The organism is Microvirga lupini, assembly GCF_014191055.1.
Lineage (GTDB): Bacteria > Pseudomonadota > Alphaproteobacteria > Rhizobiales > Beijerinckiaceae > Microvirga > Microvirga lupini_A.
The window spans coordinates 56650-284011 of record NZ_JACHWB010000001.1; the positions used below are offsets into that span (position 1 = coordinate 56650).

206 protein-coding genes and 1 tRNA gene (1 of these 207 cut by a window edge) are annotated in these 227362 nt (G+C 64.5%); 109 read left to right on the plus strand and 98 right to left on the minus strand.

Annotated features, from left to right (window positions below; genetic code table 11):
* The 4 genes from FHR70_RS00265 to FHR70_RS00280 form a co-directional block, all read left to right on the plus strand.
* On the plus strand, positions 1-148 hold the final stretch of the coding sequence (locus FHR70_RS00265) for a F0F1 ATP synthase subunit gamma (RefSeq protein ID WP_183445937.1). It extends 725 nt beyond the left edge of the window; the window shows 148 of its 873 coding nt (coding positions 726-873); its start codon lies off the left edge, out of view; its stop codon occupies positions 146-148.
* A 23-nt stretch (positions 149-171) separates the two neighbouring features.
* Entirely contained in the window at positions 172-1626 is a 1455-nt protein-coding gene (gene atpD / locus FHR70_RS00270) for a F0F1 ATP synthase subunit beta (protein WP_183445939.1), read from the plus strand.
* Between the two features lie 106 nt (positions 1627-1732).
* A complete protein-coding gene (locus FHR70_RS00275) occupies positions 1733-2134 on the plus strand; it encodes a F0F1 ATP synthase subunit epsilon (protein WP_183445941.1) in 402 nt (133 codons plus the stop codon).
* A 39-nt stretch (positions 2135-2173) separates the two neighbouring features.
* The gene (locus FHR70_RS00280; RefSeq protein WP_183445943.1) at positions 2174-2683 is read left to right on the plus strand and encodes a 2'-5' RNA ligase family protein; all 510 of its coding nucleotides are present in this window, start codon (positions 2174-2176) and stop codon (positions 2681-2683) included.
* Positions 2684-2820: 137 nt separating this feature from the next.
* On the opposite strand, the gene putA is transcribed toward FHR70_RS00280, so the two are convergent.
* The gene (putA, locus tag FHR70_RS00285; protein ID WP_183445945.1) at positions 2821-5919 is read right to left on the minus strand and encodes a bifunctional proline dehydrogenase/L-glutamate gamma-semialdehyde dehydrogenase PutA; all 3099 of its coding nucleotides are present in this window, start codon (positions 5917-5919) and stop codon (positions 2821-2823) included.
* Positions 5920-6033: 114 nt separating this feature from the next.
* Here putA and FHR70_RS00290 point away from each other — a divergent pair, with 114 nt between their 5' ends.
* On the plus strand, positions 6034-6495 hold the full coding sequence (locus tag FHR70_RS00290) for an Lrp/AsnC ligand binding domain-containing protein (RefSeq protein ID WP_183445948.1): 462 nt from the start codon (positions 6034-6036) through the stop codon (positions 6493-6495).
* 54 nt (positions 6496-6549) lie between these two features.
* Here the strand turns inward: FHR70_RS00290 and FHR70_RS00295 are convergent, their stop codons facing one another.
* Positions 6550-7557 (minus strand): TerC family protein, encoded by a 1008-nt coding sequence (locus FHR70_RS00295; protein ID WP_183445950.1) that lies wholly within the window; start codon positions 7555-7557, stop codon positions 6550-6552.
* Positions 7558-7859: 302 nt separating this feature from the next.
* On the opposite strand from FHR70_RS00295, the gene FHR70_RS00300 reads away from it, so the two are divergent.
* The 3 genes from FHR70_RS00300 to FHR70_RS00310 all read left to right on the plus strand — a co-directional run bounded on the left by FHR70_RS00300 (position 7860) and on the right by FHR70_RS00310 (position 10622).
* Positions 7860-8897: an ABC transporter substrate-binding protein gene (locus FHR70_RS00300; protein WP_246407766.1), complete on the plus strand. Its 1038-nt coding sequence runs from the start codon at positions 7860-7862 to the stop codon at positions 8895-8897.
* 157 nt (positions 8898-9054) lie between these two features.
* On the plus strand, positions 9055-9846 hold the full coding sequence (locus FHR70_RS00305; protein ID WP_210277437.1) for an ABC transporter ATP-binding protein: 792 nt from the start codon (positions 9055-9057) through the stop codon (positions 9844-9846).
* An 8-nt stretch (positions 9847-9854) separates the two neighbouring features.
* Positions 9855-10622, plus strand: coding sequence for an ABC transporter permease (locus FHR70_RS00310; RefSeq protein ID WP_183445952.1), 768 nt, complete (start codon positions 9855-9857; stop codon positions 10620-10622).
* Positions 10623-10779: 157 nt separating this feature from the next.
* Here FHR70_RS00310 and FHR70_RS00315 read toward each other — a convergent pair whose 3' ends face one another.
* Positions 10780-11925: a CobW family GTP-binding protein gene (locus FHR70_RS00315; protein WP_183445954.1), complete on the minus strand. Its 1146-nt coding sequence runs from the start codon at positions 11923-11925 to the stop codon at positions 10780-10782.
* A gap of 5 nt (positions 11926-11930) precedes the next feature.
* Positions 11931-12839, minus strand: a complete 909-nt coding sequence (locus tag FHR70_RS00320; protein WP_183445957.1) for a DMT family transporter — start codon at positions 12837-12839, stop codon at positions 11931-11933.
* A gap of 231 nt (positions 12840-13070) precedes the next feature.
* Here FHR70_RS00320 and FHR70_RS00325 point away from each other — a divergent pair, with 231 nt between their 5' ends.
* Positions 13071-15044: a M10 family metallopeptidase C-terminal domain-containing protein gene (locus FHR70_RS00325; protein ID WP_183445959.1), complete on the plus strand. Its 1974-nt coding sequence runs from the start codon at positions 13071-13073 to the stop codon at positions 15042-15044.
* Positions 15045-15148: 104 nt separating this feature from the next.
* Here FHR70_RS00325 and FHR70_RS00330 read toward each other — a convergent pair whose 3' ends face one another.
* A complete protein-coding gene (locus FHR70_RS00330; RefSeq protein WP_183445961.1) occupies positions 15149-16543 on the minus strand; it encodes a D-alanyl-D-alanine carboxypeptidase family protein in 1395 nt (464 codons plus the stop codon).
* A 189-nt stretch (positions 16544-16732) separates the two neighbouring features.
* Between FHR70_RS00330 and FHR70_RS00335 the strand changes: the two genes are divergently transcribed.
* Positions 16733-17635: a DMT family transporter gene (locus FHR70_RS00335; RefSeq protein WP_183445963.1), complete on the plus strand. Its 903-nt coding sequence runs from the start codon at positions 16733-16735 to the stop codon at positions 17633-17635.
* 70 nt (positions 17636-17705) lie between these two features.
* Positions 17706-18860, plus strand: coding sequence for a 2OG-Fe(II) oxygenase (locus FHR70_RS00340; protein WP_183445965.1), 1155 nt, complete (start codon positions 17706-17708; stop codon positions 18858-18860).
* A 7-nt stretch (positions 18861-18867) separates the two neighbouring features.
* Here the strand turns inward: FHR70_RS00340 and FHR70_RS00345 are convergent, their stop codons facing one another.
* Positions 18868-19446 carry an LOG family protein gene (locus FHR70_RS00345; protein WP_183445967.1) on the minus strand — a complete coding sequence of 193 codons (579 nt, stop codon included), beginning with the start codon at positions 19444-19446 and terminating at the stop codon, positions 18868-18870.
* A gap of 157 nt (positions 19447-19603) precedes the next feature.
* Here FHR70_RS00345 and FHR70_RS00350 point away from each other — a divergent pair, with 157 nt between their 5' ends.
* Entirely contained in the window at positions 19604-20770 is a 1167-nt protein-coding gene (locus FHR70_RS00350) for an acetyl-CoA acetyltransferase (RefSeq protein WP_183445969.1), read from the plus strand.
* A 128-nt stretch (positions 20771-20898) separates the two neighbouring features.
* On the opposite strand, the gene FHR70_RS00355 is transcribed toward FHR70_RS00350, so the two are convergent.
* Positions 20899-21165 (minus strand): BolA family protein, encoded by a 267-nt coding sequence (locus FHR70_RS00355; RefSeq protein WP_183445971.1) that lies wholly within the window; start codon positions 21163-21165, stop codon positions 20899-20901.
* A gap of 90 nt (positions 21166-21255) precedes the next feature.
* Here FHR70_RS00355 and FHR70_RS00360 point away from each other — a divergent pair, with 90 nt between their 5' ends.
* The 9 genes from FHR70_RS00360 to FHR70_RS00400 all read left to right on the plus strand — a co-directional run bounded on the left by FHR70_RS00360 (position 21256) and on the right by FHR70_RS00400 (position 31323).
* The gene (locus FHR70_RS00360) at positions 21256-21885 is read left to right on the plus strand and encodes a J domain-containing protein (protein ID WP_183445973.1); all 630 of its coding nucleotides are present in this window, start codon (positions 21256-21258) and stop codon (positions 21883-21885) included.
* A 116-nt stretch (positions 21886-22001) separates the two neighbouring features.
* Positions 22002-22991 (plus strand): cobaltochelatase subunit CobS, encoded by a 990-nt coding sequence (cobS, locus tag FHR70_RS00365; protein ID WP_183445974.1) that lies wholly within the window; start codon positions 22002-22004, stop codon positions 22989-22991.
* Positions 22992-23138: 147 nt separating this feature from the next.
* Positions 23139-25049, plus strand: a complete 1911-nt coding sequence (cobT, locus tag FHR70_RS00370; RefSeq protein WP_183445976.1) for a cobaltochelatase subunit CobT — start codon at positions 23139-23141, stop codon at positions 25047-25049.
* On the plus strand, positions 25046-26050 hold the full coding sequence (locus FHR70_RS00375) for an esterase-like activity of phytase family protein (RefSeq protein WP_183445978.1): 1005 nt from the start codon (positions 25046-25048) through the stop codon (positions 26048-26050). The genes cobT and FHR70_RS00375 overlap by 4 nt, the downstream gene beginning before the upstream one ends.
* Before the next feature lie 204 nt (positions 26051-26254).
* Positions 26255-27652 carry a circularly permuted type 2 ATP-grasp protein gene (locus tag FHR70_RS00380; RefSeq protein ID WP_183448415.1) on the plus strand — a complete coding sequence of 466 codons (1398 nt, stop codon included), beginning with the start codon at positions 26255-26257 and terminating at the stop codon, positions 27650-27652.
* Positions 27653-27668: 16 nt separating this feature from the next.
* On the plus strand, positions 27669-28613 hold the full coding sequence (locus FHR70_RS00385) for an alpha-E domain-containing protein (protein WP_183445980.1): 945 nt from the start codon (positions 27669-27671) through the stop codon (positions 28611-28613).
* 3 nt (positions 28614-28616) lie between these two features.
* Positions 28617-29435, plus strand: a complete 819-nt coding sequence (locus FHR70_RS00390) for a transglutaminase family protein (RefSeq protein WP_183445982.1) — start codon at positions 28617-28619, stop codon at positions 29433-29435.
* A 53-nt stretch (positions 29436-29488) separates the two neighbouring features.
* Positions 29489-30238, plus strand: coding sequence for a proteasome-type protease (locus FHR70_RS00395; protein ID WP_183445984.1), 750 nt, complete (start codon positions 29489-29491; stop codon positions 30236-30238).
* Between the two features lie 35 nt (positions 30239-30273).
* On the plus strand, positions 30274-31323 hold the full coding sequence (locus tag FHR70_RS00400) for a serine hydrolase (protein ID WP_183445986.1): 1050 nt from the start codon (positions 30274-30276) through the stop codon (positions 31321-31323).
* Here FHR70_RS00400 and FHR70_RS00405 read toward each other — a convergent pair.
* Together FHR70_RS00405 and rpmB are read right to left on the minus strand one after the other, a co-directional pair.
* A complete protein-coding gene (locus FHR70_RS00405; protein ID WP_183445988.1) occupies positions 31272-31895 on the minus strand; it encodes a queuosine precursor transporter in 624 nt (207 codons plus the stop codon). The genes FHR70_RS00400 and FHR70_RS00405 overlap by 52 nt on opposite strands.
* A 196-nt stretch (positions 31896-32091) precedes the next feature.
* A complete protein-coding gene (gene rpmB, locus FHR70_RS00410; protein WP_183445990.1) occupies positions 32092-32382 on the minus strand; it encodes a 50S ribosomal protein L28 in 291 nt (96 codons plus the stop codon).
* A gap of 234 nt (positions 32383-32616) precedes the next feature.
* Between rpmB and FHR70_RS00415 the strand changes: the two genes are divergently transcribed.
* From FHR70_RS00415 to FHR70_RS00440, 6 genes are all read left to right on the plus strand, one after another.
* Positions 32617-33477, plus strand: coding sequence for a DUF3108 domain-containing protein (locus tag FHR70_RS00415; protein WP_183445992.1), 861 nt, complete (start codon positions 32617-32619; stop codon positions 33475-33477).
* A 188-nt stretch (positions 33478-33665) separates the two neighbouring features.
* Entirely contained in the window at positions 33666-36881 is a 3216-nt protein-coding gene (locus FHR70_RS00420) for a helicase-related protein (protein ID WP_183445994.1), read from the plus strand.
* 12 nt (positions 36882-36893) lie between these two features.
* Positions 36894-37196, plus strand: coding sequence for an RNA-binding S4 domain-containing protein (locus FHR70_RS00425; RefSeq protein ID WP_183445996.1), 303 nt, complete (start codon positions 36894-36896; stop codon positions 37194-37196).
* A gap of 47 nt (positions 37197-37243) precedes the next feature.
* On the plus strand, positions 37244-37582 hold the full coding sequence (gene fdxA, locus FHR70_RS00430) for a ferredoxin FdxA (protein ID WP_183445998.1): 339 nt from the start codon (positions 37244-37246) through the stop codon (positions 37580-37582).
* Between the two features lie 469 nt (positions 37583-38051).
* Entirely contained in the window at positions 38052-38636 is a 585-nt protein-coding gene (locus FHR70_RS00435) for a CarD family transcriptional regulator (RefSeq protein ID WP_183446000.1), read from the plus strand.
* Positions 38637-38800: 164 nt separating this feature from the next.
* On the plus strand, positions 38801-39673 hold the full coding sequence (locus FHR70_RS00440; RefSeq protein ID WP_183446003.1) for an RNA polymerase factor sigma-32: 873 nt from the start codon (positions 38801-38803) through the stop codon (positions 39671-39673).
* Between the two features lie 81 nt (positions 39674-39754).
* Here FHR70_RS00440 and FHR70_RS00445 read toward each other — a convergent pair whose 3' ends face one another.
* The 5 genes from FHR70_RS00445 to FHR70_RS00465 form a co-directional block, all read right to left on the minus strand.
* Positions 39755-41176: a M48 family metalloprotease gene (locus FHR70_RS00445; protein WP_183446005.1), complete on the minus strand. Its 1422-nt coding sequence runs from the start codon at positions 41174-41176 to the stop codon at positions 39755-39757.
* Between the two features lie 6 nt (positions 41177-41182).
* Entirely contained in the window at positions 41183-42004 is an 822-nt protein-coding gene (locus FHR70_RS00450; protein WP_183446007.1) for a thermonuclease family protein, read from the minus strand.
* Positions 42005-42057: 53 nt separating this feature from the next.
* On the minus strand, positions 42058-42273 hold the full coding sequence (locus tag FHR70_RS00455) for a hypothetical protein (RefSeq protein WP_183446009.1): 216 nt from the start codon (positions 42271-42273) through the stop codon (positions 42058-42060).
* Positions 42270-42416, minus strand: a complete 147-nt coding sequence (locus tag FHR70_RS00460; protein ID WP_183446011.1) for a hypothetical protein — start codon at positions 42414-42416, stop codon at positions 42270-42272. The genes FHR70_RS00455 and FHR70_RS00460 overlap by 4 nt, the downstream gene beginning before the upstream one ends.
* Positions 42417-42553: 137 nt before the next feature.
* Positions 42554-42850, minus strand: a complete 297-nt coding sequence (locus FHR70_RS00465) for a sugar phosphorylase (RefSeq protein WP_246407767.1) — start codon at positions 42848-42850, stop codon at positions 42554-42556.
* 71 nt (positions 42851-42921) lie between these two features.
* Here FHR70_RS00465 and FHR70_RS00470 point away from each other — a divergent pair.
* The 8 genes from FHR70_RS00470 to FHR70_RS00505 all read left to right on the plus strand — a co-directional run bounded on the left by FHR70_RS00470 (position 42922) and on the right by FHR70_RS00505 (position 56971).
* Positions 42922-42998: transfer RNA gene (locus FHR70_RS00470), tRNA-Arg, on the plus strand.
* 157 nt (positions 42999-43155) lie between these two features.
* A complete protein-coding gene (locus tag FHR70_RS00475) occupies positions 43156-43419 on the plus strand; it encodes a hypothetical protein (RefSeq protein ID WP_183446013.1) in 264 nt (87 codons plus the stop codon).
* 45 nt (positions 43420-43464) lie between these two features.
* Positions 43465-44610 carry a calcium/proton exchanger gene (gene cax, locus FHR70_RS00480; RefSeq protein ID WP_246407768.1) on the plus strand — a complete coding sequence of 382 codons (1146 nt, stop codon included), beginning with the start codon at positions 43465-43467 and terminating at the stop codon, positions 44608-44610.
* A gap of 9 nt (positions 44611-44619) precedes the next feature.
* Positions 44620-45054 (plus strand): potassium channel family protein, encoded by a 435-nt coding sequence (locus FHR70_RS00485; protein WP_183446017.1) that lies wholly within the window; start codon positions 44620-44622, stop codon positions 45052-45054.
* 453 nt (positions 45055-45507) lie between these two features.
* Positions 45508-50583 (plus strand): VCBS domain-containing protein, encoded by a 5076-nt coding sequence (locus FHR70_RS00490; protein ID WP_183446019.1) that lies wholly within the window; start codon positions 45508-45510, stop codon positions 50581-50583.
* 105 nt (positions 50584-50688) lie between these two features.
* Complete coding sequence (locus tag FHR70_RS00495; protein WP_183446021.1) at positions 50689-51456, plus strand: outer membrane protein; 768 nt, start codon at positions 50689-50691, stop codon at positions 51454-51456.
* A gap of 746 nt (positions 51457-52202) precedes the next feature.
* On the plus strand, positions 52203-54611 hold the full coding sequence (locus FHR70_RS00500) for an Ig-like domain-containing protein (protein WP_183446022.1): 2409 nt from the start codon (positions 52203-52205) through the stop codon (positions 54609-54611).
* A gap of 137 nt (positions 54612-54748) precedes the next feature.
* Positions 54749-56971, plus strand: a complete 2223-nt coding sequence (locus FHR70_RS00505) for a CHASE2 domain-containing protein (RefSeq protein ID WP_183446024.1) — start codon at positions 54749-54751, stop codon at positions 56969-56971.
* Between the two features lie 70 nt (positions 56972-57041).
* Here FHR70_RS00505 and FHR70_RS00510 read toward each other — a convergent pair whose 3' ends face one another.
* The 4 genes from FHR70_RS00510 to FHR70_RS00525 form a co-directional block, all read right to left on the minus strand.
* Entirely contained in the window at positions 57042-57884 is an 843-nt protein-coding gene (locus FHR70_RS00510) for a DUF1206 domain-containing protein (RefSeq protein WP_183446026.1), read from the minus strand.
* Positions 57885-57926: 42 nt separating this feature from the next.
* Positions 57927-59033 carry an AI-2E family transporter gene (locus FHR70_RS00515; protein WP_183446028.1) on the minus strand — a complete coding sequence of 369 codons (1107 nt, stop codon included), beginning with the start codon at positions 59031-59033 and terminating at the stop codon, positions 57927-57929.
* Between the two features lie 101 nt (positions 59034-59134).
* A complete protein-coding gene (locus FHR70_RS00520; RefSeq protein ID WP_183446030.1) occupies positions 59135-59926 on the minus strand; it encodes a YoaK family protein in 792 nt (263 codons plus the stop codon).
* Positions 59927-60012: 86 nt separating this feature from the next.
* Positions 60013-62268, minus strand: coding sequence for a glycoside hydrolase family 3 N-terminal domain-containing protein (locus FHR70_RS00525; RefSeq protein ID WP_183446032.1), 2256 nt, complete (start codon positions 62266-62268; stop codon positions 60013-60015).
* A 135-nt stretch (positions 62269-62403) separates the two neighbouring features.
* Between FHR70_RS00525 and FHR70_RS00530 the strand changes: the two genes are divergently transcribed.
* Positions 62404-63918: a response regulator gene (locus FHR70_RS00530; protein WP_183446034.1), complete on the plus strand. Its 1515-nt coding sequence runs from the start codon at positions 62404-62406 to the stop codon at positions 63916-63918.
* A 1-nt stretch (position 63919) separates the two neighbouring features.
* Here FHR70_RS00530 and FHR70_RS00535 read toward each other — a convergent pair whose 3' ends face one another.
* A complete protein-coding gene (locus tag FHR70_RS00535; protein WP_183446036.1) occupies positions 63920-64621 on the minus strand; it encodes a gamma-glutamyl-gamma-aminobutyrate hydrolase family protein in 702 nt (233 codons plus the stop codon).
* On the minus strand, positions 64618-65595 hold the full coding sequence (locus FHR70_RS00540; RefSeq protein WP_183446038.1) for an amidoligase family protein: 978 nt from the start codon (positions 65593-65595) through the stop codon (positions 64618-64620). Before FHR70_RS00540 ends, FHR70_RS00535 begins: the two co-directional genes overlap by 4 nt.
* A gap of 145 nt (positions 65596-65740) precedes the next feature.
* Between FHR70_RS00540 and FHR70_RS00545 the strand changes: the two genes are divergently transcribed.
* Positions 65741-67162, plus strand: coding sequence for an MATE family efflux transporter (locus tag FHR70_RS00545; protein WP_183446041.1), 1422 nt, complete (start codon positions 65741-65743; stop codon positions 67160-67162).
* On the opposite strand, the gene ispH is transcribed toward FHR70_RS00545, so the two are convergent.
* From ispH to crtI, 8 genes are all read right to left on the minus strand, one after another.
* Complete coding sequence (ispH, locus tag FHR70_RS00550) at positions 67141-68109, minus strand: 4-hydroxy-3-methylbut-2-enyl diphosphate reductase (RefSeq protein ID WP_183446042.1); 969 nt, start codon at positions 68107-68109, stop codon at positions 67141-67143. The genes FHR70_RS00545 and ispH overlap by 22 nt on opposite strands.
* Complete coding sequence (locus FHR70_RS00555; protein ID WP_183446044.1) at positions 68106-69392, minus strand: hydroxysqualene dehydroxylase; 1287 nt, start codon at positions 69390-69392, stop codon at positions 68106-68108. Before FHR70_RS00555 ends, ispH begins: the two co-directional genes overlap by 4 nt.
* A complete protein-coding gene (locus tag FHR70_RS00560; RefSeq protein WP_183446046.1) occupies positions 69389-71023 on the minus strand; it encodes a squalene/phytoene synthase family protein in 1635 nt (544 codons plus the stop codon). The genes FHR70_RS00555 and FHR70_RS00560 overlap by 4 nt, the downstream gene beginning before the upstream one ends.
* Complete coding sequence (locus FHR70_RS00565; RefSeq protein WP_183446048.1) at positions 71020-72132, minus strand: glycosyltransferase family 2 protein; 1113 nt, start codon at positions 72130-72132, stop codon at positions 71020-71022. Before FHR70_RS00565 ends, FHR70_RS00560 begins: the two co-directional genes overlap by 4 nt.
* Entirely contained in the window at positions 72129-72869 is a 741-nt protein-coding gene (locus FHR70_RS00570; RefSeq protein WP_183448419.1) for a lysophospholipid acyltransferase family protein, read from the minus strand. The genes FHR70_RS00565 and FHR70_RS00570 overlap by 4 nt, the downstream gene beginning before the upstream one ends.
* Before the next feature lie 95 nt (positions 72870-72964).
* The gene (locus tag FHR70_RS00575) at positions 72965-74500 is read right to left on the minus strand and encodes a phytoene desaturase family protein (RefSeq protein WP_183446050.1); all 1536 of its coding nucleotides are present in this window, start codon (positions 74498-74500) and stop codon (positions 72965-72967) included.
* An 82-nt stretch (positions 74501-74582) separates the two neighbouring features.
* Positions 74583-75680, minus strand: coding sequence for an SAM-dependent methyltransferase (locus tag FHR70_RS00580; RefSeq protein ID WP_183446052.1), 1098 nt, complete (start codon positions 75678-75680; stop codon positions 74583-74585).
* 139 nt (positions 75681-75819) lie between these two features.
* Entirely contained in the window at positions 75820-77370 is a 1551-nt protein-coding gene (gene crtI, locus FHR70_RS00585) for a phytoene desaturase family protein (protein ID WP_183446054.1), read from the minus strand.
* 319 nt (positions 77371-77689) lie between these two features.
* Here crtI and FHR70_RS00590 point away from each other — a divergent pair, with 319 nt between their 5' ends.
* From FHR70_RS00590 to FHR70_RS00620, 7 genes are all read left to right on the plus strand, one after another.
* Entirely contained in the window at positions 77690-78079 is a 390-nt protein-coding gene (locus FHR70_RS00590; protein ID WP_210277439.1) for a septal ring lytic transglycosylase RlpA family protein, read from the plus strand.
* A 58-nt stretch (positions 78080-78137) separates the two neighbouring features.
* A complete protein-coding gene (locus tag FHR70_RS00595; RefSeq protein ID WP_183446058.1) occupies positions 78138-78494 on the plus strand; it encodes a hypothetical protein in 357 nt (118 codons plus the stop codon).
* A 73-nt stretch (positions 78495-78567) separates the two neighbouring features.
* The gene (locus FHR70_RS00600; RefSeq protein WP_183446060.1) at positions 78568-78873 is read left to right on the plus strand and encodes a hypothetical protein; all 306 of its coding nucleotides are present in this window, start codon (positions 78568-78570) and stop codon (positions 78871-78873) included.
* 57 nt (positions 78874-78930) lie between these two features.
* A complete protein-coding gene (locus FHR70_RS00605; protein WP_183446062.1) occupies positions 78931-79242 on the plus strand; it encodes a polyhydroxyalkanoic acid system family protein in 312 nt (103 codons plus the stop codon).
* A gap of 193 nt (positions 79243-79435) precedes the next feature.
* Positions 79436-80653, plus strand: a complete 1218-nt coding sequence (locus FHR70_RS00610; protein ID WP_183446064.1) for a glycosyltransferase — start codon at positions 79436-79438, stop codon at positions 80651-80653.
* Positions 80654-80659: 6 nt separating this feature from the next.
* Positions 80660-81814: a UDP-galactopyranose mutase gene (gene glf / locus FHR70_RS00615; RefSeq protein ID WP_183446066.1), complete on the plus strand. Its 1155-nt coding sequence runs from the start codon at positions 80660-80662 to the stop codon at positions 81812-81814.
* 76 nt (positions 81815-81890) lie between these two features.
* On the plus strand, positions 81891-84176 hold the full coding sequence (locus tag FHR70_RS00620) for a family 1 glycosylhydrolase (protein WP_246407770.1): 2286 nt from the start codon (positions 81891-81893) through the stop codon (positions 84174-84176).
* Positions 84177-84254: 78 nt separating this feature from the next.
* Here FHR70_RS00620 and FHR70_RS00625 read toward each other — a convergent pair whose 3' ends face one another.
* Entirely contained in the window at positions 84255-87005 is a 2751-nt protein-coding gene (locus tag FHR70_RS00625) for a glycoside hydrolase family 2 protein (RefSeq protein ID WP_183446067.1), read from the minus strand.
* Positions 87006-87333: 328 nt separating this feature from the next.
* Between FHR70_RS00625 and FHR70_RS00630 the strand changes: the two genes are divergently transcribed.
* The 6 genes from FHR70_RS00630 to FHR70_RS00655 all read left to right on the plus strand — a co-directional run bounded on the left by FHR70_RS00630 (position 87334) and on the right by FHR70_RS00655 (position 95687).
* A complete protein-coding gene (locus FHR70_RS00630; RefSeq protein ID WP_183446069.1) occupies positions 87334-87624 on the plus strand; it encodes a hypothetical protein in 291 nt (96 codons plus the stop codon).
* A gap of 199 nt (positions 87625-87823) precedes the next feature.
* Positions 87824-90364: a DUF3772 domain-containing protein gene (locus FHR70_RS00635; protein WP_183446071.1), complete on the plus strand. Its 2541-nt coding sequence runs from the start codon at positions 87824-87826 to the stop codon at positions 90362-90364.
* Complete coding sequence (locus tag FHR70_RS00640; protein WP_183446073.1) at positions 90361-90858, plus strand: CAP domain-containing protein; 498 nt, start codon at positions 90361-90363, stop codon at positions 90856-90858. Before FHR70_RS00635 ends, FHR70_RS00640 begins: the two co-directional genes overlap by 4 nt.
* 102 nt (positions 90859-90960) lie before the next feature.
* Positions 90961-92931 carry an ABC transporter ATP-binding protein/permease gene (locus FHR70_RS00645; protein ID WP_183446075.1) on the plus strand — a complete coding sequence of 657 codons (1971 nt, stop codon included), beginning with the start codon at positions 90961-90963 and terminating at the stop codon, positions 92929-92931.
* A 93-nt stretch (positions 92932-93024) separates the two neighbouring features.
* Entirely contained in the window at positions 93025-94821 is a 1797-nt protein-coding gene (locus tag FHR70_RS00650) for a glucan ABC transporter ATP-binding protein/ permease (protein WP_183446077.1), read from the plus strand.
* On the plus strand, positions 94818-95687 hold the full coding sequence (locus tag FHR70_RS00655) for an alpha/beta fold hydrolase (protein ID WP_183446079.1): 870 nt from the start codon (positions 94818-94820) through the stop codon (positions 95685-95687). Before FHR70_RS00650 ends, FHR70_RS00655 begins: the two co-directional genes overlap by 4 nt.
* 3 nt (positions 95688-95690) lie before the next feature.
* On the opposite strand, the gene FHR70_RS00660 is transcribed toward FHR70_RS00655, so the two are convergent.
* The 3 genes from FHR70_RS00660 to FHR70_RS00670 are packed head-to-tail and all read right to left on the minus strand — an operon-like array spanning position 95691 to position 98762.
* Entirely contained in the window at positions 95691-96989 is a 1299-nt protein-coding gene (locus tag FHR70_RS00660) for an HlyC/CorC family transporter (RefSeq protein WP_183446081.1), read from the minus strand.
* Positions 96990-96993: 4 nt separating this feature from the next.
* Entirely contained in the window at positions 96994-98133 is a 1140-nt protein-coding gene (aroB, locus tag FHR70_RS00665) for a 3-dehydroquinate synthase (RefSeq protein ID WP_246407771.1), read from the minus strand.
* Complete coding sequence (locus tag FHR70_RS00670; protein WP_183446083.1) at positions 98130-98762, minus strand: shikimate kinase; 633 nt, start codon at positions 98760-98762, stop codon at positions 98130-98132. The genes aroB and FHR70_RS00670 overlap by 4 nt, the downstream gene beginning before the upstream one ends.
* Before the next feature lie 237 nt (positions 98763-98999).
* Between FHR70_RS00670 and FHR70_RS00675 the strand changes: the two genes are divergently transcribed.
* Both FHR70_RS00675 and xerD read left to right on the plus strand, forming a co-directional pair.
* Positions 99000-99149 carry a histidine kinase gene (locus tag FHR70_RS00675; protein ID WP_183446085.1) on the plus strand — a complete coding sequence of 50 codons (150 nt, stop codon included), beginning with the start codon at positions 99000-99002 and terminating at the stop codon, positions 99147-99149.
* On the plus strand, positions 99146-100081 hold the full coding sequence (gene xerD, locus FHR70_RS00680; protein WP_183446087.1) for a site-specific tyrosine recombinase XerD: 936 nt from the start codon (positions 99146-99148) through the stop codon (positions 100079-100081). The genes FHR70_RS00675 and xerD overlap by 4 nt, the downstream gene beginning before the upstream one ends.
* Positions 100082-100436: 355 nt before the next feature.
* Here xerD and metW read toward each other — a convergent pair whose 3' ends face one another.
* Both metW and metX read right to left on the minus strand, forming a co-directional pair.
* Positions 100437-101081, minus strand: a complete 645-nt coding sequence (gene metW / locus FHR70_RS00685) for a methionine biosynthesis protein MetW (protein WP_183446089.1) — start codon at positions 101079-101081, stop codon at positions 100437-100439.
* The gene (gene metX, locus FHR70_RS00690) at positions 101078-102247 is read right to left on the minus strand and encodes a homoserine O-acetyltransferase MetX (protein ID WP_183446091.1); all 1170 of its coding nucleotides are present in this window, start codon (positions 102245-102247) and stop codon (positions 101078-101080) included. Before metX ends, metW begins: the two co-directional genes overlap by 4 nt.
* 601 nt (positions 102248-102848) lie before the next feature.
* Here metX and FHR70_RS00695 point away from each other — a divergent pair.
* The 3 genes from FHR70_RS00695 to FHR70_RS00705 are packed head-to-tail and all read left to right on the plus strand — an operon-like array spanning position 102849 to position 105786.
* Positions 102849-103688 (plus strand): chorismate mutase, encoded by an 840-nt coding sequence (locus FHR70_RS00695; protein WP_183446093.1) that lies wholly within the window; start codon positions 102849-102851, stop codon positions 103686-103688.
* A 54-nt stretch (positions 103689-103742) separates the two neighbouring features.
* Positions 103743-104843: a histidinol-phosphate transaminase gene (gene hisC / locus FHR70_RS00700; RefSeq protein ID WP_183446095.1), complete on the plus strand. Its 1101-nt coding sequence runs from the start codon at positions 103743-103745 to the stop codon at positions 104841-104843.
* The gene (locus FHR70_RS00705) at positions 104836-105786 is read left to right on the plus strand and encodes a prephenate/arogenate dehydrogenase family protein (protein ID WP_183446097.1); all 951 of its coding nucleotides are present in this window, start codon (positions 104836-104838) and stop codon (positions 105784-105786) included. The genes hisC and FHR70_RS00705 overlap by 8 nt, the downstream gene beginning before the upstream one ends.
* Positions 105787-105984: 198 nt before the next feature.
* On the opposite strand, the gene FHR70_RS00710 is transcribed toward FHR70_RS00705, so the two are convergent.
* Positions 105985-107037 carry a DUF2125 domain-containing protein gene (locus FHR70_RS00710; RefSeq protein ID WP_183446099.1) on the minus strand — a complete coding sequence of 351 codons (1053 nt, stop codon included), beginning with the start codon at positions 107035-107037 and terminating at the stop codon, positions 105985-105987.
* 72 nt (positions 107038-107109) lie between these two features.
* On the opposite strand from FHR70_RS00710, the gene FHR70_RS00715 reads away from it, so the two are divergent.
* Positions 107110-107646, plus strand: coding sequence for a gamma-glutamylcyclotransferase (locus FHR70_RS00715; protein ID WP_246407772.1), 537 nt, complete (start codon positions 107110-107112; stop codon positions 107644-107646).
* Here the strand turns inward: FHR70_RS00715 and FHR70_RS00720 are convergent.
* From FHR70_RS00720 to FHR70_RS00740, 5 genes are all read right to left on the minus strand, one after another.
* A complete protein-coding gene (locus FHR70_RS00720; protein ID WP_246407773.1) occupies positions 107634-108032 on the minus strand; it encodes a hypothetical protein in 399 nt (132 codons plus the stop codon). The genes FHR70_RS00715 and FHR70_RS00720 overlap by 13 nt on opposite strands.
* A 184-nt stretch (positions 108033-108216) precedes the next feature.
* The gene (locus FHR70_RS00725) at positions 108217-108984 is read right to left on the minus strand and encodes a lysophospholipid acyltransferase family protein (protein ID WP_183446105.1); all 768 of its coding nucleotides are present in this window, start codon (positions 108982-108984) and stop codon (positions 108217-108219) included.
* 71 nt (positions 108985-109055) lie between these two features.
* Positions 109056-109760 carry a YdcF family protein gene (locus FHR70_RS00730; RefSeq protein ID WP_246407774.1) on the minus strand — a complete coding sequence of 235 codons (705 nt, stop codon included), beginning with the start codon at positions 109758-109760 and terminating at the stop codon, positions 109056-109058.
* A 135-nt stretch (positions 109761-109895) separates the two neighbouring features.
* The gene (locus FHR70_RS00735) at positions 109896-110885 is read right to left on the minus strand and encodes a cell division protein FtsX (protein ID WP_183446109.1); all 990 of its coding nucleotides are present in this window, start codon (positions 110883-110885) and stop codon (positions 109896-109898) included.
* Positions 110886-110890: 5 nt separating this feature from the next.
* Complete coding sequence (locus tag FHR70_RS00740; RefSeq protein ID WP_425487841.1) at positions 110891-111514, minus strand: cell division ATP-binding protein FtsE; 624 nt, start codon at positions 111512-111514, stop codon at positions 110891-110893.
* A gap of 339 nt (positions 111515-111853) precedes the next feature.
* Between FHR70_RS00740 and hpt the strand changes: the two genes are divergently transcribed.
* The gene (hpt, locus tag FHR70_RS00745) at positions 111854-112426 is read left to right on the plus strand and encodes a hypoxanthine phosphoribosyltransferase (protein WP_183446113.1); all 573 of its coding nucleotides are present in this window, start codon (positions 111854-111856) and stop codon (positions 112424-112426) included.
* Positions 112427-112574: 148 nt separating this feature from the next.
* Here the strand turns inward: hpt and FHR70_RS00750 are convergent, their stop codons facing one another.
* Complete coding sequence (locus FHR70_RS00750; RefSeq protein WP_183446115.1) at positions 112575-113084, minus strand: TspO/MBR family protein; 510 nt, start codon at positions 113082-113084, stop codon at positions 112575-112577.
* Positions 113085-113157: 73 nt separating this feature from the next.
* On the opposite strand from FHR70_RS00750, the gene FHR70_RS00755 reads away from it, so the two are divergent.
* The 4 genes from FHR70_RS00755 to FHR70_RS00770 all read left to right on the plus strand — a co-directional run bounded on the left by FHR70_RS00755 (position 113158) and on the right by FHR70_RS00770 (position 117822).
* The gene (locus FHR70_RS00755) at positions 113158-114309 is read left to right on the plus strand and encodes a trans-sulfuration enzyme family protein (protein WP_183446117.1); all 1152 of its coding nucleotides are present in this window, start codon (positions 113158-113160) and stop codon (positions 114307-114309) included.
* A gap of 215 nt (positions 114310-114524) precedes the next feature.
* Positions 114525-116468, plus strand: a complete 1944-nt coding sequence (locus FHR70_RS00760; RefSeq protein WP_183446119.1) for a bifunctional 2',3'-cyclic-nucleotide 2'-phosphodiesterase/3'-nucleotidase — start codon at positions 114525-114527, stop codon at positions 116466-116468.
* A gap of 300 nt (positions 116469-116768) precedes the next feature.
* Entirely contained in the window at positions 116769-117506 is a 738-nt protein-coding gene (locus tag FHR70_RS00765; RefSeq protein WP_183446120.1) for a hypothetical protein, read from the plus strand.
* Positions 117507-117597: 91 nt separating this feature from the next.
* Complete coding sequence (locus FHR70_RS00770) at positions 117598-117822, plus strand: hypothetical protein (protein WP_183446122.1); 225 nt, start codon at positions 117598-117600, stop codon at positions 117820-117822.
* Positions 117823-118012: 190 nt separating this feature from the next.
* Here FHR70_RS00770 and FHR70_RS00780 read toward each other — a convergent pair whose 3' ends face one another.
* Positions 118013-118903, minus strand: a complete 891-nt coding sequence (locus tag FHR70_RS00780) for a YihY/virulence factor BrkB family protein (RefSeq protein ID WP_183446126.1) — start codon at positions 118901-118903, stop codon at positions 118013-118015.
* Between the two features lie 548 nt (positions 118904-119451).
* Between FHR70_RS00780 and FHR70_RS00785 the strand changes: the two genes are divergently transcribed.
* Both FHR70_RS00785 and FHR70_RS00790 read left to right on the plus strand, forming a co-directional pair.
* A complete protein-coding gene (locus FHR70_RS00785) occupies positions 119452-119709 on the plus strand; it encodes a hypothetical protein (protein WP_246407775.1) in 258 nt (85 codons plus the stop codon).
* A gap of 233 nt (positions 119710-119942) precedes the next feature.
* Positions 119943-120809 (plus strand): DMT family transporter, encoded by an 867-nt coding sequence (locus tag FHR70_RS00790; RefSeq protein ID WP_183446130.1) that lies wholly within the window; start codon positions 119943-119945, stop codon positions 120807-120809.
* A 179-nt stretch (positions 120810-120988) separates the two neighbouring features.
* Here the strand turns inward: FHR70_RS00790 and FHR70_RS00795 are convergent, their stop codons facing one another.
* The 5 genes from FHR70_RS00795 to FHR70_RS00815 form a co-directional block, all read right to left on the minus strand.
* On the minus strand, positions 120989-121153 hold the full coding sequence (locus FHR70_RS00795; protein WP_183446132.1) for a hypothetical protein: 165 nt from the start codon (positions 121151-121153) through the stop codon (positions 120989-120991).
* A 131-nt stretch (positions 121154-121284) separates the two neighbouring features.
* Positions 121285-122376: a TRAP transporter substrate-binding protein gene (locus FHR70_RS00800; RefSeq protein WP_183446134.1), complete on the minus strand. Its 1092-nt coding sequence runs from the start codon at positions 122374-122376 to the stop codon at positions 121285-121287.
* Positions 122377-122603: 227 nt separating this feature from the next.
* Positions 122604-123218: a hypothetical protein gene (locus tag FHR70_RS00805; RefSeq protein ID WP_183446136.1), complete on the minus strand. Its 615-nt coding sequence runs from the start codon at positions 123216-123218 to the stop codon at positions 122604-122606.
* A gap of 151 nt (positions 123219-123369) precedes the next feature.
* The gene (locus FHR70_RS00810; RefSeq protein ID WP_183446138.1) at positions 123370-124092 is read right to left on the minus strand and encodes a DUF4142 domain-containing protein; all 723 of its coding nucleotides are present in this window, start codon (positions 124090-124092) and stop codon (positions 123370-123372) included.
* Positions 124093-124169: 77 nt separating this feature from the next.
* On the minus strand, positions 124170-125444 hold the full coding sequence (locus tag FHR70_RS00815) for a glycoside hydrolase family 1 protein (RefSeq protein WP_183446140.1): 1275 nt from the start codon (positions 125442-125444) through the stop codon (positions 124170-124172).
* A 186-nt stretch (positions 125445-125630) separates the two neighbouring features.
* Here FHR70_RS00815 and FHR70_RS00820 point away from each other — a divergent pair, with 186 nt between their 5' ends.
* Entirely contained in the window at positions 125631-126737 is a 1107-nt protein-coding gene (locus FHR70_RS00820; protein WP_183446142.1) for a S1C family serine protease, read from the plus strand.
* Positions 126738-126838: 101 nt separating this feature from the next.
* Positions 126839-127282: a ribosome hibernation-promoting factor, HPF/YfiA family gene (gene hpf / locus FHR70_RS00825; RefSeq protein ID WP_183446144.1), complete on the plus strand. Its 444-nt coding sequence runs from the start codon at positions 126839-126841 to the stop codon at positions 127280-127282.
* Positions 127283-127455: 173 nt separating this feature from the next.
* Here the strand turns inward: hpf and clpB are convergent, their stop codons facing one another.
* A complete protein-coding gene (gene clpB, locus FHR70_RS00830) occupies positions 127456-130077 on the minus strand; it encodes an ATP-dependent chaperone ClpB (protein ID WP_183446146.1) in 2622 nt (873 codons plus the stop codon).
* 178 nt (positions 130078-130255) lie between these two features.
* On the opposite strand from clpB, the gene FHR70_RS00835 reads away from it, so the two are divergent.
* The gene (locus tag FHR70_RS00835) at positions 130256-130579 is read left to right on the plus strand and encodes a hypothetical protein (RefSeq protein ID WP_183446148.1); all 324 of its coding nucleotides are present in this window, start codon (positions 130256-130258) and stop codon (positions 130577-130579) included.
* A 6-nt stretch (positions 130580-130585) separates the two neighbouring features.
* Entirely contained in the window at positions 130586-130864 is a 279-nt protein-coding gene (locus tag FHR70_RS00840; protein ID WP_183446150.1) for a hypothetical protein, read from the plus strand.
* Between the two features lie 54 nt (positions 130865-130918).
* Here FHR70_RS00840 and FHR70_RS00845 read toward each other — a convergent pair whose 3' ends face one another.
* The gene (locus FHR70_RS00845) at positions 130919-131707 is read right to left on the minus strand and encodes a Crp/Fnr family transcriptional regulator (protein ID WP_183446152.1); all 789 of its coding nucleotides are present in this window, start codon (positions 131705-131707) and stop codon (positions 130919-130921) included.
* 109 nt (positions 131708-131816) lie between these two features.
* Between FHR70_RS00845 and FHR70_RS00850 the strand changes: the two genes are divergently transcribed.
* Complete coding sequence (locus FHR70_RS00850; protein WP_183446154.1) at positions 131817-132665, plus strand: MOSC domain-containing protein; 849 nt, start codon at positions 131817-131819, stop codon at positions 132663-132665.
* 186 nt (positions 132666-132851) lie between these two features.
* On the opposite strand, the gene FHR70_RS00855 is transcribed toward FHR70_RS00850, so the two are convergent.
* The 7 genes from FHR70_RS00855 to FHR70_RS00885 form a co-directional block, all read right to left on the minus strand.
* Positions 132852-136586 (minus strand): calcium-binding protein, encoded by a 3735-nt coding sequence (locus FHR70_RS00855; protein ID WP_183446156.1) that lies wholly within the window; start codon positions 136584-136586, stop codon positions 132852-132854.
* Positions 136587-136731: 145 nt separating this feature from the next.
* The gene (locus tag FHR70_RS00860; protein ID WP_183446158.1) at positions 136732-137772 is read right to left on the minus strand and encodes a DUF4167 domain-containing protein; all 1041 of its coding nucleotides are present in this window, start codon (positions 137770-137772) and stop codon (positions 136732-136734) included.
* A gap of 382 nt (positions 137773-138154) precedes the next feature.
* The gene (gene prmC, locus FHR70_RS00865) at positions 138155-139003 is read right to left on the minus strand and encodes a peptide chain release factor N(5)-glutamine methyltransferase (protein WP_183446160.1); all 849 of its coding nucleotides are present in this window, start codon (positions 139001-139003) and stop codon (positions 138155-138157) included.
* A complete protein-coding gene (fosX, locus tag FHR70_RS00870; RefSeq protein WP_183446162.1) occupies positions 139000-139425 on the minus strand; it encodes a FosX/FosE/FosI family fosfomycin resistance hydrolase in 426 nt (141 codons plus the stop codon). The genes prmC and fosX overlap by 4 nt, the downstream gene beginning before the upstream one ends.
* Positions 139422-140510 carry a peptide chain release factor 1 gene (gene prfA, locus FHR70_RS00875; protein WP_183446164.1) on the minus strand — a complete coding sequence of 363 codons (1089 nt, stop codon included), beginning with the start codon at positions 140508-140510 and terminating at the stop codon, positions 139422-139424. The genes fosX and prfA overlap by 4 nt, the downstream gene beginning before the upstream one ends.
* Entirely contained in the window at positions 140510-142777 is a 2268-nt protein-coding gene (gene ptsP, locus FHR70_RS00880) for a phosphoenolpyruvate--protein phosphotransferase (RefSeq protein ID WP_183446165.1), read from the minus strand. The genes prfA and ptsP overlap by 1 nt, the downstream gene beginning before the upstream one ends.
* Positions 142778-142866: 89 nt before the next feature.
* Positions 142867-144105, minus strand: a complete 1239-nt coding sequence (locus FHR70_RS00885; protein ID WP_183446167.1) for an aspartate kinase — start codon at positions 144103-144105, stop codon at positions 142867-142869.
* Positions 144106-144238: 133 nt separating this feature from the next.
* On the opposite strand from FHR70_RS00885, the gene ubiG reads away from it, so the two are divergent.
* Entirely contained in the window at positions 144239-145009 is a 771-nt protein-coding gene (gene ubiG, locus FHR70_RS00890) for a bifunctional 2-polyprenyl-6-hydroxyphenol methylase/3-demethylubiquinol 3-O-methyltransferase UbiG (protein WP_183446170.1), read from the plus strand.
* Here the strand turns inward: ubiG and nhaA are convergent.
* From nhaA to FHR70_RS00920, 6 genes are all read right to left on the minus strand, one after another.
* The gene (nhaA, locus tag FHR70_RS00895) at positions 144951-146171 is read right to left on the minus strand and encodes a Na+/H+ antiporter NhaA (RefSeq protein WP_183446172.1); all 1221 of its coding nucleotides are present in this window, start codon (positions 146169-146171) and stop codon (positions 144951-144953) included. The genes ubiG and nhaA overlap by 59 nt on opposite strands.
* Positions 146172-146273: 102 nt before the next feature.
* Entirely contained in the window at positions 146274-146795 is a 522-nt protein-coding gene (locus FHR70_RS00900; RefSeq protein WP_183446174.1) for a metallophosphoesterase family protein, read from the minus strand.
* A 53-nt stretch (positions 146796-146848) separates the two neighbouring features.
* Positions 146849-147295 carry a DUF1178 family protein gene (locus FHR70_RS00905; RefSeq protein WP_183446176.1) on the minus strand — a complete coding sequence of 149 codons (447 nt, stop codon included), beginning with the start codon at positions 147293-147295 and terminating at the stop codon, positions 146849-146851.
* A gap of 43 nt (positions 147296-147338) precedes the next feature.
* Entirely contained in the window at positions 147339-148202 is an 864-nt protein-coding gene (locus FHR70_RS00910; protein WP_183446178.1) for a carbon-nitrogen hydrolase family protein, read from the minus strand.
* Between the two features lie 15 nt (positions 148203-148217).
* On the minus strand, positions 148218-148475 hold the full coding sequence (gene grxC, locus FHR70_RS00915; protein WP_183446180.1) for a glutaredoxin 3: 258 nt from the start codon (positions 148473-148475) through the stop codon (positions 148218-148220).
* Between the two features lie 51 nt (positions 148476-148526).
* On the minus strand, positions 148527-149309 hold the full coding sequence (locus tag FHR70_RS00920; protein ID WP_183446182.1) for a ComF family protein: 783 nt from the start codon (positions 149307-149309) through the stop codon (positions 148527-148529).
* Positions 149310-149409: 100 nt separating this feature from the next.
* On the opposite strand from FHR70_RS00920, the gene FHR70_RS00925 reads away from it, so the two are divergent.
* The 4 genes from FHR70_RS00925 (at position 149410) to FHR70_RS00940 (ending at position 152404) form a co-directional block, all read left to right on the plus strand.
* A complete protein-coding gene (locus FHR70_RS00925; RefSeq protein WP_183446184.1) occupies positions 149410-150288 on the plus strand; it encodes a methyltransferase domain-containing protein in 879 nt (292 codons plus the stop codon).
* A gap of 81 nt (positions 150289-150369) precedes the next feature.
* Positions 150370-150735 carry a DUF427 domain-containing protein gene (locus FHR70_RS00930; RefSeq protein WP_183446186.1) on the plus strand — a complete coding sequence of 122 codons (366 nt, stop codon included), beginning with the start codon at positions 150370-150372 and terminating at the stop codon, positions 150733-150735.
* 77 nt (positions 150736-150812) lie between these two features.
* On the plus strand, positions 150813-151961 hold the full coding sequence (locus FHR70_RS00935; RefSeq protein WP_183446188.1) for an iron-containing alcohol dehydrogenase: 1149 nt from the start codon (positions 150813-150815) through the stop codon (positions 151959-151961).
* An 8-nt stretch (positions 151962-151969) separates the two neighbouring features.
* Entirely contained in the window at positions 151970-152404 is a 435-nt protein-coding gene (locus FHR70_RS00940) for an acyl-CoA thioesterase (RefSeq protein ID WP_183446190.1), read from the plus strand.
* Here FHR70_RS00940 and FHR70_RS00945 read toward each other — a convergent pair.
* Both FHR70_RS00945 and mutT read right to left on the minus strand, forming a co-directional pair.
* Positions 152388-153314 carry a DMT family transporter gene (locus FHR70_RS00945; protein WP_183446192.1) on the minus strand — a complete coding sequence of 309 codons (927 nt, stop codon included), beginning with the start codon at positions 153312-153314 and terminating at the stop codon, positions 152388-152390. The genes FHR70_RS00940 and FHR70_RS00945 overlap by 17 nt on opposite strands.
* Before the next feature lie 8 nt (positions 153315-153322).
* Positions 153323-153733 carry an 8-oxo-dGTP diphosphatase MutT gene (gene mutT / locus FHR70_RS00950; protein WP_183446194.1) on the minus strand — a complete coding sequence of 137 codons (411 nt, stop codon included), beginning with the start codon at positions 153731-153733 and terminating at the stop codon, positions 153323-153325.
* A gap of 139 nt (positions 153734-153872) precedes the next feature.
* Here mutT and FHR70_RS00955 point away from each other — a divergent pair, with 139 nt between their 5' ends.
* From FHR70_RS00955 to FHR70_RS00965, 3 genes are read left to right on the plus strand one after another with little or no spacing between them, the layout of a single operon-like run.
* The gene (locus FHR70_RS00955; protein ID WP_183446196.1) at positions 153873-154244 is read left to right on the plus strand and encodes an Ig-like domain-containing protein; all 372 of its coding nucleotides are present in this window, start codon (positions 153873-153875) and stop codon (positions 154242-154244) included.
* A gap of 12 nt (positions 154245-154256) precedes the next feature.
* Positions 154257-154610, plus strand: coding sequence for a hypothetical protein (locus FHR70_RS00960; RefSeq protein WP_183446198.1), 354 nt, complete (start codon positions 154257-154259; stop codon positions 154608-154610).
* On the plus strand, positions 154603-154869 hold the full coding sequence (locus FHR70_RS00965; RefSeq protein WP_183446200.1) for a hypothetical protein: 267 nt from the start codon (positions 154603-154605) through the stop codon (positions 154867-154869). Before FHR70_RS00960 ends, FHR70_RS00965 begins: the two co-directional genes overlap by 8 nt.
* A 6-nt stretch (positions 154870-154875) precedes the next feature.
* Here the strand turns inward: FHR70_RS00965 and FHR70_RS00970 are convergent, their stop codons facing one another.
* Positions 154876-155268 (minus strand): hypothetical protein, encoded by a 393-nt coding sequence (locus tag FHR70_RS00970; RefSeq protein ID WP_183446202.1) that lies wholly within the window; start codon positions 155266-155268, stop codon positions 154876-154878.
* A 356-nt stretch (positions 155269-155624) separates the two neighbouring features.
* On the opposite strand from FHR70_RS00970, the gene FHR70_RS00975 reads away from it, so the two are divergent.
* Positions 155625-156284, plus strand: a complete 660-nt coding sequence (locus FHR70_RS00975) for a hypothetical protein (protein WP_183446204.1) — start codon at positions 155625-155627, stop codon at positions 156282-156284.
* A 73-nt stretch (positions 156285-156357) separates the two neighbouring features.
* On the opposite strand, the gene argJ is transcribed toward FHR70_RS00975, so the two are convergent.
* Positions 156358-157599 (minus strand): bifunctional glutamate N-acetyltransferase/amino-acid acetyltransferase ArgJ, encoded by a 1242-nt coding sequence (argJ, locus tag FHR70_RS00980; RefSeq protein WP_183446205.1) that lies wholly within the window; start codon positions 157597-157599, stop codon positions 156358-156360.
* 165 nt (positions 157600-157764) lie between these two features.
* On the opposite strand from argJ, the gene FHR70_RS00985 reads away from it, so the two are divergent.
* Positions 157765-157977, plus strand: coding sequence for a hypothetical protein (locus FHR70_RS00985; protein ID WP_183446208.1), 213 nt, complete (start codon positions 157765-157767; stop codon positions 157975-157977).
* A gap of 108 nt (positions 157978-158085) precedes the next feature.
* Here the strand turns inward: FHR70_RS00985 and FHR70_RS00990 are convergent, their stop codons facing one another.
* Positions 158086-158988 (minus strand): peptidylprolyl isomerase, encoded by a 903-nt coding sequence (locus tag FHR70_RS00990; protein ID WP_183446209.1) that lies wholly within the window; start codon positions 158986-158988, stop codon positions 158086-158088.
* A 249-nt stretch (positions 158989-159237) separates the two neighbouring features.
* Here FHR70_RS00990 and secA point away from each other — a divergent pair, with 249 nt between their 5' ends.
* Positions 159238-162048, plus strand: a complete 2811-nt coding sequence (secA, locus tag FHR70_RS00995) for a preprotein translocase subunit SecA (protein ID WP_183446211.1) — start codon at positions 159238-159240, stop codon at positions 162046-162048.
* Positions 162049-162157: 109 nt separating this feature from the next.
* On the opposite strand, the gene FHR70_RS01000 is transcribed toward secA, so the two are convergent.
* Together FHR70_RS01000 and FHR70_RS01005 are read right to left on the minus strand one after the other, a co-directional pair.
* Complete coding sequence (locus tag FHR70_RS01000) at positions 162158-163003, minus strand: DUF1194 domain-containing protein (protein WP_183446213.1); 846 nt, start codon at positions 163001-163003, stop codon at positions 162158-162160.
* A 53-nt stretch (positions 163004-163056) separates the two neighbouring features.
* A complete protein-coding gene (locus tag FHR70_RS01005) occupies positions 163057-163497 on the minus strand; it encodes a c-type cytochrome (RefSeq protein WP_183446215.1) in 441 nt (146 codons plus the stop codon).
* 204 nt (positions 163498-163701) lie between these two features.
* Between FHR70_RS01005 and FHR70_RS01010 the strand changes: the two genes are divergently transcribed.
* The 3 genes from FHR70_RS01010 (at position 163702) to FHR70_RS01020 (ending at position 166602) form a co-directional block, all read left to right on the plus strand.
* Positions 163702-165324: an ABC-F family ATP-binding cassette domain-containing protein gene (locus FHR70_RS01010; RefSeq protein ID WP_183446217.1), complete on the plus strand. Its 1623-nt coding sequence runs from the start codon at positions 163702-163704 to the stop codon at positions 165322-165324.
* A gap of 181 nt (positions 165325-165505) precedes the next feature.
* Positions 165506-165889, plus strand: coding sequence for a response regulator (locus tag FHR70_RS01015; protein WP_036358554.1), 384 nt, complete (start codon positions 165506-165508; stop codon positions 165887-165889).
* A 5-nt stretch (positions 165890-165894) separates the two neighbouring features.
* Complete coding sequence (locus FHR70_RS01020; protein WP_183446218.1) at positions 165895-166602, plus strand: protein phosphatase CheZ; 708 nt, start codon at positions 165895-165897, stop codon at positions 166600-166602.
* A gap of 137 nt (positions 166603-166739) precedes the next feature.
* On the opposite strand, the gene FHR70_RS01025 is transcribed toward FHR70_RS01020, so the two are convergent.
* From FHR70_RS01025 to FHR70_RS01040, 4 genes are all read right to left on the minus strand, one after another.
* A complete protein-coding gene (locus tag FHR70_RS01025; protein ID WP_183446220.1) occupies positions 166740-167261 on the minus strand; it encodes a hypothetical protein in 522 nt (173 codons plus the stop codon).
* A gap of 304 nt (positions 167262-167565) precedes the next feature.
* Positions 167566-168840 carry a L,D-transpeptidase family protein gene (locus FHR70_RS01030; protein ID WP_183446222.1) on the minus strand — a complete coding sequence of 425 codons (1275 nt, stop codon included), beginning with the start codon at positions 168838-168840 and terminating at the stop codon, positions 167566-167568.
* Between the two features lie 210 nt (positions 168841-169050).
* Positions 169051-170004 (minus strand): acetyl-CoA carboxylase carboxyltransferase subunit alpha, encoded by a 954-nt coding sequence (locus tag FHR70_RS01035; protein WP_183446224.1) that lies wholly within the window; start codon positions 170002-170004, stop codon positions 169051-169053.
* A gap of 134 nt (positions 170005-170138) precedes the next feature.
* Positions 170139-170873, minus strand: a complete 735-nt coding sequence (locus tag FHR70_RS01040) for a class I SAM-dependent methyltransferase (protein WP_183446226.1) — start codon at positions 170871-170873, stop codon at positions 170139-170141.
* A gap of 117 nt (positions 170874-170990) precedes the next feature.
* Between FHR70_RS01040 and gloB the strand changes: the two genes are divergently transcribed.
* Both gloB and FHR70_RS01050 read left to right on the plus strand, forming a co-directional pair.
* The gene (gene gloB / locus FHR70_RS01045; protein ID WP_183446228.1) at positions 170991-171758 is read left to right on the plus strand and encodes a hydroxyacylglutathione hydrolase; all 768 of its coding nucleotides are present in this window, start codon (positions 170991-170993) and stop codon (positions 171756-171758) included.
* 32 nt (positions 171759-171790) lie between these two features.
* A complete protein-coding gene (locus FHR70_RS01050; protein WP_183446230.1) occupies positions 171791-172555 on the plus strand; it encodes a GNAT family N-acetyltransferase in 765 nt (254 codons plus the stop codon).
* Here FHR70_RS01050 and yddG read toward each other — a convergent pair.
* The 3 genes from yddG to FHR70_RS01065 all read right to left on the minus strand — a co-directional run bounded on the left by yddG (position 172527) and on the right by FHR70_RS01065 (position 175598).
* On the minus strand, positions 172527-173402 hold the full coding sequence (gene yddG, locus FHR70_RS01055; protein WP_183446232.1) for an aromatic amino acid exporter YddG: 876 nt from the start codon (positions 173400-173402) through the stop codon (positions 172527-172529). The two genes, FHR70_RS01050 and yddG, sit on opposite strands and share 29 nt — an antisense overlap.
* A gap of 135 nt (positions 173403-173537) precedes the next feature.
* Entirely contained in the window at positions 173538-174263 is a 726-nt protein-coding gene (gene phbB / locus FHR70_RS01060; RefSeq protein ID WP_183446234.1) for an acetoacetyl-CoA reductase, read from the minus strand.
* Between the two features lie 156 nt (positions 174264-174419).
* The gene (locus tag FHR70_RS01065; protein WP_183446236.1) at positions 174420-175598 is read right to left on the minus strand and encodes an acetyl-CoA C-acetyltransferase; all 1179 of its coding nucleotides are present in this window, start codon (positions 175596-175598) and stop codon (positions 174420-174422) included.
* 222 nt (positions 175599-175820) lie between these two features.
* Here FHR70_RS01065 and phaR point away from each other — a divergent pair, with 222 nt between their 5' ends.
* Positions 175821-176396 carry a polyhydroxyalkanoate synthesis repressor PhaR gene (gene phaR / locus FHR70_RS01070; protein ID WP_183446238.1) on the plus strand — a complete coding sequence of 192 codons (576 nt, stop codon included), beginning with the start codon at positions 175821-175823 and terminating at the stop codon, positions 176394-176396.
* Between the two features lie 9 nt (positions 176397-176405).
* Here the strand turns inward: phaR and FHR70_RS01075 are convergent, their stop codons facing one another.
* The 3 genes from FHR70_RS01075 to mtgA all read right to left on the minus strand — a co-directional run bounded on the left by FHR70_RS01075 (position 176406) and on the right by mtgA (position 179281).
* Positions 176406-178040 (minus strand): EAL domain-containing protein, encoded by a 1635-nt coding sequence (locus FHR70_RS01075; RefSeq protein WP_183446239.1) that lies wholly within the window; start codon positions 178038-178040, stop codon positions 176406-176408.
* Positions 178041-178249: 209 nt separating this feature from the next.
* Positions 178250-178435 carry a 50S ribosomal protein L32 gene (gene rpmF, locus FHR70_RS01080; protein ID WP_036358586.1) on the minus strand — a complete coding sequence of 62 codons (186 nt, stop codon included), beginning with the start codon at positions 178433-178435 and terminating at the stop codon, positions 178250-178252.
* Positions 178436-178594: 159 nt separating this feature from the next.
* Complete coding sequence (gene mtgA / locus FHR70_RS01085) at positions 178595-179281, minus strand: monofunctional biosynthetic peptidoglycan transglycosylase (protein ID WP_183446241.1); 687 nt, start codon at positions 179279-179281, stop codon at positions 178595-178597.
* Positions 179282-179384: 103 nt separating this feature from the next.
* Here mtgA and FHR70_RS01090 point away from each other — a divergent pair, with 103 nt between their 5' ends.
* A complete protein-coding gene (locus FHR70_RS01090; protein ID WP_183446243.1) occupies positions 179385-180311 on the plus strand; it encodes a polyprenyl synthetase family protein in 927 nt (308 codons plus the stop codon).
* A gap of 7 nt (positions 180312-180318) precedes the next feature.
* Here FHR70_RS01090 and FHR70_RS01095 read toward each other — a convergent pair whose 3' ends face one another.
* From FHR70_RS01095 to FHR70_RS01125, 7 genes are all read right to left on the minus strand, one after another.
* Positions 180319-180993: a nitroreductase family protein gene (locus FHR70_RS01095; RefSeq protein WP_210277441.1), complete on the minus strand. Its 675-nt coding sequence runs from the start codon at positions 180991-180993 to the stop codon at positions 180319-180321.
* Between the two features lie 48 nt (positions 180994-181041).
* Entirely contained in the window at positions 181042-181620 is a 579-nt protein-coding gene (locus FHR70_RS01100) for a GNAT family N-acetyltransferase (RefSeq protein ID WP_210277442.1), read from the minus strand.
* Positions 181621-181663: 43 nt separating this feature from the next.
* On the minus strand, positions 181664-183610 hold the full coding sequence (locus tag FHR70_RS01105) for a potassium transporter Kup (RefSeq protein ID WP_183446246.1): 1947 nt from the start codon (positions 183608-183610) through the stop codon (positions 181664-181666).
* Between the two features lie 184 nt (positions 183611-183794).
* Complete coding sequence (ispG, locus tag FHR70_RS01110; protein WP_183446248.1) at positions 183795-185081, minus strand: flavodoxin-dependent (E)-4-hydroxy-3-methylbut-2-enyl-diphosphate synthase; 1287 nt, start codon at positions 185079-185081, stop codon at positions 183795-183797.
* A gap of 164 nt (positions 185082-185245) precedes the next feature.
* Positions 185246-185749: a Fur family transcriptional regulator gene (locus FHR70_RS01115; RefSeq protein ID WP_183446250.1), complete on the minus strand. Its 504-nt coding sequence runs from the start codon at positions 185747-185749 to the stop codon at positions 185246-185248.
* 162 nt (positions 185750-185911) lie between these two features.
* Positions 185912-186562 carry a class I SAM-dependent methyltransferase gene (locus FHR70_RS01120; RefSeq protein ID WP_183446252.1) on the minus strand — a complete coding sequence of 217 codons (651 nt, stop codon included), beginning with the start codon at positions 186560-186562 and terminating at the stop codon, positions 185912-185914.
* The gene (locus FHR70_RS01125; protein ID WP_246407776.1) at positions 186559-187725 is read right to left on the minus strand and encodes a glycosyltransferase family 4 protein; all 1167 of its coding nucleotides are present in this window, start codon (positions 187723-187725) and stop codon (positions 186559-186561) included. The genes FHR70_RS01120 and FHR70_RS01125 overlap by 4 nt, the downstream gene beginning before the upstream one ends.
* Before the next feature lie 110 nt (positions 187726-187835).
* Here FHR70_RS01125 and FHR70_RS01130 point away from each other — a divergent pair, with 110 nt between their 5' ends.
* The 7 genes from FHR70_RS01130 to FHR70_RS01160 all read left to right on the plus strand — a co-directional run bounded on the left by FHR70_RS01130 (position 187836) and on the right by FHR70_RS01160 (position 193501).
* Positions 187836-188153: a SemiSWEET family sugar transporter gene (locus FHR70_RS01130; protein ID WP_183446254.1), complete on the plus strand. Its 318-nt coding sequence runs from the start codon at positions 187836-187838 to the stop codon at positions 188151-188153.
* A gap of 27 nt (positions 188154-188180) precedes the next feature.
* On the plus strand, positions 188181-189353 hold the full coding sequence (locus FHR70_RS01135) for a DNA topoisomerase IB (RefSeq protein ID WP_183446256.1): 1173 nt from the start codon (positions 188181-188183) through the stop codon (positions 189351-189353).
* 135 nt (positions 189354-189488) lie between these two features.
* Positions 189489-189836, plus strand: a complete 348-nt coding sequence (locus tag FHR70_RS01140) for a hypothetical protein (RefSeq protein ID WP_183446258.1) — start codon at positions 189489-189491, stop codon at positions 189834-189836.
* A gap of 75 nt (positions 189837-189911) precedes the next feature.
* Entirely contained in the window at positions 189912-190799 is an 888-nt protein-coding gene (locus FHR70_RS01145; protein WP_183446260.1) for an MBL fold metallo-hydrolase, read from the plus strand.
* Between the two features lie 64 nt (positions 190800-190863).
* Complete coding sequence (locus tag FHR70_RS01150) at positions 190864-192300, plus strand: cytochrome ubiquinol oxidase subunit I (protein ID WP_183446262.1); 1437 nt, start codon at positions 190864-190866, stop codon at positions 192298-192300.
* Positions 192301-192311: 11 nt separating this feature from the next.
* A complete protein-coding gene (cydB, locus tag FHR70_RS01155) occupies positions 192312-193361 on the plus strand; it encodes a cytochrome d ubiquinol oxidase subunit II (RefSeq protein ID WP_183446264.1) in 1050 nt (349 codons plus the stop codon).
* Positions 193361-193501 (plus strand): hypothetical protein, encoded by a 141-nt coding sequence (locus tag FHR70_RS01160; protein WP_183446265.1) that lies wholly within the window; start codon positions 193361-193363, stop codon positions 193499-193501. The genes cydB and FHR70_RS01160 overlap by 1 nt, the downstream gene beginning before the upstream one ends.
* Here FHR70_RS01160 and FHR70_RS01165 read toward each other — a convergent pair.
* Complete coding sequence (locus FHR70_RS01165) at positions 193492-194364, minus strand: hypothetical protein (protein ID WP_183446268.1); 873 nt, start codon at positions 194362-194364, stop codon at positions 193492-193494. The two genes, FHR70_RS01160 and FHR70_RS01165, sit on opposite strands and share 10 nt — an antisense overlap.
* A 405-nt stretch (positions 194365-194769) precedes the next feature.
* Here FHR70_RS01165 and FHR70_RS01170 point away from each other — a divergent pair, with 405 nt between their 5' ends.
* The 8 genes from FHR70_RS01170 to FHR70_RS01205 all read left to right on the plus strand — a co-directional run bounded on the left by FHR70_RS01170 (position 194770) and on the right by FHR70_RS01205 (position 207007).
* Positions 194770-196539: a type I secretion system permease/ATPase gene (locus FHR70_RS01170; RefSeq protein WP_183446270.1), complete on the plus strand. Its 1770-nt coding sequence runs from the start codon at positions 194770-194772 to the stop codon at positions 196537-196539.
* Entirely contained in the window at positions 196540-197865 is a 1326-nt protein-coding gene (locus FHR70_RS01175) for an HlyD family type I secretion periplasmic adaptor subunit (protein ID WP_183446272.1), read from the plus strand.
* Between the two features lie 246 nt (positions 197866-198111).
* Entirely contained in the window at positions 198112-200346 is a 2235-nt protein-coding gene (locus FHR70_RS01180; RefSeq protein ID WP_183446274.1) for an alpha,alpha-trehalose-phosphate synthase (UDP-forming), read from the plus strand.
* A 22-nt stretch (positions 200347-200368) separates the two neighbouring features.
* Complete coding sequence (gene otsB, locus FHR70_RS01185; RefSeq protein WP_183446276.1) at positions 200369-201121, plus strand: trehalose-phosphatase; 753 nt, start codon at positions 200369-200371, stop codon at positions 201119-201121.
* Position 201122: 1 nt separating this feature from the next.
* The gene (locus FHR70_RS01190; RefSeq protein WP_183446278.1) at positions 201123-202931 is read left to right on the plus strand and encodes a glycoside hydrolase family 15 protein; all 1809 of its coding nucleotides are present in this window, start codon (positions 201123-201125) and stop codon (positions 202929-202931) included.
* Positions 202932-203031: 100 nt separating this feature from the next.
* Positions 203032-203970, plus strand: coding sequence for a glucokinase (locus tag FHR70_RS01195; RefSeq protein ID WP_425487842.1), 939 nt, complete (start codon positions 203032-203034; stop codon positions 203968-203970).
* A gap of 65 nt (positions 203971-204035) precedes the next feature.
* Positions 204036-205151, plus strand: coding sequence for a succinylglutamate desuccinylase/aspartoacylase family protein (locus FHR70_RS01200; protein WP_183446282.1), 1116 nt, complete (start codon positions 204036-204038; stop codon positions 205149-205151).
* A gap of 272 nt (positions 205152-205423) precedes the next feature.
* Positions 205424-207007 carry a peptide chain release factor 3 gene (locus FHR70_RS01205; protein ID WP_183446284.1) on the plus strand — a complete coding sequence of 528 codons (1584 nt, stop codon included), beginning with the start codon at positions 205424-205426 and terminating at the stop codon, positions 207005-207007.
* Positions 207008-207025: 18 nt separating this feature from the next.
* Here the strand turns inward: FHR70_RS01205 and FHR70_RS01210 are convergent, their stop codons facing one another.
* From FHR70_RS01210 to FHR70_RS01235, 6 genes are all read right to left on the minus strand, one after another.
* A complete protein-coding gene (locus FHR70_RS01210; protein ID WP_183446286.1) occupies positions 207026-208492 on the minus strand; it encodes a PAS domain-containing protein in 1467 nt (488 codons plus the stop codon).
* A gap of 72 nt (positions 208493-208564) precedes the next feature.
* Complete coding sequence (locus tag FHR70_RS01215) at positions 208565-209515, minus strand: sugar kinase (protein ID WP_246407777.1); 951 nt, start codon at positions 209513-209515, stop codon at positions 208565-208567.
* Positions 209516-209613: 98 nt separating this feature from the next.
* Entirely contained in the window at positions 209614-210522 is a 909-nt protein-coding gene (locus FHR70_RS01220) for an N-acetylglucosamine kinase (RefSeq protein ID WP_183446288.1), read from the minus strand.
* A 44-nt stretch (positions 210523-210566) separates the two neighbouring features.
* A complete protein-coding gene (locus FHR70_RS01225; protein ID WP_183446290.1) occupies positions 210567-211457 on the minus strand; it encodes an N-acetylmuramic acid 6-phosphate etherase in 891 nt (296 codons plus the stop codon).
* A 102-nt stretch (positions 211458-211559) separates the two neighbouring features.
* A complete protein-coding gene (locus FHR70_RS01230) occupies positions 211560-212585 on the minus strand; it encodes a serine hydrolase domain-containing protein (RefSeq protein ID WP_183446292.1) in 1026 nt (341 codons plus the stop codon).
* A gap of 7 nt (positions 212586-212592) precedes the next feature.
* Complete coding sequence (locus tag FHR70_RS01235) at positions 212593-213771, minus strand: anhydro-N-acetylmuramic acid kinase (RefSeq protein ID WP_343058697.1); 1179 nt, start codon at positions 213769-213771, stop codon at positions 212593-212595.
* A 60-nt stretch (positions 213772-213831) separates the two neighbouring features.
* Here FHR70_RS01235 and FHR70_RS01240 point away from each other — a divergent pair, with 60 nt between their 5' ends.
* The 4 genes from FHR70_RS01240 (at position 213832) to FHR70_RS01255 (ending at position 217610) form a co-directional block, all read left to right on the plus strand.
* Positions 213832-215331 (plus strand): ABC transporter substrate-binding protein, encoded by a 1500-nt coding sequence (locus tag FHR70_RS01240; RefSeq protein WP_183446294.1) that lies wholly within the window; start codon positions 213832-213834, stop codon positions 215329-215331.
* Positions 215332-215399: 68 nt separating this feature from the next.
* Positions 215400-216347 (plus strand): ABC transporter permease, encoded by a 948-nt coding sequence (locus tag FHR70_RS01245; RefSeq protein WP_183446296.1) that lies wholly within the window; start codon positions 215400-215402, stop codon positions 216345-216347.
* A 4-nt stretch (positions 216348-216351) separates the two neighbouring features.
* Positions 216352-217176 carry an ABC transporter permease subunit gene (locus FHR70_RS01250; RefSeq protein WP_183446298.1) on the plus strand — a complete coding sequence of 275 codons (825 nt, stop codon included), beginning with the start codon at positions 216352-216354 and terminating at the stop codon, positions 217174-217176.
* On the plus strand, positions 217176-217610 hold the full coding sequence (locus FHR70_RS01255; RefSeq protein ID WP_246407821.1) for a GNAT family N-acetyltransferase: 435 nt from the start codon (positions 217176-217178) through the stop codon (positions 217608-217610). Before FHR70_RS01250 ends, FHR70_RS01255 begins: the two co-directional genes overlap by 1 nt.
* A gap of 165 nt (positions 217611-217775) precedes the next feature.
* Here FHR70_RS01255 and FHR70_RS01260 read toward each other — a convergent pair whose 3' ends face one another.
* From FHR70_RS01260 to FHR70_RS01280, 5 genes are read right to left on the minus strand one after another with little or no spacing between them, the layout of a single operon-like run.
* Positions 217776-218843, minus strand: a complete 1068-nt coding sequence (locus FHR70_RS01260; RefSeq protein WP_183446302.1) for a Gfo/Idh/MocA family protein — start codon at positions 218841-218843, stop codon at positions 217776-217778.
* Between the two features lie 13 nt (positions 218844-218856).
* Positions 218857-219990, minus strand: coding sequence for an N-acetylglucosamine-6-phosphate deacetylase (gene nagA / locus FHR70_RS01265; protein ID WP_183446304.1), 1134 nt, complete (start codon positions 219988-219990; stop codon positions 218857-218859).
* On the minus strand, positions 219990-221048 hold the full coding sequence (locus FHR70_RS01270; RefSeq protein ID WP_183446306.1) for an SIS domain-containing protein: 1059 nt from the start codon (positions 221046-221048) through the stop codon (positions 219990-219992). Before FHR70_RS01270 ends, nagA begins: the two co-directional genes overlap by 1 nt.
* Positions 221035-221820, minus strand: coding sequence for a GntR family transcriptional regulator (locus tag FHR70_RS01275; RefSeq protein ID WP_183446308.1), 786 nt, complete (start codon positions 221818-221820; stop codon positions 221035-221037). Before FHR70_RS01275 ends, FHR70_RS01270 begins: the two co-directional genes overlap by 14 nt.
* Positions 221817-222698 (minus strand): glucosamine kinase nucleotide-binding domain-containing protein, encoded by an 882-nt coding sequence (locus tag FHR70_RS01280; protein WP_183446310.1) that lies wholly within the window; start codon positions 222696-222698, stop codon positions 221817-221819. Before FHR70_RS01280 ends, FHR70_RS01275 begins: the two co-directional genes overlap by 4 nt.
* Positions 222699-223051: 353 nt before the next feature.
* Here FHR70_RS01280 and FHR70_RS01285 point away from each other — a divergent pair, with 353 nt between their 5' ends.
* From FHR70_RS01285 to FHR70_RS01300, 4 genes are all read left to right on the plus strand, one after another.
* Positions 223052-224341 carry an ABC transporter substrate-binding protein gene (locus tag FHR70_RS01285; RefSeq protein WP_183446312.1) on the plus strand — a complete coding sequence of 430 codons (1290 nt, stop codon included), beginning with the start codon at positions 223052-223054 and terminating at the stop codon, positions 224339-224341.
* 69 nt (positions 224342-224410) lie between these two features.
* Positions 224411-225373, plus strand: coding sequence for a carbohydrate ABC transporter permease (locus FHR70_RS01290; protein WP_183446314.1), 963 nt, complete (start codon positions 224411-224413; stop codon positions 225371-225373).
* Between the two features lie 13 nt (positions 225374-225386).
* The gene (locus tag FHR70_RS01295) at positions 225387-226214 is read left to right on the plus strand and encodes a carbohydrate ABC transporter permease (protein WP_183446316.1); all 828 of its coding nucleotides are present in this window, start codon (positions 225387-225389) and stop codon (positions 226212-226214) included.
* 25 nt (positions 226215-226239) lie between these two features.
* Positions 226240-227331 carry an ABC transporter ATP-binding protein gene (locus tag FHR70_RS01300; protein WP_183446322.1) on the plus strand — a complete coding sequence of 364 codons (1092 nt, stop codon included), beginning with the start codon at positions 226240-226242 and terminating at the stop codon, positions 227329-227331.
* Positions 227332-227362 lie beyond the last annotated feature (31 nt).

A 227362-nucleotide genomic window follows, 5' to 3' on the forward strand; every position in this document is an offset into this window, starting at 1 on the left:
ACAGGGCGCCCGGATGAGCGCCATGGACAACGCCACCCGCAATGCGGGCGAGATGATCAAGAAGCAGACGATGACCTACAACCGGTCGCGTCAGGCGATGATCACCAAGGAACTGATCGAAATCATTTCGGGCGCCGAGGCGCTCTGACAAGCATCCGAGAGGAGCCAATCATGGCCAACACCGCTACCACTGCCGGTAAAGCGACCGGTCGCATCACGCAGGTCATCGGCGCCGTCGTCGACGTGCAGTTCGAAGGTCACCTGCCGGAGATCCTCAACGCCCTCGAGACCACGAACGGCGGCAACCGCCTCGTGCTCGAAGTGGCGCAGCAGCTCGGCGAGAGCACCGTGCGCTGCATCGCCATGGACACCTCCGAAGGCCTGGTTCGCGGCCAGCCGGTCACCGACACCGGCGCGCCGATCTCGGTGCCGGTCGGCGCCGCCACCCTCGGCCGCATCATGAACGTCATCGGCGAGCCGGTGGACGAAGCCGGCCCGATCGTCGGTGAAGGCACCCGCGCGATCCACCAGCCGGCCCCGTCCTACGCCGAGCAGTCCACCGAGGGCCAGATTCTTGTGACGGGCATCAAGGTCGTCGACCTGCTCGCTCCCTACGCCAAGGGCGGTAAGATCGGCCTCTTCGGCGGCGCAGGCGTCGGCAAGACCGTGCTCATCATGGAACTGATCAACAACGTCGCGAAGGCGCACGGCGGCTACTCCGTGTTCGCCGGCGTCGGCGAGCGCACCCGCGAAGGCAACGATCTCTATCACGAGATGATCGAGTCGAAGGTGAACGTGGATCCGCGCGAGTCCGGATCGGCTGCCGGCTCCAAGTGCGCCCTCGTGTACGGCCAGATGAACGAGCCCCCGGGCGCCCGCGCCCGCGTCGCGCTCACCGGCCTCACCGTCGCCGAGAACTTCCGCGACCAGGGCCAGGACGTGCTGTTCTTCGTCGACAACATCTTCCGCTTCACCCAGGCGGGCTCCGAGGTGTCGGCGCTTCTCGGCCGTATTCCTTCGGCCGTGGGCTATCAGCCGACGCTCTCCACCGACATGGGCGCCCTGCAGGAACGCATCACCACCACGACCAAGGGCTCGATCACCTCGGTGCAGGCCATCTACGTGCCCGCCGACGACCTGACCGACCCGGCCCCGGCCACCTCCTTCGCCCACCTCGACGCTACGACCGTGCTGTCGCGCTCGATCGCCGAGAAGGGCATCTACCCGGCCGTGGACCCGCTCGACTCGACCTCGCGCATGCTGTCCGCCGCCATCGTCGGCGAGGAGCACTATAACACCGCCCGTCAGGTCCAGCAGGTGCTGCAGCGCTACAAGGCACTCCAGGACATCATCGCGATCCTGGGCATGGACGAGCTCTCCGAAGAGGACAAGCTCACCGTCGCCCGCGCCCGCAAGATCGAGCGCTTCCTGTCGCAGCCGTTCCACGTGGCCGAAGTGTTCACCGGTTCGCCCGGCAAGCTCGTGGCGCTTGAAGACACTATCAAGGGCTTCAAGGGTCTGGTCGACGGCCAGTACGATCATCTTCCCGAGGCGGCCTTCTACATGGTCGGCACCATCGAGGAAGCCGTCGAAAAGGCCCAGCGCCTCGCCGCTGAAGCTGCCTAGTTCAAGCTCACGTCATCCCGGAGCCGTGTTCGTGCGCTCCGGGATGATTTTGTCCTAGCGTATCTCCCAAACGACTCCCGATCATGCGGGCTGACGAGGAGCTCCAATGGCTACCTTCAATTTCGAACTCGTCTCTCCCGAGCGTGTGCTGTTCTCCGGCGACGTGGACGCTGTCGTGCTGCCAGCCACCGAAGGCGACATGACGGTTCTGGCCGGCCACGCGCCAGTGATGACGGCCCTCAAGACCGGGTTTCTCGTCGTCACCAGCACGCCCGGCAATGGACGCCGTGTTCTCATCCGCGGCGGCTTCGCCGATATCAACCAGAACGGCCTCACGGTTCTGGCCGAGCGCGCCCTGCCCGAGGAAGAGCTGACCCAGGACATCCTCGATCAGGAAATCCTGACGGCCGAGATGCACTACGACGCCACCAACGAGCCGGCGGCCAGGCAAGCAGCCGAATCGGCCATCGCGCAGTTGCGCGAAGCCAAAGCGGCGCTGAACTTCTGATCCTGAAACAACCCGGCTCCGAGCCGGGTTTTTCTTTTCATGCACACCGCGCCGCTCATCCTTACGCTCCAGCTCGACGAGCGCTCCTTCGCCTTTTTCGACACGCTGCGACGGCGCTACTTTCCGCCCGAGCGCAACTTCATCCCGGCTCACCTGACCCTGTTCCACGCCCTGCCGGGGGAGCACATCGCAACCCTTGAGCAGGATATCGAGGTCTCTACGTCAGATCTAAAGCCATTCAAGCTGGATGTGACTGGCGTGCGCTCCCTCGGGCGTGGGGTCGCCTACGCGCTTGCATCCCCTGAGCTTGCGGCAATGCGCCGCCATCTCGCGCTGATATGGAACGATTGGCTCAAGCCTCAGGATCGGCAGAACCATAACCCGCATGTGACGGTGCAGAACAAGGTTGATCCAACACAGGCGCGGGCTCTGCTGGAGGATTTGAGAGAAGGATTTCAGCCGTTCGAGGTCACAGGGATGGGGCTGGACCTGTGGTGGTACCGCGGCGGGCCATGGGAGCAGGTGCGCAGCTTCCGGTTCGCGTCATAACTCCCCACGAAGGTCATGGCCGTGCTTGCCATGGCCATCCACGTCTTTTCTAAACCGGTCTGAAGCCGTGGATCCCCGGAACAAGTCCGGGGATGACGAATGAAGAACACGTTGGCGAGCGGTCGGGGCTCGTCGCCCTACTCTCCCATGGCGATCAGGTTGGCATTGCCGCCGGCGGCCGCCGTGTTGATGGTCACCGTCTGCTCGGTGGCGAAGCGCAGGAGGTAGTGCGGTCCGCCGGCCTTCGGGCCGGTGCCGGAGAGGCCGTGGCCGCCGAAGGGCTGCACGCCGACCACGGCGCCGATCATGTTGCGGTTCACATAGACGTTGCCGACCGACAGGGCCTCGACGACACGCTCCACCGTGTCGTCGATGCGCGAGTGCACGCCGAGCGTCAGGCCATAGCCCGTACCCTCGATCGCCTGCAGCACCTCTTCGAGACGACCGGCCTTATAGCGCACCACGTGGAGCACCGGGCCGAACACCTCCTGGGCGAGATCGTGCGGCTTGTTGAGCTCAAAGATGTGCGGGGCCACGTAGGTTCCGTTTGCGGGCGCCTCGCCTGCATAATGCACCCTCGCGTGGCGCTTCATGGCTTCGATATGCGCGTCGAGCTTGTCCTTCGCCTCACGGTCGATCACTGGGCCCACATGGGTCGAAATCTCGCGCGGATCGGCGATCTTCAGCTCCTGCGCATTGCCCGCGATCATCTCGATCATGCGGTCGGCCACATCCTCCTGCACGCAGAGCAGGCGCAGAGCCGAGCAGCGTTGGCCGGCGGAGCGGAAGGCCGAGGTCACCACGTCGTCGGCGACCTGCTCCGGCAAAGCCGTCGCATCGACGATCATGGCATTGATGCCGCCGGTCTCGGCGATCAGCGGCACGATAGCCGCATCCTTGTTCGCCAGCGTGCGGTTGATGATGCGGGCCACCTCCGTCGAGCCGGTGAAGACCACGCCTGCCACATTCGTATGCTCCACGAGACGCGCCCCGACGCGCCCGTCGCCCGGCACGAGATGCAGCGCCGTCTTCGGCACGCCCGCTTTGTGCAGGATGCGCACGGCAAGGTCCGCCACGAGCGGGGTCTGCTCGGCAGGCTTCGCCACAACGGCATTGCCGGCCATGAGGGCGGCGCTCACCTGGCCGAGGAAGATGGCGAGCGGGAAGTTCCAGGGCGAGATCGCCACGAACACGCCGCGCCCGCGCAGGCGCAGCACGTTGCTCTCGCCCGTCGGCCCCGGCATGAGGTCGCCGTTGCCGAAGAGGGTGCGGCCCTGGACGGCGTAGTAGCGCAGAAAGTCGATTGCCTCGCGCACCTCGGAGAGCGCATCGTCGAGGGTCTTGCCGGCTTCCACCTGCAGCAGATGGAGCAGCGCGCCGCGTCGCTCTTCCAGGAGATCGGCGGCGCGATGCAGCGCCTTGGCGCGCGTGTCTGCATCCGTGCGGCTCCAGCTCGCAAAGCCTTTATGAGCCGCCGCCATGGCGCGGTCCGCCACCTCCGGAGAGGCCTCAGTCACCTGGCCCGCGACCGTGCTGCCGTCGATGGGGCTGACGACGGGCCGGGCGGTGCCGGACGCTGCCTTGCCGTCGATCAGCGGCTCGGCCTTGAAGCTCTGCTGCCCGCTCTTCCGGATTTCGGCAAGAAGCGCCTCGAGCGAAGCGCGATGGCCGAACTCGACACCTCTCGAATTGGCGCGCCCGGGTCCATAGAGATCACGCGGCAAAGGCAGTTTCGGATGACGTGCCTTGTCGGCGGAGACGATGATGTCGGCGGGACGTTTCAAGAGCTCCTGCACCGGCACATTCGGGTCGGCGGCCACGGACACGAAGGAGGAGTTGGCGCCGTTCTCCAGCAGACGGCGCACGAGATAGGCGAGCAGATCACGGTGGCCGCCGACCGGCGCATAGGCCCGGCAGGCAAGACCCGGCTTGTCCTCAAGCAGGCGGCCATAGAGCGCTTCGCCCATGCCGTGCAGGCGCTGGAATTCGTAGCCCTCCGTGCCGCCGGCACGCTCGATAATGGACGCAACGGTGAGGGCGTTGTGGGTGGCGAATTGCGGGTAGATGCGCGGCCGAAGCGAGAGCATCTTCTCGGCGCAGGCCATGTAGTGCAGATCCGTCATCGCCTTGCGGGTGAAGACCGGGTAGTCGTCGAGCCCGCGCTCCTGGGCGCGCTTCACCTCCGTGTCCCAATAGGCGCCCTTCACGAGGCGCACCATGAGCTGGCGGTCGTATTTCTCGGCCATGGCCGCAATGGCGTCGATCACCGAGCCGGCGCGCTTCTGGTAGGATTGGATGGCGAGGCCGAAGCCCTTCCAGTCGGCGAGAGACGGATCGGCGAGCACAGCCTCGATTACCTCAAGCGAGAGTTCAAGCCGGTCGGCTTCTTCCGCATCGACGGTGAAGTTGAGATCGTAGGATTTGGCTTGTCGCGCCAGCTCGATCACCAGCGGCACGAGTTCGCGCATGACCCGCTCGCGGCTCGTGGCCTCGTAGCGCGGATGCAGGGCCGAGAGCTTCACCGAAATGCCGGGACGATTCGGCAGGGGCTCGTTGCCGGCGGAGCGGCCGATGGCGTCGATGGCCGACGCATAGGAGTCGAAATACCGGCGGGCATCGTCGGCAGTGCGGGCACCTTCGCCCAGCATGTCGAAGGAATAGCGGTAGACCCGGCCCTTGGACGAGCCGGCACGCTTCAGGGCCTCCTCGATGGTCTGGCCGAGCACGAAATGATTGCCCATCACCCGCATGGCTTGGCGGGTGGCGGTGCGCACCGCCGGAAGGCCGAGGCGCTTGGTGAGCTGGCCCAGAATGCTCTCCGGCGTCTCGCCGGGCTGGATGACGCGCGCGGTGATCCCGAGTGCCCAGGCCGAAGCCGAGACGAGGAAGGCATCGGACTTCGCCTCATGGCTTGCGAAATCGGCCTGCCCCAGCTTGTCCTCGATGAGGCGGTCGGCGGTGGCGGCGTCCGGCACGCGCAGCAGCGCCTCGGCCAGCACCATGAGGGCAAGCCCCTCTTTGGTGGAAAGCGCGTATTCCCGCAACATCTCCTCGACGCCGCCGAGCCCGCCGCCCTTGGCGCGGATCGCCTCGATCAGGCGGGTCGCCTGCTCGTCCACGCGCCTCTCCCGCTCCGGGGACAGGCGGGAACTGGCGAGAAGCCGGGCGGCAAGGGCCTTGTCGTCTTCCGCGAAGGGAGGGTTGAAGGGCAGGGCGGCGCCGGGGGCAGGGCTCATCGGATTGTCCTCTGGATGTTTCCCGGAATATATGAAGCTCCCGGCCGTGTTTCGATGGCAAAATAGCTGAACTTGCCTTAGTAAACACGGAGGAAATGGGGAAGGGCCGTGAAAATGCCGGAGCTGGACCGAACCGACCGCAAGATCCTTAAAGCTCTTCAGGCGGATGGCCGCATCGCCACGGTGGACCTAGCCGAGACGATCGGGCTGTCGCCCACTTCCACCAGCGAGAGGGTCAAGCGCCTCCAGCGGGAGGGCTACATCGCCGGCTATGGCGCGAGGCTCGATCCGCACCGGCTCGGGTTGGGGCTCCTGGTTTTCGTGGAGGTCTCCCTCGACAAGACGACGGCGGACGTCTTCGAAAAATTCGCCGCCGCCGTGAAGCGGGCGCCCGAGGTCCTGGAATGCCACATGGTGGCGGGCGGCTTCGATTATCTCGTGAAAACCCGCGTGGCCGACATGGCCGCCTACCGTCACTTCCTCGGCGAAATTCTGCTCGCCCTGCCGGGCGTGAAGGAAACCCGCACCTATGCGGTGATGGAGGAGGTCAAGAGCGACGGGATGCTGCCGGTGTAGGCATGAAAAAGGCGGCTCGAAGCCGCCTTTTCCTTTTCAGGTTACCTTCGAGCCTCAGCCGGAGATCGCCTTCGGCTCGTCCTTTGTCTTCCACAGGGAGAAGACGACGCCACCCGCGATCAGGGCGAGGGTCACGCCCAGCGAGATGGTGGGATCGAGCTTGCCGACGAGCTGGTTCCAGAAGATCTTGCCGCCGATGAACACGAGCACCAGGGCCAGAGCGTATTTCAGGTAGTGGAACCGGTGCACCATCGCGGCCAGCGCGAAGTAGAGCGCCCTTAAGCCCAGGATCGCCATGATGTTGGCCGTGTAGACCACGAAGGTATCTGTGGTGATGGCGAAGATCGCCGGCACCGAATCCACCGCGAAGATCAGGTCGGCGACGTTGATCACCACGAGAGCCAGGAAGAGCGGCGTCGCCCAGGTGACGATCTTGCCCGTCTTTGGATCGGGCTCGCGCACGAAGAAGTGCTGGTCGTGAAGGCGGTTCGTCACCCGCATGTGCTTGCGCAGGAAACGGACGAGCGGGTTCTTCTCGATGTCGGGATCGCTCTCGGGAACGATCAGCATCTTGATGCCGGTCGCGATGAGGAAAGCGCCGAAGATGTAGAGCATCCAGGAATATTCCTGTACCAGAGCCGCGCCCAGCGCGATCATGATGCCGCGCAGAACGATGACGCCGATGATGCCCCACACGAGGGCACGATACTGGTATTTTCGGGGGATCGCGAAATAGCTGAAGATCAGCGAGATCACGAAGACATTGTCGATGGACAGGGACTTCTCGATGAAGAAGCCCGTGAAGTACGAGATGCCTGCATGGCTTCCGTCTTCCGTCACCAGAAGGCCGGTCTCGAACGACCACCAGATATACGCGCCGAAGGCGGTAGCGATGCCGATGTAGAAGGCAGAGAGGAGAAGACTCTCCTTCACGCCGAGTTCTTTGTCCTTTCTGTTGAGGACGCCGAGATCGAAGGCGAGGAGAAAAACGACAAGGCTCAAGAAAGCCGTCCACATCCAGACGGGCTTTCCCAGCCATTCCATGAGCAGGAATTCTGGCATAACCGGACCTATGATTGCTTCTGTTCAAGCATCGGCTCCGACATCACAGTCGTGTGCTCACGTCCTGCCAGAGGGGCCCGGTCGCCGATGGCACCAAGGTGGGAAGCGCTCTTGGAGCCGTCAAGGGTCCCGGCCTTGAGAATTTCTGCTCAACTTTTTGTCAAATGCCCTCTCCGGAGGCAGGAATGCCACGGCAAGAGACTTGACCCCCGCCGCCGATCTGGTTGCATGGTTACGAACCGGGCAGGTGGCCGAAAAGAGCGCCATAAGGCTCCAAACGATAAAGATCAGAGGTGACGGTGATGTTCGTGGATCGTTCGATGAAGGCGAAGTGGATCAAAGGGATGCTGGCGGGTGCCGCCGTGTTTCTTGGCTCCGCGGCTGCCCAGGCTCAGACCCCGGTACGGTTCTCCCTGGACTGGCGTTGGGAAGGGCCGGCGGCACCCTTCGCGGTCGCCCTCGACAAGGGCTACTTCAAGGCCGAGGGTCTCGACGTCACGATCGATCCGGCGGCAGGATCCCGCGAGCCGATCTCCCGCGTGGCCTCGGGCACCTATGATGTGGGCTTTGGCGACGTGAACTCCCTTGTGCGCTTCCGCGACGAGAATCCGGGCACGGACATCAAGGCCGTGATGGTGATCTATGACCGTCCGCCTTTTGCCCTCATCGGGCGCAAGAGCCGGGGCATCAGCAAGGAGGTATCGAGCCTCCAGGGCAAGAAGTTCGGTGCGCCGGCCGCCGATGGCGCCTTCGCGCAATGGCCGATCTTCAAGGCCGTCAACAAGATCGACGATTCCAGCATGAAGTTCGAGAATGTCGGCTTCCCTGTTCGCGAGCCCATGCTGGCGCAGGGAGAAGTCGATGCGGTCTTCGGCTTCTCCATGTCGTCCTACATCAACCTGAAATCCCGCGGCGTGCCGGCGGACGACATCGTCGTGATGCTCATGAGCGATTACGGCGTCGATCTCTATGGCAACACCATCATCGTCTCGCAGAAGTTCGCTCAGGAGAAGCCGGAGGCCGTGAAGGGGCTCTTACGCGCCATCATGAAGGGCGTGCAGGACACGGTGAAAGACCCGTCGAGCGCCGTCGATGCGGTGATCAAGCGCAACGACGTGGCCAAGAAGGACGTGGAGCTTGAGCGCCTCAAGATGGTGCTGGAGCAGAACATGATCACCCCCTGGGTCAAGGAGAACGGTTTCGGAGGCATCGACAAGGCCCGCTTCGCCAAAGCCCTCGACCAGATCGGCCTGACCTTCACCTACAAGGCCAAGCCCGAAGTGGACGCGGTGTTCACGGAGCAGTTCCTGCCAGCGGCCGACCAGCGCAAGGTGAACTGAGCCTTCTCTCACCCTCCCCTTGAAGGGGAGGGCCGCGAGCATAAGCGAGCGGGGTGGGGGGGAAACGCTACGGTCTGCAAGGTCGCGCTACTCACCCCACCCCGGCCTGACGGCCGACCCTCCCCCTCAAGGGGAGGGTGAGATCACGGAGCGCCCCTTGTCTGCTTTCGTCGATATCCACGACGTGACCCACGTCTATGCGCGGGCCGAGGACGGCCTGCCGGCGGTCCAGAACCTGAACCTCAAGGTACACGAGGGTGAGTTCGCCGCCATCGTCGGTCCCTCGGGCTGCGGCAAGTCCACCCTGATGAAGCTTGCCACCGGCCTGCAGTTTCCGGCTGAGGGGACGGTCGTTGTCGATGGCAGGCAAGTGGGGGCTCCTGTCAAACTGGCCGGCATGGCCTTCCAGAACCCCACGATGCTGCCCTGGCGCACCACCCTCGACAACATCCTGCTGCCCCTCGAGATCGTGGAGCCGCACCGCTCGCGGCTGCGGCGGCACAAGGCGGAGTACGTGGCCAAGGCCGAGGGCCTGCTCGCCCAGGTGGGGCTGAAAGGGCAGGGTCACAAGTTCCCCTGGCAATTGTCCGGCGGCATGCAGCAGCGCGCCTCGCTCTGCCGCGCGCTGATCCACGAGCCCAAGCTCCTCATGCTCGACGAGCCCTTCGGCGCCCTCGACAGCTTCACCCGCGAGGAATTGTGGTGCGTGATGCGCGACCTCCATGCGGCGCAGAAGGTCACCATCATTCTCGTCACCCATGACCTGCGCGAGGCGGCGTTCCTGTCGGACCGAATCTTCTGCATGAGCGCGCGTCCGGGCCGGATCGTCGCCGAGCGGGAGGTGGAGTTCCCGCGGCCACGCGATCTCGAGATCACCTATACGCCTGAATTCTCCGCCCTCGTCCACGAATTGCGCGGCCATATCGCCCAGGCGCGCCAGGCGGCGTGAGGAACGTCATGAAAACCAAGAGCCAGCTCGCCCTCGCGCCGTGGGTCTTCACCGTCGGTTTCTTCGCCCTGTGGGAGATCCTCTGCCACGTCTTGAAGATCTCGAGCTTCATCCTGCCGGCGCCCTCCACGATCCTCTGGGCCGTGTGGGAATACCGGAACCAGCTCGCCTACCACGCCATGCATACCCTCTGGATGACGCTGGCGGGCTTTGGTCTGGCCGTCGGCTTCGGCCTCCTGCTCGGGATGGTGCTCGGCTCCTCGCGGCTCATCAATGCGGGCACCTATCCGCTGCTGGTCGGCTTCAACTCGATCCCGAAAGTGGCCGTGGTGCCAATCCTGGTGTTCTGGTTCGGCGTCGGCTGGGTGCCGCCGGTGATGACCGCCTTCCTGATCTCGTTCTTCCCCATCGTGGTGAACGTCGCCACCGGCATCGCCACTGTGGAGCCTGAGATGGAGGACGTGCTGCGGGCGCTCGGCGCCTCGAAGCGCGACATCGTGTTCAAGGTCGGCGTGCCGCGCGCCATGCCGTACTTCTTCGGCTCGTTGAAGGTCGCGATCACGCTCGCCTATGTGGGATCCGTGATCGGCGAGCAGAATGCGTCGAATGTGGGCATCGGCAACCTGCTCACGCGCGCGTCCGCAGCCTTCGAGGTGCCCCTCGTCTGGGCCGCCCTTGTGGTCCTCGCGGTGCTCGGCGTGATCATGTACGCGATCACGGCCTATGCGGAGCGCTCCATGACCGGCTGGGCGCAGCGCTCGCAGATGGCGGCATGAGGTAGACACCTCACACCCCTCTCCCCTCATCCTGAGGAGCCGCTGAAAGCGGCGTCTCGAAGGAGCTCCAGAATGCATGGGAAGCGCCTTGTCCTTCGAGACGCGAGCAAGCTCGCTCCTCAGGATGAGGCTCTTGTTGGAGATCCGCGAGAGGTGCTCACCGCCTCAGCGACAGCGGATTGTCCGACAGCGCCGCCGCATCGGGCTGATCGACGGCAGGCTTGCCGAGAAAGGCGTTCCAGAGCTTCTCCACCGTGTCGCGCTCGAGATCGTCGACGATGAACACGATGCGGCTGCGCCTGTCTTCGCTGGGCCAGCGCGGCAGCACGGCCGGCACGTGGATCACGTGCTGCACGCCGTGGATCACGACCGGATGCTCCGGGTCTTCGGCCAGCGCCACGAGGCCCTTCACGCGCAGGAGCTTCGCGCCCTGCGACGAGCGCAGGAGGTCGAGGAACATGTCGAGCGTGCCCTGGCGGATCGGCTGATCGCTCGTGAGGCAGAAGGCGCGGATCTTCTCGTCGTGCCGGTTTACATCGTGATGATGGTGATGGTCGTGGCCATGATGGTGGTGATGGTGTCCGTGCTGATGCGCATGGCTCTCACGCTCGGCCTCCTCGACCGCCTCCGTTTTCAGCCACTCGGCCACATCGGCGATCCTGCCTTCGAGATCGAAGAGGCCACCTGCGATGACCGCCTCGGCCGGCGCATCCGCCGCGAGCAGGGTTGCGCCGGGATTGAGCTGATGCAGCCGCTCCCGCAACTCCGAGCGCCTTGATTCATCGGCCACGAGGTCGGTTTTCGAGAGGACGATGCGCTCGGCCACCGCTGCCTGCTTCACGGCCTCGCGATGGGCATCGAGGGTCGTGGCACCGTTGACCGCATCGACCACCGTCACCACGCCCTCCACGGCGTAACGCAGGGACAGATACGGATGATAGAGCACCGCGTGCAGGATCGGCGCCGGATCGGCAAGCCCCGTGGTTTCGATGATCACGCGCTTGAACGGCATGATGCGACCGTTGTCGCGCTTGCGCAGGAGGTCTTCGAGGGTCGCGATGAGGTCGCCGCGCACGGTGCAGCAGAGGCACCCGGCGGAGAGCAGCACCATGCCCTCGTCGACCGTTTCCACCAGCAGGTGGTCCAGGCCGATCTCACCGAACTCGTTGATGATCACCACGCTGTCCTGCAGGGCGGGATCCTTCAGGAGCCGGTTGAGCAGGGTGGTTTTGCCCGAGCCGAGAAAGCCCGTGAGGATGGTGAGCGGCAGGGGGGCGGGAGGGGTCATCGGGCTGTCGGTCATCGTGTTCAATCCGCAATCGGCACCAGGGGCGCACCTTTCGGGCGGCGCTGCTCCAGCACAACGTTGGCCATGATGGCTCCCAGCACAAGGGCGCCGCCTGCCATCTGCAGGGGCGACAGGACCTCGTCGAGGATGAGGGCCGACGCGATGGCAGCCACCACGGGCTCGGTGCAGTAGATGATTCCGGCGGCCACCGCCGTGATGCGCCCGAGCGCCAGGAACTGCAGGACGAAGCCGAAGACATAGCCGCCGATGGTCATGGTGACCGCGAAGGGGGCGGCGGCCAGGGAGGAGGGTGGGGCGAGCTGCCCGGCCGCCAGGCTGATGAGCGCTGCGGTCGGCAGGACAAGCACATGAATCCAGAAGGTCTTGGCCATGACGCCGGTTCGGCGGCAGCGGGCGGCGGCGAAGAACTGAATCGCCGTGGCGATGCTCGCCCCGAAGGCAAGGGCGAGGCCGCGCCAGTCGAGATCACCGAAGGCCGGACCCACCACCAGGGCAACCCCGAGGGTGGCGACGGCCACGACGCCCAGCAGGGACGGCGTGAGCTTCGTGCCCTCCACGAAGGGGCTCGCGAGCACGATCAGGATCGGGAAGGTGTAGAACACCACGGCCGCCACGGTGACCGGGATATAGGCGACCGACGAGAGATAGCAGATGCCCACGAAGGCCGTGGCGACGCCGAGCAGGATCAGCGTGCCGCGCTCCTCCCGGGCCGCCTTCAGCGAACCGCGCATGACGGCCGCCACGATGCCGACCAGAACGAGCATCAGGAACACCCGGTACACCACGATCGCCGAGCCGCTGGCCCCGGCGAAGGAAGCGATGCGGGCATACACGATGTTGAAGCCGTAAAGACTCGCCGAGACGAGAGCGAAGAGCAGGCCTGTGGTGGGGGAGGAGGAATGGGTCATATGGGGCTTCGGCGGTAAGGCGGCACCGTTCGCCTGAACGGGCATGGATTGCAAGGCCCTTCTGCCCCGCCACATGCCTTTCGTTCCGCATTCCTGATGCCGGCCGGAGCGATGTTCCTCCTCTAAGGTCACCCTCCGTCCGGAGAGTAGTCAAGGTCGATCACCTGAGGGAAAGCTTGGCTTGAAGGCAGTCTTAATCACTTGGACTGACCGTTCAAGAAAGGATTTGCCGTGGGCACACCTCTTCCCACAGGGCCGGTTTTCAGGATCAACCCGATTAAATCCTATTCCGTCGGGCAAAGGCTTGCCACCCTCGAGGACGGTACCTTCGCCGTTGTCTGGTCTCAAGAGGTCATCGAGACCGTCAAGGACCCGGAAACAGGAGAGGTCATTTCGGAGACGAGGTACAGCACCGTCCGTGGGCAGGTCTTCTATGCCAATGGCGACAAGCTCGGCGAAGAATTCGTGATCAGCTCCTTGGAAGGCGATCATGCCGCTCTTGCAGTCAGCGATGTGGTCGCATTGAAGGATGGCGGTTTCGCCGTATCCTATGGCCGCTCACCGGACGGAGCGTTTGAGAATACAGATACCCTGATCCGGGTCTACAAAGCGGACCGCAGCGCCGGTGCGGAGATCGTTGCGACGCGGGAGACCGAAGGCTGGCAATCGAATTCCGTCCTCACGGCGCTGGACGATGGCGGCTTCATGCTTTCCTACCAGACCAGCACAGTGTTTGGAGAATTCCCTACACTGATGACTCAACGCTACGACGCGAACGGTGGGCGTTTAGGTGCCAGCAAGCCTATTAATCTCTCGAGTGACGAATTACAGAGTTTCACCACGCTCAAAAACGGCAATGTCGTTCTGGCATACTTTGATGAAGCCGGTGAGTTGCGATCTCACATCTACACGCCGAACGGTTTGGAAGTGACACCGGAAAACGGCATCATCCTGCCGAGCACCCGAGATGACAACCAAGTCCAGCCGTCCATCACAGCCCTTGTGGATGGACGCTTCGTTGCCGTGTGGACCCAATCCGGTGGAACCGGCGAGGATCCATTCGTCAATTCGATTCGGGGGCGAATCTTCACCTCAGACGGCACACCGGTCGGGAACGATTTCCAGATCAATGTCAAAACGCAGGGATCTCAGCGTCTCTCTTCCGTTGCCGCTTTGCCGAATGGTGGATTTGCCGTGGCATTCGAGGATTGGGACTTCGGTGATGGATCGCCCTCGGCCCGCGTCCAATCCATTCGCGTCGTTGCCTTTAAAGCCGATGGCACGCGCGATGGTGACGAAGTATTGGCCGTTACGGGAGGGTTCCAGGATGTCCAAAGTCCTCAACTTTCGGCTCTGGCCGATGGTCGGCTGCTGCTCACATGGACAGAGTTGAACGGGAGCAGAGAGCCCCATGGCGCCGCCCAGGTCCTCGATCCTCGCGTCGAGAGCCTCAACTGGTCGGGCTCCGACAATGAAGACAATTATGTTGGAACGGTTTTCGACGACACGCTGAAGGGAATGGCCGGCAAAGACCGTCTCTACGGCAACAACGGATCCGACACGCTGGACGGTGGGGTCGGGGCCGACAGCCTGGACGGCGGAGCCGGTCTCGACCTCGTGTCCTACGCGGCCGCGACGAGCCGGGTCGATGTGGATCTGGCCAAGAAGGCCGGCGCTGCCGGTGAGGCGACGGGCGATGTGCTGACCGCCATCGAGGGCATCGTCGGCTCGGCTTTCAATGACAAGCTCACCGGCGACGATCTCGCCAATCTGCTCAAGGGCGGGAGCGGCAACGACGATCTTCAGGCAGGCGCGGACCATGACGAGATCTGGGGCGGGGCTGGCAATGACAGCCTGAAGGGCGGCGCGGGCCGGGACGTCTTCGTGTTCGATACCAAAGCGAACACGAAGACCAACAGGGACAAGATCGCCGACTTCAAGACCAAGGACGACTCGATCTGGCTCGACAACAAGGTCTTTGCCAAGCTCGGAAAGAAGGGCACGGAAGACAATCCGGCCCAGCTCGGCAAGGTGTTCTTCACCATCGGCACGAAGGCGAAGGACAAGAACGACTACGTGATCTACGACAAGGCCAAGGGCGTGCTGCTCTACGATGCCGATGGCTCGGGCAAAGGCAAGGCGGTCGAGATTGCTGCTCTCTCGAAGAAGCTCGCCATGACCTACAAGGACTTCTTCGTCATCTGATCGGCAGCTTGGTCACGAAGCAAAATGCCTCCGCTTGTGCAAGCGGAGGCTTTTCTATGTCTCAGGTTAGGAGAAGCTGCGGGTCCGTGCTCCTCGCATGGAGCTCAGTTCGTCTTGGTGGACGGTTTCGCGGCATCGGCCTTCTGAGCCTTCGACTTCGTGTCCGCAGCAGGCTTCGCCGCCGGCTTAGGCCCCGTCACCGGCTTCACGGTCACGCTCACGCGGGGCGGGGTCTTGCCCTTGTCTGCGCTTTTGGCCGTGGCCTTTGCGGGCTCCTTCTCGGCGGTCTGTGCGTCGTCCTGATCAGCGTCGTCGTCCTGCTTGGCAGCCGCCTTGCCCTTCTTGGGAGCCGCCGCCTTCTTGGTCTTGGTCCGGCGAGCCTGCTCGGCCGCAGCTTCGGCTGCCGCCTGGGCGGCGAGCTCGGCCTCGCTCGGCGGATTCAGGCCGACCCAGACCCGCTCCGGCTGCACGGCGGTGCGGGGCCCGAGCACGGTGCGCACCGGCTTGTCGGCGGCCGTGCCGGCAAAGGCCATGACCTCCGAGGAGAACAGGTTCGGGATGTTGCTGTCGGTTTCGGCAACGGCCGGAGTGTCCTCCTCCTGCGGCATCGGTCCGCGGCGGTCGCAGATGACCGGGCGCATGTCCGGCGGCGTGGCATTGGCCGAGGCAGGCAGGGCTGCCAGTTCCGGATTGGTGAAGTTCACCTTGCTGTTGAAGCCGCGGTCGAACAGCTCGGCGGCCTTGATGGTGCGCTCGTTGGCGGAAGGAGCGCCGAGCACGACCGTGATCAGGTGGCGGCCGTCGCGATGGGCGCTGGCCACCACGTTGAAGCCGGACGAGCAGATGAAGCCGGTCTTCATGCCGTCTGCACCGGGATAGCGGCCGATAAGGCCGTTGGTGTTGCGCATGATGCGGCGGCCGAACTGGACGGCGCCGATGTCGAACAGGTCCTTGTGGTCCGGGAACTCCAGCAGCAGCGCGCGGGCGAGAAGCGCCATGTCGCGGGCCGTGGTCTGGTTGCGCTCGTCGGGTAGGCCATGGGGATTGGCGAAGCGGCTGCTCACCATGCCGAGGCGCTGGGCATGGGCGTTCATCAGCTCGGCGAAGCCGTCGATCGAACCTCCGATATTCTCCGCGATGGTGGCGGCGATATCATTCGCCGACTTCACCATCATGATCTTGAGGGCATTGTCGAGCCGGATCTGGGTGCCGGGCTTGAAGCCCATCTTCGACGGGGGCAGGGCGGCGGCGCTATCGGACACGATGAGCAGCGTATCCATGCTCATCTGGCCGGAACGGATCTTGTCGAGGGCCACATAGGCCGTCATCAGCTTGGTGATGGAGGCTGGAAACCAGGGGTCGGTCGCCCGCTCGGCGTGGAGAACGCGGCCGGATTCGACTTCGACGACAAGAGCAGGGCCGCCGGCGGCCAGAGCCGAACCGCCCATCAGGGCGGCAAGGGCAAAGGCTGTCACGCGGAGGGCTCGGCTAACGTTCATGCGGAACGACTCCTTGGCTTCGTTCAACGATAGGAGAGGATCGATCAAGCCCCGCCTGTCAGCTGGGCTATTTCTAGTGCCAAACCTTGGCCTTGGCTAGGTTGGGCCGTTTGTTGATTGCTTAAACTCCCCTTCTTAACGAATTCCATGGCAAGAGAGTGGCAAGAGCCGCGCGGATTGAAGATCGCCATGACTGCATCCCTCCTCTGGATTCCGGTGACCCTGGCGGCTGCGGCTGCCCAGACGGGCCGCAACGCCACGCAGCGTCGCCTCACCGAGACCATCGGGACCGTAGGGGCGACCCAGGTCCGGTTCCTGTACGGTTTTCCCTTCGCGCTCCTGGGCTTGGCCGCGATGAGTATCGCCACCGGGGAAACGCCGCCCAGCCCCAATGCAGCCTTCCTGGCCTATGCGCTCATGGGTGCCCTGACGCAGATCCTCGCCACCGCGCTCATGCTCTCGGCCATGCGGGAGCGCGCCTTCTCGGTGGTCACCGCCTATACGAAAACCGAACCCGTCCAGGTGGCCCTGTTCGGGCTGGTGCTCCTGGGTGATCCGCTCACCCCGGCCATGGCTCTCGCGATCGCGGTCGCCACGGGCGGCGTGCTGCTCATGTCGGTGAAGCCGGGCACGAGCCTGACCTCGGCCGGCCTCAGGCCCGTTCTCTTCGGACTCGCCTCGGGGGCCTTCTTCGCCCTGGCCGCCATCGGCTTTCGCGGCGCGATCCTGTCCCTCGACGAGGGCTCCCCGCTCATCCGCGCATCCACGACGCTGGTCTGGGGACTCGGCCTGCAGACCGCTGTCCTACTCGTCTGGCTCGGGCTCTTCGATCGTAAGGCGCTCGTGGCGAGCTTCGCCGCCTGGCGCCCTTCCCTGGGAGCAGGCTTCCTCGGCGCGCTGGCGTCTCAGTTCTGGTTCATCGGCTTCGCGCTCACCACGGCGGCCAATGTGCGCACCCTCGCCCTGGTGGAGGTGCTGATGGCGCAGGCGGTGTCCCATCATTTCCTGGCACAGGCGACCACCAGGCGCGAGTTGGCCGGGATGTTGTTCATCCTGGGAGGGGTTGCCCTGCTCTTGCTGGCGCAACGTTAGCTTGTCGCTGCGGTAGTCGCGTGATAACGAACAAAGTTGCATAAAAGACGAACATATTCTGGATTGCCTTATGACCGATGTCGCCGCTCCTGAGACCCTGCAGCCTGCTTATCGTGTCCTCCAGGTCGGCGATCCGGTTCCATGGTTCAAACAGAATTCCACCAGCAATCCGAATTTCAGCTTCGACACGGTGGCTGGCCGCTATGTCGTCCTGTGCTTCTACGGCACAGGCTCGGACGAAGCCGGCCAAGCAGCCCTGGCATCGTTCCAGGACCAGCACCGCTCCCTCTTCGACGATGACAAGATCGCTCTGTTCGGCGTGAGCGTCGATCCGTCGGACCAGTCTGAAGATCGTGCCCGGCAGATCATTCCGGGCATCCGCCACTTCTGGGATTTCGACGGCACGGTCGGGCGCCTCTACGGCGCCCTGCCGCGGAATGCCGAGCCTGGGCAGGGCGCTGTTCCGATCCGCCGCTTCTGGATGGTGCTCAATCCGTCCCTGCGCGTGCGCGCCATCTTCCCGTTCGAACAGGATGGCAGCGACCGCGACAAGGTGATGGCCTGCCTGCGGGATCTGCCGCCGGTCAGCCATTATGCCGGCTTCGAGCTTCCGGCCCCCGTCCTCGTCATCCCGGACGTGTTCGAGCCCGAGTTCTGCCGTCACCTGATCGGCCTCTACGAGCAGCATGGCGGCGAGGAATCCGGCTTCATGCGCGAGGTCAACGGCAAGACCGTGGCGGCGCACGATCCAAACCACAAGCGGCGCAAGGATTACACCATCGACGATCCCAATCTGATCCGGCAGGTGCAGCACCGCATCATCCGCCGCATCAATCCCGAGATCGAGAAGGTGCATTTCTTCAAGCCCTCGCGCATGGAGCGCTACATCGTCTCCTGCTATGCGGCTGAGGATGGCGGCCATTTCCGGGCGCATCGCGACAACACCACGAGCGGTACGGCCCATCGCCGCTTCGCGGTTTCGATCAACCTCAACGGCGATTTCGAGGGCGGCGAGGTGAGCTTCCCGGAATACGGGCCGCGCAGCTACAAGGCACCGCCCGGCGGTGCCGTGGTGTTCTCCTGTCCGCTCCTGCACGCGGTGTCCAAGGTCACGAAAGGCCGCCGCTTCGCCTTCCTGCCGTTCCTCTATGACGAAGAGGCCGCGAAGGTGCGCGAGGCGAACAACGCCCATCTCGGCGAGGGCGTGGGCGCGTACAGGGCGTGATCCCGGGTTAGCGTTCGCCGGCCTTGATCCACTTGTCCACCTTCGGCGGTTCGTAAGCACGAATGGCCTGAATTAGGGTCGCAGGCTCGCTCTCGACGATCAGCATGGCGCGGTGGATCGGCTTCACGAAGCCGCGGTCCACCACGTCGTCCAGGAAGTCGGTCAGCTTGTCGTAAAAACCGCCGGCGTTGAGCAGCGCGCAGGGCTTGCGGTGATAGCCGAGCTGCGCCCAGGTCCACACCTCGAACAACTCCTCGAAGGTGCCGAGGCCGCCCGGCAGGGCGACAAAGCCGTCGGCGAGCTCGGCCATGAGAGCCTTGCGCTCGTGCATGGAGCCCACCACCCGCAGATCGCTCAAGCCGCGATGGGCGATCTCCTTGTCCACCAGCGCCTGCGGCATCACGCCGATCACATGGCCGCCCTTGGCCATGGCTGCGTCGGCGACCGCGCCCATGAGGCCGACAGACGCGCCGCCATAGACGAGTTCGATTCCGTTGGCCGCCAGGGTCTCGCCCAGCGCACGCGCGGTGTCGAGATAGACGGGATCCTGCCCGGCATTGGAGCCGCAGAAGACGCACAGACGCATGGGTTCTTCCTTCGCGATTCGCTTCACCCCTCGATGGACGACAGGACAGGGCCGGGCTCAAGCCCCGAAAAGGCCTTCTTCCTCATGATCCGGCTTGCTGAATGGAGCAAACAAGCCCACTTTGTGGTCCAACAGCACAATCCTTGAGGAGACCTCCATGACCGCCTGCATCGTCGGCTGGGCTCATACCCCCTTCGGCAAGCTCGACGCCGAGACCGTCGAGAGCCTGATCGTCCGCGTCACCAACGAGGCACTGGAGCATGCCGGGATCGGGCCCGAGGATGTGGACGAGGTGGTGCTCGGTCATTTCAATGCCGGCTTCTCACCTCAGGACTTCACCGCATCCCTGGTGTTCCAGGCGAGCGACAAATTCCGTTTCAAACCGGCGACCAGGATCGAGAATGCCTGTGCGACCGGCTCGGCGGCCGTGCACCAGGCGATCAAGACCATCGAAGCCAAGCGCGCCAAGACCGTGCTGGTGGTCGGTGTCGAGCAGATGACCCGCACGCCGGGACCTGAGATCGGCAAGAATCTGCTCAAGGCCTCCTACCTTCCCGAGGATGGCGACACGCCGGGCGGCTTTGCCGGTGTGTTCGGCAAGATCGCCGGCGCCTACTTCCAGCGCCACGGCGACCAGTCCGATGCGCTCGCCATGATCGCGGCCAAGAACCACAGGAACGGCGTCGACAACCCTTACGCGCAGATGCGCAAGGATCTGGGCTTCGACTTCTGCCGGGCCGAGAGCGAGAAGAACCCGTTCGTGGCCGGTCCCTTGAAGCGCACCGACTGCTCGCTGGTCTCGGACGGTGCCGCCGCCCTGGTGATCGCCGACACGGAAACGGCGCTTCGCATGAAGCGCGCAGTCGCCTTCCGGGCCACGGCCCACGCGCAGGATTTCCTGCCCATGTCGAAGCGCGACATCGTTCAGTTCGAGGGCTGCACGGAAGCCTGGCGGCGGGCTCTGTCCCAGGCCGGCATCGAGCTCTCCGACCTGTCCTTCGTTGAAACCCACGACTGCTTCACCATCGCCGAGCTCATCGAGTACGAGGCCATGGGCCTGACCCCGCGGGGACAGGGCGCGATCGCCGTCAAGGAAGGCTGGACCAACCGCGACGGCAAGCTGCCGGTGAATCCCTCGGGTGGCCTCAAGGCCAAGGGCCATCCCATCGGTGCCACCGGTGTCTCCATGCACGCGCTCTCCGCCATGCAGCTCTGCGAGGAGGCCGGCGGAATCCAGGTGAAGAACCCGGTGCTCGGCGGCATCTTCAACATGGGCGGCGCCGCCGTGGCGAACTATGTGAGCGTGCTTGAGCGGATTAAGTGACAAAGCCCTAGGGCTTTGTCATCCCCGGCGGTCTGAAGGACCGGGAAGGGGATCCACTTGCACGCTCGGCGCTATGGATTCCCTTCCCCTCCGCTGACGCTCCGGCCGGGAATGACACTGACTGAGTCTCACTCCCCCGGCGCCTTGGCCTGAATGGCCAGGGCGTGCAGACCCCGGTCGAAGGCGCCTTGCAGCGTGCTGTTCACGAGGCGGTGACGCTCGACCCGGCTCTTGCCGGAAAAGGCTTGAGACACGATATAAACGTGGAAGTGAGTTTCACCGCCCTCCCGCCATCCTGCATGGCCGTGATGCTTCTCTGATTCGTCAGTGACGGTCAGTTCGGTCGGCTGCAGGTTCTCCTGCAAAGTCTGTGTGATCCAGTGGGTGAGGGTCATGCTGAAAGATCAATCCTTTTTGAACGGGTCTGCGGCCAAAAGCGCTCAGGCCTTGGCGCAGGGCCTGAAGCCACTCATAATCGCTGAATCATGGATCTCAACTCGCCTCTTTTCGACCGTATCCGCATCAAGTCCTCCTGTGACGAACCGCAGGAGACCAAGGGGCCTGTCTGCGAACATCCCGCCTGCAAGGCTGCGGGCGAATACCGCGCGCCCAAGGGGCGAGACCGGGAGGGCCAGTACTGGCGCTTCTGCCTCCAGCATGTGCGCGAGTACAATGCGTCGTATAATTATTTCGCCGGCATGTCCGATACCGCGGTTGCGGCTTTCCAGAAGGATTCCATTATCGGCCACCGGCCGACCTGGGCCATGGGGGTGAACTCCGCGGCAACCGGCGAGGGGCAGGGTGCCAAGGCCGAGCCCCGCGAGTGGGAATACGTCGATCCGCTTGGGGTTCTCCGGGGAGAAGACTTTACCCACGCCCGCGCCCGCCGAGCCTCGCCCGAGCCGAGGCGCCCCCGCTATACGGGAGCCGTGCGCCGGGCTCTCGACATCCTCGGCCTCGACGAGACCGCCGACGGACCGGCCATCAAGGCTCAGTACAAGTCCCTGGTGAAGCGCTTTCACCCGGATGCCAATGGGGGCGACCGCTCCTTCGAGGAGCGCCTGCGCGACATCATTAAGGCGCATGACACCCTCAAAAGCGCCGGCCTCTGCTGAAGACAATATCCTTTCAGGCAGACCCGATAGGCTTATTAGGAAATTGCACCATTCGGTCATGGGGTTTAAGAAGCCCATGACATCTTCAAGACACTTATTCTGACCGAGAGGCCCCTATGACGGCACAAACCGAGACTGCGACCCTTCTGCCAGACATGAAGGTGTCCGTGCGACAGGTCTTCGGCATCGACTCGGATCTCGAAGTTCCGGCCTTTTCGCAAACCGAGCAGCATGTGCCCGATCTCGATCCCGACTACCTCTTCGACCGGGACACGACGCTCGCCATCCTCGCAGGCTTTGCCCGCAACCGCCGCGTGATGATCACCGGCTATCACGGTACCGGCAAATCGACCCATATCGAGCAGGTGGCTGCCCGCCTCAACTGGCCCTGCGTGCGCGTGAACCTGGACAGCCACGTGTCCCGCATCGATCTCGTGGGCAAGGACGCCATCGTGCTCCAGGACGGCAAGCAGGTCACGGCCTTCCAGGACGGTATCTTGCCCTGGGCGCTGCAGAACAACGTTGCCCTCGTGTTCGACGAATACGATGCTGGCCGTCCCGACGTGATGTTCGTGATCCAGCGCGTGCTGGAGCAGTCGGGCAAGCTCACGCTCCTCGACCAGAAGCGCGTGATCCGGCCTCATCCCGCCTTCCGTCTGTTCGCCACCGCCAACACGGTGGGGCTGGGCGACACCTCGGGCCTCTATCACGGCACGCAGCAGATCAACCAGGGTCAGATGGACCGCTGGTCCATCGTCACCACGCTCAACTACCTGCCGCACGACAAGGAGGTGGACATCGTCCTCTCCAAGGCGAAGCACTATCAGGAGGATCCGGCCGGCCGGGACATCGTCAACAAGATGGTGCGGGTCGCCGATCTCACACGCTCGGCCTTCATGAACGGCGACCTCTCAACCGTCATGAGCCCGCGCACGGTGATCACCTGGGCCGAGAACGCCGAGATCTTCGGCGATACGGGCTTCGCCTTCCGGGTCACCTTCCTCAACAAGTGCGACGAGCTGGAGCGTACGCTCGTGGCCGAGTTCTACCAGCGCTCCTTCGGCAAGGAACTGCCGGAGAGCGCCGTGAACATGGTTCTGAGCTAATCAACGATCAGGCATCCTCATCCTGAGGAGCGTAGCGTCTCGAAGGACGAGGATGCCGGGTCCAGAGTTCTCTGGAAACGCCCTGATCCTTCGAGACGGCTTATGGCCTCCTCAGGATGAGGGCTTATCGGAAGCGACAGGCAAAAAATGTCCATCTCGAACCGCAAGCCAGGTGAGAAGAAGGAAGCGCCGGCGGAGCCGCTGAAGCGCTCCATTGCCGGCACCATGAAGGCAATCGCGCGCAAGCCCGACCTTGAGGTGGCCTTCGCGTCCGACCGTCCGGTGCTCATGGGCCAGGACAAGGCGCGCCTTCCGGAGCCGCCGCGGCGGCTCACATCCCATGACGTGGCGATCCTGCGCGGCAACGCCGATGCGATGGCCCTGCGGCTGGCCTGCCACGACACCAATCTGCATCGGAAGCTCGCCCCCGAGGGTCAGGCGGCGCGGGCCGTGTTCGACGCCGTCGAGCAGGCGCGCGTGGAATCCATCGGCTCCCGGCGCATGGCCGGCATCTCGTCCAACATCTCGGCCATGCTGGAGGACCGCTATCATCGCGGCGGCAAGTACGAGGAGATCACGGATCGGGCCGATGCGCCGCTCGAGGATGCGCTGGCCCTCATGGTGCGCGAGCGCCTGACCGGTGCGAAGCCGCCGGCCTCGGCGGCCAAGATCGTCGATCTCTGGCGCGACTTCATCGAGGACCGCGCCGGGCGGGATCTCGACGGCCTGCTGAAGAACATCGAGAACCAGCGCAGCTTCGCCCGCAACATCCGCGACCTGCTCTCCTCCCTCGACATGGCCGACGAGGCGTCCATGGATGCCGAGGACGAGGAGAACGAGGAGGAGAACGAATCCGAGCAGCAGGAGCAGCAGGGCGAAGGCGAGTCCGAGCAGGAGAGCCAGGGCGATCGCGCCGAGGTGGAGGTCAGCGAGGATTCCAGCGACGAGATGGAGGATGGCGCCACGGAAGAGGCCGACGGTCCTTCCGGCGAGCTGCCCGAGGAATCCGAAGAGGCGGAATCGGAGGATGCCGGCGAATCCTGGCGCCCGCCGTCCCGCTCCAACGAAGCGCGCGGGCCCGACTACAAGGCCTATACGAACAAGTTCGACGAGATCATCCATGCCGAGGATCTCTGCGATGCCGATGAGCTGACGCGCCTTCGCGCCTATCTCGACAAGCAGCTTGCGCATCTCCAGGGCGTGGTCGGACGTCTGGCGAACCGCCTGCAGCGCCGCCTCATGGCGCAGCAGAACCGCTCCTGGGAGTTCGACCTCGAGGAGGGGACGCTGGATCCCGTGCGCCTGCCGCGCATCATCATGGATCCGTACCAGCCGCTCTCCTTCAAGCAGGAGCAGGACACGAATTTTCGCGACACCGTGGTGACGCTTCTCCTCGACAATTCCGGCTCCATGCGCGGGCGTCCGATCACTGTCGCGGCCACCTGCGCGGACATCCTGGCGCGCACGCTCGAGCGCTGCGGCGTGAAGGTCGAGATCCTTGGCTTCACGACCCGCGCCTGGAAGGGCGGGCAGGCGCGCGAGACCTGGCTGCAGGCCGGCAAGCCGGCCAATCCGGGCCGCCTCAATGACCTGCGCCACATCATCTACAAGTCGGCGGACGCACCCTGGCGGCGCGCGCGCAAGAACCTGGGGCTGATGATGCGCGAAGGCCTGCTCAAGGAGAACATCGACGGCGAGGCCCTCGACTGGGCGCATAAGCGCCTGCTCGGCCGGGCGGAGCAGCGGCGCATCCTGATGGTGATCTCGGACGGCGCGCCGGTGGACGACTCGACCCTGTCGGTCAATCCCGGCAACTACCTCGAGCGGCACCTGCGCTTCATCATCGAGGAGATCGAGACCCGCTCCCCCGTGGAACTCATCGCCATCGGCATCGGCCACGACGTGACGCGCTATTACCGCCGCGCCGTCACTATCGTCGATGCCGAGGAGCTCGGCGGGGTCATGACCGAGAAGCTCGCGGAGCTGTTCGAGGAGAATGCCGGGCCGCCGGCGAGGGGCTCTATCAGGGGCGTTCCCCGCCGCAAGGCTGTCGCTTGAGGCTCACCCGGCGCAATATCCTGATCGGCGGCGGGGCCGTCGCCGCGACCCTGGCCTGCACGCGCGTTGCCGTGGCGCAGCGCCCGCCGGCCTTCAAGGCCACGACCGCCATCCGGGTGGAGGCACAGCCGATCAGCCGCCTCTCGACCACCGATCCTGACCGCAGCCGATTCGGCGCCCTCGCATTCCGGTCCGGGGTTGATCTGCGCTCCGATGTGTCGGCCTTCGGGGGCTTTTCCGGCCTGTGGCGCTCTGGAGACGGACAGGACATCATCGCCCTGGCGGACAACGCGCAGATCCTGAAAGCCGGGATCGAGACGTCGGACGGGCGCCTCTCCGGTCTGTCCGGCCCGGTCCTGTCGCCCCTGATCCTCGGCAACGGCGTCCCGATGCGGCGCTCGCGCTACTACGATACGGAAAGCTTCGCGCTCTCGGGCAATGCCGCCTTCATCGGCGCCGAGCGCAACCATGCGGTCATCCGGTTCGAGCGCAATGCTGCGGGCAGCATCATCCGGGGCGTTCCGATCCCGGTTCCGAGGGCCCTGCAGGATCTGCCGAGCAATGGCGGCCTGGAAGCGATTGCCGTCGCGCCGCAGCGCTCGCCTTTGAGCGGCGCTCTCGTGGGCATCGCCGAGGGTGGCAGCGGCTTCATTCTCACAGGATCCAGGCAGGGAGCCTTTGAGGTGGCTCTCTCCGGCGGCTTTGGCGTCACCGATATGGCCTTCCTGCCGGATGGCGACGCCGTCATCTTGGAGCGACGCTTCTCGCTTCTCAGCGGGTTCGTGTGCCGCCTGCGCCGCATCGAGGCGGCGGCGATCCGGGCTAGGGCTCGCGTCGACGGGGAGGTGCTCTACGAGAGCGAGTCCTCCCATCAGGTCGACAACATGGAGGGGCTGGCGGTTCACCGCGAAGGCGGCGAGACAGTCCTCTCCCTGATCTCAGACAACAACTTCAGCTCGCTGCAGAGAACTCTGCTGCTTGAGTTTTCCCTTCTGGGCTGAAGCGCCGGCAGGATTGCTTTCTCGATGAGCATCTGCCCTTTTTCTCATCATTCTTTGCCCGGCTGTATCCTTCGTCCCGCTTGAAGCCCTAGGTTTTAGGCAACTAAGCTTTGTTTTGTGAGCCCGGAGCCGGTTTGCACCGGGTTGTTCGCAGGCAAAGGGATTTGAGGAGATCCGGTGGCGGCACAGGCGATCTTCGACGAGATGAACGGTCATGGCGGCCGGAGCCGGGAGGCCTACCGGGTCCTGCAGGACTGGCTGAAATCGGTCCCGCCGCAATTGCTGGAACACCGCCGCGAGGAGGCGGAGCTCTTCTTCCGCCGGGTCGGCATCACCTTTGCCGTCTATGGCAATGCGGAAGCCGAAGAGCGGCTGATCCCCTTCGACATCATTCCGCGCATCCTCTCCGGCGAGGAATGGGGCCGCCTCGCCCGCGGTCTGGAGCAGCGGGTCAAGGCGCTCAACCTGTTCCTGAAGGATATCTATGGCCAGCGGGACATCCTGCGGGCCGGGATCATCCCGCCGGAGCTGGTCTATCTCAACCCTTATTACCGCCCTCAGATGCAGGGGCTCACTCTCAACAGCGGCATCTACGTCCAGGTGGCCGGCATCGACATCGTCCGGGTCGACGATCAGGACTTCTACGTGCTCGAAGACAACCTGCGCACACCCTCCGGCGTCTCCTACATGCTGGAGAACCGGGAAGTGATGATGCGGCTCTTCCCCGAACTCGTGGGCATGCAGCGCATCCGGCCCATCGAGAACTACGTGGACGAGCTTTTGGGAACGCTCAAATCCGTTGCGCCGACGAGCTCGCCCTGGGATCCCACCGTCGTCCTGCTCACTCCCGGCTCCCTGAATTCCGCCTATTACGAGCACAGCTTCCTGGCCGACCGCATGGGCGTGGAACTGGTCGAAGGACGCGATCTCTTCGTTCGCGACGAGATGGTCTACATGCGCACGACCGAGGGGCCGAAGCGCGTCGACGTGATTTACAGCCGCATCGACGACGACTTTTTGGACCCTCTGGTCTTCCGGCCCGATTCCGCGCTCGGGGTGCCGGGCCTCATCGCCGCCTATCGGGCGGGCAATGTCGCCATCGCCAATGCGCCCGGCACCGGGGTGGCCGATGACAAGGCCATGTATTCTTATGTGCCCGACATCGTGCGCTTCTACATGGGCGAGGAGCCGATCCTGAAGAACGTGCCGACTTGGCGCTGCCGCGAACAGGAATCGCTCTCCTATGTCCTCGACAATCTGCACGAACTCGTCGTGAAGGAGGTCAACGGCTCCGGCGGCTACGGCATGCTCGTGGGGCCGCATGCGACGAAGGAGGCGCGCAAGCATTTCAAGGCGCGGATCCTGGCTAATCCGGACAATTACATCGCCCAGCCGACGCTCGCCCTGTCCACGAGCCCGATCTTCACCGAGACGGGTCTGGCGCCGCGCCATGTGGATCTGCGCCCCTTCGTTCTCACCGGCCGCGACGGCGTGCGGCTCGTGCCCGGCGGGCTCACCCGCGTGGCGCTGAACGAGGGCTCCCTCGTGGTGAATTCGAGCCAGGGCGGCGGAACCAAGGATACCTGGGTGTTGAGCGAATGAGCAGGGAGCGTCTTTCGTGCTGAGTCGTGACGCGGACAGCCTCTACTGGCTCTCCCGCTATGTGGAGCGGGCCGAGAACACCGCGCGCATCCTCGATGTGGCCTATCGCATGGCGTCGATGCCGATCTCCTACAACGATGGCGAGTCCAACGAATGGGAATCCGCCCTGATCACGGCGGGCGGCATCGATCAGTTCCGGGCGGCCTATGATGAGGCGACGCCTGAGAACGTGATCGAGTTCCTGGCCTTCTCGGAGGCCAATCCCTCGAGCATCCAGAACAGTTTCGACACCGCCCGCCAGAATGCCCGCTCGGTCCGTTCCGCTCTGACGTCGGAGATGTGGGAGGCCATCAACTCGGCTTGGCTCGATCTGCGGCGCTACAAGTCCAGGACGATCAAGGTCGAAGATCTGCCGCGCTTCCTGAATCTCGTGAAGGAGGCATCGCTCCGCTACGACGGTTCGGCCATGCGCACCATGCTGCGCAACGATGCCTATTGGTTCTCGCGGCTGGGTCTCTACATCGAGCGGGCCGACAACACCGCGCGGGTGCTCGACGTGAAATACCACGTGCTCCTGCCGCAGGACGCGCCCGTGGGCGGCGGCATCGATTATTATCAATGGGCCGCCATTCTCCGCTCGGTTTCGGCGCTGGTGAGCTACCAGTGGGTCTATCACCAGAACCTGCGGCCCTGGCTCGTGGCGGATCTTCTGATCCTGCGCGAGGAGATGCCCCGGTCGCTCGCCGCCTGCTATGGCGCTCTTTCGCGCCATCTCGACGATCTTTCGCATCGCTACGGCACATCGGGCGCAGCGCAGCGCCAGGCACGGGCGACCCACGCCCAGCTGACGAACCGCAGCATCGAGGATATCTTCCAGCACGGGCTGCATGAATTCCTTCAGGAATTCCTGGCGGACAACAACCGGCTCAGCCTTGCCATCTCGAACCAGTACCTGTGCTGACCCATGCGCATCCGCATCACCCACGAGACGGTCTATCACTACAGCGAGCCCGCCCGGTCGGCGATCCAGCTCCTGCGGCTGACGCCTCGCGGCTGCGACAGCCAGACGGTCCTGTCCTGGAACATCGACATGGATGGCGAGGCGCGACTCATGCGCCGGGAGGACTGGTACGGCAACATCGTCCACAGCCTGTCCGTGTCCGGTCCGGTCAGCCAGATCGTCCTGCGCGTGGCCGGTGAGGTGGAGACCACCGATACGGCCGGTGTCGTCCGGGGCGGAGTCGAGCGCTTTCCGGAGATCTTCTATCTGCGCGAGACTTCCCTGACTCGCCCCGATCCCGCCATTCGCGAATTCGCTGAGATCACGGCAGGCCGCTTCGCCAATCCGCTCGATCAGGCCCATGCGCTCATGAACGTGCTTCCCGAGCGCCTGCGCTTCGACACGCAGGCCACAAGCTCCACGACCCTGGGAGCGGAGGCTTTCGCCGCAGGGCACGGCGTCTGTCAGGACTTCACCCACATTTTCTTGAGTGCGGCGCGCTCCCTGAAGATCCCGGCCCGCTATGTCTCCGGTTATCTTCACAAGGCGGGGGAGGTCGTGCAGGAGGCAGGCCATGCCTGGGCTGAGGCCTATATTCCGGAACTCGGCTGGGTGAGCTTCGACCCGACCAATGCCGTTTCCGCAACGGAGCATTACGTCCGGCTCGCCATCGGGCTCGATTATCTTGATGCAGCCCCGGTTCGAGGCAGCTATTACGGGATCACCCGTGAGGCGCTCGACGTTCGTTTGAGGATCGAGAGCGCCCGTCAAGCACAGGCGTGAGGATGGCCTCGACACCCGAGCAACCCGACCAGAAGGCTCCTGGAGGAACACCCATGACGTATTGTGTCGGCATCCTCGTGCAGGACGGCCTGGTCATGATCGCCGACACGCGCACCAATGCGGGCGTCGACAACATCGCGACCTTCCGCAAGCTCCATCTGTTCGAGAAACCGGGAGAGCGGCTGATTACCCTAGCGACGGCCGGCAATCTCTCGGCGAGCCAGTCCGTCATGTCGCTGCTGTCCGACGGAATCGAAAATCCCGAGACCGGCGAGCTGGAGACGCTCCTGACGGTCCCCAGCATGTTCAAGGCCGCCCAGCTCGTCGGACACGCCATCCGCCAGGTCTATGCGATGGATGGGGTCGAGATGGAAAAGCGCAGCATGACCTTCGACGTCACCATGCTGCTCGGCGGGCAGATCGGCCAAGGCCAGATGCGGCTCTATCAGGTCTACGCGGCCGGCAACGCCATCGAGGCGACCATCGACACACCCTTCCTGCAGATCGGCGAGCCGAAATATGGCAAGCCGATCCTCGACCGGGCGATTGCCCACGATACCAGCCTCGTGGAGGCCCTGAAGCTCGGGCTCATTTCGATGGATTCGACTCTGAAGTCCAATCTGGGCGTCGGACTGCCGATCGACATCGTCGTGGCCAGGCGCGATGCGCTGAAGGCGGGCGTGACCTACCGGATCCAGGAGGACGAGCCTTATTTCCGCGACCTGCGCGAGCGCTGGTCGGCGGCCCTCCGGGCAGCGCATCAGGCCATTCCCCACCCGCCCTATGCGGAAGCGGCTCTCTAGAGTCCAACCCGCCGGCCTGGAGATTTTGGGGTAGCGTGGCCGCCGGTCACTTGCGAAAGGCTGCGGTTTCCGTCAACCATCGCGCCATGAGGGCGCCCTCGATCCTGCTGGCCGCCGGCCTTTTCCTGACGGGCGCCTCCGCCGGCGCCTCGCCCCTGCTGCTGGTCGAGGCATCCTCCGGCAACGTCCTGGCGGCCCAGGAGGCGACGCGGTCCTGGCATCCGGCATCCCTCACCAAGCTGATGACGGCGCATCTCGCCCTCATGGCGGTCCAGTCCGGCAGGCTCTCCATGGATACGTCCGTGCCCCTGAGTGCCTGGGCCGTGTCTCAGGCTCCATCGAAGCTGGGCGTTCCGGAGGGCACGTCTCTCCGGCTGGAGGACGCTCTGCTGGTGATGATGGTCAAAAGCGCGAACGACGTGGCGGTGGCGGTCGCGGAGGCCGTCGGGGGCAGCGAAGCCTCCTTCGTTGCTGCGATGAACGCGGAGGCCGCTCGCCTCGGGATGAGCGGAACGCGCTTCGTCAATGCCAACGGCCTGCACGACGATCGTCAAGTGACCAACGCCAGGGACATGGCCGTCCTCATGCTGGCCGTCCTGAGCCATCACTCAGCCCATACCGACCTGTTCAGGACGCCGTCGGTGACGGTCAATGGCCGGACGCTGAAGAACACCAACAAGCTCATCGAGAACTATGCGGCCCTCGAGGCGACCAAGACGGGATATGTGTGCGCCTCCGGTTTCAACGTGGTCACCTCGGCGGTTCGTGGTGGCAGGCGTGTCATCGCGGTGGTTCTCGGATCGCCCAATGCGGCGATGCGGACACGGACCACGAAGGAGCTGCTCGATGCCGGCCTCTCGCAAGCCACCCCTCCGATCGGCAATCTCAGCCTGCTGAGGGCCAATGTTCCCTCGCCGGGGGCCGCGATCTGCGGCGCGTCAAATGCGGCCGGCAGGGACCTGCAGCGGCAGGAACCGTCGTCGCTGGCGGTGATGCCAAGCGTGCGAGCGTCCCGCAACGCCGCAACTAGCGATCAGGCGACCTGCTGCAGCCGCGGGCGCATGAGAGCGAGGATCGCCCCGTAGGGAGCGATGGAGATTGCGGCGAGCGCCAGCTTCACCCCGTAATCCGCGACGGCGAGGTTAGTCCACGGGAGGGCAATGCACGCGTCGACGATTCCCGCCTGGCCCAGCATCTCGCTGATCGTGAGGCCGAAGCCCGGCACGACGCCGCAATAAAAGGCGAACGAGAAGAAGATGGCCGTGTCGAGCCCTGAGGAAATCACCGAGGAAATGAAGGGCGGCATCCACCAAGCCTTGTCGCGCAGGCGGGCGAAGATGCTGATGTCGAGAAGCTGGGCCGTCAGGAAGGCCGCGCCGGACGCGATGGCGATGCGCGGCGTCGCCAGGATAATCGAGAGCACCACGGCCAGCACGAAGCCGACATAGACCACGCGCCGTGCTCCTTCAGTCCCGAAGCGGCGGTTCGACAGGTCGGTGACCAAGAAGGAGAAAGGATAGCTGAAGGCGCCCCAGGTCAGGTAGTCGCCCATGCCCCAATGGGTGAAGGGATGCTGGACCAGGATGTTCGACGAGAGGACGACCAGGGTCATTGCGGTGAGTGCAATGAGGAAGTCGCGGCGGTCAATCTGGGTCATGGGTCAGCCTCGTCCAGACAAATGCTTAAGCCTTGAGCATCGGACTCAAAAGTGGATCTGCACTTTTGAGATCCGTCCGATGCTGAATCCAATAAGCTGCACATCGTCCGGATCGATCCGGACGATGTGCAGAACAACGCAAAACGGGCGGCACCAGGGCCGCCCGCAAAGCCTGTTCTCCAAAGGCGATTCGAGATCAGCTCGCAGCGGCGAGCTTCTTCTCGAGTTCGCGCTTCACCGCCAGGGCGGTGGTGGAGAGCTCCTCAGCCTTGGCCTTGGCCAGGAAGGCGTCGAGGCCGCCGCGGTGCTCGACCGAGCGGAGCGCATGGGCGGAGACGCGCAGGCGCACGGAGCGCTGCAGGGCGTCAGATTGGAGCGTGACGTTGCAGAGGTTCGGCAGGAACTTCCGCTTCGTCTTGCGGTTCGAGTGGCTCACCAGGTGGCCACTCAGCACGGCCTTGCCGGTCAGTTCGCAACGGCGCGACATGGGTTCAATCCTATTCGTCGTGTGAGGGTCGCGGCCACAAATTCGCGGGTTTGCCTGATCGCAGATCCCACGCGGCCGGACACCAGAAGTCCTTGGAAGGTGCGAGCCTATAAGCCGAAACCGGGGTGTGGGTCAAGAATAGCGCAACGTCGCACCCTCTTTTTTTCGGCATCATGGTCACGATTTATTCCGAATCTCGTGCGATGCAACAGAATAGACTATCGGAACAGCCCTATGCGCCTCATCGCTTCAGCTCTCGTTACCTTGGCCTTTGCAGGAACGGCTTCGCTCGCTCAAGGGCAGACCCTCAAGGTGACCTATGATCTCTCCCTGGCGGGCTTGCCCTTGGGGAAGGCGGACTTGGTCTCGTCCTTCAAGGGAAAAAAGTATGAGATGCAGGGCAATGCGAAGCTGACCGGCTTCGCCATGATCCTGACGGGCGGTAAGGGTGAGGCTTCCGCGTCGGGCACGCTCGCCGGAGCCGGCCCGCGCTCGACGAACTTCGCCGTGGTGTCCAAGACCTCCGACAACCAGCGCAGCGTCCGCATGGGATTGAAGGGCGGCCGGGTGGCCGAAGTCGAGATTGACCCGCCGCTGGAGCCCAAGGAAGACCGGATCCCGGTCAAGCCCGCCGACAAGCGGGGCGTGGTCGATCCCATGAGCGCGCTGCTCATGCCGGCGGTTGCCTCGAAGAGCCTGACCGATCCGGACAATTGCAACCGGACCATTCCCGTTTTCGACGGCGCTTCCCGCATGAACGTGGTTCTCAGCTATGCGGAGACCAAGAATGCCGAGGTCGCGGGCTATTCCGGTCCGGTTCTCGTCTGCAACGCCCGCTATGTGCCGGTCTCCGGCCATCGACCCGAGCGCCCGGCGACCAAGTTCATGCAGGAGAACCGGGACATGTCCGTCTGGCTTGCTCCCGTCGAAGGCCCGCGCCTGCTCTTCCCCCTGAAGGTCTCGGTGCGCACGATGATCGGCATCGGTGAGATGCAGGCTTCGCTCTGGTCGCTGGAACAGGACGGCAAGGCCTCCCAGCCGATGCGCCGGGCCGTGCGGGCGGATGATGCCATCCAGGCCGGCGCTATCCAATAAACCCTGAAAATCCCTAGGGAATGTCCTCGCCGCGGGTAGCGAAAGCGGCGTTCGTGCCCATATAAGGGCTAGCCCGCAGCCGGCCGCGAGGGCCGGGCTGCCTTGAAGAGAAGGCTTTCGGCTCCGGCGCCCGGCCCGTCAAGCCTCTCGTTACTCCGGGACGTTCAAGCATTACCCGACATCCAGGCATGGCCCGTCGTTCCCTTCCCCCGCAGGCGCGCTCGCGCGGCGTCACGGCCGTGCTCGGCCCCACCAATACCGGCAAGACCCATCTGGCGATCGAGCGCATGCTCGGCCATGACAGCGGCATGATCGGCCTGCCCCTGCGCCTGCTCGCCCGCGAGGTCTACAACCGGGTGGTGGAGAAGGCCGGCCATCACAACGTCGCCCTGGTGACCGGCGAGGAGAAGATCAAGCCGGACCGGCCGCGCTACTGGATCTCCACCGTCGAGGCGATGCCCCGGGATCTCGACGTTGCCTTCGTGGCCGTGGACGAGGTCCAGCTCGCCAGCGACCTCGACCGGGGCCATGTTTTCACCGACCGCCTGCTGAACCAGCGCGGGCGCGAGGAGACGCTGCTCATCGGCTCGGCCACCATGCGGCCGCTGATCGAGACATTGATCCCGGGCGTCCACGTGGTCACTCGGCCGCGCCTGTCGCAGCTTTCGTTTGCCGGCGAGAAGAAGGTGTCGCGCCTTCCCCGGCGCTCGGCCATCGTGGCCTTCTCGGCCGAGGAGGTCTATGGCATCGCCGAGCTGATCCGCCGCCAGAGCGGCGGCGCGGCCGTGGTGCTCGGGGCGCTGTCGCCCCGCACCCGCAATGCCCAGGTCGAGCTCTTCCAGAATGGCGACGTGGATTATCTCATCGCCACCGACGCCATCGGCATGGGCCTCAACCTCGACGTGGACCATGTGGCCTTTGCATCCGACAAGAAGTTCGACGGGTTCCAGTTCCGCAAGCTGAACAACCCGGAGCTCGCCCAGATCGCCGGCCGTGCCGGCCGCTACATGCGCGACGGCACCTTCGGCACCTCCGGCCGCTGCCCACCCTTTGACGCGGAGACCGTCGAGGCGCTCGAAAACCACGTCTTCGACCCGGTCCGCATCCTGCAATGGCGCAACCCGGATCTCGATTTCTCCTCGCTCGCCCGCCTGCGCGATTCGCTGGGGGCGCAGCCGCGGGAGCACGGCCTCGTGCGGGCTCCCACGGGCGAGGACGTCACGGCCCTCGAGGTTCTGGCCAGGGAAGACGACATCCAGGCCATGGCCCGCTCGCAATATGCCGTGGAGCGGCTCTGGCAGATCTGCCAGGTCCCGGATTACCGGAAGGTTTCCCCGCAGACCCATGCGGATCTCGTCGGGCAGCTCTACCGTTTTCTCATGAAGGATGGGGCCATCCCGGCCGACTGGTTCGCCCGCCATCTGTCCGCTATGGATCGGACCGATGGGGATATCGACACCCTCTCCAACCGCATCGCCCAGGTCCGGACCTGGTCCTTCGTCGCCAATCGTCCCGACTGGTTGAAGGATCCGGAGCATTGGCAGGATGTTGCGCGTCAGGTAGAGGACAAGCTATCGGATGCGCTCCATGAACGCCTCGCCCAACGGTTCATCGACCGGCGGACGAGCGTTCTCATGCGGCGCTTGAGAGAGAACAAGATGCTCGAAGCGGAAATTACGACCACCGGCGACGTCACCGTCGAGGGTCAGCACATCGGTCACCTGCACGGCTTCCATTTCGTGCCCGATCCCCAGGCCGACACCACGGAGGCCAAGACCCTGCGCAACGCCGCCAGCAAGGCGCTGGCCGGCGAGATCGAGGCGCGGGCGGACCGGTTCGCCGAAACCCCCGACACGATGCTCGTGCTATCCAACGACGGCACGATCCGCTGGATGGGCGACCCGGTAGCCAAGCTGGAGCCCGGCGACAAGCTCTTCGAGCCCCGGGTGAGGATTCTCTCCGACGAACATCTCACGGGCTCCGCCCGCGACAAGGTGGACAACCGCCTGCGCGCCTGGCTGAAGGCCTATGTGGTGCGCCTGCTCGGCCCGCTGCTGCAGATCGAGGACAGCCAGGAGCTCACGGGCTTGGCTCGCGGCATCGGCTTCCAGATCGGCGAGGCGCTCGGCGTGCTCGAGCGCGCCAAGGTCCTCAACGATGTCCGCAGCCTCGACCAGGATGCCCGTGGCGCCCTGCGCAAGGCCGGCGTCCGCTTCGGCGCCTATCACCTCTATCTGCCGGCCCTGCTGAAGCCGGCGCCCCGCGTGCTCGCAACCCAGCTCTGGGCGCTGCAGAACGGCGGCCTCGACCAGAAGGGCATCGACGAGATCGCGCATCTCGCCCAGTCCGGCCGCACCTCGATCCCGGTCGATCCGGAGATCGCCCATGGGCTCTACCGGGCTGCAGGCTTCCGGGTGCTCGGTGGCCGCGCCGTGCGCGTCGACATCCTGGAGCGCCTGGCGGACCTCATCCGTCCGGCCATTTCCTACCGTCCCGGCATCACCCCCGGCGAGCCGCCGGCCGGTGCAGCCGATGGCGAGGGTTTCGTGCCCACGGTCGCGATGACGTCCCTGGTCGGCTGCGCGGGCGAGGATTTCGCCACGATCCTCAAGTCGCTTGGCTATGTGATGGACCGTCGTCCCGGGCCCGCCATCACCGTTCCGCTCATGGAAGCGCCCAGGGCTGTCGAGCCACAAACCGCGCCTCCCGCCGACGAGGCGGGAGCCTCTGAAGGCGAAACGGCCGCTCCAGCTGAGGAAACGCCCTCCGAGGCAGCTCCTGCCGAGACAGCCGAGTCTGCGGTCGGCACCGAGGAGATCGGCGCGGTTGCCGTCGAGGCTCCCGAGGCATCCGTCTCCGAGCAGGAGGTCGAGGTCAGCGCCGCCGAGGCCGTGGCTTCGCCCGAGGGCGAGGCGATGGCTCCCGCAGAGGCGTCAGTCGAGGCAAACTCTGCCGAGACGGCAGAGGCAGCCCCTGCCGAGCCCGAGATGATCGAGGTCTGGCGCCAGGGCCGCCGCCATCACGATGGCGCGCAGGCTCGTCATGGCCGCGATGCCCGTGGCGGACGCCACGAACGAGGCGAGCGCACGGACCAGCGACCCGATCGCGGCGACCGCCGCCCACGTCATGGAGCGAACCAGGGCGATCAGACAGGTGAGCGCCGTCCGCGTCCCGAGCGCCGGGAGGCGCAAGGGGAGGGAGGGCGTCCGCAGAACCGTCCGCCGCGCGGTCCTGGTCATGGAGAGGGACGCCGTGGCGAGGAGCGCCGTGGTCCGCGGCCCGACAAGCGCGCCGACAACCGCCACGACGGTGGTCGCGAGCGGCGCGAGAAGCAGCCTGACCCCAACTCGCCCTTCGCCAAGCTCATGGCTCTCAAGGCCCAGCTCGAGGACAGCAAGAAGTGAGGCTGTGAGGGCATGCGTGAGGACCGGCAGCGGCTCGACAAGTGGCTGTGGTTCGCGCGCTTTGCGAAAACCAGGACGCTGGCCGCCAAGATGGTGACCAGCGGCTATGTCCGCCTCAACGGACAGCGCACCGACAATGCCGCCAAGGCGGTAGCCGTGGGTGACGTGGTGACCGTCGCGCTTCCCCGGTCCACCCTCGTGGTGCGGATCGAGGGTCTCGGCGAGCGCCGGGGCCCTGCAACGGAAGCAAGGCTGCTCTACCTGGATCTCAGCCAGGATAAAGGGGCGCTTGTCAGCGACCCTGACAACGGCTAGAGCGGCATCATACCTCTCTCGCGTGGAACACCTCTGAAGGACCGTGCATGACCTACGTCGTCACTGAAAATTGCATCAAGTGCAAATACATGGACTGCGTGGAGGTATGCCCGGTGGACTGTTTCTACGAGGGCGAGAACATGCTCGTCATCCATCCGGACGAGTGCATCGACTGTGGCGTCTGCGAGCCGGAATGCCCGGCCGAGGCTATCAAGCCCGATGCGGAGCCGGGCCTCGAGCAATGGCTGAAGCTCAATGCCGACATGGCCAAGAGCTGGCCCAATATCACCCTCAAGAAGGATCCGCCCGCCGACGCGAAGGAATTCGATGGTGTGGCGGGCAAGTTCGAGGCGTATTTTTCGGCCAATCCCGGCGAGGGCGATTAGAATCGGACCGAAAGCGGACGGCACTTTCTGGATTCGTCCGTTGCCCTATCGGGGAGAACGTATCGCCTTCAAGCAATGAATCGGGGCCAATTTCCCGGAACGTGCGTTAGCCCGCAAGCGCGGCCACAAACCGGTGCTCTTTACGCTATGTTTTGAAATATTTTTGCTTTTTCGGCCGGACTGTGATAGGGTCCGTGAATGCCGTCGCTTGCGCTCAAGCCGTGCACCGTCTCTGCAGACCGGCGGTTCACATAATGAAGCAAAGATTCGCGTCCTTTGACTTAAGGGAGCGTTGCTGCCTTGGTCAAGGGCATGAGCGTTTGTAGCCGCTGCTTACATCAGGGAGACGAGCGGAATCGTCAAGTTCCGTGACGCTCACATCCTATCCTCGTTCCACCGGGATCCTTCCCGGTGAGACAACAGCTCCCTCGCCGTTCAGACGAGGGCCATGCAAGGAGGCCTCTCTCGCATGACAACCGCCAAGAAGTCCGCCCAGCGCCTTGGGTTCAAGTCCGGTGAAGCGATCGTTTATCCCGCTCACGGTGTCGGCCGCATCACGGCCATCGAAGAGCAGGAAATCGCGGGATTCAAACTGGAGCTGTACGTCGTCTCCTTCGACAAGGACAAGATGGTCCTCCGTGTCCCCACGGGTAAGGCTTCCAGCGTCGGCATGCGCAAGCTTGCCGAACCGGCTCTGGTACAAAAGGCTCTGGACGTTCTGACGGGTCGTGCCCGCGTGAAGCGCACCATGTGGTCGCGCCGCGCCCAGGAATACGAGGCCAAGATCAATTCCGGCGACCTGATCGCCGTCACCGAAGTGGTGCGCGACCTCTACCGCTCCGAGGCCCAGCCCGAGCAGTCCTACAGCGAGCGCCAGCTTTATGAATCCGCCCTCGACCGCGTCGTGCGCGAGATCGCGGCCGTGAACAAGATCACCGATACGGAAGCCCTCAAGCTCATCGAGCAGAGCCTTGCCAAGTCTCCGCGCCGCGCCAAGGGTGCCGATGCGGAAGGCGACGCCGAGGGCGACGATCTGCAGGAAGAAGCCGCCTGATCGGCCGCTTTATCCCGACCTTCAGAAGCCCGGCCTCAGGCCGGGCTTTTTTGTGTCCGAAGCCTTGTTTTTCAAAGGCAGGAATCTATTTCGCAGAACTTGGCTGCTGGAAGTGAACTTTTTGCGGCCTCGCTCGTTGTGTCTCTGCCAAGGGAGAGCACACAATGGGAGAAATCTCAGGGGTTCGCCGCCGGTTCGTCCGCGCCGCCATGAATGCGCCTTTTCTCGAAAGGGAAGAGGAGCACCTTCTTGCCGTGCGCTGGAAAGAGAACCGCGATGAGGCGGCGCTACATCAACTGACTGCTGCCCATATGCGCCTTGTGATAGCGCTGGCAGCCCGTTTTCGTCACTACGGCCTGCCCATGGCCGATCTGGTTCAGGAAGGCCATGTGGGTCTTCTCGAAGCCGCGGCCCGGTTCGAGCCCGAACGGGAAGTCCGCTTCTCGACCTATGCGACCTGGTGGATCCGCGCCTCCGTGCAAGATTACATCCTTCGTAACTGGTCAATCGTCCGTGGCGGAACGAGTTCCGCTCAAAAAGCCCTTTTCTTCAATCTACGCCGCCTGCGGGCCCGTCTGACCCGCGGCGGAGAAGAGCGCATCTCCTCCGACGTCCACGCCAAGATCGCCGAGGCGATCGGTGTGTCGAAGGCCGATGTCGCCCTCATGGATGCCCGCCTGTCGGCGCCGGATACATCGCTCAACGCGCCGGTTCTGGACGCCGACGCATCGAACTCCGCCGAACGGGTCGAGTTTCTCGTCGACAACAGCCCTCTGCCCGACGAGACCGTGACCGACTCGATCGATACCGAGCGCCGCGTGCGCTGGCTGCAGCAGGCGCTGGAAGTTCTCAATGAGCGTGAATTGCGCATCCTGCGCGCCCGCCGTCTCGACGACGAGCAGGTGACCCTGGAGTTCCTGGGCGATCGTCTTGGGATCTCGAAGGAGCGCGTTCGCCAGATCGAGAACCGCGCCCTGGAAAAGCTCAAGCGCGCCCTGGTGGAGCGCTACCCCCAGGCCTCCGGCGCCTTCGTGTAAGGCGTTCAGGTTCTCCTGAAATTCTGATCGGCGAGGCGGGCGACTGCCTCGCCGATCTGCTTTTGGGATTCCTGAGAGGCTCTATTCCACCACGATCTTGTAGCGCTCGCCCGCCTTCAAGGGGGCGTTCCTGTCGAGGCCGTTGAGCAGCAGGAAGCGTTCGAGAGGCCGGTCGATCGGCATGCGGGCGGCAAGGGTCTGTGCGGTGTCGCCGCGCTGGGCAGCCACGATCTGCAGCTTGAGCGGCCTGATCCGCCGTGCCTCCTCGGGCTGCACCTGCCGGACACTGTTCAGGGTTTGCTGGAAGATCGATTCCAGATCGCTCCTGTTGCCGCGGGTTGCCATGATGAGCCGGTAGGTGGTGCTGCCGATCCGGATCGCAGAGAGCCGGAAGGTCCATTCCTTGCCGTTGGACAGCGCCGTCACCAGGGGAAGGCCGTTCACCGTGCCGGTGCTCAGGGTGCCGGCCTCGATGGTGTCGGTCCAGGTGGAGCGCAGCACATCCTCCAGGCTCTGGCCCTCCGGGGTGTCGGCGGCATCGAAGAGCAGGCGACGCTCGCCGTCACTGGAGGAGCCGAGCACGGCCTGGGAGGTGTTCTCCAGGCTGAAGCCCTCTGGCGCCTCGAAGGCAACCCCCAGCCGCGAATGGATGAAGCGGCGGCCCTTCACGACGCCGTCGGCCGGGTCGTCGCCATATGACAGCCCCTCAAGGGTAGTGAGATAGGCCAGCCGCCCGGTCTCGCCGCCACCTGGCAAGTCCGTCCGCCGTGCCGCCTGCAGGGCCCGTGAGACACGGTCATTGGTGTTCGGATGCGAGGCCAGCCGGTCTCCTGTCTGGCCGTCGGAGCTCGTGCCCGAGCGTCCGAGGGATGTCAGGAAGCGTGGGGCGCCAAAGGGGTCAAAGCCGGCGCGGGCCAGAACCCTCACGCCCATCTGGTCCGCTTCGAGCTCCTGTGCCCGCGAGAAGCTGGCCAGGGTCGAGCGGGACTGGTTCTGCGCCGTGGCCGCTTCCTCGGCATCGTTCAGCACGTTCTCGGCCACGCGCTCGATCAGGGCCGAGCGAGCCTGCAGCTCGCTGCGCTGGGAGGCATGCCGCAGGGTCACGTGGGCGATCTCGTGGGACAGGACGGCCGCCACCTCGGAGGTGTCGTTGGCGAGCGCCAGCAGGCCGCGGGTCACGTAAAGGCGACCGTTCGGCAACGCGAAGGCATTGACCGCAGGCGAGTTCAGGATCGTCACCTGGAAGGCCTCGTCCGGCCGGTCGGTGGCCATGACGAGCCGGTTCGTCACGTCGGTCAGGAGCTGCTGGAGCTGCGGTGCACGGCCCTCGCCGCCAAACGCCCTGACGAGGCGCACATGATCCCGGTCGCGATCCGGGCCGATTACCCGTGGGGCGTTCGCCGGCAGCGACACATCGCTGCCAAAGCCGGTGCAGCCCGCGAGCAAGGCTGCGAGCATGAGGCTGCCGAGGATGGAACTACCGGTTCGACGTGTTCTGATCATACTCGTTCATCGTGGCAGATAATCGTCTTCGAGACGTTCGATCATGTTCGGTATGACAATCGAAACGGCGGTGCCTTGCCAAGACTGCAAAATGCCTCGTGCTCTGATCCGACGGCCCTTGAGGGCCTCAAGGCCCAAGCCGCGATCCGACATCTGTTTCCAGGTTGTCTTAGGGATGATGATCGTGAAGTCTTCTGCCCAGAGCCCCCCGAAGTTCAAATAAGTGCGCTGCTTGCGCTCGCCGATGCTCCTGATGCGGCCTTCGACCAGCACGAAGCTGCCGATCCGCTCGCGCAGGCGCTCGGATTGATTTGCATCGAGAGGCTTATAGCGGTCATCCGCCCAAACACCAAGGCGTCGTTCGCGGGCCGTGGCTTCGAGGGCGAGGAGCTCGGGCTGGCAGAAGGCGCCCTCCGTCCCCGCATCGACCACGGCAAGGCCGGCCTCGACCAGACCGCGCGCCCAATCGAGCGCGGAAGCCTCGGGGGTGGATCTGATGCGAACGGAAGCCCGATCCCACCGGTCGCGCCTGTCAGGTCCCTGTATGAGAGCCGACTGGTCGATCCGCGCTCTCAGCCAGGAGACAGCATGCTCGCGATGCGGCGGGGTGTCGGGAAGGCGGATGCCGGACAGGCGGGCCATTTGCCCCGACATCAGGATGAGATCGCCCTCCGGCGTCAGGCCTTGCAGCCGGTCGCCTCGGGCCTCACCGATGCAGTCCGCAGGCCGTTGTATAGGGCGCGTCTGTGCCAGAGCCGTCTGGATGCCGCCATCCAGGGCAGGTCCGAGGCACAGGGCCAGCAGCATGCGCAGAGTCGATCCCGTCATGGAACGGGATCATACCCCTTCAGGCTAAAACGGCTACGCTTGGGTTGCCCGGATCAGTGCTTTTCCTGCGCCGGGCTGTGCTGCTGGGGTTTATGCCCGTCTTGGCCTGAATCGTTGTGCTTGTTGTGGTCGCGGCTCTCCTGATGGGAGGCGCCGCCCTGTTTGCCGATGCCGGGCTTGCCGCCTGTGCCGACATTGGGCCGGTCATGCTCCTGATGCCCGGCGATGCGCGTCTGATTCGGATTGCTGCGGTTGCCGGTGCTGCTCATGATTTCTTCTCCTGCTGCCGCTTCTGGGCGTCGTTGCCGTCCTTGCCCTGCTGGCGTTGGGTGCCGCGCGTGTTCGAGCCGCCATGGCCTTCCTGCGGAATGTCTTCCGGGTTCGTGCGGGAGCCTGGGACGTTCTTCGTCATGGTGAGATCCTGACCGGCTCCTGTTGCGTCCTGGAGCAGCGGGTGGGGGCCGTCGCTCGGACGTCAATTGCAGGGCCGGCAAAATGTTGCGGCCAAGATCGGCGGGTTCTCGCCAGGAAACCCGCTTCATTTCAGGGCTACCAGCGGATCACCACAACCCGCTCCTTGCCGTTCCCAAGCTCCACCGCTTCGATCCCTTCTGCCTTGCGGTTCTGGGGCTTCGCGTCCACGACGATCTCGATCTCCGCCACATGGGCGGCGAAAGCCTCGTCCACCTCGGCGACGCAGAGCAGAGTGTCGGGGGGAAGGTTCTCGACCTGTTTCAGGAAATCGCGAAGCGTCTGCGCCATGATATGCCTCCAGTTGCCTTCACCAACCGGCTTGGCCGTGGGGAGTTCCTTCAGCTTGGCGCCGCAATCGTCCGGGAGAGCCACCCGATTCTGATCTTGCGATTGTAACCCACTGGAATGCCCCTGCCGACCGTGCTAAATCCCCGGATCTCAGCGGTCCCGTAGCTCAGCAGGACAGAGCAGCGGTTTCCTAAACCGAAGGTCGGAAGTTCGAGTCTTCCCGGGATCGCCAGTCTTTCAATCGCTTGGCCTCCTTGGCGCGGCGATGGTCATCCGGGCTGACGCGCTGACGGCCCAAACTGTCAAGAGATTGTCCCTACCGATCAAGCATTGTGTTCCGGGTGCGCTAGGGTATCGCCCAAAGGCAGTGAGGCCATGAAGCACCTTGTGTGTCCGTCGTCATTGCTGGCATCGCCACAGGCGCCATCGCACAGTCAGGCCCCATCATGGCTTTTGGCATGACCTGTGCGCAGGCCAAAGGGATCGTGACTTCGCGTAGCACGGCCATGCTACGCGCCGTACCGGCGACCTGCGACCGCTATGTGCGCGACGGTACCTTCTGCGTCCACCAGGAGACCGCAAGGACGGCCGTTGTCGCGCAACGTTCGGTCGATGGGGTTTGCCGCTCCGTCGAGATCGGCAACGGGCCGTGAGGAGAAGCGGCCATGCCCGCACAGGAAGGGCAAGGGGAAGAGGTCATGACGGACAAACCGTATCCCACCGCACGCCCGGTAAGCGAGGTATCCCTGTTCAGGGCATTCCCATTCAGGCCCTCTCTCCTGTGGCTCCTGGTCCTCGCACCCGTGGCGGCCATTCTTGACCACGCCGGAAGCGTTCCGGCCGGTGTGGTGTTCTTCTGCGCCGCCCTGGCCATCGTGCCGTTCGCCAAGCTCATCGTTCAGGGCACCGAGCAGGTCGCCGCTCATACGGGCGCCACGATTGGAGGCCTCCTCAACGCCACCTTCGGCAACCTTCCGGAACTGATCATCGCCATGGCGGCCCTGCGGGCTGGCCTGCTGGAGATGGTGCGCGCCTCCATCATCGGTGCGCTGCTCGCCAACCTGCTGGTGGCCCTCGGCGTCTCCTTCCTGCTCGGCGGACTGCGCCATCACAGTCAGGAGTACAATCCGAATGCGGTCCGCATCTACTCGTCAACCATGGTGTTGGCCTGGATCAGCCTAGCGCTGCCGAGCGCCTTCCACCGGGCCCTGGAGTCGGAGCCTCACCTTGGCGTGCACGCCAGCCTGGATCTCGTCGTGGCGGTCGTGCTGCTGGGCCTGTACGGGCTCTTCCTGTTATACTCCCTGAGAACCCACCCGGAGACCTTCACTGAGCTGAACGCGCCCTCTTCGGAAGAAAACGGGGAGCCCCCAAGCCTCAGGTGGGGTGTCGCGACCCTGCTGGTGGCTTCTCTCGGCGCAGCCTGGATGAGCGAGATCCTCGTCGGCGCCGCCGAACAGGCTGGGCACGCGCTGGGCATGTCGCAGATGTTCATGGGCGTGATCGTGCTCGCGCTCGTCGGCAGCGCGGCGGAATCCGGCTCGGCTATCGCCATGGCCCGGGCCAACCGTCCCGATCTCAGCATCGGCATCGCTCTGGGAAGCTGCGTGCAGATCGCCCTGTTCGTAGCGCCGGTCCTGGTGCTGGTTGCGCCGGCCATGGGGCAGCCGCAGTTCCGACTGGTGTTCTCGCAGGCCGAGATGTGGATGCTGTTCGGAGCGGTGCTGCTCGGAGCAACCGTGACCACAACAGGCCAGTCAAACTGGTTCAAGGGCGCGCAGCTGCTCGCGCTCTACCTAATCATCGCGGCGATCCTGTACCTGATCCCGGCCGCCGCGCCGTAGGATTGGGACATGTTGCGACAGCTTTTCCTCGGCGGGGTTGTCAGTCTGGGCAACATCGCCATCCATGCGGCTGTGATGGCAGCGGTCGTGAGCACTGCCCGTCGGGCGCTGAAATGGGAACGCCGCTGGCCCCAGGTCTGGCTCGCCGCCATCATGGTTGCAACCGTTGCGATCCTGATGGTTGCGCATGTCGGCGAGGTGGGCGTGTGGGCGCTCGCCTATGCGATGTTGGAAGTGACTCCGGCAGAGGCCGATGTCCTCTACTTCGCGTTCGTCAACTACACCACGCTCGGTTACGGCGATGTCCTGCCGTCCGAGCGCTGGCGCCTGCTCGGGCCGATGGCCGCGATGAACGGCGTGCTGCTGTTCGGCTGGTCGACCGCAGTGATCTTCGAGGTGTTGCGGCAGGCCATGCGCCGCCGCGATCACAAGGGCGAGCCGTGATTGCATAGAAAGTGGCGAGATGTCGTCCAGATCCTCATCAATGCTAGAGCATCGAACGCAAAACTGGCGCCGGCTTTGCGTGAGGAGATGCGTCAACCCAATGCTTTAGAGCAATAACGGGAACTCGGTGGCAGCCTGCGGCCACGGGTATTAGAACAAGTTCGCTGACTAGGCTTTCTGTCATCCTCTTGACCTCCCATGAGGGACGCGGGTGATAAGCCAAGCGTTCGAGCCCAGGTCTGGTGCAAGCGTGTTGCCGTAGGGTAACATAGGTTAATAAAATATAACTCTGAAGTAATTCAGCTCGACATCTAGGGCAATATTCTTAGTACTGCTCGCCTTTAGGTGGCCCGTTTCAAGAAGTGCCACGGTTCTTCACGACAACAATCAGCGGCGCCGCAGGACGGCACGCCCAGTCCAGGCAAAAGCTCTGGGCCGGCGAGGGGGCATGACATGGCAGGCAGTCTCGAAGGAATTCAGGTCAAGATCACGTTCTCCTTGCAGGGATGGTTCGTCTTTGAGGCTCCTTACGAGTTCACATCGGTGGTCGTTGGGGCCGGGGCTGAACTCGTCGTACCCTTATCGGCCAGAATCCTGTCCGACACGGATAACGATGGCGACATGGAGCCGGTGCAGGGCGACAACGGGCTTCTGCGCGGGACGATGACCGTCGACATTTCCGGCAACCAGGTCTTTGCCCAATTCGAGGGAACCGCACAGCCCGCCGGGTTCACCATCAAGATCGAAGGCCTGGCTCCCACGGGCGTCGCGCCTGGTACCATAACCGATCAGGGGTCGATGAACGGGGTCAACGCCGTTTATGCTCCGACTTACAATGTTTCGACGAAGACGCTAACCTACAATTGGTTCTTCATGGGCTTTCAGCCCGGAACGAAGGTCGACCAGACGGTCTTCTACGACAATCTTCTCGAAGATGCTCCAGAGGCGGTCGACGACGCATTCAGCGCCAAGGCTGGCGTTACGTTGGCGGGCAAGAACGTTCTTGCGAACGACAAGGACCTCGACAACTTAGGTTCGCTCGGTATTGTCGATCCCCAGACCATTACCCACGTCAATGGAGAAGCGGCCGGTGTCGGCCGCTGGACCGATCTGTTCGGCGGCGGACGCGTTCTGCTGAATGCGGACGGCACCCTGCAATTCTCCGATGACGGCGATTTCGCCGATCTGGCCGCAGGTCAGATCCGCACCACGTCGTTCCAGTATACGGTGACGGATTCAACGGGGCGCTCCGATACAGCCACAACGACCATCACGGTCGAGGGCGTCAACGATGCGCCAACGGCCTCGAACCTGACGCAGACCATCGCCGCCGTCGAGGATGGCGGAGCGGTCCCGCTCGGCGATATCGTCGTGACGGATGCCGATGTGGGCGATACGGTCACCGCGACGCTGACGCTGAGCCAGCCTCAGGCCGGCGCCCTGTCGGTAATCCCCGTCGGTTCGGCCACGCCGACCTACAACCCCTCGACCGGCGTGTGGATGGTGACCGGATCCGTTGCAGACGTGAATGCGGCCCTGGCCGCGGTCACGTTCACGCCTGCCCCCAACTGGGACAAGCCGGTTTCGATCGCGACGCAGATCCGCGATGTGGCCGGATCAGGACCCGCCAATGGCACCATCACGGTCAACGTGACCCCGGCCAACGACGCACCGCAGCTTGCCGACCGGAATCTGTCCCTGACGGTCGCGGAGGATGCGGGTCCGCCGGCAGCCGGGCAGGCGATGGGGCTTCTGGTCTCCGATCTGGCCGGTGGCATCTCGGACGTGGACACCGCCTCCAGCCGTGGCATCGCCATCGTCGGAGCCGATGCCTCGAACGGCACATGGTGGTTCTCCATCAACGGGGGCGCCTCCTGGTCGGCTCTCGGCACGCCCTCGCAAAACGCCGCAAGGCTCCTTGCCGCCGATGGAGCGACACGGCTCTACTTCGAGCCGAACGCCGACTTCAACGGCACGGTTCCGGTGGGCCTCACCATCCGCGCCTGGGATCAGTCGACCGGCAGCAACGGGGGCACGACCAACATTGGAGCCACCGGTGGTACTTCTCCGTTCAGCACCCAGACAGACACCGTCGCCCTCGACGTCCTGAGCGTCAATGACGCTCCCGTTGCTACCGTACCGGGCCTCATCGCGGTGACTGAAGACGCAGCCACGGCCTTGGCGGGGATCAGCTTCTCGGACAAGGACGCAGACTCGGGCAATGTGACGGTCACCTTCAGCGTGCCGGCAGGAACCCTGAGCGCAGTCAGTGGCGCAGGTGTCGCTGTCGGAGGCACCGCGTCCGCCTTGACCCTGACGGGCACGATCGCCGGTATCAATGCCTTCATCGCCTCTGGCAACATCACCTATAACCCGCTTGCCAACGATACGGCGACAAGGATCCTGTCTGTCTCCATCAACGATAACGGCAACGCGGGCAGCGGCGGCAGCCTGAGCGAAACCAAGGCGGTTCCTCTGACTATTGCGGCCGTCAACGACGCGCCCGTCGTCACCGTGCCGGGCAGCATCGCGGTGACGGAAGACACGGCATCCGCTTTGACAGGCATCAGCTTTTCGGATGTGGATGCCGGCTCGGCCAACGTCACGGTGACCCTCAGCATCGCGGCGGGATCGCTGGCTGCCGTCAGCGGTGCCGGTGTGACGGTCGGCGGCACCGGTTCGGCCCTGACGCTGACGGGCTCCATCACCAGCATCAATGCCTTCATCGCCGCCAGCAACGTCACCTATACGTCCGATGCGAACGGCACGGGGAGCCGCGTGCTGACCGTCTCGATCGACGATGGCGGTAATGCGGGCAGCGGCGGCAGCCTGAGCGACACCAAGACGGTTTCTCTTGCCATTGCGGCCGTCAACGACGCGCCCGTCGTCACCGTGCCGGGCAGCATCGCGGTGACGGAGAATACGCCCGCCGCGCTGACGGGCATCATCGTCTCCGACATCGATGCAGGGGCGGGGAACGTGACGGTGACCCTGGGCATCTCCGGAGGCTCCCTGTCGGCCAGTTCCGGCGCAGGAGTCATGGTCGGTGGAACGGCCTCGTCCCTGATGCTGACCGGGTCCATCGCCGACATCAACGCCTTCATCGCCGCAAGCCGCATCACCTACACGCCATCCCTCAACGACTCGGGCACACGGGTTCTGACGGTTTCGATGAACGATGACGGCAACACGGGTTCGGGCGGGGCGCGCACCCATACGCAGACGGTGGATCTCGAGATCGCCGCCGTGAACGATGCCCCTGTGGCGACCGTGCCGGCCAGCATCTCCGTGACGGAAGATACGCCAGCCGCGCTGACGGGCATCGCCTTCTCCGACATCGATGCAGGATCGGCTCCTGTCACAGTGACCCTGGCTGTGCCGGCGGGCGCCCTGTCGGCCACCACCGGCGCGGGTGTCATGGTCGGCGGAGCGGCATCGTCCCTGATCCTGACCGGCACTCTTGCCGACATCAACGCCTTCATCGCAGCGAGCAACGTCATCTATGCGCCCCCGGCCAATGGCACAGGTACATATGTGCTGACCGTCTCGATCAACGATGGCGGCAACTCCGGCTCGGGTGGGCCACTGAGCCATACGGAAACGGTGAACCTCTATGTCTCTGCCGTGAACGACGCGCCCGCCGCTTCGTCACCGGGCAGCATCGCGGTGATCGAGGATACGGCGACCGCGCTGACCGGGATCAGCTTCGCGGACGTCGATGCCGGATCGGCACCGGTGATCGTGACCCTGAGCGTTCCGGCAGGATCTCTGTCTGCCACCAGTCGGTCGGGCGTCACCATCGGCGGTACGTCGTCCGCCTTGACGCTGACGGGTAGCGTCGCGGACATCAACGCGTTCATCGCAGCGAGCGGCGTGATCTACACCCCTGCCGCGAACGACCATGGAACGCGGGTCCTGATGGTGTCGATCGACGATGTGGGCAATATGGGATCGGGCGGCGCGCTGAGCCACACCCAAACCGTCGATCTCCACGTGTCCGCCGTGAACGACGTTGCGGTCATCGGAGGCACGGATGCCGGATCGGTTGCGGAGAACGGCACGCCGATCGCGACCGGCCTTCTGACGGTTACCGACGAGGACGCGGGCGAGGCCGGCTTCAAGGCTCAGGCCGACGCGCAAGGCACCTACGGCACCTTCTCCTTCGATGCCATTCATGGCAAGTGGACCTATGTGCTCGACAACGAGGCCGAGAAGACCAAGGCCCTGCGCTCCGGCGAGGTCGTCACGGAGACCTTCACGGTCGAGACCCTTGACGGGACCGTGAAGACCGTGAGCGTGAAGGTGAAAGGCGACGGCACGCTCGTGGGTGGCGTGGAGGTGACGACCGAGACGATCGTTTATCCGGACGGCAGCGCGGGCCAGACCCTCACCATCCCCATCATGACGGCGGGAAGCGGCCCGTCCAACATTCCATTGGTGAGCGCGGGTGGGCAACCGGTGCTCCTGGCGCAGATGCCCGTGGGCTTCGGCCTGCAGGCGAGTGGCCCGTCGGCGCCCAAGACCGCCGGCACCTCGCTGGCCGACCTGATCCGGGAAATCAAGGCGCACAGCCTTGCCGGCTCGGCCGATCAGGGCCAACTCACCGGAGGCGGCTCCGGCTTCCTCGGCGGCCTGCCGGCGAACACGCCTCTGCTCGTGCAAACCCTGGTTCCAGTCTTGGCTGCGGGCAGCACGACACCCCCTGGTCAACCCCTGGTGATCAGCGGGAATGCCAATCCCGGCACGCCGGCAACGGCGCTCGTCATCGATGCCGGAGGCCTGCCAACAGGGACGCAGCTGCAGCTGCAGAACGTGGAGTTCGCGGCCATTATCGGCAGCATCAGGGTCACTGGCGGAGCAGGCTCCCAGGTGGTCTTCGGCGACAGCGCCAGCCAGCACATGGTGCTGGGGGCCGACGACGACGAGCTGCATGGCGGCGGAGGGAACGATTATGTCGGCTCGCGTGGCGGTGACGACAGGCTCTATGGCGATGGCGGCAACGACACCGTCTCGGGCGGCATCGGCAACGACCGCCTGTGGGGCGGCACCGGTCAGGACCGGCTGCTCGGCGGCTCGGGCCGTGACCGCCTCGACGGTGGGGCGGGCCATGACACGCTGAAGGGCGATCGTGGCAATGATTGGCTCACCGGCGGCCTCGGCCGTGACAAGCTCTGGGGCGGTTCCGGAAAGGATGTCTTCGACTTCAACTCGGCCAAGGAGAGCAAGGTCGGGTTGCAGCGTGACGTGATCTATGACTTCAAGTCGGGTCAGGACCGGATCGACCTGCGCGGCATTGATGCCAACGAGCGGCTCAAGGGCAATCAGGCCTTCAGCTGGACCGGCACGAAAGTGCCGTTCCTGCACCCGGGCGAAGCGGCCTCCCACTTCATGACGGCTGGCTTCACCGGGCAGGCAGGGGAGCTGCGTTACGACCGAGGCATCCTGATGGGCGACACCGACGGCAACGGCCGGGCCGACTTCGAGATCCGGGTGATCGGCAAGCTCACCTTCGATGACGTGATCCTCTAAAACTCATGGCCGGGCAGGATGCGATCCTGCCCGAGCCTGTTGTCGCGCTGCGACAGAATTTTCATGCATCCTGATTTATGGTCCGACGCTACCTCGGAGATCCTGATGAAGTCCCTCGTCTTGTCCATGTCCGCCCTGATCGCCACCACCGCCGTGACCGCAGCCGCCGACCTGCCGGGCCGGACCGCGCTCCTGCCTCCGGTGCAGGCCGTGCCGGCGGTCAGCTGGAGCGGCTTCTATGCCGGTGTGCACGGGGCCTGGATCAGCGACGGCGGAGAGGCGGAGCGCAGCGGCGTCTCCGGCGTCGCAGCCGATGCGCTGCCTGCCCGTCTTGGCCTGAGTGACTCCGGCCTGGGAGGAGGTGCCCAGATCGGCTACCTGTGGCAGTTCGGCAGCCTCGTGGCGGGTCTAGAGACGGATCTGACCGCCATGGATGTGGGCCGCTCCCGCAGCAGCCTGGGGGCAGACGGTGCTGTCTCCCTGCGCACGGACCTGAGTTCGCAGATGAACTGGTTCGGCACAGTCAAGGGGCGGCTCGGTGTCTCGATGCCCGGCCTGCTGCCGATCGTGCAGCAGTCGCTCTTCTATGTGACGGCCGGTCTGGCCTATGCCCAGGTCGAGCACCAGGGGCAGATCACGGTGGTGCCGGCGGGCATCGGCCCGCAGGCGAGCGGCGACGAGTGGACCATGGGCTTCGTGGTCGGCGGCGGCACGGAGCACATGCTGACACAGAACATCTCCATCAAGACCGAGACGCTCTACTACAATCTGGAGGACGAGAGCCTGACGCTGGCTCGCGCAGGGGAGCAAGCGGTCTATCGCTTCCAGAACGACGGCTGGATCAGCCGCGTGGGCGTCAACGTGCGATTCTGAGTTCCGCGTATTGAGCTCCGAAAAGGGGAGCACACTTTGGTAACCCAACCTGCTCACCTGTCGTAAGCAATCATAGGGCACGGCCGGTATCGTTGTTGTGGGAGGCGCACGCCGCATCGGTGCTGTGACAGCATGAGCGCGCAAGGCGAAGGTATCAAATTGGCTCGGGGTGGAAGAAGTGTTTTGGTCTGCTCATGAGATGGTGAGCGGACCTTCATTTCATTTGCTGTTCGTTACTCTTTGACCCAGTGCAGACAGTCTCTTCACCTGGGTCGCGTACTCGCCTGAATTTGAGCATTGTTCGAAAAGCGGTCCGAACGCTTGCATGGCATTCTCGCGTCACAAGCTGTTGCGGGCTGAGAACGTTCCATTGGTTAGGATTTTCTTCCGGTAGGCTTAGATCATCGAAAAGACTATGATCACAGGAACCCAAGGGGTTTGCTGTGTACCAATCCGGGGACGGCGCCACTGTTTTTGACATCCGCATCGACGCCACGGATGCGGCGAGCCGTGCTGCTGACTCAGATTCCGCAATCTTGTTTCCTGACCGGGATCTTCTTTTCAACGCAGGTTTCAGAAGATCAGGAGCCGATCTCCTGCTCACAGGACCCGAGGCAAGTGCTGTTCTCCTAGGGTTCTTCAAAGACGAACGGCGCCTCAGCATTGTAACGCCGGAGGGGGCAAGCCTTACGGGCGCGACAGTCGAAGTGCTGGCAGGTCCGGATGCGTCAGGTCAGTATGCGCAAATGGGTGCTGCAGCGGCCCTGGAATCGATCGGCCGCGTCGAGAAAGCGTCAGGGTCCGTCACCGTTCTGCGGAACGGCGTCTCGATCGCGCTTCGACTTGGCGATGCCGTTGCGAAGGGCGACGTGTTGCAAACCGGTCCGAGCTCGGCCCTGACGATCAAGTTCAACGACGGCACAGTCTTCACCCTATCCTCCAGCGCCCGCATGGTGCTGAACGACATGGTCTATTCCGCCGATTCCAACGCAAACTCGGCGCTCTTGACGCTGGTTCAGGGCGTGATCGGGTTCGTTGCGGGACGCGTCGCCAAGACCGGCGATCTCAGGATCGATACGCCGGTCGCCACGATGGCCATCAGAGGGACGGCCGTTCAGACGGAGATTGCGGCCGCCAGCGGAACGACGCGATTCTCCCTGCTCACCGAGCCGGACGGAAGCGTCGGTTCGATTATTCTCCTGGACAAGAACAACCCATCCCGCGTGATCGCATCGATGTCGGATGCCCGCGTCGCGACTCTCCTGACGCCGGTGTCCGGTTCCGAACCGCGGGTCACGCAAATCACCAAGACGAACGATGAGATCCGGGGCGAAGGCGATTTCGTGAGGGATCTGTACCGGTTCTTTTCTCCAGAGCCACGGCAGAGGAGGGGCAGCAGCGATCCTGATGATGCTCTCATCGTGCCAGTGAATTTGCCCCAGCCTGTCGATCTGCTCGATCCTTCGAAGTTTTTCGTAGCGCCTCCATCTTTAGAGAGCGCTTCATCGCGCAATGTGATCCCTCCCTCTCCCATCACGACCCCTGCACCGATCCGGGGTGCCGCAGTGGAGGATGGACCGGTTGCGCGGCTTGGCACATTGCCGGCTTCCAACGTATCCGATTCAGGAACGCCCCCGCGCGTGATAGTGCCAAATTCACTGCCTCCCGGCGTGACCTATCTCTCAGGTGCGCGAAGTTTTCGCCTGGACCCAACACATCCGGCTTACCAGCACCTCGGCGTCGGAGAAACACAGTCGGTCACGGTCGATTATGTTCTGGTCTTCAACGGTGATACCGATGTGCCGGTATCGGTGACCTGGGTTGTCGATGGTCGAAACGATGCTCCCCTTGCAAGGGACGATCGCATCGGCGCTGTTGCGGAGGACGGACGCACGGTGGCCGTCGTGCTGGCCAACGATCGCGATATCGATGGCGATGCCCTCCGTCTGGTTCGCTGGACCGCTCCATCCGAAGGATCCGTGAGTCTGGATGCAAAAGGCAACCTCGTTTTTGATCCCGGCAGCCGCTTCAAGGCTCTCAGTGCCGGTGAAACCGCAACGGTGGAGTTTACCTATACGGTGAGCGATGGAAATGGAGGAACCGATACGGCAACCGTGACTCTGCAGGTGCGTGGGGAGGGAACTTTCACGTCTCCCCATCAGATTGTTCTCGACACGGAGATTCTCGAATTCAATCAACAGACCGTCTCTCTCTCCGTCGATGCGCCGACAGCTACAACGGCGGCGACAGCGGATCTGGAGCTGATCATCGGCCTTGGTCCGGTCCTGCAGCCGCAGATGAACATCGTCTATCTGATCGACATCTCAGGCAGCACCTCGGACAGGTTCGAGGGAGCCACGGTCGGTGATCTCAATGGCGATGGCCGTTCAAACACCATTCTCGATGCGGAGATCGCGGGTTTGATCGCGCTGACCGAGCGGGTGAGAGGTCTCGGTTTCTCCTCCTCCGACGTTACGGTAACGATCATTCCCTTCAACGGGAGTGCCGACCCTGCCGATTCCGGGGAGCCTGGTCAGATTGGCGTGAATGCCGCGACATTCAACCTGGGACAGGCCGGAGATGGAGCAATCGCCACCTATCTCAGAGGCCTTGATGCAGACGGCGAGACGAACTTCGCCAACGCTCTACAGGCAGCCAATCACCGCCTGCAGAATCTTGACCAGGGAGGCGAGGCAAACTTCCTGTATTTTCTCTCTGACGGTCGGTGGCAGGGTTCTGTCGATGCCGAGATCGCAACCCTGACCGACCAGTTCGGGGCGACGATCACCGCTCTTGGTGTCGGTGATAACGCCGATCTTTCGCAACTGGATGACATCGACAACACGGGTGGGGCCTCCCTGCTGATATCCCCCGAGCAGATCGATGTCTCCGTTCTAGGATCGCCTCTGCCAAGCGGGACGATCACCGATGTCGACGTATTCGTGAACGGCAGGAACATCGCCGAGATCGGTCGAGAGGATCTCATTCTGACGCCGCAAGGATGGATTTTGAACGCATCCATCGACGGGTTGCGTCGGCTTGCCGGCGATCAGAACGCTGTATCGGCGACGGTCAAGTTCGACAGTGGTGAAGTGCTCGTGGCCGGGCTGACCATTGCAGGAGCTCTGCCCCGTTCGACCGATGGAATCTTGTGAGGGAATATGCCGCGGCCGCACTCTCTCCTGGGGTGGCTTCATGACCGTTTCGTCCCACGGGCCATAAAGGTGAAACCCGACCATTGCCGGCACGGTCCCGCTCAGGCACGAGAGCCAGTTCTCGCGGAATTCCAGTCATGTCGCATCTTTTGAAAGAGAGGTGGCGCTTCGGAACCGGCCGGATTGTCGGTCTTTTGCTCCTCGTGGGCCTGCTGGTGCTCCGGATTCTGGATCCGGGACTCGTTGAGGCTGTTCGCCTGAAGTCGCTCGATATCTATCAGCTGATCTATCCACGCGCCGAGCGTCAGGACCTCGTCGCGATCGTGGATATCGACGAGCAGAGCCTGCGGGCTTTGGGGCAATGGCCATGGCCTCGCACGATCATGGCCGAGATGGTTGCGAGGATCGTCGAAGCCGGTGGAACTGTCATCGGCTTCGATGTGCTTTTTCCGGAACCTGATCGCAGCTCGCCAGAGGTCGCGGCCGAGACCTTTCAAGGGTTGGATGACGACACGCGCGAGAAGCTCCGGCACATGCCCAGCAACGATACAATCTTTGCCGATGCCATTCGAGCCTCCACGGTGGTGCTCGGACGTTCAGGGTATCGTGTTTCAGGGGCAGTACCCACCGCTGAGGCGGGGATCCAGACGGGGGTTGCCACACTCGGGCCTGACCCACGCTCCTACCTCGTCGATTTCCCGCATTTGCTGCGAAATATCCCCGTTCTTGATGAGGCTGCCCGAGGGCATGGCATGTTCTCGGTTGCTCCCGACCGGGATGGCGTCGTTCGCCGCGTGCCGGTCATTGCAGTGGCTGACGGAACCATCGTTCCTTCGCTCTCGCTTGAAATGCTCAGGGTCGCCAGCGGATCGGACGCAGTTCTTGTCAAGACGGATCCGAGTGGTGTCCGGAGCGTCGGAGTAGGCGCGTTCGAGATCCCAACAGATGGAAAGGGAAGGGTCTGGCTTCACTACTCACCTCCCAGCCGGAGCAGATACATCTCTGCCATCGACCTTCTACGCGGCGGAATGCCCACCGATATCCTGGCGGGTAAGATGGTGCTCATCGGGACCTCGGCAGCCGGTCTTTTCGATCTCAAGGTCACCCCAGTTCACCCGGCGCTGCCGGGGGTGGAATTGCATGCCCAGCTTCTGGAGAGTGCGCTCACAGGAGCGACACTGAACCGGCCCAGCTACACAGCTTTCGTTGAACTTTCGCTCACAGCGCTGATGAGTCTGCTGCTGATTATCCAGGCACCGAGGGTGAACGCCGGAACTCTCTTCGCTCTCGGCGGCGCCACTGCCGCGGTCACGATGGGGGTGCTGTGGTATTGCTTCACAGGCCTCGATCTTCTCATCGATTACACCTTCCCCCTGATCTCCAGCTTCCTGGTTTACGCTGTTCTCGTCTGCACCAACTATGTAACCGTTTCCGCGGATCGCTTCCGGATCAGATCTGCCTTCAGCCAGTATCTCTCCCCTGATCTGGTTGAGCAGCTGGCGCAATCGCCGGAGAAGCTGACCCTTGGCGGAGAACAACGTGAGCTGACGGTCCTGTTCTCGGACGTGCGAGGTTTTACGGCCATTTCCGAGCTCTACAAGGATGATCCGCAGGGGCTGACGACGCTCATCAATCGGCTCTTCACCCCACTGACACGGGACATCGTGGACCGCCGTGGCACAATCGACAAATACATGGGCGATGCGATCATGGCTTTCTGGAATGCTCCGCTCGCCGATGCCAATCATGAGCTGAACGCATGCGAGGCGGCCTTTGCGATGCTGGAGAGCCTGAGGGTTCTCAATGAACAGCGCCAGAAAGAATCCAGTGACGATCAGATGGTTCCGCCGCTTCGGATCGGGATCGGCTTGAATACGGGCTTGTGCGTCGTCGGCAACTTCGGATCCGATCTCCATTTCAACTATTCGGTCTTGGGCGACACCGTCAATCTGGCATCCCGTCTTGAGGAGCTCACCAAGCAGTATGGTGTTCCTATCCTCATCGGTGAGAAGATCGCACAGGCTGTCCGTACTCACTTCGCTGTACTCGAAGTCGATTATCTGCAGGTGAGGGGAAAACGCGATCTGGAGCGGATTTTCACGATCCTCGGCCACGCCGATGTGATTGGACAATCTGACTTCGTGGAGCTGGTCGAACGAAATGAAGCCATGCTCGCAGCCTATCGCCGGTGTGACTGGCCGCAGGCGCTCGAGGCAATTCTCATGTGCAGAGAGCTGGGTAAGAAGTTTGGCCTGGATGATTATTACGAACTCTACATTCAGCGCATTCGGCACCGGGCCGATGCTTCAGTGTCGTCGAGCGAAGGGGCTGCGGTTTCGTCATGGTTGCAGAAACTATGATAGGTGAAACTGCACTCATTCAGGGCCTGCGATGATGTCGACCGGCCGCCGGTTTTCCAGCAAAACCGGCTTATCGCCCCACCCGCGCGACGGCGGCCTTTGCATCGTCGAGGTCGGGCGCGTCGATGTGGCGGTACCGGGCCTGGATGAGGCCGAAAAGGCCGAAGGCGAACAGGCCGAGCGCGGTGAGCCCCAGGAGCACCCAGCCATAAGGCTGCCCCTGCAGGGCCTCCAGCGCACCGCCGAGGCCGCGCACCTCCGAGGAGGAGGCGTGGAGGGCGGCAAGACCCAGGAAGCCGCCGATCATCAGGAACACGACGCCGCGGGCGGCAAAGCCCATGCGGCCGACGGTGCAGATCCAGCCCTTCTTGTCGGCCGGCAGGGAGAGGCGCTCCGCCACCCGGCCGCGCCAGGCTTTCGCGATGAAGGCGAGGCCCGTCCCGATAATCGCGAGGCCGACGAGCCCCACCAGCCACTGGCCGAAGGGCTGGCCCATGAGCCAGGCGGTCCAGTCCCGGGCAGCTTGGTCCTCACCGCCCCCTCCCTGGCCGCGCCCCAGGGCGAGGTTGAGGGCGAAGAGGGCCAGACCCGCATAGATGACGCCGCTGATCAGATGCGCGCCCCGGATCGCCCAGCCCTTCAGGTCGGAGCCGCGTTTGTCGGCATCGGTGAGCGCTTCCAGCACGCGCCAGGCGCAGAACCCGAACAGCCCGATCGCGATCAGGACCAGCCAGACCTTGCCGAAGGGCTGGGAGAGGAGCGTCTGCAGGGCGCTGCGGCTGCCGCCGGTCTGGCCACCGGAACCGAAGGCGGCGAGCAAAGCCAGGGCGCCGACGAGGCCATAGACCACGCCTCGCGCGCCATAGCCGAACCGGGCCAGGGTCTCGACGGGGTTACGGCTGAGATTGGGCATGGGCAACAGACTCCGCTCTGTCACGAGTGAACCGCCAAGCCTTCATGGAGGTTCCTTGTTCGTTGCAGCGGCCGGACCGGAGCCGTCCTGCTGGCGCCAGATGGTCAGGAGGGCGGCCATCAGGACAGGGCCGATGAAGAGGCCGATGAGGCCGAATGTCTCCAGGCCGCCGAGAATGCCCAGCAGGGTCCACAGGAAGGGCAGCCGCACCGTTCCACCGATCAGGGCTGGCTGGACGATGTTGTCGCCGACCAGCATGACGACAGCGCCCCAACCGACGACGGCGGCCGCCGCGACGAGGGTGCCGCCCGTGAGGACAAGCACGATGGCGGCGGCGCTGAAGGCGAACCAAGCCCCGAAGGGCAGCATGGCGAAGGCGGTGGTGAGAACTGCGAACAAGGCGGCGTTGGGCACGCCGGCCACCACATAGCCGATGCCAATCAGAATGCCCTCGCCCACGGCGACGAGGATCGTCCCGTTCACCGTTCCTCGCACGGCGCCGGCCATGCTCTCCGCCAGGCGCTCGCCGGGGTCCCCGAACCAGCGGTCGATGGTTGCGAGCACATGCCCGCCGATCCGCTCGCCGCCGCGCAGCAGGATGAAGAGCGTGAGAAAGGTGAGGAAGGCGTGAAAGAGATCGGACAGCAGCGCGCCGCCGAGCGCTCTCGACCATCCGGTCACGGTCTGTCGGTCGACGTCGTTCAGGATCTGCTCTGCGGAGTTCGGCCGGGCCAGATGCGTCTGCCACCAAGTGCCGAGATGCTGGCCGATGAGGGGCAGGCGATGAACCCAGTCCGGCACGGGCAGGCCGTTCTGCTGCAGCTCGGTCAGCCATTGCATCGCGAACTGACCCTCCCGGCCGATTTCGGTGAGCACGAGAGCGATGGGAAAGAGCAGAAGAATGGCGAGGGTTATCGTCACGAGCAGCGGTGCCGCCAAGCGCGATCCGCCGAGACGGGCCTGGATCCGGCGATAGAGCGGCCAGACGCTGATGGCGATGATCGCGGCCCAGCCGAGCGCTATCAGGTAGGATTGGATCATCCAGAGGGCCAGCACCATAAGCAGCACTGCACCGACAAGCCGTGCCGTCCGGCGTGCATCGAGAGCAGAGTCGGGTCGCTGTGAGGAGGCTGGTGCTCGCTCTAGCATATTGGGAATCTAGCGCATCGTGATGAAAAGTGGTCCCGGTTTTCCGCACTTAACGATGCGCTATCCAAGGAAGCAGCCCCGGCCTTCCCGCCAATGGCGGGTCAGCCCTTCGTCATTCGCCGGGTCAGGGCCGAGGCATCCTCGGCCAGGGGAGGCCCGGCGAGCAGGAGCAGCAGGAGCGCGAAGGGCAGCGCGAACAGGAATCCGACCTGGCTGAAGCCGATGGCACCGGTCACGCCGCCGATGAAGAAGGAGGCGAGCAGCAGGACCAGCAGGCGCAGCTTGGCCCGGTCCGCCAGCACCCGGTCCGGATTGTCCGGGTTCCGGTTCCAGTAGACGAGCTTGCCGAGTTCGATCCCGATATCGGTGACGATCCCGGTCACATGGGTGGTGCGCATGCGCGCGCCGGAGATCTTGGTGACGGTTGCGTTCTGCAGTCCCATGATGAAGCACAGGAGAGGCACGGCGAGCATCACGAAGGCCGGCGAGGGATGGGCCAGCCAGCCCAGGAGGCCGAACGTGAGCAGCAGGAAGGCTTCCAGCATGAGCGGCATGGCATAGCGGCTGCCGAGGTGGTGGCGACGCCCCCAGTTGATCAGCATCGCCGAGCAGGCGGCTCCTGTGACGAAGGGCAGGAAGGCCATGAGCCCGAGGCCCACAAACTCGAGGGAGCCGAGAGCCAGATTGTCGGCCATGCCGGACATAATGCCCGACATGTGCGAGGTGTACTGTCCGACCGCCAGGAAGCCGCCGGCGTTGATCGCGCCCGCCACAAAGGTAAGGGCCATGCCGAGCAGGGTGTCCGCCGCGCCGGTCCGTTCATGCGCCGCAATGCCCCTCACCGATCGGATGGAGAAGTCGCGGGGCTCCGGCTTGGTCGACTGAGCGCTCATAGGCGTAAGCCTAGCGCTGATTGCCAAAGAGATCCAATGCGTCGAAAGGCTGCCCGAGCATCAATGCTTGAGCAGCCGATGTTCAATCACTGCGCAACGCTGGTCGAGGCCGAGGCCCGCCGCTCCATGGGCGGAACGCGGAAGGTCTTCATGATCTCGGCCTCACCGATGGGCTCGGCCAGAGAGCTGCCACCGACGAAGACCTGGATGGCACCTGCCTCGACCAGATATGTGCCGTCATCGAGATGGAAGCCGAGCGACTCCACCGGCACCTTCAAGGTCACGCGCTTCGTCTCGCCGGGCTTCAGGGCGATCTTCTCGAAGGCCTTCAGCTCGCGCAGGGGCCGGCTGCGGCTTGCCACCGGGTCGCGGGTATAGAGCTGCACGACCTCCTGGCCGTCCCGCGTGCCCGTGTTCCTCACGCTCACCGCAACTTCGAGCATCTGGCCTTCGTCCAACTGCTTCTGCGTGATCACCGCATCCGCATAGGCGAACTGCGTGTAGCTGAGGCCCCAGCCGAACGGGTAGAGCGGTGCGATGCCCTCGTCGATGTACTGCAGGGTGAAGCGGTTGTTCGGCAGTGTCGGCCGGCCGGTAGGCAAGCGGTTGTAGTAGAGCGGCAGCTGCCCGGTGGCCCGCGGCCAGGTGAGCGGCAGCTTGCCGCTCGGGTTCACGTCGCCGAACAGCACGTCGGCCACGGCAGGCCCCGCCTCCGTGCCCGGATACCAGGCCATCAGGATGGCGGGGATGCGCTCGGCTACGGGGCCGAGCACCTGCGGGCGTCCGCCCAGCAGCACCAGCGCAACCGGCTTGCCGGTCTTGGCGAGCTCTTCCAGCACCTCGATCTGCTTTCCGTTGAGTTCGAGGTGGGCGCGGGAGGCAGCCTCGCCGGACAACTCCTGCGGCTCGCCGAAGACGGCGATCACGAAATCGGATTGTCTGGCAGCATCGAGCGCGGCCGGCAACCCGTCCGTGTTGCGGCAGAAGAGATCGCAGGCCGGGGCATGGCGCACCGTGATGCCGGCACCCTGCGCACGACGACGAATGCCTTCGAGAACGGTGACGCTGTCCTCCTTGTGGCCCCGGGCAGCATGCGGTCCCATCTGATCGTGCGGCGCGTCGGCCAGGGGGCCGATCACCGCGATGGAGCGGGCGCTGGCCGGCACGGGCAGCACGTCGTCGCGGTTCTGCAGCAGCACGAAGGTCTCGCGCGCCACTTCTCGGGCCGCTTGGCGCGATTCCGCGGTCGGGAAGGCGGAATCGGAGCGCGACGGGTCGATGTCCGGCCGGTCGAACAGGCCCATGCGGAACTTGGTGCGCAGCACGCGGCGCACCGACTCGTCGATCACGCTTTCCGGCACCCGGCCGGCGCGCACCTCGTCAGGCAGGTGCTTGATGTAGAGCAGCCCCATCATGTCCATGTCGACGCCGGCGAGGATCGCCTTGCGGGCGGCCTCCGCACCGTCGGCTGCGATGCCGTGGTTGATCAACTCGCCGATGCCGACCCAGTCGGAGGTGACGAAGCCGTCAAAGCCCCATTGCTTGCGCAGCACGTCCGTCAGCAGCCAGGGATTGGCCGTGGAGGGTTCGCCGTTGAGCGCATTGAAGGCCGCCATGAAGCTCGCGGAGCCCGCCTCCACGGCGGCCCGGAAGGGCGGCAGATAGGTGTCGTACATCTCCGCACGTGGGATGTAGGTGGTGTCGTAGTCGCGCCCGCCCTGCGGTGCGCCGTAGCCCGCGAAATGTTTTGTGGCCGCTGCAAGGCCTCCGCTGCGGAAACCCTCCACGCGGGCTGCGGTCAGAACGGAGCCGAGATACGGGTCCTCGCCGAAACCCTCGACGATGCGGCCCCAGCGGCTGTCGCGGGAGAGATCCGCCATGGGCGCGAAGGTCCAGTTCACGCCCACAGAGGCCGCCTCCTTGGCGGCCCACTCGGATGCCATGCGCGAGACGCGCGGGCTGAAGGCCGCGGCTTCGCCCAGCGGAAGCGGGAACTGGGTGCGGAAGCCGTGCAGCACGTCGAGGCCGAAGAGCGGCGGGATCTTGAGGCGGCTCTGGCGTGCCAGGGCCTGGGCGCGGGCCACGTCCGGGGCGCTGTTGAAGTTGAGCAGGGCCCCGGCTTTGCCTTCGGAAATGTCCTCCCAGCGCAGGGGCGGGCCATGCGAGACAAGATTCAGCTGGCCGACTTTCTCCTCCAGGGTCATCTGCCCGAGGAGTTCGTTGACGCGGCGCTCGATGGCTTGGTCGGATATTGGCTGGGCTTTCACCTGCGGGCCAAAAGAGGCCGTCAAAACCGCCGCGAGCGCCAGCCGCGCCCATCCATGGACATCAGAAAGCCGCACAATCATCTCCTTTGTGGGACAGTAACACTTTATCGCGAGGCGACCGCGCTTGTCCTCGGTTCGTGTTACACAAGATAGTCGTTGCAAGTGGCGTCTGAGGGACGCTGGGTCAATTCATATTTTCGGGAAATCCGAGTGCCTTTGCTGCCCGTCCTGTTGAAGCTGTCTCTGCTGGCCCTGTCCTGCGCCCTGATCCTGTCGGGTTTCGCGCTGGCCGGCGCTGCCTTCTTCAGGGATTCCACGCTGATCGCGGCAGCGGCGGGACTTTTCCTGCTGCTGGCCACCGGAGCTCCGCTGCTGATCGGGCGGCAGGTCCGGGAGGCCCTCCAGGACAAAGAGGCCGACGCATCCGACGAATTCTCCGTGTTCGAGGATGTCACGGCCGGTCCCATCGAAGAGCCCGCTGTCCCATTCGCTTTCGTTGAGGATCAGTTTCCTGAAGTGTCTGTAGCCTCAGACGAGGACGAAGCCCTGCGTCGCCTTCAGAAGGCCGAGGCCGTCGACCGGTTGCGCGACGGGATCACCCATGACCTCAACAACCGGCTCATGGTCATCAGCGCCAATATCGACGCTGCGGCCCGTCAGCTGAAGGATCAGCCGATCCTGCAGCGCAAGCTGCTCTCGGCCCTCGTGGCCGCCGATCAGGCCGCCAAGCTCATCGCCCGGTCGACGGCCTTTGCCCGCCAAGGCGAGGCAAAGGTCCAGTATGTGAACATTGCCGAGCAGGTGAGCTCGGTCGCCGACCTGATGAGCCGTTCACTGCTGCGCGACACGGTCGACATGGGGATGTCCCTGGCAGACGATCTCTGGTCCGTGGAGGCCGATCCGGACGACATCCAGACGGCCATCGTGATGCTGAGCGGGCATGTCCGGGATGCCCTGCCTCAGGGTGGTACCATCACGATCGAGGCGCGAAACGTTGCGGTCGAGAAGGGGTCGCTGCCGGACCTGACGCGCGAGGGCGATTTCGTGCAGCTGACGATCCGCAGTTCAGGCCCGGATGATGCGCGCCTCGCGCCGGCGACAGATCCTGAGCAGGCCTTTGTCCTGCGGGATCTCGATCTCTCGTCCTGGCTGTCCCTGCGACAGAGCCTGCATTTCCTGGAAGGCCTCGGCGGCGCCTCGGAGGTGCGCCGGGACGAAAACGGCACCGCAATCATTCTTTATCTCCCGCGAGCCAATGCGGCGACCTTGCTGCCGACAGGTTCACCGAGCGAGGACGAGGCTCCTGAGGAGCCGGTGCCGAACCACACCGAGGTTCTCGTGGTGGACGACGAACTCGAAGTGGCGCTCGCTCTTCAGTCGAGCCTCGAGGAGTTCGGCTATGTGACCAGCATCGCCACCGATGCCGCACAGGCGATGAGGTCCCTGAATACGCGCAGGCCCGCGCTGGTGCTGGCGGATATCGCGATGCCGGGCACGATGAACGGCGTCATGCTGGCGCGCGAGGTCCGCCAGATCGCACCGGCTCTGCCCGTCCTGCTGATCACGGGCAATCCCAGTGCGGCGGGGGAGGAGAGCGAGTTCCCGCTGCTGCAGAAACCCATCGTCAGTCGCGACCTTCACGCGGCGATCCAGCGTCACCTGAATCCGCCGCGCGACAACAAGGTGATCCCACTCTTCCCGCGCACGTCGAGACGAGCCCGCTGATCTAGATCGCAAGCGGTGATGTCGAGAGGGGCAGTGCCGCCTCGCGGGCTGCCTCGGTGAGCGCTGCGAACAGCCGCTGCTGCGGCTTCTTCCACACCAGCAGTTCCGGATGCCATTGCACGCCCAGAAGAAACGGTGCGCTCGGGCTCTCGATGGCCTGCACGATGCCGCTCTCGTCGCGGGCCGCGATGCTGAGACCCTGCCCGAGCCGGTCCACGGATTGGTGGTGCAAGGCATTCACGAGACACGGGTTGCAGCGCAGGATGCCGTTGAGACGGGACAGAGGCTCGACAGAGACCGTCTTGCGCGGCAGGACGGTGCGCATCTTCGGCGCCTGCACATAGACCTCGTAGATGTCCGTGTGCAGCGTGCCGCCAAGCGCCACGTTGATCATCTGCGATCCGCGGCAGATGCCGAGCACCGGCAAGCCGACCGGCAGAGCCGCCTTGAGCAGCCCGAGCTCCAGCTTGTCGCGCTCGGGATCGATGCGCACGTCGGGCAGAACCTTTCCGCCATAGATCTCCGCCCCGATATCGTCGCCGCCGCCGATGACGAGACCGTGGAGCGGCTCCGTCGGCAGAGGATGGCCCGGCACGAGGCGAATGGAGCGCGCGCCCGCGCGATAGAGCGCCAGCCGGTGCATGAGGTAGCTGCGCCATCCGCCGCGGCGAGACGTGGTGACGCCGATGAGAGGTCTGGTCATGAGCGTACGACCTGCTCCACCACGTTGGCCCAGCTTTTGTCCTCCCCCTCGAAGGCGAGATAGGCGGAGCCGACCGCGTCCAGCTTCTCGCGATCGGCGGCCAGGCGTTCCACGCAGACCCAGCGGTTCCAGTCCGGCGCGATGCTCCAGCCGGGATCGCTCACCCGCGCATCGGGCAGCCGGTAATGAAACGTGGGGCGGCCGTTGATCTTCTCGTTCGGCAGCACGGCCCGCACGCGCCCGGCATCGAAGTGATGCAGGAGCGGCAGGAGGTCGAGATCGCGGTTCCGCGTCGGGTTGTGGCTCAGATAGTCATCGATGAAGGTTGCGATATCCGGCTGGTAATCCGGAGAGGCGATTTTGCGTACGTACTCGGCCGGGAAGGGATCCGCGAAGCCGAGGAGGTTGCGGGTCGCGTCCGGGGAGGCCTCGCGCCGGAGCCATGGGTTGAGCAGCGCAAAGCTCTTCATGAAGGCTGTTACGGTGGCCGCGTCCTGGCGCGGAATCTCCGGGTTGAAATGCAGCCCGAAGGCATAGAAGGGCGCATCCTGCGTGCCCTTGGCGCCGAGCGCGCGCAGGATGGCCAGGATGCGGTTGAGTTCCTCCAGCCGATCGATAGGTGTCGGAGCCGTGACGAGTTCGCAAGGGACGAGATAGCTCGCGGCAAAACCAAAGAGGGCCGCGATCTTGGGCAGCACGCCGCGCTGCGTGCCCGCCTGCTTTCCAGGATGCAAAATTCGGCTGTCGAGTTCCACAGTCAGGTCGCCGATAGCCGATTCCTTCAGGACGAACGCATGCGGGTCCTCCTCGATCAGCCGGCCTCCGAGGGCCTCCTGCAGGGCCTGCACGGTCTTCTCGGCGGAGGGGCCGACGAACTCGATCTCGACCCCGACCGTGCGCACCTCGCCCCGCTCGTTGTGCAGGACCGGCGGCAGGGAGAAATCGATAGCTGTGGAGAGCGCCGGCTGCGCCATGAAGAACTCCAGGAAATCAACACGAAAATGTGAGCAGGGAGGGGAACGGACGCCCTTGAGCTCAGGTTCCTTAACTCAGGGTTCCCATGGCTTCAGGGTTCCTGTGGTGGCTTTCCGGCGGCAGGTTGGCTACAAGCCTGGCATCATGATTCATCGCATCTCTCTGACCGAGCGAGCCGCCTGGCTGGCGGAGCTTCGCGCCACTCTGGCTCTCGGCTGGCCTCTCGTTCTCGCTACCCTGGCGCAGAACGCCCTGATGACGTCCGACGTGATCCTGATGGGCTGGATGGGGTCGGAGGCCTTGGCCGCAGGGGCGCTCGGCACCAATCTCTATTTCGCCTTCCTCATCTTCGGCATCGGCCTCGTCAACGCCACCTCGCCGATCATCGCCGAGGAGCTTGGCCGCAAACGCCATTCCGTGCGCGAGGTGCGGCGCACGGTTCGTCAGGGCCTGTGGGCTTGCGTCACGGTTGCGATCCCGATCTGGATCGTCGCCTGGAACGGAGAGGCGATCCTGCTCGCCATCGGCCAGGAGCCGCGGCTTGCCCATAATGCCGGCCAGTACATGCGCGCGCTTCAGTGGAGCCTGCTGCCGTTTCTATTCTTCCTGGTGCTGCGCTCCTTCCTGGCGGCACTGGAGCGTCCGGGCTGGGCATTGTTCATCGGGCTGCTGGCCATCCCGGTGAATTTCGGTGCGGCTTACGTCCTGATGGTCGGCTCCTTCGGTCTGCCCGCCCTGGGGCTGATCGGAGTAGGGCTGGGCACGGTGCTGTCGAGCACGTTCATGTTCCTGGGACTTGCCCTGGTGATCGTTCTCGACCCGAAGCTGAGGCGCTATCACATTTTCGGCCGCTTCTGGCGCTCCGACTGGCCGCGCTACCGCACCCTGTGGCGGATCGGCGTTCCCATCGGCCTGACGCTGATGTTCGAGGTAACGATCTTCAACGCGGCCGCCATGCTCATGGGCCGGCTCGGCGCGAGCGAACTGGCAGCCCACGCGGTGGCGCTGCAGATTGCCTCCTTCTGCTTTTCTGTTCCGCTCGGGATCGGGCAGGCCGTGACGGTGCGCGTGGGCCGTGCCTATGGCGCGCAGGACGCCCCAGGGGTCACCCGCGCCGGCTGGACGTCGTTTGCCCTGGGCACCGGCTTCATGGTGATCACGGCCTCGTTGATGATGTTCGCGCCGCACCTGCTGCTGGGCGCTTTCCTCGACCTGAGCGATCCCAAGAATGCACTCGTGGTCGATCTGGCACGCTCGTTCCTGGTGGTGGCCGCCATCTTCCAGCTGGTGGACGGCGCACAGGCGGTCGGCGCCGGCATGCTGCGCGGCCTCCAGGATACGCGGGTGCCGATGATCTATGCGGCCTTGGGCTATTGGGGCATCGGCCTGCCGCTCGGCATCATCCTGGCCTTCAACACGCCCCTGCGCGGCATCGGCATTTGGATCGGGCTCGCCAGCGGGCTTGCCGTGGTGGCCGGGCTGATGCTCTGGCGCTGGCTGCGCCGCGACCGGCTTGGGCTGGTCACGGCCGTGCCGCAGGACGTTCAGGAAGCGTTTGCGAGCTGATTGACGAGACGCGAGAGATCCACGGGGGCGAACTGCGCATCCTCGCGGGTCACGGTCACTTCCTCCACGGTGAGGCGGCGCCACTGCGCCAGGCGGGCCAGAGCTTCCTGCACCAGGTCCTCGGGCGCGGAGGCTCCGGCGGTCAGTCCGATCACGGCGGCGCCGTCGATGAAGGACAGCGTCAGGTCCTTTGGATCCTGCATGAGCAGCGCTTGGCGGCCCTCGCCCACGGCCACCTCGCACAGACGGTTGGTGTTCGAGGAATTGCGGGCGCCGCACACGATGATCCGCTCCGCCCGGCGGGCGATGACGCGAACCGCCATCTGACGGTTCTGCGTCGCGTAGCAGATCGTCTTGACGTCGGGACCCTGGATGGCCGGAAACCGTGTTTTGAGGGCCGCGATGATCTCGCGCGTGTCGTCGACGGACAGCGTGGTCTGGGTGATGTAGGCGATGCGCTCCGGGTTCAGCACGGGCAGCTTAAGCGCCTCCTCGACGCTCTCGATCACATGCACGGTGCCGTCGATCTGCCCCGTTGTGCCCTCGATTTCCACATGACCCCGGTGGCCGATGACGATGATCTCGCGGCCTGACTTGGCATGGCGCTGTCCTTCGAGATGAACGCGGCGCACGAGCGGACAGGTGGCATCGAGCACGGAGAGCCCGCGGCCAGCTGCCTCGCGCTCCACAGCGCGCGAGACTCCATGGGCGCTGAAGATCGCCACCGCCCCGTCGGGAATCTGGGCGATGTCGTCGACGAAGATCGCGCCCTTGCGCTTGAGATCGTCCACCACGCGGTTGTTGTGAACGATCTCGTGGCGCACATAGACGGGCCTTCCCGTCTGCTCCAGGGCATCTTCGACGGCCTGGATGGCGCGCTCGACACCGGCGCAGAAGCCGCGCGGCGCGGCGAGCAGAACGGTGAGCGGCGGATGGTCCTGAATCATGCCGCGTCCTCCGTCTTCAAGGCTCTGTCTTTGGAGAGAGTGGCCCGGGTGCCGCGGGCATGGTGCAGAATGGAGGCGGCGTGCTCGCCGGCCATCACGGCGCTCTCGATGGTGGCGGGAAGAGACCCGATCCAGTCGCCGGCGAGAGCCAGGTTCGCGAGCGGTCTTAAGGGAGGCTGCGGCAGGGTCTCGGCGGCTTGGCGAATCGTGGCGCGCTTTTCCTTCACGACGCGTGTTTCGGGCTGCCGGTCGGGATGCGCATCGAGGCCGAGGGAGTGCAGCGCCGGCGCGATCTCGCGCCAGATCCGGGCTGCTACATCGGATGCGTTCTGATCGACCACCGTATCGGCGGCCGAGACGGTGACGCTCACATGGCTCTCGCGGATCAGCGCCCATTGGGCAAGCGTGCCGGTGAAGCCGATGAAGCGCGGGCGGTCCAGACCTTTCATGCGGTAATGCACGTTGAGAATTGGCTCGAAGTGGGTCGGAACGGGAAGGGCAGGCAGAAGACGCTCCACCTCGTAGGGTGGGAGCGCCAGGATCACGCGGTCGTCGGGGCCAAGCATGATTGTGCGGTCGCTCAGCGACAGCCCGATGACGCGCCCTCCCACGATGAGGAGGTTGCGCAGCCGCTGCCCGGTGAGAACGGGCACGCCCCTCGCCTGCAGGGTCGCGATGGCAGGCTCGATCAGGTCTTGGCTCAAACCGTTCTTCGCCACCAGGAGACGGCCCGCGCCGGGTCGGATGAGCTGGCGCAGCGCGCAGGCGAGCCGCTGCGCGGAAGCCTGCTCGGGCGGCGTGTTGAGAACCGCTACCGTCAGCGGCTCGATCAGGCTGTCCATGATCGGGCGCTTGCCAATGATGGCAGCGACCGGACAATCCTTCGCGGCGAAGACCAGGCGTAGGATGCGCACAAGATCGGACAGGGTCAGCCCCTGCGGGCGGCGGGACGGCAGCAGCCAGGACCAGGGCGAGAGGCCGACGCGGCGCATCTCGCCCGTGCGGCCGTCATAAAGCGGAAGGCCTTTAGGTTCGGGTTCGCACCAGCGCTCGCGCGCGCCCACAGTCTTCAGGAGATCGAGCGCACGCCCATTGGCCGTGAACAGCACATGGGTGCCGTTGTCATGGTCGAAACCATCGGCGGGGTGCAGCGTGCGGCAGCGCCCGCCCGGATGGGGGGCAGCCTCATAGAGTACGGCCTCGCCGCCATCAACTGTCGCGGCCAGCGCCGCGCTCAGGCCCGCGATCCCCGCTCCGACGATATGGGTGCGCCGTGCTGTCATGCGGGCCTCATGGCGCGGGAGATCAGATGCAGGCGGTCGGCGGTGCTCAGGCGCAGTCGGCCTTGGCGTGTGCCCCAGCCCCGGGCCTGCAGTCGGGCGAGCACGCGGCGGTAATTCTCCATCATCAGGATTGCGGGCTTCAAGGCCGCGCGGTCGAGGCGCGTCAGGGCCGCATCCGCCGCCGTAAAGCCTGCACGCGCCTCCTCGGCCAAGCCGTCGCAGACGCGGGCGAAGCGAGGATCGGCCACGAGGGTGGCGGCCGGTGCATCCTGCAATCCGAGCTGCGCGAGCCGCGAGAGCGGAACATAGACACGCTCGCAGGCGGCATCCTCATCCACGTCGCGGAGAATGTTCACGAGCTGCAGGGTGCGCCCGAGATCGAGCGCAAAATCATGAGCCGACGGCACGCCGAAGATGCGGATTGACAGGGCTCCGACCGAGCCCGCCACGCGGCGTCCGTAGAGATTGAGCTCGTAGTCGCTTGCGATCCGCAACCGTTCCGCGCTGTCCATCTCCATGCCGTCGAGAAGCGCGTGGCATTCCTCCACCGGGAGCTTGAACAGGGTCGAAGCGCGGGCGAGCTCCCGGCCGATGGGCGTTTCCGGGGCGCGGTGCAGCCGGTCGATCTCACGCCGCCACTCGCGCAGGAAAGCACGCTTCTCCGAGGGCGGCGCGGCCCCATCGGCGATATCGTCGACGGCGCGGCAGAAGGCATAGACCGCATGCATGGCGCGCCGGCGGTCGCTGTGCAGGCTCTGCATGCCGAGGCGGAAGGACGATCCGGAGCGCCGCACCATGGCGGCCGTGATGCGATGGTCGCCGTTGACCGGCCGGCGCAGCGTGCCGCTTAAGCCCCGCAGGAATGCCCCGCAGGCATCGGCCTTGCTCACCTGCACCCGCTCCAGAACCGGATCGCCGCGGCGCAGGCGCTCGCTCAAAAGACGGGCAAGCGCGAGCGTGGCGATGCTTTGCGCCCGCAGGCGGCGGTTCTGCAGATGCTCCGGCAGGGATTGCGCCTGATCGATCAGGGCATCGACCCGATCGAGCATGGCATCGACCACGCTGCGGCGCAGAGCACCGTGAGACGGTTCGAAGAAAGCCCTTTCCGAACCTGCCCCCATCATCCAGCGCAACGGGATGTAGATGCGGCCGAGATCCTGGTAGTCCTTGCCGCAATCCTGCAGGTGGTTGAGGATCTGCAGCGCTGTGCACAGGGCATCCGCCGGAGCCTGCGCGGCGCTGCGCTCGTTGTGCAGCGCCAGGAGAAAGCGGCCGACCGGATTGGCCGAGAAGCGGCAATACTCGATCAGCTCCGCCCATTCGTTGTAACGGGCCTTGACCACGTCCTGACGAAAAGCACGCAGGAGATCGCGTGCCTGGACAAGTCCGGCCTTGTGCCGCCTGTCGGCCGCGTGCAGGCGCGCGGCTTCAGGGATTGCAGGATCGCCGGCGACGAGCGCCTGCTCGAGCTCGTCGAGGCGCTGGAGCTTCTCAGCCGATTTCAGTTCTGGCGTATCGGCAATGTCGTCGGCCATCCGGGCAAACGCATAGAAGGCGAGAACCGCATCCCGGTGCTCGGGCGAGAGCACCAGTGAGGCCACCGGAAAGTTTTCGTCCCGCGGCCGCTTCATGGCTTCACCCCCACGGGATAAAGCCTTCCCTTCCACCCGGCGCGGCGGGTGGTGCCGATCCGCAGGAGCACGCTCCACTGGATCGCCAGCCCGATCAACATGGTGAAGGGATGCAGGGGAATTGACCAGGGATTCTCTCGCGTGGCCACCGTCACGAGCGTCCGGGTCACGAGCGACAGGAGCACCGCGGCTATGATCGGAAACGTCGGCACGAAGGGAAGAATGGCAAAGGGCAGCACGTGCCCGCCGAGAAGAAGCATTGTCCAGACCGGTAGGGCGACCGGTGTCGCCATGCCCTCATGGGCATTCTTCGCAAAGCCGTTCCAGGCCTCATCGAAGCGTGTGTACATGCGGCAGGAGGCGAGATGATCTCCCGGCACGAGATCCGTCATAAAGCCCTTGCGGCGGAAGAGCCGCGCGAGCTGAATGCCGTCATGGATGCGCGTGCGAATGGCCGCGTGGCCCCCGCTTGCGCGATAGGCCTCCCGTTCCACAAGCATGAGCTGACCGCAGGCCGCGCCGAGGCCGGGATCGCGTGACAGGCGCATGAAGCCCATGGGCAGATAACCGAGCAGCAGCAGGTTGATCGTCGGCACCGTGAGCAGTTCGCCGAGCGAGCGCATGATCTGGCGCGGCACGGCGCTCACCAGGCCGGCATCGGTTTTCTGTGCATGGCCTACCAGAAGAGCGGCCGCATGCGGCCTCACGCGCACGTCGGCATCCACGAACAGCAAATGCGTGCCCTTGGCTGCTTCCGAGAGATGATGGCAGGCATGGACCTTGCCGGTCCATCCGTCTTCAAGGGGAGGGGCCGTGAGAAGGCGCACACGTTCATCGCGTGCAGCGTAGTGTCTGACGATCTCCGGCGTGGCATCGGTGGAGCCATCGTCCATGACCAGGATTTCGACCGGCACGCCGACGCTGGCTAACGTGGCATCGAGAGCAGGGCCGATGTTCTTCGCCTCGTTGCGCGCGGGGATCAGGATCGAGACGAGGACATCGCCTTGCGGTGCATGGGGCGGTGTCGCACGTAAGATGCCCAGATTCAGGAGAGCCAGCGCGAAGGGGAGTGCCGCAAGGCCAAAGAGGACAAGACCGAGGACCATCATGACGGGCGGCCCTCATGCGACGGATCGAAGCCTCGGCCCCGCAGCGCCGCTGCCATCCGACGCCAGCCGTCATAGAGGCCGCCAACACCGGATCGTCCCTCGAGCAGAGATCGGAAGCGCGCCGGATCGCGGCTCTGCACATCGGCACTCAACCGGTCGAGGGTGGTTGTAAGCTCGATTTCAAGGCGTTCCAGGCGGGCAGGGCGTGCAAGGTTCAGAAGATCCTGGCCGCGCATGGGCTTGCCAAAAGCCAGAAAGGCCTCGGCCCCGCGTTCGAGCCAGAAGCCGTATTCGATCGCGAGCGGGATCACGATGCAGTCGGGTGCGAGTTCGGGAAGGCGCACGATGCCGGACTTGAGCCCGAGCGGACGCTCGCGCACATCACTGAACCGGCCCTGCGCGGTGACCCAGAGCGCACGGTTCGGCGCCGACAGGATCTCGGCGCTGGCTTTCAGGAAATCCGCCGCGCCGCGGGGGCTCTCCAGATCGACCCCAAAGGCTCCGATGCGGCCGAAGACGCCGTATTGCTTGAGCATCGCGGCATCGATGGGCGCGTAGCTTTCATGCGAGGGAAGGAAACGGTCCGCGGCGAGAATGTATACGGCCGCGTCCCACCACGCCGGATGATTGGAATAGACGATGACCGGCCCGGTCGGCGGAATGGCTGGCAGGCCCCACGACGCAATCCGCAGCGCATTCATGTGGCGCGTGAAATAGCGGCGGAACGTGGAGACCATGAAGCGATGGATCAGGGGCGAACGACGCGCCACGGGAGACGATCCCGCCCGGTGGGGCGAGGAGCGTTCTCCATTGGCTTTCGTCACTTCCTGCTTCAAGACACGTTCCGTAAATCTGAAGCCTTGCTGTCCGCATCGAGGGCATCGGCGGCGATCCAGCCCGACATCATGACCATCGGCATGCCGGGGCCCGGATGAGCCGCGCCGCCGGCGAGATAAAGGCCCTGCACCTGCCGGCTGCGGTTGCCGGGCTTGAACGCGCCCATGAACTTGCCGTGGCTGGCGAGCCCATAGATGGCGCCGTTGAGCACCTTGTAGCGATCATGGATGTCCTGCGGCGTGAGATGGCGCTCGACGACGATGCGCTCCTCGATGTCGCTCATGCCGGCCGTGCGTTTCAGCTTGTCGATGATCACCTGGCGATAGGCCGGGAACATCTGCGACCAGTCGTGATGCGGGCGCAGGTACGGCGTGTGCACCAGAACGTAGAGCGCCTCGCCGCCTTCCGGCGCAACGCTCGGGTCCGTGGCTGCGGGCGCTGCGAGATAGCAGGTCGGATCGGGCGCGGGCTCGCCCCGGCGATAGATGTAGTCGAACTCCTCCTCCGGATCGCGCGAGAACACGAAGTCGTGGTGGAGGACGTGATCGTAGCGCTTGTTGAGGCCGAGATAGAGCACCACGCCCGAGCAGGCCGGCTCGAAATCCTTCCTCGCGTAATGCTCGCCCACTTCGCCGCCGACGAGTTCGCGGTAGGTGCGGATCGAATCCATGTTCGAGATCACGCTGTCATAGGCCACGGTTTCACCGCTGGCGAGCACGATGCCCGTGACAGCGCCGTTCTCGACATTGAGAGAGGCCACATCGCTGTCGGTCTTGATGCTGGCGCCGAGTTCGGTCGCGAGCTTCGCCAAGGCTTCGGCCACCGCGCGGGTACCGCCTATGGGATACCACACGCCGTCAGCCGCCTGCATATGGGCGATGGCGCAGAGCACCGCGGGCGAACCATAGGGCGACGAGCCCACATACTGCGTGAAATGGTCGAGCATCTGCGCCAGGCGCTCGTCCTTGACCTTGGACCGGATGGTACCGGCCACCGACGAACCCATGCGCAGGGACAGCACGTCCCGCAGGGTTCCGGGGTTCATGTTGGCCCGGATGTTGATGGTGTCGAACAGATCCTCGACAGGTTTCCAGAAGAAGAACTTGTTCGAGATCTCGTGCAGATGAGCGGAAATCTCCTGGAAGCGCTTATATCCATCACCGGTATTCTTGCCCGGTGCGAAGCGGTCCATCGCCTGGGCCATGGCATCGATGTTCTCCTGCAGGTCGATCTGCGTGCCGTCATCGAAGAAGCAGCGCCATTGCGGATCGAGCCGCACGAGGTCGAGATAGTCGGAGAGGTTGCGCCCGGCCTCTGCGAAGATACGCTCCAGAACCCGCGGCACGGTGAGGATCGTCGGACCCATGTCGAAGCGGAAGCCATCCTCGTGCAGGACCGCGGCCTTGCCGCCGACCCAGGCATTCTTGTCGTAGAGCGTGACCTTATGCCCGCGGGCGGCTGCGACGCAGGCGGCCGCCAATCCGCCCAGTCCTCCGCCGATGACTGCAACCGAACTTCCTTGAGCGCTCACGATGTCCTCCCGCAGGACACGAGCCTATTCGTTCCAAGGCCTGTGTCCAGTTGTGTTGGTTCTAGGAATGGCATGACCCACTTCAAGGCAGATCACGCAGGTTTGGGCGACGGGCGCAGATCATGCGCAGGGATTGCCGGCCCGGGGCCCGGATCACCGGGTCGAAGCCGGCCGATTCCAGGAGCGGCTTGATCCGGGCCACGTCGCGGGTGTTGCCGCCCCACAGCAGGTTCTTCAGCCGGTTGACCGCCGAGGCCGTGCCCGGGGCTTCATGGGAAAGGGCCGCGACCAGGAGCCAGCCGCCCGGCTTCAAGGCACGGAAAATCCGCCGAAGGGCCTCCTCGATGACGGCATCGGGCAGGAACATCTGTGGCAGGAAGGCGAGGTCGAAGGCCCTGTCCTCCTGGATTTCCTCCACTCGCTCGCGGTGGATCGCGATGCGGCTCGCGAGACCTGCCTGCCGCACATGCCTTTCGCCAAGCTCTGCCGGGTGCGGCGCCGGCTCAAGCGCCACGGCGCTCAAGTGAGGGAAGTGCCGGCAGAGCGCGATGGACAGGCCCGCAGCGCCTGCTCCCACGTCGAGAAGAGCCGCTCCAGGGGCCTCGAGCTTTGGAACGAGCCCCGGCAGGAATTTCAGCTTCGGCAGCGCCCGTGTGGTCCAATGCCGGGTCAGGGTGCCCTGCGCCTCGATGATGGCGTCGTCCGTGTGAGACCAACCGTCGAGGCTCAAGTTTCCCGCCTTCAGCCTGTGCCGGAAATCCTCGGTCTGCAGCAGCGGCGCGCGCAAGGCCGCCTTGAAGGTTTCGGCGCCCTCGGACGACGTGAACGGCATCAGCACGGGCGAGGCCTGCACCCGGCCGTCATGCCAAGTGACGAAGCCGAAGGCTGCGAGGGCGTCGAGCAGGGTCTGCACAAGGGCTGGCGCAAGGGACAGCGCCGATGCCAAGTCGCCGACGGTGGCAGGGTGCCTGAGCCGGATGAGAAGCCCGCTCTCGGCGCAGGCCGACAGGGCACTCGCCGACCAGATCGCCGTATCGGCCTCTTCGAGCACCTTCAGGACGTCACTGCTTTTTCGGAAGGTTATTGGAATGGCGGGCATGCGCCAGGAGCCAGGGCCTACGGAGCCGAGGCCGAAGCGATCTCCTCCATGGGACAGAAGGGCATAAGCGCGCCACAGCATGGGAGGCTATTGGATCGAGGGCGCGCCCATCATCGAGGGTTCCTCGATGATGGGCGCGTCTGACGGGATGGTTGGGGCGCGGCTGAGGGAGTGAGAAACAGGCATGCGAGCGATCCGATCCGACTCATGACATGCTCCCTCACAAAGCGGCTTCGCCCACCGGTGATGCGACCGGCTCCGGCCTGTCATTTCCGACCTTGCGGCGCTCCCGATCTTCGAGCAGCAATCGCGTCGTGATCCGTGCGCCTTCGTAGATGACCGGCAGACCGCTGCCAGGATGGGTGCCACCGCCCACCAGATAGACGTTGCGACCAAAGCGGTTATGCGGCCGGAAATAGAGCATCTGCGTGAGATTGTGCGCGAGGTTGAAGGTGGCGCCTTCAAAGACCGCGAAATCGTCCTCCCAGCCGCGCGGCGTCACCACGCGCTCAAAACGGATGCGGCTTTCGATGTCGGTAAGGCCGAGCAGCTTCAGCCGCTCCAGAGCGATCCGGCGATAGCGCGGCGCCTCGCGCGTCCAATCGACATCGCAACGCAGGTTCGGCACCGGCACCAGCACGTAGAGGCTCGCGTGGCCTTTCGGCGCAAGCGACGGATCGGTGACGCCCGCATGATGCACGTAGATCGACGGCTCCTCGGGGAGAATTCCGTTCGTGATCTCGTGAATGTTGCGCTCGTATTCCCTGGACAGCAGAATCGTGTGATGGGCGAGATCGCCGACATCGCCCTCGATGCCGAGATAGAGCATGAATGTCGAGCAGGAGATCTTGGCGCGATCGAGCTTTTTGTTCTTCCAGCGCGGGCGCATTTCTTCCGGCACGAGCCGGCGCATGGCATGGCCGAAATCGCCGTTGACCACAACGGAACCTGCAGCAAACCGCTCTCCGCCTGCTTCAAGTCCGACAGCCTCCCCGTTCTCGTAGAGAATGCGGTCCACCGGCATGTTCAGGCGAATGTCGACGCCCAACTTGCGCGCGACATTGGCCATGGCCTCCGACACCGCGCCGCAGCCGCCCATGGGATGAAACACGCCGTGCTCGTATTCAAGGAACGAGAGAATCGTGAACAGGCTCGGGCACTGGAACGGCGACATGCCGAGATATTTCGTTTGAAACGAGAAGGCGAGGCGCACGCGCGGGTCGGCGAAATAGCGCTTGAGATCGCTGTCGACGCTCGAGAAGGGTCGGAGCTTCGGCAGCGCCGCCAGCATGGCGGGCGAGAAGAGATCGGCCGGGTTCGAAAACGCCTGCTCCAGCACAGGTCGGAAGGCTTCGAGCTTTTCGCGGTTGTCGTCGAGAAAGCGCCGCACGTTGCGGGCATCGTCGGGCGCAAGGCGGGCGATCTCCTGTTCCAGACGGTCGAGATCATAGGTCGCCCGGATGGAGCCGCCGCCTTCGAAGACAAGGTGGTATTGCGGGTCGAGCCGCCGGAGCTCGACATGATCCTCCAGCCGTTCGCCGCAAGCCTCGAAGATGTCCTTCAGAACGCGTGGATACAGGAAGAACGTGGGGCCGATATCGAACTTGTAGCCGCCCGGAGCGTGAATCGTGCGGGTGCGGCCGCCGACGGCCGGCTCGCGTTCGAAGATCGTAACCGGTATCCCCTCCCGGGCCAGCAACATGGCCGACGCCAAGCCGCCCGGGCCGGCCCCGACAACGGCCACATGCGGGGATGGGGAAGATTTCAGCATCGAACAGGCGTCCTCAACTGTCACGTGAACAGTGAAGACTTACCTATAGCGGCTTGGCTATCCGGCCAGAGTCACATTCTGGCGATCACGGAACAGTGAGATATTCCTTAAGGGGAAAGGAAACGTTGTTCCATATATAGAAATCTAGACATAATTTTCTTCAGGCTAGTTTTTGCAATAAATCCATAGCTCTGAAGTATGAAGTGGCACTGAAAAAATTTAGGTGCCTTATTCTTGCCTTTTTAAAGATCAGTTTCACTTTCAATCACAACGGAAGGGGAGACTGTCCTTGAAGAATATCCTCACCCGAGCATCTGCAATGGTGCCACTTCTTTTTGTTGCTGCTTGCAATACAACCGCCTCCAACGACCCTTCAGTCACAGGATCCATCTCGACGGCGAATATCGAGACAGGCAAAGCCTTTCAGCGCGGTACTGCCTCCTGGTACGGACCCGGTTTCCATGGCCGCAAAACCGCCAGCGGCGAACGCTTTAATTCCTACGACATGACGGCGGCACACCGCTCGCTGCCCTTCGGCACCCGCCTCAAGGTCGTGAATGAAAACAACGGCCGTTCCGTGGTCGTGCGGGTGAACGACCGTGGCCCCTTCGCCCACCGGCGCATCATCGATCTCGCCAAAGGCCCCGCACAAGCTCTCGGCCTCACCTCGTCCGGCGTCGGCTACGTCTCCCTTCACCGCCTCGATTAGGCGCTTCTTAATCCCTTGCGGCGATTCTTGGCTCGATTCGGGACCAAGGGTTGCTTACATGGAATCGAGATCGTCTCAGCCGACGAACGTCATACGCTTTCCGGGCGCGCGCTCGTCAGCCAATCCCCGCCACGACCAAAAGAGCCTCATGGATGCGGTGTATTCCGCGGGGTCGCTGACGATCGGGGCCGACGATCGCGCGACCAAGGCCATGGCGACGCGCCTGACCATTTTCGGCTTCGTCGTCATTGATGAAGTCCAAGCCGACGGCATGGGCCGGCGGCTTCGCCCTTCCGAGGCTTTCCATGCCTCCACGGCCTTGCCCTGGCGGGTCTCGAAGCCCTCCGGCCGTTACCGCGTCGATGACGGCATTCCAGAAACGGACAGGGAACTGTTCGCGGCTCTGCAGGCCTAACCATCCTCAGGGCTCGCCTTTCCCGCTCTGTGAGCTATGTCCTCATCCGGCCATGGCATTCCAGGGGAAGGCGATGCACCTGATTCAGATTCTTCTGCCGCTTGCCGACAATGCAGGCCGCCGGTTCGACGGCGCAGCCTATGGGCGTGTGCGCTCGGAGCTGTCCGAACGCTTCGGCGGGATCACGAGTTTCACGCGTGCTCCGGCCGAAGGCGTCTGGAAAGAAGGCGGTCACACGGCTCATGACGACATCGTCGTGTTCGAGGTCATGGCCCGTGAGATCGATCATTCCTGGTGGGAGCGCTACCGCGCCGAACTGGAGCGCCGCTTCGATCAGGAAGCCATCGTGATTCGGGCGATTCGCGTCGAAATGCTTTAATTCAAGGAACCGACCCACCACGGCTTCGCTTGTTCCATCAAAAAGCGGAGCATGCTGATGTCGAAGCCCCTCGTCGTCTCTATTCCCCACAACCTAGGCCAAGCCGAAGCCATGCGACGGCTTCAGGGCGGTATGGCCGGCGTGAAATCGCAATTTGGAGACAAGGTCGCGTCCATTCAGGAAAGCTGGAGCGGAAACCGGATGGATTTTCGCGTCGGCGCCATGGGTCAGAACGTGAGCGGCCATCTTGAAGTCATGCAGGATCAGGTGCGCGTTGAAGTCCAGTTGCCGTGGATACTGGCGATGGTTGCGGAGAAGGCAAAGACCTTTATTCAAAAGCAGGGAACGCTTTTGCTCGAAAAGAAGTGACGTCTACTATTCCCATGAATAGACGTTCACAAAGATGAACGCAGATGGAACCAAACTGTACCATCTGCGTTGTAAAATCGATTGCGACCGCGACCCTTCGACGGTGCGCTTCACTAACGACATCGATTTATTCGCCCCGGACCGGGTTCTTCTGTCCGATCGTGACAACACACCTTTATCTGAGGTTCGCGCTATGCATGAGCGTTTGACGACGCAGTCCTATGCCCTTCGTTCGCCTGTCAAAGCCGGTTCGGAAAAACCTCTCCTCGTCTGTTTCTCGCATCTCCGCTGGGACTTCGTCTGGCAGCGTCCACAGCACCTTCTCAGTCGCGCCGCCAAACATTACGATGTGCTGATCATCGAAGAGCCGATGTTCAAGGCTGGCGTGACGCCGCATATGGACGTGAGCGAGCGCCCACAGGGCGTAACAATTGCCGTTCCCATGCTTCCCGAAGGATTGTCCCATGAGGACATCATCTCCGAGCAGCACGACCTCATCGAGAATCTGATCGGCCGTGAATCGGCAAGCCCACGTGTGTTCTGGTACTACACGCCGATGGCCATGGCCTTCACCAGCGATCTCGAATGCGACTTGTGCGTCTACGACAACATGGATGAGCTCTCGCTCTTCCGCGGCGCATCGCAGGAGCTCCTCGACCTGGAGAACGCGCTTTTCACCCGCTGCGATCTCGTGTTCACCGGCGGCATGAGCCTCTACGAGGCCAAGAAGCATCGCCATCGCAGCGTCCACGGCTTCCCGTCATCGATCGACTTCAATCATTTCTCGCAGGCGCGCTCCATCCACCAGGATCCCGAGGACCAGGCGATGATTCCGCATCTGCGTCTCGGCTTCTTCGGCGTCGTGGACGAGCGCATGGACATCGACCTCCTGGCTGAGGTTGCTGACCTGCGCCCCGACTGGAACTTCGTGATGATCGGCCCGGTGGTAAAGATCGATCCCGCCAGCCTGCCGCAGCGGCCCAACATCCACTGGCTCGGCGGTAAGTCCTACAACGAGCTGCCGCACTACCTGGCCGGCTGGGATGTGGGCTTCATGAACTTCGCCCTCAACGAGGCGACGAAGTTCATCAGCCCCACCAAGACGCCTGAATTCCTGGCCGCCGGCGTTCCCGTCGTCTCGACGGCAATCACCGACGTGATCCGTCCCTATGGCGAAAAAGGTCTCGTCGAGATCGCAAGGAGCGCCAAGGAAGTGGTCGCTAAGGTCGAAACCATCTTGAGCAGGCCGAAGGATCCCTGGCTTGCCAGGGTGGATCGCCACCTCGCCGCCGGTTCCTGGGACAAGACCTGGGGTGCCATGCACAAGCTGATGCTGGACGTCACCGGCGAGGCCGCCACGGATCGTCCTACCTCGTCCCTTCCCGTTTATGCCACCACGCCTGCGGAGTGATCTGGAATGTATGACTGGCTGATTGTCGGCGCCGGCTTTGCGGGCAGCGTTCTGGCTGAACGTCTTGCAAGCGAGCGCAACGAGCGCGTCCTTCTCATCGACCGTCGCCCGCATATCGGCGGCAACGCCTATGACCGGTATGATGACGATGGGTTGCTGATCCACCAGTATGGACCGCATATTTTTCACACCAACTCCAAGCAGATCTTCGACTATCTTTCCCGCTTCACGGAGTGGCGCTTCTATGAGCACCGGGTGCTGGCGGAGGTGGACGGCATGCTCGTGCCGATACCGATCAACCTCGACACGGTCAACAAGCTCTACGGCCTGAATCTCACCTCCGAACAGCTGCAGGATTGGTTCGCGGAGCGCGCCGAAACCATCGGCGAGATCAAGACGTCGGAGGACGTCGTCGTCTCCGTCGTGGGCCGCGAGCTCTACGAAAAGTTCTTCCGGGGCTATACCCGCAAGCAATGGGGCCTCGATCCGTCCGAGCTCGACAAATCCGTGACATCGCGCGTGCCGACCCGCACGAACCGGGACGACCGCTACTTCACGGACGAGTTCCAGTTCATGCCGAAGCATGGCTACACCCGGATGTTCGAGAAGATGGTTGGTCATCCGAACATCGACATCATGACGCAGACCGAGTACGACGACGTCAAGAATGTCATCCCGCATCGCCGCGTGATCTATTGCGGGCCGATTGACGAGTATTTCAATTTCCAGTTCGGCAAGCTGCCCTATCGCTCGCTGCGCTTCGAGCATGTGACGCTCGACAAGGCCTGGCACCAGCCCGTCGGGGTGGTGAACTTCCCGCAGACCAACGATTACACTCGCGTCACGGAATACAAGCACCTGACCGGCCAGGAGCATGCCAAGACGGCGCTGACCTACGAGTACCCGTCGGCCGAAGGCGATCCCTACTATCCGATCCCGAAGGCGGCGAATCAGGAGCTCTTCAAGAAGTACGAGCGCTTGGCTCTGGCCACCCCCGACGTCTGGTTCGTGGGTCGTCTCGCGACCTACCGCTACTACAACATGGACCAGATCGTCGGCCAGGCGCTTGCCACCTTCCGGCGCATCAACGAGTCCCTGCCGGTCGGCGCAGATACATCAGCCGTCAAGGTCATGTCGTTGCACGCAGGGCTGGTTTCATAGTCATCCAAAACAGCATCGAACATTCCGCGCTAAGAATAGTTGTCGAACGCTTGTGAAAATAGCTCGGAGTTGCATGATGAAACGATCAGTAGAGCATCGTGCGGAAAAGTGGGCCGGGTTTTCCACCAAGACGATGCTCTCCTCCAGAGAAGAAGCACCGGATGAAACCCAAAAGTGCAAATCCACTTTTGGGTCCGATGCTTTAGAGCTTTGGGGCGGTCTGGAATGTACCGTCGCAAGAGTAGGCGACGACTACCGCGACCAAAGCCTGGAAACCGGTCATCATGATCGCATCGAGGATCTCGACCGGATTGCCGAACTCGGTATCCGCACGCTCCGTCATCCGGTGCTCTGGGAGACAATCTCTCCCGAGAGCCCGGACCGGACGGACTTCTCCTGGCACGACACGCGTCTGAAGCGCCTTCAGGAGCTGAACATCCGGGCCATCGCGGGTCTGTGCCATCACGGCAGCGGCCCCCGCTATACCCACATGCTCGATCCCGCATGGCCCGAGCTTCTGGCGCGCCATGCGGCCCATGTGGCGGAACGCTATCCCCATCTCGATCTCTACACGCCGGTCAACGAGCCGCTCACCACGGCCCGTTTCTGCGGCCTCTACGGCCACTGGCATCCGCATGGCACCGGTTACGAATCCTTCCTCAAGATTCTCGTGAACGAGTGCAAGGCGACCCTTCTGTCCATGAGGTCCATCCGCAAGGTACGGCCCGATGCGCAACTCGTGCAGACCGACGACATGGGCAAGACCTTTTCCACGCCTACGCTCGCCTATCAGGCCGATCACGAGAACCAACGCCGTTTCCTAAGCTTCGATCTCCTGTGCGGGATGGTGGATCGCAGCCACCCCTGGTGGCAGATCCTGCTCGATCATGGCGTCGCGCAGGCCGATCTCGAACTCCTGCTTGAGGCGGATGCGGCGCCCGACATCATCGGCATCAACCATTACCTCACCAGCGAGCGCTATCTCGACGAACGCAAGAGCCGGTATCCGGAACACCATTGGGGTGGGAACGGTCGGCACGAATACGCCGACGCGGAAGCCGTGCGCATGCCGCTGCCGATCAAGGGTCTTGGCCCGGCGGCGCGTCTGCGCGAAGTTTGGGACCGTTACCGGCGGCCCATCGCCATCACGGAAGCGCACCACGGCAGCACCCGTGACGAGCAGCTGCGCTGGCTCATGCAGGTCTGGAACGACGTCGAGAGCCTTCGCAATGAGGGAGCCGACATCCGGGCCGTGACCGTCTGGTCGCTCTTCGGCACGGTGGATTGGAACAGCCTTCTCACTCGGCGCAACGGCTTCTACGAGCCGGGACCCTTCGACGTGAGGGCGCCCGAGCCACGCAAGACGGTGCTCGCCCATGCCACGGAGGCGCTCGCCAAGACCGGCACGTTCGACCATCCGGTGCTTGACCGCGCCGGATGGTGGCGGCGGGACATCCGCTTCTACAAGCGCCCCTCGAAGGTGTCGCGGGCCTGTTGGCTCGCCGACGAGCCGCGCCAGCTCCTGATCACAGGCGCCACCGGCACGCTCGGTCGAGCCTATTCACGCCTGTGCGATTTCCGCGGCCTCAACCATGTGCTGCTTTCGCGCCAGGATATGGATATCGCGGACCCTAAGAGCGTCGCGGAGGCTCTCGAATGTCACCGCCCCTGGGCGGTGATCAACACCGCCGGCTATGTGCGCGTCGCGGAGGCCGAGAACGACAGGAAAGCCTGCTTCCGCGAAAACGCCAAGGGCGCCGAGATTCTCGCGAAGGCGTGCGCCGACCTCGGGATCCCGCTCGTGACCTTCTCGTCCGATCTCGTCTTCGACGGCACGCTTGAGAGGGTGTATGTGGAGAGCGACTATGTCAATCCCACAACCGTGTACGGCGAGAGCAAAGCCGAGGCGGAACGCAAGGTTCTCGAAGCGCACGACAACGCCTTGGTGCTCCGTACCAGCGCCTTCTTCGGCCCCTGGGATCGCTACAACTTCGTCTGGTCCATCCTCAACACCTTGAGCAAGGGAGAGGGCGTGGAAGCGAGCCTCGATGTGGTGTCGCCCACCTATGTGCCCGATCTCGTGAACACCTCGCTCGATCTTCTCATCGATGGCGGTACGGGCATCTGGCACATGGCCAATACCGGCGAGACGTCCTGGCGGGATCTCGCCGCCATGGCGGCCGAGCGCGCGGGCTTCGATCCCGGCCTCGTCACCGATGCGGGCGATCTGCCCGCACTCAACACGGCACTGTCGACCGAACGCGGGATTCTCATGCCGCATCTTGAGAGCGCCCTCGACCGCTTCTTCATCGACAGCGAGGTCGAGTGGTCGGACGATGCCATGAAGGTGGCGGCCGAGTAACTTCTCTCCTCCGGAAACGCAAAGGGCGGTGCTGAGATCTCAGCACCGCCCTTGTCATTCGCGTGATGATAAAGCGCTTTACGCCGCGGCTTCCGCAGCCCGCACCGCTTCCTCAAGACGGGCCGCCCGCGATTCGACCGCGAGCTCCACCAAGGCATCCGTGAGCATCGTTGCCGTCGGATCGGCGAGAGGCGCATCCCGGAGCAGGCGCAGGGTCGAGGCGACCAGGCGGCCGCGGCCATAGGAACGCTCGACGCCGAGCGCCACCGGCTTGTGGATCCAGCCGACCACGAGGCCGGCGAAGACGCGGGCCTGGAAGTCGAGCAGGTTGCAGCCCGAGATCACGTAGTCCGGCAACACCCGGTCCATGGTCTCATCGAGCAGCGGACCGGACGGGAAGCGGGCGAAATGCCCCGACCGCCGCAGCCAGCCGAAGGACGAGGCCCAGTCGCCCGACCAGAGCGTCCCGTGGCGGGGCTGCACCTTCACCGCCTGCCAATGCGGGAAGAACGGGTAGAGGCTCATGTCGCCTTCGGGCAGCAGCAGGAGCTTGGCGCCGGCGCGCACATGGTCGGCAATCGCCTTGTTGTGCGTGCGGGCGACCACGAGGGTCGATTCCTCGAAGGCACGGGCAAGGGTGTAGCCCAGCGCCCGGAAGTGCTCGCGGATATCCTCGTCCGGCGACCAGACCAGCTCACGCGCATGCGCCGGCCGACCACGCTTGGGATGAATCGCGATGTCATGGTGGTTATGCGCGATCACGCGACCATCGGGAGCGCGCAGATCGAAATTGATCCGCCGCAGCGAAGGCTCGTCCATCTGGGGCAACTGGATCTCGACACGCCCGAGGTCGAGCACGTCCGGCGCCGTAATGCGGGGCAGGGGCAGCGTCTGGGTTTCTCCGCCGATTGAGACCTCTATGGTGCAATCCTCGAGCACCGGCCCGGCGCCGTGGGCGACGGCCAGGCTCAGAGACGCCTTCTCGCCGGACCAGTAGGAAGCGCGCTCCCATTTCGGCACGATCACCGTGTCCGAATTGACGATGGGGAACAGCTCGTGGAACACGCGCGTGTTGCGGCGCATGTCGAGCAGGCCGTTCGATTCCCAATGGCAATCATGCAGCTCGGTGATGACATAGCCCGCGAGGCTGGGCTTGCGCCGCATCGCCTCGATCTCATACTTCAGCGCCCGGAACTGCTGCCATTGCGCGGCAATCACGAAGCGGCGCAGGTCGCCGAAGACGCGGTCGAGGCTCCAGTCCGAGAAACGGTTCTCGACGCCATGGGCGTACATCACGCCCTCGCCCCAGTCATGGCCGGTCTCGAACCACCAGGGCTCCTCGCCCTTTTCGTCGCGCAGGTCCTTCGGATAGGGCAGGCCCCAGTTGCCGAATTCCGAGCACATGAGCGGCTCGCGGCCGGTGATCACCGCATCGCCATGTGGCGAGTAGAGCCACGAGGCGCGGCCCGACAACTCGTCCACGAACTGGTCCCACTGCTCCCGGTGATCGGGATAAGCGGCATAGAAGTGATAATCCGCGATGTCGGATTCCACGTGGAAGCTCGGCGCGAGCGGCGAGTTGTCGACCACGAGGCGCGTGGGGTCGTAGGCCTTGAGCCAAGCGAAGGTGCGCTTGAGCCAGTCGCGGTGGTCCGCGTCGTTGACGAGGTCGACGCCCCAGTTCTCGTTGATGATCGTCCAGATGATGATCGACGGATGGTTGCAGTCGCGATCGACGATGCCCTTCAGGAGTTTTTCCTTGCGACCGCGCGAGCGGTCCGTGGCCATCCCGCCATTGGGCAGCTCCGTCCAGATGAGCAGGCCCATCCGGTCCGCCACCTCGTAGTAGCGCGGATCCGCCGCCTTGATGTGGCAGCGCAGGCAATTGAGGCCCATCTCCTTCGCCTTGCGGAACTGATCCTCCAGGAACTCCACCGACGGCACGGTGCAGATCGTGTCCGGGTAGTAATCCTGGTCGAGGGCGGAGCGGATATAGAGCGGCTCGCCGTTGAGATAGAACTTGCCGTTGCGCGTCTCGATGGAGCGGAATCCAAAATTGTCGCCGATCTCGTCCTTCACCTCGCCGTCGCGCATGAGGTGCAGGGTAACCCGATACAGGTTCGGATGATCGGGCGACCAAGCCCGCACATCGTCGAGGGTGAACTCGAACGGCATGGAGGTGACGCCAACTTGCGTCTCGTGCATCTCGTCGAGCACCACGTCGCCGGACGGGTCGGTCACCTGGATGCGGATCTGCGTCGCGTCAGTGAGCGGCCGCGCGAAGAACACACCAGAGGTGACGCGGCCGGTGGTCAGGTTGGGCACGAGGCGCACGCGGCTCATATGGTCGGGGATGCGGCGCTCGAGATAGACCGACTGCCAGATGCCCGAGAGGGGGCCGTACCAGCTCTGCTTGCCGAACGGGATCTCGGCGAAAGGGGAATCCGGGAACTCGGCCGGGTTGTCCGTCGGACTGTCGACGCGAACCTTGATCTCGTTCGGACCAGGCTTGAGGTACGGGGTCACGTCGAAGGAGAAAGGCAGGAAGCCGCCCTCGTTGTGGCCCACCGCCTCGTCGTTCACGAACACCTTGGTGTTGTGGAAGACGGCACCGAAGCGGATCCAGATGCTGTCATGGAGCCACGCTTCCTCCATGTCGACCGTCCGGCGGTAGATGCCGATGCCGGCCCGCATGCGCAGATCGGAGAATTGAGCCTGCCAAGGACTGGGCACCGTGATCTGGCGAACCTCCGCCGGGCCAGACAGACGGTCGTCGGCCACGTGCAAAAACTCCCAAGTCCCGTCCAGACTGATGCGATTGTCCAGCATGATCTCTCCTTGAATCAGAGATTACCCAAGGGTTTCGAAAGCGGCGAAAACATGGCTGAGAGCAGCCCGGCGCAGGCTGTTGCCTGCCCTGCGACACCTCGTGCATGCATGCTTGCTCGACCCATCGGCCCCTCGTCTCTGATCGTGATTGGCGGCCCGTGTCGGACAACGGAAAAAAGCTTCATTGGATCCAGGGTGCAGAGGCGCATGGAATGCCGAATGGCCAAGATCGGATCCGGCAGGAACCGCCTCATGGGTCTGGCGTTGCCCTGATAACGCCGAGCCTTGCTGCTCGCCCGACAGACAATGCTTTTGAAAGAGGCTGGAAATGGCTCAATTGATCCCCGACGATCGCACCCGGCAGGGAGGCTCAGGCCGCCCGGTGCTGGGCGTTCTGATCGGCTCGCTCCTGCTTCTCGTGGTTGCGGTCGCCGGCTACATGATGTGGGCCGCTTCGACCTCGCCCGATGATCCAGGCACGGATGCCGCCCGCTCACAGACAACGGGCTCCACGACCGGCTCGTCCAATGCCAACCCCACCAACCGGATCGCGCCCGCGAATCCCGCCTATCCGGCGCCCGGTGCACAGCCTTCGGCGAACGAGCCCCCGAAGCAGTAACGCTGCTTCCGTAAAGGCAGCCAGGCGAGGCGCGCAGCCTCCCTGGCTTTTTTGTTGCGCCTGGTCTGCCCTGCGGCGAGTTTTCGCCGTAATGATTCGCGAAGAACCGGCCCGCTCACGCTTCGTGCGAAAACGGAACCGCCAGAACGGGAGCATGGGCCAGACCTATGCTTCTAAGGAATGCGATAGGGTAGACCGAATGACGAGTATTGGCCTCAAGCGGCTCTTCGGAGCTGCCGTGATCATGCTGGCCCTTGCGGCCGGCGGCACGTCCGATGCGCAGCCCGCACAGACCCCTCCCAATCCTCAGACGCAGGCCCCGGCTCAACCGCAGCCTCAGGCGGCTCCTGCACCGGCAGCAGCGGCGCCCGCGCCCGTCTCGCCGGAGACCAGGGCTGCCCGCGCCAAGCTCGACGGCTACAAGGCCGATCTTGAGCAGAAGGAGGCGGCGGTCCAGGGCCGGACCATGTCAGATGCGGATCTGCAGAACATCCGGCAGCAGATCGAGCCCATCATCGCCGAGATCCGGGCCGTCGTCGACGAGCAGACGCCAAGGCTGGAGGCAAGCCGGCAGCGCCTAAGCCAGCTTGGCCCCAAGCCTGAGAAAGGGCAACCCGAGGAGAGCCCTGACGTGGCGCGGGACCGCGCCGAGCGCGAGGCGGCCGTGGCGGAGCTCGACGAGACCCAGCGCCTAGGCCGCGCCCTGCTGGTGCAGGCCGAGCAGCTGAGCACCCAGATCGGCGACCTGCGGCGGGCGGGCTTCACCCGCGCCCTGTTCGAGCAGAGCGATGGCCTGATCAGCCCGAGCCTTTGGATGAACGTGGTGCAGGCGGTTCCGCGGGAGCTGCGAGCGTTCAGGATCATTGCCGAGGATGCCTTGGATCAGCTCCAGCGCAGCACGACACTGGGCGTCCTGCTCCTCCTCGGACTGGCCATCGGCATCGCCGTGGCTCTTTATGCCGGGCGACGCTCCATCGCCCCGCGCCTCGTGCGGCGCGATCGAGCCATCCTCGATCCGTCACGCCGCAGTCGGCTCCTGGCGGCGCTGGGCGTGCTCCTTCTGGGGGCGGCTCCAGCCATTGCCGGAAGCTGGATCGTCTGGGTGGTGTTCGATTCCGTCGATATCGTGCCGAGCCGCCTCGAGCAGGTTGTCAAGGCTCTGCTCGGCGGCCTTGCCTTCATCGCCTTCGTGCGGGCCCTGATCGATGCCATCCTGGCGCCGGAGCATACCTCGTGGCGGCTGATCCCGGTGCGGGACGCCTCCGCCACCCGGATCATGAGCTTCTCCGTCACCCTTGCGACGGTCATGGTCGTCGGCAAGGTGATCGAGGCCTTCAACAAGGCCATCGCGGCGGCGCTGCCGATCACGGTGGTCACCCGGGCGGTCTTCGCGCTGGCGGCGGCTCTCATCTTCGCCGAAATGCTGCGGCGGTTCGCGGCGCGCGAGACCCAGGACGAAGCCTGCCTCGGGCCCTATGTCCCGCAGGAGGTCGATATCGGCGGTCCCCTGCGCAGCCTGGGCTGGTTCGTCGTGGCCCTGATCATCGGCAGCGTGGTGGGCGGCTACATCGCCCTTGCCTCCTTCCTGGTCGATCAGGCAGTGGGGATTTCCATCGTCATCGCCCTGCTGGTGCTGGGCATCGCCTTCGCCGACGAGTTCATCGGCGGCTCCCTGCGCGGCCAGAGCCGGATCGCCACGACGCTCCAGGCGAATACCGGCCTCCGGCGGCGGTCGCTGGAGCAGATCGGCATTCTGGTGAGCGGCGTCGCGCGCCTCGCGCTCATTATCATCGCGGCCCTGCTGGTGCTGTTGCCCTGGGGGATCGAATCGACGGACCTGACGGGCTCGCTGCGGGCGCTCTTCTTCGGCTTCAATGTCGGCGACGTCACCATCTCCCTGTCGTCCATCCTGATCGCGGCCCTGCTCTTTGCGGCGGGCTTCACCATCACCCGCGTTGTCCAGCGCTGGCTCAACAGCACTTTCCTGCCGGCGACCGATCTCGATGCGGGCCTGCGCAATTCGATCAGCACGGCGGCCGGCTATGTGGGCATCATCATCGCGGGTGTCGTGGCCTTCACCTATCTGGGCCTCAGCCTGGAGCGGGTCACCATCGTGGCCGGCGCTCTCTCGGTCGGTATCGGCTTTGGTCTGCAGTCCATCGTCAACAATTTCATTTCGGGGCTCATCCTGCTCTGGGAACGTCCGATCCGCGTGGGCGACCTCGTGGTGGTGGGCGACGGCGAGGGCTATGTGCGCCGGATCAACGTGCGCTCCACCGAGATCCAGGCCTTCGATCGCTCGACAATCATCGTGCCGAACTCGAACCTGATCTCCGGCATCGTCCGCAACCGCGTGCGCAACGATCGCGTGGGGCGCGTTCTCGTCTCGGTTCCGGTTCCCCGCGCGTCCGACCCGGACCAGGTGGCGGAGATCATGCGCAAGGCGGCCCTCGCCCATCGCGAGGTGATGAGCGAGCCCAATCCGCGCGTGCTGTTCAAGAAGGTGACGGAGAACACCATCGATTTCGATCTCGTCTGCTTCGTCGACGACATCGATGCGGCCGGGCGCGTGTCGAGCGATCTCTATTTCGAGATCTTCCGCGGCCTGCGGAAGGCTGGGATCGGTGTGCCGCCCCCCGCGGCGGCTCCTGAGCCCGAGGAGGAACCGAAAGACAAGGCTCCCGGATCCGAGGAGGAGGATGAAACCTTAACCCTTCTCAAGGATAAGACGCCCGCATGAAGCGTCTTATCCTCATCGGCCTGTCCGCCCTCGCCCTGGCCGCCTGCCAGAGCGAGAAGCCCGTCGCGCGGGGCCAGACCCCGAGCTTCTATGTCTCCATGGCCAGAGCGGGTGCCGAGGTGGATGCCGCCATGGCGCGGGACATGATCAGCGCCTACCGCGGCAACAACGGCCTGCGCCCCCTGACTCTCGATCCGGACCTCCAGGCCGCCGCGCAGGCGGAAGCCGACGCCATGGCGCGGGCCGATCGCCCAAGTTCCGCCGAGAGCTTCAAGGCGCGGCTTGCCTCCACGGGCTTCGCCCAACCGGCCGCAAACCTCTCCGCCGGCTATCACACCCTGGCCGAGGCCTTCTCCGGCTGGCGCGAGAGCCCGCCGCACAACCGGGTGCTCCTTGATGCCAGGGCGACCCGGATCGGCATCGCCACGGCCTATGCGCCGAACTCCAAGTACAAGGTCTACTGGGCCCTAGCCGTCGCGGCTGACAAGCGCTGATCGCCTGCGGCCTTTCGGGACGAAGAGTTCCGGAACTTAACCCATGTTGGCGGGCTTAAAGCTTGAGGAACTCTCAAGCTTTACGAGTGCGCGTTTCGTAACATGCCGGACTTCGACCCCAAACTGGGCAGGCAAGTGCCCCCGCCGCCCGCGACTGGACGTGAACAGGAAGTCGGTCCAGGCCAGGATAACACCCTGGCCAAGGAAGCCAAGAAAGCGGCCGCGCACGAGCCCGATCCCCAGCACCCCGATGATGCCATCGCAGAGGCGAAGCCCAGCATCGGCCGGGAGCTCTACGCGCTCTTTCGCGACATGCTCCGGGGCCGCAAGGGCTGGCCCATGCTGCGGCTCGCCTTGGCCATTCTCGTGGTCCTCATCGGCAACATGTTCGGTCAGGTGCGGCTCAACCAGTGGAACGGCGCCTTCTTCGACGCGGTTGAGAAGCGCGATACCTCCACGTTCTTCGAACAGCTCCTCGTTTTCCTCGTCATCGTCGCCGTCCTGCTGGGCCTCGTCGTGGCGCAGACCTGGCTGCAGGAGCGCCTCAAGATCCGCCTCCGGCAGCGCCTCACGCAGGTGCTGCTCGACCTCTGGCTCAAGCCGAACCATGCCTATCAGCTCGGCTTCATGGGCAAGAGCGGTTCACAGCCGGATCAACGCATGCAGGAGGATTGCCGCCTGTTCTCCGAGCTGTCGACGGAGCTCGGGGTCGGCATGCTGCAGGCGCTGCTGCTGCTCATCAGCTTCATCGGCGTCCTCTGGGGCCTGTCGAGCCCGGTCAGCTTTTCCCTCGGCGGCACGAGCATCACCATTCCCGGCTACATGGTGTGGGTGGCGGTGGGTTATGCGGGCATCGGGTCGGGGCTCACCTGGCTTGTCGGTCGGCCGCTGATCCGCCTCAACACCGAGCGTTATGCCCGCGAGGCGGATCTGCGCTTCGCGCTCGTGCGCGTGAACGAGAGCGCCGAGAGCGTTGCCCTCTACAACGGCGAGCCCGACGAGCGCCGGAATCTGGACGCATTCGTGGAGGCCGTTCTTAAGGCCTCGCGGCGCCTGTCCGGCGGTCTCGCCCGGCTGACATGGATCACCTCCGGCTATGGCTGGCTTGCCATCGTGGTGCCGATCCTGGCGGCGGCACCGGATTACTTCGCCGGACGCCTCTCCTTCGGCGAGATGATGATGGTGGTGGGCGCCTTCAATCAGGTGCAGGCGGCCCTGCGCTACTTTGTCGACAACTTCCCGAAGATCGCCGATTGGCGCTCGGCGGTGCTGCGCGTGGCCACTTTCCGGCAGGCCGCCCTCGACCTCGATGAGGTCGCGGCCGAGAACCGCCGCATCGATATCGCCCCGCATCCTCAAGGCTGGCTCAGCTTCGAGAGCGTGTCGATTGCGCTCAGTGACGGCAGCATCCTGATCGAGGACGCGACGGCCGAGATCAAGCCCGGCGAGCGCGTGCTGATCATGGGGGAATCCGGCGCCGGCAAGAGCACGCTCTTCCGGGCCATCTCCGGCCTCTGGCCCTGGGGCTCCGGCAAGGTCCGCGTGCCGAAGCCCGAACAGATGATGTTCCTGCCGCAGCGACCCTATCTGCCTTTGGGAACTCTGCGGGCCGCCATCAGCTACCCGGCATCCCCCGACACCTTTGACGATGCGGATGTCCGTGCGGCGCTGGAGCGCTGCGGCCTCGGCGAATTCCTGGACATGCTCGACCGGCACGAGCGCTGGGACCGCTCCCTGTCCCTCGGCCAGCAGCAGCGGGTGGCCTTCGCCCGCGTGATCCTGCACAAGCCGCAATGGGTCTTCATGGACGAGGCGACCTCCGCCCTCGACGAGGAGAACCAAGCCTCCATGCTGGCGCTGTTCGAGAACGAGCTGAAGGGCGCAAGCGTCCTCTCCATCGGTCACCGGCCGGGCCTGGAGGAGTTCCACACCCGCACCCTGCACATCCGCAAGACCAGCGAGGGCGCCGTTCTCCTGGCCCGTCCGGCGCGTCCCGCGAAACCAAAGTCGGGGCCACGGTGGATCGGTCGCTTCAGGCGGAGGCTGCGTCCATCCCAGGTTCAGGAGGGATGACACGATGCGGGCGGCAGGCTCCAGCAATGCGCAACTCTCTATCGGGCGCGGAGTTTTCATCCTAAGCTTCATTGTCTTGGCAGAGTCATCCGCATGCGGCTGATCAGGCTCTATATCCGTGTTCTCGGTCAGCTCGGGTCCGATCTCCGGATCGGCGCGGTGCTTGCGCTCGCCAATGTGGCGCTGGCGATCTCCGCTTTCGCGGAGCCGATCTTGTTCGGCCGCATCATCGACGTGCTCACCCGCGGCCAGCTGCCGAACTCGCCACCCGTGACCTTCGGCGTCCTGACGCCGCTCATCCTGGCCTGGGTGGCCTTCGGCTTGTTCTCCATCGGGGCCGGCGCCCTCGTGGCGCTGCACGCGGACCGGCTCGCCCATCGCCGGCGCCTGGCCGTGGTGGCCAATTACTTCGAGCACGTGCTCGAATTGCCGCTCGCCTTCCACACCTCGACCCATTCCGGCCGCGTGCTAAAGGTGATGCTGGACGGTTCGGGCGCCATGTCCTGGCTGTGGCTCGGGTTCTTCCGCGAGCATTTCTCCGCGCTCATCGCCCTCGTCATCTTGCTGCCGCTCACCGTGTTCCTGAACTGGCGCCTCGGGCTTCTGCTCGTTGCGCTCGTCGCCGTGTTCGCGGTGCTGACCGCCATCGTGCTGCGCAAGACCGAGACCCTGCAGGGCTCCGTCGAGCGCTACCATTCGAGCCTCGCGGAACATGCCTCCGACGCGCTCGGCAACGTGCCGGTGATCCAATCCTTCACCCGGGTCGAGGCCGAGTCGCGGTCGCTCCGCACCATCATCCAGCAGTTGCTCCAGGCACAGAATCCGGTTCTGTCCTGGTGGGCGCTGGCCTCCGTCGCGTCGCGGGCGTCCGCCACCATCACGGTCACGGCGATCTTCCTGCTCGGCACGTGGCTGCACCTGAGCGGGCTCGCCACCATCGGCGAGATCGTCATGTTCATGAGCATGGCCACCATGCTGATCGGGCGGCTCGAACAGGCCGTGAGCTTCATCAACCAGCTTTTCATGCAGGCGCCCAAGCTTCAGGAATTTTTCGAGATCCTGGACACGGCGCCCGTCGTTCACGACCGGCCCAATGCCCAGGACGTGGCGCGCTACCGGGGTGACGTGGTCTTCGATAATGTGAGCTTCTCCTATGACGGCAAGCGCTCCGCCGTGCAGGATGTGTCCTTCACGGTCCATGAGGGGGAGAACGTCGCGCTCGTGGGCGCCACCGGGTCCGGCAAGTCGACGACGCTGGGTCTCCTGCACCGCGCCTTCGATCCGCAATCGGGCTGCATCCGGGTTGACGGGCTCGATATCCGCGACGTGACCCTGTCGTCGCTTCGCCGCAACATCGGCGTGGTGTTTCAGGAGCCCATGCTCTTTGCCCGCACCATCCGCGAGAACCTGCAGGTCGGCCGGCCCGATGCGACGGATGCGGAGATGATCGAGGCCCTGGAGCGGGCCCAGGCCATCGAGTTCATCAGCCGACAGGCGGAAGGCCTCGACACGGTGATCGGCGAGCGCGGGCGCTCCCTGTCGGGCGGCGAGCGCCAGCGCCTGTCGATCGCCCGCGCGCTGTTGAAGAACCCGCCGATCCTCATTCTCGACGAGGCCACGAGCGCCTTGGACGCCGCCACCGAGCGCAAGCTGCAGATGGCCCTCGACGAGGTCATGAAGGGGCGCACCACCTTCGTGATCGCCCACCGCCTTGCCACGATCCGCAATGCCAACCGCATCCTCGTGTTCGATCAGGGGCGCGTGATCGAGACCGGCACCTTCGACGAACTCGTGGCGACAGGCGGACGTTTCGCGGAACTCGCCAGGGCGCAGTTCATGGCCGCCGAGGAGCCGCCGCCGAAGCGCGTGAAGGTGTCGGCGCACGCATGAGCCAAGCCTTCGATCCTGCAAGAGCTGGCACCCGCATCCGCACCAACGGCGTCACGCTTCATGCCGTCACGGCGGGACCCGAGGACGGGCCGCTCGTCATCCTCCTCCACGGTTTCCCGGAATTCTGGTGGGGCTGGCGCTATCAGATCGGGCCTCTGGCCGACGCGGGCTTTCGCATGCTCGTACCGGATCAGCGCGGCTACAATCTCAGCGACAAGCCGGAAGGCCGGCGGGCCTACGATCTCGATAGTCTGGCAAAGGACGTGGTCGGACTCGCCGATGCCCTCGGCCGGAAGACGTTTTCACTCGTTGGCCATGACTGGGGTGGGCTGGTCGCGTGGTGGACAGCCTCACGCTACCCGGACCGCGTGGAAAAGCTCGTCATCCTCAATGCGCCCCATCCGAACGTCGCCGGTTCTTACATGCGCTCGCATCCGAGCCAGATGGTGCGAAGTATGTATGTGGGCTTCTTCCAGATCCCGTTTCTGCCCGAGACGATGCTCTCTGCCAACGACTACCGCAGCCTCAAGGATGCGCTCCGGCGCACGAGTCGTCCGGGCACGTTCTCGGATGAGGATATCGCGGCTTACGAGCAGGCATGGTCGCAGCCCGGCGCTCTCACGACGATGCTGAACTGGTACCGCGCCCTGCCGTTCAAGCCCGACATGAAGGATGCAACCGTGCGCGCGCCCACGCTGGTGATCTGGGGAGCCAAGGACCGGTTTCTGGAGAAGGGGCTGGCGGAGGCGAGCCTTGCCTTGTGCGAGAAAGGCAGCATCCGCTGGATCGAAAGCGCCACCCACTGGGTTCAGCACGAGGAGCCGGAGGCGGTCAACGCGGCGCTGGTGGAATTTCTGAAAGCCTGACGATCACTCTGCCCTTGTGCGCACCAGCGACAGCGGCGTGATTCTCACGGCCATGATCCGGTTGCGGGACTTGCGCAGCACCTGGAAGCGGAAGCCGTGGAAGGTGAAGATCTGGCCCGTGTCGGGAATGGCCTGTGCCTCGTGGATCACAAGGCCCGCGATGGTGGTGGCCTCCTCGTCCGGCAGGTTCCAGTCCATGGCCCGGTTGAGATCGCGGATCGGCACGGAGCCGTCCACATTCACCGAGCCGTTCGGCTGAGGCCGCACGCCCTGCACGGAGAGATCGTGCTCGTCCTTGATGTCGCCGACGATCTCCTCGAGGATGTCCTCAAGGGTCACCAGGCCCATCACCTCGCCGTATTCGTCGACCACGAGGGCGAAGTGCGTCTTCTTGGCGAGAAAGGCCTTGAGCTGATCGCGCAGGGAGGTCGTGTCGGGCACGAACCACGTCTCGAGCGCGATCACCTCGACCTTCAGTTTGCTCGCATCGCCGCCCACCGCATCGAGCGCCCGCAGCAGGTCCTTGGCATGGAGCACGCCGACGATGTTCTCCTGGCTTTCGCGCCACAGCGGCATGCGCGTATAGGGCGAGGACAGCACCTCGCGCACGATCTCCTCCGACGAGAGATCGGCGTTGATGCTGCGCATCTTGGTGCGGTGGACCATCACCTCAGAGACGGTCAGGTCGATGAGGTCGAGCAACCCGCCCAGCATGTCGCGGTCGGCCTTGGCGACGCCGCCTTCCTTGTGCAGCAGGGCCACCTGTCCGCGGATCTCCTCGGACGCCGAGAGAATCGGCGTGTTCTCGCCGATCCTGATGCCGAAGGGCCGGAGCATGAGGCGCACGACCCGTTCGATCGCTATCGCCAGCGGCCCCAGAAAGGCCACGGCCCAGGACATGGGCCTGGACAGGAAGAGCGAGACGGTCTCGGGCGACGAGATCGCGACGGTCTTCGGCAGCACCTCGGCGAACACGATCACCAGGATCGACATGATCACCGTGGCATAGATCGCGCCGCCGTCGCCGAAGATCGCCACCAGCACGCTGGTGGCGAAGGCCGACACGCCGATATTGACGATGTTGTTGCCGATCAGCACCGTACCGATGAAGCGCTCGCGGATCTCAAGCAGGCGGTTCACCAGCCGGGCGCGGCGGTCGCCGCCCTTTTCCAGCACCAGCATGCGCGAGCGGGAGGCGCCCGTGAACGCCGTCTCGCCGGCCGAGAAGAAAGCCGAGAGCAGCAGGCAGAAAACAACAACCGCTGCTGCAAACCAGAGACTGCCGGAGGATTCTTCGACCATGGTTTTATGCGCTGATTTCGCCAGTCAGGAACGTGCGGACTTGATCGGCCTCGATGCCCGGCGCGATGAAGCTCCGGCCGATGCCGCGGGCCAGGATGAAGGTCAGGGCGCCGCCCTTCACCTTCTTGTCCTGCGCCATGGCGTCGAGCAACGCGTCGACCGTGCCGCAGCCGCCCGGAACCTGGGAGAGGCGCGTGGGAAGTCCGACAGCATTCAGATGAACCTCGACGCGTTCCGCATCCGCCGGCGGGCACAGGCCGAGGAACGCGGAGAAGCGGAAGGCTTGGCTCAGGCCGATGGCGACGCCCTCGCCATGAACGAGGCGCCTGGAATCGTAGGCCGTGAGCTTTTCGAGCGCATGGCCGAAGGTGTGGCCGAGGTTGAGCAGTGCCCGGTCGCCGGTCTCGTGCTCGTCGCGCACCACGACAGCGGCCTTGGCGCGGCAGCTCTGTGCCACGGCCTCGTCGCGTTCCGGGCCACCCGCGAACACGCCCTGCCAGTTGGCCTCGCACCAGGCGAAGAAGCGTTCATCGTCGATGAGGCCGTACTTCACCACCTCGGCATAGCCGGCGCGCCTTTCGCGGATCGGCAGCGTATCGAGCAGCGCCGTGTCGGCGATGACGAGGCTCGGCTGGTGGAAGGCGCCGACGAGATTCTTGCCGTAACGCGAATTGATGCCGGTCTTGCCGCCCACCGACGAATCGACCTGGGACAGCAGGGTGGTGGGCACCTGGACGAAGCGCACGCCCCGGCGCACAACCGCTGCGGCAAAGCCTGCGAGATCGCCGATCACGCCGCCGCCGAGCGCCACCACGAGGTCGCCGCGCTCGATCCTGGCTGCCAGCACCGCATCGCAGACCCGCTCCAGGCTGGCATAGGATTTCGTGGCCTCGCCGGGCGGCAGGGTGATCATGGAGACACGCAGGCCCTGCGCTTCGAGCGAAGCCGTGAGCGCCGCGGCATAAAGCGGTCCCACATGCTCATCGGTTACGATGGCGGCGGCGCGGGCGCCCAGAGCCGCAATGCGCGCGCCGGCAGTGTCGATCAGGCCGCGCCCGACCAGGATGTCATAGGCCCGTTCGCCGAGCGGAACCGGCACCGTGATCAGGGACGGGTTGTCCATCCGGGCAGATGCGGGTGTCATGTCCGGGCGGTCTCCTGTTTCTCGTGTTCGAACCAGTCACGCAGGGCCTTGATGAGTTCGGTCACCACCTTGTCGTGCGGGGCCTCGTGGGAATCGATCGTGATATCGGCCGTGGCATAGACCGGGTAGCGCAGATCCATGAGGCGGCGCATGGTGCCCTCGGGATCCGGATTCTGCAGCAGGGGACGGGTCGAGCGCTTGCGGACCCGGCGCATGAGAACGTCGAGATCGGCCTTGAGCCAGATCGAGATGCCCTGTTCGGCGATACGCCCGCGGGTTTCCTCGTTCATGAAGGCGCCGCCGCCCGTGGCCAGCACGATGGGGCCCTCCTGCAGGAGGCGGGCGATCACGCGCCGCTCGCCGTCGCGGAAATGGTCCTCGCCGTGGATGGCGAAGATTTCGGGGATCGTCATGCCGGCCGCGGCTTCGATCTCGTGATCGGCGTCACGAAAGGGCAGCTTGAGCGACTGCGCGAGCCTGCGGCCCACGGTGCTCTTTCCGGCGCCCATGAGGCCGACGAGCACAAGCGATCGCGTGCCGAGCAGGCGGCTGATGGGATGGCCGCGCTGGCTTGCCTGGTCTTGCCCGCCTGCTTCATCGAGCGAATTGAAGCGGCTGATTTTGTTCATGGAACAAGTCGTAGAGCATTGGACCCAAAAGTGGAATGCACTTTTGGGATCTATCCGATGCTCCCTTTCTTCAGAGGCGCATTGCCTGCCCGCCGGGTCCGGGCGATGCGCCAGCACGGGCGCGGCGGCCTGTCACAAGGGTGTTACCATCCCGCCCTCCGAAACTTAACTGATGTGAGAGACTTGCCTTCCAGGCTCCGGCATGGTTCTAGCGGGGTAACACTTCAAGAGGCTCAGGTGCCCACGCTCTTTCGGTTTCTCCTCGTTGTCGCCATTCTCGCAGGCCTTGGCTTTGCCGCCATGTTTGCCCTGGCGACCCTTGTCGATCCCGACCCGCGCGAAATCAGCGTTCCGGTCCAGACCGGTCGGCCGCCTTCCTCTTCATGAGTGGCACCCGCCACGCCAGTCTCTTCCTCGACATGCTCGCCGCCGAGCGCGGCGCCTCCAAGAACACGCTCGATGCCTATCGGCGCGACCTTGACGATTACCTGAGCTTTCTGACCGAGGCCGGAGCCCAGCCCGACAGCGCCACCTCGGCCACCATCCGGGGCTTCATGGCGAGCCTGGAGGAGCGGGGCCTCAAGGCGTCCTCCGCTGCCCGCCGGCTCTCGGCCGTGCGCCAGTTCCACAAGTTCCTCTACGTGGAAGGCTATGCCCCGGCCGACCCGACGGCCGCCGTCTCGGCGCCCAAGCGGGGCAGGGTGCTGCCCAAGGTACTCTCGGTGACCGAGGTCGACCGGCTGCTGCAGGTGGCGGCCGAGGGGATCGCGCACCCGCAGGCCACGCCACCTGAGCGCCTGCGGGCGGCCCGCATGACCTGCCTGCTGGAACTTCTCTACGCCACGGGCCTGCGCGTCTCCGAGCTGATCGCCCTGCCCAAAAGCGCTGCCAGGACCCGCGACCGCTTCCTCGTGGTGCGCGGCAAAGGCGCCAAGGAGCGGCTGGTGCCGCTGACAGACGCGGCGAAACAGTCAGCCAACACCTATCTCGCCCTGCTGGAAGAGCAGAAGAAGGCCGCCGGCCCCTGGCTGTTCCCGGCCGACAGCGAGAGCGGCCATCTGACCCGCCAGGCCTTCGCCCGCGATCTCAAGGCGGTGGCCGGCGCTGCGGGGCTTCGCGCCGACAAGGTCAGCCCCCACGTGCTCCGCCACGCCTTTGCCAGCCACCTGCTCCAGAATGGGGCGGATTTGCGCGTGGTGCAGGAGCTTCTCGGGCATTCCGACATCTCGACCACGCAGATCTACACCCACGTGCTCGACGAGCGGCTGAAGAGCATGGTGCGGGATCTGCATCCGCTGGCGGAGGGCGGGGAGGGGTAACACATCTCCCCGTCATCCCCGGACTTGTTCCGGGGATCCACGTTTTTCCTTTCCACCTCTCTAGCCTTATCCTGAGGAGCAGTCGTGAGGCTGCGTCTCGAAGGAGGGTCCAGAGAGCACTGGAGGCGCCTCGTCCGTCGAGACGGACCTGCGGTCCTCCTCAGGATGAGGGCGGAAGAATACGTGAGGGATTGAAGACGTGGATGGCCGGGACAATCCCGGCCATGACGAAGAGTGTGTCATCCCCGGCGAGCCGCAGGCGAGGGAAGGGGAACCACGATCACCCTCAGCGCTATGGATTCCCTTCCCCTGCGATGGCTATCGCCATCTCCGGCCGGGAATGACAACGGGTGAGCTACCGCCGCTTCAGCAGAAACACCGCCTGATCGCCGAGCAGGTTCCACACCCACCAGGGCAGGGTGACGCGCATGGGCTGGCCGCCGGCATTGAGCGCCACGGCTTTCTCCATCTGGGCGCCGACATCGCGGCACAACTCCACGAAGTCGCGGATGGTGCAGAAATGGATGTTGGGTGTGTCGTACCAGGAATAAGGCAGGTTCTCGGTCATGGGCATGCGGCCCCGGAAGCCGAGGTCGAAGCGCACGCGCCAATGGCCGAAATTGGGGAAGGACACGATGGCCCGGCGGCCGATGCGCAGAAGATGCTCCAGCACCACCCTGGGCTGGCGCGTCGCCTGAATCGTCTGCGAGAGGATCACGTAATCGAAGGCATCGTCCGGGTAGTCGGCGAGGTCCGTGTCCGCGTCGCCCTGGATCACCGGCAGGCCCTTGGCGAGGCACGCGTTCACGCCCTCGCGGGAGATTTCGATGCCGCGTCCGTCAACGCCCTTGCGGTCGCGCAGCAGCGACAGAAGCGCCCCGTCGCCGCAGCCGACGTCGAGCACGCGGGAGCCGGGCTCCACCATCTCGGCGACCAGCAGAAAATCGAGGCGATGGCCGCTCTCCGTATCGGTCAGGGGCAGGGTGGCGGGCAGGTTCATGCGATCCCCCGGACGCGTGCCGCCGCATCGATGAAGCCGCGCGCGGCCGCGAACATCTCGGGCTCCTCGAGCAGGAAGGCGTCGTGCCCCTTGTCGCTCTCTACCTCGACGAAGGCGACAGAAGCCGCCGCGGCGTTGAGCGCATGCACGATGGCCCGCGAGTCGGAGGTGGGAAACAGCCAGTCGGAGGTGAACGAGATCACGCAGAAGCGCGTGGGCGTGCCCTTGAAGGCCTTGGCGAGCGAACCGCCATGCTCGGCCGCGATGTCGAAATAATCCATCGCCCGGGTGACATAGAGATAGGAATTGGCGTCGAACCGCTCGACGAAGGAGATGCCCTGGTAGCGCAGGTAGCTCTCGATCTGGAAATCCGCGTCGAAGGAAAAGGTCGGGGCAGCCCGGTCCTGGAAGTTGCGCCCGAACTTCCGGTGCAGGGCGACCTCGGACAGATAGGTGATGTGCGCGCCCATGCGGGCGACGGCCAGCCCCTTGGAGGGGCGCGTGCCCTCGATCAGGTAGCGCCCGCCGCGCCATTCCGGATCGGCCATCACGGCCTGGCGGCCGACCTCATGGAAGGCAATGTTCTGGGCCGAGTGGCGGGCCGCGGTGGCGATGGGCAGGGCCGAGAACACCCGGTCCGGGTAGCTCGCGGCCCATTGCAGCACCTGCATGCCGCCCATGGAGCCGCCGACGACGCAGAACAGCTTCTCGATGCCGAGCCGGTCGATCAATGCCGCCTGCGCCCGCACCATGTCGCGGATGGTCACGACCGGGAAATCCAGCGCATAGGGCTGGCCCGTGGCCGGATTGATCGAGGCTGGGCCCGTGGTGCCCATGCAGCCGCCGATCACGTTGGCGCAGATCACGAAGAACCGGTTCGTGTCCACCGGCCGGCCGGGTCCCACCATGGTCAGCCACCAGCCGGGCTTGCCCGTCACCGGGTTGTCGTTCGCCACGTGCTGGTCGCCGGTAAGCGCGTGGCAGATCAGCACCGCATTGGACTTGTCCGCATTGAGGGTGCCGTAGGTCTGGTAGGCGATCTGCCAGGGCGCGAGCGCGACCCCCGCATCCATCATCAGGGGCTCATCCTGGCCAAAGCGCATGACCAGGCTCGACGGGTCGTCGACCTGGTTTCGCGGTTCGGAGACAAGGGGGGCAAAGGACATATTTTCAGCGGAAACGTTCGTTCTTCCGAACAACCGGTACTGCGGGGAGGCGGTTGCGTCAACGAACATAACGCCTCGTGAGGGGCAGGGTGTCATCCCCGGCGAACCGCAGGCGAGGGAAGGCGATCCACTCACACGCTCGGTGCTGTAGATTCCCTTCCCCTCCGCTGACGCTCCGGCCGGGAATGACACCGGAGGGCAGCAGCAGTCGTGTTCTCATTTTGTTCTTGACTTTTGTCCTAACCTTGGCTATATCTGTGGTCATCCTCGTCCACAGAGGGGCGCGCTCGCGAGGCGTCGCAGATGCGGGATGAGGCGCGGTCCCGCCGCAGGTCTCGCAACCCTGTGATCGCGGGTGGCCGATCCTGGCGCAGATCCAGGTCCGCTGAAACAAACCGCGCGTGACGAGCAGGTCCGGCTCTTCACTTCTCACCACACAATCGAGCCGGGCTGCCCAGCACGCCTCCCTCGACTGACCTGACGGCTCGCAGCCCACCCGCTGCGGGCCCGAAGGTGCTGGCTCTCAGCCCGTCGCGCAATCGGAGATGACAAGCCCGGCCAAAACCGTCAAAGAAATGGCATCAAGCCTGAGGATCCATCCATGTCCGCCGAGAAGCCCGCCCCCTCCCTGGCCGAACTCCGCCAGGAGATCGACCGCATTGACGAGGCGATGCACCGGCTGCTCATGGAGCGCGGCACCATCATCGACCGGCTGATCGCGTCCAAGAAGGCCTCGAAGACAGGCATCGCGTCCGCCTTCCGCCCCGGCCGCGAGGCGTCGATGATGAAGGCGCTCGCCGAGCGTCACGAGGGCCTGCTGCCGCTCGATACGGTGGAGAGCATCTGGCGGGTGATCATCGGCACCTTCACCTATGTGCAATCCAATTATTCAGTTCACGCCGACATCTCCGGGGGCGATGCGCCCATGCGCGACTCGGCCCGGTTCCATTTCGGCTTCACGGTGCCGTACGTCACCCATCCGAGCGCCGCGGCGGTGATCGAGGCGGTGGCCGCCTCCGGCGGCGATCTCGGCATCTTCCGCCTCGACCAGGGGGCGACGAGCGGCGCCTGGTGGCGGACGCTCGCCGACCAGGACCGCCCGAAGGTCATCGCGCGCCTGCCCTTCATCGAGCGGCCCGACCATCCCGCCGGCACCCCGGTCTTCGTCATCTCGAAGCCCCTGGTGGATGCGGCGGTGCGCGACGTGGTGCTCTATGCCGCCCAGTTCGAGCGCTGGCACCGGGGCGCCAACGAGGCCCTGGTCCGCCTCGGCGGCGAGGTGGTGGCGAGCGCCGCCGACGCCCATGGCCTGTCGGAGCTCATCGCGGTGCCCGGCACCGTCGAGCCGTTGTTGCTGCACGAGACCCTGACGAAGGCAGGCGCCAGCCTCGCCCAGCTCGCCGAGGTCGGCAGCCATGCCGAACGTTTCCACGTGAAATGAGATCCAGCCTGCGCTAGAGCGTCTGCCAACAATCGATTGTATTAGGAAGTACAGATGTCCGTTCGTCCCCAGCCCCGTCCCGGCGTGATGCAGATCGACGCCTATGTGCCCGGCAAGAGCAAGGCCGCAGGGGGTGCCAAGATCCATAAGCTTTCCTCGAACGAGACGCCGCTCGGCCCCTCGCCGAAAGCCATGGAGGCGATCCGGACCTTCGACCATCTCGAGCTCTATCCCGACGGCGCGGCCACGCGCTTACGCGAGGCGATTGCGGCCCGCTACGGGCTTGACCCGAACCGCATCATCTGCGGCGCGGGCTCGGACGAGCTCCTGGCGCTGATCACCCATGCCTATGTGGGGCCGGGTGACGAGGGCCTCTTCACCGAGCACGGCTTCCTGGTCTACCGCATTGCGATCCTGGCCGCCGGCGGCACGCCTGTCGTTGCGCCGGAGAAGGATCTGCGGACCGATGTGGATGCGATCCTCGCCAAGGTAACGGACAGGACGAAGATCGTCTTCCTGGCCAATCCCAACAACCCGACCGGTACCTACATCCCGTTCGATGAGGTCAAGCGCCTGCACGCCAACCTTCTGCCGCATGTGGTGCTGGTGCTCGATGCGGCTTACGCCGAATATGTGCGCCGCAACGATTACGAGGCGGGCCTCGAGCTTGTCGCCACGTCCGAGAACGTAGTGATGACCCGCACCTTCTCGAAGATCTACGGGCTCGCGAATCTTCGCCTCGGCTGGATGGTGGCGCCCGCTCACATCACTGACGCGGTCAATCGCATCCGCGGCCCGTTCAACGTGAGCGGCCCGGCCATGGCGGCCGGCATCGCGGCGATCCAGGACGAGGCGCATATCGCAAGGGCCATCGAGCACAACGAGCGTTGGCTCGCCTGGCTCGCCAAAGAGATCGAGGCGCTCGGCTTGAAGGTCACGCCAAGCGTCGGCAACTTCCTGCTCGTCCACTTCCCGCAAGAGGCCGGCCGGACCGCGAAGGAGGCCGATGCGTTCCTGTCATCGCGCGGGCTCATCCTGCGTCAGGTCGAGGCCTATGGCCTGCCCGATGCCTTGCGCCTGACCGTGGGCGACGAGGAGGCGAACGGCCTCGTGGTCGCGGCATTGCGCGATTTTCTCGGTGGCAAACATGCCTGAGCGTCTCGGCCCCCCGCGCGACACGCCGCTTGTCGAGCGCGTCGCACTCGTCGGCCTCGGGCTGATCGGCTCGTCGATTGCCCGCGCCGCGCGCCATCTCAATCTCGCGCGCACCATCGTGGCGGTCGATGCGAGCGACGCGGTTGTGGCGCGGGTGCGGGAGCTTGGGCTTGCCGACGAGGCGACCACCGACGTGGCGTCCGGTGTGCGTGACGCGGATCTCGTGATCCTCTGCGTGCCGGTCGGCGTCTGCGGCAAGGTCGCGGAGGCCATGCGGTCGGGTCTCAAGCCCGGCAGCATCGTGTCGGATGTGGGCTCGGTGAAGGCGTCCGTCATCGCGCAGGTGCAGCCGCATCTGCCGGACGGCGTGCATTTCGTCCCGGCTCATCCGGTGGCGGGCACGGAGCATTCGGGGCCTGACGCGGGTTTCTCGACGCTCTTTCATAACCGCTGGTGCATTCTCACGCCGCCGGAGGGCGCGGATGAGACAGCCATCGAGCGCGTGCGCGCCTTCTGGGAGGCCATGGGCTCCAACGTGGAGGTCATGACCGCGCAGCACCACGATCTCGTGCTCGCCATCACCAGCCACGTGCCCCATCTGATCGCCTACAACATCGTCGGGACGGCGGCGGATCTGGAGACGGTCACTCAAGGCGAGGTGATCAAGTTCTCCGCCGGCGGTTTTCGCGATTTCACCCGCATCGCAGCCTCCGACCCGACCATGTGGCGCGACGTCTTCCTGCACAACCGCGAGGCCGTGCTGGAGATGCTCGGCCGTCTCAACGAGGACATCGCGCTTTTGGCGCGCGCCATCCGCTGGGGCGAGGGCGACAAGCTCTTCGACCTCTTCACCCGCACCCGCGCCATCCGCCGCGGCATCATCTCGTCGGGCCAGGAAACCCCGGAACCGGATTTCGGCCGCAGGCGCGAGGACAAGGTTTAGCGAGCATCGTGCATCCAATGTTCAGCCCTCATCCTGAGGAGGCGCGTCAGCGCCATCTCGAAGGAGGATCCAGAGGGCACTGGATCCTCCTTCGAGACGCAGACTGCGTCTGCTCCTCAGGATGAGGTTTGTGTTTCTCGAAAACGCAGATGGCCGGAACAAGCCCGGCCATTTCATGCACAGACTATTTGATCGCCCTCAATACAACGGCTGCAGCTTCACGTTCGGGATCACGAACGGTCCCATGGCGAGAAAACCGTTCTCGAGCCGCAGCGGCGGCAGGGAGGCGAGCTGCGGCTTGGCGTTCGGCTGAGCCGCATTGGCGCGCGGGCCTTGTCCCAGCAGCATGCCCAAAAGATTGCCGCCAAGGCGTCCGCCGGTGAGGTTGCCGAGGAGCCCGTCGAGGCCGGCCGCCGCCACGTTGAGCTGGCCCGCCGGCCGGTGCTGCTCGTCGAGGCGTAGCTCGCCCTTGGTCTCGATCTGGCGCGTGCCCTTGGCGGCGGACAGCATCAGGATGTCGAGCCTGCCGCCGGCTTGGCGCCACAGCTCAAGCTCCTCGGCGATGGTGCCGCCCTTGAAGCCGTCGGCCTGGGTGACGGTGACATCCGCGTTCAGGTTCGTCGGCTCGGCGCCGCCGATGAGCGCATCGAGCAGGGGAATGCTCGCCTCCGTCACCGAGGCCGCCACGTCGCCGGCAAGCTCGGCGCGCCTGGAGGGGTTGGGCCGCACATGGAGCTCCAGACGCTTGCCCGATCCGGTCAACTCGCCGGCAGGAAGGCCTGTCACGGTCACCTTGGGTGCAGTGGCGGTCAGGGACAGGCGCTGCAATCCCGATGGCGAGGCATTGATGCTGGCCTGCAGCAGATCCCAGCTGCCCTGCACCGTCACGGTCCCGTCCGTCACCTTCAAGGGGCCGGCCGCCTCGGTGATGATGCGGCGGGGCTGATAGACCTGCGCCACGGCCTCGGTGCGCCCGAAGGAGGCGGTGACGGCTCCGCGTTTCAGGTCGAGGGCATTGCAGATCACCTCGATGCGGAACGGGTAGCCGGCGATGGTTCGATCCGCGCAGGTCCAGTCCCGCCCGGCGCGCGCCTCCGCGGCCATCCAGCCGTCGAGCGCCTCCGCGGTGCGGTTGCGGATCACGAACCAGGCGACGCTCCAGGCAATCGCCAGGAGAAGCAGCAGAACGAAGGGGGTGTAGAGCCAGAAGCGACTGCGGCGAAGGTTCCCCGTCGGGACGGCCTGATCCATGCGCGATCTCCTGTTGTGCGGATGCTTCGTTACTGGTAGCGCCGGATGCAGGCAAGGTTCGGGCGGCGTGACATGAAGGACCTCACGGAGGATTTATGGGTGTTCGGCTACGGCTCGCTCATGTGGCGGCCGGGCTTTCCCTATCTCGAGCGCGTGCATGCCCATCTCTATGGCTATCACCGCTCGCTCTGCGTCTTCTCCCATGTCCACCGTGGAACTCCTGACCATCCAGGGCTCGTGCTCGGCCTCGATCGCGGCGGGCGCTGCCACGGCGTGGCGTTTCGGGTCGCGCCGGAGGAAGTGGAGGCCACGGTCCAGTACCTGCGCGAGCGCGAGCAGGTCACGGCCGTCTATCTGGAGCGCCACCTGCCGGTGCGGCTGGCTGATGGCCGCCGGCTTCGCGCGCTCGCTTACGTGGTTGACCGCTATCACGGGCAATACGCGGGACGGCTGTCCTTCGACGATGTGTTGAAGCATGTGCGGCAGGGCCAGGGCGTGTCCGGGCGCAACCCGGATTACGTGCGCAACACCTACGAGCATCTCATCGGCATGAGCGTGGTCGACCCATTGCTGCACAAGATCCTGGATGCGCTGGATCAGGAGGCCTGAGTCTCGTCCTCGCGCAGATCCTCGAAGATCGCGCGGCGGTCCTCGTCGGTTGCGGCCAATCGATGGATGTGCAGTTCGGTGGCGCCCAATTCCTGGACCTTGGCAAGCCAGCGCATCCGGGTGTGTTCGGCCGGCTCGGACGCCGCCATGGCGGCGTCGATCACCGTGCCGGTCCCGTTGCGGTCCCGCCTGACGGCGAGGATCACGGCATCGATGACGTCGAGCAGCTCGGTCTCGTTCAGCGGATGCACGCCGACGATGTAGCGGCGGCCCGAACGGCCGCGCCAGGAACTCAAGGTGGAAGAGGAGCGAAGCCCCGCGGTCGCCCGTAGCCTTTCCTCGCGCACACCAGCCCTCCGCATTCGGTCGTTGCGGAGGTCCCGCATGGCCGCGTTCCAGGATATGGTTCGTTTGTTCGCCATATGTTCTTATATGTAAGAACGGCCGAGTGAGTCGTCAAGGTTGCTGAAAGCTTGGCAGTGCTTGGGTTTTTCGGATTTTTCTAAGAACGCATCGTACTCATGGCGTCCGCGTCATCTTCGGAACAAGTCCAGCCATGGCGGCGTGCTATCAGGCCTTCGACAGCGAGGCCTCGGAAGCCGTCGCAGGGCCGAGGCCGAGTTCCTGCCGGCCCTCCTCGTAGAGCCGGTTCGAGGCCGTCTCGATCTCAGCCTGCACGCGCTGGAAGAACTCCTCGCGCGGCAGTCCCGGCGGGATGGGGTCGAGCACCTCGATCCGCACCGTACCGGGGCGGCGGATGAACTGGCGGCGCGGCCAGTACAGGCCGGCATTGAGGGCAATCGGAATGCAGGGAAAGCCGAGATTCTGGTAGAGATGCGCCACGCCGTACTTGTAGGCCGGTGGCGCGCCCGGTGGGCGGCGGGTTCCCTCGGGGAAGATGATGATCTGGCGCCCGTGCTCGGCCTCCTCCTTGGCCCGCTGGGTCATCTGCACCAGGGCGAGCGAGCCGGCCTTGCGGTTCACCGGCACGCACTGGGCCTTGGCCAGATGCCATCCGAAGATGGGGATCCACATCAGCTCGCGCTTCAGGATGTAGGTTGGATCGTCGAGAATCGTCACGATGGCGAAGGTCTCGAGGAACGACTGGTGCTTGGCCGCCACCAGCGCCCCGCCCGGAGGGATCTTTTCCTGGCCGGTGATCTCGACCTTGATGCCGGCGATGACCCGCAGAAGCCAGATCGACGTGCGGCCCCAGAGCTTGACCATTTCCATAAAGGTCCGGCGTGGCACCAGCAGGCCCGGGATCAGCAGGAACAGCCACAGGATCAGGTTGGCGTAGAAAGCAACGTTGAACAGCAGGGAGCGGAGGATCAGCATGGCGTCTTGAAACGAAAAAAGCGGAGCAGGAGGCTCCGGGGCGCCCACCATAGTGGGTTTTCGCCTCGGGTCTAGCGCCAGAGAGGCTCGGCGACGAGTTGTGCCTTGACCGGCGATCCGCCACTGATGAGGTGGGCCACCGAGGAGCGCTCGGGATCGTCTTCGAGATGGGTGCGCACCCAGACGGCCAGGAATTTCAGGTATTCGGTGAAGATCACCCGGGCCACCGCCGGGTTGTGCCACCAATCGTGCGGGTCGATGGTCGCGGCCACCGGATACGGGATCTTCTGCAGGTTCGGCAGGGCGTGGTCGAGTTCCACCAGGGTGCGTGGCATGTGGTAGTTCGACGTGACCACAATGATGGTGTCGAAGCTGTTCTTCTCGGCCCAGCGCCGGGTCTCAATGGCGTTGCCGATGGTGTTGCGGGCCCGGTAGTCGAGATCCACGCAGCAATCGAACAGGCGACGCTGGCCGGGATTGAGCCGGGCGATCTGGTCGCGGCTGGTGTTCTCGTTGACGCCCGAGATCAGGAGCCTCTTGGCATAACCCTTGTCGAGGAGATCGATGGCGTCGCCGATGCGCTGGGCGCCGCCGGTGAGCGCGACGATGCCGTCCGCCCGGGTTTCCGGCCGCTGCTCGGAGCGGTCGAGGCTGTAGACGAAGGCGAGAAAACCCAGGAAACCGGCAATGGCAACGCAGGTGGCGGCCCAGAAGCTTAAAGCCAGGATGCGTCTCGTCCACGACCGCCGGGCGGGAGCCTTAGGCGATTCCTTCATCGTCCAGCCCCAGCCGACCGTTTCCGTGGTGTCCGGCGCACCCCAACTCTGCGTTTGCGAGGTCATCCGGGACGAAGATAATGGAGATTGCGGCAATGGAGAGGCAGCCTGCTCTTTCCTTGTTAATCCTCACCATCAACCATTTTCGTTAAGAAAGCGTCTCACGGTCAGCCGCGACACGATGCCCGTGATGACCGCCACGAAGAGCGCGATCAGCACCACGACGGCATAGCCCCGCCATCCGATGGTGAAGGCGCCGAACAGGGCCTCGATCTGGTCGCCCGTGGGGCTCGCCCGCCAGGAGCGGGTCACGAGACCCAGGGCGAGGGTCAGGATCATGGCGGCACCGGCCCCGATGGCAGCACCGCGCAGACCCAGCCGGAAGAAGCGGCGCTGGAATTCCTTGGCAATGAAGTCGTCGTTCGCGCCCACGAAATGGAGCACGTCCACCACCTCCCGATTGCTCGCCATGGCGCCCCGGGTGGCGAAGATGACGGCAAGCCCTGCTGCGACCAGCACCAGGCTGACCAGGAACACGCCCACGCCGATGATGGTGTTGGCCATGGTGGAGAGGCGCGAGACCCACAGGGCATGGTCGTCAAGCGTCGCCCCGGGCACGTCCCGCTGCAGGGATTGCCTCAAGGCGCTGAAATCCGGCTTCACGCCTTCCCGGATCTTGATCACGATCAGGCGTGGCACGGGAAGGTCGTTGAAGTCGAGGCCGGTGCCGAGCCAGGGCTCGAGCAGGCGCTCGGATTCCTCCTTGGAAAAGGCCTGCGCCTCCTCCACGCCGGGCGCTTGCCGGGCCAGCGTAACCGCCCGCTCCACGTCTTGGTCGATGGAGCGCTGGGCATTGGGCCGAATCTGAATCGTGACCTCGCGGGCGATCTCGGAGCGCCACTGGGCGGAGCTCGCCGCCACGAGTTCTGCGCCGCCGGCGCAGAGGGCCGCCAGGAACGTCAGAATCGCGATCACGGCCGCGAGCGCCTGGCCACCGGCCGAGTCCACCGGCACGAGGGGGGCGTTCCGGCTCAAGGATGCCGGCAGGGACCGTTTCTGCCCGTCCGAGGCCGTGGCGGCCTTTTTCAGGCGCGGTTGCGGGCGAAGCTGCGGAGAACCGTTCATCCGGCTCACTCGTCGATATGCAGCCGGCCGTCGCCAAGCACGAGGCGGCGCACGTCGAGCTGATCCATGAGGCTGAAATCGTGGGTGGCGATGACCACCGAGGTTCCGAGCCGGTTGAGTTCGATGAAGAGGCGCAGGAGGCGGCGGGCGAGCGACGGGTCCACGTTGCCGGTAGGCTCGTCGGCGAGCAGCAGGTCGGGGCGCACGATCAGCGCGCGGGCGATCGCCGCGCGCTGCTTCTCGCCGCCGGAGAGCACCGGCGGCAGCATATGCATGCGGTCGCCGAGGCCCACCCAGCGCAGAAGCTCGACCACCTCGGCCCGGTAGCTCGCCTCCTCCTTGCCCTGCACCCGTAAGGGAAGGGCCACGTTCTCATACGTCGTCAGGTGATCGAGCAGGCGGAAATCCTGGAACACCACGCCCATGCGGCGGCGCAAGGAGGTCAGCTCGTCCTTCGAGATCCGGGAGACGTCCTCGCCGAACATGGAGATCAGGCCGCGGGTCGGCTTCACCGAGAGCAGGATGAGGCGCAGCAGCGTCGTCTTGCCGGCGCCCGACGGGCCGGTGAGGAATTGAAAGGAATTGGGCTCGATGGAGAAGGTCAGGTCGCGCAGGACCTCGGGCCCCATGCCGTAGCGCACGCCCACATTCTCGAAATGCACGACCGGGGCCGCGCCTTCATCGTAGTGATAATCGTCGTGATCGAACGCTTTCAAACGGAGTCGAGCCATCCTTGAGGTGAAGAAATTCGGCGATTCGCTTCCTTATCGCCCCGTTATGGTTAGCAAGCCATAAACTTGCGGCCCCGGGACGGGAAGCGAACCTCTCGCGGGACATTGCCGCAGGAGGGCATGACGCCGAGGAGCATCCATCAGTCCGAACTGCCGTCGACTCCGTTTGACATCCTTGCGTAAGCATGGTCGTGAAGAGGCGGCTTCGAGAGCCTTTTCTTTCTTTTCTGGACGATCATGATGAGCACTGCCCACCGCATCCGGGTTCTTTTCGACGAAGACACCATCGCCAAGCGCAACGAGGCGCTGGCCCAGGAGATCGCGGCTGCCAAGCCCGAAAACCTGCTCGTCGTGGCGATCCTCAAGGGCAGCTTCATGTTCGCCGCCGACCTGATCCGCGCCCTGCACCGGGCCGGGCTCTCCCCCCAGGTCGAGTTCGTTCACCTGTCGAGCTACCTGGACGGCACGGTCTCCACCGGCAATGTCACGATCCTGCGCGACATCGAGAGCGACGTGCGCGGACGCGACGTGCTGCTCGTGGACGATATCCTCGAGTCGGGCCGCACTGTCACCTTCGCCAAGGACCTGCTGATGGCGCGCGGCGCGAAGAGCGTGAAGACCGCCGTTCTGCTGGAAAAGCCCGGCAAGCGCGCCGTGCAGATCCACCCGGATTATGTGGGCTTCACCTGCCCGGACGTGTTCGTCATCGGCTACGGCATGGACGTGGCCCATTCCTACCGGCAGCTGCCTTACGTCGGCGTGCTCGACCACCACGACAAGGACCCGGACCTGTTCGACAAGCCGGAATAAGGCCGCTTCCAAACAAACAGCCCTCATCCTGAGGAGGTCGTGCAGCGACCGTCTCGAAGGAGGATCCAGTGCTCTCTGGAGACGCCTCGCCCTTCGAGACGCGAGCAAGCTCGCTCCTCAGGGTGAGGCTATTTTGGGAGATGCCCGGCTAGCCGTTGAGCCGCCATATCGTGCCGTTGAGCAGGGTGGCATAGCTGACCCAGGCCAAGTACGGCACGAGCAGCAGGGCGGCGGTGCGGTCGAGGCGCCAAAAGGTGCGGATTGTGGCGAGGATCGCCACGATCAGGGCCACGATGACCACGAGGCCCGCCATCGGGCTCTGGGCCCCGAAGAACGCGAAGGACCATGCTCCGTTCAGGGTCAGCTGCAAGAAGAACGCCACGATGGCCGCTGACCGTCCGGGCCGGCTCTCGGGCAGGGATAGAATGCGCCAGAGGGCATAGGCCATCAGGGCGTAGAGGATCGTCCAGGCGACCGGGAAGGCCCAGTTCGGCGGCGTGAATCCGGGCTTCTGCAGGCCCGCGTACCAGGCGGGAATGTTCGGCTGCGTGATGAGGCTCGCCGACACCGCCACCGCGACCACGGGCAGAACCGCCACGAGAAAACGTGGCAGCGGCGGCATGGCATGGCTGCCCGGCGCAGTTTGCTCTGTATGCATCCCTGAAATCCCTTTAAGGACGTTGCGTCATTTCTCTCGTGACGCAACTGTCACGCTCTCCGGAGGTTCCCCCATGTCGTCATCGCGTTCCCCGTGGTCGAAGCGCAGCCTGACCGCTCAGGCCATGGGCCATGTGGATCCAATCACCAAGGGGGTCGTGCCGCCGATCCATGTGGCGACCACCTATATCCGCGATGAGGACAATGCCTATTCCTCAGGCTTCGTCTACGGCCGGCCGGACAATGCCACGATCCGCGAGGCGGAAGAAGTGCTGGCGATGCTGGAGGAAGCCGAGGCCGGCGCGCTGCTGTTCTCGTCCGGTATGGCGGCCGCCACCGCCGTGTTCCAGGCGCTCGATCCGGGCGATCACATCGTAGCGTCCAAGGTCATGTACTGGGCCCTGCGCAACTGGCTGATGACCGAAGCCGTGCGCTGGGGTCTCAAAGTCGATTTCGTCGAGACCGACAACCTCGATGCCTTACGCGAAGCGGTCAAGCCCGGCGAGACCAAGCTGGTCTGGATTGAGACGCCCTCCAACCCGCTCTGGACCATCACGGACATCGCCGGAGCCGCCGAGATTGCGCATGCGGCAGGCGCCAGGCTTGCGGTCGATTCCACCACGGCCTCGCCTATCCACACCCGCCCGCTCAACCTCGGTGCGGACATCGTCATGCATGCGGCCACCAAGGTGCTGAACGGCCATTCCGACGTGGTGGCGGGCGCGCTTGCCGGTGCCAAGGCGGACGCGTTCTGGGCGCGCGTGGCCAATATCCGCAAGATGCAGGGCGCGATCCTCGGGCCGTTCGAGGCCTATCTCCTGATGCGCGGCATGCGCACGCTCCATGTACGGACAGCCGCGCAAGCGAAAAGCGCGCTCGATCTCGCGCAGCGCTTCTCCAATCATCCGAAGGTGGCCCGCGTGCTCTATCCCGGCCTGCCGCAACATCCCGGCCACGACATCGCCACCCGGCAGATGGAGAACGGCTTCGGCTATATGCTGTCGATCCAGGTCTCGGACGGCGAGGCGGCGGCGATCCGCGCCGCCGCGCGGGTCGGCCTGTGGAAGCGGGCGACGTCGCTCGGCGGCGTCGAGAGCCTGATCGAGCACCGCGCCTCCATCGAGGGGCCCGGCACCCCATGCCCGCCGGATCTCCTGCGTCTGTCCACCGGCATCGAGGATGTGGAAGACCTCTACCGCGACCTCGACGCGGCGTTGCGGGGCTGACACCCTCCTCGTCATGGCCGGGCTTGTCCCGGCCATCCTCGCTTTAGAAGGCTAAAGATGTGGATCCCCGGAACAAGTCCGGGGATGGCGGCTGGGTCGTGCCAAGGGAATTCCGGCCCTCCTTCGCCGGCTATATTGATTCCGTCACAAAACCTGTGCTTCTGTCGTGTAGAGGCGAATTGTGTTTCGCCACACAACAAAACCAAGGGAAGACCATGACCCAATCCATCACCCGCCGCCGCGTCCTGCAGACCGGCGTGGCCGCCGCAGCAATCGCCGGCCTGCCGCAGACCAGCTGGGCCGCCGGCCCGGTCGTGAAGCTCCGCATCCTGGAGACCACCGACCTTCACGTGAACGTCTTCCCTTACGACTATTACCGCGACGCGGCCGACGACACCGTGGGACTCGCCCGCACCGCCACCCTGGTGAAGGGTGCCCGGGCCGAGGCCAAGAACACCATGCTGTTCGACAACGGCGACCTGATCCAGGGCTCCCCGCTGGGCGACTTCATCGCCTATCGCCGCGGCATGAAGAAGGGCGACGTGCATCCCATGGTCGCCGCCATGAACGAGCTGAACTACGATTGCGGCACCCTCGGCAACCACGAGTTCAACTACGGCCTCGAGTTCCTGCAGAACGCCATGGGCGCGGCCAAATTCCCGCTGGTCTGCGCCAACGTGCTGAAAGTCAACGGCGAGACGCTGCAGAAGCCCTGGATCGTGCTCGACCGCGAATTCACCGATGAGGCCGGCGCCAAGCAGAAGATCAAGATCGGCGTGATCGGCTTCGTGCCGCCGCAGATCGTCCAGTGGGACAAGTCGCACCTCGACGGCAAGGCCACCACCATCGACATCGTGGACGCCGCCAACAAGCATGTGCCTGATCTCAAGAAGGCCGGCGCCGACATCGTCGTGGCGCTCTGCCATTCCGGCATCGCCGGCGGCGAACGCAAGGGCGGCGAGGAGAACGCGGCCTTGCACCTCGCCAAGGTCGATGGCATCGACGTGATCCTCACCGGCCACCAGCACTTCACGTTCCCCGGCGGCAAGGAATTCAACAACATTCCCGGCGTCGACGTGCAGAAGGGCACCCTGCACGGCAAGCCCGCCGTCATGGCCGGTTTCTGGGGCAGCCATCTGGGTCTCATCGATCTGGAACTGACCAAGGAAGGTAATGCCTGGAAGGTCGCCAACTTCCGTACTGAAGCGCGCCCGATCTACGACCGCGTCGACCGCAAGGTGGTGGCGAAGGTGGAATCCGACGCAGCCGTGATGGCGGCCGCCAAGGAAGGCCATGAGGCGACGCTGAAATACGTGCGCGAGCCCGTCGGCACCACGGCGGTGCCGATCCACTCCTACTTCTCGCTTGTGTCGGACGACGCCTCCGTGAAGCTCGTGACCGAGGCGCAGGCCTGGTACGTGGCCGACCAGTTGAAAGCGTCCGCCTTCAAGGACCTGCCGATCCTCTCCGCAGGCGCTCCCTTCAAGGCTGGCGGCCGCGGCGGCCCGAACTACTTCACCGAGATCAAGCCGGGTCCGCTCGCCATCAAGGACATGGCGGATATCTACATCTATCCGAACACGATCCGCGTGGTGAAGATCACCGGCGCCCAGGTACGCGAGTGGCTCGAGCGCTCGGCCGGCATCTACAACCAGATCGACGTGGCAAAGGGCGGCGAGCAGGAGCTCATCAATCCGAAGTTCCCGGCCTACAACTTCGACGTGATCGCTGGCGTGCAGTATAAGATCGACCCCACGCAGGCCTCGCGCTACGACGACAACGGCAAAGTCGTGAACGCCGATGCCCACCGCATCAAGGACCTGACCTATAACGGCAAGCCCGTGACGGACGACCAGCAGTTCCTCGTGGTGACGAACAATTATCGCGCGGGCGGTGGCGGCAACTTCCCCGGGGCGGATGGCACCACCATGGTGTTCGAGGCGCCGGACCTGACCCGCGACGCCATTATGCGCTTCATCATCGAGAAGAAGGAAGTGGCCCCGAAGGCCGACGGCTCCTGGTCGCTCGCGGTTCCAGCCGGCGTTACCATGACCTTCACCACCGGCCCGAACGCCGCCAACTACCAGCCGGCCGGCATCAAGGTTGAGAAGATGGGCGACGCGCCGGAAGGCTTCGTGAAGTACAAGATCGTGGGCTGATCTTTCCCCCAGCGGAATGCGACGCGGCCGGGCTCACGCCCGGCCGTTTTCATTGGCACACGGCGCAGGAACAACCTCATTCGCGCGGTGCGTCATTTTGGCTATCGGTGAGAAAATCGTCAGCCATTCAAGGCGCGCCTTTGATTTTCCGACGGAAATTCCTTGGTCTGATCGGTACGGTTCTGGCTAATAAATCAGCATCATCGAAGATTGAAGAACGATTAACCAGGGATTAACCACCCACTATTGGAATGAAAACGAAACTGCCCTTTCTATTGAGATTTTATTCTGATTATTTCAATGCTTTTGCTTCTTCGCCGATCCGGGTGTCTGCTGCTGCCTCTCGTGCTGGGCTCCACCGTGTCATGGGCCGAAGAGGTCGCCCAAGAGGCTGAGATCTGGAGTGCCGATCTCACGCCCGAGTGGCTCGATGAGCATGTTGCTGTGTTACGGCGCAGCAAGCATCCGCGCCCGTCCTACAATTTGAAGCGCACACAGGTCTGGACGAACGGTCTTGCCAGGAGCCCTACCCAGAGCTTCCAGCGGAATGCCTCCGACCATGCCGTTGGAGCCAAACTGCAGCCCCTGCACGATTATAATTTCCTCGTCGGAACCGAGCTGATCCGCGGCGGCGGGCATTATGGGTCGTTGCAGTCGAAAGCCACCTGGGAGGCCTTCGTGACCCGCGACTGGGAGAGCCTGGGCGGCGTCACCTTCGGGCTCTCGACGGCGGGTCTCATGGACATGACGGGCTACGGCTATGCCCAGTCCGTCAGCGGCACCATGGGGATTTCGCTCGACCTTCCGCTCCAGGCCTGGAGCACGCAGCTGCGTTTTGCGCCGAGCGTCAACGTCGATGCCGCGAACGGCGATTTCAGCGCCGGCCTGCTGTCGGAGGTGACGGGCCGGACGCTGCTCAGCGCACCTGCGGATCGATACAGATCCGTGCTCAACCTGACGCTCGGCTATGGCCTTGCACCGCGTACGCAGCCCGTGGCTTCGGCAAGGCTCGAATTGAGGATCACGCCCAACCTGTAACGGGAGCATTCGCCGTCTCACGACAGCGAGAGCCCATGAACCTGTCAGGCTTTCAGCCGTTGGGAGATTATCCTCATGAGCGGAGAGCCCCGTGGGACAGATCACATTCGATGGCCTGGGTCCTTACGACCTGCCCGATGCCACCCATGCCGATGCCAAGAAGGACGGCGACGGGTTCATGCTGTCGTTCCGCATGTGGAAGTCGGAGCAGGAATGGACCCTGGTTCGCATTCATGTCAACGCCGAGGAAGCCAAGAAGCTCGTACGCCAGATCGGAGACGAGCGGGTGCGAACGGACGGCTCGACGATCATCTAGCGTCACACGCCTGAAACATTCCGGATCTATGCGGCTCCCATCATGAGCCGATACAACACAGACAAAGTCGATCATCCGCTCGATGCGGAAGACCTCTCCTGTCACTGCCCGCGCTGGCTTCTCCTCATCCTGACAGGCCTGGGAGCGCTCGGCTTGATCGGACATCAGCTGTCGGGCTGAAGGCCACGCCCTACGGCAATGCGATCAGATCGTTCAGGTGCTCCGGCTTCGGCTCCTTGCCCAGGCGGCGGCGCTTGGCCAGGATGATCGTGCCGTTGAGCTCCCCGCCGAACAGGAAGATGGCGGAGAGCGTATAGAGGAAGATCAGCGCCACCATGGCGGTGGCGAGACCTCCGTATGTGGACGCGTAGGCGCCCGGATAGAACTCCAGATACCAGCTGAAGGCGAAGCCGCCGAGAAGCCAGAGGGCGAGCGTCACGCCGACCCCCGGCAGCACCGTGCGGAAGCTGCGCCGTCCCGACGGAACGAGCTTGTAGGCGAGCAGCAGACCGGCCACGATGACCACGGTTGCCACGCCGATCCGCAGGAAGGCGATCAGCCCGTCGAACGGCTGCAGCGCCGGCACCCAGGAGAGCACGATGCGCCACAGAAGGGGGCCGAGCACCACGAGCAGGGCGAGCGCCAGCAGCATGAGGGCGCCGGCGATCACGAAGGCAATGGATTCGAGCCGCGTCAGCCACCAGGCGCGGGTCTCGCGCACTCCATAGGCGCGGTTGAGCCCGACCCGCAGACTCTCCACGCCGCTCGACGCGAAATAGAGCGCGAGCACGAGACCGAGCGTCACCACGTCGCTGCGCCGGACCGAGAGAATATTGTGCACCTCGCCCGCGATAGGCCCGGCGATTTCCCGCGGCCAGGCTTCCAGGATGATGTCGGCCACCTCGTCCGCCAGGGTCCCGGTACCGAACAGGCTCGCCAGCGCCGTGACGAGGATGAGGAACGGGAACATCGAGGTCAGCACCGAGAGGGCGATATGACTCGCGATCGCCCAGGCATCGTGCAGCACGAAGCGTGTTGAGGCGATGGCGACGAGTTCGAGCCAGAGGCGAAGGCGGTTCAACGGTGGGTCTCCAGGAGGCTGGAGATGGTGCGGCAGAGGTTAAGGGCAAGGAAATGAAGCCAACAGCCCAGCACAGTCTTTTCCCATTTCCCTGGGGCCACCGCAGCCGTCATGGAGGAGGGGAGGTCCACAACTCCGACAGCAAACGACCGGCCCTCCGCACAGGATGCCCTTCGAGACGATGGCAGGTTCGTGGATATCCTATGTTAATTTTTTGGAGCCTCCCGGGCCAGGGAGTGGTAGAGTGAGCGCCAGGGGTCGTCGCCTCGGTGAAGAGGCGACAGAGCCCCAGAGATGCGGGACAGCCGTATAAAAGGTCTTATAGGCCTCGGGTAGGTAGCGCGTTCCAAAGCCTGACCTTAGGGCATCGTGCGGAAACGTGGACCCGGCTTTCCGCGCCAAACGATGCGCTGCTTGAGGGATTGAGCATCGGATCAATCCCAAAAGTGGGCCCACTTTTGGGTCCGATGCTCTACCCAGGAGGTGAACCAATGCCTCGCGTTGTTCCCAAGTCCCCGGATGACCCCTTCGATGGCCTGCTTCTGCCCATGAACGCCTGGAAGGTTATCGACGAAGCGCGCATCACCAGCCTCGAACAACTCAAGGCTTTGGCTCCTGTCATCAATGATTTCCCGGGCATCGATCCTGAGATTGCCAAGGTGATCCATGACAGGCTTGAGCGCCTGGCGGCCAAGAGAACGATCCGGGTCAGACTGGTTTTTCCCAAGCGGCCTCATCGCAAGCCAGGACGCGTCAAGCCACAGGGCAAAAGTCGCTCGCCCACGCAGACCAGCGGCCAGTTGTGACATAGTCGCCCATGGAGACTGGGACGGCGGGTACCATGGGCGGACACAGGATCCGCCGTCTGGGTTCTCACGGGTTGTCTGTGCGAGCTGCACGCCGTGAGATCGCGGGGATCTATACCCTCTCTCCGACCAATATGGACGTTTGGATGAAGGCTTCGTCAATCGACATAGCCCCGGCAACGGGCCTACAAGGCCGGTAACCCGCCTCCATGCCTCCTGCTTGCTCCCGTGCCATGAACCCCACTGTCTTTGCCCGCCTCGCGCCGCCCCTTTTCGTGCTCATCTGGGCGACCGGCTTTGTCGTCGCGCGCCTCGTGGCGCCCTATGCCGAGCCGCTGACGTTTCTGTTCGTGCGCTATGTGCTTGCCACGCTCGTGCTGGCCGGCATCGTGGTGGTGGCGCGGGTCTCGTGGCCGCGCCGGTGGAGCGATTGGCGCAACAGCATGATCGCCGGGGTTCTCCTGCACGGGCTCTATCTCGGCGGGGTGTTCTGGTCGGTCAAGCACGGGCTGCCGGCCGGGATCTCGGCCCTGGTGGCGGGGCTTCAGCCGCTGGCTACAGGCCTCCTTGCCGGGCCCCTCCTGGGCGAGCGGGTGTCACTGCGTCGCTGGGCGGGCATCTGCATCGGCTTCATGGGCGCGGCTCTCGTGGTGGCCCCGAAGCTCGGCGACGGCGGCGTGCCGCCGCTGGCGCTCCTCGTCTGCGTGCTCGGCATGCTTTCCATCACCTTCGGGACGATCTGGCAGAAGCGCACCGGCAGCACTCTCGACCTGCGAGTCAATGCAACCATCCAGTACATCGGCGCCGCTATCGTCACCCTGCCGCTGATGCTGTTGCTGGAGGAGGGGCACATGGAGCTGACCGTGCCGCTCCTCGGCGCACTCGCCTGGGCGGTGCTCGGCCTCTCCATCGGAGCCATCGGGCTGCTGCTGTTCCTGATCCGGCAGGGCGCCGTGGTGGGCGTGGCGACGCTGCTCTATCTCGTGCCGCCGGTCGCAGCCCTCATGGCCTTCGCGATCTTCGGCGAGACCTTAAGCCCGATCCAGCTTGCCGGCATGGCGCTCGCGGCCCTGGGCGTCGCGGTTGCGAGCAGAAACTGACACGAACGAAAGCACCGAGACTCACACCCTGACTTATGCCCTCAACCTCATCCTGAGGAGGTCGCGGAGCGACCGTCTCGAAGGAGCGTCCAGAGAGCACTGGATCTTCCTTCGAGACCCAGACTACGTCTGCTCCTCAGGATGAGATGAGAGGTTTAGAATCAGCGTCTGAAATCGAATTACTTCGTGATCTTCACGGATACCGGATCGCTGGCGGGAAAGGTCTCTTCCACGCCTTCGTCAAGCAGATCCTCCTGATGCTTCTTGTTGTTCTCAGACTGCTTGTCGTCCTTGCGCTCGGTCTTGTCCTGCCCAGCGTCGGGGTTGCGGTTCTTGTCCGTCATCGTGTCTCTCCGTTGTCGGATCACTTGTCCCTGTCCGTGAGATAACGCATGAGGCCAAGCTCTGATCCTTAACATGCACCCGCAAACGAAAACGGCGCCTTGCGGCGCCGTTTCTGAGCAGTTGATGACGGTTAGCGCGGTTGGCCCTGCTGCTGGTTGACGAAGTAGTCGAAGGGCAGCTCGGCGATGCGGAACCAGGTGAGCTCCTTCTCGCGGAAGGCGTTCCAGGAATCGAACACCTTCTTGAACTTGGCGTTGGAGGCGGCAATCTCGCCGTAGAGCTTGTAGGCTTCCTTGTAGCTCTGCTCCATCACGTCACGCGGGAAGGGCCGCAGCTGCACGCCCTGGCCCACGAGGCGGCGGATCGCATCGGCGTTCTGCGCGTCGTATTTCGCCACGCACATGGCATTGGCTTCGGCGCAGGCTGCCTCGAGGATCGCCTTGTAGTTCGCGGGCAGCTCGTTCCACTTGTCCATGTTCACGTAGAGCGAGGGCTGCGCGCCGCCTTCCCAGAAGCCCGGGTAGTAATAGTACTGGGCCACCTTCACGAAGCCGAGCTTCTCGTCGTCGTGCGGGCCGGAGAACTCCACCGCGTCGAGGGTGCCGCGCTCCAGCGCCGGATAGATATCGCCGGCTGCGAGCACCTGCGGGACCACGCCGAGCTTCTGCATGATCTGGCCGCCCATGCCGGCGATGCGCATCTTCAAACCCTTCAGGTCCTCGATGGACTTGATCTCCTTGCGAAACCAGCCACCCATCTGCGCGCCGGTCTGGCCGGCCGGAATCGGGAACACGTTGTAGTCCTTCATGAACTCGCGCACGAGCTCGAGACCCCCGCCGAAATGCATCCAGGCATTGTGCTGGCGCACGTTCATGCCCCACGGCACCGAGGTCTCGAACATGAAGGTCGGGTCCTTGCCGATGAAGAAGCTCGACAGGGTGTAGGAGCACTCGACCGTGCCGTTCTGCGTCGCGTCGAGGGTCTGGAGCGCGCCGACGATCTCGCCGGCTGCGAAAGGCTGAATCTGGAACTTGTTGTCGGTGGCGGCAGCCACACGCTTGGAGATCATCTCGCCCGCGCCGAAGAGGGTGTCGAGGCTCTTGGGATAGGCGGACGCCATGCGCCAGCGGACCTCAGGCTGCGACTGCGCGATGGCCGGGGACGCGACCGCCCCTGCTGCTGCTGCCAGGCCTGCGCCTTTGAGAACTTTTCTTCTGTCCATGAGCGTTTCCTCAACCGTTTTATGTCGTCACTGCCGGTGCGGCTGAACAATCCATAAAGCGGGAGGAGGAGTGCTGTCACTCCATCTTCCGTAGAGACAGCTATGCAGTGGCGTCATTCTTGTCATCCCCGGCGCGCGGAGCGAGGGAAGGGGATCCATAGTGCCGAGCGGCTAAGTGGATTCCCTTCCCCTTCGCTGCGCTCCGGCCGGGAATGACAAGGCGAGGGTTACCGCTCCTCGCTGCCGCCCTTGGAGAGCGGACGGTCCACCTGGCCCTCGGCGGCCCGGCCGGAGCGCTTCGGCGGCTTCTCGTCGCCCGTGGACGATGTCGACTTGCCGCCGGACTGGCTGGCCGTCGGATGGCCGCGGACCAGGGTGCCCTTGGGAACGTCCACCGCGTTGCCGGGCGCCGGCACCCGGGCGCGGGAGGAGGCGCCGCCGCTCATGCCCGTGGGACCCGTGGTGCCTTCGGTCTGCGCGCCGCGCGGAGCCGGGCTCTTGGTGGCCGTCGTGTTGACGCCCTCGGCGATCTCCTCGTTGGACATCTGGAAGCCGGCATCGTCGTCTTCCTCCTCCGGCACCTCCTTGAAGGAATGGAGGCCGGCCTTGGAGCCGCTCTTCACGCGGTTGTCGTCCACGTGGTCGATGTCGAGATCGGGGTCGAGCTTCTTCGAAGCGCCCATTACGCCGCTGGCCTTGGCGGCTGCGCGCTTGGTGTTGCCGACATCGTTGCGCTGAGTCGGTCCCGCGACGAAATCGTCGCCAGTCTCTTCCTGCGCGACCTCGTTCAGCACTTCATCGACCGGCGGCTCGGGAGGGCGGCCTCGTTTGTCCTGCGCCATGGGCTATTCCTCTTCTTGGGTTTGAGCAGGCTGGTGACTGATCAGTCCACCAAAGCCAACGTCCCGTTCAGGACGGGTGTTCCGGCCCTACGACAGTGAAAGGGCAGGGCCGGACGATCCTTGTGACGTATCTACTTCGCAGGACGATGCTCTATCGCCCAAGCTCCTTCTGGATGTCCTGCAGCATGGCCAGATGCTCCTGAATCTGATTGCGCGCGAGCTTGGCCACGTTCGTGGTCTCGCGGTTGCCGGAGCCCTGCTTGAGATAATCCTCCTGCAGCTTCAGCAAGTCCTGATGCCCCTGGATCTGCAGGGCGACGTAATCTTTGTCGAAAGCTGCTCCTCCTTGCGCTTTCGACAGGCGCTCCATGGCTTGCGCGTCTTTCGCCGGCAGCTCGGGTGCGGTCGAGGCCGCAGCCTGGGCGCCGCGGGTGGTGGACGCGGTGGCGTTCGGATCGGCAAAGGAATGCATGATCTCGGTGAGCAGGTTCTGCTCGCCGACCTCGAACTCCGCGAACTGTTTCACGCGCGGATTCTGTGCCTTGGTGAGCGCGAAGTTCGATTGCTGCAGCGACACGGTGCTCAGCGCCAGCGCCTGCTGGATATATTGCCGATCGGCCTGCGACTGTGCCTCACCCATGGCAGCCGGCGCGCTCGCCTGACCCTGGCGGGCCTGGGTCTGCGTATCCTGCGGGGCGCCGCCCTGTTGCGTGCGCTGCTGGCGCTGCTGCGCATTCTGCCCGAGAGCCGGGTTGACTTGGGTCTCTGCGGGTTGAGGCGTCGTCGATTGAGGAATGGCCTGGTTCTGCTGCTGGGCGAAAGCGGGAATTGCGACGGCGGCCATGAGGCCGGCGATCACGAGACGGCGTGACATCAGGATTCTCCTGCAAGCGGATCGTGAGAGCGAACGTTTGCAGGTGAGTTTGGTTCAGGGTCGAAGCGCGGAGGCGATCAACACCAATCCTTGTCGGACGTCATCTGCATCTCGTCGGCGGCCTGCTTGATGTCGACGAGATCCACCGGATCGCTGAACGGATCCTCGTCGAGCTCCGTCACCCGGTTGAGGCGCTTCTGCCAGCGCCGCAGCTCGTCGATATAGGGTTGGTAAGGCACGCGCTTCAGGCGTCCGTTCTCCTCCACCAGATCGCACAGGCCGTTGTGCAGCCAGTTACCCTTGTCCCAGTCCGGCATGTCGACGGCAGGAAACAGGCACACCCCGTGCAGGTCGATGCCCTTGCGCACGGCGGCGAGCGATTCCTCGACGATGTCGCACAGCCAATCCGGACGGCCCTCGCGCAACCCGCTGGTCTCACCTACGATCATCGGGCGACGATAGCGCTCCCAGGCGAAGGTGAGCAGGTCGCCCAACGGCCGGATGCGCTCGTCATGCGGCTCCAGGGAGGCATGTGGGCCGTTCTCGCGATATTCCATCTGGCCGAACGAATAGCAGTTGACGCCCACGATATCGAGCACCTCCGGCGAACCGCCAAGCTCCGGATGGCGCCGTCCGGCGATCACATCCCAGGCATAGAACGTGTCCGTATAGGTCTCGTGCTCCGCCTCGTCCTTCAGGTCGGGGCGGTCGCGCGGCGCGACCACGAGGATGAGCGGGTCGATATGCACCATGCGGGCTTCAGGATCGACCTCACGGATCGCCTTGACCGCCGCGATATCGGCCCGGCATAGGGCAAGGCGCAGGCGCTGCCGCTGCTCCTCGGTCTTGCCGAACGGCGCGGTCCAGCCCCATTCGCCACCCATGAAGGCGAAGAAGGTGATCTCGTTGATCGGGGTGAAGAAATGCGGGCCGCGGATCCGCGGGATCACGTATTCCGCCGCGGCCTTCGCATAAGCGGCGAAACGCTCCGTGAAATTCTCGGCGAAAGGATCGACGTCATCGGGATAGCCGTAATGGCACAGGTCCCAGATCGGCAGGATCTGGTGTCGGTTCATGGCCGCGATGAACCGATCGAGGCCTGAGAAATCGTAAGCGCCGCCCTTGTCCACGAAGGGCCAGGGAATGCCCTGGCGCGCCACCGCGATACCGAGCGACCGGAGGAAGGCGTAATCCTCGTCCACATGCTCGCGGTGCTGGGTCTCGGCCACGAGGTCCCGGCGGCCCTGATCCTTCCAGACGAAGGTGGAGCATTCAAACCCCGACAGGAAGAAGGTAGGGAATATGCCCGCATGAGCAACCGGACGGCTTCCTGACGGTGACGGATCGTGCAAGGCGGCATCCTCCTGGGCCAAGCGGACAGGTGAGGGCTTGCCTTTCGCCGAACAAGCTCAACCATCCACCTGCAGGGACAAGCGGATGAGTGTCGCGGGGTTCCTCCGACGGGTCGCGCCGGTGTGAGGTGAACTTCGCCCAAGCGTGTCCGTTGTGACAGAGGTTGATCGGGAGCAGGAGACACGATGCAGGACCGGACGACGCGAATCATCATGCTGGTCGTGGCGGTGCTGCTCGCGATCCTGGTGCTGCAGCCTTACGTGAACTCCTACCTCTATTCGGCCCGGGAGCCCCGGCCCGTCGCGGCGCGTGGCGATCTGGCGGAGTTCGAGCGCACGACGATCGAGGTGTTCGAGACTGTGGCGCCGTCCGTGGTGCAGGTGGTGAGCCTGTCGGGGCGCGGGCGCACGACCGAAGCCGAGCCGTCCGGCTCGGGAACCGGCTTCGTGTGGGATGCAGCCGGTCATATCGTGACGAACGATCACGTGGTGGAGAGCGGCACGTCCTTCGCCGTGCGTCTGGCCTCGGGAGAGGTGCGGCCGGCCGAGGTGGTCGGGCGCGCGCCGAATTACGACCTCGCGGTCCTGCGACTCCAGCGGCAGGGCAGCCTGGCGGCGCCCGTGAACGTGGGACGCTCGACCGATCTCAAGGTAGGGCAGGCCGCTTACGCCATCGGCAATCCGTTCGGTCTCGACCAGTCGCTGACCTCCGGCATCATCAGCGCGCTCAAGCGCCGCCTGCCCACCAGCGGCGGGCGCGAGATCGCCGACGTGATCCAGACCGACGCGGCGATCAACCCGGGCAATTCCGGCGGCCCGCTGCTCGATTCTGCCGGGCGGCTCATCGGCGTCAACACGGCGATCTATTCGCCCTCCGGCACCAGCGCGGGCATCGGCTTTGCCATCCCGGTCGACGTGGTGAACCGGGTCGTGCCGGAACTCATCCGCACCGGCCGCGTGCCGACGCCAGGCATCGGCATCCTTGCCGGTGACGAGACGCTGACAGCGCAGCTCGGCGTCACCGGCGTGGTCGTGGCTGATGTCGTGCCGGGCTCGCCGGCCGATCGGGCGGGGCTTCGCGGCGTGGACCCGCGGGCCGGCATCATCGGCGACGTCATCGTGGGTATCGAGGATGAGCCTGTGCGGCGCCTGTCGGATTTGACCGACACCCTAGAGCGGGTCGGTGTCGGAAATACGGTCAAACTCACCGTCGTGCGGAACAACCGCTCCGAGACTGTCGAGGTCGCCATCATAGATGTGGGGCAGCAGGGTTCGCGGTCGCGCAGACCGTAAACAGCGTATAACCTTGACGGGTCGATTTTTGTTTCAGCCGGGCACGCAACCATCTTGCAGCCCCGCCGTTAGCCATCGAACCTTCACCAACGGAGGAGCGAATGAGTCTCGAAGGCGCCGATAACAACATCCTGGTGCAAAGCTCAACAGTCGATTTAGGGGAAAACTTTCCCGAATATGCCAAAACCAACATCCGTCAGGTCGCCGGAAAATATTTCGGGCGGTTGAGCACGGCCTCGGTCCATGTCACCCGAGAGGGCATCACCTATCGCTGCACAGTCAACATGCAGATGGGCGCGCTCAAGATGATGAGCGGCGAGGCCAAGGACAAGGATCTCTACACCGCCTTCAGGGCCGCCCTGCAGAAGACGGCCAAGCAGCTTCGCCGCATGAAGCGCGAGCTGCGCGAGGACAAGGGCGAGCGCACTGACAAGGACAGGCTCCTGCGCGAGGGCAATACGGCGCCACGCCGCGAGCCGCGTCAGAACCAAGGCAGCGCTGAGGCCGCCAACGACGAGGGCGAGTACCGCGCGGCCGCGGAGTAAGCAGCACCCAACCTCTGTCGTCATGGCCGGACTTGTTCCGGCCATTCACGTCTTTGGAGACACGGCGGCTTAACGACGTGGATCCCCGGGACAAACCCGGGGATGACGACAGAGGTATGAACGAAAAGGCCGGACGTTCGCCCGGCCTTCATCATGTTTTATGACGCTACGGCTTAATTCAGCCGCACGCCCTGCGGCGGGCGCTCGGTGCCGCTCATGGTGACGTCGCCGATCATCAGGCCCATGGGGCCCGCATGGACCGGCACCGTCTCGCCGTCCTTGATCTCGCCGGAGAGAATCAGCTCCGCCAGCGGATCCTGCACGTGCTTCTGGATCACGCGCTTCAACGGGCGTGCGCCATAGGCCGGATCGTAGCCCTTGTCGGCGAGCCAGGCCCGCGCCTCCTCGTCGAGATCGAGGGTGATCTTGCGATCAGCCAAGAGCTTCTGCAGGCGGCCGAGCTGGATGTCCACGATGGCGCCCATCTCCGAGCGTTTCAGCCGGTGGAACAGGATGATCTCGTCCACGCGGTTGAGGAACTCCGGCCGGAAGTGCGAGCGCACCACGCCCATGACCTCGTCGCGCACCTCGTCGGTGTCATGGCCTTCGCCCTGGTTCACCAGATATTCGGCGCCCAGGTTCGAGGTCATGATGATGAGCGTGTTGCGGAAGTCCACGGTGCGCCCTTGCCCGTCCGTGAGGCGTCCGTCGTCGAGCACCTGCAGCAGCACGTTGAACACGTCCGGATGTGCCTTCTCGATCTCGTCGAACAGCACCACCTGATAGGGCCGGCGGCGGACGGCTTCGGTCAGCGCGCCGCCCTCCTCGTAGCCCACATAGCCGGGAGGCGCGCCGATGAGGCGGGCGACGGAGTGCTTCTCCATGTATTCCGACATGTCGATGCGCACGAGGGCGGTCTCGTCGTCGAACAGGAAGCTCGCCAGCGCCTTGGTGAGCTCGGTCTTGCCGACGCCCGTCGGGCCGAGGAACATGAACGAGCCGATGGGCCGGTTCGGGTCCTGCAGGCCTGCGCGCGCACGGCGCACGGCGGTGGACACGGCCGTGACGGCTTCAGCCTGGCCGACGACGCGCTTGGCGATGTCCTGCTCCATGTGCAGCAGCTTCTCGCGCTCGCCCTCCAGCATCTTGTCGACGGGCACGCCTGTCCAGCGGGAGACGACGCCGGCCACATGGTCGGGCGTCACGGCCTCTTCCATCAGCCCGCCGCCATCGGCCTTGGCTTCCACATCGGCCAACTGCTTCTCCAGCCCCGGAATGACCCCGTAGGAGAGTTCTCCGGCTTTCGCCCAGTCGCCCGCACGCTGCGCGGAAGCGAGCTGGTTGCGGGCCTCTTCGAGCTTCTTCTTGAGGTCGGCCGCGGTGCCAAGCTTGTCCTTCTCGGCCTTCCAGCGCGCCGTGATCGAAGCCGATTGCTCCTCGAGATCCGCCAGCTCCTTCGTGAGGCGCTCGAGGCGGTCTCGCGAAGCGGCATCCGTCTCCTTCTTCAGCGCCTCCTGCTCGATCTTCAGGCGCACGATCTCGCGGTCGATGTTGTCGAGCTCTTCCGGCTTCGAATCGACCTGCATGCGCAGGCGGGACGAGGCTTCGTCCACGAGGTCGATAGCCTTGTCCGGCAGGAACCGGTCGGTGATGTAGCGGTTCGACAGCGTCGCGGCTGCGACAAGCGCCGAGTCGGTGATGCGCACGCCGTGATGCTGCTCGTACTTTTCTTTGAGGCCGCGCAGGATCGACACGGTGTCTTCCACCGTGGGCTCACTCACGAAGACGGGCTGGAAGCGACGGGCCAGAGCCGCGTCCTTCTCCACATGCTTGCGGTACTCGTCGAGCGTGGTGGCGCCGACGCAGTGCAGTTCACCGCGGGCGAGCGCGGGCTTCAACAGGTTCGACGCATCCATGGCGCCATCGGCCTTGCCGGCGCCGACGAGCGTATGCATCTCGTCGATGAACAGGATGATGCCGCCTTCAGCCGACGTGACTTCGCTGAGCACCGCCTTCAGGCGCTCCTCGAACTCGCCGCGATATTTGGCACCTGCGATCAGCGCGCCCATGTCGAGGGCGAGCAGCTGCTTGTCCTTCAAGCTTTCCGGCACGTCGCCATTGACGATGCGCAGCGCGAGGCCTTCGACGATGGCGGTCTTGCCGACGCCGGGCTCGCCGATCAGCACGGGATTGTTCTTGGTGCGGCGCGACAGCACCTGGATCGTGCGGCGGATCTCCTCGTCGCGGCCGATCACCGGATCGAGCTTGCCGTCGCGGGCCGCCTCGGTGAGGTCGCGGGCATATTTCTTGAGCGCATCATAGGCGTTCTCCGCCGTCGCGTTGTCGGCGGTGCGGCCCTTGCGCAGCGTGTTAATGGCGGTGTTGAGCCCTTGGGCGGTCACGCCGGCCTGGGCTAAGATCTTGCCGGCTTCCGTGTCCTTCTCGACGGCGAGCGCCAGCAGCATCCGCTCGACGGTGACATAGGAGTCGCCCGCCTTCTCGGCGGCCTTCTCGGCGGTGTCGAAGAATCGCATTAGGTCGCGGGTGGCCTGCGGCTGCGCGGCGGAGCCGGAGACCTTGGGCTGCTTGGCGAGCCACTGCTCGACCGCCGCATGGGCGTCGCGGGAGCGGCCGCCGGCGCGGTCGATGAGGCCGGCGCAGAGGCCTTCCGGATCGTCCAGCAGAACTTTCAGCACATGGCCCGGCGAGAGCTGCGGATGCCCTTCGCGCATGGCGAGGTTCTGGGCCGCCTGAACGAAGCCCCGGGCACGCTCGGTGTATTTTTCGAAATTCATCTTGTCATCCCTCCTCAGGTCAGCCCGCCCTCCTGGAGGCACAGGCCGACCCTGCGATGTCGGACCCCCGTATGGAGCATCCGCTCCCGCTTAATTGGTGTGTCCCATTCGCCACAACAAGAGGGGGAACCCGCTCGCCGCGCTGGCATTGACCCAGCAACGATTCAAGGAGGTTCCCATGACACGCGACCCGCGGTCGGAAGCCGAGAAAGCCCGTGCCGACCTCGCCCGCAATGCCGAGCTGGGCTTGGCCGTGCCGGAAAGCCCGGTCGAGCAGCAGCCCTCGGTGACGCCGCAGACCTTCGGCGACACCACCGAGAACGGCCGGATCATCCGGGACGATGAAGGTCCCATGGCCAACGAGGCGGACCGGGACATCGGCGATTCCACCGGCACCATCGCGAGCTCCCGCGACATTCCCGTCTCGCGTCAGAACGTCAAAGCCCCGCCAACCCACCGCAGCGACGAGGAGGACGGCGTCCTCTCCCGCGCCAAGGAGTAGAACAACATGGCTCTTTCCGATCTCTTTGCCCGCTTCAGCCCGTCCAAGCGCAAGGCCGAGCAAGCTGAAAAGGCCCGCCAGGAACTCGTGGCCAATGCCGAGAAGGCTCTGCGCATGAAGCAGGAGGCCGGTCCCCAGGCCAACATCCCCGAGCACCAGACCTCCCATGAGGGCATGCACCAGGATCCTCATCAGGTGGAGATCGACGCCTCCCGCGGCCGGGAAGCCGGGTTCACGCCTCAGTTGAAGCGCTCCAAGGTCGCCCGCTCGGGGGATGCTTCGTAAGCAAAGTTTCGAATGCTCGAAAACAACAAAGCCCCGCCGAACGGCGGGGCTTTTTCATGAGCATTGTCGTCGAAGGATCTCAGAGTGTCCTCCCGCAGCAGGCAGCACCGTTCGATCCCGCCCATAGGTGTTCGGCAGAAGCTGCTCGAACTTCTGTCGGATGACCTGGTAGCACTCGCAGGAGGCGGCCTCGAGACCCTGGCGATCCGTGACCGTGATCATGCCTCTGCCCTGGCGGATCAGCCCCTTGTCCTGAAGGACCCGGGCCACATCGCTGACCGTCGAGCGCTGGACCCCGAGCATTTCCGCCAGGAATTCCTGGGTGAGGGGCAGTTCGGGCTGGCCTGCCCGGTCCTGGCTCATGAGGATCCAGCGGCAGCAGCGGGCCTCCACGCTGTGAACGGCATTGCAGGCCACAGTCTGGAGCGTTTCCGCCATCAGCGCCTCGGTAAAGCGCATGACGAGGTGCTGGATGGCCGGGCGAGCCGCCATGGCCTCGTGCATCAGGTTGAGTTCGGCCCGGGAGGCCGTGCCGCTCAGTTGGACGACATAGCGGCCGAACGATTGGCGGGTCACGAAGGCGCTCACCAGGCCGAATAATCCCTCACGGCCGAACGTCGCCATCTCGACGGACTTGCCGTCATGCATGAGGGTGACGAGGGATACCATCGCATCGTGAGGAAAGTAGGTGTGCACGATGGTCTCGCCCATCTCGTAGAGCGTCTGACCGCGCTGCAGGTCGACGATGGAGAGATGCGGCTCCAAAAAGGCGAAATCCTCTGGCCCCAGGGCGGCTAAAATCCGGTTGTCCTGGTGCTGCGGAGTTTTCCGAACCTGTGCCATGGCAAAGGCCCCGATTCAGCCGGAACATGCCCCTGCAGATCAACGCACCGAACAGGTGATCCGGTCCACGGAGCGGTGAATTCTCCGGGCATCGGCCCGGACACCGGGCATGGCGTGCGCCTCCACCTTGCCCGTCATCGGCCAAGCCCGTATCCATGGCCGCATGAGCATCCAGATCGCCTCCCTCCAGCGCTACCCGGTCAAGGGCCTCTCGCCCGAACCGCTCTCCTCCGCGACTCTCACGAAGGGCGACTACTTTCCCGGCGACCGGCTGTTCGCCATCGAGAACGGTCCGGCCGGGTTCGAGCCGGACAACCCGCAGCATCAGCCCAAGATCAAGTTCCTGATGCTGATGCGCAACGAAAGCCTGGCGCGGCTGAAGACCCGTTACCTCGATTCGATCACGACCCTCTTCATCGAGCAGGGCGGCCGCGAGGTGGCGCGCGGCGATCTCTCGACGCCGGGAGGGCGGCTCGCCATCGAGGCGTATTTCCGCCGCTTCATGCCGAAGGAACTGCGCGGCCCGCCGAAGGTGCTCGCAGCGCCCGACGGCTTCCGCTTCACGGATTCCCGGCGAGGCTTCGTCTCGCTCATCAATCTCGCGAGCGTGCGCGAGCTGGAGAACGTGGTCGGCGCGCCGGTCGATCCGCTCCGGTTTCGCGGCAACATCCACATCGAAGGGCTGGCGCCTTGGGCCGAGTTCGATCTCGTCGGACAGGTGCTGACAGCACCGTCGGGTTTGCGGCTCAAGGTGACCAAACGCATCGAGCGCTGCGCCGCCACCAATGTGGATCCGGACACAGGCGTCCGCGACCTGGAGATCCCGAAAAGCCTCATGAAGGCCTATGGTCATTTCGATTGCGGCATCTATGCCGAGGTGCTCGACGGTGGAGTGATCGAGACCGGCGACAGCCTTGAGCGGGAGCAGGACGCCCAGGCGCAGTTCGCCTTCGTCTAAAGCATCGAACGCAAAAGTGGGCATCGGTTTTGCGTGAGAAGATGCATCGAGCCAAAACTTAAGGCATCGAACGTGAGTTCGAATTCACTTTCGATGCTTTAGGTGGTTCTCGGACGAAGACCCACCGGAACTCCCTTCCTCGCGCTTCCGTTTCTGGAACGCCGAAGTTACGGCGGAGCGATATCCTTAAAAGAGGATATACTGATAAATATTCGAGATGGTGGTCGGCGTGTCCTGCAGGAAAATCTTGCCGTTGCTACCACTGCCACCGCTGCCGTAGGTCCCGATCCGATAGATAAAGACACTCGGGTTGTCAGGATCCCTCTCGGTTCCCACGTCGAAACTTGAAATCAGCCCGGCCTGTCTCAAAGGCCTTAGGTCGATCCGGTCGCCTTCGGTCGGCACGAAGCCGCGGATCTTTTCCACGCTCACCCGATCGCTGTATTCGAAAATCGTTGCGCCCTGCGAGCCGAACAGAATGTCGTCACCTGCACCGCCGTTCAGGGTGTCGTTGCCAAAGACACCGTCAAGGACGTTGTTCCCACCGTTGCCCCGAATGTAATTGTCGCTGATATTGCCGATCCCGACGACAACTTCGGTGCCTCCGATCAGTGTCAGATTCTCCAGGTCGTCCTGGAGCAGGAGCGTTCGGGTGAGGATTCTGTCCTGACTGAACGTGCCGAAGTTGAAACCTGCGCGCAGGGTATCGGTGCCAAAGGTTTCGATGACGACCTCGGTCGCGCTCTCGACGGTGTAGACATCGTTGCCGTCCCCGCCGATCAGGGTATCCGTTCCGCCGAGGCCGTTCAGGATGTTGTGCCCGCTGTTGCCGACAATGAGGTTATTCGCGGCATTGCCCGTGCCGTCGATATGCCCAATGCCGGTGAGTTCGAGATTCTCGAAGTTATCGCGCAGGGTATAGGTGAAATTCGCCCGAACCGTATCCGTGCCTTCATCCAGGTTCTCGGTCAGCACGTCTCCGGTGTCGATGATGTAGAGATCGTCCCCGAGGCCGCCGCGCAGCCCGTCGGCGCCGCCGCCGCCGTCGAGGGTGTCGTTTCCGCCTCCTCCCTCCAGGATGTTGCCGGCTATATTGCCGATGAGCCAATTGTCGAGAGCATTGCCATAGCCGTTAGCGCCAAACGTACCGACTATGGTGAGGTTCTCGACATGATTTGAGAGAGTGTAGTTCGCGGCAGCCGACAGGACGAGGTCTGTCCCTTCGTCGACGAGTTCCACCACCACATCGGTGTCCAGATCGACAACATAGGTGTCGTCGCCGGCGCCGCCGATCAGACTGTCCTGGCCCGAATTTCCGTTAACGATGCCGCCTTCCAAGCGATCGTTTCCGTCTCCGCCGAACAGGGTGTCGTTCCACTGGCCTCCGGTCAGCACATTGTCGAGACCGTTCCCTGTGCCACGAAGACCCATGAGGGTTGGCGGTTGGAGGACGAGGCGCTCCACGAAATCGGGAAGAACGAAATCGATGCCGGTGAAGATGCTGTCGAAACCTGCGTTCTCTGTCTCGACCACGACGTCCCCGGCATCGCCGACGAAATAGCTGTCATTCCCAAGGCCGCCACGCAGGGTGTCGTTTCCACCTCGTCCATCGAGATAATCGTCGTTGCTGCCGGTGGTAATATCGTTGGCGAGGCTGTTGCCAGTGGCGACGTTGAAGCGCGTGTTGTTAAGGATCACGAGGTTTTCGAGGCGAGCGCCGAGTGTGTAATCCGCGAGCGTCGTTCGAACCGAGTCGATATCGGTATCCCCGCCCTGCTCGTCGATGATGTCGCCATCCTCCGCATCGATCACATAGACGTCGTTGCCGGAGCCGCCGATGAGCGAATCCTGGCCGGTGCTGCCGATGAGGGTGTCGTTGCCGTTGCCGCCGTCCAGCGTATCGTCGCCATCGGCCCCCGAGAGGATGTTGTCGAGGTCGTTGCCGGTGATGAGGTTGTTCTGAGAGTTGCCGGTGCCGCTCACGGCGCTCCCGACAAGGATGAGATGCTCGACGTTCAGGCCGAGCACGTAGTCGGCGCTGGCGCGAGCCGTGTCGTATCCCGCCCCATCGCCTTCCTGCTCGACGATGGTGTCGGCCGCATCGACATCATAGACATCGTTCCCGGTCCCCCCTTCGAGCGTGTCGGCCCCAACTCCGCCATCGAGCGTATCGTTGCCTTCGCCCCCCACGAGGCTGTTGTTCAGAGCGTTCCCGGTCAGCGTGTTGTCGAGGGCGTTGCCCGTGCCGGTCAAGGCGGCCCCGATAAGCGTCAGGCGCTCCACATTGTTGCCGATCACGTAGTCAGTCGAGGCCTGGACGCTGTCATAGCCGTCCCCTGCAGCCTCCACGATTGCGTCGCCTGAATCGTCCACGATGTAGACGTCGTTGCCGGCGCCGCCATCGAGCGTATCGACCCCTGCGCCGCCATTGAGGGTGTCGTTCCCATCGGCGCCCGCAAGGCTGTTGTCTTGGCCGTTGCCGGTGATGGCATTGTCGAGACCGTTGCCGGTGCCCGAATGCGCAATGCCGATCAGCACAAGGTGCTCGAGGTGTTCGCCGAGCGTATAGTCGAACGCGGCCCGCACCGTGTCCGTGCCGCCGCCCTCGGCTTCGACGACCACGTCGCCCGCCTCGTTCACGACGTACGTATCGTTGCCCTTGCCCCCATCGAGGGTGTCGGCACCGCCTCTGCCGTCCAGGAGGTTGTCGCCCACCGTGCCGGTGATGGTGTTGGCCAGGGCATTGCCGGTTCCGACAACGGCACGGCCCGTGAGTACGAGGTGCTCTACATGGTCCGCCAGCGTGACGCCGGTCGAGGACCAGACCGTATCGATGCCGCCATTCTCGGCCTCCACCACCATATCGAAGACATCGTCGATGATATACGTGTCGTCTCCCGCGCCGCCCGTCATCATGTCGGCTCCGGCCCCACCGTCGAGGGTGTTGCTGCCTGCATTGCCCGTGAGGGCGTTGGCCCCTGCGTTCCCGGTGCCCCGCAGGGCTGTGCCGAGCAGCACCAGGTTCTCGACCTCCCCGCTGAGTGTGTAGTCGACCGTCGCCCGCACCGTATCCGTCCCGCCACCGGTCCCTTCGACCACTAGGTCGCCCGCATCGTCGACCTCGTAGATGTCATCGCCCTGGCCACCGGCCAGGAGGTCCGCTCCGGTCCCGCCCAGGAGGGTATCGTTGCCTGCGCCGCCGTCGAGGGTGTCGCTGCCGGCCGCGCCGTCGAGCCGGTTGGAAAGCGCATTGCCGCTGATTCGGTTGGCGAGATCGTTGCCGGTGCCGAACAGGGCGCTGCCGGTGAGAAGCAGATTCTCCACATGTGCGCCCAACGTGTAGTTCACGGCGGCCTGAATGGTGTCGATGCCCTGGTTCGCCTTCTCGGTGACCCGGTCCCGAGCATTGTCGACGATATAGGTGTCGTTGCCCTTGCCCCCCGCGAGCCTGTCGGCGCCGGCCTTGCCGTCGAGGATGTTGGCGCCGGTATTGCCCGTGATGGTGTTGGCGAGGCTGTTGCCGGTGCCCTTCAGGGCGGAGCGGCCGGTGAGGGTCAGGTTCTCGACCTGCGCGCCCAGAGTCCAATGGACGGACGCTTTGACCAGATCGGTGCCGCCACGGGCGCGCTCGATCACCTGGTCGCGGGCATTGTCGACGATGTAGGTGTCGTTGCCCTGGCCGCCCGTCATGCGGTCGCGCCCCTTGCGGCCGTCGAGCAGATCGTTGCCGCCGAGCCCCGAGAGCACGTCGCTGGCCGAGGTGCCGATCAGCCGGTCGGCGCGGGGTGTGCCGGACAGGCTCTTGCTCAAAGGAGACGCGGGGGCGCTCTCCTGCTCCCGGGCGTTCAGGGCCTCGACCGGATCCGACTTACGGGTCCTCAGTGTGGGCAGGAAGGAGAAGCGGGAGTTGAGCGAGGCCATGGCTGATCCCCTGACGCAGGAAGCTTGGCCGCTAACCTATGTTGAACATTATAAAGTGGCAACAACTCCCAAGATCCAGAGCAGAGGCGGAAACGAAAAAGGGAGAGCCAAGCTCTCCCTTCTCGAATTGCTTCGCCGACCGGTCTTACTCGGCGGCCGGGGTCTCGGCCGGATCCGGGAGGAAACCCGGGTTCTCGGCGTTGGCCGCGTCGATCATTTCCTGGCGGGTGCGGCGGCGGCGACGCGGACGGGGAGCCTCCTCGTCGTTGGCCGGTTCCTGCATGACCGGCGCGGGGGCCGGGGCCTCCGTCTCGGCCGCCACGGGAGCGGGCGTGCGGACTGGGTTGGTCAGGAAGGCCGGCAGGGTGCCCTGCTCGGGCGCCTCGGCCTCGTCCCGGCGGCGGTCGCGCTGGAAGCGCTCGCGGCGCTCCGGCCGGTCGCCACGCTCGAAGCGGTCATTGCGCTCGTTCCGATCGCCGCGCTCGGGACGGTCTCCCCGTTCGGGACGATCACCGCGGTCCTGGCGGTCGAAGCGAGGTTGACGCTCGGTGCGCTCGCCGTTCTCCTGGCGGGTCTCGAAGGGCTGCTCGTCGCGGGGCTGGTAGTCCTGGCGCGGGCCGCGCTCGCGCAGGAAGCGCTCGCGACGGTCACCGCGATCGGGACGATCGCCACGATCCTGACGATCGTTCCGGTCCTGGCGCTCGCCGCGATCCTGGCGGTCACCCCGGTCCTGACGATCGCCGCGGTCGAAGCGCGCAGGACGCTGGTCATTGCGCTCGGCCCGGTTTTCGTAGGGCTGCGGCTGAGAGCCGAAATCGGCTTCGTCGCCATTGCCGAAGTCCTGGGCGCCGGCGCGCTCGAAGCTCGGGCGCTCGCCTTGGGTGAAGCCTTCGTCCTCATTGCCGTCCTCATCGAAGGACCGCTGCTGCTGGTAGCCGTACTGCTCGCGCAGCTGCTCCTGGGCGGCCGCGATGATGCGGAAATAATGCTCGGCGTGCTGGAAGTAGTTCTCGGCCGCCACCGGGTCGCCGCTGGACTGCGCATCGCGGGCGAGCTGGCTGTATTTCTCGGCGATATGCTGAGCCGTGCCGCGGATCTTTACGTCCGGGCCGTTCGACTCGTAGCTCTTCGTCAGGGGATTGGGCCCCTTGTTGTTACTGCGGTTGTTGTTGTTACGACCGCGCATACGCCTGTTTTGTCCTGGTCTCATTTTCGCTCTACGAGCCTCGCTGGTTCTTAAAAGCCCACGCGATATGCAAGCCAATGGTCTACGAACGGGCTCGACGCCCACCGTTCGCGTGGCAAACCGTCTGTCGTTCAGCCATAGCCTTCAAGAGGCTTGGCCATCCTTCAGTGTCGGGTTCAGGTGATCGCGCCAGGCCGTTCCGTTCAAAAGCCCCTGCCTGCGCGATGGATATCGTTTGGTCTTCCGGCATGCCCTCAAGGACTGCCGATTTGTTTAGACCGAGGACGATCTCTACGCTTGAATCTAGCGGGTTCCACCCGGTCCAACAAGGGCTAATTCCGACTTTATCCCGCCCTGAGACACAAAAGCCTCATCCTGTTCATCACGATCGCTTCATGGCGATGCAGCGGGGGTTACCTGATAGATCGGAGGCGATCTTCAGGATTTCAAGGCCATGGAGTGCAGCCAAGCTTGATAAAGCCTCGGCCTGATCGTAGCCGATCTCCACCACCAGCAGCCCCCCGGCCGCCAGCAGCCGCTCCGCTTCGCCCAGGAGGATCCGGTAGGGCTCCAGCCCGTCGGGGCCGCCATCGAGGGCAAGCCTCGGGTCGTGCTCCCGCACCTCCTCGTCCAGGGTCGGGATCACGCCGGAAGCGATGTAGGGCGGATTCGAGACGATCAGGTCGAACGGGCCGGATACCGCATCGGCCCAGCGGGAGAGGGCGAAATGGCAGCGGTTGCCGACCCGGTTGCCAACCGCATTGGCACGAGCTGTCACAACAGCACCGAAGGACAGGTCAACTCCCAGGCCGATGGCGTTCGGCAGCTCATGCAGCAGGGCGACCAGGATGCAGCCTGAGCCGGTGCCGAAATCCACGATCCTCAACGGCGCCTGCCGATCGGGGAGAAGGGCGAGCGCAGTCTCGATAAGGGTTTCGGTATCCGGTCGGGGAACCAAGGTCTCCGGGGAGAGGCGGAAAGGCAGCCCCCAGAACTCCCGCTCCCCGACGATCCGGGCCACCGGCTCGTGGGCGAGGCGCCTGTTCGTGAAGGCGGCGAGGGTGTCGGACTGTTCTGCGGTGAGAGGTGTGTCAGGCGAAGTGATAAGATCTGTCGCCGAGATGCCAAGGGCTTCCAGGAGGAGCAGGCGGGCGTCCAGGGCTGCGGTCTCGAACCCGGCCTCGGTGAGGGTCCGGCGCAGCTCCCTCAGGGCCTCAGCGCGGGTTTTCAAGGATTTTGGCCCTGCCGATAGCGTTCCAGCCGCTCGTCCAGGGTGCCGGTGTGCAGCTCGAACAGGTGGTTGTCGTCATCGTAGAAATAGAGCGAGTGACCTTCGCCCTCGACCCGCGGCCGGGATTCGCGGATCTCCAGTCCCAGCGCCTCGATCCGCTTGCGGTAATCGTCAATCGCGGAGGCCGGGATCTTGAAGGCGATGTGGTTGTAGGTGCGGGTGGGAAGGCTCTCGCCCTCCATGACGGCGATCCAGAGGCCGCCCACATCGAAGAACTTTTCCCGCGAGAGGGAGAAGGTGTCGTTGCCTGACGCATAGATTTCCCGGCCACCGAGCGCCCGCTCAATGATGGCGCTCATGCGGTCGAGGTCACGGGTGATCAGGGTGATGTGACTCAGGCCCTCGATCCTACCCTCGCTCATGCGGCCTGGTCCTGGGCGGCAAGCTGGGCCGCCTGATGCTCGGTCACGAGGGCGTCGATCAACTCGTCGAGGGCGTTGCCGGCCATCACCTCCTCGAGCTTGTAAAGGGTCAGGTTGATCCGGTGGTCGGTGACGCGGCCTTGCGGGAAGTTGTAGGTGCGGATGCGCTCCGACCGGTCGCCGGAACCCACCTGCGCCTTGCGGTCAGCCGCGCGGGCGGCGTCCTTGGCGGTTCGCTCGGCATCGTAGAGGCGGGCGCGCAGGAGCGCCATGGCGCGGGCGCGGTTCTTGTGCTGGGAGCGCTCGTCCTGGACGAACACGACCATGCCGGTGGGGATGTGGGTGATGCGGATCGCCGATTCGGTCTTGTTCACGTGCTGGCCGCCGGCTCCTTGAGCCCGCATGGTGTCGATCTTCAGGTCGGCATCGTTGAGGACGATGTCCACATCCTCGGCCTCCGGCAGCACTGCGACGGTCGCGGCTGAGGTGTGGATGCGCCCTTGCGTCTCCGTATCCGGCACGCGCTGGACGCGGTGGACGCCGCTCTCGAACTTGAGCCGGGCGAACACGCTCCGGCCCTTGATCTCGGCCACCACTTCCTTGTAACCGCCGGCCGTTCCCTCGCTCTCGGAGACGATCTCGACCTTCCAGCCTTTCAGGTCCGCATAGCGGGTGTACATGCGCAGCAGATCGCCGGCGAAGAGGGCGGCCTCGTCCCCGCCGGTGCCGGCGCGGATTTCGAGAATCGCGCTCTTCTCGTCCGCCTCATCCTTGGGCAGCAGCATCAGACGCAGGTCCTGGGCAGCCTTGTCCAAGTCCTCTCGCGCCTGAGGCAGTTCCTCCTCGGCGAGCGAGCGCATCTCGGAATCCATCGACGGATCATCGAGCATGGCCTGAAGGCCCTGCAGGTTATCCTCCATGGCCCGGTAGGCGCGGATGGCTTCCACCACTCCATCGAGCTCGGCGAGCTCGCGGGAAAGGGCGACGAAGGTCTCCGGGTCGGGCCCGGCATTGAGCGTCGCCGTGATGATGTCATGGCGGGCGAGAATAGCGTTCAGGCGATCAGAAGGAGGGGCAATCGACATCAGACCGGAATACCATGGGTTTCCGCAAAATGGGCAAGCTTTGGGCGCAGCGTCTGGCCGCCCCCGGCGTTCTTCAGTTCCTCGCGGATAAGGGCACTGACCTCCGCGACATTCATCTCCAGCAGCATGGCCTTCACCGGGCCGATGGCCGCCGGGGACATGGACAGCGACCGAAAGCCGAGCCCGATCAGGGCCATGGCCTCAAGGGGGCGTCCGCCGACCTCGCCGCAGACCGTCGCCAGGCAGCCGGCGGCGGCGGCATGCTCCGCCACCATGTTCAGAGCCCGCAGCATGGGAGCGCTCAGGGGATCGAAGCGGTCGGCCACGCGCCGGTTCTCGCGGTCGCTGGCAAAGAGGAACTGCATCAGATCGTTGGTGCCGAGCGAAATGAAATCGGCGCTTTCGCAGATTTCCTCGAGCTGGAACAGGAGGGAGGGCACCTCCAGCATCACGCCGAGCTTCAGGTCCGACGGCAGGGGGTGGCCGTGGTTGGCGAGATGGGCCTTTTCCCGTTCCACGAGCGTCTTGGCGCGCTCGAATTCGTCGCAGGTCGCCACCATCGGAAACATGATCTTCAGGGGACGGCCGGCGGCCGCCTTGAGTAGGGCACGGATCTGGGCGCGCAGCAGACCCGGTCGGTCGAGGCCGATGCGGATGGCGCGCCAGCCCAAGGCCGGGTTCTCCTCCTCGACGGATTGCATGTAGGGCAGGATCTTGTCGCCGCCGATATCGAGGGTCCGGAACGTGACGGGCCGGTCGCCCGCCTCCGCAAACACGGTGCTGTAGAGCGCCTGCTGCTCGGAGGCCGAGGGCATTCGCTCGGCGATCATGAACTGCAATTCGGTGCGGAACAGGCCGACCCCCGCAGCGCCCGTCTCGGCGAGATGCGGCAGGTCGACCACGAGGCCAGCATTGATCTGCAGGGTGACCTCGACGCCGTCTCTGGTGACGGAGGGCACGTCCCGCAGCTTGAGATACTGCTCCTGCCGGCGCGCGCGCAGCCGCGCCTTCTCGGCATAGGCCGCTTCGACGTCCGGATTGGGCCGGATCTGCACCTCGCCCGCGGCGCCATCCACAATGATGGCATCGCCTGGTTCGGTCAGGGAGGTGGCGTTCGGCACCTCACCGACGGCCGGGATGCCGAGCGCCCGGGCCACGATGGCGATGTGGCTCGTCGGTCCGCCTTCTTCGAGCACGAGACCGCGCAGGCGCGAGCGGTCGTAATCGAGCAGAGCGGCCGGTCCCATGGAGCGGGCCACGATAATGGCGTTCTCGGGAAGGCTCTCGCGCTCCATGACGAAGTCCCGACCCACCAGCCGATGCAGCAGGCGATTGGCGAGATCGTCGAGGTCGTGCAGGCGCTCGCGCAGATAGGGATCCGTCTGGCGCAGCATGCGGGCGCGGTTGTCGGACTGCACCCGTTCCACGGCCGCTTCGGCCGTCAGGCCCGAGGTCACCGCCTCGCGCATGCGCCTCAGCCAGCCCTGATCGTGGGCGAACATGCGGAAGGTCTCCAGCACCTCCCGATGCTCGCCGTGATGGGCGACATCGCCACGCTCGATGAGCTCGTCAATGGACAGGCGCACCTCGCCGATAGAGGCATCGAGCCGCTTCAGCTCCGCCTCGATGTTCTCGGCGATGAGGTTCTTGACCACCACCCTCGGCTCATGAAGCACCACGTGGCCGAGGCCCACGCCATCGGCCAGCGCCACGCCCTTCTGGTAGACGGGCCGGCGAAGGGCAATGCCGGTCTCGACCGGCGCCAGGGCCTGCAGCTCGCCCGTGGCAAGCATCTCGGCCACCACCATGGCGGTGGTCTGAAGGGCCTCGACCTCTTCCTCGGTGTAGACCCGGTAAGTGCGGTTCTGGACGACGAGAACGCCGAGCGTATTGCCGGCGCGCAGCAGGGGCACGCCCAGGAAGGCGTGATAGATCTCTTCGCCCGTCTCCGGCTTGTAGGAGAAGGCCGGGTGGCTTTGGGCGTCGGACAGGGCCAGGGGTTCTGCCGTCGAGGCAATGAGACCGACGAGGCCCTCGCCCGAGCGCATGACAGTGAGGTGGACGGCCTCCCGGTTCAGGCCTTCGGTGGCGAAGAGCTCGAGCACGCCGTCGCCGCGCATGACATAGACGGAGCACACCTCCGCCACCATGTTGGCGGCGATCTGGGTGACGATCTTGTCGAGACGGTCCTGCGCCCCGACCGGCTCCGCCATGATCTCGCGGAGGCGGCGCAGCAGGAGGCGCGGACCGCCGGGAGCGCTTGGCATGAGCTTCTCTGTTCCCGTCCTATCAGGGCCGGCAGGGCGGACCGGCGGCCGGCAGGTTCACTGTCGCAGCCCGACCAATCCCTCGTCAATCAGGCTTGATCAAGGCCGTATAGCGAGTGGAGCGTGCGAACCGCAAGCTCCGTATAGGCCGATTCGATCAGGACCGAGAATTTAATCTCGGACGTGGTGATCGCCCGGATGTTGATGCCCTTGTCGGCCAAGGCTTTGAAAGCCCGGGCGGCCACGCCCGCATGGCTGCGCATGCCGACGCCGATGGCTGAGACCTTCACCACGTCGGTCGCGCCCTGGAGCTCCTTGAAGGCGATCTCGGCCCTGTGCTCATTCAGGATCGCGCAGGCCCGCTCGTAATCGGCGGTTGGCACCGTGAAGGTCAGGTCCGTGGTGGCTGCGTTGTCCGACACCACCTGGATGATCATGTCCACGTTGATGTTGGCCTCGGCCAGGGGCACGAAGATCGAGGCCGCGATGCCCGGCTTGTCGGCAATGTCCCGCAGCGTAATCTGGGCTTCGTCGCGCGAATAGGCGATGCCCGTGACAATCTGCTGTTCCATGATGTCTTCCTCGTCGCAGATGAGGGTGCCGAGCTTGGGATCGGCAGGGTCGTCGAAGCTGGAGCGCACATAGGTCGGAACGCGGTGCATCATGGCGAGCTCCACCGAGCGCACTTGAAGCACCTTGGCCCCCAGCGAGGCCATTTCCAGCATTTCCTCGTAAGACACCTTATCCAGGCGTCGGGCCTTGGGCACGATGCGCGGATCGGTGGTGTAGACGCCGTCGACGTCCGTATAGATGTCGCAGCGCTCGGCCTGAATGGCAGCGGCCAGCGCTACAGCGCTGGTGTCGGAGCCGCCGCGGCCGAGCGTCGTGATGCGGCCTGTGGGCTGATGCATGCCCTGGAAGCCGGACACGACGGCGACCTCCCTGGAATCGGTGAAGCCCTTGACGATCCCGGTGCCGTCGATGGCGGCGATGCGGGCCGAGCCATGGGCGTCCGAGGTCATGATCGGGATCTGCCAGCCCTGCCAGGAGCGGGCCTTGAGCCCCATCTCCTGCAAGGCGAGCGAAAGGAGACCCGAGGTCACCTGCTCGCCGGAGGCGACGACCACGTCGTATTCTCGTGAATCGTAGAGGGCGGAGGCCTCCTTGACCCAGCCGACGAGCTCATTGGTCTTGCCCGCCATGGCGGATACCACCACGGCCACGTCATAGCCGGCCTCGACCTCGCGTTTCACATGCCGGGCCACGTTGCGGATGCGCTCTACGGTGGCGACGGATGTTCCGCCGAACTTCATGACGAGACGGGGCATGGGGGAAGAAGGCCGTTAAGGGTTCAGGGAAAATTTTGCCCTTCGCGGCGCGAAAGGCGCGTATACATGACGGTAGGGCCGCGCCCTGTCAACGCGCGGGAATCATTTCTTCGTCCTAAGGAATCAGGCTCCGATGACCCACGGCGCATCCACCACCATCGACCCCGCCGAGGTCGCCCGTTTCGACAAGATCGCCGAGACCTGGTGGGATCCGAAGGGCCCCATGAAGGTCCTGCACAAGTTCAATCCGGTGCGTCTGGCCTATATCCGCGACGAAGCCTGCCGTCGCTTCGGGCGCGACCCGCGCTCGGCGCGCTCCCTGGAGGGGATCTCCATCCTCGACGTGGGCTGCGGCGGAGGCGTGCTCTCCGAGCCGCTCGCGCGCCTGGGAGCAACGGTGACGGGGCTTGATCCGGCGCCCACGAACATCTCCGTCGCCCGGCTCCATGCGGAGCGTGCAGGGGTGGCCGTCGATTACCGCAACGAGACGGTGGAGGCGGTGGTCGCCCGGGGTGAGACCTTCGACATGGTGCTCGCCATGGAGGTGGTCGAGCATGTGGCTGACAGGCAGGCCTTCGTGAATGCCTGCGTCCAGGCCGTGAAGCCGGGCGGGGCTCTCGCCATGGCGACGATCAACCGGACCCTGCGCTCCTTCGCGTCCGCCATCGTGGGGGCCGAGTACATCCTGGGTTGGCTGCCCAAGGGCACTCATGAGTGGGACAAGTTCGTCACGCCCGAGGAGCTGACCGATGCAATCCGAACGGCGGGCTTCGCCGTCCATGATCTCGCAGGCGTTGCCTACAACCCCTTAAGGGACAGCTGGTCCCTGTCCCGCGACACGGCCGTCAATTATATGCTGCTGGCCGCGAGGGCTGGAGCGGCTGCTCCCGTGGAGCAACGCTGAGCACCAGATAGCCCACCAGCGCCGAGAGAGCCGAGCCCATCAGCACGCCGATCTTGGTGGCATCGCCCAGCTCCGGCTGGCCCGGGAAGGCGAGCGCACCGATGAACAGGCTCATGGTGAAGCCGATGCCGCAGAGCAGGGCAACGCCGTAGCATTGGACGCGCGTGGCTCCTGCCGGCACATCGGCGAGGCCGAAGTGGATCGCCGCATGGCTGAAGGCATAGACACCCACCTGCTTGCCAAGGAAGAGGCCCATGGCGATACCCAGCGGCAGGGGACTCAAGAGGGCATCCAGCGAGAGGCCAGAGAGCGACACGCCGGCATTGGCGAGGCCAAAGATCGGAATGATCGCGTAGGCAACAGGACCGTGTAGCGCATGCTCCAGCCTGTGGAGCGGCGAATCCTCCGTCCGCGTCTTCTTTGGATTGGCATGGAGCGGGATGGTGAGCGCGAGCGCGACACCCGCGAGCGTGGCGTGGATGCCTGATTTGAGGACGAAGAACCACAGCACCGCACCGACGGCGAGATAAGGCAGGAGCGACACAACTCCGAAACGGTTGAAGGCGACGAGCACGACGAGGCAGAGGGCGGCTGCGCCCAGCATCATCAGCGACAGGTCGCTGGTGTAGAACAACGCGATGATGATGATCGCGCCGAGGTCATCGAGGATCGCCAGCGCCGTCAGGAAGATCTTGAGGGAGGTCGGCACCCTGGAGCCGAGGATCGCCAGGACACCGAGGGCAAAGGCGATGTCGGTGGCGGCCGGGATCGCCCAGCCGTGGCGCAGATGCGGCTCGTTCCAGGTGATGGCGAGATAGACCAGTGCCGGCACGACCATGCCGCCGAAAGCCGCGATGCCGGGCAAAATGCGACGCGGCCAGGTGGAGAGCTGCCCGTCCAGCATCTCGCGCTTGATCTCAAGCCCCACCAGCAGGAAGAACACGGCCATGAGGGCGTCGTTGATCCAATGCAGGATGCTCAGGCCCAGAACATAGGTCTTGAGCAGGCCGAAATAGGCGCCGGCTAAGGGAGAGTTGGCGATCACGAGGGCGATCACCGTCACGCCCATGAGGATCATGCCGCCGGAGGCCTCGCTGTCGAAGAACCGGCGCATCAGCGAGATGCGTCGCGCAGGCTTCAGGTCGCTCTTCGGCAGATCCATCCGTGTCTCCTTCCAACCCCAACAGGCCCTCGGGCGAATGGTTCGGATAAAGTCTCGCAAATACGTCGGTCCAGTCACAAAACCAGGAGCAACTCTGCTGGATCAGGCCGTCTTGGCAGCCGCGCGCCTGCGCCTCGTGCTGAGGATCGTCTCGAGAGTGATGGGCCGGTAGTTCCAGGCATCCACGCCCACATCGTACTGCCGGGTCTGGGGCTTGAGCTTGCCATGGGAGTGGCCGTGCAGGTCGATCCAGCCGCGGCCCATGTTCTTCCAGGTGCGGAAGGCGTAATGGCACATCACGAGAGCATGGCCGTCGAGCATCAGTTCGGCATAAGTCTGGACGCTCTCCCAACCCTTGGCGGCGAGGGTCGCCGCGCCGTCATTGTTGCCGGTGATCAGATGCTTGCGGCCGTTGAGAAGTCCGAGCAGTTCGTCGATCCGCTCCGGCCGCACATGCAGGGCGAAGTCGCCCAGGTGCCAGGCCTCGTCGTCGGGTGAGACGACCTCGTTCCAATTGGCTATGAGCGCTTCGTCATGCTCGGGGATCGTCTTGAACGGACGCTTGTCGATGCGCAGCACCCTGGGATCGCCGAAATGGGTGTCGCTGGTGAAGAAAACCGCCAAGGAACGCCTCGTGTCGATTTGAACCGATGAGGCGTAATCCTGAAGCGTGACGGCTAGTTCCGGTCGTCGGGCACGACGGGCAGGGGAAGCACGTCAATGCCCTCCTCCAGGAGCGCCCTGGCCTCGGCGAGATCCGCCTCGCCATAGATCGAACGCTCCTCCGTCTCGCCGAAATGCATCTTGCGCGCTTCTTCGACGAAATCCTTGCCCACGTTCTCGGCGTTCTTCATCACGTGCTCGCGAAGCGCCCTCAGGGCGGCTCGCAATTCGCGTTCCCGATCGGAGAGAACCGCGACGGCCTGCGGCTCAGGAGCCGGTGCATCCGGCGTTTTGTCCGTGCGCGCGACGGACGGCGCCATGATCTGCTTCTCGACCTTGGCGGAGTTGCAGAACGGGCAGGTCACGAACCCACGCTTGCGCTGCGTCTCGAACGCGTCGCTTGAGGGAAACCAGCTCTCGAACTCGTGGGCCTGCTCGCAGGCCAGGGCGTACTTGATCATGTCCTTGAAGACGTAAGGATTCAGGCTCGGAAAGGGAAGGGGATCAGGCGATGGCTGCCCGATCCGTCTCGATGGCGGGCACGACCTCGACCTTGAAGGGGCGGGCGTTCTTGAGGGTCGGGATGCGCCCGCGCACCTCCGCCACCAGGGCGGTGTCGATCTCGGCCAGGAACGCGCCAGGCTCCGTGCCGCCTTCCGCCAGAATGCGACCCCAGGGATCGACGATCAACGAATGGCCGTAGGTCTCGCGCCCGTCCTCATGCAGTCCGCCCTGCGCGGCGGAGATCATGAAGGAGCCTGTCTCGATGGCCCTGGCTCGGTGCAGCACGTGCCAGTGCGCCTCGCCCGTCTGCTTGGTGAAGGCAGCCGGCGCCGACAGGAAGGAAGCGCCATTCTCGGCCAGCGCCTTGTAGAGGGCGGCAAAGCGCACGTCGTAGCAGATGGTCATGCCGAGATAGCCCCATGGCGTTTCGACCGCCAGCGCTGAGGCGCCGCCCGTATAGGTGGCCGATTCGCGCCAGCTCTCGCCGTTCGGCAGGTCCACGTCGTAGAGGTGGATCTTGTCGTAGGAGGCAACCACTTCGCCGCTCGCGTCGATCAGGAAGGCCCGATTGGCGACCTTGTCGCCTTCCTTGACCGCGATGGAGCCGATGTGCACGACGATGCCCCGCTCCCGCGCCACGTCGCGCAAGGCGGCCAGCACCGGATCTTGCGCCTCCGGCCCGACCTTGGAGAATAGTTCGTCACGGTCGCGGCAGACGAGCGACGTCATCTCCGGCGTCTGAGCAAAATGCGCACCCTGATCCGCCGCCTGGCGCACGAGGGCCACAGCAGCGTCACGGTTCTTGAGAATGTCGCGCCCGGAGCGCATCTGGATGCAGGCGGCGGTGAAGCGGGTCGGGTTCATGAATCTCGGTCTCCGTCAGGCCTGCAATAGCGGCTCAAGCTGGCCCCTGTCATCAAGATCATACAGGTCATCGCAGCCGCCGACATGCCTTTCGCCGATGAAGATCTGCGGCACCGTAGAGCGGCCCTTGGCCTTCTGGATCATCTCGGCCCTGGCTTCGGGCTTCTTCTCGATGTCGATCTCGGTGAACGCGGCGCCTTTCTCATTGAGAAGCTTCTTGGCGGCCGAGCAATAGGGGCACCAGCCCTTGGTGTAGATCGTGATGGAAGGCATGGTCGGACAATCTCCTGTGGTCGGGAAGATATAGGAAGCTTTGCGCCTTCGTCACAACTCCTTCACCACACGGGCGAAGGCCAGAATGTCCACGGAGGCCGCCCCGCCGCGCAGGAGCGCCCGGGAGGCGGCATTGGCCGTGGAGCCGGTGGTCAGCACATCGTCGACGAGGAGCACCCGCTTGCCCCGCAGCCGCGCCTTGGCCTCTGCCGGCACCCGGAAAGCGCCCTGCAGGTTCTCCTGCCGCTGCACCTTGGTGAGCCCCACCTGCCGGCGGGTGCGCTTGATGCGACCGAGCAGGAACGGATCGCAGGGCACGCCGCTCTCATCCGAGACAGCCTTCCCCAGCGCCATCGCCTGGTTGAAGCGTCGCCACCAGAGCCGCCAGCGGTGCAGCGGCACGGGCACGATCACGTCCGCGTCCGCCAGCAGCTCCGCCCCGGCCCGCGTCATCATCCTGCCCAGCGCCCGGGCGAGCTCAAGCCGGTCGTTGTACTTCAGGCGATGAACGAGAAGGCTCGCGGTGCCGTCATATTCGGAAACGGCCCGGGCCCGCTGAAACACCGGCGGATCGGCGATGGCCGCCGGTGAGAGCAGCGGCTGGCCGAGATCGACGGAAAACGGCGTTCCGAGCCGCTCGCAATAGGGGCGTTCGATGAAGCGCACGCTCGACCAGCATGTGGCGCAGAGCGAGTGGGGCTCCCCCGTGGCGGCCTGGCAGACGATGCAGGTTGGCGGGTAGAGAAGGCCGAGCGCCGAGCGCCAGGCCTCCCGCGCTCCCTGGCGGAAGCTGGCGCGGGGTTGGATCGGCTCGGCGTCGAGAGGCTCACTCATGCGCGAAGCTTAGCCGATGAGCTATGTCCTGCCACCTCCCTGTCGGATGGGCCAAAAAGTTCTTGGTTCCTGAGCCGGCGCACGCCATATCCAGCGCCTCATGAGCACGCCCCTCGTCTTCGACCGCCCCCTCGTCCGCCGCCGCCTGTCGCGCGCGCTGCACCAGGGCTATGCCGATTTCCTGCTGGTCCGCGCCGTCGAGGACCTGGAGGAGCGGCTCTCGGCCGTGCTGCGGGAGTTCCCGCTTGCCCTCGACATAGGCACCCCCACGCCAGCCGCGGCGGAGATCTTGCGCCGGAGCGGGCGCGTCGGGACGGTGATCCGGCTGTCGCCTGTGCCGGAGCCGGGGAGCATCCTGGGCGACGAGGAGCGGCTGCCATTTTCCGGCGAGCGCTTCGATCTCGCCGTGTCCCTTATGGCCCTGCATTCCGTCAACGATTTGCCGGGCTCGCTCATCCAGATCCGCCGCGCCCTCAAGCCGGACGGTCTCTTTATTGGAGCGCTGCTCGGCGGGAGCACGCTCGCCGAATTGCGACAGTCGCTGACGCAGGCCGAATCGGAGATGGAGGGCGGCGTGAGCCCCCGCGTCGCGCCCTTCGCGGATCTGCGCGACATTGGTGGCCTGCTTCAGCGTGCGGGCTTTGCCCTGCCGGTGACGGATTCCGATATCGTCCGGGTTCGCTATGCCAATGCCTTCGCGCTCATGCGCGACCTGCGCCAGATGGGGTTGGCCAATGCGCTGAACGACCGTCGCCGGACCCCGCTGCGGCGGGCCACCCTGATGCGGACGGCAGAGATCTATGCGGAGCGCTTCGGCGAGCCCGACGGGCGCATTCCGGCGACCTTCGAGATCGTGTGGCTCTCGGGCTGGACGCCGCACGAAAGCCAGCAGAAGCCCCTGCGCCCCGGCTCCGCCAAGGTGCGGCTGGCCGATGCACTGGGCGTAAAAGAAGGCTCGTCCAAACCTGAGAAGGAGTAGCCGGCCCGCTTGCGACTTGGGGCGCAACCAGGTTGCCCTATCTTCATTCTCCAGAGGACCTGACTTGGAGAAGGAAGCGCCATGAAGGAGCCCGGCCCGGATCATCCGATTACCATCACGCAGAACCCGCACCGCATCCGGGTCATGCTCGGCGGCTTCATCGTTGCGGAAACCACACAGGCACTCACCCTGCAGGAGGCGACCCTGCCGCCCGTGCAGTACATCCCCCGTGAGGATGTACGGATGGACCTGCTGGACTCCACCGAGCACCGCACCCACTGCCCCTACAAGGGCAACGCCTCCTATTTCACCGTCAATGGAGGCGGGCTCGTGCGGGAGAATGCAGCCTGGAGCTATGAGGAGCCGTTCCCCTCGGTCGTCGCGATCAAGGAGCATCTTGCCTTCTATCCCGAGAAGGTGGACGCTATCGAAGAATTCATGGACTAGAATTTCCCAATGGCCTCGCGGATCCGGGTTGCTGGTGGCTTACGCCCGAGGCAATGTTTGGCGGCAGAGGAAAGCCCATGTCGCCGTTCACCTTCAACACCGCCCCATCCCTCGTCTTCGGTTCCGGCAGCATCGCGCGCCTTGGAGAAATCGTCGCCCGGCAACTCGGCCCCAGAGTGGCTCTGGTCACCGATGCCGGGCTCGTGAAGGTCGGACTCATCGAACCGGCTCTTCACGCCCTCGAGGAGGCCGGCATTGCCGTCGACGTGTTCGATGCGGTCGTGGCCGATCCGCCGGAAGACGTGGTGCTGGCTGCCGTAGCGAAAGCCAAGGCTTTTGACGCCAGGGCCGTGATCGGCTTCGGCGGCGGCTCCTCCATCGACGTGGCGAAACTCGTGGCGCTGCTGGCCGCCAGCGGCGAGGCCCTGTCCGACATCTACGGCGTGGGAGTCGCAAAAGGACCGCGTCTGCCGCTGCTCGCCATCCCCACCACGGCAGGCACCGGATCGGAGGTAACGCCGATCTCCATCGTGACCACCGGTGCGCACGAGAAGAAGGGCGTGGTGTCGCCGCTCATCATCCCCGACATCGCGTTGCTCGATCCGGATCTCACCCTCAACCTGCCGCCCCATGTGACGGCGGCCACTGGCATCGACGCGATGGTGCATGCCATCGAGGCCTTCACCTCGACGAGCGCCAACAACAATCCGGTCTCGCAGGCGCTCGCCAAGGAGGCGCTTCGCCTGCTCGGGCGCAATATCGAGCGCGCGGTGCATCAGGGGCAAGATGTCGAAGCGCGCTCGGCCATGCTGCTGGGCTCCATGCTGGCGGGTCAGGCCTTCGCCAATTCTCCGGTCGCCGCCGTCCATGCGCTGGCCTATCCCATTGGCGGGCATTTCGGCATCCCCCACGGGCTCTCCAACGCTCTCGTGCTGCCGCATGTGCTGCGCTTCAACGCGAGCGCCTGCGAGCGTTCCTATGCCGAGCTCGCCCCTTATACCTTCCCCGACCTCGAAGGCCATGCGACGGGATCGGCCTTCGTCGAGGCGCTGGCCTCTCTCTGCACGAAGGTCGGGCTTCAGCCGCGCCTACGCGATGTGGGCATTCCGCAGGAAGCCGTGCCGATGATGGCCGAAGATGCCATGAAGCAGACGCGGCTTCTCGTGAACAACCCGCGTCCGCTCACGCTGGACGATGCGCGCGCGATCTACGAAGCGGCGTGGTGAAGAGCACGATGTCAGACCGCCCCTCGCGCCCCAGCCGCTCGGAATTCAAGCTGTTTCGCCCCATCGCCACCCGCTGGATGGACAACGATGCCTATGGGCACGTGAACAACGTGCATTACTACTCGTATTTCGACTCGGCGGTGAACGGCTGGCTCGTCGAGAAGGGGCTGCTCTCCATTGCCGAGAGTTCCGTCATCGGCCTCGTGGTCGAGTCGGGCTGCACCTATTTCGAGAGCGTCGCCTTTCCGGAGGCGCTGGAGGCCGGGATTGCTGTGGCGCATCTTGGGCGATCATCCGTGCGCTATCGGATCGGGATCTTCAAGCATGCCGCTCAAGCGGCGGCCGCGCAGGGGCACTTCGTTCATGTCTATGTGGATCGTGAAACCCAGCGCCCGGTGGAAATCCCGCCCGAGACGCGTGCCATGCTCAGCGAATTGATCTGATCCGTCCGCTCAACGACACAAGCGCGACGCCGGAGAGCACCACGGCGCCGCCGATCATCTCACGCAGACCGATGCTCTCGTTGAGGAAGAGGACGGCAAGGGTCGCCGTCCAGACCGGCTGGAGATATCCGACCATCGAGGCCCGTGTCGGGCCGGCGCGGCGGATGAGCCGCATGAAGAGTAGGATCGGCAGGGCGGTCGAGACGATGCCGAGCGCCAGGAGCGAAGCCGCGCTGTTCGGAACGGCAGCGAAGGCGGACGGGCCTGCAACGACGAGCGCCAGTGCAGTCGCCGGAAGGGCGGAACAGATCTGCTGACCGAGAGCGAGGCGGGCCGGGTCCGCATGCTTGATTGAGCGGACGTATATGTTCGCGGAGGCATAGCTGAGAGCGGTCGCCACCATGATCAGCACGCCCCAGGGGCTGATGCCGCTGTCCGGCAGGGCGGCGGGTCCGATGAGAATGCCCATACCGGCAAGGCCGACGACAACGCCCATGAAGCGCCGCGGGGTCAGCCGCTCGTCCGCGTAAAGCAGGTGCGAGAGAACCGCGACGATGAGCGGCCCTGAGGCCTGAATCATGGCCGCCGGAGCAGTCCCGATCTGGGTCAGCGCATGGGCCGTCAGGACGTTCGGGATCCAGCCGTTGAGTGCGCCGAGGATCACCCAATGGTGCCATTGGCCATGGTCGGGGCGGAAGCTCTTGGCCTGCACGGCGAACCACAAGGCCAGGGCGGACGCCCCGATGAGGCCGCGGATGGAGGCCAGCACGAAGGGGTTTATGCTTCCGCTCAGCTTGATGAACAGGAAGGATGTGGACCACAGCATCGAGCAGACGAGAAGGTTCGTCGCCATGAAAACCGGGGTCGGGGCTGTGGGAAGCGCGGCGGCTTCCCCCTGTGCGGCGGACATGCGCGACCTCAGACCAGGAGATCGACGAGGAAGGGAATCAGCGGCTCGTCGGCCGGCGGCATCGGATAGGAGCGCAACTCCTGCGGCCTGACCCATTTCAGTGCCTGCCCTTCGAGCGGCTGCACGAAGCCGTCCCAGCGGCGGCAGATGTAGAGCGGCATGAGCAGGTGGAAGGTCTCGTATGGGTAGCTCGCGAAGGTCAGCGGCGCGAGGCAGGGTTCCTTCACGGTGATCCCGAGTTCCTCGCGCAATTCCCGGATCAGGGTCTCCTCCGGCCTTTCGCCCGGTTCCACCTTGCCGCCGGGAAACTCCCAAAGACCAGCGAGCTGCTTTCCTTCCGGCCGCTGCGCGAGAAGGATGCGGTTGTCCGTGTCGATCAGGGCGACGGCGACGACGAGGGTGAGCTTGAGAGGGGGCACGGGGCTTCCGGTAACGTTAAGGAAGAAATAGGCTGAACAAGTGCTTTGACGGTCTGGCGAGAAAGTTTCCCTTAGGTAACAAGCCACTGCCAGGAATTTATCCAGGCAGAGTATAATCATAAAACCTTAAGGGGCTTCTATGCGTCATGTATCTCTAACGGCTGTCGGTCTGCTCGTTCTCCTGACGGCGAGCGCTCACGCGCAGACGAAGGATTGCGAAGTTCCTCGCTTCCAGACTGCCGATAACCAGATTGCTGAAGGCAGGATGATGGTCAGAGCAGGCAAGCAATGCACTGTTCGGATGGGGGTTTCAACCGGCGGCTTCACGGATGCGAAGATCCTGAAGCAGCCCAAGCGCGGCGCGGTTGTGATCAACGGCTATAACGTCGTCTACAGCCCGAAGAAAGGCTACACCGGTGCCGACGAGTTCACCTACAGCCGCGACAGCATGGACCGCTATGGCAACAAGGCCGTCCGGACGGTCAACATCAAGGTCGAAGTCCTGCCCTGATCCGATCATCGAGTGAAAGTGGGCGTCGGCCTCACCCGGCATACCTCTACCGGCATCTTTGCCGCTGGTTCTCTTCAAGCGGATGCAGGGGGCTCTGGGCCGGATTTTGCGCTTGGTCAGACCACTTCACATGCGCCGAGGCACAGGCGATGCACGCTGCTCGGCAGATCTTCCTCGTCGGATTTGATTCCTCAAACCGATAAATTATGCGATATAATTTTATTTCATAAACTGAAGGAAGAATCCGATGAAGAGATTGATCTGTACGCTAGCAATATCTGCGCTCGGCGGCTTGGCTTCGGCATCCGCCGCGCATGCCCAGAACTGCTCAGCGCCACCCGTCTATTTTACTGGAGAGATGGCTGAGATCGAAGGGCCGATGACGGTCAAAGCCGGATCAGGCTGCCTTTTCGGCATCGACGGCATTCCAGGTGCGCTCACTGAGACTGTGATCACGCAGAAGCCTAAATTCGGCAGGGCAGGAGTCGAAAACTTCAAGCCCTATTACCTCGCTAAGCCTGGTTACCAGGGAACGGACGAATTTGCCTATACTTTCATCGGGCAGGGACGATACGGCGGCCCTATGCGGTTGACCGTGAAGCGAAAGATCACAGTCGTTCCATAACGGACCTTAAGGCAGCGTCACCGATCCGCCCGTTCCAGTGCCACCCGTAGCCGACCCTCCGGCGGATTGAGCGGACGACGTGCCTTGCACGTTCACCTTCGTGCGGGTGCCGTGGGCTCCGATGCCCAGCGCAATGCCTGCGCCAGCCTGATCGACAAAGGCCGTTACGGGAGCCTGCGCGAAGCCCGCTGCAACCGGCTCATAGCGGCCGGGGCGGCTCTCGAACAAGACGACATTGGTCGGCGGGGTCACGCCGTCGCCGGGATTGGACACCATCGCGACGCGCTGGTTGGTGGACAGAACGCTCTCGCGAACGGTCATCGTATTGCAGGCGACAGCCAGAAGGCTCAGTGCGCAGACAAGCGCAATGCGGGATTTCGGAAGGGCTTCTGCCGGCATCGCAAGGCTCCCGGACACGGTCGCGCTTGAATCTAGCCGGGGCTTGGCAGGGCAGCCAGAAACTAAGGCGGATAGCCTCTCACCCTTCGTTGTTACCCATTCCGATCCGAGCGACCTCTTGAAAATGCCTGCTTGAAACCAGCGCAGCTGCGGAATTACTTACCTTGGCAATAATAATTATTAATTTTTGGTTGTTAATTTGGAGGGTATGACATAGTTTTTGCGGCTGACGGAAAGTAATCGCCGTCTAATACTTCCCTAAAGTGCGGGAAATGTTCAAAAACAGGGGTAATATTCACATCCGAAAGCTACAGGCCGTCGGAATTCCTACGGTCTTTGCCTGAAGGAGAGAAGCTATGAACTTTCCGAAGCTCGCACGATATGTGTTGATTACCGCTTTCCTCGCCGGCACATCGACCGCCGCCTTGGCACAGGCGGGCGGCTCCGCCAGAGGCGGTGACGCCACCAGCGGCAATGCCACGGGCGGCAGCGCCGCGGTCGGTGGCGCAGGTGGAACGGCAACTGGCGGAAGCGGGACCAGTGGCGATGCCACGGGCGGCACCGCATCCACAGGAGGCTCGGGCGGCTCCGCGACCGGTGGGAATGCGACCAGCGGCAGCGCCACGGGCGGCAATGCCTCCGTCGGAGGAGGGGGAGGAACGGGCGGCGGCTCGGCCACGGGTGGAAACGCGACCAGCGGCAATGCCACGGGCGGTTCCGGCACGGTCGGCGGCACCGGGGGCGGTACTGCGACGGGGGGCGCTGCCACGAGCGGCAACGCCACGGGCGGCACCGCTTCCGTAGGTGGCACCGCTGGCGGTGAGGCCATTGGCGGATCTGCTCTGAGTGGAGGCGCCTTCGGCGGCAATGCCGATGTGACCGGCAGTGCCGGCGGTACCGCTACAGGCGGCCCCGGCCTCAGCGGGGCTGCGCTGGGCGGCGGCGCTACGGTCGGCGGTGGCACGACGAGCGGCACGGAGGCCCCGATCATCAGCACGGATCGCAATTCCGACTGATCCGCAAGATAAGGCGGCCCGGTTGGCCTCTATGCTTCCACCCGGGCCGCCTTCATCCCGTTCTCGCTTTCCGTCAGCTCCGGTAGTCGCCGTTGATCTCCACATAGGCTTTGGTGAGATCGCAGGTCCAAGCAGTGGCTTCGCCGCGGCCGAGGCCGAGATCCACGCGGATCGTGATCTCGTCCCCCTTCATGTAGGCAGAGGTCTTTGCCTCGTCGTATTCCGGATCGCGGGCGCCCTTCACGGCGACGCGGATATCGCCGAACCAGATCGCGAGCTTGTCCCGCTCGGCCGGTTCGCCGGCTTTGCCCACCGCCATGACCACGCGGCCCCAATTGGCGTCCTCGCCGGCCACCGCGGTCTTCACCAGGGGCGAATTGGCAATCGCCATGGCGATGCGTTTGGCCGAGGTGGCGCCCGTGGCGCCGGTTACCTTCACGGTGACGAACTTGCGCGCGCCCTCGCCGTCGCGGGCGACCTGCTGGGCGAGGTCGCACAGAAGGCTTTCCAGCGCGGCACGGAACTCCTTGAGGCGCCGGTCGCTCGGCAGCGAGATCGCCGGCGCTCCCTTGGCGGCGGCCGTGCCCGTGGCGAAGAAGAGCAGCGTGTCGGACGTAGAGGTGTCGCTGTCCACGGTCACGCAGTTGAAGCTCTTGTCGGCGCCCTTCTTCAGCAAGGCCTGGAGCGTGGGAGCAGCGATGGGCGCGTCGGTGAACACGAAGGACAGCATAGTGGCCATGTCGGGGGCGATCATGCCGGCACCCTTGGCGATGCCGTTGATGGTCACCTCGACGCCACCGATTTTCGCCGTGCGGGTCGCCACCTTCGGGAAGGTGTCGGTGGTCATGATGGCCTTGGCCGCATCGGTCCATCCGGTGGGCTTGGCCTTCTTCTCGCAGGCGCTAAGCACCCCCTGAAACTTGCTGGCATCGAGCGGCTCGCCGATGACGCCGGTCGAGGCGATGAAGACCTGCGACGCCCGGCAGCCTGCCGCCTCGGCGGCGATGTCGGCGGTGAGCTTCACCGCCTCGGCACCCTTCTTGCCCGTGAAGGCATTGGCGTTCCCTGAGTTCACCACCAGGGCCCGCGCCGTACCCTTGGCCAAATTCTTGCGGCACCAATCGACCGGGGCCGAGGGGCACTTGGACCGGGTGAAGACACCTGCCACGGCCGTATCCTTCGGCAGCGTCACGTAGAGCACGTCCGTCCGGTTCTTGTATCGGATGCCGGCCTCTGCCGTCGCGATCCTGACGCCTTCGAGGGCGGGAAGCGTCGGGAACGACGTGGGCGCGAGCGGAGACACGGTTTTGGACATGGACGAACTCGACAGGAGGCGTTGGGATACGACGTTGCGAGCCGCGACCTGTGGTTTTTTAAGGCTTTTTGTCAAGTCAAAGCTGCATCGAACGTCACTGTCACAAGGCGGAACGACGCCTCGCCCCTGCCGTTGACCCGGTCTTGAGAACGATGGAGGCCTCCTGTGACAGGCAAGCACCCCAAGACCCAACCCCAGGACCGTCCCCGCAGCGACCTTGCGGTCGATCCGGGCATCGGCCGCTCGAAAGGCTCCACCATGGCCGGCGAGGACCCGCGCGATCTCGACGGCGGCTCCACTTTCCAGGGCGATGTCGAGAACCAGACCAACCGCGAGGGTGGCGTCGATCCGAACCGGATGGGCCGGACGAACAAGTGACGACAATTCCCTCCCTTCAAGGGGAGGGAAGACGCGATCGGGAATAACACCCCAAAGCAAAAAGGGCGGCCCCAAGGGCCGCCCTGAACCTTTCCGAAGCTGAGAACCTTACGGCTGCTTCTGCTCGACGAGGTTGCCCTTGTCGTCCAGGCGCTCGACCTTGGCGTTCTTGCGCAGGCCGAGGATCAGGTCCTGCTGGGCCTTGCGGGCGAGATAGGCTTCCACCTGGTCCTTGGTCTCCTCGAAGGTCGGAGCTGGCTTGTTGCGCTTCTCCTCGACTTTGATCACGTGCCAGCCGAACTGGCTCTTCACGGGATCGGAGATCTGGCCGGCCTCCATCTTGAAGGCAGCCTCGGCGAATGGCTCGACCATGCGGTCCTTGGTGAAGAAGCCGAGGTCGCCGCCATCGGTCTTGGAGCCCGGGTCCTTCGAGACCTCGCCGGCCACCTTGGCGAAGTCCTCGCCGCCCTTCACACGGGTGGCGATCTTCTTGGCCTCGTCCTCATTCTCCACCAGGATATGACGGGCGCGGACCTCCTGCTCGGCCGGCACGTTCTTGACGGTCTCGTCATAAAGCTTGCGGGCGGCCTCGGGGGTCACGGCCTTCTTGGCTTCCTGATCCAGGTACTCGTCGAGAAGCGTCTTGTCCCGATTATAGGCGAGCTTGCGGGCAAATTCGGCGCCGCTGCCGACCTTGGCGGCCTCGGCCGCCTTGGCCCCGAGCTTCAGGTCGATCATGTAGCCGGTGAGAAGCTCGCGCTTCTGCTCATCGGGCACGTTGGGCATCTGGAGAGCCGAGTCCTCGGCCGCGATGGCGAGGTCGCCTTCTGTGATCTCGACGCCGTTGACGCGGGCCACCACCTTGGCGGGATCGACGGCCGGAACGGTCGCCGGGGACGTAGCAGGGGCCGCAGGGGTGGGCGGGGTCTGGGCGAAGGCAGCGCCGGCCAGGAGCGGCAGGGCGGCGCCGAGGGTCAGAAGGCTCTTCCGGACGTTGAGTGAGCGATTCATTCGTGTTTCCTCTGGTGAGCGTGATCGCCCACGGACAGCGACGATCAGATGGCCGAATGTGTTTACGTTTGCAAGTGATGGCATATTTATGTCACAGCATCGCCGCTCGCGGGGTCTTGAACGCCTCTCCGGGCACCCCTTGAGGCTGCGCCATTCAGGCACGGCCTTTAAGATGCAATCTGGCATGATTAGGTCTATAAGGCGGCCCAAACGCCCCTTATCCCTTTACGGAATTTTCGAAGGCTCCCGATGTTCGGTTCTCTCGCGAAGAAAATCTTTGGCTCGGTCAATGATCGCCGGCTGAAGTCCTACCGGCCCAAGATTGCGGCCATCAACGCGATGGAGGCCGAGCTGGAGGCCCTGTCCGACGAGCAGCTGCGCGCCCGCACGGAGGACTTTAAGGCCCAGCTCGCGGCCGGCCAAACCCTGGACGATATCCTGGTGCCAGCCTTCGCCACGGTCCGCGAGGCGGCCAAGCGGACGCTGGGCCAGCGCCACTTCGACGTCCAGCTTATCGGCGGCATGGTGCTCCATGAAGGGTCGATTGCCGAAATGCGCACCGGCGAGGGCAAGACCCTGGTGGCGACGCTCCCGGTTTACCTGAATGCGCTCGCTGGCAAGGGCGTCCACGTGGTGACGGTGAACGACTACCTCGCCCGCCGCGACTCGGAGTGGATGGGCCAGATCTACCGCTTCCTGGGTCTGTCCGTCGGCGTGATCGTCCATGGGCTCGACGATGCGGAGCGCGCCCAGGCCTATGCGGCCGACATCACCTACGGCACCAACAACGAATACGGCTTCGACTATCTGCGCGACAACATGAAGTACGAGATGGCGCAGATGGTCCAAAGGGGCCACAACTTCGCCATCGTGGACGAGGTGGACTCGATCCTCGTCGACGAGGCCCGCACGCCGCTCATCATCTCCGGCCCGCTCGATGACCGCTCCGACCTCTACAACGCCATCGACGTGGTGATCCCGCGTCTCGACAAGAGCGATTACGAACTCGACGAGAAGCAGCGCTCCGTGGCGCTCACCGAGGCAGGCACCGAGAAGATCGAGGAGCTGCTGCGGGAGATAGGCCTCCTCAAGGAGGGCGACCTCTACGACGCCCAGAACGCCACCCTGGTCCACCACATGAACCAGGCGCTGCGCGCCCATACCCTGTTCCAGCGCGACAAGGATTACATCGTTCGCAACGGCGAGGTCGTCATCATCGACGAGTTCACCGGCCGCATGATGCAGGGCCGGCGCTACTCGGAAGGCCTGCACCAGGCGCTTGAGGCCAAGGAAAAGGTCCAGGTCCAGCCCGAGAACCAGACGCTCGCCTCCATCACGTTCCAGAACTATTTCCGCCTCTACGACAAGCTCGGCGGCATGACCGGTACGGCCGCCACCGAAGCCGACGAGTTCCTGGAGATCTACAACCTCGAAGTGGTCGAGATCCCGACCAACCGTCCCGTCGCCCGTATCGACGACGACGACGAGGTCTACCGGACGTTCGAGGAGCGCTACAAGGCCGTGATCCGCGACATCGAGGCCGCATCCGCCAAGGGGCAGCCGATCCTGGTGGGCACGACCTCCATCGAAAAGTCCGAGCATCTGGCCGAGATGCTCATCAAGGAGGGCTATAAGCTCATCAACTTCGAGGATCCGCAGGCGCTCGAGCCCCTCTATCGGGACGCCCGGGCCGGACGCGGCACCAAGCATTTCGCCGTGCTGAACGCCCGCTTCCACGAGCAGGAGGCCTTCATCGTCGCCCAGGCCGGCGTGCCGGGTGCGATCACGATTGCCACGAATATGGCCGGTCGCGGTACTGACATTCAGCTCGGTGGTAACGCCAAGATGCGCATCGAGCGCGAGCTCGCCGGCGTTGAGGGCGAGGAGCGCACCCGCCGCGAGAAGGAAATCCTCGACGAGGTGGCGTCCTTCAAGGAGAAGGCGCTCGCCGCAGGCGGTCTCTACGTGCTCGGCACAGAGCGTCATGAGTCGCGGCGCATCGACAATCAGCTGCGCGGCCGCTCCGGCCGCCAGGGCGATCCGGGCCGCTCCAAGTTCTACCTGTCGCTCCAGGACGACCTGATGCGCATCTTCGGCTCCGACCGCATGGACGGCATGCTGCAGAAGCTGGGCCTGAAGGAAGGCGAGGCCATCATCCATCCGTGGATCAACAAGGCCATCGAGCGGGCGCAGGCGAAGGTCGAGGCGCGCAACTTCGACATCCGCAAGAACATCCTGAAATACGACAACGTCATGAACGACCAGCGCAAGGTCGTGTTCGAGCAGCGCAAGGAGTTCATGGCACAGGAGAGCGTGCGCGAGACCATCGACGACATGCGCCACGGCGTGATCGAGGACATCGTCGCCCGCGCCATCCCCGAGAACGCCTATGCGGAGCAGTGGGATGTGGAAGGCCTGAAGGCAAACGTCCTCAACTTCCTCAATCTCGACCTGCCGGTCGATGAGTGGGCCAAGGAAGAGGGCATCGCGGACGACGAGATCCGCGAGCGCATCACCAAGGCGGCCGACGAGGCTTACGCCCAGCGCATCGAGGCGAACTCGTCCGAGGTCATGAACTACGTGGAGAAGCAGGTTCTGCTTCAGAGCCTCGACCATCTCTGGCGCGAGCATCTCGTGACCCTCGACCACCTGCGCCAGGTCATCGGCTGGCGCGGGCTCGCCCAGCGCGATCCGCTCAACGAGTACAAATCCGAGGCCTTCGAGCTGTTCAACGGCTTGATCGGCCACCTGCGCGAGCAGGTTACGGGCCAGCTCATGCGCATCCAAGTGGTGTTCCAACAGCCTGAGCCGCAGCAGCTGCCGCCCATGTTCGCCCAGCACCTCGATCCGGCGACCGGTGAGAACGAGTTCGACCTGGCCCAGGGTGGTGCCCTCGGGGCCGGTCCGGCGCTTGGCTTCGCGGCCGCTGCAGCCACCGAGCCGACCCCGTCGCGCGATCCGAACGACCCCTCCACCTGGGGCCGTGTCAGCCGCAACGAGCCTTGCCCCTGCGGTTCAGGCAAGAAGTTCAAGCACTGCCACGGACAATTCGTGGCTTAAACGCAAGAATTGACGTTCTGGACAGGAAAAGCCCGGCCGCTGTGCCGGGCTTTTTGCTGAGACGGTGATCTACAGCATCGAACGTGAGTTCGAATTCACGTCTGATGCTTTAAAGGTCTTTCCCGACCTCGTGCCTCGGAAAGGCATGAGGCTCCAGTCCCGGATCGTCCCACAGGCTCTCGCTGGTGTCGCAATCCGTGAGAGGCACGGTTCGCGCGGTCTGCACCGGCCAGCCGGGCTCCGGACCACCTGCGATTTCCCGAGCGATCTTGGCTCGGGTTTCCGTCAGGAATTGGCTGCGCTCCCTGACGGGGATCATGAACGCGTTGGCGCCTCCGATCACGCAATCGCGGTAATACGCGTCCAGGGTGGCATTCTCCCGTCGCTCCGGGTCTCGAAGCATGATGGGGAGGCCGTTGATGGTCACGCCGTGGGCGATTGCCTTGTCGCGCATCTCCGTGATCAGGGGTCCCTGGTTGTTTGAGCCGTCTCCCGAAATATCAATCACGCGCCGCGCGGCCAGGACATGGCTGGACCCCATGAGAGCAAGGCTGAAGTCGATAGCTTCCGAAATCGAAGTGCCGGCCACCCGGTAAATGGGCGCGCGGGCCAGCTGGTCAGCGAACGAGAGACTGTCCTCGGGACTTTCCAGGATGGTCCAGGACACGACGACATTCTGGAAGCGCGGATGGGCCCCGGCCCATTCCACATATGCGACGGCAATGCGCCCGACCAAGCCGCCATGGATTGCCTGGTGAATCATCGGCGAGCGGAACGCCTCCACGTAGCCCTGCCTTTGCAGATGCTGCTCACCCGGATCCATGGAGGTGGAGACATCGACGGCAAGGACCAGAGCCAGGTCAACTTCGACCGGAGCACGGTGCCAGGCAGACACACAGGTGAGAAGCCCCATCGCCGCGATGGGGACGAGCCATGGAGCCTTGGGATATCGCATCGCGATCTCCCCCTGATGAAGGGTCTGTTCTCCTCAGACCCCCAAATGCTTCATCACGTGTCTTTCCGGCGATAGGTTTCATGGCATCCGCCGCAGTTCTGCCCGACCCGCTGAATGGCGGCCTGCAGGCTGGTCTGGTCGGTCACCGCGCTCTGAGCCGCCCTCGCATCCTGCTGGAGCTTGGCCGCATGGGCGTCGAAATCGGCCTTGCGCTCCCAGATCGTGGGGAGAGCGGCCGTCTTGCCCTGGGTGGAACCAGCCGGGAACAGCGGAGGAATCTGGCTGGCATTCTGCTCGAGCCGCTGGAAAGCCGCCTGGGCCGTTGCAGCATTGAACGGGGCTTGTCCCCGGGCCATGCCGGTCAAGGCCCGCATCTGCTCCTGATTGTTCTTCATCAGGTTCTGGCGCTGGGTGATCGGATCGCTTGACTGGGCGAGGACCGCAAGACCGCTGGCGATCAGCACGCCGAGTGCGGCAATAACCGTTCTTTGCATGATAACCCTCCCTGCCCCAGTGCCAGAATGTCGGCTTCGCGGTGAAAGAACTATTGAGAATGAGAGGTAACGCCGGCTATTCCGCCGAAGTGCCGGCTCCGCGCCATCGGCTGCCCTGACATTTTGCCCGAGCCGAAACGCTCGTCTCGACGGTGAACCCGTGCCATAAGGCCGCCGCAACTCCTCCTCCAATCCCCAAAGATCATGATTCGAATCGAGAACGTCAGCAAGCAGAGCAGCCACCGGATCCTCTTCATCGAGGCATCTGGCACCCTTCAAAAGGGCGAGAAGATCGGCCTCGTCGGCCCCAACGGTGCGGGAAAGACGACGCTCTTTCGCATGGTCACCAAGGAGGAGCAGCCGGACGAGGGCCAGATCTCCGTCGATCGCGGCATCACCATCGGATACTTCAGCCAGGACGTGGGCGAGATGGCGGGCCGCAGCGCCGTGGCCGAAGTGATGGAGGGTGCCGGCCCCGTGAGTGCTGTGGCGGCGGAACTGCGCGACCTCGAGGCCGCCATGGTGGATCCAGACAGGGCGGACGAGCTCGACAAGATCATCGAGCGCTATGGCGAGGTGCAGGCGCGCTACGAGGAGCTCGACGGCTATTCGCTCGAGGGCCGGGCGCGCGAGGTTCTGGCGGGGTTAGGTTTTTCCCAGGAGATGATGGACGGCGACGTCGGAGGATTGTCCGGCGGCTGGAAGATGCGCGTGGCCCTGGGGCGCATTCTTCTGATGCGCCCCGACGTGATGCTCCTCGACGAGCCGAGCAACCATCTCGATCTCGAGAGCCTGATCTGGCTGGAGGAGTTCCTGAAGGGTTATGACGGCGCGCTGCTCATGACCTCACACGACCGCGCCTTCATGAACCGCATCGTCAACAAGATCATGGAGATCGACGGCGGCTCCCTCACCACCTATTCGGGCAATTACGAGTTCTACGAGCAGCAGCGTGCGTTGAACGAGCAGCAGCAGCAGGCGCAGTTCGAGCGCCAGCAGGCGATGCTCGCGAAGGAAATCAAGTTCATCGAGCGCTTCAAGGCGCGTGCCTCCCATGCCGCGCAGGTGCAGAGCCGGGTCAAGAAGCTGGAGAAGATCGACCGGGTGGAGCCGCCCAAGCGCCGGCAATCGGTGGCGTTCGACTTCCTGCCCGCGCCGCGTTCGGGCGACGACGTGGTCAGCCTCAAGAACGTGCACAAGCGCTATGGCAGCCGCAGCATCTATGAGGGCTTCGACTTCGGGGTGCGCCGGAAGGAGCGCTGGTGCGTCATGGGCGTCAATGGCGCCGGCAAGTCGACGCTTCTGAAGCTGGTAGCGGGTGCCACAGCTCCCGACGAGGGATCGGTAACGGTCGGCGCGAGCGTCAAGATGGGCTACTTCGCCCAGCACGCCATGGAGGTGCTGGAGGGCGATCGCACGGTGTTCGAGTTTCTGGAGGATTCCTTCCCGCAAGCCGGGCAGGGGTCTCTGCGCACGCTTGCCGGCTGCTTCGGCTTCTCAGGGGACGATGCGGAAAAGAAGTGTCGCGTGCTCTCGGGCGGCGAGAAGGCGCGTCTCGTGATGGCCAAGATGCTCTACGATCCGCCGAACTTCCTGGTTCTCGATGAGCCCACGAACCATCTGGACATCGCCACCAAGGAAATGCTGATCGACGCGCTGTCGAAATACGAGGGCACCATGCTCTTCGTCTCGCACGACCGCCACTTCCTGGCCGCCCTGTCCAACCGCCTCCTGGAAATCACCCCGGAGGGCGTTCATCAATATGGCGGCGGCTACACCGAATATGTGGAGCGCACCGGCCAGGAGGCGCCGGGTCTGCGGCACTGAAGGCCAAACGTCATCCGATCGAACTCCGAAGCCCGGCCCCTCAGCCGGGCTTTTTTGCTGCGTGACGCCAGCTTGAGGCAAGCAACGTGGGCAATAAGGCAGGGACCGAACAACCTTTTTGAAAAGCGTCCGTCACAGGTCCTTCTCACATTTCCTTTCTCACTTTGCAGGCCGAACCATCATGGCATTGAACACGTCTCTTCCGGTGCTCATCGTTGACGACTACCAGACGATGCTGCGCATTATCCGCAACCTTCTGAAGCAGATCGGCTTCAACGACGTCGACGAGGCGAAGGACGGCTCGGAGGCTCTGGGCAAGCTCAAGGAGAAGAAGTACGGGCTGGTGATCTCCGACTGGAATATGGCGCCCATGACCGGCTTCGAGCTTCTGCAGCAGGTGCGGGCTGACGCGGAGCTGGGCAGCCTGCCGTTCATCATGATCACCGCCGAGGCCAAGACCGAGAACGTGGTGGCGGCCAAGCAGGCCGGCGTCAACAACTACATCGTCAAGCCCTTCAACGCCGATACCCTGCGCTCGAAGATCGCCGCCGTGCTGGGTGAGTAGTCGCCATGCGCCTTCCACCGCCTGTTTCCTTTGACCCTTTGAGCCTGGATCTCCTGGCCCAGTCCCGCGAGAGCATCGCGGCCCGTCGGCATGCCGAGATCATGCGCGGCATGGCGGCCATCCACGCGGCTCTTGAGCCGAGCAGCGGGGCCTCCAAGGCCCTTCTGGACCAGATCCGGACCGACCTGCGCGAGGCGCTTAACCTCAAGGAGGAGCTCGACGCCATCACGGAGTCGATCCAGCGCACCAAGCGTGAGATCGCGACCCTTCACTCCCACAGCCCGGGCGGGCAGGTGACCAGCGTCACCGACGAGCTCGGCGCCGTGGTGTCCGGCACGGAGGCTGCCACCAACAGCATCCTGGCGGCCGCCGAGGAGATCGACGAGATCACCGGCGCACTGGCCTCCCGCCTGTCCGGCCCCGATGCCGAGATGGCGCGGCAGATCTCTGACCGGGTCATCACGATCTTCGAGGCCTGCAACTTCCAGGACATTACCGGCCAGCGCATCAGCAAGGTCGTCGGCTCCATGAAGTTCATCGAGGAGCGCGTGACCCAGATGGCGCAGATCTGGGGCGGCCTGGAAAGCTTCAACGACGTGGAAGCCTTCCAAATGCCGGAGCGGGAGGGGGACGAGGCTCTCCTGAACGGGCCGGCCCTGGACGGCGACCCGAACCGCACCTCCCAGGATGCCATCGATGCCCTTTTCGGGTGATGGGACCTGAATCGGCGACAGAGGAAAAGCCCGGCCGCCGTTGCCGGGCTTTTTGTTGTCCGCTGCTCATCCTCTAAGCTGGCGCATCGTGCAAACCCGGAGGGCTACGTCAGTGAAAACCGGGTCCGCACGATGCGCTAGCTCCGAAGCAGCGTCAGATCCGTCGTCGCCCGGACAGGGCCATTCACACCGATGCGATCTGTGACGACGATTCGAAAGCGGTTCGGGTCGAGGCTTGCAACGCGCATCTGGGCCGTCCTGTCACCGTAAAGGGGCCTTGGCCACTCGATCGCAAGATCGAAATCCGCCCCCACCTGCCGGCCTCTGAGTTGGGCCGTCCCAACCCGAGACCCCGTGTAGGTGCCGGTGACCTGGCCCGACCCGGAATCCCAGGACAGGTGGGCACTGACTGATCTCGCGATGATCAGATAGGCCCAGCACGTGCCTTCAAGTGACAGGCTGGTTTCCCCTTGTTGCAGGATCGTGAAGCGGCAGCGGACCTGATGGGAGTTTGCCTCCGGACCTTCCACGATGGTTCCAGTGCCGGAGAAGGAGCCCGCGTAGCGATCAAAGCTCTCTGGAACGGCGCTCACTGGGCCGGTTGCGGTGCAGACCAAGACAAGAACACCACAGAACAACCGGCGCGAAAGGCAATGCATGGATGCCTCCCTCTGGAACGGACAGATCGGATCTTGGCCTTGCCGCAAATGAGGATCGAGGTGTTGGGCCTGCGACCGTGCTCAGCTCGGTCTCATTAGGCCGATCGCAGGCATTCTGCCATGGTCGAGGCGCGACAATGCTGCCGAATTGCTGACCCTAAGTCCGAATCGCCATCCTGCCAGCATTAAAATCGACGGGACGGGCTGGTTGGAAGAGTCTCCGTGCCAAGCCGTTGAGCCTGGCGCTGCACACGAAAAAGCCCGCCGGGGAGGCGGGCTTTTGAGAGCGTGTTGCGAGTGCCGCTCAATTTGCAGCGGCCACGTTGACCTTGGTCGGAGCCTGGGCCCGTTTCTGCGGCATGGGCTTTACGGTGGGAGACGTCTTGGCCGCTGGTCCGACGGGGGCCACCTGAACCGTCTCAGCCACAGGCCGCGACGAGGTGCTGAACAGGTCGGCCACGCCGCCGAACATCTTCTTGTAGAACGGGGTCTCCTCGGTGGCGGGAGCTGCTGCGGCAGCCGCCACTGGAGCCGTCTGCTGGGTCACGGCCATCCGGGTTTCCGCCTGCGGGACGGGAACTTCCCGCATGGACGCGAAGGCCAGCGCGGTCGGCGGCGCTTCCGGGGCTTCCTTGCCGGCATCGTTGAGAGCGACCACCCGCGGGCCGGAGGAGATGCCCTCGGTGCGGCTCACGTAGCCGAGCTTGGTGTCGGACACGCCCGTGGCATTGGCCAGCGCCGTGCGGAAGGATTCGTGCGTGTCGCCATCGTGGTAGACGAGCTTGATCGGCTTCTCGCCCTTGGCGACCAGTTCGGCCACTTCCTGCTCATCCTGGACACGCCTCTGCGCAACGGCGGCGGCGGCGTTGGGATCGAGATTGAACTCATAGCGACCGCGGCCGACGGCGACCCGGACCTCGTCCTTCGTGACCTCGAAGGCATCGGCGCCTTCCTTCAGGTTCTTCCAGAAGGCGATGTTCGGGTCGAGGCGGTGCTTGGCCAGGTTCTCGGCCGTCATCCGGAACGGATAGGACTGGAACTGGAAGCCCCGCTGGCCTGCGCCCAGCGCCTCGCGGGCGATGGCGTAGATCTCGGCTACGTTCTGGTCGGTCATGGCGAAGCAGCCGCGCGACGAGCACGAGCCATGGACCATGATGTCGCCGCCGTTGCGGCCGAGCGACCGGTCGAACGCGTTCGGATAGCCGGTGTCGAACGAGAGGTAGAAATTCGAGTTGGGGTTCATCTGCGCCGGGGTGACCGTGTAGAAGCCTTCCGGCACCTGGCGGTCGCCCTCGCGGTTCTTGGGGCCGAGCTGGCCCGACCAGCGGCAGACCGGATAGGTCTTGAGGAGCGCGTACTTCCCGTTAGAGCCGCGCTTCCAGATCTCCAGCTCCGATTCCTTCTTGTAGGCCCGGATCAGGATCGGGTCTTCCTTGGACATGCCCTTGGTCGACATCAACGCCATGGTGGCGGACGGAATCGGCACAAGGTGGCGCGTGGAGCCACGGGAGAGATTATCGTCCTGGCAGGCAGCAAGCGCGAGCACCAGGCTCGCGGCCAATGCGATACGCTTCATCATGGGGACCCCGCAATTGTTGATCTGCCCGGCGTCTGTGCCGGTCAGTTCCCCTTTACCCCTAGATCGTTAGCCTTAACCGGCCCTTACTGCAAGCGGAGCCGTGATGGAGTCGTGGTAAACGGAAGGTAAAAAGTTCGCCTTTGACGGCTTTGGGACCGGCCTCTTTGGGGAGCAGCGCTCTCTTTGGAGGTAGGGGTCGGTCCTGCCGGATCAGAGCTTGCGGCCGATGGCGAGGAACTTGTCGGCCCTGTGGTCGCGGATTTCGGCCGGTCCCATGTTGCCCAGATCGTGCAGGGCTTCCTCGATGGCGTTGCCGGCGGCCTCGATGGTGGCCTGAGGGTCGCGGTGGGCGCCGCCCACCGGCTCCGTCACGATGCCGTCGATGATGCCGAGCCGCAGGAGGTCCTGGGCCGTGATCTTCATGTTGGTGGCCGCGTCCTGCGCCCGGGCCGCGTCGCGCCACAGGATCGAGGCCGCGCCTTCCGGCGAGATCACGCTGTAGATGGCGTGCTCCAGCATCAGCACCTTGTTGGCGGTGGCGATCGCGATCGCGCCGCCCGAGCCGCCCTCGCCGATCACCAAGGAGACATTAGGAACGCCGAGCGAAAGCTGCATCTCCGTCGAGCGGGCGATGGCCTCGGCCTGCCCACGCTCCTCGGCCTCGATGCCCGGATAGGCACCGGCGGTGTCGACGAAGGAGATCACCGGCAGGCCGAAGCGGTCCGCCATCTCCATCAGGCGCACGGCCTTGCGGTAGCCCTCAGGGCGGGCCATGCCGAAATTGTGCCGGATGCGGGTCTCGGTGTTGTGGCCCTTCTCCTGGCCCATCACGCAGACCGGCTGGCCGCGGAAACGCCCGAAACCGCCCACGATCGCCTCGTCCTCGGCGAACTTGCGATCGCCGGCGAGCGGAGTGAACTCGGTGATGAGCCCGGCGCAGTAATCGACAAAATGCGGCCGCTGAGGATGGCGCGCCACAAGGGTCTTCTGCCAAGGCGTGAGCCGGCCGTACAGATCCTTCAGGGCATCGGCCGCCTTGACCTCGAGGCGGGAGATGTCGTCGGCAATGGAGACGGCGTCCCGGTTCTCACCGAGCGCCCGAAGCTCCTCGACCTTGGCTTCCAGCTCGGCGACGGGCTTTTCGAAATCGAGATAACTGCGCATCAGACTCTATGGGAAAAGAAGACCGGCGTGGCCCGATAGCCCTGCCGAAGCGGGGCGGACACTGGCGTTTCAGGCAGCCCAAGTCAAGTTGAGCCCCGTCTTAGTCCCGTAAAACGCGGCGGAATCAAGGACAATCAGCCTAGATGCGAGGCGGGAGCCGGAACAAAGACGGGGGAGAAGCGGCGTGAGCGCTGCACAGCCCGCACGGCGCCCGGCCGGTAGAGCTGCTTCGTGGCCTCGACGATATGGAGGCCGGCAAAGGGCAGGGAGAAGCCGGCGCCGACCTGTTCCCAGGCCTGGGCTGTCTGGAGCAGGAAGCGGTTGCGCAGGGGAGGCACATAGAGGGTCTCGGCCCAGCCTTCCGGCGAGAACCAGGTTTGGCGCATGAGGCTTTTGAGCTGCGAGCGGCTGTAGGGCTGGCCATAGCCAAACGGCGTGGTGTCCATCCGGGCCCAGAGGCCGCGCCGGTTGGGCGCTACGAGGATGATCCGCCCGCCCGGAGTGAGGATGCGCCAGATCTCGTGCAGGAGCTCGCTCGGGCTCTCCACCGTTTCCAGGGCATGGACCACGAGAACCCGGTCGATGGAAGAATCGGGCAGAGGCATCATCAGCGGATCGACGAGGGCCGATGCGGAGGCTCCAGTGCTCGGCCAGTTCACCACGCCCTGGTTTGCCGGCATGAAGGCGAGCGTGCGCTCGCTCTCGCCCTTCACGGCCGAGAGGTAAGGCGGCGCATAGCCAAGGCCGAGCACGCGCAGCCCCGTCAGCGGGCCCCAGAACCGGGTGATGGCCCGGCCCACGAAGCGGCGCGTTACGGCCCCGAGGGGGCTGGCGTAGAAGCCGCGCAGATCGGTGATGTCGATGCTCATGACCTCAACAGGCTGCCCTTCGGGCTTGTCCGACACTGGCAATCGAGAGTTCAGGGTCTGGTTTCACGGGCCGACTGTCCCATGATAGCTCAGAGCACATCAAGACAAGGTTCCTCGATGTCAGCCCAGATCCACGCCTTTCTCTGCCTGCAGGACAATATCGGTGTTCTGATTCACGATCCCAACACGGGTGCCTGCGCGGCTATCGACGCGCCTGACGAGGGTCCAATCCTGGCCGCCTTGGCCGAGAAAGGCTGGCAGCTCACCGACATCCTCGTCACGCACCGCCATGGGGATCATGTGCAGGGGGTCGACGGCCTGAAGCGCCGCACCGGCTGCCGGGTGGTTGCGCCCGTGAAGGCCCGCGAGGCGGTGCCTCATGCCGATGCCTATGTGCGCGAGGGCGACACGGTGCATGTGGGCGGCCTGCAGGCGCATGTGTGGGAGACGCCGGGCCATTGCGCCGATCACGTGTCCTACTGGTTCGCGGCGGATCGCGCATTGTTTGCGGGTGATACCCTGTTCACCCTCGGATGCGGGCGGATGTTCGAGGGCACCTATGCCGGTTTCTGGCACTCGCTGCAGCGCTTGGCCGCCCTGCCGGATGAGGCGCGGGTCTATTGCGGGCACGACTATACGCTCTCGAATGCCCGTTTCGCGTTGGCGGCTGATCCGGATAATGCGGCACTGAAGGCGCGGGCCAAGGAGGCAGAGGACGCCAAGGCGGAAGGACGCTTCCTGGTGCCGTCGACGATCGGTCAGGAGAAGGCGACCAATCCTTTCCTGCGTGCCGGGGAGCCGGAGCTCGCGAAATCCGTTGATAAGCAGGGAGCCGGTCCGGTGGAGGTGTTCCAAGCCTTGCGCGAATGGAAGAACCGGTTCTGATGCGGGGCAGCCCTGCAGGAGCGGACAATCTCATGAACGACCACAGCCTCATCATCGGACTTGAGAGCCGCCTCCTGAACGCCTGGCCTTCGTTCGATTACCAGACCTATGACGGCTGGATCCTGCGGCTTGCCGACGGCTATTCGAAGCGCGCCAATTCCGCGACGCCGTTCGTGCCCGGTGCAACCCTCGACGACGAGCTCATCGACTACATGGTCGCCCGCTTCGTCGAGGCCAATGTGCGTCCGACCTTCCGCCTCAACGGTGTGGAGGCCCCTGATGTCGACGAGCGGCTGAAGCTGCGCGGCTTCAAGGACATCGAGGCGACCCATGTTCTCACCGCGTCTATCAGCGGCGAGGATTGCGAGCGCGATCCCGAGGTTGTTCTCGAGCCGCAGGTCTCCAAACGCTGGGTGCGCGAGGCCGCGGGATCCTATGGTGGCGACAAGGCCGACGACGAGACCCTGATGAAAATCGTCTCGCGCATCCGCCAGAAGGCAGCCTTCGCCACGCTCAGCCTCGACGACAGGCCTGTGGCCTGGGGTCTCGGCGTGGTGGAGCGGGGTTATGTCGGTCTCTACGACATCGTGGTGGCACCGGACCTGCGCGGCATCGGTTTAGGCCGTCGCGTGGTGTCGAGCCTCATGGCCTGGGGCTGCGGGGAGGGGGCACACACGGCCTATCTCCAGGTGCGCGAGGAGAACGAGATCGCCCGTTCACTCTACGAGGCGCTCGGGTTCGGAACTGCCTATCGCTACACCCACCGGGTCATGCCGGGGCGCTCTTCTTCGGCGTGAGCGTTGCGACCAGGGCGCCGGCCACGATGAGGCCGCAGGCCAGGGTGAGCGAGAGGGTCAGCGCCGCATAACCGGCCACCACCAGCAGCAGGGTCGAGAGCACCGGCGTCGCATAGGATGCGACGCCGAGAAAGCGGATGTCGCCCTGCTTCATGCCGATGTCCCAGACATAGAAGGCTGCACCCACCGGACCGAGGCCGAGCGCCAGAACGGCGAGCCATTGCGTTGTCGTCGCAGGCCACACGGTGGTCTCGAAGATCAGGTGGCAGACGAGGCTGAGCAGCGAGGTCGCGAGGCAGAAGCCCGCCACCGCGTCCGTCGGCACCTGGCCGAAGCGGCGGGAGAGCACCGAATAGCCGGCCCACACGAAGGCGGCCACGAAGGCGCAGAGGTAGCCGGGCATGTACTCCGCCCGCGCGTCAAAAGCGCCGCGGCCGGCGATCAGCACGATCACGCCGGCAAAGCCCAGCAGCGCTCCGACGAGATGCGCCCGCCGCAGATGCTCACCGGGAAGGAATGAGGAGAAGAGTACGATCAGGAGCGGCCACAAATAATTGATCAGCCCCGACTCGGCCGGGGGTGCCCAGCGGAGTGCTGCGAAGTAGAGGGCGTGATAGCCGAACAGGCCGCCAATCCCTAAGGCCCAGACGATCGGCTTCTGGCGGAGCGCCTTAAGCCCCTGGGGTCGTGCGATCCAGCTCGCTACGCCTACCAGCCCACCGACCAGAAACGTCATGGCATTGAGCTGGAATGGTGGAATGGTGCCCGTTGCCGCCGTGAACAGGGCGAGCATGGACCAGAGCAGGATAGCCGTGAGGCCGATGGTGGTGGCGGTGCGAGTCGTCATGATGACCGCCACCTAGCATGTCATCCCGGTCGAAGCGAAGCGAAGAACCGGGATCGGCTGACGAGAAAAGCCCCCCTTTTCTGTGTGCGATCCCGGATCGCGGCTCGAAGCCGCGTCCGGGATGACGCTTCCCGATCAGGCCATGTACTGGCCGCCGTTCACCGACAGGGTCGAGCCTGTGATGAAACCGGCATCGTCTCCGGCCAGGAAGAGCACGGTGCGGGCGATCTCCTCCGCCTCGCCGAGACGGCCCACCGGAATCAGCGGCAGGATCTTCGATTTCAGAACCTCTTCGGGCACGGCCTTGACCATCTCAGTCGCGATGTAGCCTGGTGCGATCACGTTGACGGTAACGCCCTTGTTGGCGTTCTCCTGCGCCAGCGCCTTGGCGAAGCCGATCACGCCGGCCTTGGCGGCCGAATAGTTCGCCTGCCCCATCTGGCCCTTCTGGCCGTTGATGGACGAGATGATGATGATGCGGCCGAAATTGCGCGAACGCATGCCGTCGATGACGGGCCGCGTGCAGGTGAACATGGAATCGAGATTGGTGCGGATGACGGCCGACCACTGATCGAAGGTCATCTTGTGGAACATGCCGTCGCGGGTGATGCCCGCATTGTTCACGAGAATATCGATCGGTCCGAGTTCCGCTTCGACCGCCTTGATCCCGGCCTCACAGGCCGCTGCATCCGACACGTCGAACTTGAAGACCGGAATGCCGGTCTCGCCCTTGAACTGGTTGGCGGCTTCATCGTTGCCGCCGTAATTCGCAGCAACTTTGTAGCCTGCCTGCTTGAGAGCTGTTGAGATCGCGGCACCGATGCCGCGAGTGCCACCGGTGACCAATGCAACGCGCGTCATGCTGTTTCCTTCCCAGGACCGTTCTGCGGATCTCTCAAGGATCCATTCATTGTGGGCGGCCCGATTCAGGCCGCCTCACAACATAGCTTACGATATGTGGCAGAACGTGGAAGGGAGAAGCTCCATAATTTCCTCTACCGAGCTTCGACGAGACACTTACCGCTCAAGGCACATGGCGACGCCCATGCCGCCGCCGATGCACAGGGTGGCGAGGCCCTTCTTGGCGTTGCGACGACCCATCTCGTGCAGCAGGGTCACGAGCACGCGGGCGCCCGATGCACCGATGGGATGCCCGATGGCGATCGCGCCACCATTCACGTTCACGATCGACGGATCCCAGCCCATGTCCTTGTTGACCGCGAGCGCCTGCGCGGCGAAGGCCTCGTTGGCCTCGACGAGTTCGAGATCCTGCACCTTCCAGCCTGCCTTCTCCAGCGCCTTGCGGGAGGAGGGGATCGGGCCCGTGCCCATGATGGCCGGGTCGACGCCGGCGGTCGCCCAGGAGGCGATGCGGGCAAGCGGGGTGAGGCCGCGCTTCTGGGCCTCGGCTTCCGTCATCAGCACGAGAGCGGCGGCGCCGTCATTGATGCCCGAGGCGTTGCCGGCCGTAACCGTGCCGTCCTTCGAGAAGGCGGGCCGCAGCTTGCCGAGCGCATCGACCGTGGTGCCGGCGCGGATGTACTCGTCCTGATCCACCACGATGTCGCCCTTGCGCGACGCGATGGTGACGGGAGCGATCTCGTCCTTGAAGCGGCCTTCCTTCTGGGCGGCTTCGGCCTTGTTCTGGGAACTGGTGGCGAACTGGTCCTGCTCCTCGCGGGTGAGCTGCCAGCGCTGAGCCACGTTCTCGGCGGTGTTGCCCATGTGGTAGCCGTTGAAGGCATCCATCAGGCCGTCTTTGAGCATCGTGTCTACGAGCTTGAAGTCGCCCATCTTGGTGCCGGAGCGCATATGGGCCGCGTGGGGAGCCAGCGACATGGATTCCTGGCCGCCCGCCACGATGATGCTGGCATCGCCATTGGCGATCTGCTGCATGCCGATGGCCACCGTGCGCAGGCCCGAGCCGCAGAGCTGGTTGAGGCCCCAGGCGGTCTTCTCCTGCGGTACGCCAGCGGCCATGGCGGCCTGACGGGCCGGGTTCTGGCCCTGGCCGGCGCTCAGGATCTGGCCGAGGATCACCTCGTCCACTTCCGCGCCATCGACCTTGGCGCGCTCGAGAGCCGCCTTGATGGCGATGGCGCCGAGATCATGGGCCGGGGTGTTGGCGAAGGCTCCGTTGAACGAGCCGACGGGGGTGCGCGCCGCTCCGACGATGACGATGCTGTCTCGGGCCATGCCTCTCTCCTATGCTGATCCGTGTGGCTGGAATCTATGTAGTGCCTGCTCGATGAAAGCCCCAGAGGGTGGGATGTCAAGGATAGGATCATCCAACCCGGTCTCAAGAAGCCTTAGACTTTTGGCGCTTTGCACCTCTGTTATAAGGCCTATAATCAATGAAGGCTCACATCCTGAGGGGTGCCGGGCCCGGTGGATATCCCAGGAGCGTATCGGGACAACATGGCGACGGACAAACAACCGACGGTCATCAAGAAATATGCCAACCGCCGCCTCTATCACACAGGCACCTCGACCTACGTGACGCTGGAAGATCTGGCCGGCATGGTGCGCAAGGGCGAGGACTTCGTGGTCTACGATGCGAAATCCGGCGAGGAGATCACCCGCTCGGTGCTGGCCCAGATCATCTTCGAGCAGGAGAACAAGGAGGGGCCGAACCTCCTTCCCGTCACGGTGCTGCGCCAGCTGATCCGCTTCTACGGCGACAGCATGCAGGCCCTGGTGCCGAGCTACCTCGAATTCTCCATGAACAACCTCTCCCAGGAGCAGCAGAAGCTCCGCGAGCAGATGGCGCAGGCCTTCGGCCCCTCGGCCTTCCAGGCCATGGAGGAGCAGGTGCGCAAGAACATGGGCTTCTTCAGCGAGGCCATGCGCATGTTCTCGCCCTTCCCGCAGGCAAACGGGGGTGCGCCCGAGTCCAAGTCCGCTCCCAAGGGGGAAGGGCCCGATGAGCTCAACTCCTTGAAGCAGCAGATGGCCGACATGCAGGCCAAGCTCGACAAGCTGGCGAGCAAGTGACCTGACGGCTCAGCCCCGCGCCTTCTTCAGCATCTGCTGCAGCGGGGATCGCTGCACGACCGCCTCAGGCTCCCCGAACAAGCCGCCCTGCAGGTAATCCACGCCCCAGGCGGCGAGCAGCCGGGCGGTGGCCTCGTCGTCGACCCATTCGGCCGCGGTGGCGATACCCATGTGCTGGGCCCGGTCGATGAGGGTACGCACATGGAGCCGGTCGTCCGTGGAGCGCTTGAGCGGCTGGATGAACACGCCGTCGATCTTGAGCAGATCGATCGGCAGCACCCGCAACTGGGCCGGCGGCACATAGCCTGCTCCATAGCCCGTAAGCGCGATCCCGACGCCGAGGGCCTTCATCGCATGGAGCCGGCCGAGATTGCGCCGGCACTCCACGAGGGCGATCTCGGGAATTTCGAGAACAAGCCGCCCCTCGATGCCGGGGCGGGCGCCCAGATGCGCCGCCAGCATCGGCAGCCATTCTGTATCCTGAAGGGTCTTTGACGAGACCGGCAGCGACAGGCGCTGATCCGGATTCCGGACCAGGTGATCGGCGGCCAGTTCCAGCACGCGTCCGTCGACGAGCAGGGGAAGATTCGCCTCCTGCAGTCCGGGCACCGGGCCAAGGGGAGTGATGCGCCCATTGGCTCCGGCCATGGAGGCGCAGACGTGGGTCAGCATCGGGGTACGGGTCTGAGCATCCACCATGGGTCGGCAGGCCAGGACTAGGTTGCGATCGTTGAGCGCGGCGACCCAGTCGAACGGCGCACGTTCGGCAATGGGCGACGTCTTGGCGGAGCGATGCTTGTAGAGAGCCGAGACCTCATTCCGGTCCATGGCAGCCGTCAGAGCCTGCTCGGCAAAGCGCAGCAGCTTGGTGGCCTTGAAGGTGTGGTCCGGCGCGCAGGCGGCCCCCAGGCGTAGCGACGATCCGGCCGGATGATCCTGAAGGAACCCGGACAGGCGCTTCATGGCGCCCGCAGCGTCCGCCGCCGGGCAGCAAGTGAGAGCGAGCGCGAAACGGTTCGGGCCAAGGGCCGCGAAGAGGTCATGGCGGCGCATCATCGGGCGGATCCGGCGGGCGATCTCCGCCATCTCGTCAGCTTCGTCCCGGTCGAACGCACCGACGATGAGGGTGCAGGTCTGGGACACGCGGACAGCCTCGTTGATGACATCCTGAATGCCGCAGAGAAGCGCCGAGCGCTCCCTCAGCAGCGCCGGCAGGAGATCCCGAGACCCGGCGGCGGGATCGACGCGGATCTGACCTCGGGTGAAAGCGGGGCGCCCGTGGAGATCCGGCAGCCAGCGGCCGGCATCCTCCACCATCACGACCCGGTCGGGCTCGAGCCGGAGGGCGTAGCGGGTCTCATAGGCGTGGTTGGAGGCCTCTGAGGCCACGATGGCATCCTGGCGGGCGAGGCCGCAGCCCGGCTCGACCATCTGCGCAAAGGCCTGGCCGGTCTTCGGCAGGTCCCTCGGCGAAAGCCCAAGGATTTCGGCGGCGCCGGGTCCCCAGGTCAGGGTGTCCGTCATCATGTCCCAGGCATAGAGAACGCTGGTGACGGACGAGCGGGAGGCCGCAGCCTGGCTCTTGCGCGGCGACCGGGAGGCTCCCCTGAACAATCCCATCGGGCCTTGCCGCTTCGTCGCCATCACTCTCACCCTTAGGAATACGCAACAGATCCAGGATGGCGACGCATGGGTCGCAGGTCGGGCCAGTCCTGGAGAACAAGGGTGCAGGATCGGCCCTCAGGCTTAATGAAGGGTAAAAAGCGCTGAGAAATCAGCAGGCTGGGGATAGCGGGCATAAAAAAACCGGCGCTCGAGGCGCCGGTTTTCGATACTCGCATGTCGCGCAGGAATTACGCGTCTGCCTTCACCTTCAGGACCTGACGGCCACGGTACATGCCGGTCTTCAGGTCAACGTGGTGAGGACGGCGCAGCTCGCCGGAATCCTTGTCCTCGATGTAGGTCGGGGCCTTCAAGGCATCGGCGGAGCGACGCATGCCACGCCGCGAGGGCGACGTTTTTCTCTTTGGAACGGCCATTTCTCGTCTCCGGTAAAAAAGCGGAGCGCCCGCTCAACCGGGGAACGCTCACATCTCAAACTTGATGAGGTTGCGCCTCATACAAGGTCTCGGGGCAAATATCTAGTCCCCTGAAGCATTCGGGGCGTTTTTCATTGCCGCAGGGGGCTTCAGGAGGCCTCAGCCCTTCAGGCAATCGGTGAAGGGGGCCGCCCTTACCATGCGGGCCTGCAGCTGCCCCGCCAGGGCCTGATGCCCCGGCTTTGGGCGGGCCGGGTTGCGGGCCAGGGGATTGGGCAGGGCCCGGGCCAGGAGGGCCGCTTCACGGGCGTTCAGGTTTTTGGCCGGCTTGCGGAAGTATTTTTGCGCGGCCGCTTCCGCCCCGAACACTCCGTCGCCCCATTCGGCGATGTTGAGGTAGACCTCCATCATCCGGCGCTTGGACCAGATCAGGTCGAGGTAGAGCGCGACCGGAATTTCCAGCCCCTTGCGGATGTAGGAGCGGCTCGGCCACAGAAAGAGGTTCTTGGCCACCTGCATGGGGATGGTCGAAGCGCCGCGAGCCGGACCGTCCCCGTCGGCCGCCTCCACCACGTCCTGGATGGCGTCCCAGTCCACACCGCTGTGCTCGCAGAAGCGGCTGTCCTCGGCGGTTACGATCGCCAGCGGGAGACTGGGCGAGATCTCGTCGAGGCTGACGAAGGTCCGCTCCACCGGTTGCAGGGTGAGCCAGCGGCCGAGCATCAGGGTCGAGACCGGCGGCATGGCCCAATATAATAGGCCTAGCCAAAAGACCGCGCCGACCCATAAGAGAACAAGACCAAGGCCGATCGAGACGAAGCGGCGGAGAAGGCGGGCAGCCGTCATCGGTTTCCCGGGCCGTCCCGACCGCAGACTCCATTTCGGCTTTGATCGTTCACCCACGTTCCCCTCGGGCGGAGCGGCGGCCCCACCCGAATCCAGGCTCATCATGATGCCATCTACCCCTGCTTTCACGACGCGGCTCTCCGAGGCCGCACGAACCGTCGAAGCCAGTCTCGAAGCCTTGCTATCAGACAAAGCCGCTCCCGGCGAGATTGCCCGGCCGGCCCGGCTGATGGCTGCCATGCGTCACGCTGCCCTGGGCGGCGGCAAGCGCCTGCGCCCCTTCCTGACCATCGAGGCGGCCCGCCTCCTGGGAGCGGAAGGGCAGGGCCCCCTGCGCGCGGGCTGTGCGGTCGAGCTTCTTCACTGCTATTCGCTGGTGCATGACGATCTACCCTCCATGGACGATGACGATCTGCGTCGGGGCCGTCCCACCGTCCACAAGGCCTATGACGAGGCCACCGCCATTCTCGTGGGCGATGCCCTCCAGACCCTTGCCTTCGAGGTGCTGGCCGATCCGGCAACGGACACGGACCCGGCGATCCGCTCCGATCTCGTGCTCGGCCTCGCCCGCGCCTCGGGTCTCGGCGGCATGGTGGGCGGCCAGCTCCTCGACCTCTCGGCCGAAGGTCGCTACGGGCCGGCGGAGATGGGAGAGGCGGACGTGCGCCTGCTCCAGATGATGAAGACCGGCGCCATCCTCACCTTCTCGGTGGAGGCGGGAGCGATCCTCGGCAGGGCCGATTCGGCGGCGCGCCAGAGTCTGGTTGAATACGGACGGGCTTTGGGCGCCGCCTTCCAGGTAGCGGACGACATCCTCGACCGGGAGGCCTCGGCGGAAGCGCTCGGCAAGCGCACCGGCAAGGATCAGGAGAAGGGCAAGGCCACCCTCGTCGACCTGCTCGGCATGGAGGGCGCCCGCCGCGAGTGCCGCCAGCTCGTGGAGAAGGCGCACGCCTCCCTCGAGAGGTTCGGCGTCGGGGCGGACACGTTACGGGAGGCGGTGCGGTTCGTGGTCGAGCGGCAGGTCTAGCAGCCCGTCATAGCCAGGACGCGATTGTCTCCAATGGCTTCTTGACTCCACCGTAAACCGGAACCCGGCAATCCTCCGCCGGGTAGCCCACCACCAGGAGAATGTAGGGCTTTTCCGTTTCGGGCCTGCCGCAGATCTCGTTGAGAAAGCCCATCGGGCTCGGCGTGTGCGTCAGCGTGACGAGGCCCGCCTCGTGCAGGGCTGCAATTAAAAAGCCTGTTGCGATGCCGACCGATTCCGGCACGTAGTAGTTCTTGATCCAGCGCCCATCCGGTCCTTCGCTCGAACGCTGCCCGAAGATGGTGATCAGCACGGGAGCGGTCTCAAGGAACAGCTTGTGCTCGTCCGTCCCGAGGGGAGCAAGGGCATCGAGCCATTCCTGCGGTGCGCGGCCGTTGTAGAAGTCGCGCTCCTCGATCTCCGCCTCTTCCCGGATGCGCCGCTTCATGTCCGGGCTGGTGATCACGGTGAAGTGCCAGGGCTGAAGATTGGCGCCTGACGGCGCCGTGCCGGCGGCCAGGAGCGCATACTCGATCACCTCCCGCGGCACGGGCTTGTCGGAGAAATCGCGCACGGAGCGACGCCGACGAATGGACTCGTAAAAAGTGCGGGCGCGACTGGCCATCTCCTCGGGCGGATAGGAACGGTAGGTGCTCAGAGGTTCGAGAACCAGCTTCGTCATGCGATGCTCCGATGAATTCGCAGGATTGTGTTAGATCACCGGCAGACCTCACCCTGCAAGGGAGGCGGTCGCATCAACACCCGCATCCGTCGGCACCCAGAACTGGAGCTTCACGTGCCCGGGCCGGGCATTGTGCGGGACCGTGCCGGCGGGCACGCCGCCATTGGCGAGGATCACCTTGCGCGATGCCTCGTTGTCGTCGTCGCAGGTGATCAAAACCCGCGAAAAACCTTCCTCACGGCAGACAGGCAGGATCATGCGCAGCGCCTGGGTGGCATAGCCGCGCCGCTGCTTCCACGGCACGATGGTGTAGCCAATATGCCCATAGGCTGTGGGCGGCAGCTCTTCCGTGCCGCGCTGGAAGCGAAAGCCGATCCGGCCGCAGAACTCGCCGTCGTTGATCCAGAAGTCGTGCGCGGGCAGGCGCGCAACCTCCTGCCCGTCGGCCAGGCGGATCATCGGGCTGTTGTAGAGGTCGTGCAGGAAGCGCTCCGGGTTGCGCCGCAGCTGCCGAAGCTGCTCGCGGCTCACGTCCTGATCGGTGTTGGGCGACCAGCCACGGGCAAGCGCGTCTTCGTAAGCGGGCAACCAGGCGAGGCTCGGACGGAGGAAGGTGATGTCAGTCATGGAAGACTGAGACTGACATCGAGATGGGTGAAGGACAACAGGATTAGACTGTCACCTGCGTGCCGACCTCGACCACGCGTCCGGTGGGAATCTGGAAGAAGTCCGTCGCATCGCTGGCCGATTTCGCCAGGCTGATGAACAGCTTGTCCTGCCAGAGCGGCATGCCCGACTGGCTTGCCGGGCGGATCGAGCGCCGCGACAGGAAGAACGACGTCGCCATGATGTCGAACTTGAAGCCCTGCTTGCGCAGGATCGCCAGGCCGCGCGGGATGTTGGGCGTCTCCATGTAACCGTAGCTCAGGCGGATCCGCCAGAACGAATCGCCCACATGCTCGATGGACACGCGGTCCTCGTCCTCGACGCGGGGAATGTCCGCGCTGTTGACCGTGAGGATCACGTTCTTCTCGTGCAGCACCTTGTTGTGCTTCAGGTTGTGCAGGAGGGCGGCGGGGGCGGTGTCTGGATCGCTCGTCAGGAACACGGCGGTGCCCTTCACCCGGTGCGGCGGGCTCTTCTCCAGCATTTGCACTAGCTCGACGAAAGGCACGTCGACCTTGCGGGTCTTCTCGAACAGGATCCGGGTTCCCTTCACCCATGTGAACATGACCACGAAGAACGTGCCGGCGATCAGCAGCGGCACGTAGCCGCCGTCGAGGAGCTTCACGAGGTTCGAGGACAGGAAGGTGAGGTCGATGAGCAGCAGGGGGATCATCACCAGTCCGGTCTTCACCGGGCCCCAGCCCCAGCTCCGGCTCATCACCACGCATGCGAGCAGGGTGGTCACCACCATGGTGCCGAACACGGCGATGCCGTAGGCGCTGGCGAGGTTGCTCGACGACCCGAACAGGACCACGAGGGTCACGACGGCGGCAAGCAACAGCCAGTTCACGCGCGGCAGATAGATCTGTCCCTGATGGGTTTCCGACGTGAAGCGGACCTCCAAGCGCGGCAGGAGGCCGAGCTGAACCGCCTGCCGGGTCAGGGAGAAGGCACCGGTGATCACCGCCTGGCTCGCCACGATGGTGGCCAGGGTCGCGAGAATCACGAGCGGCAGGAGCAGCCAGGGCGGGGCCAGCAGGAAGAATGGGTTGGCGATGGTCTCGGGGTTCGACAGGACGAGGGCCCCCTGACCGAGATAGTTCAGGGCGAGGGCCGGAAAGACCACCGTCCCCCAGGCCATGCGAATCGGCTTTCGGCCGAAATGGCCCAGATCCGCATAAAGTGCCTCCGCTCCGGTCACCGCAAGACACACGCTGCCGAGAATGGCAAAGGCGGTTCCCGGATGTGTGACCAGGAAGGACACGCCGTAATAGGGATTGAAGGCGAGAAATACCTCCCAATCATCGGCGATGTGCAGGAGGCCTAGACCCGCCATGGTGATGAACCACAGGAGCGTGAGCGGCCCGAAGAAGGTCGCGACCTTTCCTGTGCCGCGGCTCTGGACGGCGAAAAGGCCGATGAGGATCGCCAGAGCGCCCGGCAGGACATAACTCTCGAAGGAGGGAGCAACGAGCTTCAGGCCTTCCAGGGCGGACAGCACGGAGATCGCCGGGGTGATCGCGGCATCGCCGTAGAACAGGGCCGCTCCGGCCATGCCCATCATGAGCACGGGCAGGCTCCGACGTCCAAGCGCCAGCTGCGTCAGGGCGACGAGCGTGAGGGAGCCGCCCTCACCCTTGTTGTCGGCCCGCAGCAGAAGAACGACATATTTGACCGATACCGTCAGGATCAGCGCCCAGAGCAGCAGCGACAGGATGCTGATCACCAGCTCTCGGGTCAGATCAACCGGAACGCCATGGTGACCTTCGGTTGCGGCCATCACGGTTTCGCGCATGGCATAGAGCGGGCTCGTGCCGATGTCGCCGTAGACGACGCCGATGGCGCCGAGCGTCAGGGTCCAGAAGCTCGCCTTGTGGTGGCCTTCCGGGAGAGTAGCCTCAGGAACCGCGGAATCCGCATGTCCCGGGGCAACGGCGTGCTGTTCTGCCATGTGTGCTTTTCTTTGCGGATCTGCCCGCGGACGGCCTTTGTTGAAGTAACCCTGCAAACGACGAAGGGCGGCCCCTTCTTAAAGAACGCAGCGGCCGTCATTGCCGGCGCGGCGGCTCTCTAGCACATCGCGCTTTAGCTTAAAACGGAATTTCGCCTGGGGTTCCATGGCTACGGTTGCCGCTTCATTCGGCGGCATCGCGACCGGGCTGTCCGTAATTCCTGTCGATGTAGTCGAGCACGATCTTCTGGAAGTCCTGGGCAAGGGTCGGGCCGCGCAGGGTCATGGCCTTCTTCCCGTCGATGAAGACGGGGGCCGCCGGCTGTTCGCCGGTGCCGGGGAGCGAGATGCCGATATTGGCGTGCTTCGACTCGCCGGGCCCGTTCACGATGCATCCCATCACGGCCACATTCAGGTTCTCGACGCCCGGATGGGTGCGACGCCATTCCGGCATGGAGGTGGAAATCCAGGTCTGGATGTCCCGGGCCAGCTCCTGGAAAACGGACGAAGTGGTGCGTCCGCATCCCGGGCAGGCGGCGACCAGGGGCACGAAGGTGCGGAACCCCATGGTTTGGAGCAGTTCCTGGGCGGTCTTCACCTCCAGGGTCCGGTCCCCGCCGGGCTCGGGCGTCAGGGAGAAGCGGATCGTGTCGCCGATGCCCTGCTGGAGCAGGATGCCGATGGCGGCCGACGAGGCCACGATGCCCTTCGAGCCCATGCCGGCCTCGGTCAGGCCGAGATGGATGGCATAGTCGGAGCGGCGGGCAAGGTCCTGATAGACTGCGATCAGGTCCTGCACGGCCGAAACCTTGGCCGAGAGGATGATCCGATCTTTCCCAAGGCCGATCTCCTCCGCGCGGGCGGCGGAGAGCAGGGCCGACTGGATCATCGCCTCGCGGGTGACCCAGCGCATGTCGCGCGGGTTGGCCGAAGCTGCGTTCTCGTTCATGAGGTGCGTGAGCAGCTCCTGATCGAGGGAACCCCAATTGGCGCCGATGCGCACGGCCTTGCCGTGCCGGATCGCCTGCTCGACGATGGCCCCGAACTGCCGGTCCTTCTTCTCCTTGAAGCCCACATTGCCGGGATTGATGCGGTACTTGGCCAAAGCCTCGGCACAGGCCGGATGGTCGGCGAGCAGCTGGTGGCCGATATAGTGGAAGTCGCCCACGAGGGGCACGTCCACGCCGAGCCGGTCGAGCCGCTCGCGGATCTTCGGCACGGCGGTAGCCGCCTCGTCGCGATCCACCGTGATGCGCACGATCTCCGAGCCCGCCCGGGCGAGCGCCGCCACCTGGGCCACAGTGGCGTCCACATCCGCCGTGTCCGTGTTGGTCATCGATTGGACCACGATCGGAGCGCCGCCGCCGACCATCACGGAGCCCACGCGCACGCCCACCGTGCGGTGACGCAGGGCAGGCCCCGCCAGGCTCTCGGAGGCGGTATCGGTCTTAGGAGACGAGATGAAGGACATGTGCAACCCACGACGGCAGCTCCGGGCTGCCGTCGTTTAGCTGATGCCAAAAGCCCCCTTCGTCAAGCGCGGCTTAGAGCATCGGGCTCAAAACCGGACTTGCACTTCTGAGGCTGCGCCGGTGCTCCTTGCAGGAATGCGCCAGTGGAGCGAAGACTCACGGATTAGTGAACATCCTGGCAATGCGGGCACCGCCCGGTGATCTCCAGAGCCCGGGACAAGGGTTGATAGCCCTGGTTCGCCAGCACCTTGTGGACAGTCTCCGCCACGTCGGGGCAGGTGATCTCGGTTGCCTCGCCGCAGGCCTCGCAGATCAGGAAGGCCGGAGTTCCGCGGCTGCCCGTGCTGGCGATATAGGCGTTCCGGCTCGCCAAGCGATGGGCCAGCCCCTGCTCGATGAGGAAGTCGAGGGCGCGGTAGACCGTGATGGGAGCCATCCGCCGTCCCTGCGATGCAAGGACATCGGCAAGATCGTAGGCACCGAGCGGCTTGGCAGCGCCAAGAAGCACCTCGAGCACGCGCCGGCGGATCGGCGTCAGCCGTACGCCCCTGGTGCGACACAGGGTTTCCGTCTCCGCCAGAGTGTTTCTGGTGCCGGAATCCAAAGAAGCCTGGATGCGAGCATTGTCGCTGGGAAGCTGGTGCTGCAGAGATGGAGCGTGGACCATCGGGATCCCTCTTCGAGACGGCTGAAGGTTGAAAGCGATGCGGCGCCACACCTGCAAATCAGGCGTATCCACCTCGTTCATATAGGTTATAACACTACCTGTTTCGAGAGGTAAACAATAAAATTACACCTTCACGACGAAAGGCTTGCTGCGCTCGTCGGTTCACACCCGCCGGAAGCGCCAGACGCTCGACTTCTTGATATCGGAATCCTCAAGCATGCGGGTGACCGGCACCTCGTAGACGGCCAGGTTCTCGAGCTGGTCCTTCGGCAGATAGCTGCGCCCCGGGTCACCGATCAGAACCGTGGCTCCCCGATTGCTCAAGGCAAACAGCCACTCGGTCACGCGGGCGGCGAGATCCTGCTCGTAGCAGATGTCGCCGGCGAGAACCGTGTCCCAGCCCTCATCCTGCCCGACGATATCGGCCGCCAGAGGGGTGACGGCAACGCCATTGGCCTTCGCATTCACACCAATGGCAGCGATGGCGAAGGGGTCGATGTCGCAGGCGGTCACCTCGGCGGCCCCTGCCTTCATGGCCGCGATGGCCACAAGCCCTGACCCGGAGGCGAAATCCAGCACGCGCTGGCCACGCACCGTCTCGGGATGGTCCAGGATGTAGCGCGCCAGCGCCTGCCCGCCGGCCCAGGCGAAGGCCCAGAACGGGGGAGGGAGGCCGATTTCTCCGAGCTCCTCCTCGGTCTTCTGCCACAGCTCCGTGGCCTCGTCCGCCACGTGCAGCCTGATTTCCGGCGCATGGGGCACCGGGCGGAACCGGGTCTCGGCGAGGATGAAGGCGGTTGCGTCGGTGATCATGAGGCCAGCAGCGAGCGATAAAGCTCTTTGACGCTGTTCATCACGTCCCGTTCCGTGAAGCCGTCGAGAACGCGGGTGCGGGCGGCCTCACCCATGCGGGCGACGCGATCCGGCTGGCCGGAGAGGGTCAGGAGGGCCTCGGACAAGGCCGCGGGGTCGCCGGGCGGCACGAGCAGCCCTTCGACACCGTCCCGCACAAGGGTTCGGCAGCCGGGCACATCCGTGGTGACGATGGCGCGGCCGCACGCCGCCGCTTCCAGCAGTGTGCGCGGCAGCCCCTCGCCGCCGCGGGAGGGCAGGCAGGCGACGTGACGGTCCCGCCAGACGCCCGCGATATCCCGCGTCGCCCCATGCCAGGTGATGCCGGGCTCCGCGCTCCAGGCCTTCAAGGCCTCCTCAGGAATCGCCTTCGGGTTCGACGGATCGGGAGCGCCGTAGAGGGAGAGCTCGATGGGCGAACCCTTCGCCCGCGCCATCCGGACTGCCTCCACGGCCACGTCGATGCCCTTGGACCAGAGCATGCGGGCGACGACCGCAACCCTGAGCGGGGGCTGAAATGGCAAAGGCTCGGGCTTCAGGATGTCAGGATCGACCCCGGCGCCGCCGAGAATGGTCACACGGGGGTCCATTGGATCGAGGCCGAGGAGCTTTGGATCGTCCGTGTTCTCGAAAACGTAATGGGTCCGGCTTGTCTGGAGGCTGCGCATCAGCAGGCGGATCGCCCGCTGCGACAGGCGCCCGACCGTGTCGGACCGGGCGCCGAGAAAGCCCAGGCCCGTGAGGGCATAGACCCGTCGCCCGACACCGGCCAGGGTGGCGGCGAAGCCGCCGAGCAGGATGCCCTTGAGCGCGATGCAGTGGACGAGATCCGCCTTCTCGGCCTTGAGAATGGCCGCCAGCTGGCCGGAGGCATCGCCCATGGTGATGGGGTTGAGGCTGCCGCGCTCGATGTCGAGGGGCACGACCTTCGCGCCTAAAGCTTCGATCACCTCCCGGTGCGCCCGCACCCGCGTGACCACCGTCACCGCGAGGCCCAGCTCGCGGGCGGCCTTGACCATGGGCAGGAAGTGGGAGGCGAAGAACCAGTCCTCGGTGACGACGAAGACGAGCTTGCGACCGAGGGTCTTGGAATCTTGGGTTTCTGGAGAGGGATTTGAGAGCAAAGGACGATCCGGGTGAGGCAAGGCGCCCTTGTAACCTCTCCACGCGGAGAAAGGGAACTCCCCTTGGGCGATGGCCGTTGCCGGTGTCTTGATGGATGGGAGCGTCACAAATGGAGGGCTGGCTGCCAACGATCCTGGCAACCATTGCAGGAATCCTTTCAACCTCCAGCTTCGTGCCTCAGGTGCTGAAAGCGTGGCGGGAGCGCGATACGAGGGCAATCTCGAAGCACATGTACATGGTCACCGTCACGGCCTTCGTCCTGTGGACGATCTATGGGTTCATGATCGGCAGTTGGCCCATCATGATCTTCAACCTCCTCAGTCTTGGACTAAGCGCCACCATTCTCATCCTGAAGATCCGCAACGACCGAAGCGGGACCCGCGCGTCAGGAGCACGCAGGGAACCCGAGGCAGCGCGGGCCGGTTGACGTTCTGCTCTTTAGACAAGGCGCCCCATGCTGCTGGAACCCAACGCCACCACCGAGAACATCGTCGATCCGCGGGATGCCGCTGAAACGGCAGGCCTCCTTTACGTCTCGGACGAGGAGCCGGGCATCCGGCGGAAGAAATCCGGCAAGGGTTTCACTTATCTCAAGCCCGACGGCGCGAAGGTCGCCGACAAGGCTACGCTGGAGCGCATCAAATCGCTGGCCATTCCGCCCGCCTACACGGATGTGTGGATCTGCGCCAAGGCCAACGGCCATATCCAGGCGACCGGCCGCGACGCCAAGGGACGCAAGCAGTACCGCTACCACACGGCGTTCCGCGAGGTCCGCGAGAGCACGAAATACGAGCACATGCTCGAATTCGCCCAAGGCCTTCCAGCGATCCGCAAGACCATCGACGAGCATATGAGCCTGCGCGGGCTTCCGCGCGAGAAGGTGCTGGCCACCGTGGTGCATCTGCTTGAAAACACCCTCATCCGTGTCGGCAATGCCGATTACGTGAAGCAGAACAAGAGCTATGGCCTCACGACGCTGCGCGACCCGCATGTAAAGGTAGAAGGAACGGAACTGCGCTTCCAGTTCAAGGGAAAGAGCGGCAAGACCTGGAAGCTGCAGGTGAAGGACCGGCGCATCGCCAGGATCGTGAAGGCCTGCCAGGATCTTCCCGGACAGGACCTGTTCCAGTATATCGACGAGAACGGCGAGCAGCAATCGGTCACCTCGGCCGACGTGAACGCCTATCTCAAGGAGATCACCGGCCGCGACATCACCGCCAAGGACTTCCGCACCTGGGCCGGCACCGTGCTGGCGGCGCTCGCGCTGGCGGAGTTCGAGGAATTCGACAGCGAGGCCAAGGCGAAGAAGAACATCCGGGCGGCCATCGAGAAGGTTTCCGGGCGGCTCGGCAACACGCCCAGCATCTGCCGCAAGTGCTACGTGCACCCTGAAGTGTTCTCTTCCTACATGGATGGCGAGCTTCTGCTTGAGATCAAGCAGGAGATCGAAACGGAGTTGCGCGAGGATCTGCCATCCCTCAAGCCCGAAGAAGCCGCCGTTCTCACCCTGCTGCAGGAGCGTCTGTCCCGCGAGGTGAAGAAGCAGGAAGAGAAAGAGCCTGTGAAGCAGCGCCGCTCTTCGCCGCGTAAGACGCAGAGCAAAGTCCAAGCCGAGATGCGGGCCTGAGATCTCACTGTCATCCCGGATCGGCTTCGCTCGTCCGGGATGACCGCTGACTTGCAGGCTCATGTCACTCAAGGCGGCTTGACCCACTGCGCCTCCCATGGTCCATCGCGCCCACACCAATCGGAATGGGGTGAGATGAGACGCTTGCTGAAATCGACAGCCGCCCTTGCGGCATTGCCGGCCATCACCATTGCCGGCATTTCACACCCTGCTGCTCAGAATACCCCGGCAAAATCCTGGCCCGAGGTGAAGTGCGAGCGCTATGGAAAAGCCTGGGCGGACGCGCTCGCGCGACGGGGCAGGCAGGGCCTGAGCCCGGAATTCATCGAACGCCACGAGGCTTTCCTCGCGTCCGGCTGCACGGCACGGGCCGATGTCTGCCCCCGGTCCTCCGAGGAACTCGACATAGCCAACATCATGGTGGTCGCAGCCATGAATGCCGGCACGGCCAGCACCTTCCCGCCCTTCGCCTGCCGCAAGTGAGCGACACGAAGCGTCTCGAACATTTCCCTCAGCACCCGCGTTAGGCTTTCGCTCCATCCGTTCAGCGAGGCTCCCATGCGCATCCATCACCTCAATTGCGGCTGCATGTGTCCGGTAGGGGGACGAATCTGGGATGGGGTGAGCCGCGGGCTGACAGGCCATCTGGTCTGCCATTGCCAGCTGATCGAGACCGATCGCGACGGGCTCGTGCTGGTCGATACGGGCATCGGCGCCCGCGATGTGGATGATCCCTACGAGCGCCTGAGCCCGCTCTTCGTGCATGTGAACAGGATCCAGCTGGAGCACCGCTATACGGCCCTCGAACAGGTGAAGAGCCTCGGCTTCTCCCCGCGCGACGTGCGCCACATCGTGCTGACGCATCTCGACTTCGATCATGCGGGAGGATTGGAAGACTTCCCGGACGCGACGGTTCACATCCTGCGCGCCGAACTGGAAGAGGCCGAGGTGCGTCAGGGCTTCATTCATCGCCGCCGCTACCGTCCCGAGCAGTGGGATGGCGTTCGGGACTGGCGCTTCTACGATCCGACCGGCGAACGATGGTTCGGCTTCGGCTCCGTGCGCGACCTCGACGGCCTGCCCCCGGAGATCCTGATGATCCCCCTGCCGGGTCATACGATGGGGCACGCGGGCATCGCCATCGACACGCCGGAGGGCTGGCTGCTCAATGCGGGCGACGCATATTTCCACCGTCATGAGATGGATGAGGATCCGTCCTGCACGCCGGGGCTTCTCGCCTATCAGAAGCTGATGGAGGAGAATCGGCCGCTGCGCCTCCACAACCAGGAGCGCCTGCGGGAGCTGGCAAACGACTCCCGCAGCCATGTCAGGATCTTCTGCAGTCATGACCCGGTCGAACTGGAGGCCCTGCAGCGTCTGAGCACCGGATGGCGTCCGCTTCACTCTGAGCCCATGTCAGGAATGCAGGCCTACTCGCCCGCCTAACCCCTGGTCGCCGCCTGTCGCCGCCCTAAAAGCAGGCAGGTACGTCGACAAGGGGAAAGCGGATATGGAATTCGATGCCCTGCTGCTCTCGCGCATCCAGTTCGCGTTCACAATTGCCTTCCATATCATCTTTCCGGCCTTCACCATCGGTCTTGCCAGCTGGCTTGCGGCGCTGGAATTCAACTGGCTGCGCACGGGAAATCCGCTCTACCGCACTCTCTTCCGTTTCTGGGTAAAGGTTTTCGCCGTTTCCTTCGGTCTCGGCGTCGTGTCCGGCATCGTCATGAGCTACCAGTTCGGCACGAACTGGTCGCGGTTCTCCGAGTTCACCGGCAACGTGCTCGGGCCCGTGATCGCCTACGAGGTCATCACGGCGTTCTTTCTGGAGGCGGCCTTTCTCGGCATCATGCTTTTCGGCTGGGAGCGCGTCGGCGACCGCCTGCACTTCTTCGCCACCTGCATGGTGGCCTTAGGCACGCTCATTTCCGCTTTCTGGATTCTCTCCGCCAATTCCTGGATGCAGACGCCCGACGGCTTTGCCATCGAGAACGGCAAGGCGGTTCCGGTCGACTGGTTCAAGGTCGTCTTCAATCCGTCCTTCCCCCTGCGCTATGCGCATATGGTCCTGGGTTGCTACCTGACGACCGCCTTCGCGGTCGCCGGCATGTCGGCCTGGATGCTGCTGCGCCATCCACACGATGCGCCGGAGGCGAAGCTCGCCGGCTCACGGCGATCAATGTCCATGGCGCTATGGTTCGCCACCATCTTCGTGCCGGTCCAGATCCTTATCGGCGATCTTCATGGTCTCGGCGTGTTGAAATATCAGCCGACGAAGCTTGCGGCCATCGAGGGCAACTGGGATCGCATGTCCAACATGCCGCTGCGTCTCTTCGCAATTCCGGACGAAGTGGCGGAGACGAACCATTACGAGATCGGCATTCCGAAGATCGGCAGCTGGGTTCTCACTCACGCCTTCGACGGCGAAGTGCCGGGTCTCAAGGAAGTGCCGCCCGAGGATCGCCCGCCGGTCTGGCCCGTCTTCTTCTCGTTCCGCATCATGGTGGCCATCGGCTTCGCGATGCTGGGGATAGGTCTCTGGAGCCTTTACCTGCGCTGGAAGGGCACCCTGTTCACCAACAGAACCTTTCTCACCGCAGCCATGATCATGACGCCCTCGGGCTTCGGCGCGGTGCTCTTCGGCTGGTTCACCGCCGAGATCGGCCGGCAGCCCTGGGTGGTTTACGGACACCTGCGCACGGCGGACGCGGTCTCGCCCGTTTCGGCAGGCGCCGTCACCGCATCGCTTCTCACCTTCGTCGTCGTCTATGCCTTCGTGTTCGGCTTCGGCTCCTATTATCTCGCCAAGCTCCTGCGGCGCGGCCCCGATCCGATCGAGGACATTCGTGGCGATGATCTCGGCAAGAAGCCGAAGCGCCCGTTCTCCGTGCCGGACGAAGGCCTCGAAGGACGACCCGGCCACAAAGCCTTGCCCGTGCGATAGGAGACGGCACCATGTTCGGCTTCGGAACGGAATATGAAGGACTGGCCTTCTGGCTGCCGCTGATCTGGTCGGGCCTCATCGCCGTTGCGGTGGCCATGTACGTGATCGTCGACGGCTTCGATCTCGGCGTCGGCATCCTGTTCAAGGCCGCGCACAACGAGAACTGGCGCGACCGCATGATGTTTTCGGTCGCGCCCATCTGGGACGGCAACGAGACCTGGCTCATCCTCGGCGGCGGCGGGCTCTTCGCCGTGTTCCACGTGGCCTATGCGGTTCTCATGCCGGCGCTCTACGTGCCGATCATTCTCATGCTCATCGCGCTGATCTTCCGCGGGGTGGCGTTCGAGTTCCGCTTCAAGGCGGAGCGTTCGAAATTCCTGTGGGACAACGCCTTCTTCTTCGGCTCCCTGCTCGCGACCTTCTTCCAGGGCATGGTGCTCGGCGCCTTCGTGCAGGGCTTTGCCAATGATGGCCGTCAGTTCACCGGCGGCACCTTCGACTTCCTCACACCCTTCAGCGTGCTCACCGGCATCAGCCTGATCGTCGGCTATGCCCTGCTGGGCGCGACTTGGTGCGTGATGAAGACCACGGGTGAGCTGGAGATCTGGGCGCGGCGCATGGCGGTGCGCTTCCTTTTGCTCACCATCGTGGCCATGGCGGCGGTGTCGGTGTGGGTGCCGTTCCTCGGCCGCGCAATCGAGACGCGCTGGTTCACCTGGCCCAACATCGCCTTCCTGGCGCCGATCCCGCTGGTCACGGCCTATGTGGCCTACAGGCTCTTCCGCGACCTGGAGGAGGGGCGCCATTACCGCCCGTTTTTCCTAGCGATCGGCCTGTTCCTGCTCGGCTATCTGGGGTTGGGCGTCAGCCTCTTTCCCTACAACGTGCCGCCGAACCTCACGATCTGGGATACGTCCAACACGGTCAGCTCGCAGCTCTTCGCCCTGGTGGGCTTTGCCATCGTGCTGCCGATCACCTTCGCCTACACGGCCTATGCCTATTGGGTCTTCCGCGGCAAGGTGGCGGAGGAGATCTCGGGCGGCGGTTACGGGTATCACTGATGCGGAGCGATCCGCATCGGGCTGAAGAGCGGCGCGGGAAGCGCCTGCTCTGGTTCGTCCTTCTCTACGTGGCGAGCCTCGCGATCTTCGCGGGGCTCGTCTACGGCCTGCGGGGCGTGGTGGCTGAGGTTTACCGATAGGTGCCGATGAAGCCCTTGTCGGTCAGCACGACCCAGCGCGTGCCGCGGCGCTCGATCGCCTCGACCTTGCCGACGCCGGGAAGGATGCCGCCCGGCATGACCTCGTACAGGCGGCGGTTGCGGCTCTCGACGAGAGCCGCGCCATTGTAGACCTCGCGCAGCACCCAGCCGTCCACCGGCTCGCTCTTCGCCGGCTTCGGCGCGGGCGCGTCCTCGCGGGCTGCAGCCTCGGTGACCGGCGCAGCCGCAGGAGTTGCCGCCGCGGCAGCGGCAGCGGGAGCCGGAGCGGCTGGCTTCGTGTTCAGGGCCGCCAGAGTCGTCATGATCTGGCTTTCCATCTTGTCCAGCCGTCCCTCAAGCGAGGAGAGTTTCTTGGCAGGCTCCTGAAGGCTGATCGTCAGCCGGTCGACCTTGTCGGTGAGCGTCGCCTGTTCCGACTTCGCGGCCGTGGACGCGGTGTGCTCGATCTCCCTGAAGGCCATGGCCGTGTTCCTGAGAGTTTCGAGGTCGCTGCTCAGGCGGGCCAGGATCTCCTGGCTGCGGGCAGTCTCTGCTTCCAGCTTCTCGATGGCCTCGCGGTTGGCGAGCGTGCCCATGTAGGAGGCGGACCAGCCGGCGCCGACCAGCAGAAGGGCGATGGCTGCCTGTGCGGCGAACCGGGAGGGCGCGGACCAGCGGCTGACGCCATCGGCCGCCTTCGCCTCGGAGGCCGGAAGCGCAGGCTTGGCGCTCTCACGGGCACTCCTGACGGCTTCGGCCAGGGCAGCGCTTGCCACGGAATCGATCTGAACGGCGCCATTGGACGACAGGCCGGTCTCTGCCTTGGCTTGGCTGCGATCCTGAAGACGTCTTTTGCTGTCCATAATGCGACCTCATTTGCAGGTCACAGACGATTAACCATGAATGTTTACCAAAGCGTTATGGTTGAGGTTATTGGCTGCATCGCAACCCTCTCCGAATAAAGAGGGGAGGTAACTTTGCGCACATTGATGAAGATCTATTAAGAACTTTTTATTGACATAGTTACATATAATAGGGTTACAACAGGTGGCGTAACGGAAAGCGACACCTTAGGGGCACTTCAATACCCATAAGAGTACTGCCAACATGGGCCCTCAGGCCTAACTATGAAGAGATACTCTTGTGGGGCCAAAACCCCGATATGGCAGCCATCGCCAAATGGCCACAGCTATGCTAGGTAATAACCTTGCGTAGCAGCACTGCAATCAAGCTGGCGCCGGGAACACCTGCGCTGATGGAAAGACAACATGAAGCAGGCATCGAGAAATCGGGAAGAGAGCACAGAGGTCCAGGACGCTCTGAAGTCCTGCCTTCCCTCATTCACGGGAGTTGCCGTCTTTTCGGCGGTGGTCAACCTTCTGGCTCTGACGGGCTCCATCTACATGCTCCAGGTCTATGACCGGGTGCTGTCGAGCCGAAGCATTCCCACTCTGATCGGTCTTTCGCTGATCACCCTTGCCGCTTATGCCCTGTCGGGCAGTCTCGACATGATCCGCGGCCGGATGCTGGCGCGCATCGGTGCCCGCTTCGACGAGCTGCTGTCGCACCGTGTCTTCGATCTCGTGGCCACGATGCCGCTCAAGGGCGCCAAGCAGGCCGAGAGCATGCAGCCGATCCGCGACCTCGACACGATCCGCGGCTTCCTCTCGAGCCTGGGTCCCACGGCCCTGTTCGACATGCCCTTCATGCCGATCTTCCTCATCGGCTGCTTCATGATCCACCCGGGCATCGGCGTCATGTCGGTGGTCGGCGGCGTGGTCATCATCATCCTGACCCTCTACACGGACGCCAAGAGCAAGGGCCCGTCCTATGAGGTGACCAAGAGCGGCGCCGAGCGTCACGCCATCGCGGAGACCAGCCGCCGCAACGCCGAGGCCATCCGCGCCAACGGCATGCTGGGCTTCCTGGCCAAGCGCTATGACGAGGTCCATGTCCGCCACGTCAACGACGGCCTGATGGCCAGCGAATCGTCTGCCGGCATCAGCGCCTTCGCCAAGGTGTTCCGCATGGTCCTGCAATCGGCCATTCTGGGTCTGGGCGCCTATTACGTGATCCAGGGGCAGATGTCGGGCGGTCTCATGATCGCAGGCTCGATCCTGATGTCCCGCGCTCTGGCCCCCATCGAAATCGCCGTGGCGCACTGGAAGGGCTTCACCGCCTCCCGCCAAGCCTATCGCCGCCTCCAGCACATCATGTCGATCGTCCCGGCCCAGGGCCAGCGCATGCCGCTGCCGGCCCCCAAGTCGAACCTCACGGTCGAGGAGGTCTATATCGGCGCTCCGGGAGCTTCGCTGCCGATTGTCCAGGCTGCCTCTCTCCAGCTTCAGGCCGGTCAGGGCCTCGGCCTCATCGGTCCCAGCGCGTCGGGCAAGTCGACGCTCGCCCGTGCCCTCGTGGGCGTGTGGCCGACCATGCGTGGCGAGATCCGCCTCGACGGCGCGGCCCTTGACCAGTGGGAGCCGGATCCGCTCGGCCGCAACATCGGCTACCTGCCGCAGGATGTGGAGCTGTTCGAAGGCACCATTGCCGAGAACATCGCCCGCTTCCAGCCGGACGCGAAGCCGGACGACGTCATCGCCGCGGCCCAGACGGCGGGTGCGCACGAGCTCGTCCTCAACCTGCCCGACGGCTACGACACCCGCATCGGCGAAGGCGGAGCCTCCCTTTCGGGCGGTCAGCGCCAGCGCGTGGCGCTCGCCCGCGCCCTCTACGGCAACCCGTTCCTGGTCGTGCTCGATGAGCCGAATGCCAGCCTCGACGGCGCCGGCGACGAGGCCCTGAACCAAGCCATTCTGGCGGTGCGCAAGCGCGGCGGCATCGTGGTCGTCATCACGCACCGCCCGGCCGCCCTCGGACAGGTCGATCAGGTCGCCATCATGGAAGAGGGCCGGATCAAGGCCGTGGGTCCGCGGGACGAGGTCCTGCAATCCGTCATGAAACGCAATGCGGCGCCGGCTCCGGTGCGCCCGCAGCAGGCGCCGGCCGCCCAGGCTGCTAACCTGCGAGAGGTTGGTTAAATGTTGGTCATTCAAGCTCCTCAGAAGAAGCCGTCCACGCATCAGCGGATTCTGCGCCAGTCCACCATCGGCGGCATGGCCCTGATCGCCCTGTTCGGCGGCACGATCGGCCTGTGGGCGGCCACCTCGACTCTGTCCGGCGCGGTCGTCGCCGGCGGTCAGTTCGTGGTCGATACCAGCGTCAAGAAGATCCAGCATTCGACCGGCGGCATCGTCGGTGAGCTGAAGGTCAAGGAGGGCGACCGGGTCGCCGCGGGTGATCTCCTGGTCCGCCTCGACGAAACTGTGACCCGCGCCAATATGCAGGTCGTGTCGAAGCAGCTCGATGAGTATCTCGGCCGTCAGGCCCGCCTGGAGGCGGAGCGCGATGGTTCTGCCGAGATCCAGATGCCGGTCGAGTTCGCGAGCCGCCTCAACGACCCGGCCGTTCGGAAGATCATGTCGTCCGAGCAGACCCTGTTCACGGCGCGCCGCGCCTCGCGGGAGGCGCAGAAGGATCAGCTCAGGAAGCGTATCACCCAATCCCGGGACGAGATTGTGGGATTGAAGGCCCAGCAGCAGGCCAAGACCCGCGAGGCCGAGCTGATCGTGGACGAGTTGAAGGGCGTCCGTGACCTCTACCAGCGGAACTTGGTTCCGATCACGCGCCTCAATGCTCTCGAGCGCGATGCCGCGAGTATCGAGGGCCAGCGCGGCCAGCTCATCGCTGCCGTCGCCCAGGCTGAGAGCCGGATTGCCGAAACCGAGTTCCAGATCATCCAGATCGACGAGCAGATGCTCGCCGAGGCTGTTCAGGAACTACGCGAGATCCAGGGCAAGGTTGCGGAATATACGGAGCGTCGCGTGGCCGCCGAGGACCAGCTCAAGCGCATCGACATCCGGGCGCCCCAGGACGGCTATGTCCACCAGCTCAACGTCCACACCATCGGCGGCGTGATCTCGCCTGCCGAGCCGGTGATGAACATCGTTCCGGTGAACGACAAGCTCGAGCTCGAAGCCAAGGTTCTCCCCCACGAGATCGATCAGGTGAAGCTCGGCCAGAAGGCGACCGTGAAGGTCCATGCCGCCAACGCGCGCATGATTCCGGATCTGCACGGCTCGGTCAGCCGCATTTCGGCGGACGTGTCGCGGGATCAGCAGACCGGCACGACCTTCTACACCATCCGGGTCGAGCTTCCGCAGAACGAACTCAAGAAGCTCGAAAACCTGCACCTCATCGCCGGCATGCAGGCGGAGGTCTTCGTCGAGGTGAACCAGCGCACCCCGTTCGAATACTTCTTCAAGCCCATGCAGGAGCAGATCGCCCGCGCCTTCCGCGAGCACTGATCGTCCTGCTGTTACATCATGAGCCGCGGCCGGACCTGATGGGTCCGGCCGCGGTTTTTTGTTGGAAGTTCAGGCTGAAACCGCCCCAAGCTCGGCCCAAGTCTGGAAAGTTCCGCCCAAGAACCCATAACAGGGGCGAAAGCCGCATCCCCGTGGCTCTCCGTCGGAGGCCGATTTCGAAGGCTCCCCCCAAAGCCGGGCCTCCCCTTCGATGATGGTGCTGGTTTTCTTGAGGAACTGAGTGTTTTGAGGATCATCTTCCGCTTTGGCGGCATCGCATTGCTGGTGGCGGCCATCGTCATCCTGGCGGTGCTGCCCTTTGCGACATCCTTCGTGGAACAATGGTCGCGCCGCGATGTCGAGCTGCGGTCCCGTCTGGTGTTCAACTCCGTGCGTGATCAGGTCACGGGCCTTCTTGCCCGCAACGATACCCAGCAGGTGGCAGGCCTCTTCGAGCGGATCGCCTCCGACGAGCGTGTGCTCGCCATCGGCTATTGCGACGGACAGGAGCTGCGCTTCCCGACGGCCAATATGCCCAAATCCTTCTCCTGCGCGGAGGCGGCCCGCTCCGACTCGGAGAGCTTCTCCACCGTCAGGAACCAGGATCACAACATCCTGGTCAGCTCGTTTCCCCTGAATGCCGGCGGACGGGTAGGGCACCTCGTGGTCCTGCACGATCTGAGCTATGCCGAGCAACGGGGCGGGGAGGCGAGAAACTACCTTTTCCTGGCCTTGGCCGGCGTGGCCTTCGGGGCGGCGGCCCTTGCCGCCATGATCGCCGCCCTCATCATGCGGCGATGGCTTGCCTCCATCCGGCAGGCGCTGGAGAGCGCCCGCGCGGGCAATGCCCAGTCGACCGTGGAGGAGAACATCATCCCGCTGGGCAAGGAAATCCGCGACGTTCTTCAGGAGCTGGAGGCTTCCCGAAGGACCATCGATGCCGCCCATACCGATTGGAGCCCGGATACGTTGCGGGCGGCGCTCGCCAACGAGCTGTCCGGCTCCGAGGTCATCGTGGTGTCGAACCGCGAGCCCTACATCCACAATCGCACCGAGGCCGGGGAGATCTCCCTGCAGATTCCCGCAAGCGGCCTCGTCTCGGCCCTGGAGCCGGTGGTGCGTGCCTGCGGCGGCACCTGGGTGGCCCATGGCAGCGGCACGGCGGACCGGGACACGGTCGACGCCAACGACCGGGTGCCCGTGCCGCCAAATCACCCGTCCTACACCCTGCGTCGGGTCTGGCTGTCGGACGAGGAGCAGGACGGCTATTATTACGGCGCCGCCAATGAGGGTCTCTGGCCGCTCTGCCACATCGCCTTCGTCCGGCCGATCTTCCGGGAGTCCGACTGGCAGCTCTACCGCTCGGTCAACGAGAAGTTCGCCGAGGCGATCGTGGCCGAGGCCAAGCGCGAGGATCCGATCATCCTAGTGCAGGATTACCATTTCGCCCTGTTGCCGCGCATGATCCGGGACCGGCTGCCCAATGCCACCATCGTGACCTTCTGGCATATCCCCTGGCCCAATGCCGAGACCTTCGGAATCTGTCCGTGGCGCGAGGAAATCATCGATGGGCTGCTCGGCTCGTCGATCCTCGGCTTCCACACCCAGGCACACTGCAACAACTTCCTGGACTCGGTAGATTCCTTCGTGGAAAGCCGCATCGACCGAGAGAGAGATTCGGTGTTCTTCGGCGGCGAAGAAACCCTGATCCGCCCCTATCCAATTTCCATCGAATGGCCGCCGACCGCCATGGAAGGCCAGAAGCCGGTCGAGGAATGCCGCCGCATCGTGCGCGAGCGCTTAAGCGTGTCGCCGGATATGCGGATCGGCGTGGGCATCGAGCGGTTCGATTACACCAAGGGCATCATCGACCGCATGCAGGCCATCGACACGCTGTTGACCGAGCATCCTGAATGGCATGGGAACTTCTCCTTCATCCAGGTTGCTGCGCCGACCCGCAGCAAGCTGGCGAATTACCGGCTGCTGCAGGAAGAGGCGGAGGCGCTCGCCCGCGACATCAACGAGCGCCATGGCGGCAATGGATATGAGCCGATCAAGCTCCTCATCCGCCACCATGAGCCCGACGAGGTGTTCGAGCTGTTCCGCGCGGCGGATCTCTGCATCGTGTCGAGCCTGCACGACGGCATGAATCTGGTGGCCAAGGAGTTCGTGGCCGCCCGCGACGACGAGCAGGGCGTGCTCATTCTCTCGGCCTTCGCCGGCGCCTCCCGCGAATTGTCGGAGGCGCTGATCGTCAATCCCTACAATGCCCATGCCATGGGGCAGGCCATCAACCGCGCCTTGACCATGCCCGAGCCCGAGCAGCGCGAGCGCATGCGGTTGATGCGCGATCAGGTCAAGGAACGCAACGTCTATCGCTGGGCCGGGCAGATGCTGCTCTCGGCCTCCCGACTGCGCAAACAGCAGCGGATCCGGCAGCTGATCGCCCGGGGCCGCAGGCGGGCGGCGGCCAATGCGTGACGTTTCTGCAGGACACAAGACCATGGTTAAGACTGACGAGGATTATGCCCTCTTTCTCGATTTCGACGGCACACTCGTCGACATCGTCGAGCGTCCCGATGCGGTTGCGGTGGATCCGGCTCTGCCGGAGGTCCTCACCAGGCTGCAGGAGCGGCTCGGCGGCGCACTCGCCATCATCAGCGGGCGCCCCGTCGCGTTTCTCGATGCTCACTTCGTGCCCCATCAATTCGACATGGCGGGACTCCACGGGCTGGAGCATCGCATCGCCGGGCGGCTCTCCATGTGCGATCCGGACGAACATCCGGCCTTGCGCGAGATGATTGCGCGTCTGAAAGTGATCGTCGCGGATAAGGAGGGTGTCCTGATCGAGGACAAGGGCTGCTCGGTTGCGATCCATTGGCGGCAGGCTCCGCACGAGAAGGACTTCGCGCTGGCGACCGCGCATGCGGCCATCGAGGCCCTGGGCAACGATTACCGTGTTCAGCACGGCAAAGCTGTGGCAGAAATCCTTCCCTCGGCGGCAGGGAAGGGCAAGGTGATCGAGCGGTTTCTTCACGAAGCTCCCTACAAGGGGCGGCGCCCGATCTTCATCGGCGACGACCTGACCGACGAGAACGGCTTCAAGACCGTGAATGCCCATGGCGGCCTGTCCGTGCGCATCGGCGCGGGCGAGACCATCGCCAAGGTGCGCCTCGGGACACCCGCGGACCTGCGCCATCGCCTGTCCACATGGGCATCTGAGGGTTCTCTTCCTTTCGATGAGGATGATTGTTGATATGAGTTCGCTGGATCTTGCCGTCATCGGCAATTGCATGATCTCGGCCCTGGTCGATCGCCGCGCGCAGATCGTCTGGAGCTGCTTTCCGCGCTTCGATGGCGACCCGGTATTTTCGGCCCTGCTCGATTGTCCTGAAGGGCAGAGCGACGCGGACCAGAAGGGCGTCTTCGCCATCGACATGGCTGGCCTGGTGAGTTGCGAGCAGAGCTATCTCCAGAACACGGCTGTTCTCGTGTCCCGCATGACGGATTCGTCCGGAAACGTCGTCGAGGTCACGGATTTCGCGCCGCGCTTCAAGCATTTCGACCGCACCTTTCGGCCGCCCATGCTGATCCGTCGCGTCACGCCCGTCAAAGGCCGCCCGCGCATCCGCGTCCGGCTGCGGCCGCATTTCGAATGGGGCGAGCATTCGCCCGGTCGGACGCGCGGCAGCAATCACCTGCGCTTCGTCAGCCCCGACACGTCCCTTCGCCTGACCACCGATGCGCCGATCTCCTATGTCCAGGACGAGCGCTTCTTCGTGGTGGACCGGCCCATGTCGTTCTTCTTCGGCGAGGACGAGCCGCTGCGCTCGGAGGCCGACACCACCGCCCGCGCCTTCCTCGACAGCACGGTCGATTTCTGGCGCGATTGGGTGCGTTCGCTCTCCATCCCCTTCGACTGGCAGGAAGCGGTGATCCGCGCCGCCATCACGCTCAAGCTGTGCAACTTCGAGGAGACGGGTGCCATCGTGGCGGCGCTCACCACCTCGGTACCGGAGGCGCCCCATACGCAGCGCAATTGGGATTACCGCTATTGCTGGCTGCGTGACGCCTATTTCGTCATCCAGGCCCTCAACCGACTCGGCACCACGAAGACGATGGAGGAATACCTAACCTACATCACCAATATCGTCGACGACATGGATGCCATCCCCAACCAGAAGGACATGCCGCCGCTCTTCAGCATCACCCGCTCGCCCGATCTCGAGGAGCGGGAGGCGACGGCGCTGGCGGGCTATCGCGGCATGGGACCGGTGCGCGTCGGCAACGCGGCCTATACCCAGATCCAGAACGACGCCTACGGCAGCGTCGTGCTCGCCTCCGTCCACGCCTTCCTGGACAAGCGCCTGATCCGCACCGGCAACCGGGCGTTGTTCGCGCATCTGGAAAAGCTCGGGCACAGGGCGATCGAGGTGTTCGACAAGCCCGATGCCGGCCCCTGGGAGCTGCGCACCAAGGCGGCCGTGCATACCTTTCCGAGCGTGATGTGCTGGGCGGCCTGCGACCGGCTCGTTAAGATCGCCGAGGCCATGGGGCGCGAGGATCGGGCGGCCTTCTGGCGCGAGAATGCCGAACACATGCACCGGGTCATCGATGAGCGCGCCTACAACGCCGACAAGGGCACGTTCGTGTCCTCCTTCGACGGCGAGGACCTCGATGCCACGCTGCTGCTCCTGGCAGAGCTTGATTTCGTGAAGCCGGAGGATCCGCGCTTCATCGCCACCGTGGAGGCCGTCGGGTCGAAGCTGCGGCGCGGCGACCTGCTTCTGCGTTATGATGTGGAAGACGACTTTGGCCTCATGCACACGGCTTTCATGATCTGCGGCTTCTGGTACGTGGATGCCCTGAACGCCATCGGGCGCAAGGAGGAGGCGAAGGAATTGTTCGAGCACATCCTGAGCCTGCGTAATTCCTTCGGCCTCTTCTCCGAGGATGCGGACTTCACCACCGGAGAGCTGTGGGGCAATTTCCCCCAGACCTATTCGATGGTCGGTCTCATCAACTCGGCGGTGCGCCTGAGCCGGAGCTGGGAAGAGGCGTTCTGATCCTCGAGGATCGGACGCGAAAGAAGGACGATAGGCTTCGATGTTCGCATTTCCCGTTCTGCTCGGTGATATCGGCGGCACCAATGCCCGCTTCGCGGTTCTGCCTGCGCCCGGAGAGCCCGTTCAACTCCTGCCGCGCGCTCTGACGGCGCAGACGCCGGATCCGGTCGGCGCCATCAGGATTGCGCTCGAAGCCTATAAGGGGCCGGCTCCCCGCTCGGCCATCATTGCGGTGGCCACCCGGGTCGATGCCCCGGCCATACGGCTTACCAATGCCAATTGGGTGATCGACGCCGAAGCGATTGGAACGGCGCTCGGGCTCGACCGCGTGACCCTTGTCAATGACTACACGCCGGTGGCTGCCTCCGTCACGGTGCTCGACGAGGCCAAGGGCGATCTCGCCCCCATCGGCACCTTCCCGCCGGCCAAGTCCGGGGCTCGGGTCGTCCTGGGGCCCGGCACAGGTCTCGGGGCAGGCGCTCTGGTGCCGGTGGAGGATCGCTTCGCCATTCTGGCCACCGAGGCGGGCCACATGGAGTTCGGCCCGACCACGGATGAGGAAACCGCCCTCTGGCCGCATCTGGAGCGGGTTGGCGGGCGCATCTCCGGAGAGGTCGTGCTGTCCGGGCCGGGGCTCTTCCGCATCGCCAGGGCGCTTGCCGCCCATCGTTGCGTGGACTGCTCCTTCACGATGCCCAACGACGTTCTGGCGGCAGCGCGCGAGGGCGACAGCCTGGCCAAGGATGCGCTGGACCTGTTCGCCCGCTTCCTCGGGCGCTTCGCCGGCGATCTGGCGCTCACCTTCGAATCCTCCGGCGGCGTCTTCATTGCCGGCGGTATCGCGCCCCGGATGATCGACATCCTCCAGGCCGGCGGCTTCCGCGAGGCCTTCGACCGCAAGGCGCCCCATGACGCCTGGGCCAGGAAGGTCCCGGTCTACGCGATCGTCAATCCGGAGCCCGCCCTGCAGGGCTTGGCCGCCATCGTGACGAATCCCGAGCGCTTCGTCTTCCCATCGCAGGGGTGGCAGGCTACCTGAGGGGCCTGCCGCAAACGCGCCGGGCCGCATCGTAGGCTGCCGGCGCTCCAACCTGCTGATTGGTGATGAAAACAGAACAGATCGCCCTTGCTCCGCTGGCTCCCGGAGCCGACCTCTCCCTGACCGTCCAGCGCTTCGGACCGGAAGGCGCCCGTCCGTGCATCTATGTCCAAGCCTCGCTGCATGCGGACGAGATCCCCGGCATGATCGCCGCCCACCACCTGCGCGAGCGCCTCATCGCCCTGGAGAACGAGGGCCGGATCAAGGGCGAGATCGTGCTCGTGCCCTCGGCCAATCCCATCGGCCTGGCGCAAAGGGTGTTAGGCGATCATATCGGCCGCTTCAATCTGAGCGACGGCATCAATTTCAACCGCGGCTATCCCGACTTCGTGCCCAAGGCGGCCGAGCGCATCGAGGGCAAGCTGACGGATGATGCGGAAGCGAATGTGCGCCTGATCCGCGAGGCCCTGCGGGCGGAGTGTGAGGCCTGGAAGCCGGCCAATCCGGCCGAGGCCATGAAGAAAGCCCTGCTGGGCCTCGCCCAAGAGGCCGACATCGTCCTCGACATGCACTGCGACGCCGAGGCCGTGGTGCATCTCTACACGCACACCCGCTCGGAGGAGGAATTCGCGCCGCTCTCCGCCCTGATCGGCGCCCACGCCTACCTGCTCGCGGACGTGTCCGGCGACGAGCCCTTCGACGAGGCCTGCAGCCGTCCCTGGGCGGAACTCGCCGACCGCTTCCCGGATCGCCCGATCCCCTTCGGCTGCCATTCGACGACCCTGGAGTTCCGGGGCGAGCGGGACGTGAGCCATGAGACCGGGCAAGCCGATGCAGCCGCAATCGTCGATTATCTGACCCTGCGCGGCGCCATCGCCGGTGAGGCTCCGCAGGTGCCTGACGGTCTCTGCAAAGCCACGCCGCTGGCAGCCTCCGAGCCGGTCCAGGCGCCGGCCTACGGCATCCTGGTCTTCAAGGCCGAGATCGGGGCTCGGGTGAAGGCCGGCGACGTGATCGCCGATGTGGTCGATCCGCTGACGGGTATCACCGTCGAGGCCAAGGCGCCCTGCGGCGGCGTGATGTTCGCCCGGATCTCCCAGCGCTTCGTCACGCAAGGCATGCGGCTGGCCAAGGTGGCCGGCACCACGGCCAAGCGCACCGGCAAGCTGCTCAGCGCCTGAAACAAGAAAGGCCGCCCCGAAGGGCGGCCTTTCCATTGTCGGTTCCACGGCCCGTTAGAGCCGGCCATTTTGTGCGTTACGCACCAATCTCGGCAGAGGCCAAGATCCAGGTCACGGCAACCGGGGACCGTAGGGTATGACAATGAGACACTGGATCACCTCCTTTCGTTGTTGACGGGAAAGCCCCATATGGGGTGAGAAGAGCCCAGCGAAAGGGCGGGGCGCTGCGGCGTTCTGTCCCCTGCACCGATTTTAGAGAATTTTCAAAAGCCATGACCGATCTTCCGGCCCCGGTGGGCCGCCGCCGAACTTTTGCGATCATCTCCCACCCGGACGCGGGCAAGACCACGCTCACCGAGAAGCTGCTGCTGTTCGGGGGCGCGATCCAGCTCGCCGGTGAGGTGAAGGCCAAGAAGAACCGCGTCTCGACCCGGTCCGACTGGATGGGGATCGAGAAGGAGCGCGGCATCTCTGTGGTGACTTCGGTCATGACCTTCGAGTATGGCGACTGCGTCTTCAACCTGCTCGACACACCGGGCCACGAGGACTTCTCGGAGGACACCTACCGCACACTGACGGCGGTCGACTCCGCCATCATGGTGATCGACGCGGCCAAGGGCATCGAGGCGCGCACCCGCAAGCTCTTCGAAGTCTGCCGCATGCGCGACATCCCGATCGTCACCTTCATCAACAAGATGGACCGCGAGGCGCGCAGCCCCTTCGACCTCCTTGACGAGATCGAGAAGACGCTGGCGCTGGACACGGCGCCCGTCACCTGGCCGATCAGCCAGGGCCGGAGCTTCGCCGGCACCTTCGACCTGCGCCGCAACGTCGTTCGCCGCATCGATACGGACGAGGAGCCGACGCCCGTCTCCGGCCCGGACGATCCGAAACTGATGAGCCTGCTGCCGCCTGAAGAGGCGGATGCGTGGCAGGAGGAGGTGATGCTCGCGCAAGAAGCCTGTAAGCCGTTCGACCTGCAGGCCTTCCGTGAGGGACATCTCACGCCGGTGTTCTTCGGTAGCGCCTTACGCAATTTCGGCGTGCGTGATCTCATCGATGCACTGGCTGCCTATGCGCCGCCGCCGCGCGGTCAGGAGGCCGACAAACGTCTTGTCGAGGCGAGCGAGCCCAAGATGTCGGGCTTCGTGTTCAAGATCCAGGCCAACATGGATCCGAACCACCGCGACCGCATCGCGTTCATGCGCATCTGCTCGGGCAAGCTCCAGCGCGGCATGAAGGCGAAGCTCGTGCGCACGGGCAAGCCCATGAGCCTGAACTCGCCGCAATTCTTCTTCGCGCAGGATCGCGCCATCGCGGACGAGGCCTGGGCCGGCGATGTGGTGGGCATCCCCAACCATGGTACCTTGCGCATCGGCGACACGCTCACGGAGGGCGAGGACATCGTTTTCCGCGGCGTGCCGAGTTTCGCGCCGGAAATCCTGCGCCGCATCAAGCTGCAGGACGCCATGAAGGCGAAGAAGCTGCGCGAGGCGCTGCAGCAGATGGCGGAAGAAGGCGTCGTTCAGCTCTTCGTGCCGCAGGACGGCTCCGGCGCCATCGTGGGCGTGGTCGGCGCGCTGCAGCTCGACGTGCTCAAGGAGCGCTTGGCTGCCGAGTATGGCTTGCCGATCGACTACGAGCCGACGCGCTTCTCCATCTGCCGCTGGATCACGGCGGACGATCCGCGGGAACTCGACAAGTTCATCGAGAGCCACCTGTCGGCCATGGCGCGCGATCTCGACGATGCGCCCGTGTTCATGGCGCCGAACCAGTTCAACCTTCAATATGAGGTGGACCGCTACAAGGCGATCCAGTTCTCGGACGTGAAGGATTACCAAAAGAAGGCGGCTTAACAGCCGCCTTCTTTTTCCTCAAGCATCGAGCTGGTTCAGCGGCAGGTCGATGCGCACGCGCAGGCCCTCGGGGCGCCAGTCATAGGCGATGGCACCGCCGAGCTGGTCCTTCACGCTGCGGCGCGCGAGCTTCGAGCCGAAGCCTTCGGTGCTCGGCACGCCCTGGATGGCCGGTCCGTCTTCCTCCTGCCATGTGAGCGTGAGCATCACGCCGCGCACCCAGCTGATCCTCAGCCGGCCTTCGGAAACCGACAAGGCGCCGTATTTCGACGCGTTGGTGGCCAGCTCGTGCAGAACCAGCGTCAGGATCGTTGCGGCCTTCGGACCGATCCGCACCGGTGGCCCATCGAGCGTCATCGGGGAGGGCGCATCCTGGTTGATGTGCGGCGCCAGGATGGCCTGCACGATCTCGTCGACCGAGGTTTCCCCGTCCGTTGGCTCACTGCCCGTGATGGCGGGGCGGATCAGCTCATGCGCGCGCGCCAGGGCTTCGATGCGCCCGCGCAGGGCGGCCGCCATCTGCTTCGGCGTCTCCGCCATCCGGGCCGTGAGTGCAATCATGCCGCTCGTCATGGCAAAGAGGTTTTTGACCCGGTGGTTGAGCTCCTGCACCAGAAGCTGCCGAACCTCTTCGTTCCTGCGACGCTCCGTGACGTCGATGATCGTTCCGAGAATGCGTGCAGGCTTCAGTTCACCGTTGACGACCTCGTAGAGCATGCGCCCGCGGCTCAAGATCCAGCGGACCTCGCCGTCAGGGCGGACGATTCTGTGCTCGATCTGGATCTGTCCCCCGGAGCGGGGATCGTTCAAGGACCCGATGCTGTTCGCCACATGCTCGCGATCCTCCGGGTGAATGGCCGAGAGCCAGAACTCATAGGTCGCGGGCTCGTTCCGCGGCAGGCCGAAGATGTCCTTCTGCCGGTCCGACCAGAAGGTCTCGCCGGTCTGGGCGTTCCATTCCCACAGGCCCATCTCCGTCGCCTCGACGGCCAGCGCCAGACGCTCGTTGTGGAGCGCAACCTCGCGGGCCTTGATCTCGGCCTCGCCGCGGGCCCTGACCCGCTCGGTCACATGGGCGGCCAGCGCCAGGATGCCGCTGATCTGATCGCCCCCGTCGCGAACGGGCAGAAGCTTGATGTCCCAATAGGTGGTCGTGCCAGGGGTAAGGACGAGGGGGTGGTCCTTCAGCTCCTGCGGCTCGCCGGTCTGGAACACATTTTCGCGTAAGGCCCAAAGCTCCGGGGTGTATCGTTCCCCCATGACCTCGGACACGCTCCGGCCGACAATATCCTCGTCTGCGACCGACAGGGCGGACCGGAACAGGCGGTTCGCGAAGGCGAATTGCTGGTCCGGCCCAAGGGTCACGGCAATGGCCAGGGGCACATTCTCGAGAAGCTCGGACAGAGCCTCCCGGCTGAACCCTTCCGCTCCCCCCTGGAGGCGAATCTCATCGAGTCCATAGGCCCAGGGTTGAGAGGGACTCACACAGACATCCTTTACGAAGGCACACGGGCGGGAGGCGCCAATGCCATGATGGCATTGCTTTGTGATTTTGTTCTAGGCTGTCAGCTTGCTTTGTCCAGCCATATCCGGGGCATCCAGAAGGGCTCTGGACGGCACCTTCTCCGGAAAGAGCGTCTGCACCTGCGCGATGTCGGCGAGCGTCGGCAGGCTTGCCTCGTTGCCGAGATACTGGATCGCATGGGATGAGGCCCCACGGGCGAAGATGAAGTGCTCGCGCCAGGGTAGCTCCGGCCGGGCCATGGCGGAATAGACATAGGCGCCGTGAAAGATGTCGCCGGCGCCGTTCGTGTCCACCACCTTGTCGGCCGGGACGTCGAGGGCGGGCAGGACGCCTTCCTGGCCGGTCTCGTCGTACCACACGAGGCCACGCTCACCCAAGGTCACGCCACCGATCTTGCAGCCGCGGCTCTTGAGATAGCCCAGCATCCCGGCCGGAGTCAGGTCCATCTGCTCGCACAGGCGCTCGGCCACGATGGCCACATCGATGAATTCGAGGAGCTCATGGGTGTTGGAGCGCAGGCCGCCGCCATCCAGGGAGGTGAGAATGCCAGCCTCGCGGCAGGCCTTGGCGTAGTGCATGGCCGCATCGGCCTGGTGGCCGTCGAGGTGGAGGGCTTTGCAGCCCTGCAGGTTCAGCGGCGGCACCGGATGCAGATAATGGTCGTCACGGCAGCGCACGATGGCGCGCTTGCCGCCGCGGGGCATGATGAAGGACAGGGAGGATTCGTGGACTTTCCGATGATGAACCGAGATGCCGTATTTCGCCGCCATGTCGATGAACATGCGGCCGAGCCAGTCATCGGCAATCGAAGTCAGGAGATCTGGCGGAATCCCGAGCTTGGCGCAGGCGAAGGCCGCCGTGACCGCATTGCCGCCGAACGAGATCGCATAATCCCGGGCCACGGTCTTCTCGTCCCCGGTCGGCAACTCGTCCGCCAGGAAGGTCACGTCGATATAGGTCTGTCCGACAAAGAGAGCATGCATTGCTAGGACATCATCTCGTTGAGTTCGCTGTCCGAGTCTTGGACGAGAGGGGAGGATTAGGCAAGCCATCGGGCTTCGCCTTTGAGCTTGGCGGCCTCTCAAGCTCTGTTGAGCGTCGCGGCCAGGCGGGCGGCCGTCAGGGCCGCGTCCAGATCGGTTGCGATGAACTCGACGGGAGCGACAAGCTTCTTGCGGAAGGCGCTGGAGATGACCGGGTGGAGGCGCGCACTGCCGCCCACCAGGGCCACCGGCCGGGCGCCGAGGCGCTTGATCAGGGCATTGGCCAGACGGGCCAGTTCCTCTCCGGCCTCCCTCAGGATCCGAAGGGCTGTGCCGTCATCGGCAGAGGCCGCCTCGCCCACGGCGCGGGCCAGCGACCCGATCTTGCCCCGGTCGCCGCCATAGACGAAGGAGCGGACCACATTCCAGTCGGTGCCGCCGAGCGCCCGGGCCAGGCAGGTGCCCAGAATTGATGTCCAGCCTTCACCGGGGCTTTCCTCCTCAGCCCGCAGGACGGCCTTCAACGCTTCCCGGGCGATCCAGAAGCCCGAGCCGCCGTCATCGATGAGGTTGCCGCGCCCGCCGACCCGGATCACCTGCTTGTCCTCGGACAGATAATAGCCGATCGAGCCGGTGCCGCTATAGACCAGGATGCCTTCACCCAGGGCGAAATAGGCCAGGTAGGCGATCCACATGTCTTCCGCGACGAAGACCCTGTCGGGCGACAACTCGAAGGTTTCCGCGAACATGGCCCGCATGGTGGCCTCGGCCGGAGTCTCGCGGGTGAGGCCGGTGATTCCTGCGACGATGCCCAGGGGCCTTCCCGTCTCGAGCACGGCCTGCGCCATGTCGAGGACGATCTGCCGGGCGCGCTCTTCCGCAGCGGCCGAGAAGAGGTGGCCGGTGAGAGGCGCAACGGAGCCTTGGGCCACGCATTGGCCGGTCGCGTCCGCCAGCCGCCAGCGCGTGGCGGTCCCGCCCGCATCGATGCCCAGCCCCAGCCCCATGCGCCCGCTGCCTTCTTGTCAGTGCCAGTTCTCAAGCGGTTTTGTTAGGACGTCTTGGGAAGATCCGCCAGAGCCTTGCGCAGATTGCTGTCGTGTCGCTCAAGCGCGCTTTGCGCTTCTGCGGGGCTGGCGCCCATGGCGATGAGCACGGCCGTCTTCAGGTCGCCGCCGGCCTCTAAGATGGCATCCGTTGCCGTGGCCTCGTCGCAATCGGTGATCTGCATGACCATGATCTCGCTGCGGCGGCGCAGCTTGGCGTTCGTCGCGCGCATGTTGACCATGAGACCGCGATAGACCCGGTCCATCCTGACCATGATCAGGGTCGAGAGCAGGTTGAGGATCACCTTCTGGGCCGTGCCGGCTTTCATGCGCGTCGAGCCGGCAATCACCTCCTCGCCCGTGTCGGCCAGGATCGGATGGGAGCAGACCTTGAGCAGGCGTGTGTCGGGATTGTTGGAGATGCCGATGGTCTGAGCCCCTCGTGCAGCTGCCTCCTTGAGGGCCGCGATGGTAAACGGCGTCCCGCCGCTGGCCGCCACGCCGATCACCACATCGTCGGGGCCGATATTGTTCTCGCGGATGCCCGCGATGCCGTCTTCGACCGAATCCTCGGCGTTTTCCACCGCCTGCATGATGGCGCCTTCACCGCCGGCGATCAGGTAGACCACCCGGTCGTCGGGCCAGTTGAAGGTCGGCGGCAGTTCCGTTCCATCCTGAACGCCGATGCGGCCCGAGGTTCCGGCGCCCGCGTAGACCAGACGTCCGCCGCGGCGCAGACGGGGCACCGCCTCTTCCGCAGCGGCGGCGATGGCCGGCAGGGAGGGCCTGACCGCGGCAACGGCGGAGAGCTGCCCCTCATAGAACGCCGAGAGGACATCAAGGCTCGGCCACGTGTCGAGGTCCTGGTAGCGGGTACTGAAATGTTCTGTCGCCATTATGCCAACCTTCTTCCAGACCAATATAGGACCAGTTGAGGTCCGCAACAATCGCCTGCGGATGTCAGAATGGCGCTGGTCACCACGTTTCTGTTGGCATCCTTAAAGGCGCGACTGCCGGTCGAACAACGCGGTCACCTGCTCGCCTGTTGCACGGCGCAAGGCGAGGATCCCGCTATCCTTGTGCCGGCTCGGATGAACCCGGTTGGTGAGGAGCGACCAGGCGAGCCCACGCTCGAAGTCGATCCACAGGCCGGTGCCGGTAAAACCCGTATGGCCGATAGTGTTCGGCGAGCAGGAATCGCCGCCGTGCCAGCCGGGGTAGAAGCCTTCCCAGCCCACGGTCCGCTTCTCCGATTCCAGCGTACGGATGGCTTTGATGGATTCCGGCGACAGCCCCGTGCCGGCAAGAAGCGAATGGGCGAAGTCGAGCACGCCGTCGATGGTGCCGAACAGACCGGCATGGCCCGAGGCGCCACCGAGCGCGAAGGCGTTTTCGTCATGCACCTCACCACGGATCACGCGTCCGCGCCAGGTGTCCTTCTCGGTTGCGGCGCAAAGCTTTGGATCAGGCCGGAACGAGAGGCGTTCAGGAAGCGGCTGATCGATCAGCGCCTGTCCCGTGATGCGCTCGATGGCGATGCCGAGCAGCATGTAATTGATGTCGGAATAGACCGGTGGCCCCGGCTGCCAGACCCGCTGCAGGATGAAGGCGCGCAGGGTGTTCGGGTCCTGCCCATAGGTGTAAAGCGGTTCCACGGCCGGCAGATGCGTCTGATGTGCGAGGCACTGGCGGAAGGTGAGCCGCCGCTCGGCTGCATTCATGTCGTACTGGCGCAGATCCGGAATGACCTTCACCAACGGATCATCAAGGGCAATCCGGCCTTCCTCGACCAGTTGCAGGATGCGCGTGGTGGTGAAGATCACCTTCGTGAGCGAGGCGAGGTCGAACCATGTTTCACGGGAAACATTTTCGCGAACCGGCTCTATCTGCGCGTACCCGGCCCATTGCACGGCACGCTCGCCATCCGCTGTGACCAATCCCAGGACCGCGCCGGGAATGTTGCCGTTCTGGATCGAAGCGGCAGCGGGCGTGAAGGCCTCGTCGATCAGATCCGTCAATGTCATGGCTGTATCACGCGGCGCGATGGAGTTCGCCGCCGGGCATGGGATGCGGCACTCCGGTCGTGGTTGGCAGGCTCAGGGGCAGGCCGAGAGTCGACCGTACGGCGAGATAGCCGAAGGCCTGCGCTTCAAGAAAATCGCCGTCCCAACCCACTGATTCCACCGGATCAACTGCAACGCCCAACTCCTCACGCAGGCGCTTCATGAAATGCGCGTTGCGCCGTCCGCCGCCGGTCACCAGCCAGCGCTGCGGCGCGCGTGGCACATGGCGCAGGGCCGCAACGACGGACTGTACCGTGAATTCCGCCAGCGTTGCCGCGCCGTCCTCATCGGAGAGCGCTTCGACGCCTTTGGCACGGGCATGAAAATCCTGACGGTCGAGGGATTTCGGCGCGGGCCGATCGAAGAACGGGTTCTGCATGAACACGGAGACGAGCTTTTGATCGATCCTGCCGGAGGCCGCCAATTGTCCATTTTCGTCATAGCTCATGCCGCGGCGACGCAGCACGAAATCGTCGAGCAGTGCGCTTGCCGGACCAGTGTCGAAAGCGATCACCACATCCCCATCGATATACGTGACGTTCCCGACGCCGCCGAGATTGAGGATCATGATCGGCTGCTGGAGGTTGCTGGCCAGCGCGCGATGATAGAGCGGAACGAACGGCGCGCCTTCCCCGCCCGATGCCACATCAGCGTGGCGGAAGCGATAGACGGTATCGATGCCGAGAGCCTCGGCGACCTTGTCGCCCAGCCCGAGCTGGCGCGTGAAGCGGATCTCCGGTCGGTGATAGACCGTCTGGCCGTGGAAACCGATGAGCTTCACCTCCGCTGCGCCGATTCCGGTCTCCTCCATGAAACGCCGGATGGCGGCGATATGCGCCTCCGTCACGTCTCGCTCCAGATCTTCCAGCGGCTCGCTTTGCGCCTGTGCCGGCTCGGCAATCAGCGCCTGGAGGGTTCTTCTCAAATTATCCGGATAGGAGAAAGTGCGGCCCAGTCCCGGCTTCACTAATGTATCGCCGTCCGTGTCAACGATGGAGACGTCGATACCGTCCATCGACGTGCCGCTGATCACCCCGATGGCTTTGACAGTGGAACGGTCCGACATCTGCATCTCCGGCTTGGTCTGGTTGGTCTTGACCATAGCACAGCCGAGGGGGTGGTCCAGAGTGGTATGATATTGGACCATGACAGGTTCGCAGGGATGTCCTATAAATCACCCCGCGGCTTCCAAGGGAGGAATAGACGTATGGTCAGCTCAGCTCTGCGCGGCGCAATCGGCGCAGGTTTCATGGTGGCGGCGATGGCTTCCGCCTCGGCTCAGGTTCTGGAAATCGGCGCGGACAACGGCCCTACTGGCTTGGATCCGCATCTCATCACCGCATTCCCGAGCTTCATGGTGGTGAACGGCAACATCTATGAAGGCCTCACGGCCATCGACAAGGATCTGAAGACCGTTCCTGGCCTCGCCGAATCCTGGAGCGCCGCGCCGGACGGCAAGACCTATACCTTCAAGCTGCGCTCGGGCGTGAAATTCCACGACGGCTCCGACATGAATGCCGAGGACGTGGTGGCCTCCATCAAACGCGTGCAGAGCAAGGACATCGCCTCGCCGCTCGCAAGCCGCCTCGCGGCGGTGGAGAGCGCCAATGCGGTCGATGCCCAGACCGTGGAGCTGAAGCTCAAGGAGCCGTCCGCTGCTCTCCTCAGTTCGCTGGCCACCATCGCCATCGTGCCGAGTGCCATGGAAGCGAACAAGGACGCCCTGCAGAAGGCGCCGGTTGGCACAGGCCCGTTCAAGTTCCAGGAATGGCAGCCGAACGGCTTCATCCTTCTGACCAAGAACGAGGCCTATTGGGAGAAGGGGCTGCCGAAGCTCGCCGGGCTCAAGTTCAACATCGTGCCCGAATCGGCCACCCGTCAGGTGGGCCTGAGCAACGGGCAATATGCGCTCCTGCCGAACATCGATGCGGCGACCGCCCTGCAGCTCAAGGGCAAGCCGAACGTGAAGCTCGCCGAGACGATGGATCTCGCCTACACGCTCATCGGCATGAACGTGTCGAAGCCGCCCTTCGACAATGCGAAGGTGCGTGAGGCGGTGAACTACGCCATCAACCGCCAGGAGATCGTGGATGCGGCGCTTTTCGGTGCCGGCGTGCCGGGCGGTCCGCTCTCGCCGGCCTTGAAATCCTGGGCGCTCGATGTGAACCAGTTCGCCTGCTACAAGCCCGACCCGGCGAAGGCCCAGGCTCTGCTGAAGGAGGCGGGCGTCGCAACGCCGGTGGCCGTCACCCTGAAGGTCCTGCCACGCCAGGATGTGAAGGACATCGCCCAGGTGGTGCAGGAGCAGCTGAACAAGGCTGGTTTCAAGGTTGAACTCGTCAACCAGGAGCAGGGCCAGTTCATTCAGGATTGGCGCAACAGCAACTTCGACATGTTCGCCTCGATCAATGCCGGCCAGCCGGATCCGGACGAGTATTTCTATCGAACCTTCCGCACCGGTGGCTCGACCAACGTGTTCAAGTATTCGGACGCGGAGATCGACAGCCTGCTCGATCAGGCCCGCAGCCAGCAGGATCAAGCGGCCCGCAAGACGGCCTACGACAAGGTGCAGCAGAAGCTCGCCTGCTCCGGCCCTGTGGCGCACCTGACCTACGGCACGTTGTTCTCGGCCATGAACAGCAAGCTGCAGGGCTACGACGTGATGCCGAACCGCTCGCTGATGCTGCTGCGCAACGCATCCTACTGAACATCCTTTATTGCCCGGCGCCGCGCGAATGCGGCGCCGGGATTGTCTTGATCAAAGAGCTCGCCCGAATGAATCGCGTTCTGCTCGCCCGCCTCATCGATCTCGTCATCGTCCTGTTCGGCGTGTCGATCATCGTTTTTCTGATGATCCGCCTGATCCCGGGCGATGCGGTGGCGATCATGCTGGGGGCGAACACGGAGATCACCCCTGAGCGCATGGCGGAGCTCAATCGCCGCGTCGGCCTCGACCGTCCCATCGTCGAGCAGTATCTGCTCTGGGCCGGCGCCGCGTTGCGCGGCGATTTCGGCACCTCGCTCTGGACGGGCCGGCCTGTGGCCGGCGAGATTCTCCTGCATCTGTGGCCGACGCTCGAGCTCACGTTCCTCGCGCTTCTCATCGGCGCGGTGCTGGCGGTGCCGGTCGGCTGCCTGATGGCGCAGACCCGCGGCGGTACCGCTGACGTCGTGATGCGCGTGACGGCCATCGCCGGCCTGACGATCCCCTCCTTCTGGCTCGGCATCGTGCTGATCCTGCTTCTTGCCAGCTGGGCGCCGGGCTTTGCGTCGCTTGGCTATGTGCCGTTCTCGGAAGATCCTCTCGGCAACCTGCAGCGCATGACGCTGCCGGCCATCGCCCTGGCGCTGCCGATCCTCGCCAATCTCTCTCGCCTCGTCCGCTCGGCCATGCTCGACGCGCTGGGTCAGGACTATGTCCGCACGGCACGCGCCAAAGGCTTGGCCGAGCGCAAGGTCGTTTACAAGCATGCTCTGCGCAACGCGCTGATCCCGTTCCTCACCAGCGTCGGCATCATGACCGGCTATCTGCTCGGCGGCGCCATCGTGGTCGAGCAGGTCTTTGCCATCCCGGGTCTCGGTCGCCTGATCCTTGGGGCCATCGCCGAGCGCAACTATCCGCTGATCCAGGCTACCATCCTGGTGGTCACGGCGGGCTTCGTTCTCGTGAACTTCCTCGTCGACCTGCTCTACATCGTCGTCGATCCCCGCGTGAGGGCCTAGAGCCGTGCAGCGTCTGGCCAAGAACAAGCTACTGACATTCGCGGTCGCCCTGGTGGCGATCCAGATCATTCTCGCTCTCGGGGCGCCGTTGTTCGCTCCCTACGATCCCATGGCGCAGAGCGTGGCGCGTCGCCTGCGGGCACCGACAGAACTGAACTGGTTCGGCACCGATCAGCTGGGCCGCGATGTGCTCACCCGCATCCTCTATGGCTACCGCACCTCCCTCATCGCGTGCCTGCTGGCTGTAGGCGTCGCTCTCTTCGCTGGAGGCGCCCTTGGGCTCGTGGCAGCCTACTACCGCGGCTGGCTCGATCGCATCATCATGCGCATCATGGATGTGCTCTTTGCCTTTCCGGTGATGCTGCTCGCCATCGGCATCATTGCAGTGCTGGGACCGCACATCTACAGCGCCGCCGCTGCCATCGCGGTGGTCTACACGCCGATCTTCGCACGGCTCCTGCGCGGTCCCGCCCTGGTGCTGTGCGAGAGCGAATATGTGGCCGGCGCCCGCGCCATCGGCGCATCGGATGCGCGAATCATCTTCCTGCACATCCTGCCGAACCTTGCGTCCGTGATCCTAGTCCAGACAAGCCTGCTGCTCTCCGCCGCCATCCTGGTCGAGGCTTCGCTCTCCTTCCTCGGCCTCGGCACCCAGCCGCCGACTCCGTCCCTCGGCTTGATGCTGTCGGAGGGGCGCAACTTCCTCATGCTGTCTCCCTGGAGCGCAATCTTCGCGGGCTTCGCCATCCTGTTCCTGTCCTTCGGCTTCAATCTGTTGGGTGATGCCCTGCGCGACACCCTCGATCCACGCCTGAGAGGCCAGCCGTGATGGTACGAACCGCCGGAGCGGATGACGTTCCGGCCCTGGCGGCCATCGCTGAACGGTCCTATCGGGCTGCCTTCGCGGGCATTCTGGAACAGGATGTGCTCCAAGCCCGGGATAGAATGTTCTTTGCTGAGCGGTTTGCTTCGTCCTGGCAGCGCATGCTGGTGGCCATCTCAGAAGCTAAGCCCGCTGGCTTCCTGCTCATGTCCGATAGCCATATCGATATGCTGTTCATGGATCCTGATGTCCGCAGCAGAGGCGGCGGTGCGCTTCTTCTCCAGGAGGCTGAACGGCGAGGCGCGAAGAGTCTCGAATGTTTCCGCGACAATCATGCGGCTCGCCGTTTCTATGAGCGTCACGGCTGGCAGGTTGAACGGGCATACGACCGGGAGTTCGCCGGCAAGGGCCGCAGCTTCGTTCTTTATGTAAAGGGCTGATCGTTTGGATTCGGCCAAATCGTGGCCGGTATACTCACAACCTCATCCTGAGGAGTAGCCGTAGGCTGCGTCTCGAAGGATCGTCCAGCGCCCTCTGGAGTCACCTTCGAGACGGTCGCCCTGCGACCTCCTCAGGATGAGGGCTGAGGATGTGTTGATTGCCTTCTAAAGCGAAACCACACGGCCCGTCCGCACGGCCTCGTCAGCCGCGAGCACGATGCGCAGGGATCGGACGGCGTCGTTCATGTGATCCGTCAGGTCGAGGTCCTCCCGGATTGCGCGCAGCAGGTAACGCTGCTCGCGCTCGCACAGGGCATCGTGGTCGGGCTCGTCCGTGGTGCTGATCCGCTCATCGGCCTTGGCGAAGGAGCCATCGTCTTTCAGCGCGGCATGGTGGAGCAGGATCTGGTTGGTCTTCGTATGCGCATTGATGTCGTCAGAGCGGATCTCGCCGACCGTCTCGGCCATGACGATGCTGACGCTGCCTTTCGGGCCGATCACGTCCTTCACGAAATAGGCGGTCTCGCTCATCATCGGTCCCCAGCCGGCCTCGTACCAGCCGACCGAGCCGTCATCGAAGGTCACGTGAAGATGGCCGTAATTGTACATGCCGGCCGGCATGTCCTCCGTCAGGCGCGTACCGACGCCGTGAACCTGCACGGGTTTAGCCTTCGTGATCTGGCACATGACGTCCACATAGTGCACGCCGCAATCGACGATGGGCGAGAGGGATTGCAGCAGGCGCTTATGCGCCTCCCAGGCCTGGCCGCTCGATTGCTGATTGAGGTTCATGCGGAAGACGTGCGGCGTACCGAGCGTCCTGGCGATCTCGATGAACTTGATCCAGGACGGGTGGTGGCGAAGGATATAGCCGATGACGAGCTTGCGCCCGGTGCGGATTGCCGTGTCAACAACCCGCTGCGCATCCTCGACCGTATCGGCGAGGGGTTTCTCCACGAACACATGGGCGCCTGCTTCCATGGCCCGGATCGCATAGGGTGCATGGGTATCCGACCAGGTGTTGATGGACACCACGTCCGGCTTGGTCGCTATGAGCGCTTCCTCGTAATCGCTGAACCGCGGAGCGCTCTGCAAAGCGGGCGGAAGCTCCATGGCCTCGACGTTGCGTGTGCAGAGCCCGGCGATCTCGTAGCCTTCGATCCGCATATAGGCGAGGGCATGGGACAGGCCCATATTGCCAAGGCCGACAACCAGAACCCTCTGCGTGCTCATCAGCGCTTTCCCCTTATTCGCTTTGCCCAGCAATCCAAGTCTGTCGCACCTGCAGGCTCTCGTCGAGAAGGACGAGGTCGGCGCGGTAGCCCGGCGCGATGCGGCCGAGTTCATGATCGAGGCGCAGGAAGCTCGCCGGCACGAGGGACGCCATCCGCAGCACCTCCGGCAGGGCAAGCCCTAGGCGCTCGACGCTGTTGCGCACGGCGCTTGCCATGTCGAGGTCGGAGCCGGCAAGGGTTCCGTCCTCGGTGGTGAGCCTGCCGTCCTGACGGTAGATCGTGCGGCCGTGAAGCTCGAAGCTCGTCAGGTCCGTGCCGGTCACCGACATGGCATCGGTCACCAGCATCATCCGCTCCGTGCCCTTGGCGGCAATCGCCGCGCGCAAGGCGGCGTCGCTCACATGGTGCCCATCGACGATGAGCCCGCACCAGGTATCCCGGCTGTCGAGGGCCGCGCCCACGGGGCCGGGATCGCGGCCTGCCAGCGGTGGCATGGCGTTGAAAAGATGCGTGAAGCCGCGCAGGCCGTGGCGGGCTGCCTCCATGACGGTGTCGTAGTCGCTCGCCGTATGCCCGGCGCAGATCAGAACGCCGGCCGAGGCGAGGCGTGCGATGGCTTCCATGCTGTTGCGCTCGGGCGCCAGGGTCACCAGGGTGCGGCCGTCCTTCAGGGAGGTCAGGATGGCGATGTCCTCCTCCTCCATCGGGCGCATGAAAGCTGGATTGTGCACGCCCTTGCGTTCTGGGCTGATGAAGGGGCCTTCGACATGGATTCCGAGAACGCCGGGGATGCTGGCCGCCAGCGCCTCACGCATAGCCTCAACCGCTGCCGCCATTTTCTCACGAGTATCCGTGATGAAGGTGGGAAGAAGGCCGGTGGTGCCGTAGGCCCGGTGCGCCTTCGCAATGGTGCTGATGCCCTCGACAGAGCGCACATCGTTGTAGAGGACACCGCCGCCGCCATTGACCTGAACGTCGATGAAGCCGGGAGCCAACAGGCCGCTCACCGCATGGCGTTCGATTCCGGTGCCGAGATCCCGTTCATGCGGCACGCCGGCGATGCGGCCGTTCTCGATGACGACAGCGCGGCCGTCGAGCATGTGCGACCCGTCGAAGATGCGGGCGCCAGTCATAGCAACAGTCATCAGACGGTCTCCGTTACCTTGCGCAGCCGCGGCGGGCTGTCGGGATTGCGTCCGCGCGCCAGCGCAACGGCATTCACGAGAGGATAAAAGCTCTGAATGAGGGCAATCGGCGCGAGATAGGGATGCACATCCTCGACCGCCGGCAGCATGACCGAGGCAGGGCCTTCCGCTGCGCCCGCGACCACGACGGGAACGCCGTGTTCGTTCAGCTTCGTCACAAGATCGTTGACGCCGCTCAGGGTCTCGTCCTGCTGGCTGAGAACCAGGATGGGGAAGTGGTCGCCGGCCAGTGTCCAGGGACCGTGCATCAGCTCGGCGGCGCTCATGGCCTCCGCATGAACGCCCGATGTTTCCTTGAGCTTGAGGGCCGCTTCCTGCGCCACCGCAAAGCCGACGCCGCGTCCGACAACGAAGAGGTTGTCGGCATCCGACAGAAGCGGCAGCGCAGATGACCAGTCAACGGCGGAGGCTTTGGCGAGAACCTCCGGCAGGGTGTCGAGTGCGTTCAGCAGGTCCTGATCCTGCGACCAATGGGCGACGAGCTGCAGGCCTGCTGCTAGGGCTGCGATGAAGGATTTCGTGGCGGCCACGCTCTTCTCAGGGCCCGCGTGGAGCGGCAGCACGACCTCGCATGTGGAGGCGAGCGGCGAGGAGGTGTCATTCACCAGCGCGACCGTCAGCGCACCGTCATCGCGCCCGGCCTGGGCGAGATTGAGAATGTCGGGGCTGCGGCCCGATTGCGACACGGCGAGGAACAAAGCATCACGCATGCGCGGACGCGCCTCGTAGACCGACGTCACCGATGGGCCGACCGAGGCGGTCACCAGACCGGAATGGATCTCGAGCAGATATTTGACGAAGGTCGCCGCATTGTCAGAGCTGCCCCGCGCGCAAGTGACCGCGAAAGGCGGAGGAGAGGCGCGCAGGCGCTCGCCCAGGTCACGGCAGAGAGGCGTATTGCTGTCGAGCAGGGATGCGACCACCTGGGGGGCTTCCTGCGCTTCGCGCAGCATGGCCGTGATGGTGGAAACAGCGCTGTTCGGTTCAGGTGTCATCATGGTGCATCCGTTCCGGCTGGCTGATGGTCAGCTCGGCCACGAAATCATAGGCATCGCCCCGGTAATAGGACGAGGTGAACTCGACCACTTCACCGGCAGCCGTGAAGGAGCGGCGCTCGATATAGAGTGCGGGACTCTGAGGCGGAACGCCGAGGAGCGAGGCCTGTTCCTCGGTCAGGAGAACCGCGTGCAGCCGCTGCAGGGCTCTTGTGGGCATGAAGCCCTTCTCGTGCAGCACGGCATACAGGGATTGCTGCACCAGGGACGGGTCCGGCAGAACGCGCGACGGAATCACAGCGTTCTCGATCGCCATGGGAATGCCGTTCGCCATGCGCAGGCGATTGACGCGGCTGACCCGTTCGCCCGGTGAGAGACCGAGCGCCATCAGCTCGTCCGTCGAGGCCTGCCCGGTCGATTGGCTCAGCATCACGGCCGAGGATTTCAGGCCGCGGGCCGACATGTCGTCCGTGAAGCTCGACAGGCGGGACAGGGGCTGCTCCAGCCGCATCTGCTGCGCGATGAAGGTGCCCGAGCCCCAGCGCTGGACGAGCACTCCCTTCTGCACGAGGCCCGTGATGGCCTTGCGCACGGTCACGCGCGAAATGCCGAGCTGCTTGGCGAGATCACGCTCGCCGGGCAGCGCGGCATCGGCCTTCAGGTCGCCCTTGCGTACCGCCTCCTCGATGGATTGCTGAAGCTGCAGGTAAAGGGGTGTGGGATTGGCCTCATTCAGGGGAAGAAGCGACAGGGCCTCGCCGGCTTGATCGCTCATGAGAGCCTCCCTGTCACAGCCGTGCGCGCGAGCAGGATGGCGCCGTCGACGGCATCGGCCATGGGAGCCGCAATGGTGCGCTGGACAGGGGGCGGGAGCCACGGGCGCATGGGCTCGGCAAAGCCGCCGAAGAGGCAGATGGCCGGAGCGCCGAGGTCGAGGAGGCGCGTGGCGATCTGGCCCAGCCCGGCCGCAGCGTTGGCCATGAGGTCGATGGCGAGCGGGTCTCGTCGATCTGCATAGTCGAGGACAAGCGGCGCATAGCGGCCATAATCGCTCGGCCGGGCCTTGCCGACCCAGTCGACCAGAATCTCGAGATCGTTCTTGAACCCGGCCAGCACCGCATTGGAGAGCGGGGTCGATGGTGTGCGGCCGTCATGGGCCCAGATGCAGCGGCGCAGGAGTTCCCGCCCGATGGCGGCCCCGCTGCCCTCGTCGGACACCTCGTAGCCCCAGCCCCCGACATAATGGCATTGGCCGCTCACGCCCCCATAGCCGCAGGAGCCGGTGCCGACGATGAGAATCGCCCCGTCTCCTCCGTTGAAGGCGCCGAGCCAGGCGGTGTGGGCATCCGTTTCGATCTCGAAGGATGCAAAGGGATGGGAGCGCGCCAGCAGGCGCTCGACCGCGCTGGTCTGCCCCGCACCTGCAGCCCCCATGCCGGCATGAATCCGGCCGAGATCGCTTTCCTGAAGCCCTGCCTGGGACAGCGCCTCGCGGCAGGCCGTGAGAAGAGAATTCCAGACCAGATCGGGATCGAGACGGATATTGGATGGGCCGCCCGTTCCTTCCCCCAGCAGATCGCCTTGCGCATTGCGCAGACGCGCCCGGCACTTTGTGCCGCCGCCATCAATGCCAAGAAACAGGAGGTCGGTCATGGGAGGACAAATCTCGAATGCGGACAATGGACGGCACAATGCCACTTAATGTCCAGTTCGGGAAGAGGTGGCGGCCTTATTGCCCAGGCCCATGTACGCCTCGTCTGTGCCTCATGATTCCTAAGAGCGCGAACTGAGGCTGGCAATTTCCAGAGGATCGAGCCGAAGGGGAGTTGTCTTTGAATTTTGTCGATACCAATATGAGGTCACTTGTCCAACGCATCGACCAGTGAAACAGTCATGGCTGCCCGCTGGAAGGCATAAGAATGCACATAATGGGCACGGGGCAACAAAAGGGAACATGCTCGGAGGCGTGCCTTGGAGCCGCCTCTGGGGTACGGAGGACGAAAACGATGAAGACGCTCCATTCGAAGGCTTTCCGGCGCCGGGCGGGACAGCTGCTGGCGACAGCCTCTGTCGTCGCGGCCGCTCTGGCCTTCGCCAATGTCGCTTCGGCCCAGACTCTCACCATCGAGAGCTGGCGCAACGACGATGCGGATGTGTGGAACACCAAGATCATTCCAGCCTTCAACAAGACGCATCCGAACATCAAGGTGCAGTTCAAGGCCGATCCGCCGACCGAATACAACGCCGCGCTCAACGCCCGCCTCGCCGGCGGAACCGCAGGCGATCTCATCACCTGCCGGCCTTTCGACGCGTCCCTCGACCTGTTCAAGAAGGGCAATCTCATTGCCGTCAACGACGTGAAGGGCCTTGAGAATTTCTCCGATGTGGCGAAGAGCGCCTGGTCCACGGACGACGGTAGGACCACCTTCTGCATGCCGATGGCCTCGGTGATCCACGGTTTCGTCTACAACAAGGAAATCTTCGACGAGCTGAAGCTCACGCCGCCCAAGACCGTGGCCGAGTTCCACGCGGTGCTCGACAAGATCAAGGCCGACGGCAAGTACACGCCCATCGCCATGGGCACGGCCGATCAGTGGGAAGCCGCCACCATGGGCTTCCAGAACATCGGCGTGAACTACTGGAAGGGCGAGGAGGGTCGCAAGGCGCTCATCGAGGGCAAGCAGAAGTTCACCGACAAGCCTTATGTGGATGCGTTCAAGGAGCTGGCGAGCTGGGCACCCTATATGGGCGACGGCTACAAGGCGCAGAAGTATCCGGATACGCAGAACCTGTTCACCCTGGGCCGCGCGGCCATCTATCCGGCCGGCTCCTGGGACGTGCCGATCTTCCGCAAGCAGGCCGATTTCGAGTTCGACGCCTTCGCGCCGCCCGTGGTGAATGCCGGCGACAAGTGCTACATCAGCGATCACACGGACATCGCCATCGGCATCAATGCCAAGTCGCAGAACATGGAGGCCGCCAAGACCTTCCTGTCCTGGGTGGCATCGCCTGAATTCGCCGAGATCTACGCCAACGAGCTGCCGGGCTTCTTCCCTCTCTCCAAGGCGAAGGTGGACGTGAAGGATCCGGTGGCGGCCAAGTTCGTCGGCTGGCGCGGGACCTGCGAAAGCTCGATCCGTAACTCCTACCAGATCCTGTCGCGCGGCACGCCGAACCTCGAGAACGAGCTCTGGAACGTGAGCGCCCAGGTGATGAACGGCACCATGAAGCCCGAGGAAGCGGCCAAGAAGGCCGAGGATGGGCTTGCCAGCTGGTACGAGCCGCACAAGAAGTAAGTGAAGCACTGAAGCGGGCCGCCCATCAAAGCGGCCCGCTCTTACTCTCCTCGGTCTATCCAGGGCAGCATGACGGATCTCACGGCCCCCAGCGTACAGTCGACGGACGTGGTTCCCGCCCGCTCGCGCTTTCCGCTCCATATCGCGGTGTTTCTTGCCCCCGCGCTCGCGATCTACACGCTATTCTCGATCTATCCTCTGATCGACACCATTCGCCTGAGCCTCTATGCCGGCGATGAAACAGGCGCGCGCAGCTTCGTCGGGCTGCAGAATTTCCAGACACTTCTGAGCGATCCGAACTGGTCCGGTCAGTTCTGGAACGCGTTGCGCAACAACCTGGTCTTCTTCGCCATCCACATGGTGGTGCAGAACGGCATCGGCTTAGGGCTGGCCATGCTTCTCAGCCTGCCGCGGCTCACCGGCGGCAGCGTCTACCGCACGCTCATCTTCCTGCCGACCATGCTGTCCGTGGTCATCATAGGCTTCATCTGGCAGCTGATCCTCAATCCGCTCTGGGGCATCGCACCGAGCCTTCTGAAGGCGGTGGGCCTCGGCAGCTTCTTCGGCCCCTGGCTGGGGCAGGAATCGACCGCCCTGCTGACGGTCTCGCTCATCTCGGTCTGGCAGTTCGTCGGCATTCCGATGATGCTGATCTATGCCGCCCTCCTGAACATTCCCGACGATCTCCTCGATGCGGCGACCGTCGACGGGGCGGGGCCGTTCAGCGTCTTCTGGTTCGTGCGCCTGCCCCTGATCCTGCCGACGCTGGGCGTGGTGTCGATCCTCACTTTCGTGGCCAACTTCAACGCGTTCGACCTGATCTATGCGGTCAAGGGCGCGCTCGCCGGCCCGAACTTCTCGACGGATATCCTGGGCACGTTCTTCTATCGCACCTTCTTCGGCTTCCAGCTTCAGGTCGGGAGCCCGACCATGGGAGCCGCGGTGGCGACCGCCATGCTGGTCATCATCCTGATCGGCGTTCTGATCTATCTGTTCGGCGTGCAGCGGCGGCTGCAGCGGCATACCTTCTAAGGGAGACCGGGACATGACCTTCAGGCCCGGCCGGATTGCCGTTCACATCGCCCTGATCCTCTACACGATCCTGGCGCTCGGCCCGATCCTGCTCATCCTGATCAATGCCTTTAAGACGCGCCGGGCCATCTTCGCCGATCCACTTGGGCTTCCCAATGGCCAGACCTGGACGACCATCGGATTCGACCGGGTCTTTGCCAATTCCGATTTCGGCCTCTACTTCTTCAACAGCCTCACGGTGACCCTGGTGTCCCTGGTGCTGATCGTGCTGATCGGCGCCATGGCAGCCTGGGCGCTGACCGAGTACAAGTTCACCGGCAACACGCTGCTCAGCCTCTATCTCGCCATCGGCATCATGGTGCCGATCCGCCTCGGGAGCGTCAGCATCCTGCGCATGATGGTGGAGCTGAACCTCGTCAACACTCTGACGGCGCTCATCCTCGTCTATGTGGCGCAGGGGCTGCCGCTCGCGATTCTGATCCTCGGCGAGTTCATCCAGCAGATCCCCAAGGACCTGCGCGATGCGGCCCGCTGCGACGGGGTGAGCGAATACCGGATCTTCTTCAGCATCATCCTGCCGCTGATCAGCCCGGCCATCGCAACGGTGGCGGTATTCACCATGGTACCGGTCTGGAATGATCTTTGGTTTCCGTTGATCCTGGCCCCCGGTGACGGCAAGCAGACCATCACGCTCGGCGTGCAACAGTTCATCGGCCAGTATGTGACCGACTGGAACGCGGTGCTCGCCTCCCTGACGCTGGCGATCGCGCCCGTGCTCGTCCTCTACCTTCTCTTCTCCCGCTATCTCGTGCGCGGCCTCACGGCCGGCGCCGTGAAGTGACAGCTGCTTCCAGGAATTGACCGCAATGGCTGATGTTTCCCTCCACGGCGTTGCCAAGTCCTTCGGGGCCACCGAGATCCTGCGCGACATCAACCTGTCCGTAGACGATGGCGAGTTCGTCGTCTTCGTCGGTCCGTCAGGCTGCGGCAAGTCGACGTTGCTGCGCATCATTGCGGGCCTTGAGACCGTCAGCGGCGGCGAGATCAGGATCGACAAGAGGCGGGTGAACGAGCTGCCGCCGGCAGACCGCAAGATCGCCATGGTGTTCCAATCCTATGCGCTCTACCCGCATATGAACGTCTACAAGAACATGGCGTTCGGCCTGAAATTCGCGAAGACGAACAAGGCGGAGGCGGATCGCCGGGTGCGGCAGGCTGCCGAGATCCTGAAACTGACGCCGCTTCTCGACCGTAAGCCTCGGGAATTGTCGGGCGGCCAGCGCCAGCGCGTCGCCATCGGCCGCGCCATCGTGCGCAACCCGAGCGTCTTTCTCTTCGACGAGCCGCTGTCGAACCTTGATGCTGCGCTTCGCGTCAACACGCGCCTGGAGATCGCCAAGCTCCACCGTGATCTCGGCGCCACCATGATCTACGTCACCCACGATCAGGTCGAGGCCATGACGCTGGCTTCCAAGATCGTGGTGATGAACCACGGCCGGATCGAGCAGGTCGGGGCACCGCTGGAGCTTTATCGTTCGCCCCGCAACCTCTTCGTCGCCGGCTTCATCGGCTCGCCGCGCATGAACTTCATCAAGGGCCAAGTTCTGCGCATCGATGGTGCCAGCGCCACCATCGGCTTTGCCGGCACGGAAGTGGCCATGGATGTGCAGCCAGAGAGTCTGGCGGCAGGAGACCACGTGACTATCGGCATCAGGCCCGAGCACATGGAGGAGGGCGGAGCGGATGCAGCCTCCCTGCGTGGCACCATCGATGCCGTCGAGCAGTTGGGCGAGTCGAGCTACGTCTACATGAAGCTCGCCAGCGGCGACGATGTAATTGTCCGCGCCCCTGGAGAGACCGATGCGGCGGCGGGCGGATCCTACACCGCCCACGTGCCGCGTCGCGCCCTGCATGTGTTCGATGGGGCAGGAGTGTCGGTACTGGCTGGGCGGGGTTGAACCACTGTCATCCCCGGCGGTCCGCAGGACC

Excerpts from the sequence above, each read along its gene's own strand:
- atpD (WP_183445939.1), top strand. The coding sequence starts at position 172 with ATGGCCAACACCGCTACCACTGCCGGTAAAGCGACCGGTCGCATCACG.
- FHR70_RS00275 (WP_183445941.1), top strand. The coding sequence starts at position 1,733 with ATGGCTACCTTCAATTTCGAACTCGTCTCTCCCGAGCGTGTGCTGTTC.
- FHR70_RS00280 (WP_183445943.1), top strand. The coding sequence starts at position 2,174 with ATGCACACCGCGCCGCTCATCCTTACGCTCCAGCTCGACGAGCGCTCC.
- putA (WP_183445945.1), bottom strand. The coding sequence starts at position 5,919 with ATGAGCCCTGCCCCCGGCGCCGCCCTGCCCTTCAACCCTCCCTTCGCG.
- FHR70_RS00290 (WP_183445948.1), top strand. The coding sequence starts at position 6,034 with ATGCCGGAGCTGGACCGAACCGACCGCAAGATCCTTAAAGCTCTTCAG.
- FHR70_RS00295 (WP_183445950.1), bottom strand. The coding sequence starts at position 7,557 with ATGCCAGAATTCCTGCTCATGGAATGGCTGGGAAAGCCCGTCTGGATG.
- FHR70_RS00300 (WP_246407766.1), top strand. The coding sequence starts at position 7,860 with ATGTTCGTGGATCGTTCGATGAAGGCGAAGTGGATCAAAGGGATGCTG.
- FHR70_RS00310 (WP_183445952.1), top strand. The coding sequence starts at position 9,855 with ATGAAAACCAAGAGCCAGCTCGCCCTCGCGCCGTGGGTCTTCACCGTC.
- FHR70_RS00315 (WP_183445954.1), bottom strand. The coding sequence starts at position 11,925 with ATGACCGACAGCCCGATGACCCCTCCCGCCCCCCTGCCGCTCACCATC.
- FHR70_RS00320 (WP_183445957.1), bottom strand. The coding sequence starts at position 12,839 with ATGACCCATTCCTCCTCCCCCACCACAGGCCTGCTCTTCGCTCTCGTC.
- FHR70_RS00330 (WP_183445961.1), bottom strand. The coding sequence starts at position 16,543 with ATGAACGTTAGCCGAGCCCTCCGCGTGACAGCCTTTGCCCTTGCCGCC.
- FHR70_RS00335 (WP_183445963.1), top strand. The coding sequence starts at position 16,733 with ATGACTGCATCCCTCCTCTGGATTCCGGTGACCCTGGCGGCTGCGGCT.
- FHR70_RS00340 (WP_183445965.1), top strand. The coding sequence starts at position 17,706 with ATGACCGATGTCGCCGCTCCTGAGACCCTGCAGCCTGCTTATCGTGTC.
- FHR70_RS00345 (WP_183445967.1), bottom strand. The coding sequence starts at position 19,446 with ATGCGTCTGTGCGTCTTCTGCGGCTCCAATGCCGGGCAGGATCCCGTC.
- FHR70_RS00350 (WP_183445969.1), top strand. The coding sequence starts at position 19,604 with ATGACCGCCTGCATCGTCGGCTGGGCTCATACCCCCTTCGGCAAGCTC.
- FHR70_RS00355 (WP_183445971.1), bottom strand. The coding sequence starts at position 21,165 with ATGACCCTCACCCACTGGATCACACAGACTTTGCAGGAGAACCTGCAG.
- FHR70_RS00360 (WP_183445973.1), top strand. The coding sequence starts at position 21,256 with ATGGATCTCAACTCGCCTCTTTTCGACCGTATCCGCATCAAGTCCTCC.
- cobS (WP_183445974.1), top strand. The coding sequence starts at position 22,002 with ATGACGGCACAAACCGAGACTGCGACCCTTCTGCCAGACATGAAGGTG.
- cobT (WP_183445976.1), top strand. The coding sequence starts at position 23,139 with ATGTCCATCTCGAACCGCAAGCCAGGTGAGAAGAAGGAAGCGCCGGCG.
- FHR70_RS00380 (WP_183448415.1), top strand. The coding sequence starts at position 26,255 with ATGAACGGTCATGGCGGCCGGAGCCGGGAGGCCTACCGGGTCCTGCAG.
- FHR70_RS00390 (WP_183445982.1), top strand. The coding sequence starts at position 28,617 with ATGCGCATCCGCATCACCCACGAGACGGTCTATCACTACAGCGAGCCC.
- FHR70_RS00395 (WP_183445984.1), top strand. The coding sequence starts at position 29,489 with ATGACGTATTGTGTCGGCATCCTCGTGCAGGACGGCCTGGTCATGATC.
- FHR70_RS00405 (WP_183445988.1), bottom strand. The coding sequence starts at position 31,895 with ATGACCCAGATTGACCGCCGCGACTTCCTCATTGCACTCACCGCAATG.
- rpmB (WP_183445990.1), bottom strand. The coding sequence starts at position 32,382 with ATGTCGCGCCGTTGCGAACTGACCGGCAAGGCCGTGCTGAGTGGCCAC.
- FHR70_RS00415 (WP_183445992.1), top strand. The coding sequence starts at position 32,617 with ATGCGCCTCATCGCTTCAGCTCTCGTTACCTTGGCCTTTGCAGGAACG.
- FHR70_RS00420 (WP_183445994.1), top strand. The coding sequence starts at position 33,666 with ATGGCCCGTCGTTCCCTTCCCCCGCAGGCGCGCTCGCGCGGCGTCACG.
- FHR70_RS00425 (WP_183445996.1), top strand. The coding sequence starts at position 36,894 with ATGCGTGAGGACCGGCAGCGGCTCGACAAGTGGCTGTGGTTCGCGCGC.
- fdxA (WP_183445998.1), top strand. The coding sequence starts at position 37,244 with ATGACCTACGTCGTCACTGAAAATTGCATCAAGTGCAAATACATGGAC.
- FHR70_RS00435 (WP_183446000.1), top strand. The coding sequence starts at position 38,052 with ATGACAACCGCCAAGAAGTCCGCCCAGCGCCTTGGGTTCAAGTCCGGT.
- FHR70_RS00440 (WP_183446003.1), top strand. The coding sequence starts at position 38,801 with ATGGGAGAAATCTCAGGGGTTCGCCGCCGGTTCGTCCGCGCCGCCATG.
- FHR70_RS00445 (WP_183446005.1), bottom strand. The coding sequence starts at position 41,176 with ATGATCAGAACACGTCGAACCGGTAGTTCCATCCTCGGCAGCCTCATG.
- FHR70_RS00450 (WP_183446007.1), bottom strand. The coding sequence starts at position 42,004 with ATGACGGGATCGACTCTGCGCATGCTGCTGGCCCTGTGCCTCGGACCT.
- FHR70_RS00455 (WP_183446009.1), bottom strand. The coding sequence starts at position 42,273 with ATGAGCAGCACCGGCAACCGCAGCAATCCGAATCAGACGCGCATCGCC.
- FHR70_RS00460 (WP_183446011.1), bottom strand. The coding sequence starts at position 42,416 with ATGACGAAGAACGTCCCAGGCTCCCGCACGAACCCGGAAGACATTCCG.
- cax (WP_246407768.1), top strand. The coding sequence starts at position 43,465 with ATGACGGACAAACCGTATCCCACCGCACGCCCGGTAAGCGAGGTATCC.
- FHR70_RS00485 (WP_183446017.1), top strand. The coding sequence starts at position 44,620 with ATGTTGCGACAGCTTTTCCTCGGCGGGGTTGTCAGTCTGGGCAACATC.
- FHR70_RS00490 (WP_183446019.1), top strand. The coding sequence starts at position 45,508 with ATGGCAGGCAGTCTCGAAGGAATTCAGGTCAAGATCACGTTCTCCTTG.
- FHR70_RS00495 (WP_183446021.1), top strand. The coding sequence starts at position 50,689 with ATGAAGTCCCTCGTCTTGTCCATGTCCGCCCTGATCGCCACCACCGCC.
- FHR70_RS00500 (WP_183446022.1), top strand. The coding sequence starts at position 52,203 with ATGGGTGCTGCAGCGGCCCTGGAATCGATCGGCCGCGTCGAGAAAGCG.
- FHR70_RS00505 (WP_183446024.1), top strand. The coding sequence starts at position 54,749 with ATGTCGCATCTTTTGAAAGAGAGGTGGCGCTTCGGAACCGGCCGGATT.
- FHR70_RS00510 (WP_183446026.1), bottom strand. The coding sequence starts at position 57,884 with ATGCCCAATCTCAGCCGTAACCCCGTCGAGACCCTGGCCCGGTTCGGC.
- FHR70_RS00515 (WP_183446028.1), bottom strand. The coding sequence starts at position 59,033 with ATGCTAGAGCGAGCACCAGCCTCCTCACAGCGACCCGACTCTGCTCTC.
- FHR70_RS00520 (WP_183446030.1), bottom strand. The coding sequence starts at position 59,926 with ATGAGCGCTCAGTCGACCAAGCCGGAGCCCCGCGACTTCTCCATCCGA.
- FHR70_RS00535 (WP_183446036.1), bottom strand. The coding sequence starts at position 64,621 with ATGACCAGACCTCTCATCGGCGTCACCACGTCTCGCCGCGGCGGATGG.
- FHR70_RS00540 (WP_183446038.1), bottom strand. The coding sequence starts at position 65,595 with ATGGCGCAGCCGGCGCTCTCCACAGCTATCGATTTCTCCCTGCCGCCG.
- FHR70_RS00545 (WP_183446041.1), top strand. The coding sequence starts at position 65,741 with ATGATTCATCGCATCTCTCTGACCGAGCGAGCCGCCTGGCTGGCGGAG.
- ispH (WP_183446042.1), bottom strand. The coding sequence starts at position 68,109 with ATGATTCAGGACCATCCGCCGCTCACCGTTCTGCTCGCCGCGCCGCGC.
- FHR70_RS00555 (WP_183446044.1), bottom strand. The coding sequence starts at position 69,392 with ATGACAGCACGGCGCACCCATATCGTCGGAGCGGGGATCGCGGGCCTG.
- FHR70_RS00560 (WP_183446046.1), bottom strand. The coding sequence starts at position 71,023 with ATGAAGCGGCCGCGGGACGAAAACTTTCCGGTGGCCTCACTGGTGCTC.
- FHR70_RS00565 (WP_183446048.1), bottom strand. The coding sequence starts at position 72,132 with ATGATGGTCCTCGGTCTTGTCCTCTTTGGCCTTGCGGCACTCCCCTTC.
- FHR70_RS00570 (WP_183448419.1), bottom strand. The coding sequence starts at position 72,869 with ATGGTCTCCACGTTCCGCCGCTATTTCACGCGCCACATGAATGCGCTG.
- FHR70_RS00580 (WP_183446052.1), bottom strand. The coding sequence starts at position 75,680 with ATGCTGTGGCGCGCTTATGCCCTTCTGTCCCATGGAGGAGATCGCTTC.
- crtI (WP_183446054.1), bottom strand. The coding sequence starts at position 77,370 with ATGCTGAAATCTTCCCCATCCCCGCATGTGGCCGTTGTCGGGGCCGGC.
- FHR70_RS00590 (WP_210277439.1), top strand. The coding sequence starts at position 77,690 with ATGGTGCCACTTCTTTTTGTTGCTGCTTGCAATACAACCGCCTCCAAC.
- FHR70_RS00595 (WP_183446058.1), top strand. The coding sequence starts at position 78,138 with ATGGAATCGAGATCGTCTCAGCCGACGAACGTCATACGCTTTCCGGGC.
- FHR70_RS00600 (WP_183446060.1), top strand. The coding sequence starts at position 78,568 with ATGCACCTGATTCAGATTCTTCTGCCGCTTGCCGACAATGCAGGCCGC.
- FHR70_RS00605 (WP_183446062.1), top strand. The coding sequence starts at position 78,931 with ATGTCGAAGCCCCTCGTCGTCTCTATTCCCCACAACCTAGGCCAAGCC.
- FHR70_RS00610 (WP_183446064.1), top strand. The coding sequence starts at position 79,436 with ATGCATGAGCGTTTGACGACGCAGTCCTATGCCCTTCGTTCGCCTGTC.
- glf (WP_183446066.1), top strand. The coding sequence starts at position 80,660 with ATGTATGACTGGCTGATTGTCGGCGCCGGCTTTGCGGGCAGCGTTCTG.
- FHR70_RS00620 (WP_246407770.1), top strand. The coding sequence starts at position 81,891 with ATGAAACGATCAGTAGAGCATCGTGCGGAAAAGTGGGCCGGGTTTTCC.
- FHR70_RS00625 (WP_183446067.1), bottom strand. The coding sequence starts at position 87,005 with ATGCTGGACAATCGCATCAGTCTGGACGGGACTTGGGAGTTTTTGCAC.
- FHR70_RS00630 (WP_183446069.1), top strand. The coding sequence starts at position 87,334 with ATGGCTCAATTGATCCCCGACGATCGCACCCGGCAGGGAGGCTCAGGC.
- FHR70_RS00635 (WP_183446071.1), top strand. The coding sequence starts at position 87,824 with ATGACGAGTATTGGCCTCAAGCGGCTCTTCGGAGCTGCCGTGATCATG.
- FHR70_RS00640 (WP_183446073.1), top strand. The coding sequence starts at position 90,361 with ATGAAGCGTCTTATCCTCATCGGCCTGTCCGCCCTCGCCCTGGCCGCC.
- FHR70_RS00645 (WP_183446075.1), top strand. The coding sequence starts at position 90,961 with ATGCCGGACTTCGACCCCAAACTGGGCAGGCAAGTGCCCCCGCCGCCC.
- FHR70_RS00650 (WP_183446077.1), top strand. The coding sequence starts at position 93,025 with ATGCGGCTGATCAGGCTCTATATCCGTGTTCTCGGTCAGCTCGGGTCC.
- FHR70_RS00655 (WP_183446079.1), top strand. The coding sequence starts at position 94,818 with ATGAGCCAAGCCTTCGATCCTGCAAGAGCTGGCACCCGCATCCGCACC.
- FHR70_RS00660 (WP_183446081.1), bottom strand. The coding sequence starts at position 96,989 with ATGGTCGAAGAATCCTCCGGCAGTCTCTGGTTTGCAGCAGCGGTTGTT.
- aroB (WP_246407771.1), bottom strand. The coding sequence starts at position 98,133 with ATGACACCCGCATCTGCCCGGATGGACAACCCGTCCCTGATCACGGTG.
- FHR70_RS00670 (WP_183446083.1), bottom strand. The coding sequence starts at position 98,762 with ATGAACAAAATCAGCCGCTTCAATTCGCTCGATGAAGCAGGCGGGCAA.
- xerD (WP_183446087.1), top strand. The coding sequence starts at position 99,146 with ATGAGTGGCACCCGCCACGCCAGTCTCTTCCTCGACATGCTCGCCGCC.
- metW (WP_183446089.1), bottom strand. The coding sequence starts at position 101,081 with ATGAACCTGCCCGCCACCCTGCCCCTGACCGATACGGAGAGCGGCCAT.
- metX (WP_183446091.1), bottom strand. The coding sequence starts at position 102,247 with ATGTCCTTTGCCCCCCTTGTCTCCGAACCGCGAAACCAGGTCGACGAC.
- FHR70_RS00695 (WP_183446093.1), top strand. The coding sequence starts at position 102,849 with ATGTCCGCCGAGAAGCCCGCCCCCTCCCTGGCCGAACTCCGCCAGGAG.
- hisC (WP_183446095.1), top strand. The coding sequence starts at position 103,743 with ATGTCCGTTCGTCCCCAGCCCCGTCCCGGCGTGATGCAGATCGACGCC.
- FHR70_RS00705 (WP_183446097.1), top strand. The coding sequence starts at position 104,836 with ATGCCTGAGCGTCTCGGCCCCCCGCGCGACACGCCGCTTGTCGAGCGC.
- FHR70_RS00710 (WP_183446099.1), bottom strand. The coding sequence starts at position 107,037 with ATGGATCAGGCCGTCCCGACGGGGAACCTTCGCCGCAGTCGCTTCTGG.
- FHR70_RS00715 (WP_246407772.1), top strand. The coding sequence starts at position 107,110 with ATGAAGGACCTCACGGAGGATTTATGGGTGTTCGGCTACGGCTCGCTC.
- FHR70_RS00720 (WP_246407773.1), bottom strand. The coding sequence starts at position 108,032 with ATGCGGGACCTCCGCAACGACCGAATGCGGAGGGCTGGTGTGCGCGAG.
- FHR70_RS00725 (WP_183446105.1), bottom strand. The coding sequence starts at position 108,984 with ATGCTGATCCTCCGCTCCCTGCTGTTCAACGTTGCTTTCTACGCCAAC.
- FHR70_RS00730 (WP_246407774.1), bottom strand. The coding sequence starts at position 109,760 with ATGAAGGAATCGCCTAAGGCTCCCGCCCGGCGGTCGTGGACGAGACGC.
- FHR70_RS00735 (WP_183446109.1), bottom strand. The coding sequence starts at position 110,885 with ATGAACGGTTCTCCGCAGCTTCGCCCGCAACCGCGCCTGAAAAAGGCC.
- FHR70_RS00740 (WP_425487841.1), bottom strand. The coding sequence starts at position 111,514 with ATGGGGCCCGAGGTCCTGCGCGACCTGACCTTCTCCATCGAGCCCAAT.
- hpt (WP_183446113.1), top strand. The coding sequence starts at position 111,854 with ATGATGAGCACTGCCCACCGCATCCGGGTTCTTTTCGACGAAGACACC.
- FHR70_RS00750 (WP_183446115.1), bottom strand. The coding sequence starts at position 113,084 with ATGCATACAGAGCAAACTGCGCCGGGCAGCCATGCCATGCCGCCGCTG.
- FHR70_RS00755 (WP_183446117.1), top strand. The coding sequence starts at position 113,158 with ATGTCGTCATCGCGTTCCCCGTGGTCGAAGCGCAGCCTGACCGCTCAG.
- FHR70_RS00760 (WP_183446119.1), top strand. The coding sequence starts at position 114,525 with ATGACCCAATCCATCACCCGCCGCCGCGTCCTGCAGACCGGCGTGGCC.
- FHR70_RS00765 (WP_183446120.1), top strand. The coding sequence starts at position 116,769 with ATGCTTTTGCTTCTTCGCCGATCCGGGTGTCTGCTGCTGCCTCTCGTG.
- FHR70_RS00785 (WP_246407775.1), top strand. The coding sequence starts at position 119,452 with ATGAACGCCTGGAAGGTTATCGACGAAGCGCGCATCACCAGCCTCGAA.
- FHR70_RS00790 (WP_183446130.1), top strand. The coding sequence starts at position 119,943 with ATGAACCCCACTGTCTTTGCCCGCCTCGCGCCGCCCCTTTTCGTGCTC.
- FHR70_RS00795 (WP_183446132.1), bottom strand. The coding sequence starts at position 121,153 with ATGACGGACAAGAACCGCAACCCCGACGCTGGGCAGGACAAGACCGAG.
- FHR70_RS00800 (WP_183446134.1), bottom strand. The coding sequence starts at position 122,376 with ATGGACAGAAGAAAAGTTCTCAAAGGCGCAGGCCTGGCAGCAGCAGCA.
- FHR70_RS00805 (WP_183446136.1), bottom strand. The coding sequence starts at position 123,218 with ATGGCGCAGGACAAACGAGGCCGCCCTCCCGAGCCGCCGGTCGATGAA.
- FHR70_RS00810 (WP_183446138.1), bottom strand. The coding sequence starts at position 124,092 with ATGTCACGCCGTCTCGTGATCGCCGGCCTCATGGCCGCCGTCGCAATT.
- FHR70_RS00820 (WP_183446142.1), top strand. The coding sequence starts at position 125,631 with ATGCAGGACCGGACGACGCGAATCATCATGCTGGTCGTGGCGGTGCTG.
- hpf (WP_183446144.1), top strand. The coding sequence starts at position 126,839 with ATGAGTCTCGAAGGCGCCGATAACAACATCCTGGTGCAAAGCTCAACA.
- clpB (WP_183446146.1), bottom strand. The coding sequence starts at position 130,077 with ATGAATTTCGAAAAATACACCGAGCGTGCCCGGGGCTTCGTTCAGGCG.
- FHR70_RS00835 (WP_183446148.1), top strand. The coding sequence starts at position 130,256 with ATGACACGCGACCCGCGGTCGGAAGCCGAGAAAGCCCGTGCCGACCTC.
- FHR70_RS00840 (WP_183446150.1), top strand. The coding sequence starts at position 130,586 with ATGGCTCTTTCCGATCTCTTTGCCCGCTTCAGCCCGTCCAAGCGCAAG.
- FHR70_RS00845 (WP_183446152.1), bottom strand. The coding sequence starts at position 131,707 with ATGGCACAGGTTCGGAAAACTCCGCAGCACCAGGACAACCGGATTTTA.
- FHR70_RS00850 (WP_183446154.1), top strand. The coding sequence starts at position 131,817 with ATGGCGTGCGCCTCCACCTTGCCCGTCATCGGCCAAGCCCGTATCCAT.
- FHR70_RS00855 (WP_183446156.1), bottom strand. The coding sequence starts at position 136,586 with ATGGCCTCGCTCAACTCCCGCTTCTCCTTCCTGCCCACACTGAGGACC.
- FHR70_RS00860 (WP_183446158.1), bottom strand. The coding sequence starts at position 137,772 with ATGCGCGGTCGTAACAACAACAACCGCAGTAACAACAAGGGGCCCAAT.
- fosX (WP_183446162.1), bottom strand. The coding sequence starts at position 139,425 with ATGAGCGAGGGTAGGATCGAGGGCCTGAGTCACATCACCCTGATCACC.
- prfA (WP_183446164.1), bottom strand. The coding sequence starts at position 140,510 with ATGTCGATTGCCCCTCCTTCTGATCGCCTGAACGCTATTCTCGCCCGC.
- ptsP (WP_183446165.1), bottom strand. The coding sequence starts at position 142,777 with ATGCCAAGCGCTCCCGGCGGTCCGCGCCTCCTGCTGCGCCGCCTCCGC.
- FHR70_RS00885 (WP_183446167.1), bottom strand. The coding sequence starts at position 144,105 with ATGCCCCGTCTCGTCATGAAGTTCGGCGGAACATCCGTCGCCACCGTA.
- ubiG (WP_183446170.1), top strand. The coding sequence starts at position 144,239 with ATGACCCACGGCGCATCCACCACCATCGACCCCGCCGAGGTCGCCCGT.
- nhaA (WP_183446172.1), bottom strand. The coding sequence starts at position 146,171 with ATGGATCTGCCGAAGAGCGACCTGAAGCCTGCGCGACGCATCTCGCTG.
- FHR70_RS00905 (WP_183446176.1), bottom strand. The coding sequence starts at position 147,295 with ATGATCAAGTACGCCCTGGCCTGCGAGCAGGCCCACGAGTTCGAGAGC.
- FHR70_RS00910 (WP_183446178.1), bottom strand. The coding sequence starts at position 148,202 with ATGAACCCGACCCGCTTCACCGCCGCCTGCATCCAGATGCGCTCCGGG.
- grxC (WP_183446180.1), bottom strand. The coding sequence starts at position 148,475 with ATGCCTTCCATCACGATCTACACCAAGGGCTGGTGCCCCTATTGCTCG.
- FHR70_RS00920 (WP_183446182.1), bottom strand. The coding sequence starts at position 149,309 with ATGAGTGAGCCTCTCGACGCCGAGCCGATCCAACCCCGCGCCAGCTTC.
- FHR70_RS00925 (WP_183446184.1), top strand. The coding sequence starts at position 149,410 with ATGAGCACGCCCCTCGTCTTCGACCGCCCCCTCGTCCGCCGCCGCCTG.
- FHR70_RS00930 (WP_183446186.1), top strand. The coding sequence starts at position 150,370 with ATGAAGGAGCCCGGCCCGGATCATCCGATTACCATCACGCAGAACCCG.
- FHR70_RS00935 (WP_183446188.1), top strand. The coding sequence starts at position 150,813 with ATGTCGCCGTTCACCTTCAACACCGCCCCATCCCTCGTCTTCGGTTCC.
- FHR70_RS00940 (WP_183446190.1), top strand. The coding sequence starts at position 151,970 with ATGTCAGACCGCCCCTCGCGCCCCAGCCGCTCGGAATTCAAGCTGTTT.
- FHR70_RS00945 (WP_183446192.1), bottom strand. The coding sequence starts at position 153,314 with ATGTCCGCCGCACAGGGGGAAGCCGCCGCGCTTCCCACAGCCCCGACC.
- FHR70_RS00955 (WP_183446196.1), top strand. The coding sequence starts at position 153,873 with ATGCGTCATGTATCTCTAACGGCTGTCGGTCTGCTCGTTCTCCTGACG.
- FHR70_RS00965 (WP_183446200.1), top strand. The coding sequence starts at position 154,603 with ATGGCTGAGATCGAAGGGCCGATGACGGTCAAAGCCGGATCAGGCTGC.
- FHR70_RS00970 (WP_183446202.1), bottom strand. The coding sequence starts at position 155,268 with ATGCCGGCAGAAGCCCTTCCGAAATCCCGCATTGCGCTTGTCTGCGCA.
- FHR70_RS00975 (WP_183446204.1), top strand. The coding sequence starts at position 155,625 with ATGAACTTTCCGAAGCTCGCACGATATGTGTTGATTACCGCTTTCCTC.
- argJ (WP_183446205.1), bottom strand. The coding sequence starts at position 157,599 with ATGTCCAAAACCGTGTCTCCGCTCGCGCCCACGTCGTTCCCGACGCTT.
- FHR70_RS00990 (WP_183446209.1), bottom strand. The coding sequence starts at position 158,988 with ATGAATCGCTCACTCAACGTCCGGAAGAGCCTTCTGACCCTCGGCGCC.
- secA (WP_183446211.1), top strand. The coding sequence starts at position 159,238 with ATGTTCGGTTCTCTCGCGAAGAAAATCTTTGGCTCGGTCAATGATCGC.
- FHR70_RS01000 (WP_183446213.1), bottom strand. The coding sequence starts at position 163,003 with ATGCGATATCCCAAGGCTCCATGGCTCGTCCCCATCGCGGCGATGGGG.
- FHR70_RS01005 (WP_183446215.1), bottom strand. The coding sequence starts at position 163,497 with ATGCAAAGAACGGTTATTGCCGCACTCGGCGTGCTGATCGCCAGCGGT.
- FHR70_RS01010 (WP_183446217.1), top strand. The coding sequence starts at position 163,702 with ATGATTCGAATCGAGAACGTCAGCAAGCAGAGCAGCCACCGGATCCTC.
- FHR70_RS01015 (WP_036358554.1), top strand. The coding sequence starts at position 165,506 with ATGGCATTGAACACGTCTCTTCCGGTGCTCATCGTTGACGACTACCAG.
- FHR70_RS01020 (WP_183446218.1), top strand. The coding sequence starts at position 165,895 with ATGCGCCTTCCACCGCCTGTTTCCTTTGACCCTTTGAGCCTGGATCTC.
- FHR70_RS01025 (WP_183446220.1), bottom strand. The coding sequence starts at position 167,261 with ATGCATTGCCTTTCGCGCCGGTTGTTCTGTGGTGTTCTTGTCTTGGTC.
- FHR70_RS01030 (WP_183446222.1), bottom strand. The coding sequence starts at position 168,840 with ATGATGAAGCGTATCGCATTGGCCGCGAGCCTGGTGCTCGCGCTTGCT.
- FHR70_RS01035 (WP_183446224.1), bottom strand. The coding sequence starts at position 170,004 with ATGCGCAGTTATCTCGATTTCGAAAAGCCCGTCGCCGAGCTGGAAGCC.
- FHR70_RS01040 (WP_183446226.1), bottom strand. The coding sequence starts at position 170,873 with ATGAGCATCGACATCACCGATCTGCGCGGCTTCTACGCCAGCCCCCTC.
- gloB (WP_183446228.1), top strand. The coding sequence starts at position 170,991 with ATGTCAGCCCAGATCCACGCCTTTCTCTGCCTGCAGGACAATATCGGT.
- FHR70_RS01050 (WP_183446230.1), top strand. The coding sequence starts at position 171,791 with ATGAACGACCACAGCCTCATCATCGGACTTGAGAGCCGCCTCCTGAAC.
- yddG (WP_183446232.1), bottom strand. The coding sequence starts at position 173,402 with ATGACGACTCGCACCGCCACCACCATCGGCCTCACGGCTATCCTGCTC.
- phbB (WP_183446234.1), bottom strand. The coding sequence starts at position 174,263 with ATGACGCGCGTTGCATTGGTCACCGGTGGCACTCGCGGCATCGGTGCC.
- FHR70_RS01065 (WP_183446236.1), bottom strand. The coding sequence starts at position 175,598 with ATGGCCCGAGACAGCATCGTCATCGTCGGAGCGGCGCGCACCCCCGTC.
- phaR (WP_183446238.1), top strand. The coding sequence starts at position 175,821 with ATGGCGACGGACAAACAACCGACGGTCATCAAGAAATATGCCAACCGC.
- FHR70_RS01075 (WP_183446239.1), bottom strand. The coding sequence starts at position 178,040 with ATGGCGACGAAGCGGCAAGGCCCGATGGGATTGTTCAGGGGAGCCTCC.
- rpmF (WP_036358586.1), bottom strand. The coding sequence starts at position 178,435 with ATGGCCGTTCCAAAGAGAAAAACGTCGCCCTCGCGGCGTGGCATGCGT.
- mtgA (WP_183446241.1), bottom strand. The coding sequence starts at position 179,281 with ATGACGGCTGCCCGCCTTCTCCGCCGCTTCGTCTCGATCGGCCTTGGT.
- FHR70_RS01090 (WP_183446243.1), top strand. The coding sequence starts at position 179,385 with ATGATGCCATCTACCCCTGCTTTCACGACGCGGCTCTCCGAGGCCGCA.
- FHR70_RS01095 (WP_210277441.1), bottom strand. The coding sequence starts at position 180,993 with ATGACGAAGCTGGTTCTCGAACCTCTGAGCACCTACCGTTCCTATCCG.
- FHR70_RS01100 (WP_210277442.1), bottom strand. The coding sequence starts at position 181,620 with ATGACTGACATCACCTTCCTCCGTCCGAGCCTCGCCTGGTTGCCCGCT.
- FHR70_RS01105 (WP_183446246.1), bottom strand. The coding sequence starts at position 183,610 with ATGGCAGAACAGCACGCCGTTGCCCCGGGACATGCGGATTCCGCGGTT.
- ispG (WP_183446248.1), bottom strand. The coding sequence starts at position 185,081 with ATGTCCTTCATCTCGTCTCCTAAGACCGATACCGCCTCCGAGAGCCTG.
- FHR70_RS01115 (WP_183446250.1), bottom strand. The coding sequence starts at position 185,749 with ATGGTCCACGCTCCATCTCTGCAGCACCAGCTTCCCAGCGACAATGCT.
- FHR70_RS01120 (WP_183446252.1), bottom strand. The coding sequence starts at position 186,562 with ATGATCACCGACGCAACCGCCTTCATCCTCGCCGAGACCCGGTTCCGC.
- FHR70_RS01130 (WP_183446254.1), top strand. The coding sequence starts at position 187,836 with ATGGAGGGCTGGCTGCCAACGATCCTGGCAACCATTGCAGGAATCCTT.
- FHR70_RS01135 (WP_183446256.1), top strand. The coding sequence starts at position 188,181 with ATGCTGCTGGAACCCAACGCCACCACCGAGAACATCGTCGATCCGCGG.
- FHR70_RS01140 (WP_183446258.1), top strand. The coding sequence starts at position 189,489 with ATGAGACGCTTGCTGAAATCGACAGCCGCCCTTGCGGCATTGCCGGCC.
- FHR70_RS01145 (WP_183446260.1), top strand. The coding sequence starts at position 189,912 with ATGCGCATCCATCACCTCAATTGCGGCTGCATGTGTCCGGTAGGGGGA.
- FHR70_RS01150 (WP_183446262.1), top strand. The coding sequence starts at position 190,864 with ATGGAATTCGATGCCCTGCTGCTCTCGCGCATCCAGTTCGCGTTCACA.
- cydB (WP_183446264.1), top strand. The coding sequence starts at position 192,312 with ATGTTCGGCTTCGGAACGGAATATGAAGGACTGGCCTTCTGGCTGCCG.
- FHR70_RS01160 (WP_183446265.1), top strand. The coding sequence starts at position 193,361 with ATGCGGAGCGATCCGCATCGGGCTGAAGAGCGGCGCGGGAAGCGCCTG.
- FHR70_RS01165 (WP_183446268.1), bottom strand. The coding sequence starts at position 194,364 with ATGGACAGCAAAAGACGTCTTCAGGATCGCAGCCAAGCCAAGGCAGAG.
- FHR70_RS01170 (WP_183446270.1), top strand. The coding sequence starts at position 194,770 with ATGAAGCAGGCATCGAGAAATCGGGAAGAGAGCACAGAGGTCCAGGAC.
- FHR70_RS01175 (WP_183446272.1), top strand. The coding sequence starts at position 196,540 with ATGTTGGTCATTCAAGCTCCTCAGAAGAAGCCGTCCACGCATCAGCGG.
- otsB (WP_183446276.1), top strand. The coding sequence starts at position 200,369 with ATGGTTAAGACTGACGAGGATTATGCCCTCTTTCTCGATTTCGACGGC.
- FHR70_RS01190 (WP_183446278.1), top strand. The coding sequence starts at position 201,123 with ATGAGTTCGCTGGATCTTGCCGTCATCGGCAATTGCATGATCTCGGCC.
- FHR70_RS01200 (WP_183446282.1), top strand. The coding sequence starts at position 204,036 with ATGAAAACAGAACAGATCGCCCTTGCTCCGCTGGCTCCCGGAGCCGAC.
- FHR70_RS01205 (WP_183446284.1), top strand. The coding sequence starts at position 205,424 with ATGACCGATCTTCCGGCCCCGGTGGGCCGCCGCCGAACTTTTGCGATC.
- FHR70_RS01215 (WP_246407777.1), bottom strand. The coding sequence starts at position 209,515 with ATGCATGCTCTCTTTGTCGGACAGACCTATATCGACGTGACCTTCCTG.
- FHR70_RS01220 (WP_183446288.1), bottom strand. The coding sequence starts at position 210,522 with ATGGGGCTGGGGCTGGGCATCGATGCGGGCGGGACCGCCACGCGCTGG.
- FHR70_RS01225 (WP_183446290.1), bottom strand. The coding sequence starts at position 211,457 with ATGGCGACAGAACATTTCAGTACCCGCTACCAGGACCTCGACACGTGG.
- FHR70_RS01230 (WP_183446292.1), bottom strand. The coding sequence starts at position 212,585 with ATGACATTGACGGATCTGATCGACGAGGCCTTCACGCCCGCTGCCGCT.
- FHR70_RS01235 (WP_343058697.1), bottom strand. The coding sequence starts at position 213,771 with ATGGTCCAATATCATACCACTCTGGACCACCCCCTCGGCTGTGCTATG.
- FHR70_RS01240 (WP_183446294.1), top strand. The coding sequence starts at position 213,832 with ATGGTCAGCTCAGCTCTGCGCGGCGCAATCGGCGCAGGTTTCATGGTG.
- FHR70_RS01245 (WP_183446296.1), top strand. The coding sequence starts at position 215,400 with ATGAATCGCGTTCTGCTCGCCCGCCTCATCGATCTCGTCATCGTCCTG.
- FHR70_RS01255 (WP_246407821.1), top strand. The coding sequence starts at position 217,176 with ATGGTACGAACCGCCGGAGCGGATGACGTTCCGGCCCTGGCGGCCATC.
- FHR70_RS01260 (WP_183446302.1), bottom strand. The coding sequence starts at position 218,843 with ATGAGCACGCAGAGGGTTCTGGTTGTCGGCCTTGGCAATATGGGCCTG.
- nagA (WP_183446304.1), bottom strand. The coding sequence starts at position 219,990 with ATGACTGTTGCTATGACTGGCGCCCGCATCTTCGACGGGTCGCACATG.
- FHR70_RS01270 (WP_183446306.1), bottom strand. The coding sequence starts at position 221,048 with ATGATGACACCTGAACCGAACAGCGCTGTTTCCACCATCACGGCCATG.
- FHR70_RS01275 (WP_183446308.1), bottom strand. The coding sequence starts at position 221,820 with ATGAGCGATCAAGCCGGCGAGGCCCTGTCGCTTCTTCCCCTGAATGAG.
- FHR70_RS01280 (WP_183446310.1), bottom strand. The coding sequence starts at position 222,698 with ATGACCGACCTCCTGTTTCTTGGCATTGATGGCGGCGGCACAAAGTGC.
- FHR70_RS01285 (WP_183446312.1), top strand. The coding sequence starts at position 223,052 with ATGAAGACGCTCCATTCGAAGGCTTTCCGGCGCCGGGCGGGACAGCTG.
- FHR70_RS01290 (WP_183446314.1), top strand. The coding sequence starts at position 224,411 with ATGACGGATCTCACGGCCCCCAGCGTACAGTCGACGGACGTGGTTCCC.
- FHR70_RS01295 (WP_183446316.1), top strand. The coding sequence starts at position 225,387 with ATGACCTTCAGGCCCGGCCGGATTGCCGTTCACATCGCCCTGATCCTC.
- FHR70_RS01300 (WP_183446322.1), top strand. The coding sequence starts at position 226,240 with ATGGCTGATGTTTCCCTCCACGGCGTTGCCAAGTCCTTCGGGGCCACC.